Source organism: Pseudomonas sp. FG6 (assembly GCF_057809015.1).
Genome location: NZ_JBMDJD010000001.1, coordinates 115343 through 287003 on the forward strand (window position 1 = coordinate 115343; position 171661 = coordinate 287003).

The following is a 171661-nucleotide window of genomic DNA, read 5'->3' on the forward strand; positions in this document are numbered from 1 at the left end:
ATTAGCGCCCGTTGCCGGGCGCCGGGATTACAGTTTCTTGGCTTTCTCGATCGCTTCTTCGATGCCGCCAACCATGTAGAACGCTTGTTCTGGCAGGTGGTCGTAGTCACCGTTGAGGATGCCTTTGAAGCCAGCAATGGTGTCTTTCAGGGAAACGTATTTACCCGAGGCACCGGTGAAGACTTCAGCCACGAAGAACGGCTGCGACAAGAAGCGCTGGATCTTACGAGCGCGGGCTACCAACTGCTTGTCGGTTTCCGACAGCTCGTCCATACCCAGGATCGCAATGATGTCCTTCAGCTCTTTGTAGCGCTGCAGCACGTACTGAACGCCGCGAGCGGTTTCGTAGTGCTCGGTACCGATCACGTTCGGGTCCAGCTGGCGCGAAGTCGAGTCCAGTGGATCTACCGCTGGGTAGATACCCAGGGAAGCGATGTCACGGGACAGTACGACGGTGGCGTCCAAGTGGGCGAAGGTGGTCGCTGGCGACGGGTCGGTCAAGTCGTCCGCTGGTACGTATACCGCTTGGATCGAGGTGATCGAGCCTTGCTTGGTCGAAGTGATACGCTCTTGCAGAACGCCCATCTCTTCAGCCAGGGTCGGCTGGTAGCCTACTGCCGAAGGCATACGGCCCAGCAGTGCGGATACTTCGGTACCGGCCAGGGTGTAACGGTAGATGTTGTCGACGAACAGCAGAACGTCGTTACCTTCGTCACGGAACTTCTCGGCCATGGTCAGGCCGGTCAGGGCTACGCGCAGACGGTTTCCCGGCGGCTCGTTCATCTGGCCGTAGACCAGTGCCACTTTGTCCAGAACGTTGGAATCCTTCATCTCGTGGTAGAAGTCGTTACCCTCACGAGTACGCTCACCCACACCGGCGAACACGGAATAACCGCTGTGCTCGATGGCGATGTTACGGATCAGTTCCATCATGTTTACGGTCTTGCCTACACCGGCACCACCGAACAGACCGACTTTACCGCCCTTGGCGAACGGGCAAACCAGGTCGATAACCTTGATGCCGGTTTCCAGGAGGTCGTTGCCACCGGCTTGTTCAGCGAAGGACGGCGCAGGACGGTGAATGCCCCAACGCTCTTCTTCGCCGATCGGGCCAGCTTCGTCGATCGGGTTGCCCAGTACGTCCATGATCCGGCCCAGGGTCGCTTTACCGACCGGTACGGAGATGGCTGCGCCAGTGTTGTTGACGTCCAGACCGCGCTTCAAGCCCTCGGTGGAGCCCATCGCAATGGTACGAACCACGCCGTCGCCCAGCTGCTGCTGAACTTCCAGGGTGGTTTCGGCGCCTTGAACCTTCAAGGCGTCGTAGATGCTCGGTACGCTGTCGCGTGGAAATTCCACGTCGATAACGGCGCCGATGATTTGAACGATACGTCCGCTACTCATAGCTGGATCCTCTGAATATTTGAACCGTTAAACCGCGGCAGCGCCGCCGACGATTTCCGAGATCTCTTGGGTGATCGCAGCCTGACGCGCCTTGTTGTAGATCAGCTGCAAATCGCTGATCAAATCACCGGCGTTGTCGGTAGCGTTCTTCATCGCGATCATCCGCGCGGCCTGTTCGGCTGCGTTGTTCTCGACCACCGCCTGGTAGACCTGCGACTCCACGTAGCGGACCATCAAGCCGTCGAGCAGCTCCTTGGCATCCGGTTCGTAGAGATAGTCCCAGTGGTGCTTGAGTTCCTGTTCCGGGGTCGCCACCAGTGGAATCAACTGCTCCACGGTCGGCTGTTGCGTCATGGTGTTGATGAACTTGTTGGATACCACGGACAGGCGGTCGATCCGGCCTTCCAGGTAAGCATCCAGCATCACCTTGACGCTGCCGATCAGGTCATTGATCGACGGTTCTTCACCCAGGTGGCTGATAGCGGCGACGACGTTACCGCCGAAGTTGCGGAAGAAAGCCGCACCCTTGCTACCTACCACACACAGATCGATCTCGACGCCTTGTTCGCGGTTTACCGCCATGTCCTTGACCAGGGCCTTGAACAGGTTGGTGTTCAAGCCACCGCACAGACCACGGTCACTGCTCACCACAACGTAACCGACGCGCTTGACGGCGCGGTCGATCATGAACGGGTGGCGATATTCCGGGTTGGCGTTGGCCAGATGACCAATCACCTGGCGGATGCGCTCCGCATAAGGACGGCTAGCAGCCATGCGCATTTGTGCCTTGCGCATTTTGCTGACCGCCACTTTTTCCATGGCGCTGGTAATCTTTTGCGTGCTTTTGATGCTCGCAATCTTACTGCGAATCTCTTTTGCGCCTGCCATGTAACACCTATCAGGTTAGCAAGCGGGAGCCTTGCGGCTCCCGCTGCGGCTTACCAGGTTTGGGTGGCCTTGAACTTCTCGATACCGGCTTTGAGGCCAGCGTCGATTTCGTCATTGAAGTCACCTTTCACGTTGATCTTGGCCATCAAATCGGCGTGATCGCGGTTGAAGAAAGCAATCAGCGCTTGTTCGAAGCTGCCGATCTTGGTGATTTCAATGTCAGTCAGGAACCCACGCTCAGCGGCATACAGCGACAGCGACATGTCGGCGATCGACATAGGCGCGTATTGCTTCTGCTTCATCAGCTCGGTAACGCGCTGACCATGCTCAAGTTGCTTACGGGTCGCTTCGTCCAGGTCAGAAGCGAACTGGGCGAATGCCGCCAGTTCACGGTACTGGGCCAGGGCGGTACGGATACCACCGGACAGCTTCTTGATGATCTTGGTCTGAGCGGCACCACCCACACGGGATACCGAAACACCGGCGTTCACAGCAGGACGGATGCCCGAGTTGAACATGGCCGATTCCAGGAAGATCTGACCGTCGGTGATGGAGATCACGTTGGTCGGAACGAACGCGGAAACGTCGCCAGCCTGGGTTTCGATGATCGGCAGTGCGGTCAGGGAACCGGTCTTGCCAGTCACTGCGCCGTTGGTGAACTTCTCTACGTACTCTTCCGAAACGCGGGATGCGCGCTCCAGCAGACGGGAGTGGAGATAGAACACGTCGCCTGGGTAAGCTTCACGTCCTGGTGGACGGCGCAGCAGCAGGGAAATCTGGCGGTAGGCCACTGCTTGCTTGGACAGATCGTCATAAACGATCAGCGCGTCTTCACCGCGGTCGCGGAAGTATTCGCCCATGGTGCAACCGGAGTACGGTGCCAGGAACTGCAGCGCAGCCGATTCGGAGGCGCTGGCGGCAACGATGATGGTGTTAGCCAGTGCACCGTTTTCTTCCAGCTTGCGAACCACGTTGGCGATGGTCGATTGTTTCTGACCGATTGCCACGTAGACGCAGAAGATACCGCTGTTTTTCTGGTTGATGATCGCGTCGATCGCCAGAGCGGTCTTACCGATCTGACGGTCACCGATGATCAGCTCACGCTGGCCACGGCCGACTGGGATCATGGCATCGACAGCCTTGTAGCCAGTCTGTACAGGCTGGTCTACCGACTTACGCCAGATCACGCCTGGAGCAACTTTCTCGACCGCGTCGGTCTCGGTGTTGTTCAGCGGACCTTTGCCGTCAACAGGGTTACCCAGTGCGTCGACTACGCGACCCAGCAGTTCCTTACCAACAGGAACTTCGAGGATGCGGCCGGTGCACTTGGCGCTCATGCCTTCAGCCAGAGACGTGTAGGCGCCCAGTACCACGGCACCTACGGAGTCTTGCTCCAGGTTGAGGGCCATACCGTAGACGCCGCCCGGAAACTCGATCATTTCGCCGTACATGACGTCGGCCAGACCGTGAATCCGCACGATACCGTCAGATACGCTGACGACAGTGCCTTCGTTACGGGCTTGGGAGGTCACATCGAGCTTTTCGATGCGGCCCTTGATAATTTCACTTATTTCGGAAGGATTGAGTTGCTGCATTGCTCTGCTGCCCCTTCAAACTCAAGATTTCAATGCTTCGGCAAGTTTCGCGATTTTGCCGCGAATCGAGCCATCGATAACCAGGTCGCCGGCGCGGATGACAACGCCCCCAATGAGGGACTTGTCTTCCTCGACTTGCAGGCGCACTTCCCGGTTGAGTCGTGCACTGAGAACCTTGGCGAGTTTGTCTTGCTGTTCTTGGTTCAATGCAAAAGCACTGGTGACTTCCACGTCTACCGACTTCTCTTGTTCGGCCTTGTACAGGTCGAAAAGCGCGGCGATCTCCGGCAGGAGCGGGAGACGGTCGTTTTCGGCAACGACGTGGATGAAATTCTGTGCCTTGGCATCGAACTTGTCGCCGCACACGTCAATGAACGTGGCGGCCTTTTCTGCGCTCGTCAGTCGCGGGGCCTTGAGCACGCGCTGCATGGTGTCGTCTTGCGACACCGCTGCTGCCAGGCCGAGCATGGCTGACCAATTGGCCAGTTGCTGGTGGGCCTGAGCGTGCTCGAAGGCCGCCTTAGCGTAAGGTCGGGCCAACGTGGTCAGTTCTGCCATGATCGCCCTCGCTTAGATTTCAGCAGCCAGTTGGTTAACCAGCTCTGCGTGCGCGTTTTGATCGATTGTGGCACCCAGGATCTTCGAAGCACCGCCAACGGCCAGGCTACCCACTTGGGCACGCAGCGCGTCTTTGACACTGTTGAGTTCCTGTTCGATCTCGGCTTGAGCCTGAGCCTTCACACGGTCAGCTTCGACGCGAGCCTGTTCACGGGCTTCGTCGACAATCTGGGTACCGCGTTTCTTGGCTTGCTCGATGATTTCAGCTGCCTGAGCTTTCGCTTCGCGCAGTTGCTGACCCACTTTCTCATGGGCCAACTCCAGGTCGCGAGCTGCACGGCTGGCAGCGTCCAGACCATCAGCGATCTTCTTTTGACGTTCGTGCAGTGCTGCGATGACCGGAGGCCATACGCACTTCATGCAGAACAGTACAAAAATCAGGAACGCAACGGACTGGCCAATCAGGGTCGCATTAATGTTCACGCCAACACCTCGCAGTTACGTTGTCCATCACACCAATCTACTCGAGAGATCCGAGTAATTAGCCAGCGATTTGACCAACGAACGGGTTCGCAAAGGTGAAGAACAGAGCGATACCAACACCGATCATGGTTACGGCGTCGAGCAGACCGGCCACGATGAACATCTTAACTTGCAGCATTGGAACCATTTCTGGTTGACGCGCAGCGCCTTCCAGGAACTTGCCGCCCAGCAGGCCGAAACCAATTGCGGTACCCAGTGCGCCCAGGCCGATCAACAGTGCAACAGCGATAGCGGTTAGACCAACTACAGTTTCCATCTTTCCTCCCGACTTTTACGTCGTATGGTTTAGGTTTTTAGATTAAAGCGGTAAAACAAATCGTTTCAGCAGCCCTGTTCGGGCTCCTTCCCGTTTCACCGGGAAGGACATCAGACTAGTCGAGACTGGTCTTAATGGTTTTCTTCGTGCGCCATCGACAGGTAGACGATGGTCAGCATCATGAAGATGAACGCCTGCAGGGTGATGATCAGGATGTGGAACACAGCCCACGCCCACTGCAGTACAACGCCCAGGCCGCTGAGCCAGAGCAGGCCGCTGCCGAACATGACAGCGATCAGGATGAACACCAGCTCGCCGGCATACATGTTGCCGAACAGACGCAGGGCCAGAGAGATCGGTTTGGCGATCAGGGTCACGAATTCCAGCAGGAAGTTCACCGGGATCAGCAGGGCTTGAACCAGGATGTTCTTGCTGCCGAACGGGTGCAGGGTCAGTTCGCCGATGAAGCCGCCGATGCCCTTGACCTTGATGCTATAGAAAATGATCAGTGCGAAGACCGAGAACGCCATGCCCAGGGTCGCGTTCGGGTCGGTGGTCGACACGGCGCGGAACGGGATGTGGTGGTCACCGGTGATGAGGATGGCCAACTGAGGAATCCAGTCGACCGGTACCAGGTCGACGGCGTTCATCAGGAACACCCAGACGAAAATGGTCAGGGCCAGCGGTGCAATCACCGGACTACGGCCGTGGAAGCTGTCCTTCACGCTGCCATCGACGAACTCGACCAGCACTTCAACGAAGTTCTGCAGTGCGCCCGGCTGGCCGGAAGTGGCTTTCTTTGCCGCCATGCGGAAAAGAAACACGAAGATCAGGCCCAGTGCGATCGACCAGCCGAGGGTATCGACGTGGAAAGCCCAGAAGCCCATTGCCTTGGCTTCTGCAGCGGAGTGGGCAAAGCCCCAGCCGCCGTTGGGTAGCTGACCGAAGGTCAGGTTCTGCAAGTGGTGCTGGATATAGCCCGAAGCGGTTGTCTCTGCCATGGTTGCCTCAAACGCCCTAAGGTCTCGAAAGTCTTGTTCTCATTAGCAGGGGAGCGAACCAGCTGACCAGTTGGGTCAGCACGAAGACGCCGAATACAGCCAGCGGCGCCAATGGCTTCACACCTGCAAACGTCAGCGCAAACAGCACTGCCGTCAAAATCAGTTTCCCCGCCTCGCCGGCATAAAAAGACCGGACGATGGCTTGGGCTGCTCGGGCGCCGGAAAACCGAAAGGCCCTGTGAGCAAAGTAAACATTGGGGAGCAAGGCTATCAGGCCTCCGCAAAGACCTGAGTATCCGGCGACGACTCCTTTCCATTGCCAGAGCGCCAACGTGGCGATCAGTACAACGGCCAATTGGGCCATCAACACCGGGAAAACTGCCAGACGATGGAACGGCAAGCGGTTTGGCGTGCGGGTTTCCATCGCTTTTGCTCTCCAATAGTCGGCCGCCATAATTCAATAACTTGGCATAATTTGTGCCGACAAAATGCGCGCAGAGTATAGGGGCGGTTTTGCCCCTATTCAACTGCCGGGTAGTGATTTCCGACTGCGCGCTACAAGAGCAATTGTTTCAGCGAATGTGTGCAAGGACACCTTGCAGCTCATCGAGGGAATTGTAACCAATGACCAATTTCCCCTTGCCCTTCTTTCCGTGGCGAATCTGCACCGCAGAGCCCAGGCGCTCGGCCAGGCGCTGTTCGAGGCGGGCGATATCCGGGTCGGTTTTTGGGGCTTCGACAGGTGCCGGTTTACCGTTCAGCCACTGGCGAACCAGTGCCTCGGTCTGGCGCACGGTGAGGCCTCGTGCGACAACATGTCGCGCCCCTTCAACTTGTTGATTTTCCGGCAAACCCAGCAATGCCCGCGCATGACCCATTTCCAGGTCGCCATGGGACAGCATGGTCTTGATGACCTCAGGCAAGGCAATCAGGCGCAACAGGTTGGCCACGGTCACGCGGGACTTGCCCACCGCCTCGGCAACCTGTTGCTGGGTCAGCTGAAATTCCTGCTGCAAGCGCTGCAGGGCGACCGCTTCCTCGATCGGGTTGAGGTCTTCGCGCTGGATATTCTCGATCAACGCCATGGCGATGGCGGTTTCATCCGGCACATCGCGAACCATCGCAGGAATGGTTTCCTGGCCGGCCTGCTGGCTGGCACGCCAGCGGCGTTCACCGGCAATGATCTCGAAACGCCCGCTGCCGATCGAACGCACCACGATCGGTTGCATGACGCCCTGGGTCTTGATTGACTGGGCCAGCTCTTCCAGCGCCTGCGGATCCATGTCCCGGCGCGGCTGGTACTTGCCGCGCTGGATCAGGTCCAGGGGCAGGTGTTGCAACTCGCGCTGATCGGCCTGCACGGCCGCTTCTTCCAGCGCGCTGACAGTCGGACCGCTGAGCAGCGCATCCAGTCCACGTCCGAGACCACGTTTCTTGACGGCCATGGGGTTTCCTTAAGTTGGCTGGGCGGCAGCGATGCGGGGGTTACGGCGCTGACGACGAACCATCTCGCCCGCCAGGGCCAGATAGGCCAGCGCACCACGGGATTGTTTATCGTAGGCCAGGGCCGGCATGCCGTAGCTCGGCGCTTCAGCCAGGCGGATGTTGCGCGGGATGACCGTGTCGTAGAGCTGCTCGCCAAAGTGTTCCTTGAGCTGGGCCGACACATCGTTCATCAGGCTCAGGCGCGGGTCATACATGGTCCGCAGCAGGCCTTCGACCTTCAGGTCCGGGTTCAGCAATTCGGCGATGCGCTTGATGTTATCCACAAGGTCGCTCAACCCTTCCAGGGCGAAGTACTCGCACTGCATGGGGATAATGACCCCATCGGCGGCCACCAAGGCATTGAGGGTCAGCATCGACAGCGACGGCGGGCAGTCGATCAGGATGTAGTCGTAGTTCTCGCGGATCGGCGCCAAGGCGCTGCGCAGACGGCTTTCCTTCATCTGCATTTCCAACAGCACCACTTCAGCCGCCGTCAGGTCACGGTTGGCCGGCAGCAGTTGATAACCGCCGTGCTCGGAGAAGTGCATGGCCTGGGCCAGATCGCACTCACCGATCAGCACATCGTAGATGGAGTTCTCCAGGCCATGTTTATCCACACCGCTACCCATGGTGGCGTTGCCCTGTGGATCAAGATCGATCAGCAGCACGCGTCGCTTGGTCGCGACCAGCGATGCTGCGAGGTTGATGCAGGTGGTGGTCTTGCCCACACCACCCTTCTGGTTCGCTATCGCGAATACCTTAGCCATTCTTGCTTGTGTTCCCAATCATGCCGTGCGGCGCAGTATCAGCAGATGGCGTTGGCCTTGGCAACCGGGTACGGCCAGGGCGTGTTCGCTATCGAGGTGGAAGTCTGGCGGCAATGCTACCAGCTCATCGGCCGGATGAACGCCCTTCATTGCCAGCCAACGTGTATCGGCGTCGCCCAGGTGGCGAGTCCAGTTGCTGAAGTTTTCCATGCTGCTGAACGCCCGGGAGATGATCCCGTTGAACGGCTGTGCAGGCTGGAACGCTTCGACGCGGCTGTGGATAACTTGCAGGTTATCCAGCTGGAGTTCGAGTTTGACCTGGGTGAGGAAACGGGTTTTCTTGCCGTTGCTGTCCAGGCAAGTCACTTGCGAGCCTGGAAACAGGATGGCCAGCGGGATTCCCGGCATGCCGCCGCCACTGCCGACGTCCAGCCAGCGACCGTCTTCGATGAAGGACATCACGCTGAGACTGTCGAGCAAATGGCGGGAAACCATTTCATCCGGATCGCGCACCGCCGTCAGGTTGTAGGCCTTGTTCCATTTGATCAACAGCGCCAGGTAACCCAGCAGCTGCGCGTGCTGGGCTTCGGTCAGGCTGACGCCGAGCTGACGGGCACCTGTGGATAACTCTTCGGCGTGTTGCAAGGTGACCATCGAACTCAAGCGCTTTGCTCCAACTGGCGGCCCGCGCCGCGTTTTTTCAAATGAATCATCAACAGGGAAATCGCCGCCGGGGTCACGCCGGGAATGCGCGAAGCCTGGCCCAGGGTTTCCGGACGGGTGGCACCGAGCTTGCTCTGGATTTCTTTCGACAGCCCGGAAATGCTCGTGTAATCGATATCCACAGGCAGTTTGGTGTCTTCACTGGCGCGCAGACGGGCAATTTCGTCCTGTTGACGATCGATGTACCCGGCGTACTTGGTCTTGATCTCGACCTGCTCGGCAACCTGTGGATCTTCTGCGCCCTGGCCGGTGACTTGCACCAAGCCGGCGTAATCGATTTCGGGGCGGCTCAACAGGTTGAGCAAATTGTATTCGTGGGTCAGCGGCGTACCGAACTTCTGCGCGACAGCATCGCCCTGCTCGGTACCTGGACGAACCCAGGTGGTTTTCAGGCGCTGCTCTTCCAGCTCGATGCCCTCGCGTTTCTTGCAAAACGCGGCCCAGCGCACGTCATCCACCAGCCCCAGCTCACGACCTTTCTCGGTCAGGCGCAGATCGGCATTGTCTTCGCGCAGGATCAGGCGATATTCGGCGCGGGAGGTAAACATCCGATACGGTTCCTGGGTTCCCAGGGTAATCAGGTCATCCACAAGTACGCCGATGTAGGCCTCGTCCCGACGCGGGCACCAGCTGTCCTTGCCCTGGGCACGCAGCGCAGCGTTGGCCCCGGCCAGCAGACCTTGGGCACCGGCTTCTTCGTAGCCGGTGGTGCCGTTGATCTGCCCGGCAAAGAACAGACCGCCGATGACTTTGGTTTCCAGGCTGTACTTCAGGTCGCGCGGGTCGAAATAGTCGTACTCGATGGCATAGCCTGGGCGAACGATGTGGGCGTTTTCCATCCCGCGAATCGATTGCACGATCTGCAACTGCACGTCGAACGGCAAGGATGTGGATATCCCGTTCGGGTACAGCTCATGGGTCGTCAAACCTTCCGGCTCGATGAAGACCTGATGGCTTTCCTTGTCGGCAAAACGATGGATCTTGTCTTCGATCGACGGGCAATAACGTGGCCCGATACCCTCGATTACGCCGGAATACATGGGCGAGCGATCGAGGTTGGCCGCGATGATCTCGTGAGTACGGGCATTGGTGTGGGTAATCCAGCAGCTCACCTGTTTCGGGTGCAACGCCTTGGAGCCCATGAACGACATCACCGGAATCGGCGTATCGCCCGGTTGTTCGGTCATCACCGAGAAATCCACAGACCGCCCATCGATACGCGGCGGGGTGCCGGTTTTCAGGCGACCGACACGCAGTGGCAATTCACGCAGGCGCTGGGCCAGGGCGATCGACGGTGGATCCCCGGCGCGACCACCGGAATAGTTCTGCATGCCGATGTGGATAAGTCCACCGAGGAAGGTCCCGGTGGTCAGTACCACGGAATCGGCGAAGAAACGCAGGCCCATTTGGGTCACGACGCCGCGTACCTGGTCCTGTTCGACAATCAGGTCATCGGCTGCCTGTTGAAATATCCACAGGTTCGGCTGGTTTTCCAGGATTTCGCGGACAGCGGCCTTGTAGAGCACTCGATCGGCTTGGGCGCGCGTGGCACGTACCGCCGGGCCTTTGCGGCTGTTCAATACGCGGAACTGGATACCGCCTTTATCGGTGGCCAAGGCCATCGCACCGCCAAGGGCATCGATTTCCTTGACCAGATGGCTCTTGCCGATCCCACCAATGGCGGGGTTGCAGCTCATGGCGCCGAGGGTTTCCACGTTGTGCGTCAGCAACAGGGTCTTTGCCCCCATGCGCGCTGATGCAAGTGCTGCCTCGGTACCGGCATGACCGCCGCCGATGACGATCACTTCAAAACGGGAAGGGAAATCCACCACGCACCTCGTGCCTGCTTAATTCAGGTAATTCGGAAATAGGTATTGAGTCTGGCCTGGGCGTTTTTTGAGCCAGGTCGGCAAGTATAGGGGCTTCCCCTTTCCTAAAGAACCCTTTGCACAAAATTTAACCAGCTGTGGAAAACTCGCGGTTAAAAAAATAAAAAAGAAAGAAATTTATAAAATCTTTGTTTTTATGTTTATTCTTAGGCCAGTACATATCTGTGGATAAACCTACACAGCCCTTTATTTACCTTGTGTACAGAGATTCAAAACCCTGTGGTCATGTGCCACTGAGGGGATTGGATAACTGGTGTAAGCCTGTGGATGAATGAGGTGCTTATCCACAGAGGCGGTTGTCTTCAGTTTTGAAGGGGGTTTATCAACCGAGCTCAGGAGCAGTTATTCACAGAGCTTAATCCACAGCGAACACCTACCCGGCGCTGTCGAAGCGCCCACAGGTGAGCCGCCATCAAGGGCAATCGTGTGAGAAGAGAAAGGGAAGAACCGGGTTTGCGTTAGGTTCGATGGGCGTTCGAGGACAAACCCGGTTGATCGGAGGGGCTATTTACCGATGCAGAAGCTGGAAAAGATCCGTCCCAACAGGTCATCAGAGCTGAAAGCGCCGGTGATTTCGCCAAGGGACTGCTGCGCCTGGCGCAGGTCTTCGGCCAATAGCTCGCCTGCCCCTGCCAAGGTCAGTTGTGCGCGGCCGTGTTCCAGGGCTGCGCTGGCGTAGCGCAAGGCCTCGAGATGGCGTCGGCGGGCGCTGAAGCTGCTTTCCGAGGTCTGCTCATAGCCCATGCAGGCCTTGAGGTGTTCGCGCAGCAGTTCCAGGCCTTCTCCTGCCGATTTGGCGCTCAGGCTGATGGTCACATGGCCGTCATTGCTGACTTCCAGGACTATCGCCTCCCCGGTCAGGTCGGCCTTGTTGCGTATCAGCGTGACTTTGGCCGGGTCCGGACGAACCTCCAGGAATTCAGGCCACAAGGCGAAGGGGTCATCGGCCTCTGGCGCTGTGGCGTCCACGACCAGCAGCACCCGATCGGCCTCGCCGATGGCCTTCAAGGCGCGTTCCACGCCAATTTTTTCCACATGATCGTCGGTGTCGCGTAAACCAGCGGTGTCCACCACATGCAGCGGCATGCCGTCGATGTGGATATGTTCGCGCAAGATATCGCGAGTGGTGCCGGCGATCTCGGTGACAATGGCCGCCTCGCGCCCTGCGAGCGCATTCAGGAGGCTGGATTTTCCGGCGTTTGGCCGGCCGGCGATTACAACCGTCATTCCGTCGCGTAACAACGCGCCCTGCCCGGCTTCGCGTATGACGGTGGATAACTCATCCCGCACCTTGTCGAGCAGGCCCAGCACGTGGCCATCGGCGAGGAAGTCGATTTCCTCTTCAGGGAAATCAATCGCTGCCTCGACATAAATCCGCAAGCCGATCAATTGCTCGGTGAGGTTATGCACCCGTGTGGAAAACGCCCCCTGCAACGAACGCAGCGCATTGCGTGCCGCCTGCGCAGAGCTGGCTTCGATCAAATCGGCAATCGCCTCGGCCTGGGCCAAGTCGAGCTTGTCATTGAGAAATGCCCGCTCGCTGAATTCACCCGGCCGTGCGAGACGGCAACCCAATTCAAGGCAGCGCTTGAGCAGCATGTCCAGCACGATGGGACCACCGTGCCCTTGCAGTTCCAGCACGTCTTCACCGGTGAACGAGTTCGGCCCCGGGAAATACAAGGCCAGGCCTTCGTCCAGCACTTGCTGGTCCTGACTGAAAAACGGCCCGTAATGAGCAAATCGCGGTTTGAGTTCTCGGCCACTGATGGCCTTGGCCGCAGCACTGGCCAAAGGGCCCGAAATACGGACGATGCCGACACCGCCGCGACCTTGGGCAGTGGCAACGGCGGCGATGGTTTCACGCGGTGCGCTCATAAACCGGTATCCAGGCAAAAAGTGGCAGATAGCAAAACGCCCCACGAGGGGGCGTTTTGTGTGGTTTTATCCACAGGGCAAGTTACGCCTCGGCTTTTTTCGTAGCCGCTTCGATCCTACGCGTGATGTACCACTGTTGAGTAATGGACAACACGTTGTTCACAACCCAGTACAGCACAAGACCGGCCGGGAACCACAGGAAGAAGAAGGTGAAGATGATTGGCATCATTTTCATGACCTTCGCCTGCATCGGGTCCGGTGGCGTCGGGTTCAACTGCTGCTGGATGAACATGGTCGCGCCCATGATGATCGGCAGGATGAAGAACGGATCCTTGATCGACAGGTCGGTAATCCACAGCATGAACGGTGCCTGACGCATCTCCACGCTTTCGAGCAGAACCCAGTAAAGCGACAGGAACACAGGCATCTGTACAAGAATCGGCAAGCAACCGCCCAGTGGGTTGATCTTCTCTTTCTTGTACAGCTCCATCATGGCCTGGGACATTTTCTGCCGGTCATCGCCATGTTGCTCTTTCAGAGCGGCCAGTTTCGGAGCCACTGCGCGCATGCGAGCCATGGATTTGTAGCTGGCGGCCGACAGAGGGAAGAAGATCCCCTTGATCAGCATGGTCAGGAAGATGATCGACCAACCCCAGTTGCCGACGATGCTGTGGATATGTTGCAGCAGCCAGAAAATCGGCTGGGCAATGAACCACAAGAAGCCGTAATCCACGGTCAGTTCCAGACCTGGGGACAACTGTTTCAGGACGGCCTGGCTTTTCGGGCCGGCGTACAGGATCGCGCCGGTTTCAGCCTTGGCACCTGGCGCTGCGCTCAATGCCGGGCCGGTGTAGCCGATGATGTAGTTGCCTTTGCTGTCTTTACGCGTCTGGACGATGTTGCTCTCGCCCTTCTGCGGGATCCACGCGGTTACAAAATAGTGTTGCAACCAGGCAACCCAACCACCTTGGACCGTTTCCTTGAGCTGCGCCTTGTCCATGTCCTTCATGGACACTTTCTTGTACGGCTCCGAACTTGTCCACAGGGCAGCACCCAGGTAAGTCGCGGTACCGGTAGCGGTGCTTGAGGAAGGATCGGAGCTGGCATCACGCTTGAGTTGCGCGAACATCGCACCGGACCACGGCTGGGCGCTCTGGTTGTCGACCAGGTAGGAAACGGTTACGTCATACAGGCCGCGTTTCAAGGTGAAACGCTTGGTGTAGTTGACGCCGTCCTTGCTGAACTTCAGGTCCACGACCAGTTGGTCCTGGCCATCGGCCAGTTGATAAGTCTTCTTCTCGGCGGAGTAAATCGGGCGACCGGCCGGGCTTGCATCCGGACCGTTGGCACCGATCAGGCCGCTCTGGGCCAGATAAGTCCGCTCGTTGCCGTTGTCGAACAGCTGGAACGGGATCTCCGGGTGATCCTGGCGACGCGGATACAGCGGCAGCGTCAGCTGGGCAATATCACCACCTTGTGGATCGATCGCCAGGTCGAGCACGTCCGTCTTGATCTGGATGAGATCCTTGCTTGCAGCCACCGGGGCTTCGGCTGGCGCACTGGTGTCGCTTGCCGCGCGAGGGACGTCGTCATTGCTGGCGGCGTTGCTGCCAGTGGCGGTATCCGGCAGGCCCGGTGCGGTATTGCTGGCTGCAACATTCTGAGTCGGCAGGGCAGCCTGGCCATAGTCCTGGTTCCATTTAAGGACCATGACGTAGGACACGATTGCCAGGGCGACGATCAGGATCGTGCGTTTGATATCCATGATTACTCGGCCATCGAAGAAGAACGGGAGGTAGGGATAGGTGGAACCGGGTCATAACCACCGGGATTCCACGGATGACAGCGACCTAAACGACGAAAGGTCAGCCAGCCACCGCGCAGAAAGCCATGTTTTTCGATGGCTTCGTACGCGTAGCAGGAACAACTGGGGTAGAAACGACAGTGATTGGCCATCAGGGGACTAATGGCGTAGCGATAAAACTGGATCGGAACGAGTGCCAGTTTACGCATCTGGACTGTCTACCCCTACAGTTTCGGCGGCGGCTGGTGCTGGCTTGTTACGGGCCAGGCGTTTCCAGAGTTTGCCGAAATGCTGAATCAATTCGGGGTTCTCTACGTCACCCAAACCTTTGCGCGCGACGATAACAATGTCCCAGCCGACCAGTGAATCCTGGTTCAGACGAAACGATTCGCGCATCAGACGTTTGAGGCGATTGCGCTGAACGGAGAGCTTGACGCTCTTTTTCCCGATAACCAGCCCGAGACGGGGGTGATCGAGATCGTTGCTGCGCGCAAGGAGCAGGAGATTTTTCCCCGGAACCTTGCCGGTAGGGGAGTCGAAGACTGCCTTGAAATGCCGGGGGGTAAGCAGACGCTTTTCCCGACTGAAGTCCTGACTCACCTCCACTGCCGGATTATCAAACTGCCAGACGCGCACGACCTTTGGCGCGACGACGCGACAGGACGGCACGACCGTTCTTGGTAGCCATGCGAGCACGGAAACCGTGGGTACGAGCGCGTTTGATAGTGCTTGGTTGGAAAGTACGTTTCATGTCGTGTTACCTGGTTCGTCCACAACGGGCCGGAATGGCCCCCGTTTTAAGAGACCGGGGATTCTAGAGAAAGCAAGCCTCTAGGTCAATTTCCAACCAGTGTTTCCTTTAAATGACTACGGAGCCCTCAGGCAGATCGGTCCCGGTTGGCCAGATATAAAAATAAAGAAGGAAATTATTTAAAGCTTTTCTGTAAAGCTTGTAAAAGCTAGGCAGCCGATCGTCTGTGGATAACCAATTGCAAGCCTTGTATCTCGCTATGTACAGAGAATGACAAGTACAGGGGAAAGCCGTGGTCAGCCTGTGCTGGCAGGGCGGATAAGCTGTGTGTGGAAATGGCACTTATCCACAGTTGGCTTATCCACTGGGTTTCGGGCCCGGTTGTGCAACGACCTCAGGGCCGGTTATCCACAGAGCTTATCCACTGACCGCCCGTCGCCTTTTTGATGGTTAAGGCATTGATAAATCGTGGCCTATGGGCAAGGTGCATGTGGATAAGTGCTCGTCTGGTCGTTACAATGGCCGCTTGTTTTTGCCTCACCGGCTTTCAACTTAGGGGATATCCGTGTCAGTGGAACTTTGGCAGCAGTGCGTGGAGCTTTTGCGCGAGGAGCTGCCTGCCCAACAATTCAACACTTGGATCCGTCCACTACAGGTCGAAGCCGAAGGCGACGAGTTGCGCGTCTATGCACCGAACCGTTTCGTCCTCGACTGGGTCAACGAAAAGTACCTGGGCCGGGTGATGGAACTGCTCGATGAGCATGGCAATGGCATGGCACCTGCGTTGTCCTTATTAATAGGCAGCAAACGCAGTTCGGCACCGCGTGCCGCGCCTAACGCGCCGCTTGCGGCCGCCGCGTCCCAGGCCCAGGTTGCCGCCGCGCCGGTCAACCATGCCCCCGCTGCCGTTGCGCCTGCGCCGACAAAGGCCAACGCGCCAAAAGTCGCCGAGGTCAGCGAAGAGCCTTCCAGGGACAGTTTCGATCCAATGGCCGGCGCGAGTGCCCAGCAGGCGCCGGTACGTGCCGAACAGCGCACCGTGCAGGTCGAAGGTGCCCTCAAGCACACCAGCTATCTGAACCGCACCTTTACCTTCGAGAATTTCGTCGAGGGTAAATCCAACCAGCTGGCCCGCGCGGCCGCCTGGCAGGTCGCCGATAACCCCAAGCACGGCTACAACCCGCTCTTTCTTTATGGCGGGGTAGGCTTGGGTAAGACCCACTTGATGCATGCTGTGGGCAACCATCTATTAAAGAAGAACCCGAACGCCAAGGTCGTGTACCTGCATTCGGAGCGTTTCGTGGCCGATATGGTCAAGGCGCTGCAACTGAACGCGATCAACGAGTTCAAGCGTTTCTACCGTTCGGTGGACGCTTTGCTGATCGACGACATTCAGTTCTTCGCCCGCAAGGAGCGTTCACAGGAAGAGTTTTTCCACACCTTCAACGCATTGCTTGAAGGTGGCCAGCAGGTCATCCTCACCAGTGACCGGTACCCGAAAGAAATCGAAGGCCTTGAAGAGCGCCTCAAGTCCCGTTTTGGCTGGGGCCTGACGGTTGCCGTCGAGCCGCCGGAGCTGGAGACACGGGTGGCGATCCTGATGAAGAAAGCCGACCAGGCCAAGGTCGAGCTGCCTCACGATGCGGCATTCTTCATCGCCCAACGTATCCGTTCGAACGTTCGCGAGCTCGAGGGGGCCCTCAAGCGGGTAATCGCCCACTCGCACTTCATGGGCCGGGACATCACCATCGAACTGATTCGTGAGTCCTTGAAGGATCTGCTCGCCCTCCAGGACAAGCTGGTGTCTGTGGATAACATCCAGAGAACGGTTGCCGAATACTACAAGATCAAGATTTCCGACCTGCTGTCCAAACGCCGTTCGCGCTCGGTGGCTCGTCCGCGCCAGGTGGCCATGGCCCTGTCCAAGGAACTGACCAACCACAGTTTGCCGGAAATCGGCGATGTGTTCGGTGGGCGCGACCACACCACCGTGTTGCACGCCTGCCGCAAGATCAACGAACTTAAGGAATCCGACGCGGACATCCGCGAGGACTACAAGAACCTGCTGCGTACATTGACCACTTGATGACCACCAGCGCAGCTTATTAAGGCAAGGGACTAGACCATGCATTTCACCATTCAACGCGAAGCCCTGTTGAAACCCCTGCAACTGGTCGCAGGCGTCGTCGAACGCCGCCAGACCTTGCCGGTACTTTCCAACGTGCTGCTGGTTGTCGAAGGCCAGCAACTGTCGCTGACCGGTACCGACCTGGAAGTCGAGCTGGTTGGTCGTGTGCAACTTGAAGAACCGGCTGATCCGGGTTCCATCACCGTGCCTGCGCGCAAGCTGATGGACATCTGTAAAAGCCTGCCAAACGATGCGCTGATCGACATCAAGGTCGATGAGCAGAAACTCGTGGTCAAGGCCGGTCGCAGCCGTTTCACCCTGTCGACCCTGCCGGCCAACGATTTCCCGACCGTGGAAGAAGGCCCAGGCTCGCTGACCTGCAGTCTGGAACAAAGCAGGCTGCGTCGCCTGATCGAGCGCACGAGCTTCGCCATGGCCCAGCAAGACGTTCGTTATTACCTCAACGGCATGCTGCTGGAAGTGTCCGCCGGGGTGATCCGCGCTGTTGCCACCGACGGTCACCGCCTGGCCATGTGCTCGATGCAGGCCGACATCGGTCAACCCGATCGCCACCAAGTGATCGTGCCACGCAAAGGTATCCTGGAACTGGCCCGCCTGCTGACCGAGCCGGACGGCAACGTCAGCATCGTGCTGGGTCAACACCACATCCGTGCCACCACCGGCGAGTTCACCTTCACCTCGAAGCTGGTGGACGGCAAGTTCCCGGACTACGAGCGCGTGCTGCCCAAGGGTGGCGACAAAGTGGTCCTGGGCGACCGTCAGGCCCTGCGTGAAGCCTTCAGCCGTACCGCGATCCTGTCCAACGAGAAGTACCGTGGCATTCGCCTGCAACTGGCCAATGGTCAGCTGAAGATCCAGGCGAACAACCCGGAGCAAGAGGAAGCGGAAGAAGAAGTGGGTGTTGATTACAACGGCGGCTCCCTGGAAATCGGCTTCAACGTCAGCTACCTGCTCGACGTGCTGGGCGTGATGACCACTGAGCAAGTACGTCTGATCCTGTCCGACTCCAACAGCAGCGCGCTGGTGCAAGAGTCCGATAACGACGATTCGGCTTACGTTGTCATGCCGATGCGTCTGTAACCCTACCCTAGATGTCCTTAAGTCGCGTCTCGGTCACCGCGGTGCGCAATCTGCACCCGGTGACCTTCTCCCCCTCCCCTCGCATCAATATCCTTTACGGCGCCAACGGCAGCGGCAAAACCAGCGTCCTGGAAGCCGTTCATCTGTTGGGGCTTGCCCGATCGTTTCGCAGCACGCGTCTGTTGCCAGTCATCCAGTATGAGCAACTGGCCTGTACGGTATTCGGGCAGGTCGAACTGGCTGAGGGCGGCCACAGCGCCTTGGGGATATCGCGGGATCGGCAAGGCGAATTCCAGATCCGCATAGACGGACAGAACGCCCGTAGCGCTGCGCAGCTGGCAGAAATCCTGCCGTTGCAGCTGATCAACCCCGACAGTTTTCGCCTGCTCGAAGGGGCGCCCAAGATACGCCGGCAGTTTCTAGACTGGGGTGTGTTCCACGTGGAACCGCGTTTCATGGCCACCTGGCAGCGCTTGCAGAAGGCGCTGCGTCAGCGAAACTCTTGGCTGCGGCATGGTACACTTGACGCCGTTTCGCAAGCGGTTTGGGACAGGGAACTGTGCCAGGCCAGCGCTGAAATCGATGAATACCGCCGCGCTTATATCAAAGCCTTGAAACCGGTCTTCGAACAGACCTTGAGCGAACTGGTTGAGCTTGAGGGCCTGACGCTCAGCTATTACCGAGGCTGGGACAAGGACCGGGAACTGAGTACCGTGCTGGCTGGCTCGCTGCAGCGGGACCAGCAGATGGGGCATACCCAGGCTGGCCCACAACGTGCTGACTTGCGTCTTCGATTGGGCGCACATAATGCCGCGGACATCTTGTCCCGGGGACAGCAGAAGTTGGTGGTGTGCGCCTTGCGTATCGCCCAAGGGCACCTGGTCAGCCAGGCCCGCCGCGGTCAGTGTATTTATCTGGTGGATGACTTGCCGTCCGAGCTGGACGAAGCCCACCGTCGGGCGCTTTGCCGCTTGCTGGAAGACTTACGCTGCCAGGTCTTTATCACCTGTGTAGACCACGAATTATTGAGGGAAGGCTGGCAGACGGAAACGCCAGTCGCTCTGTTCCACGTGGAACAGGGCCGTATCACCCAGACCCACGACCATCGGGAGTGAAGGCATTGAGCGAAGAAAATACGTACGACTCAACGAGCATTAAAGTGCTGAAAGGCCTGGATGCCGTACGCAAACGTCCCGGTATGTACATTGGCGACACCGACGATGGCAGCGGCCTGCACCACATGGTGTTCGAGGTGGTCGACAACTCCATCGACGAAGCCCTCGCCGGTTATTGCGACGACATCAGCATCATCATCCACCCGGATGAGTCCATCACCGTTCGTGACAACGGCCGTGGCATTCCGGTAGACGTGCACAAAGAGGAAGGCGTTTCCGCCGCCGAGGTCATCATGACCGTGCTGCACGCGGGCGGTAAGTTCGACGACAACTCCTACAAAGTATCCGGCGGCCTGCACGGTGTAGGTGTGTCTGTAGTGAACGCGCTGTCCGAAGAGCTGGTACTGACCGTTCGCCGCAGCGGCAAGATCTGGGAACAGACCTATGTCCACGGCGTCCCCCAGGCACCGATGGCAATCGTTGGCGACAGCGAAACCACGGGTACCCAGATCCACTTCAAGGCTTCGAGTGAAACCTTCAAGAACATCCACTTCAGCTGGGACATCCTGGCCAAGCGGATTCGTGAACTGTCGTTCCTGAACTCCGGTGTCGGCATCGTCCTCAAGGACGAGCGCAGCGGCAAGGAGGAGCTGTTCAAGTACGAAGGCGGCCTGCGTGCGTTCGTCGAATACCTGAACACCAACAAGACTGCGGTCAACCAGGTGTTCCACTTCAACATCCAGCGTGAAGATGGCATCGGCGTGGAAATCGCCCTGCAGTGGAACGACAGCTTCAACGAAAACCTGTTGTGCTTCACCAACAACATCCCGCAACGCGACGGCGGCACGCACCTGGTGGGCTTCCGCTCGGCGTTGACCCGTAACCTGAACAACTACATCGAACAGGAAGGCCTGGCGAAGAAGCATAAAGTCGCCACCACCGGTGACGATGCCCGCGAAGGCCTGACCGCGATCATTTCGGTGAAGGTACCGGATCCGAAGTTCAGCTCCCAGACCAAGGACAAGCTGGTCTCTTCCGAAGTGAAGACGGCGGTCGAACAGGAAATGGGCAAGTACTTCTCCGACTTCCTCCTGGAAAACCCGAACGAAGCCAAGCTGGTGGTCGGCAAGATGATCGACGCCGCCCGTGCCCGTGAAGCGGCGCGCAAGGCCCGTGAGATGACCCGCCGCAAAGGCGCGCTGGACATCGCCGGCCTGCCGGGCAAGCTGGCTGACTGCCAGGAAAAGGACCCTGCCCTGTCCGAACTGTACCTCGTGGAAGGTGACTCTGCTGGCGGTTCCGCCAAGCAGGGCCGTAACCGCCGGACCCAGGCCATCCTGCCGCTCAAGGGCAAGATTCTCAACGTCGAGAAAGCGCGCTTCGACAAGATGATTTCCTCGCAGGAAGTCGGCACCTTGATCACTGCGCTGGGCTGCGGTATCGGGCGCGAAGAGTACAACATCGACAAGCTGCGCTATCACAACATCATCATCATGACCGATGCTGACGTCGACGGTTCGCACATCCGTACCCTGCTGCTGACTTTCTTCTTCCGTCAGCTGCCTGAGCTGATCGAGCGCGGCTACATCTACATCGCTCAGCCGCCGCTGTACAAGGTCAAGAAAGGCAAGCAAGAGCAATACATCAAAGACGACGACGCCATGGAAGAGTACATGACGCAGTCGGCCCTGGAAGACGCGAGCCTGCACCTGAACGAGGACGCCCCGGGTATCTCCGGCGAAGCCCTGGAACGCCTGGTCAACGACTTCCGCCTGGTGATGAAAACCCTCAAGCGCCTGTCGCGCCTGTACCCACAGGAACTGACCGAGCACTTCATCTACCTGCCCGCTGTCAGCTTGGAGCAACTGTCCGATCATGCAGCGATGCAAGATTGGCTGGCCCAGTACGAAGTGCGCCTGCGCACTGTCGAGAAGTCCGGCCTGGTCTACAAGGCCAGCCTGCGCGAAGACCGTGAACGTAACGTCTGGCTGCCGGAGGTCGAACTGATTTCCCATGGCCTGTCGAACTACGTCACCTTCAACCGTGACTTCTTCAGCAGCAACGACTACAAGACCGTCGTCTCCCTTGGCGCGCAACTGAGTACGCTGCTGGACGAAGGCGCGTACATCCAACGGGGCGAGCGCAAGAAGTCGGTGACCGAGTTCAAGGAAGCCCTTGAATGGCTGATGACCGAAAGCACCAAGCGCCACACCATCCAGCGATACAAAGGTCTGGGTGAAATGAACCCGGATCAGTTGTGGGAAACCACCATGGATCCAGGCTCACGGCGCATGCTGAAAGTGACCATCGAAGACGCCATTGGCGCGGACCAGATCTTCAACACCTTGATGGGTGACGCGGTCGAGCCACGTCGTGACTTCATCGAGAGCAATGCGTTGGCGGTGTCTAACCTGGATTTCTGATTTTCCAGCACCACCACACCCAAAAAAGCCAACGCCCACGCGTTGGCTTTTTTTTACGCCCGAAAATAACGTTCCCTGCCCCGCACCCCATTGGCGCAAATGGGGTAGCGCGGTAACACTTTGGCACAAAACCTTCACCCTCAACACTTTGCGAATTGCCTGAAAGGCCCGGACGACGGGGCTATAGGTTTTCTGGCGCAGAACTTGCGTGTTAAATAATCAACACACCGTCTTTTTAAATTTACAAAGGGCGGTGGTACGAGGCGTTACGTATAAATCCAATACCAAGGGTGTCTCAATGAGCGGTACGCAAATTTCCAATAATCTGGAGCAAGGGCTCAAGCCTCGTCATGTGACGATGCTGTCCATCGCCGGCGTTATCGGCGCAGGTCTTTTCGTTGGCTCCGGCCACGCTATCGCAGCCGCCGGTCCGGCTGTGCTGTTGGCTTATGCCGCCGCCGGTGCGCTGGTGGTGTTCGTGATGCGGATGCTGGGTGAAATGGCGGTGGCTTCGCCAGATACCGGTTCTTTCTCGACTTATGCCGATCGTGCGATTGGCCATTGGGCCGGCTTCACCATCGGCTGGCTGTACTGGTGGTTCTGGGTCCTGGTGATCCCGTTGGAAGCCAACGCTGCGGCGACGATCCTGCATGCCTGGTTTCCCAACATTGCCATCTGGAGCTTCACCCTGGTGATCACGTTGCTGCTCACGGCAACCAACCTGTTCAGTGTGAAGAACTATGGCGAGTTCGAGTTCTGGTTCGCTCTGGTCAAGGTCGTGGCGATCGTTGGTTTCATCGGCCTGGGCATCCTGGCGGTGTTCGGTTTGTTGCCCACCAGCCAAGTCAGCGGCGTTTCGCACCTGTTTGATACCCAAGGCTTCCTGCCTAACGGCATGGGCGCGGTGTTGGGGGCTATCCTGACCACCATGTTCTCGTTCATGGGTACTGAGATCGTGACCATCGCGGCCGCTGAATCGAAGAACCCGGGCCAGCAGATTTCCAAGGCGACCAACTCGGTTATCTGGCGGATCGGCTTGTTCTACCTCGTGTCCATTTTCATCGTCGTGGCCCTGGTGCCATGGAACGACCCGATGCTGGCGAGCCTGGGTTCCTACCAGACTGTGCTGGAACGCATGGGTATCCCCAATGCCAAGCTGATTGTCGATATCGTGGTCCTGGTTGCGGTAACCAGCTGCCTGAACTCGGCGCTCTACACGGCTTCGCGCATGATGTTCTCGTTGGGCAAGCGCGGTGACGCGCCGGCCGTTTCCCAGCGCACCAACAGCAGCGGCACGCCTTACTGGGCCGTCATGCTGTCGACGGGCGCAGCCTTCCTGGCGGTGTTCGCCAACTACGTGGCTCCGGCGGCCGTCTTCGACTTCCTGCTGGCCAGCTCGGGCGCCATCGCGTTGCTGGTGTACCTGGTGATCGCGGTTTCGCAGCTGCGTATGCGTAAACAGCGCATGGCTCGCGGTGAAAAAATCGCGTTCAGCATGTGGTTGTTCCCTGGCCTGACCTATGCGGTGATCGTGTTCATCGTCGGGGCCCTGACCATCATGCTGTTCCAGGAAGCGCACCGCGTGGAGATCCTCGCGACCGGTCTGCTCAGCGTGCTGGTCGTTGCGTCCGGGTTGCTGGTGCAACGTCGGCGGATCGCGAGAACAGGAAGTTTGGTACAGACAACCAGGTGACATCCATTGTGGCGAGGGAGCTTGCTCCCGCTTGAGTGCAAAGCACTCACAAAAAGGGGCCGCTTCGCCCGAACGCGGACCGGCCCAGCGGGAGCAAGCTCCCTCGCCACAGATGTGTCCTTACGGCTTGCTCTAACCCGCCACCGCCGCTTCGCTCCCCGCCGTCACACTCTCCAACCGATACCCATATCCGTAGATCGTCAGCAACTGCCAACCCCTATCGGCCGTCAGCCCAAGCTTGTTGCGCAGGCGATAGATGTGGGTGTCGAGCGGTCGGGACGAGGACATTTCCTCGTGGGTCCAGAAGCGCTCGTAGAAGTATTCGCGGGACAAGGGGCGGCCCAGGTTGGCGAACAGGCAGCGGGCCAGGCGGTATTCGCGCTCGGTCAGGCTGATGGGGATGCCTGCCCGGGTGACGGTCAATTCGGCGTCGTCGAACTCCAGGTCATTGAACACCAGCACATCGCTGGCGGGCGCGCGTTGCAGGTTATGGCGGCGCAGCACGGCGGTGACCCTGGCCTTGAGTTCGTTGGGCCTGAAGGGTTTGCTCACGTAATCGTCGGCGCCGGCGTTGAGGGCCTTCACGATGTCGTGTTCGCCGTCGCGGCTGGTCAGCATGATGGCGGCCGGTGGTGAGTCCATGTGTTCGCGGGTCCAACGCAGCAGCGCCAAGCCGCTGATGTCGGGCAACTGCCAGTCGAGGATCAGCAGGTCGAAGGTTTCCCGGCGCAGTTGGCGCAACAGGTCCTCGCCTCGTTCAAAACTGTGCAGGGTCCAGGGCTGCTCGGCCCTACCGCAAATTTGCTGCAGTGTCTGTTCCACCCGGCGCAACTCGGCCGGTTCGTCATCCAGTATGGCGACACGCATGGGGCGCGATTCCTTGATCTCGAGAGTAACGGACATCTCAGGTGGCCGTTCGATGGCTACCTGTCGCTGGCTGCGACAATACCGGCTCGCCCATCAGAGTGAAAGGCTGCAGCCGGCCGGTCGTCGAGTCCGCTATAGTCTTGGGCTTTTCCTGTTGCCGGTTTGACGCATGCTCCCTGTAAAAGATCCTCGTCCTGGCGCCCAGCCAGCGTGCTTATGAACCACTCGCGCCGGCGTGAAAGCCGTGAACCGAGTCAGGTCCAGCGTCTGTTTCGACAATTGATGCGCGAGTGGGCGTGGATCAGCCTGCTGCTCCTGCCGCTGACCGCCCTGCTGTCGTTTTTTAGCCAATCGACCCATGACGGTGCGGGCACGGCGTTGTTGTCTGTGTGCCTGGTGGGGTGTGTGCTGGCCCTGTTGCTGCTGCGACCACACCTGGCCTTATGGACCACGGTGTTCGGAATGAGCCTGGCCCTGTTGATCAGTGCCGTGCTGGACGCACGGGGTAGCTGGTGGTCGCCGATGGCGAGCGTGTTGGGCATGTTGTTCGGTTACCTGATCTGGAACTGGCGGCGCCTGAGCGTGGTGCTGGCGTATTTTGGTTGGGAGCTGGCGCGTCTGGACAAGGAACCCAAGGTCTTTCCGGAACGGCGCCGTGCACCGTATACCGGCAGCGACCGCTTGCAGGGCCAGATCATGGCACTGGAACAAGCCATGGGCCGAACCCGGGATACCCGGCGCTTTATCGCCGACGGCCTTGAATACTTGCCCGTGGCAACGATGATCAGCGACCCCCAAGGCAAACTGTTGCTCGGTAACCGCAAGGCGCGGGATCTCTTCGGCCATGACCTGGCCGGCGGCGAGGTGCAGGAGCTGCTCGCGCAGTTGGGTTATCCAGGGCTGGAGCAGAGGCGTTCCCTTCCGTTATCCACACTGCCGCTGCTGGAGTTTCGCGACATCCGCGAGCGCAGCTTGCGCCTGGAACGGGCGGCGCTGTTGCCAGTGGATGGCGATGCGCCTATTGGCTGGCTGCTGAGCCTGACCGACCTGAGCGCCGAACGTGAGGCGGAAGAACAACGCAGCGTGACGCTGCGATTTCTGTCCCACGACTTGCGCGCCCCGCATTCGGCGATCCTGGCGCTGCTCGATGTGCAACGCCATCAGGAGGGTGGGGATAACCCGCTGTTCGACCAGATCGAACGCCAGGTGCGTCGTGCCCTGGACCTGACCGAGGGCTTCGTGCAATTGGCCAAGGCTGAGTCCGAGGCCTATCAATTCCAACCCACACTGTTCGCCATGCTGGTCCTGGACGTGCTCGACCAAGCCCTGCCGATCGCCCAGGCCAAGCGGATTCAGTTGGTGCATGAGATAGAAGACGAAGAGGCGATGGTGAGGGCGGACCAGCCGTTGCTGACCCGCGCCCTGTTCAACCTGCTGGAAAACGCCATCAAGTACAGCCCGGAAGGCACCCGCATCGCCTTGCAGGTGAGTTGTGCACTGGGTTGGCTGAACTGCGACGTCACGGACCATGGCAAGGGCATCAGTGCACAAGAACTACCGGATCTGTTCAGCCAGTACCGACGGTTTTCTTCGGCCCATGGCGTGGATGGTATTGGCCTTGGGTTGTCGATGGTCAAGGCGGTGGTGGACCATCACGACGGACAAATCGAATGCCATAGCGTAATCGGCGAAGGGACAACGTTCAGCTTGCGGTTTCCGTTGCTCAAAGAATGAAAGCTCGCAGCCTTCGGCAGCTCCTACGGGATCGGATAGACCCGTAGGAGCTGCCGAAGGCTGCGAGCTTTTTTGAGTGCCAGAAAAACTTATGCACCTAGGTGTGCGTTTTATGAGCTTAGGAAATATGTATTAAAAACAATAAGTTACTAAACAAGAGCAACGCTTTTCGAAAAAACGGTACACAGGTTATCCACAGATCTCAAACAGCGACCTGGTCTGTTGCGGCCGGTGTTGCGGAGGCTGGAGGCAGCGAACCCATGTCCCGTTGCGCCTGTTCGTTCCAGGCCTGGACACGATCATTGAGGTCGGCGATGGCGCGGGGGCCAGTGCCTTCGGCGTACATCGGCGCACCGATCACCACTTGGATCACGCCGGGGGTTCTGACCCAGCCCGCCTTGGGCCAGAATTTGCCAGCATTGTGTGCAATCGGCAGTACCGGCAGTTCCGCGTTCACTGCCAATGCGCTACCGCTGCGGGAGAATTTACCGATTGTCCCGTAGGGAACACGCGTGCCTTCAGGGAAAATCAGCACCCAAGTGTGGTCCTTGAGCAACTCGTCACCCTTCTTCGCCACCTGCTTGAGCGCCAGTTTGGGATTGTCGCGATCGATGGCAATCGGGCGCAGCATCGCCATGGCCCAGCCGAAGAACGGGACAAACAGCAGTTCACGCTTGAGGACCTGGCTCAACGGCTCGAAATAGGCCGAGAGAAAGAACGTCTCCCAAGTGCTCTGGTGGTTGGACTGGATCACGCACGGGCGCGCGGGCACGTTCTCGGCGCCCTTCACTTCGTAGCGGATGCCCAGGAACACCTTGCTCAGCCACAGTGCGCAGCGGCACCAGTACACATTGATGAAGCGGTAGCGCGCCTTGAACGGCAGAAAAGGCGCGATAAAGAAACTCAAGGTGCACCACAACAACGAACTGGTGCCCAGCAGCAGGTAAAAGAGAAAGCTTCTGATGGCCTGCAATGTCGACATAGCGGCGTTTACCGTTGCGGGCAATGCCCGTCTAGTTCAAGCGCGTCCCGAACAGTCCTTGATCAGGATGTCTTGGGAGCTCTAATTGTGGATAAGTTCAGCGGCAATCGCCGCCAGGTCGTCAAAAACCAGGGTGCCTACCGGTAGGGTCTTGCCCAGCGTCTTTTCGCCTTTCCCGGTCTTTACCAAAACAGGCTGACAGTCGACGGCCTTGGCTGCCTCCAGGTCACCGAGGCTGTCGCCGACGAACCACACGCCGGCCAGCGCCACGTCGTAATGCGCGGCGATGGCGTTCAACATGCCCGGCTTGGGCTTGCGGCAATCGCAACCTTCGTCGGGCCCGTGTGGGCAATAGACGATCAGCCCGACGTCACCGCCCTGCTCCGCCACCAACGAACGCAAGCGTTCATGCATGGCCTCGAGGACGGCGAGGTCGTAATAACCGCGGGCGATGCCCGACTGGTTGGTGGCGACCGCCACCGTCCAGCCGGCCTTGCTCAACTGCGCGATGGCTTCGATCGAACCGGGGAGCGGCAGCCACTCCTCCACCGATTTGATGTAAGCGTCGGAGTCGTGGTTGATCACCCCGTCCCGATCGAGAATCAGCAGTTTCAAGGCTTACCCCAGCAGCGAAATATCGGCGACGCCAAGGAACAGCCCACGCAGGCGCGCCAGCAACGCGTAACGGTTGGCCCGTACGCTGGCGTCTTCGGCGTTGACCATCACCGCTTCGAAAAACGCATCCACCGGCTCGCGCAATGCTGCCAGGCGCGCCAGGGTTTCGCTGTACTGACGCGACGCCGCCATTGGCTGGACCGCCTGGTCTGCCTGCTGGATCGCCGAATACAGCGAGAACTCATTGGCGTTGTCGAAGTACTTGGCTTCGACGGTGGTCGCGATGCTGCCCTCGGCCTTGCTCAGCAGGTTCGACACCCGCTTGTTCACCGCTGCCAGCGCGGCGGCTTCCGGCAGTTTGCGGAAGGCTTGCACCGCTTGCACACGCTGGTCGAAGTCCAGGGCCGAACCCGGTTTCAGGGCGCGCACCGACAGATAAGTCGCGACGTCGACGCCTTCGTCTTCATAACGCGCACGCAGGCGGTCGAAGATGAATTCCAGCACCGCATCGGCCAGGCCGGCGGCCTTGACCTTGCCGCCGAACGCGTTGACGGCGAAGGCCACGGCGTCGTTCAGGTCCAGGTCCAGTTGCTTGTCGATCAGGATACGCAGCACGCCCAGGGCCGCACGGCGCAGGGCATACGGGTCTTTGCTGCCGGTGGGCAGCATGCCGATGCCGAAAATGCCCACCAGGGTGTCGAGCTTGTCGGCGATGGCCACGGCTGCACCGGTCAGGGTGGTCGGCAGTTCTGCGCCGGCACCGCGTGGCATGTATTGCTCATTCAGCGCCAGGGCCACGTCTTGCGGCTCGCCGTCGTTGAGGGCGTAGTAGTAACCGGCAACGCCTTGCATTTCCGGGAACTCACCGACCATCTCGGTCGACAGGTCGCACTTGGACAGGATGCCGGCACGGGCTGCGCGCTGGGCGTCGCCGCCAATGCGTGGAGCGATGAACGCGGCCAGTTTCGACACGCGCTCGGCCTTGTCGTAGACGCTGCCGAGTTTTTCCTGGAACACCACGTTGCGCAGGCGCTCGTTGAAGCTTTCCAGCGGCTGCTTCTTGTCTTGCTTGAAGAAGAACTCGGCGTCGGTCAGGCGCGGGCGAACGACTTTTTCGTTACCGGCGATGATCTGCTGCGGGTCCTTGCTTTCGATGTTGGCCACGGTGATGAAACGCGGCAGCAACTTGCCTTCGGCGTCCAGCAGGCAGAAGTACTTCTGGTTGTCCTGCATGGTGGTGATCAGGGCTTCCTGCGGCACTTCAAGGAAACGTTCCTCGAACGAGCACACCAGCGGCACCGGCCATTCCACCAGCGCGGTCACTTCGTCCAGCAGGTTGGCCGGCACGATGGCGGTGCCTTCCTGACGGGTTGCCAGCTCTTCGGTGCGCTTGCTGATCAGCTCGCGACGCTCGTTGGCGTCGGCCAGCACGTAGGCGGCACGCAGGTCGGTCAAGTAGTTGGCCGGCGAGGTGATGCGCACGTTCTGCGGATGGTGGAAACGGTGACCGCGGGAATCGCGACCGGCCTTCTGGGCCAGGATCGTGCAATCGATGACTTCGTCACCGAGCAGCATCACCAGCCACTGGGTTGGGCGCACGAACTCTTCCTTGCGCGCGGCCCAGCGCATGCGCTTGGGAATCGGCAGGTCGTTCAGGGAATCTTCGACGATGGTCGGCAACAGGCTGGCGGTCGGCTTGCCCTTGATGCTCTGGCTGTAGCGCAGTTTCGGACCGCTCTGGTCGATCTCGCTCAGGTCCACGCCGCACTTCTTGGCGAAGCCCAGGGCGGCTTGGGTCGGGTTGCCGTCGGCGTCGAACGCGGCCTGGCGTGGCGGGCCGTCGAGGTTGATGCTGCGGTCCGGCTGCTGGGTCGCCAGGGCGGTGATCAGCACGGCCAGACGGCGCGGTGCGGCAAATACCTGCTTGGCCTCGAAGTTCAGGCCAGCGGCGTGCAGGCCTCTCTCGATACCGGCCAGGAACGCATCGGCCAGGGTGTTCAGGGCTTTGGGTGGCAGTTCTTCGGTGCCCAGTTCAACCAGAAAATCTTGAGCACTCATTGTGCAGCCTCCAGCTTAGCCAACACTTCATCACGCAGGTCCGGGGTCGCCATCGGGAAGCCCAGCTTGGCACGGGCCAGCAGGTAGGCTTGCGCGACGGAACGCGCCAGGGTGCGCACTCGCAGGATGTATTGCTGGCGTGCAGTCACGGAGATCGCCCGGCGCGCGTCCAGCAGGTTGAAGGTATGGGACGCCTTCAACACCATTTCATAGCTCGGCAACGGCAGCGGCTGGTCCAGTTCGATCAGGCGCTTGGCTTCGCTTTCATAGAAGTCGAACAGTTCGAACAGCTTGTCGACGTTGGCGTGTTCGAAGTTGTAGGTCGATTGCTCCACTTCGTTCTGGTGGAACACATCGCCATAGGTCACTTTGCCGAACGGGCCGTCAGCCCACACCAGGTCGTAGACCGAATCCACGCCTTGCAGGTACATGGCCAGGCGTTCCAGGCCGTAGGTGATTTCGCCGGTCACCGGGTAGCACTCGATGCCGCCCGCCTGCTGGAAGTAGGTGAACTGAGTCACTTCCATGCCGTTGAGCCAGACTTCCCAGCCCAGGCCCCAGGCGCCCAGGGTCGGCGACTCCCAGTTGTCTTCGACGAAACGAATGTCGTGCACCAGCGGGTCGAGGCCCACGTGCTTGAGGGAACCCAGGTACAGCTCCTGGAAGTTCTCCGGGTTCGGCTTGAGCACCACCTGGAACTGGTAGTAGTGCTGCAGACGGTTCGGGTTTTCGCCGTAGCGGCCGTCAGTCGGGCGACGGCTAGGCTGCACATAGGCGGCGTTCCAGGTTTCCGGGCCGATGGCGCGCAGGAACGTGGCGGTGTGGAAAGTGCCGGCGCCTACTTCCATATCGTAGGGCTGAAGTACCACGCAACCTTGCTCGGCCCAGTATTGCTGGAGGGCGAGGATCAAGTCTTGGAAGGTACGCACGGCTGGCGTAGGCTGGCTCACGAAATTCACCTGTTTCTTGGGCTGCGATTTAAAGAGCGGGAGTATACCCGATTCGTTCGTGCGCACGCCCCCTGGAGCCTTATGCCACGCTGCTTTTGGTGTACCGAAGATCCGCTGTACATGGCTTATCACGATCAGGAGTGGGGCACGCCGCTGCGCGATGCGCAGGGTTTGTTCGAGTTGCTTTTGCTCGAAGGGTTCCAGGCCGGGCTGTCCTGGATCACCGTTTTGCGCAAGCGCGAGCACTACCGCAAGGTGATGTACGGCTTTGATGTACAGCGCCTGGCGCAGATGAGCGACGCCGAAATCGACGAACTGATGCTCGACCCCGGCATCATCCGCAACCGTCTGAAGCTCAATGCCGCCCGGCGCAATGCCCAGGCCTGGCTGGCGCTGGAAGACCCGGTTGCGTTCCTCTGGTCGTTCGTCGACGACACGCCCGTCATCAACCATTTCAAGGACCGCAGCGAAGTGCCGGCCATCACGCCCCAGGCCGTGGCGATGAGCAAAAGCCTGAAAAAGGCCGGCTTCACCTTCGTCGGGCCGACCATTTGCTACGCCTTCATGCAGGCCTCGGGCATGGTCATGGACCACACCCAGGACTGCGACCGCTACGCCGTGTTGGCAAACGGCGGTTAGAATAGTCGGCTCGCGACACGGCCATGAATTCAGGAGTCACCTGTGGATAAGTTGAAAGGCGCCTTGCTGGTCGGCGCTCTGCGGTTGTTTGCGCTGCTGCCCTGGCGAGCGGTGCAGGCGACGGGTTCGGCCATCGGCTGGCTGATGTGGAAGTTACCCAACCGCTCCCGCGACGTGGTGCGGATCAACCTCGCCAAGTGCTTTCCCGACATGGACCCGGCCGAGCGTGAACGCCTGGTGGGCCAGAGCCTCAAGGACATCGGCAAATCCCTGACCGAAAGCGCCTGCGCCTGGATCTGGCCGGCCCAGCGCTCCATCGACCTGGTGCGCGAAGTCGAAGGCCTGGACATCCTTAAAGAGGCACTGGCTTCCGGCAAAGGCGTGGTCGGCATCACCAGCCACCTGGGCAATTGGGAAGTGCTCAACCACTTCTATTGCAGCCAGTGCAAACCGATCATTTTCTACCGTCCGCCCAAGCTCAAGGCGGTGGATGAACTGCTGCAGAAACAACGCGTGCAGTTGGGCAACAAAGTTGCGGCGTCGACCAAGGAAGGCATCCTCAGCGTCATCAAGGAAGTGCGCAAGGGTGGCCAGGTGGGTATTCCCGCCGACCCGGAACCGGCTGAATCCGCCGGTATCTTCGTGCCCTTCTTTGCCGTCAAGGCCCTGACCAGCAAGTTCGTCCCGAACATGCTCGCCGGCGGTAAAGCGGTCGGCGTCTTCCTCCACGCCCTGCGCCTGCCGGACGGCTCGGGCTACAAAGTCATCCTCGAGGCCGCCCCCGAGGCCATGTACAGCACCGACACCGAAACCGCCTGCGCCGCCATGAGCCAAGTGGTTGAACGCTACGTGCGCGCCTACCCGAGCCAATACATGTGGAGCATGAAACGCTTCAAGAAACGCCCACCGGGCGAGGCGCGGTGGTACTGAGCCCTGACAGTCACCGCAATCAAACTGCTGTGCGCTATCCCTGTGGCGAGGGAGCTTGCTCCCGCTGGGCCGGTCCGCGTTCGGGCGCAGCAGCCCCATTCAGCCCCTAAAGAGGCGAAAACCCCCAATCGTGTCCATGATTAAGGGCCCTGCGATATCCCAGACGTCGAGTGGACGATTATTCGAGAGGCTCGAGATCGGCCAGTCAGAAACATCGCAGCCCCTCTGGTTCATTAATCAAGGAGTCACGTTCATGAAAATCGACTTCACCGGACGTCACGTGTTAGTCACCGGATCCACCAGCGGTATCGGTTTTGCCACAGCCAAAGGCTTCCTCGAAGCCGGCGCCCACGTGGTCATCAACGGTCGCAGCGCAAGCAGCGTGGAGGACGCCTTGCAACGCCTGGGCGAACTGGCGGCACGGGCCAAAGGCTTTGTCGGTGACCTGAGCAACGAATCCGGCTGCCAGGCATTGATCGCCCAATACCCACGCTTCGATGTGGTGATCAACAACCTCGGCATCTTCAAACAGGAAGACTTTTTCGAAACGCCGGACAGCGAGTGGCAACGCTTCTTCGAAACCAACGTGATGTCGGGCGTGCGGGTGTCCCGGGCCTACGCGCCGGGGATGGTCGAACGTGGTTGGGGGCGGATTGTGTTTGTCTCCTCGGAATCGGGCGTGAACATTCCCGCCGACATGATCCACTACGGCTTCAGCAAAACCGCGCAACTGTCCATCGCTCGCGGCCTGGCCAAGCGCCTCGCCGGCACGGGCGTCACGGTGAACTCGGTACTGCCCGGGCCGACACTGTCCGAAGGCGTAGCCCAAATGCTCCAGGCCGACGTTGAGCGCAGCGGGGAACGCCTGGAAAAGGTCGCGGCCGACTTCGTCAAGCAGCACCGCAGCTCCTCGATCATCCAGCGCGCGGCGCGGGTAGAAGAAGTCGCCAACATGATCATCTATGCCAGCTCGGAACAGGCCTCGGCCACCACTGGCGCCGCACTGCGGGTGGATGGTGGGGTGGTGGATAGCATCGTTTAGCGGGGTGCGTCGTTATCGGCGAACGCCTATAAGTTGGGGCGCAAACCTGTGGGAGCAAAGCTTGCTCGCGATAGCGGCAGAGCAGTCAATTGTCGTCGACTGGCTTACCTCAATCGCGAGCAAGCTTTGTTCCCACGGTTTGTGGTCCACAACTGACTGGCATTAACCGAACTATCAATAGGAAGCAGCCCACGGTATCAGCGCTGTTACCCAGCCCCTAAGCCACAGCCACCTGATTGCGCCCCTGCGCCTTCGCCCGATACAACGCCTTATCCGCACTGTTCATCAAGCTGTGCAGGTCCTTATACCCTGCCTCCGTCGACGCCACCCCAAGGCTGGCGGTGATGCGATGAACTGGCTCGATCATCAAGCCATCAATCGTCTGGATCAGTTCTTCCGCAATCTTGAGGGCAACGTCGATGGACGTGTCCGGTAGCAGTACCGCGAACTCCTCACCCCCGAGCCGCCCCTGGACATCCGTTGCCCGAAACGACGAACTGATCACCGCGCCCATTTGGCGCAACACCTGATCCCCGACCTGATGGCCGTAGGTGTCGTTGATGTGCTTGAAGTGGTCCATGTCCAGCATCACGGCGCACACCCCTCGCCGGTTGGCTTTGCATTCGTCGTAAAGCTGCTGGGCATGTTCGAAAAACGCCCGTCGACTCTTCAGCCCGGTCAGTTCATCGGTTTGTGCGGCACGGGTTGAAACGCTGTTCGCCTGCTCCATTTCGCGGGTGAGTCGAAACGCGGTTTCCAGTGCCTGGGACATTTTATGCGTCGCGCGGGCCGCAAAGGCGGCGAACACCAGGATCGAAAGCCCCATGCCGACTTGAATCGAGGACGGTTGAAACAGCAGCCACACGGTGCTCGGAAACAGCACCAGGCCAATGGAGGCCAGCGTCATGTCGCGGTAGGCCGAATAACACGACACCGCACTGACGGACATCCCCACCGTAAAAAGCATGACTAAAGCCTGCGACAGCAGATCGTCCGCCGGCATGACCACGAACGCGCCGCCGCCCCAGATGCTGGCGGACAACACCAGCGTGACCCAGTACTTGCGCTCCCAGCGTTGAGGCGTGCGCTCACTTTCATCGCTGCGCAAATAGGCCAGGAACATCGCGATGCGCAACAGCGTCGAGCCCGTCAGTATGCCCAGCCACCCAAGAATGGCGCTGTGCTCAAAACGATCCCAACACAGCCAACTGAGCATGATCGCCGCGAGATAACTGCCGAAAACCGCCGAAACGGATTGGCGAAAAAGTTGCTGTAACCGATCAGTCCGCACCTGCTTGGCGATGAAAAGATCTGGGGCACTCCGAGATCTCGGAAAATCCATGTAAACCACCTGATCATGAAGCAACCAAAAAACCATTGTGGCACCCTGCCACTAACGCAAACAACCGAATACAGCGTAACCGCCCGTAAAACCCCGAAAGCATCGCCTCCGCTTCTTTCAATAGCAAGACGATTACACGACACAACGCCCCTGTGGCGAGGGATTCATCCCCGCTGGTTGCGCAGCAATCCCAAAAGGCCTCCCCCAACCCCTGTGGCGAGGGAGCTTGCTCCCGCTGGGTTGCGCAGCAACCCCAATCAATACTTGCCCACCGACGCCATGGCCAGACCGGATGCCAGATAAACTTCCCCCCATAAAAAAACCCGACACCTTGGTGTCGGGTTTTCCTGGGGTACGACTTTTCACTTGTCCTATCGCCTCTAGTTAGCGATAGATGTCCGCTTATTCCGACCCCGCGAGTGAGTCACGGGGGTGCAAAAGGGATAGCGCGCAATCTTGAAGGAGCGAGAGCAAGCCCACGTGCTCATTGCTTACGGCTTACTCGACTTGCGACAGCTTGGCGTCATCGCAACCGGCAGCACGGCACTCGCGCTCGACAGCCTTGAGTATGACGATACGCGCCTCGGTCTTCTCGTTGGCACAGTCCAGGTAGAGCAGGCCATCGTTGGAACAGGCGCTGTCACGATTCTTGATCCACTGGATTTGAGCGGCTTTCACTTTTTTCTTCTGCTCCGGGTTCAGAGCCCCCATCGTCTTCTTGTACTGATCATTGATTTCCTGATCCGACTGAACCATTTTCAACGAAGCGCAATAGGTTCTGTCGTAGGCGTTTCGAGGGTTATCGCAACTCATCGCAAATGCCGACGCGGATGCCATTGCCAGCAATCCTCCAACCAACAAAGACTTGATCACTCACTTCTCTCCCTGAATGCCCTCTATTCATTAGAGGTCGCGGCGGTGAATCTATCATGAGGGTCGGAGAACAATGAAGCGGATCCTATGGCCTCCAGCTCCTTGATTGCAGCGGCGCTTATCCACACCATCGAGCCACGTAACGCAGCCCTTTGTGGCGAGGGGATTTATCCCCGCTGGGTCGCGCAGCAACCCCAAAAATCTCCATGCAACAAAAAGTCCGTGGCGAGGGAGCTTGCTCCCGCTGGACCGGTCCGCGTTCGGGCGCAGCAGCCCCAAACCAGCCAAACACATTCCTACAGACCAACCCCACCAGCCATGCGGCCCATTCGCAAGCATCCCTCTAGCCCCGAACTACAGGTCATAAACACCACCTGTTTATCCTCCCGCCCCAAGCCTTCCACGAGGCTACCCAACCTTGCGCCTTTGCCTACAACTACGCCAGAATCCGCCCGCTTGTGCGCCTTGCCCCCGGGTTCTATCGTTTCCCTGCCACTGCCCATCAGTGGTCGGGTTTAGTAGCCCGAGGTATTTAGTAAGGTGCAAGGCTCCTGTCAGTCAGGTATTTCCATACCTGTATTTGATGGCGGCTGTGCGCAGGGCGCCCTCGGGCGCGCCGGCTTTGCTGAGTCCCCGGTCTACTAACCTGCGTACAGCTGCCACCCTTCTGTTTAGTAGCTAAAGGGTTGCGGCATCACCTACAGGACTTAGCTCATGTTCAAACCTACGCCGAATCCGCCAGAGACGGATCACACTTCCCGGTACACAAAATCCCAGGCTAAAAAGCACGACGAAGCCGCCAAACGCACCTTGGATTACTACCTGCTACCAAAACCGGAAAAGACCGAAGATGCGTCCCAACCGGGCCAGCTCTTCACCGTCGCAAAAAACGCCGACAACGAATCCCTCCTCGCCAACCTCAGCGAAACGCTGGCAGCAGCCGACGCGATGGTCAGCAACCTGGCCTTCGACCTGGAAGGTCCTCGCCGTCATATCCTTCTAGGCGTCCAGCAACTGATTGAGCTGAGTTCATTGCTGGCGAATCGGGTGTTGGATAACGTCGATCCGAGGTAACAGGTAGATAGCCATCAACGAAAACCCGACGCTATGCGTCGGGTGTGCTTTGTTGGGGCGCTCATCTAGGGCTAAAGCGCTCCCTTCTCGGCGCACATGGGGTTCATTCCCTGTTGGGTGCAACAGCTTTAAAAGCTCCCTCATTCCTATAGACGAACCCCATACCTGCTGCCTCATACCCAAGGCGGTCAGCCGCAATTGTCCTTCATTTACGAACTACAGGCCAATAACGGTCCCCTGTTTATCCTCCTACCATCAACCTTTCCGCCGAGCTACTTACCCTTGCGCCTTTGCCTACAGCTACGCCGGAATCCGCTGGCTTGTGCGCCGTGTCTATAGTTTCTATCGTTTGCATGCACTTAATGGCGGCTTGAATCTTAGATCGTTGCCTTTATAAAATTTTAAAGATTAAGGCTAAATCATGAATTCATTTTTATCTCGCAACCGCATTAACATCTCCGAAAAATTTTTGTCTATGCACGAGTTTGGCGAGGTTTTTATTGAGGCATTACCTAGACATCTGAAAAATTTGAAGATACCCGGAAGATTGATCTCGGATGGACACCGTCGGGCCCCCCTGCCTGCGCAGATCGAACAAGTTGGTGAAATTCAAAATGCGATGCGCGAAGTCCTTTGTCACCCCATTACACAAGATGCTCAGTTCGAGGCTGAACACGCTTTTCAAACATTTCTTAAAAAAGACCAAACCGATGTGGGAGTCCTAAAATTCTTTAATGGGTGGAACGAAACTCACAAAACTACGAGTCTGGTTTCTGCAAAAACAATCATGCGTTTGTCCGCAGACGCTGTCTCTATCTCTACTGAAAGACAAATGGGATACAACATTATTTTGGCGCATATGCATGAAGTTGCTAAAGACGATTTCGGTCTTGGGCATGAGGGGCATGATGGTATGTATTCCTACATGACTGCCGCCTTTGGTGCTACAGGTTGGGTAGAGAGTCAATATGCCGTTAACGAGTGTAATATTTTTTCTGATTTTCTTTACAAAGTAGGTGTGAAGAAGCATAGAGCTGCCATGGACTCAATAGAGCATAAACAAGCCATCATGGATGCCATGATGGTTTCAATCTCTTCAGAGCTTTGGAATGGACGTGAGTACAATTTTATCGCTCAATATATCGAAGAAAAGTTAATTTCTGTGAATGCTTCATTGAGCAATAACGTCAAAAGTCTTCGCGAAGCAAAAGGCTATGTCATGGCGCATTCTGGGGAGATAGAAAACAAGCATGGGCTGCATGCTTTAGCCGCAGCGCAAGCTTTCGGTCGCCTAGTCGACCTGAGGCTTGATATTGATAAGCTCAAGGGCGTCATGCTTGATTACAACCAACGTGCTGGAAAAGCTTTCCATGCCCTGCATGAAGCACTGTTGTAATGTACGAAGAGCAGCAGTTATGTGTTGATTAAGCATTCCCCCTCTCAGCGTGACTTTTGACGACATGAACAGACGGAGATATATGAAGTTAATCCTGGTTGATATTAATTTGCTTTGATCAACTCCATGCTTATCAAGAGTTTAAAATTTCTGTGCATGTTCGAATTTTTAATTCGGCAACGATGCATAGCGAAGCTATGAAGTTAAGGGTGGATAATGCTTATGCAAATTGAATACGCCATGGTTGCACTCGGATTTTTTGCTTTCTGCGGGGGGATGATCGATGCCGCTGTGGGTGGAGGGGGCCTGGTGCAAGTACCTGCCCTCCTCCATGCATTGCCTCAGCACTCGTTAAGCACTGTTTTTGGAACTAACAAGCTGGCTGTTCTTGTTGGAAATATTTCTTCTATATTTAGTTACGTGAAAAGAATAAAAATTGTTTGGAAGCTCATGCTTCCGACGATGGTTTCCGCTTTTGTATTTTCGTTTATGGGGGCACTTTCCGTTTCGCTCGTTCCGAAGGCGATTATGGAATATGTTGTACTTTCTGTATTGGTGGCGATGGCCATTTATACATTTGCAAAAAAAGATCTAGGTCGTGTTCACACGAGTGTTCAATGCGGCCCCAGAGAGATTTTTCTTGGGATTATTTTTGGCGGGGTAGTTGGGTTTTATGATGGGGTTTTTGGCCCTGGCAGCGGCAGTCTTCTGTTATTTATCTTTGTTAAATATTTCGGCTACGATTTTCTGAACGCATCCGCGTCAGCAAAACTGGTTAACTTGGGAACTTTTAGCGCAGCACTGCTATTTTTTATACCTTCTGGTCATGTGCTATGGGCAATCGGTGGATTGGTCGCGGTGTGTAATATGGCGGGCGCCCTGACGGGTACTTTTCTAGCTTTGCGATATGGGAGTGGGCTAATTCGGATACTGTTTCTTTTTTTATTGATGTTTCTTATTGGCCGGATGGGACTATCCATTCTGCTATGACTGAGTTCTGTGCAATGTCATCAACATTCTAAAAAAACGGGCCTGCATTCCCACGCAGCCCCGTTTTCTTCACAACCCATTCAAATCAAAAAGCCGGCAAAACCGCCCCTTTGTACTTCTCAAGAATGAATTTCTTCACTTCCGGCGTATGCAAAGCCGCCACCAGCTTCTTCATCGCCTCACTGTCCTTATCATCCTCACGCGCCACCAGGATGTTCACATACGGCGAGTCGCTGCCTTCAATCACCAGCGCATCCTTGGAAGGATCCAGCTTCGCCTCCAACGCATAGTTGGTATTGATCAACGCCAGATCCACCTGAGTCAGCACTCGCGGAATAGTCGCCGCTTCCAGTTCACGGAATTTCAGGTCCTTCGGGTTTTCAACAATGTCCTTGGTAGTCGACAGGATGTTGCCCGAGTCCTTCAGCTTGATCACGCCAGCCTTGGCCAGCAGCAGCAGCGCGCGGCCGCCGTTGGTGGCGTCGTTGGGGATGACGACGTTGGCGCCGCCTGGCAGTTCTTCGAGTTTTTTGTACTTGCTGGAGTACGCACCCAACGGTTCCAGGTGTACGCCGGCGACGCTCACCAGGTGGGTGCCCTTGGCCTTGTTGAATTCATCCAGGTACGGCTGGTGTTGGAAGAAGTTGGCGTCCAGGCGCTTTTCGGCGACTTGGACGTTGGGCTGGATGTAGTCGGTGAAGACTTTGACCTTGAGGTCCACGCCTTCCTTGGCCAGGGCCGGCTTGACGAATTCGAGGATTTCCGCGTGCGGAACCGGCGTGGCCGCGACGGTCAGGGTGTCGGCGGCATGGGCGGAAAACGCTGCAGCGGCAGCGAAGGCAACCAGTAGCTTTTTCATTCAGCAAACTCCTTGTGTGTGCCCGCTTGCGGCGCCTGCTCTGGGCGCCGCGGATGGCCGGCTCATGGTTATTGGCGCAAGGCCTTTATTTTCTAGAGAAATGCACAACCAGTTTATCGCCCACGGTTTGCAGCACCTGGACCAGCACCAGCAGCAACACCACGGTGACCACCATTACATCGGTCTGGAAACGCTGGTAACCGAAACGAATCGCCAGGTCGCCCAAGCCACCGGCACCGACCACACCGGCCATGGCCGTGTAGGAAACCAGCGTAATGGCCGTGACCGTAATCGCGGCGAAAATGCCCGGGCGGGCTTCCGGCAGCAAGGCGTTGACGATGATCTGCCGGGTGGTCGCGCCCATGGCCTGGGTCGCTTCGATGATGCCGCGATCGACTTCGCGCAGGGCGGTTTCCACCAGGCGGGCGAAGAACGGTGTCGCGCCCACTACCAATGGCGGAATGGCCCCGGCCACACCCAGGGACGTGCCGGTAATCAATACCGTGAACGGGATCATCACGATCAACAGGATGATGAACGGCAGCGAACGCAGGATGTTGACGATCAGCGACAGCAGCGCATAAACGCCCCGGGCTTCGAGCAACTGGCGTGGGCTGCACAGGAACAGCAGCACGCCCAGCGGCAGGCCGAGCAGCACGGTGAACAGCAGCGAACCGAACAGCATGAGGAAGGTGTCGCCGGTGGCCAGCCAGATTTCCAGCCAGTCGATGTTTACAAAGAAATTCGTCAGCAGTTCCATCAGCGCAGCACCTCCATGTGGACATCGGCCGCGCTGAAGCGGGCAAACGCCGCCTCCAGGTCACCGCCGGTGATGGCGAGGGTCAGTTGCCCGTAGGGGGTGTCTTTGATTCGGTCGATTCGGCCGGCCAGGATGCTGTAGTCCACGCCCGTTTCGCGGGCGACGGTGCCGAGCAGCGGCGCGTAGGTGGAATCGCCCTGGAAGGTCAGACGCACGATGCGCCCCGGTACGTGGGCAAAGTCGTCGCGCTGTTCGCCTTCGTCGATCTGCTCGTCTTCCTGGACAAAACGCTTGGTGGTCGGGTGCTTGGGGTGCAGGAACACGTCGGCCACGGGGCCTTTTTCGACGATCACGCCGGCATCCATCACCGCCACTTGGTCGCAAACGCGACGGATCACGTCCATTTCATGGGTGATCAGCACGATGGTCAGTTTCAGTTCGCGGTTGATCTCGGCCAGCAATTGCAGCACCGAGGCGGTGGTTTGCGGGTCGAGGGCGCTGGTGGCTTCGTCGCACAGCAGGATCTTGGGCTTGGTCGCCAGGGCTCGGGCGATGCCGACGCGCTGTTTCTGGCCACCGGACAGTTGCGCCGGATATTTCTTGGCGTGGTCGGACAAACCCACCCGTGCCAGCAGTTCGGCGACCCGTTGGTCGATTTCGCTGTGGGACAATTCGCCGGCCAGCGTCAGGGGCAGCGCCACGTTGTCGGCCACGGTCTTGGACGCCAGCAGGTTGAAGTGCTGGAAAATCATCCCGACTTGCTGGCGGAAACGCCGCAGGCCGTTGGCGTCCAGGGCGGTGACTTCCTCGCCGTCGACGATGATCTTGCCGCCGCTGGTGTCTTCCAGGCGATTGATCAGGCGCAGCAGGGTACTTTTTCCCGCACCGGAATGGCCGATGAGGCCGAAGACCTGACCGTTCTCAATCGTCAGACTGGTCGGGTGCAGCGCGGGGATTTCCTTACCGGCGACCCGGTAGGTTTTATAAACGTTTTGAAACTCGATCACGTAGCGAACCTTGTGGGGCGCGTTGGAATAGGATCAGCGGTTAGCCGGGCGCGCATTTTAGCCTGTCCGTATAGAGGTTCTTAGCATTTATTTGCCGATCAACCTGCCAATTGGCAATAACGCGATCAAAGGCATAAAAAAGGAACGCGGCCAAACGGTGTCGGTCACTCCTTAAAGCCACTCGAAAATGCCCAGGTCCTGCGCCTGGCCCATGAGGAGTTATGCCTGATGAGTACCGACAAGCCCACCTCCACCCCGAGCCAACTGGCCGGCACCGACACCCTGGACCGCGCTAACACCAACGCCAAGCTCGACAGCCTGGAAGCGTTTCGCGCCGACGCCACCGAACAGGCGTTGCGCACCAACCAGGGCGTGAAGATCGCCGATAACCAGAACACCCTGCGCGCTGGCCCCCGTGGGCCTTCTTTGCTGGAAGACTTCATCATGCGTGAAAAGATCACGCATTTTGACCATGAGCGCATTCCCGAGCGCATTGTTCACGCCCGGGGCACGGGCGCCCATGGCTATTTTCAAGCGTATGAGGCCCATTCGGCCTTGACCAAAGCCGGTTTCCTACAGGATCCGAGCAAACAAACCCCGGTGTTCGTGCGTTTTTCCACGGTGCAGGGGCCACGCGGCTCCGGCGACACCGTGCGGGACGTGCGTGGCTTTGCAGTGAAGTTCTTTACCGATGAGGGCAATTTCGATCTGGTAGGCAACAACATGCCGGTGTTTTTCATCCAGGATGCCGTCAAGTTCCCGGATTTTGTCCACGCGGTCAAACCCGAGCCCCACAATGAAATCCCCACCGGCGGTTCGGCTCACGACACGTTCTGGGATTTCGTCTCGCTGGTGCCGGAGTCGGCGCACATGGTGATTTGGGCGATGTCCGACCGCGCCATCCCAAAAAGCCTGCGCACCATGCAGGGGTTTGGCGTGCACACGTTTCGGATGATCAATGCGGAAGGCCGCAGCAGTTTCGTCAAATTCCATTGGCGACCCAAGGCCGGCACCTGTTCATTGGTGTGGGACGAAGCGCAGAAACTCGCGGGCAAGGACACCGACTATCACCGTCGCGACCTGTGGGAAGCGATCGAGATGGGCGACTACCCGGAATGGGAGTTCGGCGTCCAGGTTGTTGCCGAGGAAGATGAACACAAGTTCGATTTCGACCTGCTCGACCCGACCAAGCTCATCCCCGAAGAGCTGGTGCCCATCACGCCGTTGGGCAAGATGGTGTTGAACCGCAACCCGGACAACTTTTTTGCCGAGGTCGAGCAAGTGGCGTTCTGCCCGGGACACATCGTGCCGGGCATCGACTTTTCCAACGATCCGCTGCTGCAAGGCCGGCTGTTTTCCTACACCGACACGCAAATCAGCCGACTCGGCGGGCCGAATTTTCATGAGCTGCCGATCAACCGTGCGATCACCCCGGTGCACAACGGCCAGCGCGATGCCATGCACCGGTCCACCATCGACAAGGGGCGCACGTCCTACGAGCCGAACTCCATCGACGGCGGCTGGCCGAAGGAAACCCCGCCGGGCCCTGTGGACGGCGGGTTTGAAAGCTATCCGGAGCGGATCGATGCTTACAAGATCCGCCAGCGCAGCGAGTCGTTCGGCGATCACTTTTCCCAGGCGCGGTTGTTCTACAAGAGCATGAGCGCCCACGAGCAGGAGCACATCATTGCCGCCTACAGTTTCGAATTGGGCAAGGTGGAGCGCGAGTTCATCCGGGTGCGCCAGGTGAATGAGATCCTTGCCAATATCGACCTGGAACTGGCGGCGCGGGTGGCGAAAAACCTGGGGTTGCCGGCGCCGACCTGCGGCACCGTCGATGTACCGACGCCTTCCCTGGAGCAGTCGCCGGCGTTGAGCCAGGCGAACTTGTTGTCCGGCGACATCAAGACGCGAAAAGTGGCGGTGTTGGTGGCGAACGGCGTCGATGGGGCGATCATCCATACGCTCAGGCAGGCGCTGATGGTCGAGGGCGCTCACGCCAAGGTCCTCGGGCCGACGTCGGCGCCGGTGACCACTGCCGATGGGCAGGTGCTGGCGGTGGATTCGTCCATGGAAGGGTTGCCGTCGATTGCCTTCGATGCGGTGTTCGTGCCGGGCGGCGCGGAGTCGATCAAGGCCTTGAGTCGTGATGGCGTGGCGTTGCACTACGTGCTGGAGGCCTACAAGCATTTGAAGGCCATTGGGCTTCATGGCGAGGCCCGGCAGTTGCTGGTGGAGTTGAAGCTGGAGGTGGATGCGGGGTTGATCGAGGACGCGGAAGCGAGCAATTTTTCGCGGTTTTTTGCGGCGATTGCCCAGCACCGGGTTTGGATGCGGGAGCCCAAGGCTAAGGCGGTGCCGGCTTGACGCGAGGGTGACTGGGGGGACGCTTTCGCGAGCAAGCCCGCTCCCACAGGGTTCTGTGCTAGCCGCCGAGGCTCAGCACACCACCGATACAGTGTAGGAGCGGGCTTGCTCGCGATGCTTTCAGGGCTTACGCGGTGTCAGCACCATCTGCGCAGGCACGCTGCGCAAAATCTGCTTCTGCAGCTTCAGATCAAACCCTGGGTCGAGTTTTTTCACGCGCTTGGTCAGCAATGTCGCCAGCCACGGATAGTCATCGGTCCGCGGCGCCTGGATGCTGACATCGCAGTGGAAGTTCACCACGTCCGTCGCGATAGCATCCAGTTGCCGGCGCAGTTGCTGCATATCGCCGATGTTCAGCGCAATCGTCGTGCTTTCTGCACTGGGGTCGATCAGTTTGGCGACGGGTTTGGCTTCGGCGGCCTTGAGGTCGGCCTCGGCTTTTTCCAGGTCGGCCTTGCGGGCTTCGGCGATGGCGCTGTTGACCTCGCCGGTCAGCGCCGGGGCCTTGGGCATCAAGGCGCGGGCACGGCTCAGGGCGGTGGCGGCGGCGTTGACATCGCCTTTTTGCAGGTCGATCTGGCTGCGGCGCAGGTACGCCTCGGCCAGTTGCCGCTGGAAGGGTTCCAACGACGCATCTTCCGGCGATTGGGCCTGCAACGCGGCCAGCTGGTCTTCAGCGGTGGCCAGCTCATTGCTGGCCAGGCTTTGCTCAAGCTGCGCAATGGCCGGGCCCCGGGTGTCGGGGGCCTCGGCGACCGGCGGTGGGCTCTGGCAGGCGCCCAGCAGCAGGGAAAATGCGACAAGGAGCAGATAACGGGAGGCGAACGGCTTCATTCCTGCGACTCTCTAATTGCGCAAAAAGCGAGCAAGTCTACACCCCTCGACGAGGCAGGACAAAACTCAGCAGAAACAATCCGGCGGCGCTGACCACGATCGATGGGCCGGCCGGGGTGTCCTTGAACCACGACAAGGCCAGCCCGCCGCACACCGCGAGCATGCCCAGCAGGCTTGCGCCCAGGGCCATCTGTTCCGGGGAGCGGGCGTGACGTTGTGCCGCAGCCGCCGGGATGATCAACAAGGAGGTGATCAGCAGCACCCCGACGATTTTCATCGCCACGGCGATGACCACGGCAATCAGCAGCATCAGCGTCAGGCGCAGACTCGTCACCGGCAGGCCTTCGACCCGCGCCAGCTCTTCGTGCACGGTCACGGCCAGCAAGGGACGCCAGAGCGCCACCAGCAGCAACAGCACCGTCGCGCTGCCGCCGAGGATCCACGCCAGGTCCATCGGGCTGATGGCCAACAGGTCGCCGAACAGATAGGCCATCAGGTCGATCCGCACTTCATGCATGAAGCTCAGCACCACCAGCCCGAGGGACAGCGTGCTCGGCGCCAAGATGCCCAGCAGCGTGTCGGACGCCAGCGGTTGGCGCTGTTGCAAGGTCACCAGCACCACGGCGAGCAGCAGGCAGCCGACGGTCACCGCCACCGTCGGGCTGATGTCCAGCAGAAAGCCGAGGGCCACGCCGAGCAACGCCGCGTGGGACAAGGTGTCGCCGAAATAGGCCATGCGCCGCCAGACCACGAACGAGCCCAGGGGGCCGGCCACCAGTGCGAGGGCCAGGCCTGCGAGCAGGGCGTACAACAGAAAGTCAGCCATGCTTGCAGCCATCTCCATGAACGTGGGGTGTCACAGGGGCACCAATGACCACCGAACCGTGCAGGTCGTGGGCGTGGTCATGATGGTGGTGATAAATCGCCAGGCTGGCGGCGTTCTTGCCGAACAGCTCGACGAACGCCGGGTCGCCGCTGACGTGTTCGGGATGCCCGGAGCAGCAGACGTGGCGGTTGAGGCAGACCACTTGGTCGGTGGTGCTCATCACCAGGTGCAGGTCGTGGGAGACCATCAGCACGCCGCAGCCGTGACGGTCGCGCAGGCGGGTGATCAGGCTGTACAGCTCGGCCTGGCCCGCCACGTCGACGCCTTGCACCGGTTCGTCGAGCACCAGCAGTTCAGGCTCGCGCAGCAGGGCGCGGGCCAGCAACACGCGCTGCATCTCGCCGCCGGAAACGCTTTGGACCGGGCTGTCGATCACGTGCTCGGCGCCGACTTCGTTGAGCGCCGCCAAGGCCCGTGCGCGGTCCACCCCAGGCACCAAGCGCAAAAAGCGCAGGACCGACAGCGGCAGCGTCGGATCGACGTGGAGCTTTTGCGGCATGTAGCCGATCCGCAGCTTCGGCTTGCGCCAGACGCTGCCGCTGTCGGGCTTGAGCAAACCCAGCACGGCGCGCACCAGGGTGGTCTTGCCGGCGCCGTTGGGGCCAATCAAGGTGACGATCTGCCCCGGCTCCACGCTCAGGTGGATGTTGTCCAGCACGCTCTGTCCGGCGAAGGTCACGGCCACCTGTTCGAGGCGGATCAACGCGTTGCTCATCAGGCCCCCTGGCAACCGGAACACAGGCCGACCACTTCGACGGTCTGGCTGTCGACCACGAAGCCGACCTCTCTGGCGCTGGCGACAATGGCGTCGCTGATGGATTTTTGTTCAAGCTCGATGGCGGCGTGGCATTCGCGGCAGATCAGGAACTGGCCTTGGTGGGCGTGCTCCGGGTGGTTGCAGCCGACGAAGGCGTTCAGCGAGGAGATGCGGTGGACCAGGCCGTTTTCCAGGAGGAAATCCAGCGCCCGATAGACCGTTGGTGGCGCGGCGCGACGGCCGTCCTGCTCACTGAGCACCGCCAGAATGTCGTAGGCGCCCAGCGGCTTGTGGCTCTGCCACACCAGTTCCAGCACCCGGCGCCGCAGGGCCGTCAGGCGCAACCCTTGGCGCGCGCAGAGGGCGTCGGCCTCGGACAGCGCGCTGTGCACGCAGTGGGAGTGATCGTGGGGGCGACTGGCAAGGGGGGTAATAGGCATGGGCAGCGACGAGTTCTGTTAGAGACGTTATTATGTTACCCGTTCTCGCCTCTTCGAGTGGTCATCGTGTCCCGATTTTTTTCGCTCTTTGTCGTTTTTGTCACAGGTGTGCTGCTGATCGGCCCGGCCCAGGCCGACGTCAAAGTCCTTACCAGCATCAAGCCGTTGCAGCTGATTGCCGCCGCGGTGCAAGACGGCATGGGCGTTCCAGAGGTGTTGTTGCCGCCCGGCGCTTCGCCACACCATTACGCCTTGCGGCCGTCGGACGTGCGCAAGGTGCAATCGGTGGACCTGCTCTACTGGATCGGGCCGGACATGGAAGGTTTCCTGCCACGGGTGCTCAACGGTCGTACCCAACCTTCGGTGGCCGTGCAGGACCTGCCAGGGCTCAAGTTGCGGCATTTTGCCGAGGACAGCCAATCCCATACCGACGAGGACGGCGATGAGCACGATCACGACCACCGCCCCGGCACGATCGATGCGCATTTGTGGCTTTCACCGATCAATGCGCGGGTGATTGCTGCAAAAATGAGCGCTGACCTGAGTGCGGCCGACCCGGCCAATGCCGCCCGCTATCAAAGCAACCTCAAGGGGTTCAACCAGCGTCTCGACGCTTTGGATGCGCGCCTGAAGACGCGTCTGGCCGGGATCGCGGGCAAGCCGTATTTCGTCTTCCACGAAGCGTTCGACTATTTCGAAGACACCTATGGGCTCAAGCACGCGGGGGTGTTCGCCGTGGCCGCCGAAGTCCAGCCCGGCGCCCAGCACGTGGCGGCGATGCGCACGCGTTTGCAGGCAGTGGGCAAGACGTGCGTCTTCAGCGAACCGCCGCTGCGCCCGCGCCTGGCCGAAACCCTGGTGGCCGGGCTGCCGGTGAAGCTGGCGGAGCTGGATGCACTGGGCGGCTACACCCCGGCGACGGCGCAGGGGTATGAGCAGCTGTTGGATAAATTGGGGGGGGATTTGGCGGGGTGTCTGGAGTCGCTATAACTCCAATCGAGCACTGAACCTGTGGCGAGGGAGCTTGCTCCCGCTCGGTCGCGCAGCGACCGCAAAATCTTAGGACTGCTGCGCCCGAACGCGGACCGGCCCAGCGGGAGCAAGCTCCCTCGCCACAACAGCCCTCAGCCCTCAGCCCTCAGCTTTGCGGCTGCCTACCTACAGGGCAAACGGCAGCAACGTATGCACACTCTGCCGCTGCGCCAACCGCTGCTGGAATTCCATCGGGTCGTGAATCAGCACGTCCTGCCCGGCAAACGATTCGGCGGCGATCAGGCGTGACAGCCAGAACCGCACGCACGCCACGCGCAGCATGGTCGGCCACAGCTCGGCCTCGGCGGCGGTGAACGGTCGCAGCGCCGCATAGGCCCCCAGCAATGCCCGCGCCCGGGCGCCGTCGAGCAGGCCGTCGTCATCCGAACACCAATCGTTCAAGGCAATGGCCACGTCATACAGCATCGGCCCGGAACAGGCGTTGTAGAAGTCGATCAACCCGGTCAGGTGGGTGCCTTCGAACATGGCGTTGTCGCGAAACAGGTCCGCGTGGATGTTGGCGCGGGGCAGCGCGAGGATGCCGACCTTCTGCATGGCGATTTCATCCAGCGCCGCCTGAAGCAAGCGGCGCGGCTCGGTGTCGAGGTGCGACAACAGCTTGTTGCCCTCCTCCTGCATCCAGTCCAGGCCGCGATCGGTCTTGCGCTTGATCATGTTGTGCTGGGTGGCCAGGTGTAGATGCGCCAGCAATTCGCCGACCTGGGCGCAGTGCTGCGCGTTGGCCTGCTTGATGTGCTTGCCGGCCAGGCGCGGTTGCAGCAGCGCCGGCTTGCCTGCCAGCTCGCGCAGCGCGATGCCGTCGGTGGTGCGCAAGGCGTAAGGCACCGGCAGGTCGGCGGCGTGCAGCACGTCCAGCAGCTCGATGAAGAACGGCATTTCCTGCACTGGGCCGCGTTCCACCAGGGTCAGGACGAATTCGCCCTGCTCCAGGCTGATAAAGAAATTGGTGTTTTCGCTGCCGGCGGCGATCCCCTGGAAATCAAGCAGACGGCCAAGCCCGTAAGGGGCGAGAAAGGTTTCCAGCTCGGGCCGAGCCAGGGGGGTGAACACAGACATGGTTAAACTGCCAGTACGGGCGCCCATGGGCGGGCGCCGATTGAAATTAGGAAACTATTTCCACTCGAAAATCTTCCATGACGGGATCAGCATATCCGGTTGGTCCGAGCGGATGAAGTTTGCATCAGTGCCATCGGCGCGCACCAGGAAATATGGCTTGCCATGCTTGGGCGTGACCTTGATCGCGTACAGAAAGCCGTTTTGCCGATACTCCTGAATGGTTTTATCGCCTTCGGTGCGGATGGTGACGTCCGGGTCCGCCGAGGGTGCGTCATCCGCCGCCATCACGGCCAACGGGGTGAATGCAAACAAGCCAGCCAGTAACAGGCGATTGAGTGTACGCATGATAACCTTGTCCCTTTGTCGTCAACGGTCCCGCTATTCTAGCCCCGGACCCGCCGAAAAGGTTGATCCTGCTCATGAGCCAAGCGCCCCTCGTCCTGGTGGACGGTTCTTCTTATCTGTACCGCGCCTTTCACGCGCTGCCACCTTTGACCACCTCCAAAGGCCTGCCGACCGGTGCGGTCAAGGGCGTGTTGAACATGCTCAAGAGCCTGCGCAAGCAGTATCCGGACAGTCCGTTCGCGGTGGTGTTCGACGCCAAGGGTGGGACTTTTCGCGATGCGCTGTACGCTGAATACAAGGCCAACCGCCCGAGCATGCCCGACGACATGCGCGTGCAGATCGAGCCGCTGCACGCCAGCGTCAAGGCCTTGGGCTTCCCGCTGCTGTGCGTGGACAACGTCGAGGCCGACGACGTGATCGGCACCCTCGCCCGCAGCAGCGCGGCGGCCTCGCGCCCGGTGGTGATCTCCACGGGCGACAAGGACATGGCGCAGCTGGTCGACGGGCACATTACCTTGGTCAACACCATGACCGGTAGCGCCCTGGATGTGGCTGGCGTGAAGGAGAAGTTTGGCGTCGCTCCCGAGCAGATCATCGATTATCTGGCGCTGATGGGCGATTCTTCCGACAACATCCCGGGCGTTCCGGGCATCGGGCCGAAAACCGCATCCGGCCTGCTGGTGGGCGTCAACGGCGGCCTGACCGAGCTGTATGCGCAACTGAACATCGTCGCCACCCTGCCGATCCGTGGTGCCAAGACCCTGGCCGCCAAGCTCGAAGAACACAAGGAAATGGCCTTCCTGTCCTACGAGCTGGCGACCATCAAGACCGACGTGGCGTTGGACGTCGGTCTCGACGACCTGAAAATGGGTGCCCCGGATCACGAGAAACTCGCCGAACTGTACACGTTGCTGGAGTTCAAGAGCTGGTTCGAAGAAAACCAGCGGGACGCCAAGCGCGCCGGCCAGGACATTGTCGAAGTCGCCGACGAACAGCCCGGCGCGGCCGAGGCCAAGTACGAGGTCATTCTCGATCAAGCACGCTTCGATGCCTGGCTCGCCAAGCTGGAAAAGGCGCCGCTGTTTGCGTTCGTCACCGAAACCAACGGCAGCGATGCCCAGCATGCGCAACTCGTTGGATTATCGTTCGCCGTGGCCCCTTTCGAGGCGGCTTATGTCCCGCTGACCCACTCCTACATGGGCGTGCCGGAGCAGTTGGACCGCGACACCGTGCTCAAGGCCCTCAAGCCGCTGCTGGAAAACCCGGCCAAAGCCAAGGTCGGCCAGCACGCCAAGTTCGAAACCAACATCCTGGCCAATTGCGCCATCGGCGGTGACCAGAACAACGGTATCCAGGTCCAGGGCATTGCTTTCGACACCATGCTCGAATCCTACGTGCTGGACTCCACCGCGACCCGCCACGACATGGACAGCCTGGCGCTCAAGTACCTGGGCCAGAGCAAGACCGATTTCCAGGACATCGCCGGCAAGGGCGTCAAGCAGCTGAGCTTCGACCAGATCGCCCTGGAACTGGCGGGGCCGTATGCCGCCGAAGACGCCGACGTGACCTTGCGCCTGCACCAGGCCTTGCAGGAAAAGCTGGCCGCTACGCCGAGCCTGGGCAAGGTGCTCAACGACATCGAGATGCCGCTGATGCCGGTGCTGGCGCGTATCGAACGCCAAGGCGCGTTGGTCGATGCCAACCTGCTGGGCGTGCAAAGTGTCGAGCTGGGCGAAAAACTGGTGGCGCTGGAGCGTGAGGCGTTTGCCATTGCCGGCGAGGAATTCAACCTCGGTTCGCCCAAGCAATTGGGCGTGATCCTGTACGAAAAACTCGGCTTGCCGGTGCTCAGCAAAACCGCGAAAGGCCAGGCCTCCACCGCCGAAGCGGTGCTGGCCGAACTGGCCGAGCAGGACTACCCGCTGCCCAAGGTGCTGATGCAGTACCGCTCGCTGAGCAAGCTCAAGAGCACCTACACCGATCGCCTGCCGGAACAGATCAACAGCCGCACCGGGCGCGTCCACACCAATTACCAGCAAGCCGTTGCCGCGACCGGGCGCTTGTCCTCCATCGACCCGAACCTGCAGAACATCCCGATCCGCACCGCCGAAGGCCGGCGGATTCGCCAGGCGTTCGTCGCGCCGAAAGGCTACAAGCTGCTGGCAGCGGACTACTCGCAGATCGAACTGCGGATCATGGCACACCTGGCCAAGGACGAAGGCCTGCTCCACGCCTTCCGCAATGACCTGGACGTGCACCGTGCCACGGCCGCCGAGGTTTTTGGCGTCGAGCTGGATGCCGTCACCCATGACCAGCGCCGCAGCGCCAAGGCCATCAACTTCGGCCTGATCTATGGCATGAGCGCGTTCGGCCTGGCCAAGCAGATCGGCGTCGACCGTAAGCAGTCCCAGGCTTACATCGACCGCTATTTCGCCCGCTACCCGGGCGTGCTGGCGTACATGGAGCGCACCCGTGCCCAGGCCGCCGAGCAGGGTTTCGTCGAGACCATTTTCGGTCGCCGGCTGTATTTGCCGGACATCAACGCGAAGAACCCGGCCCTGCGCAAAGGCGCCGAACGCACCGCCATCAACGCGCCAATGCAGGGCACGGCCGCCGACATCATCAAGAAAGCCATGGTGGCGGTGGACCGCTGGCTGACGGCGTCCGGGCTGGATGCCAAGGTCATTTTGCAGGTGCACGACGAACTGGTGCTGGAGGTGCGTGAGGACCTGGTCGACCAGGTACGCGAAGAGATCCGCCAACACATGAGCGCCGCCGCCACGCTCGACGTGCCGCTGCTGGTGGAAGTGGGCGTGGGCAACAACTGGGACGAGGCGCACTGAGTCGTGCCGAAGTGAGTAGACTCTGTGGCGAGGGGATAAATCCCCTCGCCACATTGATCACTGCATAACGCGAACGGTGTGTTTAGTTCGGAAAATTCCTAGGGTTATTTCCAAAAATAATCTGAACTAAACCCGTGAACCACTACTCAGAGATTTTGAATGGCTGGTGAAGCCCTTCAATGCTCCTATGTTGTGTTAAGTGTTGGCAGATATTCTGGACCCCGCCCTAGCGGTCCGGAACTTGGACCCCGAACTTCCCCCTCCCCATACGAAGTCCGGGGTTTTTTTTGCCTGGGATTTGGCTTATTGCGCCTCGTCGCTGCCCTTGTCCGCCAGCTCCATCCAATCGGCCAGTACGGTGTAGGCCTCTTCCAGGCCCAGGCGCTTGGGCGCCGAAAACAGTTGGATGGTGATCGCGTCGCCCCAGCCCTTGCGGATCTGCGACTGAACCTTGAGCAGGGTATTCTTGGCCGCGCCGTAGGTCAGCTTGTCGGCCTTGGTCAGCAGGATGTGCATCGGCATGCCACTGGCGACAGCCCAGTCGAGCATCAGCGTGTCGAAATCGGTCATCGGATGGCGGATGTCCATCATCAGGATCAGCCCTTTCAGACTTTCGCGGCTGCCCAGGTAGGCTTCCAAGTGGCGCTGCCAGTGCTGCTTGAGCGGGATCGGCACTTTGGCGTAGCCATAACCGGGCAAGTCGACCAAACGGCGTTCGTCGTCTAGCTTGAAGAAGTTCAAGAGCTGTGTGCGTCCCGGCGTTTTCGAGGTGCGGGCCAGGCTGGCGTGGGTCAGGGTGTTCAGGGCGCTGGATTTGCCGGCGTTGGAGCGCCCGGCAAACGCCACCTCGAAGCCTTCGTCATCGGGGCACTGCTCGACTTTGGCGGCACTGAGCATGAAGGTGGACTGTTGGCACAGGCCGAGGATGGGGTTCTTCAGTTGCATGGGATTTCCGATGTGGGCGGCGTCGGGAATGGACGCGGCAAGCTGTTCGTTTCCGTTTCAGTGACGCCAGTATATAATGCCGCAGATTTTGTGTGCGCTTTGTCCCAGCGTAGGATGAAGCACACGGGAGCGATCGACCGAAATTGCGCACTAGAACGCAGCTCGTTCCCAACCCTGAAAAGGTCGTTTTATGACGAAATGGCTGCTAGCTGCCGGTGTCTTGATGCCGCTTTACAGCGCTCAGGCTACACAGGATCCGGAAGCTGTGTACAACCGTGTTTGTGGTGCCTGTCATTCCGGCCAACTCCCCATGGCGCCCCGCAAGGGCGATCAGGAAGCTTGGACGCCGAGGTTGGCGAAAGGTATGGAGACGCTGGTGCAACACGTGACCCAGGGTTTCAAGGCGATGCCGCCGCGTGGTTTGTGCATGGACTGCAGTGCCGAGGATTACCGAGCCATCATCCAGTGGATGAGCGAGTAAACCCGGTCCATAACTCTTCAACCCTTAGCCGTAGTTGGATTAGCTGATGAACAAACTGATCGTGAGTCTGCTGTTGACCCTGGGGATATCCGGTGTAGCCCACGCCGCTGGTGACGCCACTGCCGGCCAGGCGAAAGCGGCCGTATGCGGGGCCTGCCATGGTCCGGATGGCAACAGCATGGCGCCAAACTTTCCAAAACTGGCGGGCCAGGGCGAGCGTTACCTGACCAAGCAACTGAACGACATCAAGTCGAACAAGCGCACCGTCCTGGAAATGACCGGCCTGCTGACCAACCTGAGCGATCAGGACCTGGCGGATATCGCGGCCTATTTCGCCAGCCAGAAGGGTAGCGTTGGCGCTGCCGATCCTAAGCTCGTGGCTCGCGGCGAAGCGATTTTCCGTGGCGGCAACCTCGACAAAGGCCTGCCAGCCTGCACCGGCTGCCACTCGCCTAACGGTTCCGGCAACGCCGCTGCCGGCTTCCCGCACCTGGGCGGCCAGCATGCCCAGTACGTTGCCAAGCAGCTGACCGATTTCCGCAAGGAAGAAGGTGGTCGTGCCAACGACGGTGACGCGATGACCATGCGCACCATCGCTCGCAAGCTGAGCGATGAAGATATCGCGGCAGTAGCCAGCTACATCCAGGGCCTACACTAAGAACCTGGCGGCGGCGTTGCAGGGGGTGTCCACCCCGTGCAACGTTAACGCTCGATTAATCTGTCGATGCAAGCATCAAAAGGGTGGCTTTGGCCGCCCTTTTTTGTGGCCGCTACCGTTACACTAAGAACTTGAATCCGCCGCGGTCCGTCTCGAAGAGACCCTTGGCGAGGTCACCTCATTGTCCAGGAGTAAAGCATGCGTAATCTGATCATCAGCGCCGCGCTCGTTGCCGCCAGCCTGTTCGGCATGGCTGCCCAAGCCAACGCCGAAGAGTCGAAGGCCCCTTACGTCGAACTGACCAACCCCGTTCCGGTGGCCGAGCCTGGCAAGATCGAAGTCGTGGAATTGTTCTGGTACGGCTGCCCGCATTGCTACGCTTTCGAGCCGGTCATCAACCCATGGGTCGAGAAGCTGCCTGCCGACGTGAATTTCGTGCGTATCCCGGCCATGTTTGGCGGCCCTTGGGATGCCCACGGCCAGATGTTCCTGACCCTCGAAGCCATGGGCGTCGAGCACCAGGTCCACGCGGCGGTGTTCAACGCCATCCAGAAAGAACACAAGAAACTGACCGACAAAGAAGACATGGCCGCCTTCCTGGCCACCCAGGGCGTGGACAAGGACAAGTTCCTGGCCACCTTCGACTCCTTCGCCATCCAGGGTCAGATCAAGAAAGCCCGTGATCTGGCGAAGAAATACGAAATCACCGGCGTACCGACCATGATCGTCAATGGCAAGTATCGCTTTGACATCGGCTCTGCCGGCGGTGCCGAGCAAGCGCTGCAACTGGCCGACCAGTTGATCGCCAAGGAGCGCGCAGCAACCAAGGCAGCCGCCAACTAAGCGAGTCCCACGTCATGGCCCGCTGGAGCACCGAGCGTATCGTTGGCCTGCATCAACCGCGGGTCAATGAGCATCATGTCACGTCCACGGGGCTGCCCGCTGAAAGCCGCCTGCGACTGCTCAGCTTCAACATCCAGGTGGGCATCAGCACCGAACGCTACCGGCACTACCTGACCCGTGGCTGGCAGCATCTGCTGCCCCACACCGGGCGGGCCGGTAACCTGCAGAAAATCGGCGACCTGCTGAAGGATTTCGATCTGGTGGCGTTGCAGGAAGCCGACGGCGGAAGCCTGAGGTCCGGCTACGTCAACCAGGTGGAGCACCTGGCCCAGCTGGGTGCGTTTCCGTATTGGTATCAGCAGCTCAATCGCAACCTGGGACGTCTCGGCCAGCACAGCAACGGTGTGTTGAGTCGCCTGCGGCCTTGGGCGATCGAAGACCACCCGCTGCCGGGCCCCAAGGGGCGCGGGGCGATCCTGGCGCGTTTCGGCGAAGGGCCGGAGGCGCTGGTGGTGGTGATGATGCACCTGGCGCTAGGCGCTCGTACACGAACGATGCAGTTGGCCTACATTCGCGAGCTGATCGGCGATTATAAGCACAAGGTCCTGATGGGCGACATGAACACCCATGCCAACGACCTGCTGCACACGTCTCCTTTGCGCGACCTGGGTCTGTTGGCCCCGCAACTGGAAGCGACGTTTCCCAGCTGGCGTCCGCAACGCTGCCTGGACCATATCCTGCTGAGTCCGACTTTGACCCTCGAACGTGTCGAGGTGCTGGCCCAGCCTATTTCCGATCACCTGCCGGTTGCGGTTGAAATTCGTTTGCCGGGTTCGCTCACGGCTGATGCGTTCCCCGCGCTGAGTCCTGCCCCTTGCGGATCCGATGAATGAGCGACGACGCCGAACGCTGGAGAGAGAAGTACCTCAAGAGTATCGAGCAGCAGGAAAAGCTTGAGCGCCGCTGGGACGCTCGGCTCGACTTGCTGCGTCGAGGCCTGGTGCGCAGCACCCTGGCCGCTGAAGGTACCGACAGGGCTGTCGATCAATGCATGAAGGAAATGCGCGAGGTGGTGCGCACCAATGACATGGACGCCGCCCTCGCCGCCCTGTTGCCGCGCCTGGAAAAAGCCGTGCTCGATTCCGAGCAACGCCGCGAGACCCGGGTTGAGCAAATGAGCGTCGCGTTGACCGCCCTGGTTGCACAGCTGCAAACCCTGCCGCTGCCCAAGGAAGTCAGCCGTCCCCTGAAGAAATTTGCCAAGCAACTGGAGGACCGGGTCGGCCAGGCGCGGGAGATACCGCTGCTGCTCGGCGAATTGAGCGGCCTGCAGGGTAAGGCGTTGAGCGCCCTGCAAACACCTGCCGAACCGAATCGACCCGGTCTGCTGCAACGCCTGTTTGGTGGCACCGGTCCTGAGCAAGCCACGTCCTTGTTGCCAGAGAATGACGTCGTGCCGGCGGCCGAGACGTCGCTGTCGACGCCCGTAGCCCCGCAGGCCGATGCGACGACGGTTGCGCCAGCGCCGACCTCCACTCCAGCCGCCACGCCACAGGTGGAGCAGGAAGAGACGCCCAAAGCCGCAGCGCCAGTGCCAGCGCCCTCCGAGCCCGTTGCCTTCGTGCCGCCGGTAATCGAGCCTGCTGCGACGCCGACGCCGACGCCGACGCCGACTCCGAGCCCTGCCCCGACGCCTGTCGTCGAAGAGGCGGCACCGTCCGCCGAGCTGGCCGAAACCGCCGAGCCGGTCGCCAAGGCTGACGCTCAGGACGCCCAGGACGCACCGCTGCCCGTGCTCGAAAACCCCGATGAGTTGATGCCCGAGGCGCCTGCAGCCGACCTGCCCGCCGCACCTGCCCCGCAGCCTGCCGAGGCCGAGCCAGCCCTCACCGGCGACCCGGATGACGCTCACTACGCCCTGCCCGACTCGCCGGAGCCTTCCTACAGTTCGGTCGCCAAGCACATCGAGGACACGCTGCTGGGCCTGTTGGGCGACCTGACCCTGCCCGAGCGGCATCGACCTCAAGCCGAGGCGATGCGTGAACGGCTGAAGAACGGCTTGAACTGGTACGAGTTGCTGCCGGTCCTCGATGACCTCGCGGTGCTGATGCTGGCGATCACGGACAGCGGCCAGCACGAATTCGAAGCGTATCTGCAACGGCTCAACGACCGGCTCGAGTCGTTCCAGAGCAGCCTGCGGACCGCCAGTGAAGACCACGCCGACAGCCTGTCGGCGTCCAGGGAAATGGACTCGCAGATCCGCGAACAAGTGGACGGCCTGCAAAGCAGCGTGCAGCAAGCCGATGACCTGGAAGGCCTCAAGCAGGTGCTGGAAAACCATCTCGAAGGCTTGCTGGGGACCATGGACCAGCATCAGAAGCAACGCGACCAGCGCGAGCAGGAGGTTTCTGCGCGGCTGAAAAGCCTGGCCGAACGTGTGGCGTTAATGGAGCAGGATGCGCTGATCATCCGCGAAAACCTGGAAGAGCAGCGGCAGAAGGCGCTCATCGACCCGCTGACCGGGCTGCCCAACCGCGCCGCCTGGTCGGAACGTCTGGAGCATGAAGTCGCCCAATGGCAGCGCAATGGCAACAGCCTGTTGCTGGCGATGCTCGACCTCGACCATTTCAAGCGAATCAACGACAACTACGGTCACCTGGCCGGTGACCGGGTGCTCAAGCTCATCGCTTCGGTCCTGCGCAAGCGCTTGCGCGGCAGCGATTTCATCGCGCGGTTTGGTGGTGAGGAATTCGTCCTGTTGGTGCCTGACACACCGTTGGCCGCCGGTGCGAAGCTGGCGGAGAAGCTGCGTGTCGCCATCGAGTCCTGCCCGTTCCACTTCAAGGGCGAGCCGGTGACGGTCACGGTGTCCATGGGCATGACCGCCTTCAAGCCCGGTGAAAGCAGCGATTCTGTGCTCAAAAGAGCCGATCAGGCGCTCTACCGGGCAAAAAATGCCGGACGTAACCGCGTGGAAATGAGCTGAGCGGCAATTGTTCCATTTTGTGTCATTGCTTGCGCGAGCCAGCTCATCGCCGGGCAATACGTTACACTGTTGCATTAAATCCAATGTGTAATGTTTTTTGCCATGAAATTCGTCTCGCTCATTGTCGCTCTGTTGGTGTTGGCCGGTTGTGCCAGCGGTCCCCGGTTCGATACCCGTCACCCGTCTGTTAACCAGGACAGCCGCATCCAATTCGTGGTGGTGCACTACACCACGGCGTCGCTGGAGCGGTCGCTGGCCTTGCTGACCCATGGCGAAGTCAGCGCCCATTACCTGATCGGCGACGATAAAGACGCGACCATCTACAAGCTCGTGGATGAGAGCCGCCGGGCCTGGCACGCCGGGGAAAGCGAATGGGAAGGCCGGACCTGGCTCAACTCCAGCTCCGTCGGCATCGAAATCGTCAATCCGGGTTTTGTCGATACGCCCACCGGGCGCCTCTGGTACCCCTACAGCGAAGCGCAGATCCAGGCCTTGATCGTCTTGCTCAAGGACATCGTCCAGCGCAACGGCATCAACGCCCGCGGCATCATCGGCCACAGCGACATCGCGCCCTTGCGCAAGCTGGACCCGGGGCCGCTGTTCCCTTGGAAGCGCTTGGCCCAGGAGGGCCTGGGGATCTGGCCGGACGAACAGGCCGTGGCTCGCCAGCAAGCCCTTTTCGCCGCCCAGTTGCCCAGCGCTGGCTGGTTCCAGGCCGAGTTGGCTCGCCTCGGCTACCCCACCCCGCAGACCGGCGAGTGGGATGTGGCCACCCACCATGTGCTGGCGGCCTTCCAGATGCACTACCGGCCGACCCGCTTCGATGGCGCGCCGGACGCGCAAAGTGCGGCGATCCTCCAGGTGCTGAACCAGTCCCGATAATGACGCCCGTCTGACGGTCACCGACAATTCAAAAACAGCAGCTATAACTCATTGGTAACTTTCGGATTACCCACGATGACGGCTGCCCGTGAAACCCTGCAGAGCTGGCTCCATCGCCCTCTTTTCCTGGCGATCCTGGCGGCTATCCTCAGTACGCTCTTGTTGCTGGCGGGGAGCCTGTTTGTCGTAAAGCAGCAGATCGAGCTGCGCGAAAGCGAGCAGATGAATGCCCAGGGCGAGCGCTTCGTGCAGCGCCTGGAACAGCTCTTCGGGCAATTGCGTGAAAGCCTCGATGACCTGCAACACCAACCGTTGCGCGGCTGTGACGATGACATGATCGCGACGTTGCGGCAGGTCAGCTTCAATTACCGCTTCGTCTATGAGGCGGTGTACATCGACAGCAACGGCAGCTGTTCCAACCGTCCTCGCCAGAGCGGCTTGTCGGTGGCGCGTCCGCCGGACATCCTCGGTCCGACCTACAGCTACTGGCTCAACACCACCACCGAACCCGATGAAGACCGCGCGGTGTTGATGCTCGGGCGCGGTAATTTTCGGGTCGCCACCTCGCGCGGGCATCTGACCGACGTGGTGGATCTGCCCGCCGGTGGCAGCCTGCTGGTGGTCCTGGACCACGGTCAACGCGCGATTCCGGTGCTGGGCGCCGAACAGTACTGGCCGCCCACGGAGCCCTGGCTGGCGAAAAAGAAGCCGGCCTTGCAGGTGACGAAGACCCGGTTGATCTATCGGATGCCCACCGACACCCCGGAGTATCAACTGGTGCTGATCGCCCCGCGCGATGGCTTTCATGTTCCGCCGAGTGCCTGGTGGATGTTGCCCATCAGCCTGGTGCTGGGCCTGGGGATCGGTTTCCAGGTGTTCTTGCTGGCGCGCCATCGCCAGTCCATGGACGCCGAGCTGAACGGGGCTTTGCGGCGCGGTGAGCTGCAGGTGCTGTACCAGCCGATCTTCGATCTGCGCAGCCGCAACTGCGTCGGTGCCGAGGCCTTGCTGCGCTGGCGACGACCGGACGGCACCCTGACCAGCCCGGACCTGTTCATCCCGATGGCCGAGGACACCGGGCAAATCCGCCAGATCACCGACTTTGTCCTGCAGCGGCTGTTCGATCAGCTCGGTCAGCTGCTGCGGGCCAACCCCCAGTTGTACATTTCGGTGAACCTGGGGGCGTGCGATGTGATGGTGCCGCGTATTGGCGAGGTGATCGCCCGCCTGTTGGCGCGGCATCGGGTGTCGGCGCACCAGATTGCCTTCGAAGTGACCGAGCGCGGTCTGATCGATGTGCTGGTCGCCCGGGAGAACCTGCAAGCGCTGCGCGACGTCGGGCACCAAGTGTTGATCGATGACTTCGGCACCGGCTATTGCAGCCTCGCCTATTTGCAGACCCTGCCGGTGGATTGCCTGAAGATCGACAAGGCGTTCATCGATGCCCTGGGCCACGATGCCGCCAGCAGTGGCGTGGCGCCGCACATCATTCGCATGGCCCACGACCTGCAACTCAAGGTGATCGCCGAAGGCATCGAGCATGAGTCCCAGGCGTCTTATCTGAGCAGCGAAGGGGTGAGGTTCGGCCAGGGTTGGCTGTTTGCCCATGCCCTTAGCGCGGTGCAGCTCATCGAGCTGATTACCCGTGGGCGACGGCGGTTTGGGCGGCGTCTGGACGATGAAGCCTAGGGTTTGTCCGAAAAGTGCCCTCAGACGGTCAGGGCCATGTAGAACTGTGTGCCCTGCCCGGGTCTCGAATAAACGCCCATGCGCCCACCGTGGAGCTGGACTATTTCTTTACACAGCGCCAGTCCGAGGCCTGCGCCGCCCTTCTTGCGTCCGACCTGGACGAAAGGTTCGAAGATTCGTCCCTGCTGGCCGTAGGCAATGCCTTCACCGTTGTCCTCGACGCTGATGATCACCCGCTCACCATGGCGGCGGGCCTGGAGGCGAATCTGGCCATGGTCGCTGGTGTGGCGCAGGGCGTTGTCGATCAGGTTGTCCAGCACCCGATCCAGCTGCGGGGCGTCAGCGTGCAGGCGTGGCAGCGGGCCCTGGATCGCCACCAGCAGCTCGATCCCCTTGGCCTGGGCCTGGGCGGCAAACCGCAGGCGCGCGGCTTCGAGCAAATCCTCGATGGAACAAGGGGCCAGGGTCAGCTTCTGCAAGCCGTTCTGGTAGCGAGAGAAATTCAACAAGTCGTTGATGAGCTGCATCAACCGCTGCATTTCTTCGGTCACGGTGTTGAGCAGGTCGGCTTCGCGCGACTCCGGCGGGAAGTGCAGGCGCTCCTGCAACAGGCCGAACGCCATGTGCATGCCGGTCACCGGCGTGCGCAGCTCGTGGGAGGCACGCAGGACGAATTCACTGCGGACCCGTTCGAACGCCCGTTGTTCGGTGACGTCGTGCAGCACCATTACCGCGCCGAGGATCTGCCCTTGGGCCTGGCTCATGGGGGTGAGGCTGTAGGTCAGCAACCGCGACTCGCCGTCGACCTCGATGCCGAGGTCTTGCGGGGCGCGTTCCAGGGTTCCGCCGCGCAGCACCAGTTGCAGTTCTTCATCCAGTTGCGGGTGCCCCAGCGCCTCGCCCAAACCCAGCCCCAGGCGCTCCTCGTCCCAGCCCAGTTGACGTTGGGCCACCGGGTTGAGGTGTTCGAGGCGGCCCTGGCGATCGATGATCAGCAAGCCGTCGTCGATGCTGTCGAGCACCGCCTGCAAGCGCTGCTGGCCGGCGAGCAATTCGTCGACGTTGGTCGCCTGATGCTTGCGCAGGGCCTGGGCCATGGCGCCGAAACGGCGCGCCAGCAGGTTCAACTCGGCGTAGGAAGAAGTCGGCAGCGTCACCTCGAAATGGCCTTGACCGATGTCGTCCGCCGCTGCCGCCAACGCCTCGATGGGCGACCCGAAACGCCGGGCGACACCATGGGCAGTGATGAAGCCGATGATCAGCACCGCCAGCCCCACCAACCCCAGCAGGCCGGAAATCATCAACGCCCGGTCTCGGGCACGGGTCTGGGTCTCGCTGATGTTGTTCAGGGCCTGCCGATACCCCTCGATCAGCCCACTGCGCAACACATTGAATTTATCCGTGAGGTCCTGGATCCCGGTGAGTTTGCTCGGTGATTGGCGAGACGCGGCGAACGCTTCGAGAAACCCCATGTAGTCGGCTTTGGCCCGGCTGAAGTGGGTGGTCGCATCGTCCAGCCCGCGTTCGTGGGCGATGCCCTCCTCAATCAGCGCCAGGTATTGCTCCTTGGACTGCTCCAGCTTGGTCAGGTCGGGCCGCTCGTCGAGCATGATCATCAATTGATCGCCCAGGGTCTGGCGCAGCTTGAGTCCCAGGTCCAGCAAGATGAAGTTGTCGCGCACCGATTGTTCCTGGGTATTGGCCATCTGCATCACGCTGACCAGGCCCAGCAACAGGCCCAGCAACGCCACCGTGATCAGGGCTGAGATACTGAGAAAAAGTCGGGTGCGCAGCTTCATCGCCAGTTTCATAAGGTACCGCTCACAGGTTGTATTGCTTGCGTTTGCGATACAGCGTGGAGGCATCGATGCCCAAGGTCTTGGCGGCCTGGTCCAATGTGTCGGCGGTGGCCAGCACGGCGCCGATGTGGGCTTTCTCCAGTTCGTCGAGGCTCAGCGCGGCGCCGATACGCGGTGCGTTGTTGATCGGTTGCTCGGCCATGCCCAAATGGCTGATTTCGACCTTTTCCTGGGGACAGATGATGCTGGCGCGCTCGACCACGTTGCGCAGCTCGCGGATGTTGCCCGGCCAACGGTAACCCAGCAGCGCTTCGCGCGCCTGGTCGCTGAACCCACGGGCCGGGCGCGCGTACTCCTTGACGAAACGTGCCAGGAAGCGGTCGGCCAGGGTCAGGATGTCTTCGGCACGTTCGCGCAGCGGCGGCAGGTGCAGGGTAATGACGTTCAAGCGGTACAACAGGTCTTCGCGAAAGCGCCCGTCGCGGACCATGTCTTCGAGGTTGAGGTTGGTCGCGGCGAGAATCCGCACGTCGGCGCGGCGGGTGACTGGGTCACCTACCCGTTCGTATTCCTTGTCTTGAATGAACCGCAGCAATTTAGGCTGCAATGTCAGGGGAAAATCGCCAATCTCGTCGAGAAACAGCGTGCCGCCATCGGCCTGGTTGACCCGGCCCAGCGTGCTTTCGCTGGCGCCGGTGAACGCCCCGCGACTGTGGCCGAACAATTCGCTCTCCATCAACTCGGTGGTCAGCGATGGGCAATTGATGGTGACGCAGGATTTTTTCGCCCGTTTGCTCCAGCCATGAATGGCCCGGGCCAACTCGCCCTTGCCCGTGCCGGACTCGCCCAGGATCAGGATGTTGGCGTCGGTACTGGCGACCTGGCGGGCGGTTTCGAGGACGACCTTCATTGCCGGGCTGTGGGAATCGAGGCCGTCCTTGGGCTTGCGCACTTCGCCTTCCAGGGCTTCGAGCCTGGCCGACAGTTGGCGTACCTCCAATTGCTTGGCGGTCGCCAGGCGCAGTTGGTCCGGGCTGCACGGCTTGACCAGATAATCGGCCGCCCCGGCCTGGATCGCATCGACGGCCGTGTCCACGGCCGAGTGGGCGGTGACGATGACCACCCGCATCCAAGGCGCCTGGATACGCATCTGGGCCAGCACATCGAGGCCATTGTCTTCGCCCAGGCGCAGGTCGAGAAAACACAGGTCGAACACCTGGCGTTGCAGGAGGGCGTCCGCTTGGGCGGCGCTGCTGGCGGTGGCGACGCTGTAGCCTTCATCTTCCAGGCAATAACGGAACGTACGCAGGATGGCGGACTCATCGTCTACCAGCAGAATGCGGCCTTGATGCTCGGTGGCAGATTCCATTTTTCCTACGCTCCTTTAATGAATGATGTTGGTTAGTGTCAGAAAAATCGGGCAAGTTGCATGGTTAATTCCTAAGCGCTGCGGCACTGCGAGCGTAGCCCTACTCCTGTCCGACCGCTAAAAGATTGATTTGAGTTCATTTTTTTACCCCGTGCCAGCGTCGGACGATTCAGCTCGCCCGTTCCGACAGGCAATTGCGACGGGCCATTCAAGAAATCCTCGGCAATCTGCCCTCCATCCTTCGTGCAAAACGCACGAGTCCTACGGCGGCCATCGTGCAGGATGCGTCTTCGGTCGTGTGTGGATCTTTTATAACCTATTGACTGTAAAAGGATTTTTTCGAAGAAAAAGCTGGCACGGGCGCTGCAATAACTTGATCAACGCGGGCCTTATTACGCCTCAACCAGATCACCGCACCCGGTCGGGGTGGGGAGGAATTGCAGGATGAATCGTCAACGCAGCGCTCGATTTCACATCTCTTCCCTGCACATCCAGCAGAGCCTGTGGGCTGCCCTGGCGTTGCTGGTCACCCTGGTGGTGGGCCAGCAATGGCTGCTCTGGCAAGCAAGCCAGCGGCCCGAGGCGCCAGCGGTGACGATCCATCGCGCTGCGCAAAGTCATTTCAGTGCCGTGGGCGACATCGCGCAAGCGTCCGCCTCGATGCGAATGATTGAGGTCGACCAGGCTCAGCCTGTGACCGACACGCAGGAGCGTTGGGTGTTTTAACGCAGGGATCGATCCGGTCGTCCGCTTTCGCGGAACCCTCACCGGCAGACCCTCACTCACTAGAAAAGCGTAAGGAGAATCACCATGTTGAGTTGGGCAATCACCTTCCTGATCATTGCCATCATCGCTGCAGTCCTGGGCTTCGGTGGTATCGCCGGCACCGCCACGGGCATCGCCAAGATTCTCTTTGTCGTGTTCCTGGTGATGTTCATCGCTTCCTTCTTTTTTGGCCGTCGCGGCCGAGGTTGATCATGCACGTCGCATTAAAAGCACTGGTTGCCGCCGCACTCATGGGTGGTGGCGCCCTGGCAATGGCTGCCAATGACGGACAGATGCGGGTCAACCAGTTGCTGGAGGCGGACCCGCAATACCGCCAGGCCTGGCAGCACGTCATCCGCAAGGAAGAGCGTTTGCCGGAATGGGTCATGAACCTGTCGGGCGATTCGGATCAGATGAACGCTGTCGAGGAAGACGGTGACAAGTACCTGGTCGGCCCGTTGTGCGAGACACAGGCGACCTGCCGTAGCGAACGGCTGATCGTGGCCGTGAGTTTCGACAAGGAACACGCCTACGCGATGTGGGTGCAAGTGCCTGCGGGGCTGCCGGCCGACAAGTCGCCGACCCGGCATGCCGAATACCGTTTTCTGGGCAAGCCGGATGACGGTATGCAGAAACTGTTAATGGAGCAACTCAAGAAAGACCCGAATTGGTATTGATTTCGAGAGCGGGAAAGGCAGCCCCTGCTTTTCCCTCTGCACGACCCGAGGAGGGTCGCTGCATGACCAGGGGGCCGGGACGTTCTGACTGTTTTGGGTCGGAGTGACCTACGGGCACAAGGAGTGCCTGCGCGAGGGCCGGGTCAGGAAAAAGCTGCAACGCAGGTTCGCAAAGCCCCCCAGGCAGGGCGAACTTGCGCTGAGCTGTTTGTGCAGAAAAAGCGTGTGCCAGAGCGGCCGATTGATTACATATCATTACGGGCCGCGCGCTGCGGCATTTTGACTCGCTCCCGTGAACTTCCTTCCCCACGCCTGACCGTATATCGGAGAATGTTGGCACGATTCCTTTGGCCGGCAGCGACTCGACCTGCCCGCGTTTCATCGGTTTCACAGGCAGCCAAAATAAAGGCGACTACGCTGCAATGGTCGGATCACGGCGCTTATGCCTGCTTGAATGTCGTATTCGAACCGGGTCGGACGAAGGTTTTTTTCGCCAAGACTCATGCCGATTCGGCATAGGGTAGGCGTTTACGGCATTAGACGAGCCCCCCCCGCATCGCAATAGTTGCGCCTTTTTTCGCCTGCCAGTAAGCCGCAATGCGTGCTCGGGGTGACCTTATACGGGGGCAGAGGCAGCGTGTGCGTATCGCCATCGGCGAACCGCGCATGGCCTTTGCCCGTGTCCAACTGAAGTAAGGGTAATGATATGAAGAAGGCAAAACTAAGCCTCGCCTGGCAGATCCTCATCGGTCTGGTGCTCGGTATTGCACTGGGCGCGCTGCTCAACCATTTCAGTGCTGAAAAAGCCTGGTGGATCAGTAACGTGTTGCAACCGGCAGGCGATATCTTTATCCGCTTGATCAAGATGATCGTGATCCCGATCGTGATTTCCTCGCTGATCGTCGGCATTGCCGGGGTGGGCGACGCCAAGAAACTCGGGCGTATCGGCTTCAAGACCATCATTTACTTCGAAATCGTCACCACCATTGCCATCGTCGTTGGCCTGCTGCTGGCCAACTTCTTCCAACCGGGCAACGGCATCGACATGAGCACCCTGGGTACGGTGGATATCTCCAAGTACCAGGCCACCGCTGCTGAGGTCCAGCATGAGCATGCGTTCGTCCAGACCATCCTCAACCTGATCCCGTCGAACATCTTTGCCGCGATGACGCGTGGTGAAATGCTGCCGATCATCTTCTTCTCCGTGTTGTTCGGCCTCGGTCTGTCGAGCCTGCAAGCGGACCTGCGCGAACCGCTGGTGAAAATGTTCCAGGGCGTGTCGGAAAGCATGTTCAAGGTCACCCACATGATCATGAACTACGCCCCGATCGGCGTGTTCGCCCTGATTGCGGTAACCGTCGCCAACTTCGGCTTCGCCTCCCTGCTGCCGCTGGCGAAACTGGTGATCCTGGTTTACTTCGCCATCGCCTTCTTCGCCTTCGTGGTGTTGGGCCTGATCGCCCGCCTGTTCGGCTTCTCGGTGATCAAGCTGATTCGCATCTTCAAGGATGAGCTGGTGCTGGCCTACTCCACCGCCAGCTCCGAAACGGTGCTGCCACGTGTGATCGAGAAAATGGAAGCCTACGGTGCGCCGAAAGCCATCTGCAGCTTCGTGGTGCCTACCGGTTACTCGTTCAACCTCGACGGTTCGACCTTGTACCAGAGCATCGCGGCGATCTTCATCGCCCAGCTGTACGGCATCGACTTGTCCATCAGCCAGCAACTGCTGCTGGTGCTGACCTTGATGGTCACCTCCAAAGGCATCGCCGGCGTACCGGGCGTGTCCTTCGTGGTGCTGTTGGCGACCCTGGGCAGCGTGGGCATCCCGCTGGAAGGCCTGGCCTTCATCGCCGGTGTCGACCGCGTCATGGACATGGCCCGCACCGCGCTGAACGTGATCGGCAACGCCCTGGCCGTGTTGGTCGTCGCCCGTTGGGAAGGCATGTACGACGATGCCAAGGGCCAGCGCTACTGGAACTCCCTGCCGCACTGGCGCAGCAAGGAGCCGCTGCCGGCGGGGAAAACTTCCCGTAACTGATTGCGCAGACCCTGTGGGAGCTTAGCTTGCTCGCGATGGCGGTGTTTCAGCCACATCAATGCTGACTGATCCGACGCTATCGCGAGCAAGCTTTGCTCCCACACGATATGTGAACGACACAAATCCACTGTGGGAGCGAGCCCGCTCGCGATGGCGGCGGAACATCCAGCAGCGATACCACCAAACCCCGGAGCAATCCGGGGTTTGTCGTTTCTGCCAGCCCCGCTATCATTCCCGGCATCTTCCGGGGGAAATTCACTGATGCTCAATGGCCTGTGGCTTGGCTTCTTTATCGTCGCGGCCGTGTCGGCGCTGGCGCAATGGCTGGTTGGCGGCAATGCCGGGATCTTCGCCGCGATGGTGGAAAGCATTTTCGCCATGGCCAAGTTGTCGGTGGAGGTGATGGTCCTGCTGTTCGGCACCTTGACCCTCTGGCTGGGGTTCCTGCGCATCGCCGAGAAGGCCGGCATCGTCGACTGGCTGGCCAAGGCCCTGGGCCCGTTGTTTTCACGGTTGATGCCGGAAGTGCCGCCCGGTCATCCGGCCATCGGCCTGATCACCCTCAACTTTGCCGCCAACGGCCTCGGGCTGGATAACGCCGCCACGCCCATTGGCCTGAAGGCCATGCGCGCCCTGCAAGACCTCAATCCCAGCGCGACCATTGCCAGCAATGCGCAGATCCTGTTCCTGGTGCTCAATGCCTCGTCGCTGACGCTGCTGCCGGTGACGATCTTCATGTACCGCGCCCAACAAGGCGCGCCGGACCCGACCCTGGTGTTCCTGCCGATCCTGATCGCCACCACTGGCTCGACCGTGACGGGGCTGCTGTCGGTGGCCTTTATGCAGCGCTTGCGGCTGTGGGACCCGGTGGTACTGGCCTACCTGATTCCCGGGGCGCTGGCATTGGGCGGCTTCATGGCGCTGTTGGCGACGCTCTCGGCCACGGCGCTGGCGAGCCTGTCGTCGATCCTCGGCAACCTCACGCTGTTCGGCCTGATCATCCTGTTCCTGGTGGTGGGCGCCCTGCGCAAGGTCAAGGTCTACGAGGCCTTCGTCGAAGGCGCGAAAGAAGGCTTCGACGTGGCCAAGAACCTGCTGCCGTACCTTGTGGCAATGCTCTGCGCCGTCGGTGTGCTGCGGGCTTCGGGCGCGCTGGATTTCGGCCTGGACGGCATCCGGCACTTGGTCCAGTGGGCCGGCCTGGACACCCGTTTTGTCGATGCCTTGCCGACCGCCATGGTCAAGCCGTTCTCCGGCAGCGCGGCACGGGCGATGCTGATCGAAACCATGAAGACTTCCGGCGTGGACAGCTTCCCGGCCCTGGTGGCGGCGACCATCCAGGGCAGCACCGAAACCACCTTCTACGTGCTGGCGGTCTATTTCGGCGCCGTGGGCATCCAGCGGGCCCGCCACGCGGTGGGCTGTGCGCTGCTGGCCGAGCTGGCCGGGGTGTTGTCGGCGATCGGCGTCTGCTACTGGTTCTTCGCTTGACCTGAGCCGCGGTCCGGCCGATTCAGGGCTGAGCCGGCGTTGCGAAACGCTGGCCTTGCTCCACTGTCCAGGCCACCACGTCGGCCGTCAGCCGGTCACCGGCGCGGCCAAAGCCGTCCACCACCGCCGGTACCTTCACGTCGCTCAACGGCTGGCGCACTTCAAAACGTCGACTGGCAAGGATGCGCTGGTCGAACCCGCGCACCAGCAGCGCGTCCAGGCGAATCACCACACTGGCCGCTGTCCCCTGGTATTCCGTCTGGAAGGCCTGCAATTGTCCGCCCAACTCCAGGTCCGCTTGCAGGTTGCTGTCGGCGACGCTCAATAGCTTGAGGCGTCCGTCCTGGGCGAAGCCATCGAGCAGGCGGTTGCGCAACAACACCGGGGCCGGGTCGCTCCAGCGCGAGGCGGTGTAGCTGCGCAGCAGGTTGCCTTGGGGGATGACCGCGATTTTCGGACTGTTGAGCACCTCGCTGGCCTGGGGGCTGACCAGGCGCAACGACCAGTTGACCGGCGTATCCGAGACCGCAGGCGCCGGGGTGGCGGGCAAGCGGTAGACGTCCGCCGGTTCGCTCTGGGGCAGGATCGAGCAGCCGCTCACCAGGATCAATCCTGCCAGCGCCAGGCCCGGGTGGACGAGTCGATTGAACGGCTTCATGGCGTGAACTCCTTGTCCTTGTCGTTGCCCAGCAGGTAGCCACTGGGGTTGGCGTCCAGGCGCCGGGAAATACCGCGCAAGGCACTCAGGGTTTCGCGCAGTTCACGCACCGCAGGCGCCAGGGCATTGAGCCCCTGCATGCCGTTGTTCACGGCGTCGCGGTTGTCGTTCAGCAGGCTGTCGAAGGTGGCCGCACTGCGGGCCAGCGATTGTATGGCCTGCCCGGCGTTGCCCATGACCTCTTTGCCTTGGTCGTCCAGCAGGCCATTGGCGTTGCGCATCAACGCGGTGGTCTGCTCCAGGGTGGCGCTGGCCTGCTTGCTGATGGACGCCAGCTGCTGCATGGCCTGGCGGATGTCGCCGCGCTGCTCGGCCACGACCCCGGTGGTTTGTTCCAGGTGTTCGAGGGTCTGGCCCAGGCGCTGGACGTTGTCCGAGGAAAACACTTCATTGGCGTTGTGCAACAGCAGATTGATGCTGGTCATCAGGTCATCGCTGTTGTTAAGCAGGCGGGCGATGGGCGAGGGCGCGGCGATGATCATCGGCGGTTCGCCGTCATGCCCCTTCAGCGCCGGGCTCTGGGGCGTGCCGCCACTGAGCTGGATGATCGAGGTGCCGGTGATGCCGGTCAGGGCCAGCTTGGCCTGGGTGTCCTGCTTGACCGGCGTTTCGGCGCTCAAGCGCACATGGGCCAGCACCCGGCGCGGGTCGTTCGGGTCCAGGCGCAGATTGACCACGTCGCCGACCTTGATGCCGCTGTACTCCACCGAGCTGCCCCGGGACAAGCCACTGACCGCCTCGTTGAAGACCACTTCGTAATACTTGAACTCGCTGTCCACGCTGGATTTTGCCAGCCATAGGCCAAACAGCAGGGCGCTGGCGACCACGATGACGGTGAACAGGCCGATCAGCACATGATGGGCTCGGGTTTCCATGTCAAACCTCGTTGGACTGTGTAGCGGCCGACAGCGCCGCGCGGCCGCGAGGGCCATGAAAGTACTCATGAATCCAGGCGTCGTCGGTTTCCGACACCTTGTCGATGACATCGGCCACCAGCACTTTTTTCTGGGCCAGCACCGCCACCCGGTCGGTGATGGTGTAGAGGGTGTCCAGGTCGTGGGTGACCAGGAACACGCTCAAGCCCAGGGCATCGCGCAGGGTCAGGATCAACTGGTCGAACGCCGCCGCGCCGATGGGGTCGAGGCCGGCGGTGGGTTCGTCGAGAAACAGGATGTCCGGGTCCAGGGCCAGCGCACGGGCCAGGGCTGCACGCTTGATCATGCCGCCGGACAACGACGCCGGGTATTTGTCCGCCGCCGATAACGGCAAGCCAGCCAAGGCCAGCTTCACCGCTGCCAGGTGCTCGGCGTCGGCCCGGCTGAGGCCGGCGTGTTCGATCAGCGGCAGGGCGACGTTTTCGGTCACGGTCAGGGAAGAGAACAGGGCGCCTTTCTGGAACAGCACACCCAGGCGTCGTTCCACCCGCGAGCGGCGTTCCTGGGACAGGCTCGGCAAGTCCTCGCCGAACACCCGCACCTCGCCCTCGCTGGACCGGTTCAGGCCGACGATGCTGCGCAACAGCACCGACTTGCCACTGCCGGAGCCACCGACCACGGCGAGGATCTCGCCTTTGTACAGGTCCAGGTCGAGGTTTTCATGCACGCTCTGGCGGCCAAAGCGGTTGCACAGCCCGCGCACCTGGATCACCGCCTCGGTGGACGGCCGCAAGGATCGGCTCACCAGTTCATCTCCATGAAGAACAGCGCGGCCACGGCATCGAGCACGATCACCACGAAAATCGACTGCACCACGCTGGACGTGGTGTGGGCCCCGACCGACTCGGCGCTGCCGCTGACCTTGAAGCCCTCCAGGCAGCCCACGGCGGCGATCAGGAAGGCGAAGACCGGCGCCTTGACCATCCCCACGAGGAAATGCTGCACGCCGATGTCCGACTGCAACAGCGTCAGGAACATGGCCGGCGAAATGCCCAGCGCCAGGGCGCACACGACACCGCCGCCAATGATGCCCGAGAGCATGGCCAGGAAGGTCAGCATCGGCAGGGCGACCAGCAGCGCCAGCACCCGTGGCACCACCAGCAACTCGACGGGATCGAGACCCAGGGTGCGGATCGCGTCGATTTCTTCGTTGGCCTTCATCGAGCCGATCTGCGCGGTAAACGCGCTGGCGGTGCGTCCCGCCATGAGAATGGCCGTCAACAGCACACCAAACTCCCGCAGGAACGAGAACGCCACCAGGTCCACGGTAAAGATGCTGGCGCCGAAATCGGCCAGGACCGTCGCCCCGAGGAACGCCACCACCGCGCCCACCAGGAACGTCAGCAAGGCGACGATGGGCGCCGCGTCCAGGCCGGTCTGCTCGATGTGAACGACCATCGGCGTCATGCGCCAGCGCCACGGACGCAACAGGTTGCACGCCAGGGTCTGGAGAATCAGGCCAACAAAACCGAGCAGTTGCATCAGGTCCTGCCAGACCTTCTCCACGGTCAGCCCGATGCGGGTCAGCAGTTGGGTGACGACGCTGACATCCGGCTCTTTTTCCGGTACGCAGAAGTCTGTCAGCGAGCGATAGACCGTCTGCAACAACGCGCGCTCGGCGGCCGGCAAGCTGCAATCGGGGTGTTCGGCGGTCTTGCCCAGTCGTTCCGAGCCCAGCAGTTCCACCAGCAACGAGGCGCCGGCGGTGTCGAGGGCACCGAGGCCATTGAGGTCGATCCGGGTGTGTTCGTCGTACTGGCCGCGCAGCGACTCGCTCAGGCGCTTGAGCTGGGCGTAATGGGCCAGCGTCCAGTCGCCGCTGACCCACAGCTGTGCCGGAGAACCAGACGTATCCAGGCGGGCGCTGCCAGTGTGGGGGGCAGGGGTCATAAGCTCCGTGCTCGTTCGGCTTGAACAGCGCTACGTAATACCACGACCGCGATCATTTTGCTGCGGCTGCGGCGCTCACGGTAAAGCGCAGCACGCCGATCATCTGGCCATTTTCCGTCAACACCCGCACCTGCCATTTGCCGGTCGGATCGTCCGGGAAGTTCTGCTTGTGGGTCCAGGCACGATAGCCTTCCTTGCGCCCGCCATGGATGTCCAGGGCGATGCGGTCGACTTCTTTGCCGTTGAACTGCCAGACGTGATAAATCCGCTCGTCGAGGCCGCGCGGCGCGTTGATGGCGGTGTAGGCGTACAGGCCATTGCCACGGATCTGGGCGGCACTGACCTCTTTGAGGCTGTCGCTCGGCGTGCGGTCTTCCACCTGGGTGCTGATCGCCACTTCGGTCATCCACAGCGTCGCTGGCGGCACCCAGGAGCGCAGCACCCAACCGGTGGCGCCAATGCCCAAGGTGATGCACGAGATCGCCAAGGCGTTGCGCACGGTGCGGATCGGGAAGATCGAGGCCAGGCTGGGGAACGACAGCAGCATGGCAATGCCCAGCGCCAGCTTGAAGCTCTGGTCGGTGGTCAGGTGCAGGATCACCGGCAACGCGGTGAGCAGGGCGGCGAACAGCGTCAGGGTATGCAACGCCAGGAATGCCCAGCGCCGCGGTGCCAGCCATTTGTAGTACAGCGGGTCGGTGATCGAGATCAGCGCCGCCGCCCCGAGCAGGCCGGTGAAGATCAGCTGGCTGCTGTTCCAGGTGGTGGTGATAAAGAAGAACGGCAGGACGAAGAACAGGCTTTCCTGGTGGATCATCTGCGTGGCGTAACGCAGCAGCGGCTGGGGGATTTCCCGTTTGAAAATCCGCGCGAACAGCCGGGTCATGCTGTTCTCCACCATCAGCCAGAGCCAACTCACCAGCATCATGACCGCGATCCAGGTCGCCAGGCCTTGCTGGCGGTCCACCAGCATGAAACTGCCGACCCCGGAGATGAAACCACCGAGTGCAATGACCCCTGGGTAGCGCTTCATCAATTCAAGGAGGCGCTGGATGAGGAGAGTCAGGCTTTGCATTGGGCGTGTTCACAGTAAGTCGTAGGAAATATCCCCGACAGAGTATCGTCAGGGCATCGACATGACGAGCATTCTTGTGGCGAGGGTGCTGACTGTGGGAGCAAAGCTTGCTCGCGATGACGGCAGCACAGCCGACCTCAGTGCCAGCAGACCCACCGCTATCGCGAGCAAGCTTTGCTCCCACAGAGCGGGCAATACCGCTGCACGCCTATTCCTCAAGCGGTCGAGCCCGGCGTCGCACCTGCCACACCACCAACCCCACCAGCAGCAACCCCACCAGGCCCGCCGATGCCCAGACCAGTTGATCATCACTGAACAGCGGTTTCTCGATGCGCAGGTAGCCCGGGTCCTTGAGCAGTTCGCGCAGGGCCAGGTTGGCCTGTTCCAGGCTGACGGCCTGCAAGCGTGCGGCCGGGTTGGCGAAGCGGCCGTCTTCATAATCGCCCAGGGCGCCCCAGTAGTAATCGGCCAGGGCGCTGTTGCCTTGAACCGCCCATGTTTGGTGCGCGATCGCTGCGCGCTTGATGCGCATGAAACTGGCGGGGTCCAGGCCATCCTTGAGCAGGCTTTTGCGCAACGCTTCGAGCGCCTGCTCGGCCTGCGGCAGGTCTTCGCGGGCCAGGTCTGCGTTCAGGCTGAAAAAGCCTACGCCGCCGAACACTTCTCGCTCCGTCCATGGCCCGTAGGACAGGCTGCGAGCTAGGCGCAGCTGGCGATAAAGCGCCCAGTCCAGATAGTCCTTGAGCAGGTCGAAGGTTTCATCGTGCTGCTGTTCCAGCACGGGCTCGGGGAACAGCCAATGCAGCTTGGCGCTATTGCCGACCAGGCCGCGGATCAGGTTGCGCTTGGTCACCGCGCTGTAGCGGATCTGTGGCAGTGGCGGGTGGGGGCTGGGCTCTACCGGCTTGAGCGCGCCGAAGCTGCGTTCCAGATAGGCAGGCAACAGGCGATCGAGGTCGCCGACCACGATCAGGGTCATGTTGTTCGGCGCGTACCAGGCTTTGCGCACCTGTTCGATCCGGGCGAGGCTCAGGCGTTCGACCTCGGCCCGCTCCGTGCAGCGCAGGCCCAGTTCCACGGCCAGTTGGTTGCTGGCCTTGTGGCTCAGGTCTTGCCGGTCGAGCCAGCGTTGCAGGTGGGTGTAATGGCCACCGTCCTCGCGTTCCACCACCTGCTTGGCGGCCGCCAGGGCCTTTTCGTCGATGCGCGTGCGCGTCAGCAACGCCAGCAGCATGTCCAGGACCTTGCGCTGGTTGCTCGCCGGCGCCTCGATGACGAACGTGGTATCGGCGTCGCTGGTGAAGGCGTTCCACTCGCCGCCCAGCGACTGCATGCGTTCCTCCAGGCCACCTTCGCCGCTGTCGTCGACGCCACTGAACAACAGGTGCTCAAGCAGGTGCGGCAGTTCCTTGTCGGCGCAACGGAAGTCATCCAGGCCCACGCCGACCACCAGCCGAATCGCCACATGGCCGCGTTCGCTGCCGGGCTTGAGCAGTAATTGCATACCGTTGGGCAGCGTATAGCCTTCGACCTGGAAGCGATCCAGGGCAACCGCCGGCAGTGCGCCGAGCAAGAGACAGACGAACAACAGACAACGCATAAGGGCTTCCTGGCAGCTTGAGTGCAGGTCCATGGCGCCGGGCTGGCCATCATCGTCGGATCGCCGCCCGGAACGGGCACGCTCCCACATCGGGTCTACGTAGTACTCATGACCGTGGGAGCAGGCAGGGTTCGTGAGCGGCTTCACGCCCAAGCCACTGTTACTGACTGATCAATGGGCCAGTTGTTCAAGGCGAATGAGTGATGTCGGAAATTTCATCGGCCGCCAGCGCGCCAATCTCGGCCGTTTCCAACACCACGTAGGCGCTGCCGCAGAACAGCGAATTCAGGCGGCGCATGTCGGCGATTAGCTCCAGGTGCAGGGAACTGGTCTCCAGGCTTTGTACGATCTTGCGGTGCAGGCGGCTGACATGGGCGTGGGCCATGCGTCTTTCCTGCGCCCGAAAGCGACGTTTCTCACGCAGCAAGTGCCGTGCGCTCTCCCGGTCCGCACTCAAGAACACCGACAACCCCAGCCGCAGGTTGGCGATCAGGTGACTGTGCAGCCCCGCCAGCTCCTCCACGCCGACGTCGGAGAAGGATCGGCCCTGGGCGGTTTTCTGCTGCTGGATCTTGCGCAACATGCGTTCGATGAGGTCGCTGGCCAGCTTCAGGTTGATCGCCAGCTCGATGATTTCCGCCCAGCGGCGGCTGTCCTGCTCGCTGAGGTCCTCGCGGGGCATTTGCGCCATGTACAACTTGATGGTGCTGCACAGGGCTTCGACGTCATCGCTCATGCGTCGCACGTCCTGGGTGAGCGCCGTCTGTTGGCCACGCAGGACGTCTGGCAGGGCTTCGAGCATGTTTTCGATCAGGTCGCCGATCCGCAAGGTTTCCCGGGCCGCGTTGGCCAACGCCAGGCTTGGGGTAGCCAACGCGGTGGGGTCCAGGTGACGGGGCTTGATCGTGCCATTGGTTTCCGGCCGCTCCGGCAGCAGCCAATTGCACAGCCTGGCCATGGGCGCGACGCTGGGCAGCAGCACCAAGCAGCGCACGGTGTTGTAGAGCAGGTGGAAACCGATGACGGTCTCCTGGGCGCTGAAATCCAGGCTGTCGAGCCAGTGCACCAGCGGATCGAGCACCGGGATGATCAGCAACAAGCCGATCAGCTTGTACAACAGGCTGCCCAGGGCGACTCGCCGCCCGGCGGCGTTCTGCATGCTGGTGCTGAGGAATGCCAGCACACCGCTGCCGATGTTGGCGCCGATCACCAGGCCGATGGCCACCGGCAGGCTGATCACCGCCGCGCCGGCCAGTGTCGCGGTCAGCAGCACGGCGGCCAGGCTGGAATAGGAGATCATCGCAAACAGAGCGCCGACCAAGGCGTCGAGCAGGATATCGCCGGTCAGCGAGGCAAAGATCACCTTCACGCCCTGGGCATGGGTGATGGGGGTGGCGGCCTCGACGATCAGTTGCAGCGCCAGGATGATCAGGCCCAGGCCGATGCCGACCCGACCCATTTGCCCTACGCGGGTCTGTTTGCGCGACAGGAAAAAAATCACCCCGAGAAAAATCAGCAACGGCGACAGCCAGGACAGGTCGAGGGTCAGCACCCGCGCCATCAGCGCGGTCCCGACGTCGGCGCCGAGCATGGTCGCCAAGGCCGGGGTCAATGCCATCAGGCCTTGGCCGACGAAGGACGTGACGAGCATGGCCGTGGCGTTGCTGCTCTGGACCATGGCCGTGACCATGATGCCGGCCAGGAACGCCAGCCAGCGCCGGGCCATGTTCTGGCCGATGACATGGCGCAGGTTGGAACCGTAGACCCGCAAGATGCCGGTACGGACGATGTGCGTGCCCCAGATCAGCAGGGTCACGGCGGAGAGCAAATTGAGCAGGGTCAGCATGACAAGCCCCCTGTTAACGCCCCAAAGGGACAAATTGACGATGCCACATGGTTCTTTGTTGTACTTAAGCTGTAGTTGGCGAACGCTTCGAGCGCCAGCATTGCACAGCTAAAGAATGCTTTGAAATAAATCTGTCATGAACAAATTCGCAGAACCACCACAACACCCTATGTGGGAGCGGGTTTTCATCAGGTCACTTTTCCGGCAGACATGAAAAAGGGGCTCCAAGAGCCCCTTCGTTCATTGCCTGGGTGTCATCACTGCCCCGGGACATCCTTGCGCAGTTTCACCGGATCCTGCTGCTTGCGCTTGCGCGCAATGGCGGTGCGCATCTTGATATTGATGGCTTCCACCGCCAGCGAGAACGCCATGGCGAAGTAGACGTAGCCTTTTGGCACGTGCACGTCGAACGCCTCGGCGATCAGCACGGTGCCGACCACCAGCAGGAACGACAGCGCCAGCATCTTCAGCGACGGGTGCTTGTCGATGAACTCACTGATGGTGCCCGAAGCCAGCATCATCACCAGCACCGCCACGATGATCGCGGCGACCATCACCGGTACATGGGAGACCATGCCGACCGCAGTGATGACCGAGTCCAGGGAGAACACGATGTCGATGATCGCGATCTGGATGATGGTGTAGAGGAAGTTGCCGCCCTTGCCCGAAGGCTCGTCGTTGCTTTCGTCTTCGCCTTCCAGCGCGTGGTACATCTCCTGGGAGCTTTTCCACAGCAGGAACAGGCCACCGAAGAACAGGATCAGGTCGCGACCGGAGATACCTTGGCCGAGCACTTCGAACAGGTCGGCGGTCAGGCGCATGACCCAGGTGATCGACAGCAGCAGCATGATCCGCGTGACCATGGCCAGGGCCAGGCCGAAGATCCGGGTGCGCGCCTGCATGTGCTTGGGCATGCGGCTGACCAGGATCGAGATCATGATGATGTTATCGATGCCCAGGACGATTTCCAGGGCGGTCAGGGTGAAGAAGGCAACCCAGATTTCCGGGTTGGTCAGCCATTCCATGTGAGTTCCTTTGAACGAGTGTTAAACCAAGACGCCAGCGGTGAGCTGGCGGCGTGGTTGTTTGATGCCGTTATGGTTACAGAGTGCTGAACAGCGGAAAAGTCCCCAACAGCAATGCCGCGACCAGTATGCACAGGCAGACCAGCACTGCCCACTTCAAGGTGAAGCGCTGGTGATCACCGAATTCGATCCCGGCCAGCGCCACCAGCAGGTAGGTCGATGGCACCAGCGGACTGAGCAGGTGGACCGGTTGGCCGACGATCGAAGCGCGGGCCATTTCCACCGCGGTGATGCCGTAGTGGCTGGCCGCTTCGGAGAGCACTGGCAACACGCCATAGTAAAACGCGTCGTTCGACATGAAGAACGTGAACGGCATGCTCACCAGCGCTGTAATCACGGCCAGGTAAGGGCCGAGGAAATCAGGGATCACCGCCAGCAGGCTTTTCGACATGGCATCGACCATGCCGGTGCCGGACAGGATACCTGTAAAGATACCGGCGGCGAAAATCAGACTGACCACCGACAACACACTGCCGGCGTGGGCCGAAACGCGATCCTTCTGCTGTTGCAGGCAAGGGTAGTTGACGATCATCGCGATGCTGAACGCCACCATGAACAGCACGGGCAGCGGCAGCAGGCCAGCGATCAGCGTGCCCATCAAGACCAGGGTCAACAGGCCGTTGAACCAGATCAGTTTCGGCCGGCGCGCATCGGGGAACTGCGAAACGCTGATTTCGCTGTGGTCGATCTCGTCGCCGATCAGGTGCAGCTCACCCAGACGCGCACGTTCACGCTTGCCGTAGAAGTAGGCAATGATCAGGATCGCCACCACACCGGCGGCCATCGCCGGAATCATCGGCACGAAGATGTCGGACGGGTCCACGTGCAGCGCACTGGCCGCACGGGCGGTCGGGCCACCCCACGGGGTCATGTTCATCACGCCACCGGCGAGGATGATCAGGCCGGCCATGATCCGTGGGCTCATGCCGATGCGGCTGTAGAGCGGCAGCATCGCGGCCACGCAGATCATGTAAGTGGTCGCGCCGTCACCATCGAGGGAAACGACGAGCGCCAGGACGGCGGTACCGACCGAAACTTTCAGCGGGTCACCCTTGACCAGCTTGAGGATCTTGCGCACGGCCGGGTCGAACAGGCCGGAGTCGATCATCAGGGCAAAGTAGAGAATCGCGAACATCAGCATCACCCCGGTCGGGGCGAGCTTGGTGATGCCTTCGAGCATCATGGGCCCGATCTTCGGCGCAAAACCGCCGAACAGGGCAAACAGAATAGGAATGATGATCAGGGCAATCAGCGCGGACAGGCGCTTGGTCATGATCAGGAACATGAACGTGATGACCATGGCAAAGCCAAGGAAAGTCAGCATGGGAAATACTCCAGGCGTGGCGCGGCGGGCAAGGGCGAACCGAAAGGGTCAGCGCAGGATGCAGGGCTCGGGACGGACGAATGGAGTTGGCGCGACGGGACAGGTAGTAGCGGACATCAGGATCACCATTGTTGTTGTTAAAAGGGCCAAACGAGTAGAAATCCGTTTTCTGGCCACCGGTCTTTTGCCGGTAGTGGGGCGATCCTAATCGGGCAAGCTTTCAGCCAGCTTTCGTTGCGGACAATAGAATTTTCTGTAGGAACAAGCGTATCGGTGGGCGCAAAACTGACTAAAGGAGCCAGTCCAACCTGTGGGAGCAAAGCTTGCTCGCGATTGGGCTGGTACATTCAGCATCGCAGTGACAGGCCCACCGCTATCGCGAGCAAGCTTTGCTCCCACAGAAATCGGGCTCCCGCAAATCCGTGTTCCACCGATAAATCAGAACGCCGAAAGATCCAACGGCCGCACCGCCCCCATCCAGATCGCATGGTCAGTGTGATCGGCCAGGTCATCGCCGGTGTTCGGGTGCAGGAAGACCACCAGGCCCTTGCGATTGAGTGCCAGCCACGGCAAGACCACGCCGATGTACTGCGGATCGAATGCCAGCTGGCAGCTCCAGTCCGGGTGCGGGCCGACCGGGCGTTGGTGGACGCGGCCCATGGTCAGTGGAAACAGTTTCGCCGCCTCTTCGCACAGCGCCCGCGCCTGATCCAAGGTGCTGGCGTCGAAATACACATGGGCGTGATAACCCTTGATTCGTTGCATTTGTCACTCCCTGTCAAAGCGGCCGAACCCTCTTCGTTTCCTGCGGGTCAGAGCTGTACACGCGCAAAGAAAGGAAACACAGCCATGAAGAATGCCGAAACCCCGGCCATCAAAGTGGTGCTCTATGGTGCCATGAGCAGCCTCGGTGGTGCGTTGATGGCTGAAATGCTGCGCCGCCAACATGAAGTCATCGCCATTCTCGATGACCTTACCGCGCTGGCGCCCCGCCCGGGCCTGCGCACCAAGACCGGTGACTTGTTCGACCCGGAGCGGGTCAAGCAAAGCGTTGCCGGGGCCAGCGCCGTGGCGAGGGAGCTTGCTCCCGCTGGGGCGCGGAGCGGCCCCTTTCTTTGCGGGCGCTGCGCCCGAGCGGGAGCAAGCTCCCTCGCCACACTGTCTAGTGGAAGGTTCGCCACATCAAACAGCAATGGACGGCAGCGGCAGGCCGGTGAGGGTGTCGGCGCTGTTGGCTTGTTCTTCCGTCAGCCAGTCGACGAACTGCCGGATCAATGCCCCGCGCCGTTTGCGTTGGGGCAGGACCACGTAATAACCCAGCCGCGACAGCACCGTTTCGGCAATGGGGCGGCACAGCAGCCCCTGCGCCAATAAGTTATCCACAAGGTGACGCCAGCCGATGGCGACTCCCTGGCCGCCAATGGCGGCCTGGATGAGCAAGGTGTAGTTGTCGAAACGCAATTGCCCGGGAGCGGGCGGCGAGGTGATGCCCAATTCGCGGAACACGCCGCTCCAGTCGAACCAACTGCTGCTGTTTTCCGCGCGCAGGTGCAGCAACGGCAGCTCTGACAACACCTGGGCGGGCAGGGGCAGCGAGCGTTCCTTGAGCAGCAAGGGGCTGCACACCGGAAAGACTTCTTCGCTGAACAACCAGTGACTTTCGCCTTGTTTGAAACGACCGTCGCCGAACAGGATGGCTACGTCGATATCTGTACGGAGCATCGCGTGGTTGCGCTCGCCGGTCACCAGGCTCACGTCTATCTGCGGGTTGGCGGCGTGGAAGCGATGCAGGCGCGGCATCAGCCAATAGGCGGCGAAGGCGAAATCCGTGGCGACTTGCAGCACTTCATGCTGATGCTGCGCGGTGATCGCGCCGAGTCCTGCATCGATGCTCTGCAAACCGGCCTGGACTTGCTCGAACAGGATCGAGCCCACTTCGGTCAGTTCGATGCCGCGGTAGATGCGATCGAACAGCCGCGTGCCCAGCTGTTCTTCCAAGCGCTTGATTTGCTGGCTAATGGCCGGTTGGGTGGTGCCCAGTTCAATCGCCGCGGCCGTGAAGCTTCGATGGCGAGCGGCGGCCTCGAAGGCGCGGAACAGATCCAGGGACAGGTCACCGAGGGCGTCATACATAAGCTGTGCTTATCCTAGTCATTATCCTGCGTGGGCTTTACCCCAACACCTGTGGGCCACATGCTCGATTGCAGCAATCTCGCATAACTGCCCACTATGGAATGCCGCGATTACATGAAGCGCAAGAACATTCTTTTCATCATGGCCGATCAAATGGCCGCGCCAATGTTGCCGATCTACGGTCCGTCGCCGATCAAGCTGCCCAATCTCTCGCGCCTGGCCGCCGAGGGCGTGGTGTTCGACTCGGCTTATTGCAACAGCCCGTTGTGTGCACCGTCACGCTTTACCCTGGTGAGCGGCCAGTTGCCCAGCAAGATCGGCGCCTACGACAACGCGGCGGATTTCCCAGCAGACGTTCCGACCTATGCTCACTACCTGCGTCGCCTCGGTTACCGCACGGCGTTGTCCGGCAAGATGCATTTTTGCGGGCCGGACCAACTGCACGGGTACGAAGAACGCCTGACCAGCGACATCTACCCGGCCGACTACGGCTGGGCGGTGAACTGGGACGAACCGGACGTGCGGCCCAGCTGGTACCACAACATGTCGTCGGTGTTGCAGGCGGGGCCTTGCGTGCGCACCAACCAACTGGATTTTGACGAGGAAGTGGTGTTCAAGGCCCAGCAGTACCTGTTCGACCACATCCGCGAAGACGGCGACCAGCCGTTTTGCCTGACCGTTTCCATGACCCACCCACACGACCCGTACACGATCCCCAAGGCCTTCTGGGACCTGTACGACGACGATGACATCCCGTTGCCGCACACCCCGGCGCAAACGGAACTCGACCCGCATTCCCAACGGCTGCTGAAGGTGTATGACCTGTGGGACAAGCCGCTGCCTGTGGATAAGATTCGCGACGCCCGCCGTGCCTACTTCGGCGCGTGCAGTTACATCGACAGCAACGTCGGCAAGCTGCTGCAAACCCTGGAAGACACCGGCTTGATGGACGACACGATCATCATCTTTTCCGGCGATCATGGGGACATGCTCGGCGAAAAAGGGCTCTGGTACAAAATGCACTGGTTCGAAATGGCCGCTCGCGTCCCGCTGCTGATCAGCGCGCCGGGTCAGTTCGCCAGCGGTCGGGTCAGCGCCTCGGTGTCCACCGCCGACCTGTTGCCGACCCTGGTGGAATTGGCCGGCGGCGCGCTGGAGCCGGGGCTGCCGCTGGATGGCCGCTCGCTGGTGCCGCACCTGCAAGGGCAGGGCGGGCATGACGAGGTTTTTGGCGAATACATGGCCGAAGGCACCGTCAGCCCGTTGATGATGATCCGGCGCGGTCCCTGGAAATTCATCTACAGCGAAGACGACCCGTGCCTGCTGTTCGACGTGCACAACGACCCGACGGAAACCGAGGATCTCAGTCAATCCCCGGAACATCAGCAGCTGTTCGCCGATTTTCTCGCGCAAGCCCGCGCCAAGTGGGACATTCCCACGCTTCATCGACAAGTACTCGCCAGCCAGCGACGGCGGCGTTTCGTGGCCCAGGCGCTGACCCTGGGCAAACTCAAGAGCTGGGATCACCAGCCGTGGGTGGATGCCAGTCAGCAATACATGCGCAACCACATCGACCTGGATGATCTGGAGCGCAAGGCTCGTTATCCACAACCCTGCCAAAACCAATGACGTAAGGGGACGCACATGCAAAAGTTATCCACAGTACTGACCGCTGGGCTGTTGGCGTTGAGCAGTGTCTCGGCCTGGGCCGAGCAAAGTTGCGACACCGTGAAGATGGCCGACCCGGGCTGGAGCGACATTGCGGCGACGAACGCCATCACCAGCTTCGTGCTCGAAGGCATGGGCTACAAGGCCAAGGTCGATACCCTGGCGGTGCCGATCACCTTTGGCGGCCTCAAGGATGGCCAGGTCGATGTGTTCCTGGGCAACTGGATGCCGGCGCAGCAGGGGTTCTACGACAAATTCGTGGCCAGCGGCGACGTCACGCAACTGGCCAAGAACCTCGATGGCACCGAGTTCACCCTGGCCGTGCCGGACTATGTCTGGGACGCGGGTGTGCATAACTTTGCGGACCTGAACAAATTCGCCGACAAGTTCGACAAGAAGATCTATGGCATCGGCTCCGGCGCCCCGGCCAACCTCTCCCTGAAAGAAATCATCAGCAAGAATGACTTCAACATGGGTGAGTGGAAGCTGGTGGAGTCCAGCGAACAGGCGATGTTGGCGGAAGTCTCCCGGGCGGTGAAAAAGCAGAAGTTCGTGACCTTCCTCGGCTGGACGCCGCACCCGATGAACGTGCAGCTCAAAATGCACTACCTCAAGGGCGGGGAGAAATACTTCGGCGACACCGGCAGCGTCTATACCCTCACGCGCAAAGGTTATGCACAGGCCTGCCCGAACGTGGGCAAGTTCTTGACCAACCTGAGTTTCACCCAGGACATGGAAAACAGCATCATGGCGAACGTGGTGAACAACAAGGTCAGCAACGCCGAAGCGGCCAAGGCCTGGATCAAGGCCAACCCGGCTGTGCTGGATAAATGGCTGGAGGGCGTGAAGACGGCCGATGGCCAGGATGCGTTGGCGGTGGTGAAGGCCAAGCTGTAAGCCTCCATGGTATGGCGAGTAACTCTTGTGGCGAGGGGATTCAAGTGGGAGCAAGGCTTGCCCGCGATGAGGACAACTCGGTCTTTGAGAGATTAAGGTGCCTGCTTCGCGAGCAAGCTTTGCTCCCACTTGAATCCCCTCGCCACAGGGGGCGCGGTGCCTTGTCCTGTTACCCTTGCCCGCAAACCCCACCCATGAGGCCCCATGGCAATCCCCACCCTCCATTCACTTTTCCCGTTCCTGAGCTGGCTGCCCCGGCAGACCCGCGCCAGTGTCGGGCGTGATCTCATCGTCGGGCTGAGCGGCGCGATTCTCGCGTTGCCGCAGTCCATTGCCTACGCGCTGATTGCCGGTTTACCCCCGGAATACGGCCTGTACGCGGCGATCGTGCCGGTGTTGATTGCCTGCCTGTGGGGGTCGTCCTGGCACCTGATCTGCGGTCCTACGGCGGCGATCTCCATCGTCCTGTACGCCAGCGTCAGTCCGCTGGCGGTGCCCGCCACCCAGGACTACGTCACCCTGATCCTCTTGCTCACGGTGCTGGCGGGGATTTTCCAGTGGTTGTTGGGGGTGTTGCGGTTCGGGGCGTTGGTGAATTTCGTCTCGCACTCGGTGGTGCTCGGCTTCACCTTGGGGGCGGCGGTGGTCATCGCGCTGGGGCAATTGCCGAATTTGCTGGGGCTTAACCTGGCGAACGAAGCCACGGCATTGAAGGGGTTGATGCAGTTGGTCAGTCACATCGGGGCTGTGGATAAACCTTCCTTGCTGCTGGGCCTGGGGACGCTGGCACTGGGGATCGTGTTCAAACGGCTGCTGCCGCGCTGGCCGAGCCTGTTGATGGCGCTGGTCATCAGCAGCCTGGTGGTCTGGTTGTGGCCGGCGATGTTCGGGCATGTGGCGTTGGTCAGCGCCTTCGCCGGGCGCCTGCCGCCGCTCGCGTCGCTGCCGTTGGACCTGGAGTTGATCCTGCGCCTGCTGCCCGGCGCCGTCGCGGTGGGCATGCTCGGGTTGGTCACCAGCTTGTCCATCGCGCGCTCATTGTCGGTACGCTCGGGGCAGTTGCTCGATGCGAACCAGGAGGTTCGGGCGCAGGGGCTTTCCAACGTCATTGGCGGATTTTTCTCCGGATCGCTGTCGGCCGGTTCCTTTACCCGCTCCGGCCTCAGTTATGAAGCCGGTGCCTGTTCGCCGCTGGCCGGGATCTTCTCGGCGCTGTGGGTGGCGCTGTTTGCGCTGGCCGGGGCCACGCTCATCGCCCACATCCCGATTCCGGCCATGGCGGGCAGCATCCTGTTGATCGCCTGGGGCCTGGTTGACCACCGTGCCCTGCGGGCGTTGTACCGCGTGAGCCACGCCGAGTTCATGGTCATGGGCCTGACCTGCCTGGCCACGCTGCTGCTGGAGCTGCAAACCGCCATCTATGCCGGCGTGCTGGCTTCGCTGTTCTTTTACCTCAAGCGCACCTCGCAACCGCGGGTGCAGCATTTTCGCGAGGACGACGCCGACGTCCTGCGGGTGTGGGGCTCGATCTTCTTTGGCGCCAGCCATTACCTGCAAGTGCGCCTGCAACGGCTGCAAGCGCAACGGGTGGTGATCGAGGCCCAGCAGATCAACTTCATCGATTATTCGGGGGTGGAAATGCTCCACCAGGAAGCCCGACGCCTGCGCAGCCACGGCCGCAGCCTGACCTTGCGCAAGGCCCGGCCGCAGGTGGTGGAGGAGTTGTTGAAGCTGGAAGGGGCGCAGCAGTGCCCGATTCACTTCGAGGACTAGGGCTCAAGGCAGGCATACCCTGTGCCCCTGTGGCGAGGGAGCTTGCTCCCGCTGGGCTGCGAAGCAGCCCTAGAGGGCCTGCCAACCTTTAGTGCCGTTTGGTCAGTTATGCGGGCGCTTCGCCCGAGGCGTCGGACCGCCCGAGCGGGAGCAAGCTCCCTCGCCACAGTTCACAGTTCACAGTTCACAGTGCCAGCTGACGGCGCAGTTCGGCCAATACCGGCGTGGTGTCCGGGCGCACGCCGCGCCACAGGTAGAACGCCTCGCCGGCCTGTTCGGCCAGCATGCCCAGGCCATCCATCGCCACGGCGGCGCCGTGTTCCTTGGCCCAGCGGCAAAAGGAAGTCGGTTCCTTGCCATACATCATGTCGTAGCAAAACGTCTTGCCGGGCTCGATCAAACTTCCGGCAATCGGCGGTACATCGCCTGACAGGCTTGCGGAAGTGGCGTTGATGATCAGGTCCACCGGCTCTTGCAGCCAGTCGAAACCACTGGCCGAGACCGGGCCCAGGTCAGCGAACAACTCGGCCAGCAACTCGGCCTTTTCCACCGTGCGGTTAGCGATGATCACCGAGGCCGGCGCTTCGGCCAGCAACGGTTCCAGGGCGCCGCGCACCGCGCCGCCAGCCCCCAGCAACAGGATGCGCTTGCCCTTGAGGCTCAAGCCGGCGTTGACGGTCAGGTCCCGCACCAGCCCGGCGCCGTCGGTGTTGTCACCCAGCAGACGGCCGTCGGCCAGTTTGCTCAAGGTGTTGACCGCCCCGGCCCGTTGCGCCCGCTCGGTCAACTGGTCGGCGAGTCGGAAGGCGTCTTCCTTGAACGGCACGGTGACATTCGCCCCACGCCCTTCACGGAAAAATTCCCGGGCGCAACCGGCAAAATCCTCCAGAGGCGCGAGCAAGGTGGTGTAGTCCAGCCGCTCTGCGGTCTGTTCGGCGAACAGGCGGTGGATCAGCGGCGACTTGCTGTGGCCGATCGGGTTACCCATTACAACGTAGCGGTCCATGGACATCCCCTCGTTCAGGCCGTCGCCAGCCAATCGCGATCCTGCAGGAAGAACTCGGTCAACCGCGCTTCTTCGCTGCCGGGTTCGGCTTTCCAGTCGTAGCCCCAGCGTACTTGCGGCGGCAGCGACATGAGGATCGATTCGGTGCGTCCGCCCGACTGCAGCCCGAACAGGGTGCCGCGGTCGTAGACCAGGTTGAACTCCACGTAGCGACCACGGCGGAACTCCTGGAATTCGCGCTGCTTGGCGGTGAACGGGTCCTGTTTGCGCCGACGCACGATGGGCAGGTAGGCGTCGATGTAGGCATCGCCGATGGCGCGCATGAAGGCGAAGCTGGTGTCGAAATCCCACGTGTTCAGGTCATCGAAGAACAGGCCGCCGATCCCCCGGGGCTCGTTGCGGTGCTTGAGGTGGAAATAGCTGTCGCACCAGGCTTTGTAGCGCGGGTAGACGTCCGGCCCGAACGGCGCACAGGCCTGCTCGGCGACGCGGTGCCAATGCACGCAGTCTTCCTCCACGCCGTAGTAGGGCGTCAGGTCGAAGCCGCCGCCGAACCACCAGACCGGCTCTTCGCCTTCCTTTTCGGCGATGAAAAACCGCACGTTGGCGTGGGAAGTCGGCACATGTGGATTATGGGGGTGGATCACCAGCGACACGCCGAGGGCCTCGAAGCCGCGCCCGGCCAGTTCCGGCCGATGGGCGCTGGCCGACGGTGGCAGGCCGCTGCCGAAGACGTGGGAAAAGTTGACGCCGCCCTTTTCGATCACCGTGCCGTTCTCCATCACCCGCGTGCGACCGCCACCGCCGGCCGGCCGGGTCCAGGCGTCTTCAACGAAGCGCGTGCCGCCGTCCTCGGCTTCCAGGGCGGTGCAGATGCGGTCTTGCAGGTCGAGCAGGTAGGCTTTCACGGCCTCGGTGCGAGTGGTCATGACATCACCTTGATCAGGGCTACGCTACGCGGCGTACAGCGGGCCGGTGGCAAATGGGCGCACAGGATACCACCGCACTTGTCAGCGCCACAGTTGACGAAGGTCAAGCTTAGGAGTCCGATGGCAGGTCTGGTAAAAAGTACTACGACATGGAGAGAGTGAAGATGGCCAAACGTATCCAGTTCAGTTCCCACGGCGGTCCCGAAGTGCTTGAGTACGTGGACTACCAGCCCGCCGAGCCGGGCCCGCAGCAGGTGCGCGTCAGCAACCGGGCGATCGGCCTGAATTTCATCGACACCTACTACCGCAGCGGTCTTTATCCGCCGCCGGCCTTGCCGTCGAGCCTGGGCGCCGAGGGCGCGGGGGTGGTCGAGGCCGTCGGCAGTGACGTCACGCGGTTCAAGGTCGGCGACCGGGTGGCTTATGGCAGCGGGCCACTGGGCGCCTACAGCGACGTGCACGTGTTGCCCGAGGCCAATCTGGTGCACCTGCCCGATGCTATCAGCTTCGAACAGGCCGCCGGGGTGATGCTCAAGGGCCTGACGGTGCAGTACCTGTTGCGTCAGACCTATGAACTCAAGGGTGGCGAAACCATCCTGTTCCATGCTGCCGCTGGTGGTGTGGGCTCGTTGGCCTGCCAGTGGGCCAAGGCCCTGGGCGTGAAGCTGATCGGCACCGTCAGCTCGCCGGAAAAAGCCGCCGTCGCCCAAGCCCACGGCGCTTGGGCAACCATCGACTACAGCAAGGAAAACGTCGTACAGCGCGTGCTGGAACTGACTGACGGTAAAAAAGTACCCGTGGTGTACGACGGGGTCGGCAAGGACACCTGGCTGACGTCCCTGGATTGCGTCTCCCCTCGGGGCCTGGTGGTGAGTTTCGGCAATGCCTCGGGTGCGGTCGATGGGGTGAACCTGGGGATTCTGTCCGCCAAGGGCTCGCTGTACGTCACCCGCCCGACCTTGGCGACCTACGCCAACAATGCCGAAAACCTGCAACGCATGGCCGATGAACTGTTCGGGATGATCGCCAGCGGCAAGCTTTCGGTGGACATCAACCAGCGTTATCCACTGGCAGAAGCGGCCAAGGCCCAGGCTGAACTGTCGGCGCGGCGGACGACGGGGTCGACCATTCTGTTGCCTTGAAAAAACGGGCTTTTGTGGCGAGGGAGCTTGCTCCCGCTCGGTCGCGAAGCGGCCGCAAAATCGGGACTGCTGCGCAGTCCAGCGGGAGCAAGCTCCCTCGCCACAAGTGACTCAGTCCGGCCGCACCACTTTCCCGGTCGCCAGGTCGCGGATCACGCTGGGGTTCTTGCGCCCGCCCAGGTTGCCGCCCAGCACCAGGTCGATCTGTCCGCGGAAATACTGCTCGACGCGAATCCGCGTGCGCGCCGCCGGGCGGCCCTGGGGGTTGGCCGAGGTGGACACCAGCGGCCCGACCAATGAGCACAGGTCACGCACGGTAGGGTGGTCGCTGACCCGCAACGCTACGGTGTCATGCACCCCGGTGATCCATTCCGGCAACAGGTTCTGATGCGGCACCAGCCAGGTATTGGGCCCCGGCCAAGTGCTGGCCATGCGGTCCATCCATACCTCGGGGAAGTCTTCGAAAAGGAAGTCGAACTGGTGGATGTTATCGGCCACCAGGATCAGGCCCTTGTCGGGCAGTCGCGACTTGATCGCCAGCAGGCGCTCCACCGCTTCTTCGTTCCACGGATCGCAGCCCAGGCCCCAGACCGCTTCGGTTGGATAGGCAATCACCGCCCCGGCGCGAATTTCTCGCGCGGCTTGTTGCACACGCCAACTATTGACCATGAAGGATTCTCCGCAACGCAAATAAGGCTGTGCGCAGTTTACCGATCTTGCCTATAAAACCTAGCGTACAAACCTAACGCGCAAACCAGCGGCCGTTGTCGCACGTGGCCCGCCCCTCTATTTCCAGCTCGGTCAGCGCCACGAGCACTTTGGACAAGCCCCAGCCACTGGCCTCGGCCAACGCTTCGCTGCTCAACGGCGCGGCATGGAGCAGGCGCAGCAGCGGATGTGTCACAGGCACTGGCTCTGGAGCCAGCGGCAACCGTTGCCAACCGCGCAGCGCTTCGAGGATGTGCTCGACGGTTTCCACCAGCGCCGCGCCGTCGCGGATCAGCTGATGACAACCGCGGGCCCCCGGATGATGGATCGAGCCGGGAATGGCGTACACCTCGCGGCCCTGTTCCGCCGCGAGCCGTGCGGTGATCAGCGAACCGCTGGCCACACTGGCCTCGACCACCAGCACGCCCAGGGACAGCCCGCTGATGATCCGGTTGCGGCGCGGAAAATTGCTGGCGTGGGGCGGCGCGTCCAGCGGGAACTCCGAGACCACGGCGCTGCCTTGGGCAATCATCGCGTCGGCCAGTCGACGATTGCGCTGTGGATAAAAATTTTCCAACCCGGTGCCCAACACCCCAATGGTCTGCCCGCCGACATCCAGTGCCGCTTGATGAGCGGCGGCATCGATGCCCAGGGCCAGGCCGCTGGTGATGACGAAACCGGCCCCGGCCAGGCTTCGGGAAAACGCCGCCGCGGTGTCCATGCCCGGTCGCGATGCGCGCCGACTGCCGACCATCGCCAGCTGCGGTTTTTCCAGGATTTGGGTATCGCCGGCGACGAACAGCAGCGGTGGCGCATCGCTGATCTGCGCCAGCAAGGCCGGGTAGTCCGGTTGGTCCCACATCAGTAAATGCTGGGCCGCAGCCTTGAGCCAGGCCATCGCATGGATGGCGCCGTCACGTACCTCAGGGTTGCGCCTGGCCTCGGCACAGGTCGCGGGCAAGCCCAGCGCTCGCCATGCGCTGGCCGGTGCGCTGATGGCTTTCGACGCCGAGCCGAAGGCACTTATCAGGGTCATGAAACGTTTGGGGCCGAGCTCCGGTAAACGGTGCAAGCGAAGACGAGCTTCCAGCTCCGCCGGGGGAACCGAAGCAGATTCAGGCAATGGCATGGATCATCCTTGATCGTTATAAAGCCCCTGAGTCAGGGGAATAAGCTGTGGATAACTCTGTTGGTAACTTGTGAAGTGCGTGGCCTGAAAAGTCAGTCAGGGATTGCGTACCTTGTCGAGCACCGCCAGCGAGCGCGAGGCGTACAGCACCAAGCCGTAGCTGAGTTTGTCGTAGGTGCGGAACACCATCAGCAGGCCGGCCCGTTCGTCGGGAATCTTCACCGGTTGGCCGGTGATGCGGTCGCGCACGGTTTCGCCGGTCTTCATCACCGCCAGCACGTTGCCTTCGACCAGGCCGTCACGCTGGCCCTTGTTCAGGGTGACCACGTCCAGCGCGCCGATCTGGGTCACGCCCCGGGGCACGTCTAGGATCAACCCGTCGATCGCCGAGGTCGGCGCGCTGGGCATGAAGGTCGACTTGATCGAGCGCTCTTCGCCGCTGAACAGCCGGTCGCCGAGGCGCACCTCCTGGGTGGTGCGTTGCAGGGCGAGGGTGGTGACGTCGGCCTCGCTGGCAATCACCTCTGCGCCGCCGATGTCGTCGGCGTTGATGCCCAGAAATTCCTGGGTCTTGGGGTCGGTGTAGACCTTGCCCTGGCGGAAAATGCCATAGGCCGACTGGTTCGCGTCGAATGTGCCGCGGGCAAAGATCCGGTCGCCCGTGCCGCTGAGCACCCGCTCGGCATCGCCGGCGACGACGTAGGGCGCCTTGTTGAAGTCCTCGGCCCGGTCGACGATGCGGTTGCTGAGCAGGAAGCTGTTGATCGCTTGCAGCGGAATGCTCGGGATGGCATCGGCCACGGGTGAGCTGCGGATGCGTGGCGACAGCTTGATGGTGCCGCGCGAAGCGCCGCGGTTGAGGGTCAGGCGCGGCTGGCCATCGATGTAGACCAGCGACAGGGTGTCGCCGGGATAAATCAGGTCAGGGTTCTGGATCTGAGGGTTGGCGTGCCAGAGTTCGGGCCATTTCCACGGCTCGCGCAGGTATTTGCCGGCGATATCCCACAGCGTGTCCCCCGTCACCACCGTGTACTGCTGGGGAAAACCTTCCCGAAGTTGCACTTGCCCGTGCGCGATACCGGCCGAGGCCAGGAGCAGCAGGGCGAGTAGTGATTTCCTCATGCGGTGAATCCCTTTATCATGTGCGTTCGCGTAAAACGCCAGAGCCCTCATGGCCCGCTCTGTTTCAAGAGCGACGTTTTACAACGGTAGCCTGCATCCCAAGACACGCCAGGCCAGCCACCGACTTTAGCCCACACGTGCATTGATCAAGCTTATGGCCATTTTGAACATTCTCGAATTTCCGGACCCGCGCCTGCGCACTATCGCCAAACCGGTGGCCGTAGTGGACGACGAAGTGCGTCAGTTGGTCGATGACATGTTTGAAACAATGTATGAGGCACCGGGCATCGGCCTCGCCGCGACCCAGGTCAACGTGCACAAGCGCATCGTCGTGATGGACCTCTCCGAAGACCGCAGCGAACCGCGAGTGTTCATCAACCCCGAGTTCGAAACCCTGACCGACGAGATGGAGCAATACCAGGAAGGCTGCCTCTCGGTACCGGGCTTCTACGAGAACGTCGACCGTCCGCAGAAGGTCAAGATCAAGGCGTTGGACCGTGATGGCCAGCCCTATGAACTGATCGCCGAAGGTCTGCTCGCGGTGTGCATCCAGCATGAATGCGACCACCTCAACGGCAAATTGTTCGTCGATTACCTGTCGAACCTCAAGCGTGACCGGATCAAGAAAAAACTGGAAAAGATTCATCGCCAGAATGCTTGATGCCCCTCTTCAAAGGCTTGCCACGGCAAGCCTTTTTCTTTTTGCGACTGCTTTGTAACGAGAGCCTCCCATGACTGAGCCCCTGCGCATCGTCTTTGCCGGCACCCCTGAATTTGCCGCCGAACACCTCAAGGCCCTGCTGGCCAGCCCTCACGAAATTGTCGCGGTCTACACCCAGCCGGACCGTCCGGCCGGCCGTGGGCAAAAACTGATGCCCAGCCCGGTCAAGCAGCTGGCTCTGGAAAACGGCATCCAGGTGTTGCAGCCGCCGACCCTGCGTGACGCGCAAGCCCAGGCCGAATTGGCGGCGCTGAAGCCGGATTTGATGGTGGTGGTGGCCTACGGCCTGATCCTGCCCCAAGTGGTGTTGGACATTCCGCGCCTGGGTTGCATCAACAGCCACGCCTCGCTGCTGCCACGCTGGCGCGGTGCGGCGCCGATCCAGCGCGCCGTGGAAGCGGGCGACGCCGAGAGCGGCGTCACCGTGATGCGCATGGAAGCGGGCCTGGACACCGGGCCGATGCTGCTCAAGGTCAGCACTCCCATCAGCGCTGAAGACACCGGCGGCAGCCTGCACGACCGCCTTGCGCTGATCGGCCCGCCCGCCGTGGTCCAGGCCATTGCCGGCCTCGCTGTCGGTACGCTGGCAGGCGAGGTCCAGGATGACAGCCTGGCAACTTACGCTCACAAATTGAACAAGGACGAGGCCCGTATCGACTGGAGCCGCCCGGCCGTCGAGCTGGAGCGCCTGGTGCGTGCCTTCAACCCGTGGCCGATCTGTCACAGCACCTTGAACGGCGAAGCCCTGAAAGTGCTGGCGGCAAGCCTTGCCGAAGGCAAGGGCACCCCGGGTGAAATCCTCAGTGCCAGCAAGGACGGCCTCGTCGTGGCCTGCGGTGAGCAAGCGCTGTGCCTGACTCGTCTGCAACTGCCCGGTGGCAAGGCGCTGGGCTTCAGCGACCTGTTCAACAGCCGTCGTGAAAAATTCGCCATCGGCACCGTGCTCGGCCAAGCGGCGGACGCCTCATGAACCCGCGCCTGGCCGCCGCCAAGGCACTCGCCGCCGTACTGAGCGGTAAAGCCTCCCTCAACAGCGCCCTGCCGACCCAGATGGACAAGGTGGAAGACCGTGATCGCGGTTTCACCCAGGACCTGGCGTTCGGCACCGCCCGCTGGCAACCGCGCCTGTCGGCCTTGGCCGCCAAGCTGTTGCAGAAACCGTTCAAGGCCGCCGATGCCGACGTCGAAGCGCTGCTGCTGGTGGGCCTGTACCAACTGCTCTACACCCGCGTGCCCGCCCATGCCGCCATCGGCGAGACCGTGGGCTGCGCCGACAAGCTGAAAAAGCCCTGGGCCAAGGCCCTGATCAACGCCGTATTGCGCCGCGCCCAGCGCGAAAGCGAAAGCCTGCTGGCCGAGCTGGAGCGTGATCCGGTGGTGCGCACGGCGCACCCGCGCTGGTTGCAAAAGTCCCTGAAAGCCTTCTGGCCCGAGCAATGGGAAGCCATCTGCGCGGCCAACAATGCCCATCCGCCGATGATCCTGCGGGTCAACCGTCGCCACCATAGCCGCGATGCCTACCTGGCCCTGTTGGGCGAAGCCGGTATTCCGGCCTCGCCGTGTCAGTTCAGCCGCGACGGCATCCTGCTGGAAACGCCAGGCGATGTCCGCGCGTTGCCGGGCTTTGCCGAGGGCTGGATCAGCGTCCAGGACGAAGCCGCGCAACTGGCTGCCGACCTGCTGGAGCTGGCGCCCGGCCAACGGGTGCTCGACGCCTGCTGCGCACCGGGTGGCAAGACTTGCCACATCCTTGAAGCCGAGCCGAAGCTGGCCGGCGTGGTGGCGGTGGACCTGGAAGCCAAGCGCCTGGTGCGAGTGAAGGAAAACCTTGCGCGCCTGGGCCTGGACGCCGAACTGATCGCCGCCGACGGCCGTGACACCGCGACCTGGTGGGACGGCAAGCCGTTCCAGCGCATCCTCCTCGATGCACCGTGCTCGGCCACTGGTGTGATCCGCCGTCATCCGGACATCAAGCTCACCCGCCAGCCCGACGACATCGCCGCCCTGGCGCAATTGCAGGGCGAACTGCTCGACGCGATGTGGCAGACCCTGGAAGTGGGTGGCATCCTGCTCTATGCCACCTGTTCGACGTTGCCGACCGAAAACACCGAAGTGATCGAGGCCTTCCTCGCCCGCACCCCCGGCGCCCGGGAACTGGACATCGCCAGCCAGGCCGGCGTGAAACAGCCCCATGGTCGCCAGTTGCTGGCCCAGGAGGGCGGTCACGACGGGTTCTACTACGCCAAGTTGATCAAGATCGCCGCCGCACGCGGTTAAGACCGATTCCAAAGGAGTGAGCGGATGAAGATCATCATCCTCGGCGCAGGGCAGGTGGGCGGTACGCTGGCGGAGCATCTGGCGAGTGAAGCCAATGACATTACCGTGGTCGATACCGACAGTGAACGCCTGCGGGATTTGGGCGACCGCCTCGACATCCGCACCGTACAAGGTCGCGGGTCTTTTCCTACGGTGCTGCGCCAGGCCGGCGCCGACGATGCCGACATGCTGGTGGCCGTGACCAACAGCGATGAAACCAACATGGTGGCCTGCCAGGTGGCCCACACGCTGTTCCACACCCCGACCAAGATCGCCCGGGTGCGCGAAGCGGCCTACCTGACCCGCGCCGGGTTGTTCGACAACGATGCGATCCCGGTGGATGTGCTGATCAGTCCCGAACAAGTGGTGACCAACTACATCAAGCGCCTGATCGAACACCCCGGCGCCTTGCAGGTGATCGACTTCGCCGAAGGCAAGGCGCAACTGGTGGCGGTCAGGGCCTACTACGGCGGGCCGCTGGTGGGCCAGCAACTGCGCCAGCTGCGCGAACACATGCCGAATGTGGAAACCCGGGTCGCAGCGATCTTCCGCCGCGACCGCGCGATCCTGCCCCAGGGCGACACGGTGATCGAGGCGGACGACGAAGTGTTCTTCATCGCCGCCAAGGCCAACATTCGCGCGGTGATGGGCGAAATGCGTCGCCTTGACGAGAGCTACAAGCGCATCGTCATCGCCGGCGGCGGGCAGATTGGCGAACGCCTGGCCGAAGCCATCGAAAGCCGCTACCAGGTCAAGATCATCGAGATGAGCCCGGCGCGCTGCCGCTACCTGTCGGACACCCTCGACAGCACCGTGGTGCTGCAAGGCAGCGCCTCGGACCGCGACCTGCTGATGGAAGAGAACATCGCCGACGCCGACCTCTTCCTGGCCCTGACCAACGACGACGAAGCCAACATCATGTCCTCGCTGCTGGCCAAGCGCCTGGGCGCGAAGAAGGTCATGACCATCATCAACAACCCGGCCTACGTCGACCTGATCCAGGGCGGCGACATCGACATCGCCATCAGCCCGCAACTGGCGACCATCGGCACCTTGCTCGCCCACGTGCGCCGCGGCGACATCGTCAGCGTGCACTCCCTGCGCCGTGGCGCGGCCGAAGCCATCGAAGCGATCGCCCACGGCGACGCCAAATCCAGCAAAGTGATCGGCAAAGCCATCCGCGACATCGGCCTGCCGCCGGGCACCACCATCGGCGCGATCATCCGCGACGAAGAAGTGCTCATCGCCCATGACGACACTACCGTCCAGACCGGCGACCATGTGATCCTGTTCCTGGTGGACAAGAAGCACATCCGCGATGTCGAGAAGCTGTTCCATGTGGGGTTGAGCTTCTTCTGATCCAGGACCTGTGGTGATGGTCAGGGCCTCATCGCGGGCAAGCCTTGCTCCCACAAAGGTTCAGTGTCGTTCACTCATGTTGTGAACAACACCGAGCGCTTGTGAACGACACCGCCCCCTTGTGGGAGATATAGCCGCTGTGGGAAACACAGCCTCTGTGGGAGCAAGGCTTGCCCGCGATAGCCATCTAACATTCAACAGATCAACCCCTGACACAACGCCAAGGACCCACCTCATGCTCGACTCCCTGGAAAAAATGCTCGCCAAGGGCACGGACAACGCCCTGCTGCGCTTCGGCCTGGGCAAGGGCTACCTCGACCTCAGCGACTTCGCCCGTGCCGCCGAACACTTCCAACGCTGCGTCGAATTCGACCCCAAGTACTCCGCAGCCTGGAAACTGCTGGGCAAAGCCCACCAAGGCCAGGGCGACCTACCGGCCGCACGCCAAGCCTGGGAACAAGGCCTTGAAGCCGCCCGCGCCCACGGCGACAAACAGGCTGAAAAAGAAATGACGGTGTTCATCAAGAAACTGGATCGCCAGCGCTGAGACCCCTCATTCCTCCCGGCGACTCAATCTCCTGTGGCGAGGGAGCTTGCTCCCGCTTGAGTGCGAAGCGCTCACAAAATTCCCGTCCAGCCCCGATACCAGCCAGCCCCCAAAACCCTGTGGCGAGGGGATTCAGCGAAACGTCGCACCGCCCCGCTGGGCTGCGCAGCAGACCCAAAAAGGCAGACCGGATCAACCTGACACACCTTGTTGGGGTTTGATCTGGGGTTGCTGTCTGTTTTTGCCGTGGTGATTGGGATGGGGTTGTTCATGAGGCGGCGGTTTGAGTAGGTTGGTAAAGGGAAGAAGGGGCAGATTGAGTCTGCAAATATATCCGTCCCCTTATTCTCCAGTCCCCTTATTCTCTTTGTGTATTTCCGGTTCCGCGCTGGCTCTTCAGCCTTTTTTGGCGTTTAGCTTGCGCAGTTCTTCGTAGGTGGCCGATTGGACGAACCAGAAACCGGAAACGATGCACCAAACCAGGGTGCCAATCACAAATATCCCCAGCGCTGGCATAAACCCGCTGGTGAACACAGCGGTGAGAGCGACAAGCCAGATCACGGCCAAAGAAAGGTAGAGGACGATGTTATTGACGCTGATGACGAAGTCTTTCACAGGGCGTATTCCTTGTTGGATTTAAAAAAATTCCCCTCCGAGGGGGCGAGTATGATATCGAGCTGCTTCATAAGGCTAAATAAATCCATCCCCTTACTGCTTTATTGCTTGAGCCCCCCTCAAGGAAAGTCTTTTCCTCCGTTTGGGTATCGGCATCTGCAGATCCGTCCCACTGCTTTGCGGCCACCTTTGAGTAGTCCATACATTTCGATAGCTTGGATCGCATAGTTCGAACAAGAGGGTTCAAATCGGCAGGCGTCTCGCAATCGTGAGGGAGCCACTCGCTGGTACCAGCGAATTGCAGATAGAGCATGAACCTTGATCATCGGGGCTTACGCAAAGAAATCACGTAGTAGTGGCTCAGAACGTTCTTTTTTCCCAGTAATGCATCGAAACATCCAGGTTTGACAGAAACGCCGATGGTGTCGATCCGATAGAACTCCCATCCGTCCTCTGCATGGGTATTAACTACGTTCTGTAGATACACTGCAGCTTCGTTCCCCCGATGTTCCTTCGCACGAACTTCAATGTTTGGTGGTACTTGAACCATTTTATAGAGGTACATCCGTGATCACCCTACGACTGCTTGTATCCCTTTGAATACAACGCAATTGCTTTATAGCTTGTTGTGTAAAGGATGGAAAGCGCCGAGTTGTGCACCATATGTACAGAGGTGCGAAAGGGGCGGATTTATATACAGAACAGACTGGTCATCTGCTTACGGCTCGTTTGCCGTTTATCTCTAGCGGAAGAACTAAAACCCGACGCAAGACGTCGGGTTTTTCGTTGTGGAATAAATCCTACCGCCCCGGCGCCACGTTATCCAACACCCGACCCGCCAACAACGAACTCAACTCAATCAACTGCTGTATCCCCAGCGCAACATGACGCCGCGACCCCTCCAGATCGAAGGCCAAATCGCTCACCATCGCATCAGCCGAAGCCAACGTTTCGCTGAGGTTGGCGAGCAAGGATTCGTTGTCGATGTCTTTAATGACGGTGAATACCTGGCCCGGTTCTGGGTCGTCTTGGGATTTTTCCGGTTTGGGTAGCAAGTAGTGATCGAGCACGCGTTTGGTGGTTTCGTCTTGCTGCTTGGCTTTGGTTTTTGCGGAGGTAGAACTGGAATCTGCTTCTGGCGGATTCGGGGTAATTTTATGCATTGGCGTATTCCCTCTGGTAGGCCGCAACCCTCTCGCTACTAAACGGAAGGGCGGCGGCTGTGCGCAAGTTAGTAGACCGGTAATTACGCCAAACCCGGCGCGCCCGAAGGCGCCATGCGCACAGCCACCATCAAGAACAGGCAACGCCTGACTGATGAGCTTGTGCAACCGAGCGTAAACCGGGCTACTAAACCCGACCACTGATGGGCAGTGGCACGAAGACAATAGAACCCGAGGACAAGGCGCACAAGCGGGCGGATTCTGGCGTAGTTGTAGGCAAAGGCGCAAGGATGCGTAGCTTGATGGTGGGGTGTAGGTGGGGGCTGTAGGAGAGTGGATTTTTGGGGGTGTGGGTGGGGTGTTCGGCGTTGGAACTGTGTTGTTTTCATCGCGAGCAAGCTTGCTCCCACAGTGGGGCGGGGGTGTTGCAGATAGTGAGTTTGCCACCACCCCCTGTGGCGAGGGAGCTTGCTCCCGCTGGCCTGCGTAGCAGGCCCCTGTATTTCTTCAGGTAGACCGCATCGTCTGGTTTTGCGGCTGCTGCGCAGCCGAGCGGGAGCAAGCTCCCTCGCCACAGGGGACTGCGTTGATTTCATCACGAGCAGGCTCGCTCACATCCTGAAGAAGTTGGTGTGGGCTATTTGCGTTTCAGCATCTGCGGCAACTGCGCCACCAGTTTCTGGTTATTCAGCGGCGCACGAATAAACCCGCGTTGGGTGCCGTCCGGGCCGATGACGGCGAGGTTGCCGCTGTGGTCGACCGTGTAGTTGGGCTTGCTGGTGTCTGCCGGGATGAACGGGATGCTCACGGCGTTGGCGAGTTTTTGCAGGTCTTCGATCGAGGCAGGGGTCAGGCCTTTGAACTGCGGGTCGAAGTAGCCCAGGTATTGCTTGAGCTGCTTGGGGTTGTCGCGGTTCGGGTCGACGCTCACCAGTACGATCTGCAACTTGGCCACAGCCTCGGGCGGCAGTTCGCTTTTGATCTGGCGCAGTTGGGCGAGGGTGGTCGGGCAGATGTCCGGGCAGAAGGTGTAGCCGAAGAACAACAGGCTCCACTTGTCTTTCAAGCCATCCATCGCTACGGGCTGGCCATCCTGGTCGGTCATTTTCACGTCCGGCAGGTTACGGCTCTGGGGCAAGAGGATGATGCCCGCGTCGATTAACGCGGTGGTGTCGCCCTCGCTTTTGCCGGACAGCACTTTGTTGACGGTAAGGCCGAGGATCAGCGCGATCACGGCCACGAGAATGAAGACGGTTTTCTGGGTTCGGGTCATAGGCTCAACAGTAGGTAGTGATCGACAAGCAGGGCGATGAACAGCAGGAACAAGTAATAAATAGAGTACTTGAAGGTGTTGATCGCCGCATGCGGCCGGCTGCCACGGTACAACACCACGGCCCATTGCAGGAACCGCGCGCCAAGCGCGAGCGCGCACACCAGGTAGAGCATGCCGCTCATCTGAATCACGAAGGGCATCAGGCTCACCGCCAACAGCACTAGGGTGTACAGCAGGATATGCACCTTGGTGTAGTGCTCGCCGTGGGTCACGGGCAGCATCGGGATGTCGGCCTTGGCGTATTCCTCCTTGCGGTGAATCGCCAGGGCCCAGAAGTGCGGCGGGGTCCAGGCGAAGATGATGAGCACCAGCAGCAGCGGTTCGGCGCTGACGTGACCGGTGGCGGCGACCCAGCCCAGCAGCGGTGGCGCAGCACCCGCCAGGCCACCGATGACGATGTTCTGCGGCGTCGCCCGTTTCAGGAAGCCGGTGTAGACCACCGCGTAGCCGAGCAGCGAGGCCAAGGTCAGCCAGGCGGTCAGCGCGTTGGTGAACACCAGTAACAGCGCTTGGCCGGCCAGTGCCAGGGCCAGGGCGAAGGTCAACGCGGCCGCCGGTGACACCCGGCCCTCGGCCAAGGGGCGTTTGTGGGTGCGCGCCATTACCGCGTCGATGCGCCGGTCCACCACATGGTTGACCGCCGCCGCGCCACCGGCACACAGGGCAATGCCGAGGTTGCCGAACACCAGCACCGTCCACGGCACGCCGGCACGGGTGGCGAGGAACATGCCGACCAGCGAGGTGATCAGCATCAGCACCACCACTTTGGGCTTGGTCAGCTCCAGGTAGTCGCGCCAGATCGCCTGGCTGCGACGGGCGCCGGTCAAGGTTGCCATGGCATCTCTCCTTTCAGGGTGATGGGCGCAGTGCCGTATTTATGCGGATTGAAGCGCCAGCGCAGTGGCCCCGGCTGCTTGACGCGGACCAGGCTGGTGCGCGCGTGGTAATTGACCAGCACCAGGGTCAGCAGCAGCGCCGCGCCCCCGGCGTTGTGGGCCACAGCCACTGGCAGCGGCAGGTGAAACAGCACGTTGCTGATGCCCAGGGTGATCTGCGCCGCCAATGCGGCCAGCACCAGGCCAGCCAGCCGGGTCATGCCGACGGTTTTTAATTGCCATGCCAGCCCCAGCAGCACCACGGTCACCAGCAGCGCGCCGATGCGATGGGTCAGGTGGATGGCGGTGCGAGCCTCGCTGTCCAGTTGGCCGCCGAGGTAGTTGGGGCCGATGTGTTGGGTCAGGTGAAAGCCGTTGGCGAAGTCGGCGGGGGGCAACCATTGCCCATGGCAGGTGGGGAAGTCGATGCAGGCTACGGCGGCGTAATTGGAGCTGACCCAGCCACCCAGTGCGATCTGGCCGATCACCAGCAGCAGCCCGGCCGTGGCCCAATGTTGCAGGCGCTTGGGCACGCTCAGCGCGGGCAGTACGCCGGACAATCGCAACGTCAGCAGAAACAGCAGGCTCAAGGTCGCGAAGCCGCCGAGCAGGTGCCCGGTCACCACTTGCGGCCACAGCTTCAGCGTGACGGTCCACATGCCGAACGCGGCTTGGGCGAACACCACGGCCAGCAGGAACAGCGGCAGTTTCAGCGGCAGGCCGGGGTGACGACGGTTCATCCAGGCCCGGGCGGCCAGCAGGGTAATCAACAGCCCCAGGGTGCCGGCGAAGTAACGATGGACCATTTCGTTCCAGCCCTTGTGGGCTTCCACCGGGGTGTCGGGAAAGTGCAGTTCGGCATGGGCCAGTTGGGCTTCGCTCTTGGGCACGCTGATGAAGCCGTAGCAACCGGGCCAGTCCGGGCACCCCAGGCCGGCGTGGGTGAGCCGGGTGTAGGCGCCCAGCAGGACGACGATCAGTGCCAGCAGCGTGGCAAACAGTGCAAGGCGAAATCCAGGTTTGGCCATGTCGATGCCCTCATCCGATGTTCGACAGTTTCAGCAAGTGGCGCAGGTCGTTGAGCAGGTCCTTGCCCTTGACCCGGGCGTCGTAGCGCAGCACCAGGTTGCTGTGGGGGTCGATGATCCACAGCTGGGCGCCGCCCGTGCCCTGGGCGCCTTTTTGGTAGGCCGGCAGGTCGAGGGGGTAGCGTTGCAGTTGCGGGTATTCGCGTTGCAGCTGCGCGTCATAGTCGGCGTTCAGCGGCTGCGCGACCGCCAGGGCATGGCTGGCGCGGCTGGCGTCGCGGCCCAGGCCGATTTGCACTTGGCGGGCCAGGTACACCAGTTGGCGGCAGTCCACCGAGCAGTCCTGGGGCGCGGTGACGAGGATCTGCCAGCGCTGTTCATCGGTCTGCACGCCGATGTCGGCGCGGGTCGGGCCGTTGCCGATCAGTTCGCCGTGGTAGCTGCGGCTGTCCGGCACCCAGAACTGGAATTTGTACATGCCGGTGGCCAGGATCATCGGGCCGATCACCCCGAAGACGATCAGCAGCAATTGCAGGCGTCCTTTGCGACGGTTGTGCATCACGGGTGCCTCAGACGTGTTGGTTGGATTCATGGTGTTTCCCATGGTGTCTCCCTGCGTTGTGCCATCCGAGATAAAGAAAAAGGCCGAACAGTGCCGCCGCCATGGCGAACCACTGCACGGCATAACCGAAGTGTTTTTCCGGCCCCATGGCCACCACCGGCCAATCGGTCCGGTAGGCGCCGGGGCCGCTTTGCTGGCGCAGTTCGTAGGCGAAGCCGTCGCGACCCAGTTCGGCCCAGAGCTTGTCCGGCGCGACGGCGGTGATCAGTCGTGGCCACGGTGCGCCAGTCGGGTCGGCGTGGAGCTGGAAGGTCGCGCCCGGCGCCACGTAGACCCAGGCTTCAAGGCTCACGGGTTGTTCCGGTGTGTTGAAGACCGGCGGTGTGCGCCGGTCGGGCCAGGGCAGCCAGCCGCGATTGATCAGCAGCCACAGGCCGGTGCGATGGTCGAGGAAGGGTTGCAGCAACTCGACACCGACCTTGCCGTCGTGCTGGCGGTTATCCAGCAGCAGGCTGTGCTCGGCGTCGAACTGCCCCTGCAATGTGACCCGTCGAAAGGCCGGGTCGGCGGTGTGCGAAAGCTCGCTGCTGTCCAGGGGCGGCGCTACGCGGCGCTCGGCGTAGTTGTCCATGAGCACACGCTTCTGCTCGCCCCGGCTCAATTGCCAGAACCCCAGGCACACCATCACCGGCACCAGCACGGCCACCACCAGCGACGGTACGAGGCCCGGCCGGAAGCCTTTCATGGCGCCGTCCGAAAGCCGTTGAACGGGATAGCTATACTCACCTGCATCGCGTCCCCCCGGAGTGTTCCCTGATGCTAAAAGCAGCCATCGTCCTGATGCTGATTGCCACGGTTGTCAGCCTGTTCAGCGGGCTGTTTTTTCTGGTCAAGGACGAAAGCGATTCCAATCGCCTGATGATCGCCCTGGCGATTCGGGTCAGCCTGGCCACTGTCACCGTCGGCTTGATCGCCTGGGGTTTTTTCAGCGGCCAGTTGGTGTCTCACGCACCTTGGTAAAGGGCTCCGTGTAAAGAGCTCCTTGGTAGCACCTGCCTCAGAGCACATAGACGAAGATAAACAACCCGATCCACACCACATCGACGAAGTGCCAATACCAACTCGCTGCCTCGAAGCCGAACTGGTGCTCGTTGTCGAAATGCCCGCGCATGATGCGCATCAACATGACGAACAGAATGATCGTGCCGATGGTGACGTGGGCGCCGTGGAAACCGGTGAGCATGAAGAAGGTTGCGCCGTAGACCCCGGAACCCAGGGTCAGGCCCAGTTCCTTGTAGGCGTGGATGTATTCCTCGGCCTGGAAGCCCAGGAACGCGCAACCCAGCAGCACGGTGATTGCCAGCCAGAGTTTCAGCGCGCCGCGATGGCCTTTTTTCAGGGCATGGTGGGCGATGGTGACCGTGACGCTGGAACTGACCAGCAGCACCGTGTTGAGCAGCGGCAGGCCCCAGGGGCTGATGACTTCCTTGGGTGGCGGGAAGAGTTTCGGGTCGGGGGTGTTGAGCAGCGGCCAGGCGAACTGGAAGTTCGGCCAGAGCATATGGGCCAGGCCCTTGGTACCTTCGCCCCCCAGGGCCGGCGCCGAGATGTGGCGCACGTAAAACAGCGCACCGAAGAAGGCGATGAAGAACATCACTTCGGAAAAGATGAACCAGCTCATGCCCCAGCGGAACGAGCGGTCGAGCTGCGGGCTGTACAACCCGGCGCGGCTTTCCTTGACTACCGCGCCGAACCAGCCGAACAGCATGTAGGCCACCAGCAAACCGCCGACGAAGAAGATCAGCGGGCCATGGGACTCCGGTCGCGCGGCCTTCAGGTCGTTGAACCAGGTTGCCAGGCCATACAGGGTGACGAACATCCCGACCGTGGCGATGATCGGCCACTTGCTCTGGGCCGGAACGTAATAGTGTTCGTGAGTTGCCATTTATTGTTCTCCTTATCGGGCACGCTATCGGTCAGTGTTTAGAGCCACCGGTGGATGACGAGCGGTGATATCGAACAGCGTGTAGGACAGCGTCAGGTGCTTCACTTCCTTGGGCATGTCCCGGTCGACGATGAAGCGCATGGGCATTTCGATGCGTTCGCCGGGTTGCAGCACTTGCTGGGTAAAACAAAAACACTCGGTCTTGTGGAAATACGCCGCCGCGGTGCTCGGCGAAATGCTCGGAACCGCCTGGGCGCTCATCGGCCGGTCGGTGGGGTTGTGGGCGACGAACACCATTTCGTTCACCGCCCCTGGCTGGACCACCAACTGCTCGCCCTTGGGGAAGAAGTCCCACGGCATGTCCACCGCATTGGTCGACAAAAATTGCACACGCACCTGCCGCGACGCATCGGCGACCTGTTCGCCCTCGTACTGCCCGGCGGTCTTGCCGTTGATGCCGAACGCCTTGCACATCACGTCGTAGATCGGCACCAGGGCAAAGCCGAAGACGAACATGGCCACCACCACGATCAGCAGGCGGGTGACCAGTTTCTTCAGCGAGATCGAGTCAGCCATGGATGCAGCTCCTTGCACCGAACCCTGTGGGAGCGAGCCTGCTCGCGATAGCGGTGTGCCTGACACACCGAGTCGCGGCCATCGCGAGCAGGCTTGCTCCCACACAGGGCTCATGCGTCATCTCATTTCACTTCCGGAGGCGTCGTGAAGGTGTGATACGGCGCCGGCGACGGCACGCTCCACTCCAGCCCTTCGGCCCCGTCCCACGGCTTGGCCGGTGCCGGCGGGCCGCCACGGATGGTCTTGATCACGATGAACAGGAAGAACAGCTGCGTGGTGCCGAACATGAACGCGCCGATGGACGAGACCATGTTGAAGTCGGCGAATTGCAGGTTGTAGTCCGGGATCCGCCGGGGCATGCCCGCCAGGCCGACGAAGTGCATGGGGAAGAACGCCATGTTCATCCCGACGAACGACAGCCAGAAGTGCAGCTTGCCGAGGGTTTCGTCGTACATGTGGCCGGTCCATTTCGGCAGCCAGTAGTAGGCCGAGGCGAAGATCCCGAAGATCGCGCCGGGCACCAGCACGTAGTGGAAGTGCGCGACCACGAAGTAGGTGTCCTGGTACTGGAAGTCCGCCGGGGCGATGGCCAGCATCAGCCCGGAGAAGCCGCCGATGGAGAACAGGATCACGAACGCCACGGCAAACAGCATCGGCGTCTCGAAGGTCAGCGAGCCTTGCCACATGGTGCTGGCCCAGTTGAACACCTTCACCCCGGTGGGCACGGCGATCAGCAGGGTCGCGTACATGAAGAACAGCTCGCCCACCAGCGGAATGCCGACCACGAACATGTGGTGCGCCCAGACGATGAACGACAGGAACGCGATGGCGGCCGTGGCGTAGACCATCGAGGTGTAGCCGAACAGCGGCTTGCGCGAGAACGCCGGGATGATCGAGCTGACGGCACCGAAGGCCGGCAGGATCATGATGTACACCTCGGGGTGGCCGAAGAACCAGAACACATGCTGGAACAGCACCGGGTCACCGCCGCCGGCGGCGCTGAAGAAGCTGGTGCCGAAGTGGATGTCCATCAGCATCATCGTCACGCAGCCGGCCAGCACCGGCATCACCGCGATCAGCAGGAACGCGGTGATCAGCCAGGTCCAGACGAACAGCGGCATTTTCATCAGGGTCATGCCGGGGGCGCGCAGGTTGAGGATGGTGGCGATCACGTTGATCGCGCCCATGATTGAGCTGATGCCCATCAGGTGGATGGCGAAGATGAAGAAGGTCACGCTTTCCGGCGCGTAGGTGGTGGACAGCGGGGCGTAGAAGGTCCAGCCGAAGTTCGGCCCGCCGCCCGCCGTGAACAACGTCGAAACCAGCAGCAGGAACGCCGCCGGCAACAGCCAGAAGCTGAAGTTGTTCATGCGCGGCAGGGCCATGTCGGGCGCGCCGATCATCAGCGGGATCATCCAGTTGGCGAGGCCGACGAACGCCGGCATCACCGCGCCGAAGACCATCACCAGGCCATGCATGGTGGTCATCTGGTTGAAGAACGCCGGCTCCACGATCTGCAGGCCTGGCTGGAACAGCTCGGCGCGGATCACCATGGCGAACGAGCCGCCGAGCAGGAACATCGAGAAGGCGAACCACAGGTACAGCGTGCCGATATCCTTGTGGTTGGTGGTCAGTACCCAGCGCATCAGGCCCTTGGCCGGGCCGTGGGCGTGGTCGGCACCGGCATGGCCGTGGTCATCGATCACAGCACTCATGTCCTGTCTCCTTCGAACGAATGGGCTGGACGGCGCGGGGCGCTGAGCCCCGACCGGTTGCGGAAACGCAGGTCAGGCCGGCTCATTTGCTTTCTGCCTGTTTGAGTTCCAGCACTTCTTTAGGCGTGACCATGTCGCCCTTGTTGTTGCCCCAGGCGTTGCGTTCATAGGTCACGACGGCGGCGATATCGACTTCCGACAGTTGCTTGCCGAACGCGGCCATGGCGGTGCCGGGCTTGCCATGGAAGACCAGGCTCAGGTGATCGGCCTTGGGACCGGTGGCGATTTTCGAACCCTTGAGTGCCGGGAACATCGGCGGCAGGCCCTGGCCTTCGGCCTGGTGACAGGCCACGCAGGTGGTGTGGTAGATCTTGTCGCCACGTTCCTTGAGTTCGTCGAGGGTCCATTCCTTGCTGGTCAGTTCTTTGAGCTGCGCGGCTTCGGCTTTGCGTTCGGCCAGCCATTTCTCGTAGTCGGGCTTGCTCTTGACCTCCACCACGATCGGCATGAAGCCGTGGTCCTTGCCGCACAGCTCGGCGCATTGGCCGCGATACAGGCCGGGCTTGTCGACGCGGGTCCAGGCTTCGTTGACGAACCCCGGGATCGCATCGCGCTTGACCGCGAACGCCGGCACCCACCAGGAGTGGATCACGTCGGCGGAGGTCACCAAAAAGCGCACCTTGGCGTCGACCGGCAGCACCAGCGGCTTGTCGACTTCCAGCAGGTAATGCTCGCCCTTGGCGCTCTGGTTATGGATCTGTTCGGCGGGTGTGGCCAGGTTGCTGAAGAACTCGACGTCCTGGCCCAGGTACTTGTAGTGCCACTTCCATTGGTACCCGGTGATCTGGATATCGATCTCCGATTCGCTGGAGTCGTACATCTTGATCAGCGTGGCGGTGGCTGGAATCGCCATGGCCACCAGGATCAGGAAGGGCACGATGGTCCAGAGGATCTCGACGCGGGTGTTTTCGTGGAAGTGCGCGGCGTTCTGGCCGGTGGAGCGGCGGTGCATCATCATCGACCAGAACATGGCGCCGAAGACGATAAGGCCGATGACCACGCAAATCCAGAAGATGGTCATGTGCAGGTCGAAGACTGCGTTGCTGATTTGTGTCGCTCCAGGCGCCATATTCACAGTCCAGGCCGCTTGTGCCGGACTGAAAATCGACCACAACAGGAGGCCCATCCATACGTGTGGATGTCGCGTCATTGCGGGTTCCCCTTATCGTTCTTGTTATCCCGTAGGCGAAACGCCTGCGGCAAGGGAGAGCGGCTCCATCAGACTGCGAACTCCACCGCCGTGCCTTGCTGCTTATGCATCGGGTGTCATCAGCTAACTCCATTCAAGACCGAGTATAGACAGCGACTCCAACCTCGCAACGCGATGGCGTAAATCGTTTGATACAGACGGGGCTTGCGCCAGAGCCCTTGAATGGAGAAGGATGCTCACCTGTGTGATGGCAAATGGATATAACTGCTGTGTATCAAGGAAGGGATGGTTTATGAAAAATAGGTCTTAGGAGTGTCTTTTCGCCAGCTAAGTTATGTCTTCCCTATTTCATTGCCTTTGTTTCCTGGAGTTGTCATGAACACCGCCGCATTGCGCGAGCAGATCCAAAAAGCCCAACAACATGAAGCCCAGACCGGCCAGCTGACCCGTCAGTTGCAAGTCCAGTTACCCAGCCTGCACCGTGCGATCCAACTGCCGGAAGCGAACGCCAACGCCGTGCTGGCGCGTTTTGTTTCTGCCTACATCTATGAAGTGCCTGATTTGCTGGATGCGGCCAATGACGTTGCCAGGGAAGCGGGCATCGAGTCGCAGATCAAGCCGGTGTTGAAAATCGCCGAACAGTATTTCCTCCAGCCGCCGGCGATCATGACCGGCCACGTCGGCCTCGACAGCCTGCTGGACGAAGCCTACCTGGCGCATCGGTTCGTCGAAGAGGTCAATGACCTGTACATCAAGCATTTCGGCCAGCCACTGATCCCCTTGGACATGACGGTCGCCAACCTGATCGCCCACCAGTTGATCGGCGAGGAATTTGCCAATCAGCTCGATGAAGTGGTGCACCACGCCTTCGATGAAATGCTCAACGAAGAAACGTTCGCCCTGGAATCGGTGGAAACGTATCGCGAGAAACTGAGCAGTCCGGACACCGGCGCCGCCTGGAAGCGCTGGCCGTGCATGTCTCGCCGCCTGGGCGTGGGCCTGGAGCTGGAGCCGCCTGCGGCTTGAGCCACTGAAATATCGGATGTCCACAAAACCCTGTGGGAGCGAGCCTGCTCGCGAAGGCGATGTACCAGGCAACCTATTTGTTGGCTGATACACCGCTATCGCGAGCAGGCTCGCTCCCACATTGGATTCAGGGTGTCAGGACGCCATTGCCCCCATCCCCACCGTCGTCCGCAACCGCCCTTCCAGCCGACGCTTGAGCCCGCGGGATTCGATCAGCAGCTTCGCGCCTTTGCTGGCGTTGGCCCGGCCCCATTCCTCCAGCAACTCCAGGCACGAATGGTCGATGTAGCTCAGGTTGTTGAGCGGCACGTGCACGGTCGCGCCAGCGGGGATGCTGCCCAGTACCTGGGTCAGCGCCGGGACTTTCAGGAACGTCGCCGCACCCACCAGGCGCAGTTCCATCTCACCTTCCTCGGGCAGATCGATCAGGCTGATTTTCAGGCGCGAGGCTTTCCAGGCGAGCTTGACCAACGTCAGGCCGAAACCGACCAGAACGCCCGTGAGCAGGTCGGTGAAGATGATCGCCAGGGCCGTCGCCGCGTAGGTGAACATTGGCATCCGGCCATAACGGCCCAGGCCACGAAAGGCCTTGATGTCCACCAGTTTGAAACCGGTGTACACCAGCACGCCCGCCAGGCTCGCCACCGGAATGCTTTGCAGCACGCTGGACAGCAACAGCACGAAGAGCAGCAACCACAGGCCATGGAAAATCGTCGACATCCGTGTGGTCGCCCCGGCCTGGACGTTGGCCGAGCTGCGCACGATCACGCCCGTCATCGGCAAGGCGCCGAGCAGGCCGCAGAGCATGTTGCCGATGCCTTGGGCCGACAGTTCCCGGTCGAAGTCCGCCCGCTCGCCGCTGTGCATGCGATCTACGGCGGCGGCCGACAGCAGGGTCTCGGCGCTGGCGATGAAGGCGACCGCGAACGCGGCGATCAGCAGCGTAGGGTCGGCCAGGTTCAGCAGGTCCGCCGGACGCAGCCAGTCGATGGCTTCGGCCAGGTTGTCAGGCACCTCCACACGCTTGACCTGCAAGGCCAGCAGCAGGCTGGCGATGGTGGCCAGGCCCACGCCCAGCAGGGCGCCGGGAATGAAGCGCAGGCTGTGGGGGCGAAGCTTTTCCCACAGCCACATCACGGCAATCGTCGACAGGCCGAGCAGGCCGGCTTGCCAGCCGAAGGACGGCAAGGCCTGGGCCACCGCCGCCGGGAACGCCGCCAGGTTATCCAGCCCCGAGGGCTTGGGTGCCGCGTCGAGCATCACATGGACCTGCGACAGCACGATCAGCACACCGATACCGGCGAGCATGCCGTACACCACGGCAGGCGCGGTCACGCGGAACCAGCAACCCAGGCGAAAGCGCCCGGCAAGCAGTTGCAGGAAACCGGCCAGCAGCAGGATCGGCCCGAGCATGGTCACGCCATGCTGGCGCACCAGTTCGAAGACCAACACCGCCAACCCGGCGGCGGGACCGCTGACTTGCAGTTTCGAACCGGCCAGGAAACCTACCACCAGGCCACCGATGATCCCGGTAACCAGGCCTTTGGCGGGCGGCAGGCCGGAGGCGATGGCAATGCCCATGCACAGGGGCAGCGCCACCAGGAACACAACCACCGAAGCCAGCAGCTCCCGTGGCAGAACAGCTTTCAATTGAGCAGCACGCATGGCGACTCTCCCGAAGTTTTTTTCAGGCATGGCGAGGCCCTACCGCGCAAATAGCGGTAAGGCTGAACCACACAAGGATGTTTAGGAGCGGTTAGAAGCGCGCTTTGGGCGTCGCCACCGGTATCGGATGGCAGCCATCGAGCGGTCGGAAGCAGTTCTGCTCCGCGTCAAAGGCTTTGATCTCGCTGGTTTCGATGTTGTACACCCAGCCGTGGATGAACAACTGGCCGCTGGCCATGCGAGAGGCCACCGAGGGGTGCGTGCGCAAATGCTGCAACTGTGCGATCACGTTTTCTTCGGTGAGGATGGGCATGGTCTGTTTTTCGTCGCCGCAAGGGCAGTTGTCATGGACCATGGTCTTGGCGACTTCGGCGTGGCGCAGCCAGGCCTTGACCGTCGGCATCTTTTCCAGGGTGTCGGGGTTGAGCACCGCGCGCATGGCGCCGCAATCGGAATGGCCGCAGACAATGATGTGTTGCACGCCGAGGGCCAGCACGGCGTACTCGATGGCAGTGGAGACGCCGCCGTTCATTTGCCCGTAGGGGGGAACGACGTTGCCGACGTTACGGGTCACGAACAGGTCGCCGGGGGAACTGTGGGTGATCAACTCGGGCACGATGCGCGAGTCGGCGCAGGTGATGAACATCGCCCGGGGTTTCTGGGAGGTGGCGAGTTTCTTGAAGAGCTCTTCCTGCTGGGGAAAGATCTCATGATGGAAATGCAAAAAGCCGTCAACGATATGCTGCAGCGCTGCATCGGCGGTCTCCGCCTCTGGTTGGGCTGAAGCCGACGCAGCCAACGGCTGTTTATCCTTGTCACTCATGATTCATCCTCTTTGAGACGCCAGTGGCTGGTTAAAAAACGTCCAGGTCGACATCGACGACCCGTCAGTCACTCGCTGAACAAGGTAGCGGCCGAAACTTAACTCAAACTGAAATCGGAGGCTCTAGGTCAACGATTGCAGGGGTGGCGAAACACTGGCGCGGATCATCTCCAGCCGCTACCCCAAGGTCAACTTTAATCAAATCAACGACATCTGTCGGCCCGGCGGACAAAAGGCGTCGCAATCGAGACGGTAGCCTTCGCGTCGATCAAGCCCCAGGCGCTTGAGTGCGCGGGTGAAACGCTGGGCCAGCAGGTCGGCGAAAGGCCCTTCGCCGCGCATTCGCGTACCGAACTGGCTGTCGTACAGCTCGCCGCCACGGCTCTGGCGCACCAGGCTCAGCACATGGGCGGCGCGCTGTGGGTAATGTGCCTGTAGCCATTCCTCGAACAGCGGCGCCACCTCCAACGGCAGGCGCAGCATGACGTAGGCGGCATTCTGCGCTCCGGCAGCGTGGGCCTCGGTGAGCAGGCTCTCGATCTCGCTGTCGTTGATCATCGGGATCATCGGCGCACACAGCACGCCCACGGGAATGCCCGCTTCACGCATCACCTTGATCGCCCGCAACCGGGCCTTGGGCGCCGCCGCGCGGGGTTCGAGGATGCGCTTGAGTTCATCGTCCAGGGTGGTGAGGCTGATCATCACGTGGACCAGCCGTTGCTGCGCCAGCTCGGCCAGCAGGTCCAGGTCGCGCAGGATCAGCGAACCCTTGGTCACGATGGTCAGCGGATGCCGATAGCGCAGCAGCACTTCGAGAATCCGCCGGGTGATCCGCTGTTCGCGTTCGATCGGCTGATAGGGGTCGGTGTTGGAACCCAGCGCGATCGGCGCGCAACGGTAGCCACGCCGTGACAGTTGTTCTTCCAGCACATCGGCGGCGTTGGTCTTGGCGATCAGCTTCGTTTCGAAATCCAGCCCCGGCGACAGGTCCCAATAGGCATGGCTGGGTCGTGCGAAGCAGTAGATGCAGCCGTGTTCGCAGCCCCGGTACGGGTTGATCGAGCGGTCGAAGGGGATGTCCGGCGAGGTGTTGCGGGTGATGATGGTCTTGGCTTTCTCGATGCGCACTTCGGTGCCTTGGGTGACCGGCACTTCCTGGTACCAGCCGTCATCTTCGGCCACCGAGCGATGGGGCGCGAAGCGGTTGTGCGGGTTGGTGACGGTGCCCCGGCCACGGGGAGGAAGAGAAGCGGACATGGCGAAACTCCGAAAACTGTATGTGCATACAGTATTCGCTGGATTCGAATCCGGCCAGTGCCGTTGGGCAGTCCGCCCGGCCGGGCAAGGGCCTGATGCACAATTCACGACACTTTGACGTCCTCCCTACAGGTTTTTAACGAGGCCTGGCAGATAATGGGCGCCTTGAACCTTTCGTTTCGGTCGCCCCCGCATGCTTAAGCTCTGCTCCCGCTCCTTGATGTGCCTGGTGTTGTACCTCGGGGTTGTCCAATCCCCGGTCCAGGCCGCTGATGAGGTTGAGGCAAGGCCCGCCGATTGGGCCCAACCGGTGGACAAAAGCTACAACTTCTACCAGATGTCGCCCACGCTCTACCGCAGCTCCCTGCCGGACAGCGGAGCGTTGCCGCTCTTGGCGAAACTCAAGATCGGCACGGTCATCACCTTCCTGCCGGAGTCGGACAAGCGCTGGCTGTCCAGCCCCGGTATCGAACAAGTGCAATTGCCCTACCGCACCAATCACGTCGACGACAGCGACATCCTTCGGGCCCTGCGCGCCGTCCAGGCGGCTGAAGCCAAGGGGCCGGTGCTGATGCACTGCAAGCACGGCTCGGACCGCACCGGGCTGGTGGCCGCCATGTACCGGGTGGTGGTCCAGGGTTGGAGCAAGGAAGACGCACTGAACGAAATGACCGAAGGCGGTTTCGGTGAAAGCCATCACTTCAAGGACGGCGTTCGCTACATGATGCAGGCCGATGTCGACAAGCTGCGCACCGCATTGGCGAACGGCGATTGCAGCACCAGCGTGTTTGCGCTGTGTTCCCTGGAAAGCTGGGTCAACTCGACCACGGCCCCTTCGCACCTCGATCCACAGGCGGCCCTGCCCAAGCCGTGATCAGCGTTTGTCCAGGAACGCCTGGATGGAGTCGGCCAGCGGCCGCGAATCGCCTGGCCCGAACAGCGTCTCGCGCAGCGCCTGGCCGGTTTCCCGATTGAACAGCCCGTCGCGCTTGAATCGCTGGAACACGCTTTTCGCCAGTTCCCTGGACCAGGCGTAGGCGTAGATCCCGGCGCCATAGCCGGTCACCAGGTAGTCCAGGCCATTGGGCCAGCGTTCGCCGGGCCACACCGGCAGGTGCCCGACCTCTGCGCTGACCTGATCGAAGATCTGTTGGGCGCAGCGGCCATCGCCCTGGCTGCGGTGCAACTCCATGTCGAACAGCGCATCACGCAGGAACGCGGCGGTGTCCCAACTGGTCTGGGTATCGAGGTAAACCAGCAACTGTTCGGCGATGTCGTCCGGCAAGGGCTCCCCGGTGCGGTGATGTTTCGATACCCGAATCAGGCATGGCTTGGAAGAACACCATTGCTCGAACAGAACCCCGGCGAATTCGGCTGTGTCCCGGGACAACTCGGAGATCCCCGAGATGTCGCGGTATTCGGCGCGAGTCAGCAGGTGGTGCAGGCAATGGCCGAATTCATGGAAGAGGATCCGCAGTTGCCGATGATCCAGCAACACCGGGTCGGCCCCTGAGCTGCGTGGCAACCAGCCATGCAACACGGCGACCGGATAGCGGGGCCGGCCTTCGGCGGTGATGCGACGGTTGCGCAGGGTGGTGGTGTTGGGGAAACCGTCCTGGCCGGGGTTCTCCAGCGGGTCGAAATACAGGTAGCCGAGGGGTTCGTCCCCTTCGCGGACTTCAAACAGGCGCACGTCCGGGTGCCAGGTCGCCGCATTCGGACGTTCCACGATGCTCACGCCGAACAGGTCCCTGGCGATCAGTAACAGCTGCGCAAAAGTCGACTCCAGCTCGAACCAGGCGCTGGCCACTTGCTCGGAAACACCGGTCGTTTGCCGACGAAGCTTTTCCGCCAGGTACTGATAGTCCCAAGGCTGGAGGTCGCTGAAGCCTTGCGTCTTGGCAAATGCCTTCAGCTGTGCGGTGTCCCGGACGAAGACGCTGCGTTGCTGGTCGAGTTGCTCGCGCAGGAACGACAGCACCTGTTCGGGCGACTCGGCTTGTTCGGGCCCGAGTGCCATGTGCGCGTAATCCGAATAACCCAGCAAGGTGGCGTGCCGATGACGGTCCCTGAGCAACTGCGCGAGGACTTCACCGTTGTCGAACACGCCGGCCTGTGGCCCTTGGTCGGATGCGCGGGTGCTAAAGGCGATGTACAGGCGTTTGCGCAGCAGGCGATTGTCGGCGTAACGGCTGACGATGCGAAACGACTCCTCGTTGAGGGTCAACCGCCAGCCCTTGCGCCCGACCTCGCGCGCCTGCTCAGCCAGGCGTTGCTTGAAAGGCGCCGGCAGGCCGCTCAAGGGTGCCTCGTCGTCGAACCCTTGGTGCCAGGCTTTATTGGCTTCGTGCAAGTGTTCCTGGAACAAGGTCCCGGCGCCCTGGATGCGCAGGGTCACGCTTTGCAGGTCGGCCTGGGCGCTGTGGGCCAATCCGTTCTGGCGAAACTGCCGGAGGATTTTTTCCAGCGTGCGTTTTCTTGCCGGTGTGAAATGCCGGGCGATCTGGCTGTTCGCCAATTGCTGGAAGCATTGGAACAGTTCGTGATGTTGTTTCAGCGACCGTTGGTAGTCGTGCAGGCGCTCGCTGCAATCGAGGGACGCCTGTGTCCAGTCGGCGCCGGTGCGGGTCAAGGTCAGCCGTTCCAGCACATAGCCGAAGCCTTTCAGGCGGGCGTGGATCTCATCCATCGCCAATACGAGGTCGTCCCACGTGGGAAACGGTGTCTGGGTCTTGATGATCTCGGCCACCTGCGCGCGACTCTCGGCAATGATCTGGTCGAGGGCCGGTGAGAAATGCTGGGCTTGGATCCGGGCGAAAGGGGGCAGGTCGTGGGCCTGCAACAGAGGATTGTCATCGTTGGGCATCAGCAGCCTTCCTTGGACTGAACGGGATCGACAGTCTGGGCAGGAAGCTGGGCGGCGGGGCGATATATATGTATCGCTTCCGGGCCGTGGGGCCCGGAAGGTGATACCGGATCATTCAGTCGGTTTTTTTCTTCAACTTGGGGTTGGGGAAAAACTGCACCGCCTGAACCTTGGCGTCGGGCACCTTGAGTGCCGAGGTGTTGACCCGGGTGCCCAATTCCTTGGGCACCGACAGGCCTTGCTCGTTGAGCGTGTCGGAGTAACCGCAGGCCACGCATTCGCGGTGCGGCACGCCGTCTTCGTTCCACATCATCAACTTGTCGGGCTCACTGCACGCCGGGCAGACTGCCCCAGCGATAAAGCGTTTCTTGGTAATCACAGGCCCCTCACTCATGCTGCTGCGCCCTCGGAAAGGCCGCTGTGGCGCAAGAGTGCGTCAATCGAAGGCTCGCGGCCACGGAAGTCGACGAACAGCACCATCGGCTCCTGCGAGCCGCCACGGGCCAGGATGGCTTCGCGGAAGGCGCGACCGGTGTCGGCGTTGAGCACGCCGTCCTCTTCGAACTTGGAGAACGCATCGGCCGACAGCACTTCCGCCCATTTGTAGCTGTAGTAACCGGCCGCGTAGCCGCCGGCGAAAATGTGCGCGAAGCTGTTGGGGAAGCGGTTGTAGGCTGGCGGACGCATGACCGACACCTCGTCGCGCACGCTTTCGAGCACTTGCAGCACACTGCGGCCGTCGCCGTGGGAGGCGTGCAGCTCGAAGTCGAACAGTGAGAACTCCAACTGGCGGACCATCATCAGGCCGGATTGGAAGTTCTTCGCCGCGAGCATTTTCTCCAGCAGGTCCTGGGGCAGCGGCTCGCCGGTTTCGTAGTGACCGGAAATCAGCGCGAGGCCTTCGGGCTCCCAGCACCAGTTCTCCATGAACTGGCTCGGCAGTTCCACGGCATCCCAGGCCACGCCATTGATGCCGGACACACCGGCATGTTCGACGCGGGTCAGCAGGTGGTGCAGGCCATGGCCGAATTCGTGGAACAGGGTGGTGACTTCATCGTGGGTCAGCAGCGCTGGCTTGCCGCTGTCGGCCGGGGTGAAGTTGCACACCAGGTTGGCGACCGGGCTTTGCAGCACGCCGCCTTGGGTACGACGCCGGTCACGGGCGCCGTCCATCCAGGCGCCGCCACGCTTGTTGGCGCGCGCGTAAAGGTCGAAGAAGAAGCGGCCGACGTGTTGGCCGTTCTCCTTGATCTCGAACAGGCGCACGTCCGGGTGCCAGCTGTCGAAGCCTTTCAGTTCGGCGATCTCGATGCCGTAGAGGCGTTGCACGATGGCGAATAGGCCGCCCAGCACCTTGTCGATCGGGAAGTACGCGCGCAGGGCTTCCTGGGCGACGCTGTAACGCTGCTGGCGCAGTTTTTCGCCATAGAAACCGCTGTCCCAGCTTTGCAGGTCAGGGCAGCCCTGTTCGGCGGCAAACGCTTTCAACTGCTCCAGGTCCTGGGCGGCGAACGGCTTGCTGCGCTTGGCCAGGTCGCGCAGGAAGCTGAGCACCTGGTCGCTGGATTCGGCCATCTTGGTCGCCAGGCTCAGCTCGGCGAAGTTGGCGAACCCCAGCAGGCCGGCCAGTTCCTGGCGCAGGTCGAGGATCTGCTCCATCACCGGGCCGTTGTCGTTCTGGCCGGCGTTCGGGCCCTGGTCCGAGGCGCGGGTGCAGTAGGCCGCGTAGACTTCTTCGCGCAGGGCGCGGTCTTCAGCGTAGGTCATTACGGCGTAGTAGCTGGGGAATTCCAGGTTGATCAGCCAGCCGTCCAGTTCCTTGGCCTGGGCTGCGGCGGCCATTTGCGCCTTGGCCGAGTCGGTCAGGCCGGCAAGAGCGGCCTCGTCGGTGATGTGCTTGGTCCAGGCCTGGGTCGCGTCCAGCAGTTGGTTGGAGAAACGGCTGCCTAGCTCGGACAGTTTGCTCTGCACCTCGGCGTAGCGCTGCTGTTGCTCGGGCGGCAGGTCGATGCCCGACAGGCGGAAGTCCCGCAGCGCGTGTTCCAGGATGGTTTTTTGCGCCACGTCGAAACCGGCGGCTTCGGGGCTGTTGGCCAGCGCCTCGTAGGCCTGGAACAGCTCGCGGTTCTGGCCCAGTTCGGTGGAATAGGCGCTGAGCGCCGGCAGGCAGGCCTCGTAGGCCTCGCGCAGTTCCGGGCTGTTGCGCACGGCATTGAGATGGCTCACCGGGCTCCAGGCGGCGCCCAGGTGGTCGTTGAGTTCGTCCATCGCCAGGACCAGGCCGGCCCAGGTTGGCTGCTGGCCTTGGTTCTTGAGGATCTGGGCGATGGCGGCACGGTTGTCAGCCAGGATCTGCTCGATGGCCGGTTGCACATGCTCGGCACGGATCGCCGAGAATGGCGGCAGGTCATAGGGTTGCAAAAGAGGGTTGTTCACGCTCACGGTTGGCACCTTGGCTGGAAGAAACACCGGCCCATCTTAATTACAATCGACGTTCACCGCAGCTATCACCGGATAAGAGAGAGCCTATCGTGACCCTTCGCACGTACCAGAACCACAGCCCGCGGCTTGCCCGTGGGGCATTTGTCGACAGCACCGCGGTGGTGATCGGCGACGTCGAAATCGGCGAAGACAGCTCTGTCTGGCCGCTGACGGTCATTCGCGGCGACATGCACCGCATCCGTATCGGCGCCCGTACCAGCATCCAGGACGGTTGCGTGCTGCACATTACCCACGCCGGCCCTTTCAATCCGGAGGGCTTCCCGTTGCTGATCGGCGACGACGTGACCGTCGCCCACAAGGTCATGCTCCATGGTTGCGCCGTGGGCAGCCGGGTGCTGATCGGCATGGGCAGCATCGTCATGGACGGCGCGGTGGTCGAGGACGACGTCATCATCGGCGCCGGCAGCCTCGTCCCTCCGGGCAAGCGCCTGGAGAGCGGCTTTCTGTACGTGGGCAGCCCGGTCAAACAGGCCCGGCCGCTGACGGACAAGGAACGCGCCTTTTTCACCTACAGCGCGGCAAACTACGTGAAGCTCAAGGACCTGCACCTGGCGGAAGGCTACGACCAGGCCTGAATCACCCTGTTACTACCGTGGCGAGGGAGCTTGCTCCCGCTTGAGTGCGAAGCACTCACAACTTAGTGATACTCCCCAGGACCAGCCATGCACTACCAAACAGTTCTCTTCGACCTCGACGGCACCCTCACCGACCCCCGCGAGGGCATCACCCGCTCGATCCAGTTCGCCTTGAGCAAACTGGGCATCGACGAGCCCGACCTGACCCGCCTCGAACACTTCATCGGCCCGCCGCTGTTGCAGGCCTTCATGCAGTTCTATGACTTCGACGAAGCGAAGGCCTGGGAGGCGGTGAATTTCTATCGCGAGCGGTTCAAGGTCACCGGCCTGTACGAAAACCGCGTCTTCGACGGCGTCATGCCGCTGCTGGAGACCCTGGGCGGCCAAGGGCGCCAGCTGTACATCGCCACCTCCAAGCCCTGGGTGTTCGCCCGGGAGATCGCCCGCCATTTCGACTTCGCCCGTCACTTCAAGGTGATCTACGGCAGCGAACTGGACGGCACCCGCACCGATAAAGTCGAGCTGATCGCCCACCTCGTGGCGCAAGAAGCCCTCGACCCGGCCAGCACCCTGATGATCGGCGACCGCAAACACGACCTGATCGGCGCCCGCAGCAACGGCCTGGACGCTGCTGCGGTGGGGTATGGATTTGGCAGCCCTGAAGAGCTGAGTGCAGAGAGTCCGGCTTATCATTTCCAGACGGTGGATGAGTTGCACCGGGCGTTTTTGCGGCATTAGTTCTATCGCCATCGCGGGCAAGCCTTGCTCCCACAGAACAAGCAGCGCCTGAAATACCTGTGGGAGCAAGGCTTGCCCGCGATGAGGCCCTTATGCACACAGCTTTAATCGAGTCAGACCCATACCGCATCCCATAATGGATAATCGCCCACTTTTCTAACCAGACCCGCTCGCAACGGATTTGCCACGATGTATCGCGCGACTGCTTGCAAATCGTCCTCCTTGCGAATGGCTCGGTCATGAAATCCCTCCTGCCAAAGCGATCCTTCCCGTTGCATCAATCGATTGAAGGCAACCGTGGTCCGAGACTTCGTTCGCGCGATCAGTTTGGGGAGTTCTATACCCTGCAGTTCGATCAGCCAGTGAAAATGGTCCGGCATCACTACCCAGGCCAACGAACGGGCAAATTGTTCTTCCTGAGCCCTTCGGAAGGCGTCAACCACCAAGCGTCCTGTCTCGAAGCGGCCAAAAAGCGGCTGACGACCGAGTGTATTCACTGTCAGTAAATAGATTTGTCCAGATTGCGAATAACGTCCGGATCGCAACCGTTGGGAATGAGGCCGTGTTGTCACAAGTGATCATCCTTAATCTGTCCTTTGGTTCAAGGCTAGGACAGCAGAAGTAGATCCGACTTGGAATGTTGGAGCAGGATGTGTCTGGGCTGACGCCATCGCGGGCAAGCCTTGCTCCCACAGGGGAAGGGTTCAAGGCCTGAACTGACTCGGCGCCACGCCGCTCCAGCGTACGAAGGCATGGCGGAAGCTGGCGGTTTCGCTGAAGCCCAGCCGTTCGGCGATTCGGTAGATCGGCAGTTGGTCCTCGCAGAGCATCTGCTTGGCCCGTTCGAAGCGCAGTTCGTCCAGCAGTTCCTGGTAGCTGACGCCCAAGTCCTTGAGGTGGCGACGCAGGGTGCGCGCCGAGCAGTTCATGTGTTCGGCCAGGCCTTCCAGCCCGGGGGCGGCGTCCAGTTGGGCGTCGAGCAGTTGGCGGATGCGTCCCAGCCAGGCCTGGCGCCCGGTGAATTCGGTGTTCTGCCGGCGGCAGCGTTCGGCCATGGCGTGATGGGTGATGGGGTCGGCCAGGGGCAAGGGTTGTTCGAGCCAGTGTCGGTCGAAGGCGAACGCGTTATCGGTGCTGTTAAAGCGCACCGGGCAATCGAACAGCGCTGTGTAGCGTTCCTGGTAATCGGGCGCCGGGTGTTCGAAGCGCGCTGCGCGCAGGGGCAGTGCATGGCCCAGCAGGTCGTTGCAGATGATCTTCAGTGAAACCATGCAGAATTCGGCGTTGAACACCGCCAGGGCCGGGTTCTCCCGATAATCGCTGGCGCTGAACCAGATGGCGTTGCCGTCGTCGTCCAGGTTCAGTTCGAAGAGTGTTCCCAATAACGCCGGATAACGCAGCGCCAGGCGCAAAGCGTCACCTAAGGTGGCACTGGTGAGCAGCGCATAACCGAGCATGCCATAGGACGACACGTGCATACGCAAGCCAAGCTCCAGGCCGATGTCGCGCTTGAGGGCGACGGCGTTGGCGCAGACTTGCATCTCTTGGTTGGTGGTGATGCGCGTATCGGCCCGGCTCAGGTCCGCCGTGCTGATGCCGCTGCCGGCCAGTAACGCATCGCTGGGCAGCCCTTCATTCTTGAAGGTGCTCAGTACCAGTGAGACGGCGTTGAGGGTGGTGAGGTGGGAGTGCAGCATGGGTGTTTCCAGCCAGGGGAGGCTGGAAATGGAGCAAGTTGTATGCCGCAAGGAGATGCCAAGGCAACTGAGGCTGTGGGAGCAAGGCTTGTCTGCGATGAACGATAACGCGTTTCACCTGGAGTCCCTGGGTGTCTGCATCGCGAGCAAGCTTTGCTCCCACAGTACCCAATCCCACAGCACCCGCCCTGTCAGCGGGGGTGTATCAGCTCAGCTCGCCGCACAAGTCCAGCTCTACCAGCCGCCGAACCTCTTCCTCTGGCAACCCTGCGCCGATCAACGCCTGCAGCTTGCCGAATGCGGCCTCACGGGTCATGCCGCCGCCGGACAGCACGCCAACGCCACGCAAGCGGCTGCCCGCTTCGTACACGTCCAGCTCCACGCCGCCTTCATGGCATTGGGTGACCGCCACGACCACCACGCCACGGTCCCGAGCGCGCTCAAGGCTGGCGAGGAAGGCCGGGTTGTCGCTCGGGCCGGTGCCGCTGCCGTAGCATTCCAGCACCAGGCCCTGGATGCCGCTGCCGAGCAGGCCATCGAGGATTTCGGCGCTGATGCCGGGAAACAGCGGCAGCGCCGCGATGTTCGCCAGTTGCTTGGGCTGGTCGTAGTTCAGCTGGGGCGGCAAGGCCGAGGCTTTGCTGCCGCCGCCCTGGCGCTCCAGGCGCTTGAACGGATGACGACCGAAGCTGCGCACTTTCGCGCAACGGGTCGGCGCCAGCAGCTCGCCGTGGAAGTACAGGTGCACGCCCGGCGCCAGGCCCTGGCCGAGGGCGACCAGCGCGCCGCTGAGGTTTTCCCAGGCATCGCTGTCGGTCACGCCGGCAGGGAGCATCGAGCCGGTGAAGCAGACTCGTGCATGCAGGCCCAGCAGCTGGAAGCTCATCGCCGCGGCGCTGTAGGCCAGGGTGTCGGTGCCATGCAGGATCAGCACGCTGTCACAGCCTTGCACGTCCACTGCGTCGACCACCGCTTCGCGCAGTTGCTGCCAGTAGGCCGGGGTCATGTTGGCGCTGTCGATCAGCGGCGACATTTCCCTGAAGCGCCATTGCGGGACGACGAGTTCCGGCTGGCTGTGCAGGTAGTCACGCATCCGCGCTTCGAAACCGGAAGCTGGGGCCAGGCCGTGGGCGCTGGCCTGCATGCCGATGGTGCCGCCGGTGTAGAGCACCATGACGTGCTGCGCGGCAGGGTAAGAGGCGGAATTCATTGATGGGTCTCCTGGACGAATGCACCTTGCGTCGCAGCATGCCTGCGTGCGCAAGGTGTGTCACGTCGAGTGGCAGGACGCCACTCGTTGCGGTCTGTCGCGGCGGGTGGCGGGGAGCCACCCGCCAGGGCGATCAGCGTTGCGTGGCAGGCGCGCCCTGGGCTGCGCCTTGCTCGCGTGGAGCCGATTGGCTTGGGCTGGTCGGCCAGGCCTTCAGGTCCAGGTCCAGATCGGTGAATTTGCTGGAGTCGAACACTGGCTGCTTGACGCCGGCGCGGCGCTGCTCGTCGTAGTCGCGCATCACGCGCAGGCCGACCTTGAACAACATGGCCAGGGCCATCAAGTTGACGAAGGCCAGGCAGGTCATGGTGATGTCGGCGAAGGCGAACACGGTCGAAAGGTCCTGCATCGAACCCCATACCACCAGCACCAGAACCAGACCGCGGAAAGCCATCAGCACGGCGCGGTTGCGGCTGAGGAACTGCAGGCTGTTCTCGCCCAGGTAGTAGTTATAGAGGATGCAGGTGAAGACGAACAGCGACAGCGCGACGCTGACGAACACGCGGCCCCAGTCACCAACCACGGCGGCCAGCGAGTTCTGGGTCAGGACGATGCCGTCACCTTCGAAGCCCGGGGTGTAGAAGCCCGACAGCAGGATCAGCAGCGCGGTGCAGGTGCAGATCACGAAGGTGTCGAGGAACACGCTGAAGGCTTGGACCACGCCTTGGGCGCCCGGGTGCTTCACGGCGGCCACGGCGGCGACGTTCGGCGCACTGCCCAGGCCTGCTTCGTTGGCGAACACGCCACGCTTCACGCCCATCACGATGGCGCTGCCGAGCAGGCCGCCGAAGGCTGGGTCGAGGCCGAAGGCGCTCTTGAAGATGGTTTCCAGCATGGCTGGCACGTGTTCGATCTGGGTGCCGATCACGTACAGGGTCACGCCGATATAGGCCAGGGTCTTGATCGGTACCAGCAGGTCGGACACCGCGGCGATGCGTTTGATGCCGCCGATGAAAGTGATGGCCAGCAGCACCGCCAGGACGATACCGGTGTGGCGTGGATCGAAGGCAAAGGCGTTCTGCAGCGAGTGGGTCACGGTGTAGGACTGCAGGCCGATGAAGGCGAAGCCGTAGGTGACCAGCAGCAGGATGGAGAACACCACCGCCATGCCTTTGAGCTTCAGGCCATGCTGGATGTAGTAGGCCGGGCCCCCGCGGTACAGGCCGTCGCCCTCGGCGCGCTTGTAGACCTGGGCCAGGGTGCATTCGAAGAAGCTGCTGGACATGCCCACCAGTGCGGTGACCCACATCCAGAACACGGCGCCCGGGCCGCCGAGAGTCACGGCGATGCCGACACCGGCGATGTTACCGGCGCCTACGCGACCGGCGAGGCTCAGCATCAGGGCCTGGAACGAGCTCAGCTGGCCTGCTTGGCCGTGAAGGGACTCTTTGAAGACACTGAACATGTGGCCGAAATGGCGGAACTGGACGAAGCGCGAGCGGATCGTGAAGTAGCTACCGAGTCCCACAATAAGCAGGATCAGCACTTTCCCTGAAAGGAAGTCGTTGATGACTTCGAGCATGGATTATTCCTCGCTGTTTTTTGTTTAAGCAAATACTGGCCATTGGAAACACCGTGTTACGACGGCCGACAGGCGGCTGGGCAGGTCAGGCGATGTTTCGTCCCGGTCCATTTCGCGGGTTGTTATTAGTTCGGGTTCGCATGTACCAGGGTTCGTCTGTTTACGACCCAACATGCGAAGAGGGGCGGCACTATACCTCTCAGTGCGGTGCTCGTCTGCACAGTTGTGGTGCGTCCGACGAAACGGACCCTTTAGTTACCTGGCCTTTCGGTCAGGTTCTTGTGGGTGCGAGTCGGCTCGAGATGGCTGGCGACGGGGGTTACAACGGCAGCTTGTCGTCGTTTATCACGAGTGGTCTCGTTCCTACAGGTTCGGTCATCCTCTTCGCTATCAATCAAAAAAAGGGCTTGGGGAAATTCCCCAAGCCCTCAAAAGGTGAGAGGTGTCTAGTCCCTCGACCTGGTGAGCGGTGGTCGCATCGATCACGCTTTGAGCGGAACCAGACGCGGGGCAATCATGTTTTCCGGGCGCAGGATGTCGTCGAGCATGGCGTCGTCGAGCAAGCCTTCTTCGCGCACCAGTTCCAGCACGCCGCGGCCACTTTCCAGGGCGATGCGGGCGATGCGGGTGGCGTTTTCATAGCCGATGTACGGGTTCAGGGCGGTGACCAGGCCGATCGAGTGCTCGACCAGTTCGCGGCAGCGCGCTTCGTTGGCGGTGATACCGACGATGCAGTGCTCGCGCAGCATGTCCATGGCCCGTTGCAGCAGGCGGATCGAGTCGAAGATCTTGAAGGCGATCAACGGTTCCATCACGTTCAGTTGCAGTTGGCCGCCCTCGGCTGCCATGGTCAGGGCCAGGTCGTTGCCGATGATCTGGAACGCGACCTGGTTGACCGCTTCCGGGATTACCGGGTTGACCTTGCCGGGCATGATCGAGCTGCCTGGCTGGCGGGCTGGCAGGTTGATTTCGTTGATGCCGGTGCGTGGACCGCTGGACAGCAGGCGCAGGTCGTTGCAGATCTTCGACAGCTTGACTGCGGTGCGCTTGAGCATGCCGGAGAACAGCACGAAGGCGCCCATGTCGGAGGTGGCTTCGATCAGGTCGGCGGCCGGTACCAGCGGCTGGCCGCTGATGATTGCCAGGCGCTGCACGGCCAGGGCCTGGTAGCGCGGGTCGGCGTTGATGCCGGTGCCGATGGCGGTGCCGCCCAGGTTCACTTCGGTGAGCACTTCAGGCGCCAGAGTCTTGAGGCGCGCCAAGTCTTCGCTCAAGGTGGTGGCGAAGGCGCGGAATTCCTGGCCGAGGGTCATCGGCACGGCGTCTTGCAGCTGGGTGCGGCCCATTTTCAGGACGTGGCTGAATTCTTCACCCTTGGCCGCGAACGCCTGGATCAGGCTGTCGAGGCTGGCCAGCAACGCGTCGTGGCCCAGCAGCAGACCCAGGCGGATCGCGGTCGGGTAGGCGTCGTTGGTGGACTGCGCCATGTTCACGTCGTTGTTGGGGTGCAGGTACTGGTACTCGCCCTTCTGGTGGCCCATGGCCTCCAGCGCGATGTTGGCGATGACTTCGTTGGCATTCATGTTGGTCGACGTGCCGGCGCCGCCCTGGATCATGTCCACCACGAATTCTTCGTGGAAATCGCCGCGGATCAATCGTGCACAGGCTTCGCTGATGGCAGCGTGCTTGGCTTCGCTGAGCTGACCCAACTCGCGGTTGGCGTCAGCGGCGGCCTGTTTGACCATCGCCAGACCGATCACCAGCTTGGGGTAATGCGAAATCGGGACACCGGAGAGGCGGAAGTTGTTTACCGCTCGCAGGGTCTGGATGCCGTAGTACGCTTGTGCAGGTACTTCGAGTACGCCAAGCAGGTCTTTTTCTGTACGGAACGATGCAGCGGAGGACATGATAGAAATCATCTCGATAAGGACCCGGGCTGAGCCGGAACGCTGTGGATCCTAGGCTTTCGAAAAAAAATGGGCCAATGCTGTTAAGCACTGCCCTATGCATATTCGGCATAATGCCCGCGTGACGCCGGCTCCACGGCGAACGTGTGACCTGTTTTGGTGCGTTTAGCGGGAGAAGAACATGAATCTTGAAAGCAAATGGCTGGAGGACTTCAGTGCCCTGGCCGCGACTCGCAGTTTCTCCCAGGCGGCCGAACGACGTTTTGTGACGCAGCCGGCGTTCAGTCGGCGCATCCGCAGCCTGGAGGCGGCGTTGGGGCTGACGTTGGTCAACCGTTCCCGCACCCCGGTCGAGCTGACGGCCGCCGGGCAACTGTTCCTGGTGACGGCGCGCACGGTGGTCGAGCAACTGGGCGAAGTGCTGCGGCATTTGCATCATCTGGAAGGCGGGCAGGGTGAAGTCATCCAGGTGGCGGCCGCCCACTCCCTGGCGCTGGGCTTCTTCCCGCGCTGGATCGCGCAACTGCGCAACGAGGGGATGAACATCGCCACGCGCCTGGTGGCCACTAACGTGGGGGATGCCGTGCATGCCTTGCGTGAAGGCGGTTGTGATCTGATGCTGGCTTTCTATGATCCGGATTCGGCGATGCAGATGGACCCGGAAATTTTCCCCTCGTTGCACCTGGGCCAGACCGAAATGCTGCCGGTGTGTGCCGCCGATGCCGGCGGCAAGCCGTTGTTCGACCTTGAAGGCGAGGCCAGCGTGCCGTTGCTGGCCTATAGCGCCGGGGCGTTTCTGGGGCGTTCGGTGAACCAGTTGCTGCGTCAGCGGGCGCTGCGGTTCACCACGATCTACGAAACCGCGATGGCCGACAGCCTTAAAAGCATGGCCCTGGAAGGCTTGGGCATTGCCTGGGTGCCGCACTTGAGCGTGCGCGCCGAACTGGCCCGGGGCGAACTGGTGATCTGCGGCGGCTCGCAATGGCATGTACCGCTGGAGATCCGCCTCTACCGCTGCGCCCTGGTGCGCAAGGCCAATGTGCGGTTGCTGTGGCGCAAGCTCGAGGGTGGCGGGGTGCCGGGTGTGGCCGGTTCATAAGTACGGCTCAAACGCCTGTAGGAGCGGGTTTGCTCGCGAAGGCGGTGTGTCAGTCGCCACCTTCTGAACTGACACACCGCCTTCGCGAGCAAGCCCGCTCCCACAAAGGGATTCGGGGTGCTTGGACGCTGACCTGCGAGTCAATAAAACCGCCGCTTCGCCAGAAATGACAGATGGTCGCGACAGGGGCTGTTTATCTGCTTCATTGCGGTATACTGCGCGGCCTTCGGCCGGTCCAGATCGGCCATTATTCGTACAACAAGCCACGCCGGTTTCCTGCGTGGCTTGTTGTTTTTTGACGCGCCTGCGGGCGCCCAGAGAGAAGAGGCACGACGATGAGTGCACTGGTTGGCGTGATCATGGGCTCCAAGTCCGATTGGTCCACCCTTAGCCACACCGCCGATATGCTGGAAAAGCTCGGCATTCCTTACGAGGTGAAAGTGGTCTCTGCCCACCGCACCCCGGACCTGCTGTTCCAGTACGCCGAAGAGGCCGAAGCCCGTGGCATCGAGGTGATCATCGCCGGTGCCGGTGGTGCGGCCCACCTGCCGGGCATGTGCGCGGCCAAGACCCACTTGCCGGTGCTGGGCGTGCCCGTGCAATCGGCGATGCTGTCGGGTGTCGATTCGTTGCTGTCGATCGTGCAGATGCCGGCCGGTATTCCGGTCGCGACCCTGGCCATCGGCAAGGCCGGCGCCATTAACGCGGCCCTGCTGTCGGCGAGCATCCTGGGCGCCAAGCACCCACAGTTTCATGCTGTGTTGAAAAAATTCCGTGCTGAGCAGACAGACAGCGTCCTGGACAATCCAGATCCACGCATTGCCTGAGGTGGTTGACGAATGAAGATCGGTGTAATCGGTGGCGGCCAGTTGGGTCGCATGTTGGCCCTGGCAGGTACGCCGCTGGGCATGAACTTCGCTTTCCTGGACCCGGCGCCAGACGCTTGCGCCAGTGCCTTGGGCGAGCATCTGCGGGCCGACTACGGCGACCAGGATCACCTGCGCCAATTGGCCGATGAAGTCGATCTGGTGACCTTCGAGTTCGAAAGCGTCCCGGCCGAGACCGTGGCTTTCCTGTCCCAGTTCGTCCCGGTCTATCCGAGTGCCGAAGCGCTGCGCATCGCCCGCGACCGCTGGTTCGAAAAGAACATGTTCAAGGACCTGGGCATCCCGACGCCGGCCTTCGCCGACATCCAGTCCCAGGCCGACCTGGACGCCGCCGTGGCGGCCATCGGCCTGCCAGCCGTGCTCAAGACCCGCACCTTGGGTTATGACGGCAAGGGCCAGAAAGTCTTGCGCACCCCTGAAGACGTGGCCGGTACGTTTGCCGAGTTGGGCAGCGTGGCATGCCTGCTGGAAGGTTTTGTGCCGTTCACCGGGGAAGTCTCGCTGATCGCCGTGCGTGCCCGCGACGGTGAAATCCGTTTCTACCCGTTGGTGCACAACACCCACAAGGAAGGCATCCTCAAGCTGTCCGTCGCCAGTACCGACCATCCGCTGCAAGCCCTGGCCGAAGACTACTCCAGCCGGGTGCTCAAGCAGCTCGACTATGTCGGCGTGATGGCGTTCGAGTTCTTTGAAGTGGACGGTGGCCTCAAGGCCAACGAAATCGCTCCGCGCGTGCATAACTCCGGGCACTGGACCACCGAAGGCGCCGAGTGCAGCCAGTTCGAAAACCACCTGCGGGCGGTGGCCGGGCTGCCGCTGGGGTCCACCGCCAAGGTCGGTGAAAGCGCGATGCTCAATTTCATCGGCAAGGTGCCTGATACCGAGAAGGTCCTGGCCATCGCCGACTGCCACCTGCACCACTACGGCAAGGCGTTCAAGGCCGGACGCAAGGTCGGCCATGCCAACCTGCGCTGCGCCGACCGGGCGACGCTGGCCCAGCAGATCATCAAGGTCGAGGCGCTGATCGCCGAGCAATAATCTGCAATAAAGGTGGAACCATTCGTCGGCCGAATTTTCTGATGGCTAGGTGCCAAAGCCTGACTAGGCTTTGAGGTAAGCATCTCAACCAGAGGGGAAATGCCATGGGAATCATTGGAACCATCTTTATCGGCTTGATCGTCGGCTTGCTAGCGCGTTTCCTGAAACCGGGCGATGACAGCATGGGCTGGATCATGACCATCCTGCTCGGTATCGGCGGTTCGTTGGCAGCCACCTACGGCGGCCAGGCCCTGGGCATCTACCAGGCCGGTCAAGGCGCTGGCTTCATCGGTGCCCTGGTGGGCGCCGTCGTGTTGCTGGTGATCTACGGCCTGATCAAGAAAAACTGATTCAATGCGACAAAGCCCTCTGCGCGTGGCGCGCGCGGAGGGCTAGAATGCTCGCCTTTCAATTGTCGAGCCCTGTCATGCGCCGTCTAGTCTTGACCCTTCTATTGCTGGGCAGTGGCCTGGCCCACGCTGGCGAACTGCCGGAAACCGACTGGCTCGAACTGATGCCCAAGTCGGACCAGAAAGCCCTCGAGGCCATGCCCGAGATCGACCACGACTCCCCGGAAGCCAACGGTACCTTCACCGAAAAAGGTGGCCTGAAGCAAAGCAAGGGCTTGCCGGCGGTGATGTATTCGACCAAGACCGTGGCGTCGATGAACGACAAGAACATCCGTATCGGCGGTTACCCGGTGCCACTGGAAACCGACGCCAAGGGGCGCAGCACGCTGTTTTTCCTGGTGCCCTACCCCGGCGCCTGCATCCACGTCCCGCCACCGCCGCCTAATCAGTTGGTGCTGGTACGCTATCCCAAAGGCCTGAAGCTGGACGACATCTACACACCATTGTGGGTGACCGGCACGCTGAAAATCGAAAAGGTCGACAACGACCTGGCGAGTGCGGCGTATGCGCTGGAGGCGCAGAAGGTTAGGGTGGTGCAGGACGCGGATTTGTAGGTCTGGTATTAGTCCACAAGGGGATTTTCAGTGTGTGTCAGAGCGGCTTGCTACAGAGGCTCACACCCAAGGTATGGCGGGCTTGCGGCAGTAACGTCACCACGTCGTCCATCACGTTCGCCGTCTCGATGCACAGCATGCCCTGCCAGCCGTCGTCGGCCATGTCGCTGAAGGCCTTGGCGCGTTCGGTCCAGGGGTTCCAGATCACCGCCGAGCGCGAGCCGCTGCTGGTCAGTTCGATCCGTCGTGCCCAGCGCGGGTCAACGATGCTCAGCTTCGGCGGGGTGTCGAGGTAGATGCGGTCGGTTTCGCCGGCAAAGTGCAGGTTGCCGGCCTGGGTGACGGTTTTCCAATCGTCCAGGGTCTCGATGTAGTTCAGGCCGTCCACCCCTTCGACCTGCACTTCGCGCACGTCGCTGACGGCAAAATAACTGTGCAGGGCCTGGCTGAGGCTGACGGTTTCGCTGCCGCGGTTATGGCTGGTGAGGTGGATGTGCAGTTGCTCGTCCATCACGATGGTCAGCGTCAGGTCCACTTGATGGGGCCAGCCCGAGAGACCATTTTGCGGGTAGGGCAGCACGAACTCCACTTTCAGGCCTTCGCCCTGGGCTTCGATCCCCTTCAGTTCCCAGTCCATCGCCCGCACCAGGCCGTGGGCCGTGGCCGGGTCGTTGCTCACGCGCATGGCCTGCACGCTTTCAGGGTTGCGCGTCAGGTTGCCGAACCACGGCCAGCACACCGGCACGCCCGCGCGGATGCTCTTGCCGGCCTTGAAGGTGGCCTGGTCGTTGAGCCAGATCAGTGGCGGTTGGCCGTCCACTTGATAGCTGAGGATATGTGCGCCTTGCTGGGCCACCAACAACTCGGCCTGAGCGTGGCGGATGCGCCAGGCGTTCAGTTCGTCCAGTTTGACGGCTTCGACATGGGGCGTAGGCATGGTGCAGATCTCACTCGGGAACAGGGACAGCAATGGACCGCAAAAGCGGCGCCGCGTTTAACGGGCGCGCGGCGGAACCGAGCGAGTACGACCGCTGCCGTCGATGGCAACGAAGACAAACACCGCTTCGGTCACTTTGCGCCATTCGCTGGACAGTGGGTCGTCGCTCCAGACCTCGACCATCATCTGGATCGAGCTGCGGCCGATTTCCAGGGTCTGGGTATAAAACGACAGCTGTGCACCCACGGCCACCGGCACCAGGAAGGCCATGCGATCGATCGCCACGGTGGCCACGCGTCCGCCGGCTACCCGGCTGGCCATCGCCGTGCCGGCCAAGTCCATCTGGGACACCAGCCAACCGCCGAAAATATCGCCGAAGCCGTTGGTCTCGCGCGGGAGCGCGGTGATTTGCAAAGCCAGGTCGCCTTGCGGGATTGGATCTTCTTGTTCGAGCTCTATCATGCCGGGGGTGCCTCTGACCCGTAACTCTGTCTGGTGCTTCAGGTGAATAGCCGTCTTTGTAAAAAACGATTCAGCCCGAACATGCGGCGTTCGTCACGTTTTTCGTAAAGGCGTGCCAAAGGGAAACTCTGCGAAACCGGCTGGTCTGGGTACTACGCCACCAACGACGTTTTCGCACAGCAACCCCTTACAGAGTGTTGCAAGGTTGCGAGTATATCGGGCGATAGACGTCGAGACGACCACCCGGTTCCGATTTCGACTGTCAAATTCACGCCTGCCTGTGCTTTTTTTAACAATTTGCTATCGTGCCGAACCTGCCCGGCAGAACCGACTATAAGAGAAGCCTTGCCATGACCACTGCGCCTTTGAGCACAGCGACGCCTGCACACTCCGCCCGTCCGCTGACCCGCAACGATTACAAGACCCTGTCGCTTTCTGCCTTGGGCGGTGCGTTGGAGTTCTACGATTTCATCATTTTCGTGTTCTTTGCCACCGTGGTCGGCAAATTGTTCTTCCCTGCCGAAATGCCTGAGTGGCTGCGCTTGATGCAGACGTTCGGCATCTTCGCCGCCGGCTACCTGGCGCGGCCCTTGGGCGGGATCGTCATGGCACACTTCGGCGACCTGCTGGGGCGCAAGAAGATGTTCACCCTGAGCATTTTCATGATGGCCGTGCCGACCCTGATCATGGGCCTGCTGCCGACCTACGCGCAGATCGGCATGTGGGCGCCCATCCTGCTGTTGCTGATGCGGGTGATCCAGGGAGCAGCCATTGGCGGCGAAGTGCCGGGCGCCTGGGTATTCGTTTCCGAACACGTGCCGGCGCGCCACATCGGCTATGCCTGCGGTACGCTGACCTGCGGCCTGACGGCGGGGATCTTGTTGGGCTCGCTGGTGGCCACGGCCATCAACAGCATCTATACCCCGGTGGAAGTGGCGGACTACGCCTGGCGGATTCCCTTCCTGCTGGGCGGCGTGTTCGGCCTGTTTTCGGTGTACCTGCGCCGCTGGCTCCACGAAACCCCGGTGTTCGCCGAGCTGCAACTGCGCAAGGCCTTGGCCGAAGAGGTGCCGTTGCGGGCGGTACTGCGTGATCATCGCGGCGCGATAACGGTCTCGATGTTGCTGACCTGGTTGCTGTCGGCCGGCATCATCGTGATCATCCTGATGACCCCGACCGTGTTGCAGACCGTGTACCACTTCAGCCCGACCACGGCGTTGCAGGCCAACAGCGTGGCGATCGTGTTCCTCAGCCTGGGCTGCATCGGTGCTGGCGTGCTGGCCGACCGCTTCGGTGCCGGACGGGTCTTCGTGTTTGGCAGTGCGTTGCTGCTGGGCACGTCCTGGAGCTTTTATCACAGCCTGTTCAACCACCCCGACTGGCTGTTCCCGCTCTATGCCTTGAGCGGCCTGCTGGTGGGCATTGTCGGCGCGGTGCCTTACGTCATGGTCAAGGCCTTCCCCGCCGTGGTGCGCTTCAGCGGCCTGTCGTTCTCCTACAACCTGGCCTATGCGATCTTTGGCGGCCTCACCCCGATGGTCGTCACCCTGCTGCTCAAGGAAAGCCCGCTGGGGCCGGCTTACTATGTGGCGGTGATCTGCTGCGTCGGAATTGCGGTGGGGGCGTACCTTTGGAAGAAGGGGCGCTAGGCGGTGCAGTTCAGGAAGGTGTGATTCATTGTGGCGAGGGAGCTTGCTCCCGCTTGAGTGCGTAGCGCTCACAAAAAAGGGGTTGCTGCGCAACCCAGCGGGAGCAAGCTCCCTCGCCACGGGTTCATTTATCCTGAAATGAGCGGGTCTTCGTGTTGACGCTCTCGCCGCGAATCATCCTGCAAAACTCAATGCTGGCCATTCATCCAATTGTCATATTTCAGCCATAGAGTGTTCACACGGCTTACCGATACTTGGCCGACTTAACACACCCTATCTGCTAGGAGTAAGGCATGAAACTGAAGCGTTTGATGGCGGCAATGACTTTTGTCGCTGCTGGCGTTGCGACTGCCAACGCGGTTGCCGCTGTTGACCCTGCGATCCCGAGCTACACCAAGACCACTGGTGTGTCGGGCAACCTGTCCAGCGTCGGCTCCGATACCCTGGCCAACCTGATGACCTTGTGGGCTGAGAACTACAAGAAAGAATACCCGAACGTAAACATCCAGATCCAAGCTGCCGGTTCCTCCACCGCGCCGCCCGCGCTCACCGAAGGCACCTCCAACCTGGGCCCGATGAGCCGCAAGATGAAGGACAACGAGCTGCAGGCCTTCGAGCAGAAGTACGGCTACAAGCCAACCGCCATCCCGGTGGCCGTGGACGCCCTGGCCGTGTTCGTGCACAAGGACAACCCGATCCAGCACCTGACCATGGAACAGGTCGATGCGATCTTCTCGTCCACTCGCCTGTGCGGCGCCAAAGCCGACGTGAAAACCTGGGGCGACTTGGGCGTGACCGGCGACCTGGCCAACAAGCCAGTGCAGCTGTTCGGTCGCAACTCGGTGTCCGGCACCTACGGCTACTTCAAGGAAGAAGCCCTGTGCAAAGGCGACTACAAGCCTAACGTCAACGAACAACCTGGCTCGGCTTCGGTCGTGCAATCGATCAGCTCTTCGCTGAACGGTATCGGTTACTCGGGCATCGGCTACAAGACCGCCAGCGTGAAAACCGTGGCCCTGGCCAAGAAAGGCAGCACCGAGTTCATCGAAGACACCGAAGAAAACGCCCTGAACGGCAAGTACCCGCTGTCGCGTTTCCTCTACGTCTACGTCAACAAGGCGCCGAACAAGCCTCTGGCTCCGCTGGAAGCCGAGTTCGTGAAGCTGGTCCTGTCCAAGCAAGGTCAGGAAGTCGTGGTCAAGGATGGCTACATCCCACTGCCAGCCAAAGTCGCCGCCAAGGCACTGGCTGACCTGGGTCTGTCGGAAGGCGGCAACGTCGCCAAGCAGTAACACCTGAGTCCGGGCCAACGCCCGGACTTTCTGTAGGAGCGGGCTTGCTCGCGAATGCGTTGGACCAGTGGCCTGCGTGTCGAATGTGCCGGTCCCTTCGCGAGCCAGCCCGCTCCCACAGACACCAATTTGCTGTCCGCTGCCGGTTTCCACGGGCGGCGGATTTGTTGCGTCACTGCATTGTCATCTTTCTGTCATACAGGATCGCTAGGGTGTGCGCATGAATGATCTGGCCAATTCCACAATGACTACGACTTCCCCTCCCAAGCGCATTGACTTCAATACGCCTGAGCTGCAACGCAAGCGCCGCATTCGTGCGCTCAAGGATCGCCTGACCCGTTGGTACGTGCTGATCGGCGGGCTCGCCGTACTGGGCGCCATTACCCTGATCTTCTTTTTCCTGGCCTACGTCGTGCTGCCCCTGTTCCAGGGTGCGGACCTGACCGCCAAAGACCGCATCAGCCCGGCCTGGATGCAAGACGCCGGCAAGCCGTTGATGCTCGCCATCGAAGAGCAGAACCAGGTCGCCATGCGGGTTTCCGACAAGGGCCAGGCGCTGTTTTTCGACGTCGACAGTGGCGCCGAACTGCGTCGTATCGACCTGCCGATCCCGGCCGGTACCCGTGTAAGCTCCATTGGCGAAGACCAACCCGGCAGCCCGCTGGTGGTCATCGGTCTGTCCAACGGCCAGGCCCTGGTGTTCCGTCACACCTATAAGGTCAGCTACCCCGACGGCAAGAAAACCATCTCGCCCGCCATCGAATACCCTTATGGCGAAACGCCGATTGCGTTGAACGAGCAAGGCGAGGCCCTGGAGCACGTCAGCCTCAACGCCACCGAGTCGACCCTGCTGCTGGCGGGTTCCAGCGGTGCCCACTTGCAGGTCCTGTCGCTCACCAGCGAAGAAAACATGATGACGGGCGAAGTCACCCATGAGCAGACGCGTATCGATCTGCCGCAGATGACTGAGCCGGTGAAGAACATCTTCGTCGATCCACGCCAGCAGTGGCTGTACGTGGTCAACGGTCGCGCCCAGGCCGACGTGTTCAGCCTGCGGGACAAGAGCCTCAACGGTCGCTACAAGCTGCTGGAAGACGGCGAAGCCCAGGTCACTGCCGCCACTCAACTGGTGGGCGGCATCTCGCTGATCGTCGGCGACTCCAAGGGTGGCTTGTCCCAGTGGTTCATGGCCCGCGATGCCGACGGTGAGCAACGCCTGAAACACATTCGCAGCTTCCAGATGGGCACCACACCGATCGTCGAAATCACCGCCGAAGAACGGCGCAAAGGTTTCGTCGCCCTCGACGCCGCCGGCCAGCTCGGCGTGTTCCACAGCACCGCCCACCGCACATTGCTGGTGGATCAGGTGGTCGATGGCCAGGGTGTGTTCGGCATGTCGCCACGGGCCAATCGGCTGATCGTCGAGCAGGGCGGCAAGCTGCAACCGTTGCTGCTGGATAACCCGCACCCGGAAGTCTCGTGGAGTGCGTTGTGGGGCAAGGTCTGGTACGAGAACTACGACGAGCCTAAATACGTCTGGCAATCGACCGCCGCCAACACCGACTTCGAACCCAAGCTGAGCCTGTCGCCGCTGACCTTCGGCACCTTGAAGGCCGCCTTCTACGCGATGCTGCTGGCCGCGCCGCTGGCCGTGGCCGCGGCGATCTACACCGCCTACTTCATGGCCCCGGGCATGCGCCGCAAGGTCAAGCCGGTGATCGAGCTGATGGAAGCGATGCCGACGGTGATCCTCGGTTTCTTCGCCGGCCTGTTCCTTGCGCCTTATGTCGAGGGGCACCTGCCGGGCATCTTCAGTCTGTTGATGCTGCTGCCGATCGGCATCCTGGTGGCCGGCTTCGTCTTCAGTCGCCTGCCGGAGTCCATTCGCCTGAGGATCCCGGACGGTTGGGAAAGCGCCCTGCTGATCCCGGTGATCCTGTTCGTGGGCTGGCTCTCGCTGTACATGAGCCCGTACATGGAAGCGTGGTTCTTCGGCGGTGACATGCGCATGTGGATCTCCCACGACCTGGGCATCACCTACGACCAGCGCAACGCCCTGGTGGTGGGCCTGGCCATGGGCTTTGCGGTGATCCCGAATATCTACTCCATCGCCGAAGACGCGGTGTTCAGCGTGCCACGCGGCCTGACCCTGGGCTCCCTGGCCCTGGGCGCCACGCCGTGGCAGACCATGACCCGCGTGGTGATCCTCACCGCCAGCCCGGGCATCTTCTCGGCGCTGATGATCGGCATGGGCCGGGCCGTGGGCGAGACCATGATCGTGCTGATGGCCACCGGTAACACGCCGGTCATGGAAATGAACCTGTTCGAAGGCCTGCGCACCCTGGCGGCCAACGTGGCGGTGGAAATGCCCGAATCGGAAGTCGGTGGCAGCCATTACCGCGTGCTGTTCCTCTCGGCGCTGGTGTTGCTGCTGTTCACGTTTGTCATGAACACCCTCGCCGAGCTGATTCGTCAGCGTCTGCGCAAGAAATATTCGTCGCTTTAAGAAAGGTAGAAGTCTGTGAAACAGCACTCCCTGAAAGGATGGTTCAAGAGCGGCGCCCCAGGCGTCTGGATCAGCGGTGGCGCGGTGTCCATCGCGGTGATCATGACCATTGGCCTGCTGGCAGTGATTGCCGTGCGCGGCCTGGGCCATTTCTGGCCGGCGGACCTGATCCACGCCAACTACACCGTGCCGGGCATGCCCGCGCACCTGGTGGTGGGCGAAGTGGTGCAAAAGGAAGAAGTGCCACGCGAGCGCCTTAAAAGCGCCGGCCTGCCGGTGCCCGACGAAGGCCCCGAGTTCATGACCCGCGAGCTGATCAAGGTCGGCAACCGGGATCTGAACGGCAATGATTTCACGTGGATCGTCGGCGATTGGCTGACCGACCAGACCACGCCGCCAGAGCTGATGGCGATCGAGCGCCGTGAATGGGGCAACTTCTACGGCTACCTGGTCAACGTCAAGGAAGACGGCAAGGTCGTGGCCGAGGGCGAAGCCGCCTGGCCGCAGTTGCAGGCGCGCATCCAGCGGGTCAATCAACTGGCCGCCGAGCTCAAGACCCTGGAAAAAACCGACATCGGCGCGATCAACGCCGGCCTGGAGCGCATTCGCCTGCACGGTCGCAAACTGGAGCTGGACGGCAAGCTCGACGCCGCCGCCCAGGCGGACATGGCCAGCGAACGCGCCGAACTCGATGCCCGCTACAAGGACGTCGAGGCGCGCCTGACCGACCTGCATGCCCAGTTCAACCGCGACAGCCTGACCGCTCGCGATGCCAACGGCAAGGAAGTGGAAATCGGCCTGGGCAAGGTAGTGCACGCCTACCAGCCGAACGGCATGGGCACGTTCACCAAGCTGGGTTTCTATTTCAGCAAAGTCTGGGAATTCCTCAGCGATGACCCCCGCGAGGCGAACACCGAGGGCGGGATCTTCCCGGCGATCTTCGGCACCATCATGATGACCCTGATCATGGCGATGATCGTCACACCGTTCGGCGTGCTGGCAGCGGTTTACCTGCGCGAATACGCCAAGCAGAACACCCTGACCCGGGTGATCCGGATCGCGGTCAACAACCTGGCGGGTGTCCCGGCCATCGTCTACGGCGTGTTCGGCCTGGGCTTCTTCGTCTACGTGCTGGGCGGCTCGCTCGACCGGCTGTTCTTCCCCGAAGCCTTGCCGGCGCCGACCTTCGGCACGCCGGGCCTGCTCTGGGCGTCCCTGACCCTGGCGCTGCTGGCGGTGCCGGTGGTGATCGTCGCCACCGAAGAAGGCCTGGCGCGGATCCCGCGTACCGTGCGCGAAGGCTCCCTGGCCCTCGGTGCGACCAAGGCCGAGACCTTGTGGAAAATCGTCCTGCCCATGGCCAGCCCGGCGATGATGACCGGCATGATCCTCGCCGTGGCCCGTGCCGCCGGTGAAGTGGCGCCGTTGATGCTGGTGGGCGTGGTGAAACTGGCCCCGTCGCTGCCGCTGGACGGCAACTACCCGTACCTGCACTTGGACCAGAAGATCATGCACCTGGGCTTTCATATCTATGACGTCGGCTTTCAGAGCCCGAACGTCGAAGCGGCGCGGCCGCTGGTATACGCCACGGCGCTGCTGCTGGTGCTGGTGATCGCCACGCTCAACCTGTCGGCGGTGTGGATCCGTAACCACCTGCGCGAGAAGTACAAGGCGTTGGACAGTTGATTACACATTGATCTTCTGTGGGAGCGAGCCTGCTCGCGATGGCATCACCTCGGTTCAAAGCCAAACCGAGTCGCCTGAATCGCGAGCAGGCTCGCTCCCACACATACACCGATCGGCATGGCCACTGAGCCGCCGACCGAACCGAATTTGTTAGCACAGGGAGCCTCCCATGCAACACGAAGCACACGCACACGGCATCAACATGTCAGCCCTGGGCCGCGACAAGCAAAGCCTGGACCTGGCCCAGGAAACCGTCGCCATCGAAGTGCCCGGCCTGAACCTGTTCTACGGCGAGAAGCAGGCGCTGTACGACGTCAGCCTGAATATCCCGAAACAGCGCGTCACCGCGTTCATCGGCCCGTCGGGCTGCGGCAAGTCGACCTTGCTGCGCACCTTCAACCGCATGAACGACCTGGTGGACGGTTGCCGCGTCGAAGGCGAAATCAACCTCTACGGCAACAACATCTACCGCAAGGGCGAGGACGTGGCCGAGCTGCGTCGTCGCGTGGGCATGGTGTTCCAGAAGCCCAACCCGTTCCCCAAGACCATCTATGAGAACGTGGTCTACGGCCTGCGCATCCAGGGCATCAACAAGAAGCGCATCCTCGATGAGGCCGTGGAGTGGGCGCTCAAGGGCGCGGCGCTGTGGGACGAGGTCAAGGACCGCCTGCATGACTCGGCCCTGGGCCTGTCCGGCGGCCAGCAACAGCGTCTGGTGATTGCCCGTACCATCGCCGTGGAGCCGGAAGTGTTGCTGCTCGACGAACCTTGCTCGGCCCTGGACCCGATCTCGACGCTGAAGGTCGAAGAGCTGATCTACGAGCTCAAGTCCAAGTTCACCATCGTCATCGTGACCCACAACATGCAACAGGCGGCGCGGGTTTCCGACTACACCGCGTTCATGTACATGGGCAAACTGGTGGAATTTGGCGATACCGATACTCTGTTCACCAATCCGGCCAAGAAGCAGACCGAAGACTACATTACGGGCCGCTATGGCTAGCGGCAGCTGCGAGCCGCGAGCTTCAAGCGGCAAGTAAAAGCAGTTCAGCGTAACGACACACATTGGCTTGCAGCTTGAAGCTTGCAGCTCACAGCTTTTGCGGAGCAAAACCATGATTTCGAAGGAAGGCCTTACCCACCACATTTCCGCACAGTTCAACGCCGAGCTGGAGGAAGTGCGCAGTCATCTGCTGGCCATGGGCGGGCTGGTGGAAAAGCAGGTCAACGACGCGGTGACCGCGCTGATCGAGGCCGACTCCGGCCTGGCCCAGCAGGTGCGTGAAATCGATGACCAGATCAACCAGATGGAACGCAACATCGACGAGGAATGCCTGCGGATCCTGGCCCGTCGTCAACCGGCTGCTTCCGACCTGCGCCTGATCATCAGCATCTCCAAGTCGGTAATCGACCTTGAACGGATTGGCGACGAAGCCACCAAGATCGCCCGTCGTGCCATCCAGTTGTGCGAAGAAGGCGAAGCCCCGCGCGGTTATGTCGAAGTGCGCCACATTGGCGACCAGGTGCGCAACATGGTCCGCGATGCGCTGGATGCCTTTGCCCGTTTCGACGCCGACCTGGCGCTGTCGGTGGCCCAGTACGACAAGATCATCGACCGCGAATACAAGACCGCCCTGCGCGAGCTCGCAACCTACATGATGGAAGACCCGCGCTCGATCTCCCGGGTGCTGAGCATCATCTGGGTCCTGCGTTCCCTGGAGCGAATCGGCGATCATGCGCGCAACATCTCCGAACTTGTGATCTATCTCGTGCGCGGTACCGATGTACGACACATGGGCCTCAAGCGCATGAAGGAAGAAGTTGAGGGCACCCCGTCCGAAACCGCTAATGTTCCCGGCGAAACGGACGATAAGTAAGATTGCCAAGAAAAGCGCCCGGCCTTTTGGCCGGGCTTTTTTTTGGATTTTTTTTAATCGAAGCAGCACCCGCGAACGAAAAGTCCCGGCGTGACTGAAGGTTTTTTTGGCAATGTGCCATCAGTAAAAGCGGTATGCTTGCCGGGATTTTTTAGAGGTGTATCTGGATGAGTAAGGTCAGTGTATTGGTCGTGGACGATGCGTCGTTCATTCGTGACCTGGTTAAAAAGTGTCTGCGCAACTACTTCCCGGGCGTGCGCATCGAAGACGCGGTGAACGGCAAGAAAGCCCAGGCGCTGCTGGCCCGCGAGGCATTTGACCTGGTGCTGTGCGACTGGGAAATGCCGGAAATGTCCGGCCTGGAACTGCTGACCTGGTGCCGTCAGCAGGAGAACCTCAAGGGCATGCCGTTCGTCATGGTCACCAGCCGTGGCGACAAGGAAAACGTGGTCCAGGCGATCCAGGCCGGGGTTTCCGGCTACGTCAGCAAACCGTTCACCAACGAGCAGCTGCTGACCAAGGTCAAGCAGGTCCTGCACAAGGTCGGCAAGCTCGACAAGATAATGAGCGCACCGACCAAAGCGACCTCGGCGTTCGGCAATGACTCCCTCAGCGCCCTGACGGGTGGCAAGGCGGCCCAGGTCGTGACAACGCCCGCTGCGGCGCCGGCGGCTGCCGCTGCTGCGGCCCCGGCGCGTGGCTTGCTCAACAGCCCGCCGGTCAAGGCGCCTTCCGCCGCACCGACCGGCAGCCGTGGCCAAGGCCAACTGCGCCTGTCCAGCGGCATCCAGCTGTGCGTGATCAAGGCCCTGACCCTCAAGGAATCGCTGTTGCTGGTCAAGCGCACCGATACCCTGCCGCAAGTGCTCGAAAGCGCGGTGCTGGACATGGAGCAGGGCGACAACGCCGAAACCGCTCGTCTGAACGGTTACCTGCACGCTATCGTCGCCCATGAACAGTCGCCAGACAGCGAATGGTTGCAGCTGACGTTCCGCTTCGTCGACAAAGACCCGCAGAAACTCGACTACATTTCCCGCCTCATCGCCCGCGGTACCGCGCAGAAGCACTTCGTACCGGGCGCCTGATCCGGCGGCGCCTGTCAGGCCGCCATCGCGAGCAGGCTCGCTCCCACACTGGATCTGCTGTGAACACACATTTTGTGAGCACCAGGAATCCCTGTGGGAGCGAGCCTGCTCGCGATAGGGCCATTGGATTCAACAACGATTGTTGATCCATTTTTGAAACATCTGTCGACTACGCGGGTCCATCCCAGCTGCTAGGCTGCTGTGCAGGCCTTCCCTCTTCGACAGAACCTTTGCCTATGCTCGCGCCCCTGTTGTTCGCCTGCGGTCTTGTCCTGGCCTCGTCGTCGGCCATGGCCATGACCATCTACAAATCCACCGATGCCAATGGCGTGGTGTCCTACAGTGACCGCCCGAGCAGGGGCGCCCAGATGTTCGTGTTTCGCGATCGCATGGTCGAGCGGCTGGAACGGCAAGTGTTTCTCGATGTTCGCCAACAGAAAGACGCGGACGCGGTGTACGTGCGCAATGATTTGTACGCGCCCGTGGAGGTCGAGTTGAGTTTCCTCGGCGTGCGTAACGTCAACGGGGCGCCGGACCAGCCGATCCGGCGGGTGCTGCCGGCACGCAGCAACCTGCGCCTGGCCTTGCTCACGGCGGCTCGGCCGGGACAACCGTTGGTGTATACCACGAGCCTGCAATATTCCCTGGGCGACCCCACCGGCGCGACGCAGGCCTATCAATATCCCTTTCCATGGCGCGGCGGGCCGTTCCGGCTGAGCCAGGGGGCCAACGGCCAATACAGCCATTACGGCCCGAAAAACCGCTACGCCATGGACATCGCCATGCCGGTAGGCACGCCGATCGTCGCGGCGCGTGGTGGTGTGGTGATCAAGACCGAAAACAACCAGACCGGCCGTGGCGAGGACCCCTCGGGCAACTTCGTGCGGGTGTTGCACGATGACGGGACCATGGGCGTCTACCTGCACCTGAAGAAAGGTTCGGTCAGCGTGCGGGAAGGTCAACGGGTCGTGGTGGGTTCGCCGTTGGCGCTGTCAGGCAACACCGGCAACAGCTCCGGCCCGCACCTGCACTTCGTGGTGCAGCGCAATACCGGGCTGGGGCTGGTGTCGATTCCCTACCAGTTCAACCAGCCGGTCGGCGAGTTGCCCAACTTTGCGGTGGGTAAGCAATAGCATAGGCGCTTCTGTGGCAAAGGGATTGGGCCAAGACCTGTGGGAGCAAAGCTTGCTCGCGACAGCGGCAGCACATTCAACATCTCAACTGACTGCCCCACCGCCATCGCGAGCAAGCTTTGCTCCCACAGATTTGCCACAGGTTCGCCGCAGGCTTGCCAGAAAGCGGGTTGATGCTCAATCGAGCATCAACACCTTCGCCAGGATGATCTTCGGCCCTTTCATCTTCTTGATGATGATCCGCAAACCCTCGACCTCCAGCACTTCTTCCTCTTCCGGCACGCGCTTGAGGGTTTCATAGACCAACCCGGCCAGGGTTTCGGCCTCGATGTGGTCCAGGTCGATCCCCAGCAGGCGTTCCACCTTGAACAGCGGGGTGTCGCCACGCACCAGCAGCTTGCCTGGCTGGTAGGCCAGGATGCCGCGTTCGGCCTTGCGGTGTTCGTCCTGGATGTCGCCCACCAGCACTTCCAGCACGTCTTCCATGGTCAGGTAGCCGATGATGTTGCCGTCGGCTTCCTCGACCACGGCGAAGTGCGAGCCGCCCTTGCGGAACTGCTCCAGCAACTGCGACAGCGGCATGTGCCGCGACACGCGCTCCAGCGGCCGGGTCAGCTCGGCCAGGTTGAACGACTCGGGAATGTGGTCCAGGGCGGCCAGTTCCAGCAACAGGTCCTTGATGTGCAGCAGGCCGACGAACTCCTGGCGCTCGCTGTCGTACACCGGATAACGGCTGAACTTGTGGCGACGGAACAGCGCCAGGATTTCCTTGAGCGGCGCGTTGAACTCCAGCGTCACCAGGTCTTCCCGGGAGTTGGCCCAGTCGACCACTTCCAGCTCACCCATTTCCACGGCCGAGGCCAGCACGCGCATGCCCTGGTCGCTCGGGTCCTGGCCACGGCTGGAGTGCAGGATCAGCTTGAGTTCTTCACGGCTGTAATGGTGCTCGTGATGCGGGCCGGGTTCGCCCTGGCCGGCGATGCGCAGGATGGCGTTGGCGCTGGCGTTGAGCAGGTAGATCGCCGGGTACATCAGCCAGTAGAACAGGTACAGCGGCACGGCGGTCCACAGCGACAGCAGCTCGGGCTTGCGGATCGCCCAGGATTTGGGTGCCAGCTCACCGACCACGATGTGCAGGTACGAAATCACGAAGAACGCTGTGAAGAACGAGATGCCCTTGATCAGCTCCGGCGATTGCACGCCGACCGCTTCCAGCAGCGGCTCGAGGAGGTGGGCAAATGCCGGCTCGCCGACCCAGCCCAGGCCCAGGGAGGCAAGGGTGATGCCCAGCTGGCAGGCCGACAGGTACGCGTCGAGCTGACTGTGGACGGTGCGCAGGATGTGCCCGCGCCAGCCGTTCTGCTCGGCGATGGCCTCGACCCGGGTCGAGCGTAGTTTGACCATGGCAAATTCGGCCGCAACGAAAAAGCCGTTGAGCAGAACCAGGATCAGAGCGAAAAGAATCATGCCGAATTCGGCGAAGAGTGTTGCCAGGGACAAGCCAGGGGAAGGGTCCATGATGGAGTTTTGCGGGTTCCGTAGAGTCGTGAAAGTTTAAAATGAGCGCCTGAAAATGCAGGCGCAAGTCAGCCAATGTAGCGGCTGACTTGGCGGTTGCCTAGGGGGGGAGGCCCGTCGGTGTCAATCGGCGCGGCTGGTCAGGCGCGCTCGCACCACCTGTGCAGGGGCGAAATGGCAGGTAAACGTGCTGCCGTGGCCGGGGACGCTGCTGATTTCCATGCGCCCACGATGCCGCAGCAGAACATGTTTGACGATCGCCAGGCCCAGCCCGGTGCCGCCGGTGTTGGAGTTGCGACTGGAGTCGACGCGGTAGAACCGTTCGGTCAGGCGCGGCAGGTGCTTGCTGTCGATGCCAATGCCCGAGTCCCGCACGCTCAGGTGCGCGCCTTGTTCATCGCCCCACCAGCGCACATGGATCCGGCCTTGTTCCGGCGTGTACTTGACCGCGTTGAACACCAGGTTGGAAAACGCACTGCGCAGTTCCGCCTCGCTGCCCTTGAGCTGCACGCTTGCGTCGGCTTCCAGGGTAATGGCCTGCTGCTTGGGGCCCGACAGCTCCTGGGCATCCTCGGTAATGGTTTGCAACAAATCCTCGATGGCCACGGGATGGTTGTCCGACGGGTAATCGGTGGCCTCCAGCTTCGCCAGCAACAGCAAGTCGTTGAGCAGGGTCTGCATGCGCCCGCTTTGCTGGTGCATCTGCTGCAAGGCCCGGCTCCAGCGCGGATTCACTTCCTCGACGTTGTCGAGCAAGGTCTCCAGGTAGCCGCAGATCACCGTCAACGGCGTGCGCAGCTCGTGGGACACGTTGGCGATGAAGTCTTTGCGCATCTGTTCCAGTTGATGGATGCGCGTCACGTCGCGCACCAGCATCAAGTGTTCGTTGTTGCCATAGCGCGTGATGTACAGCTGGATGCGCAGCCGGTCATTGGTGGGCGAAGGAATTTCCAGCGGCTCGGCGTAACTGCCTTGTTCGAAATATTCCTTGAAGCGCGGATGGCGCACCAGGTTGGTCACCGGCTGGCCGCTGTCCTGCGGAGTCTTGAGGCCCAGCAGGGTTTCGGCCGCGCGGTTCCACCATTCCAGGTTGCCGTCGCTGTCGAGCATGATCACCGCGTCTTTCAGTGCGGCGGTGGATTCCTGGACCCGATCGATCACCGCTTGCAGGCGCCCGCGTACCCGTTGGTCGCGTCGTTGCAGGTGGTAGATGCTGTCGAACACCTCGCCCCACAGGCCATAGCCATCGGGCGGGGCTTCGTCGGGCTGGTGCAGGCGCAGCCACTCATGCAGGCGCAGCAGTTGCTTGAGGGTCCAGGCCAGGTAAAGTCCCAGGCCTGCGGCGAGGCTCCAGCCGTAATAGCCACTGATCAGGCCGATCAGCAGACAGCCGGTCACCAGCAACAACATGTGGCGAATCAGGGTGCCATGCCAGTTTTGATTCACGTGACGCGCGTCCTTGTCAGCTTGTCGGGCGGTAAGGGCTCGGATCAGGCCTTGGTCGAAAAACGATAACCGGTGCCGCGCACGGTTTGTACCAGATTTTCATAGGCGTCGCCGAGGGCCTTGCGCAAGCGGCGGATGTGCACATCCACAGTACGCTCCTCGACGTAGACGTTGCCGCCCCAGACCTGGTCCAGCAACTGCCCACGGGTGTAGGCACGTTCCTGGTGGGTCATGAAGAATTGCAGCAGGCGGTATTCGGTCGGTCCCATTTCGGCGGGCTTGCCATCGATGGTGACGCGGTGACTGATGGGGTCCAGCAGCAGGCCACCGACTTCGATAGGCGCTTCGCCATCGGTCGGCCCGGCGCGTCGCAGCACGGCCTTGAGGCGCGCCACCAGCTCGCGGGGGGAGAACGGCTTGGTGATGTAGTCGTCGGCGCCGACCTCCAGGCCCTGGATCTTGTTGTCCTCTTCGCCCTTGGCGGTGAGCATGATGATCGGAATATCACCGGTCAGCTCATCGCGTTTGAGGCGTCGCGCCAGTTCGATGCCAGACGTGCCGGGTAGCATCCAGTCCAGCAGGATCAGGTCGGGCTTGCGGTCGACGATGATGGCATGGGCCTGTTGGGAGTTTTCTGCTTCCATGCAGTCATAGCCGGCCATCTCCAACGCCACGGCGATCATCTCGCGGATGGGCGCCTCGTCGTCGACGATCAGAATGCTCCTGCCAACCATGGGGTAATCCTCTTGTCATTTAACTGTCTTGCGCCGCATTAGATAACGGAATTATTGCAGTCGTGTGACAGTTATTTCGCCAGCCTGCGGTGCAGCGGATCCTGGGCTAAGCTTTCTAGTCCGAATCCTGACAACCACAAAAGAAGGTTTCCATGACTTACCTCACTCAATCCATCAAGGCGCTGGCGGTTACGACGGTCCTGGCGTTCCCGGCACTGGCGTTTGCGGCTGAACCGGCGATGGAAAAAGACGGCATGCTCACCGATCACAGTGGCATGACGTTATACACGTTCGATAAAGACCAAGGCGCCAAGTCGATGTGCAATGACACCTGCGCGACCAAGTGGCCGCCGCTCATGGCCAAGGGCGACGACAAGTCCATGGGCGACTGGACGGTGATCACCCGTGACGACGGTACGAAGCAGTGGGCCTACGACGGCAAGCCGCTGTACACCTTCGCTGCGGACAAGGCGGGGGAAAAGAAAGGCGATGGCATAGGTGGCGTCTGGCACGTTGCCAAGTCTGACTGACCGTTTCTGTTGAAATGCTTTTGTGGCGAGAGAGCTTGCTCCCGTTGGGTCGGTCCGGTGCCTTGGGCGGCGACCCTATAAGCTTGGGGCCGCTGCGCGGCCCAGCGGGAGCAAGCTCCCTCGCCACAGGTCAGCGCAACGCATAATCCAGCACGATGCCGACGAATATTGCCAACCCGGCCCAATGGTTGTGCAGGAATGCCTTGAAGCAGCGCATCCGATCCTTGCCGCGGGTGTACCAGAACTCCCAGGCAAAGCACGCGGCAGCGGCCACCAGCCCCAGGTGGAACCAGCCGCCCAGCTGGAACTTCGACCCGGCCAGCAGCAGGCACCCGAGGGCCAGGCCCTGCAACGTCAGGATGATTACGCGATCGGCGTCGCCAAACAGGATGGCGGTCGACTTCACGCCGATCTTCAGGTCATCGTCCCGGTCGGTCATGGCGTAATAGGTGTCGTAGCCCACCGTCCACAGCAGGTTGGCGATGTACAACAACCAGGCGGCGGCCGGCAGGTGACCGGTCTCGGCGGTGAACGCCATCGGCATGCCCCAGGAGAACGCCGCCCCCAGCACCACTTGCGGGTAATAGGTGTAGCGCTTCATGAACGGGTAGGTGCACGCCAGCGCCAGCCCGCCGAGGGACAGCGCAATGGTCATCGCGTTGGTGCACAGCACCAGCAGGAAACTGATGCTCATCAGCACGGCGAAAAACACCAAGGCTTCTTTCGAGCGGATCTTTCCACTGGCCAGCGGACGTTGTTCGGTGCGCTTGACGTGGCCATCGACCTTGCGGTCGGCCCAGTCATTGATCACGCAACCCCCGGCGCGGGTCAGTATCACGCCGAGGACGAAGATCACCACGTTGGCGATGGACGGCGAGCCTTCGCCGGCGATCCACAGCGCCCACAACGTCGGCCACAGCAGCAGGTAGATGCCGATGGGCTTGTCCATGCGGGTCAGTTGCACGAAGTCCCAGGCCCTTGGGTTCAGGCGATTCAAGGATTTGAGCAATTGCACGTACATCAGCAAGTCTCCGAATAGGCGCGGGCGACGGTCCACAGCGACGGCAGGAAGATTTCCGCCACCAGCACACTCAACGCACCCCGGTCGAAGCGCGAGCGACGCCCCCACAGCTTGCTGGCGCGCACAGCGGCCGGCAGCCACGGCTCGGGGTAATGACAGACCTCGATGGCCCGCCGCTGGAACGCCTGGTCGCAAAAGAGCAGTTCTCCCAGGGAGCGGCTGCCCAGTCGGTCCATGTGCAGCCCATCGTCCTGCAGCGCGCTACGCGCCGCCACGCTGCGGGCGAACACCCAAGGCTGGTCGTGGCCCCGCAGGTACACCTCACGCACCCAGCCCTCGCTGCCTTCGGCCAGGTCCAGGGCCGCACATTCGTCGGCGCGCAGAGGCTGCCAGCCTTCGAACAATGGCGTCACGCTGAAATGGTCGTTCGACAAGTGCGTCAGCCGTCGGGTCAGGGAGCCTTCGTCGAACAGCCAGTCGAGCACACAGGCATCGGGGCGAGGCGACAGCAGGTGCTGTGGCCGCCACTGGAGTGTAGGAAATATCGAATTTGTATGCGGCACAGCGGTCTTGATTGGCAGCAAATGAGGCCGCGAGCTTAACATGTCGCTCGGTGATTTGACTGGCTTGGACAGCCTCGCACCGATCCTGCTTGCATCGGCGACGGCCGATCAGTACAAAACGCCAACGTTTGCCGGCCGACCTGCGTCGACCCGACCCCGCCGGCAATGGCCTGACACCCTGAGGAAGTCTTGAATGAAGAAGTGGCAATGTATCGTCTGCGGCCTGATCTACAACGAAGCTGACGGCTGGCCGGACGATGGCATCGCACCCGGCACGCGCTGGGAAGATGTACCGGCAGACTGGCTGTGCCCCGATTGTGGCGTCGGCAAGATGGATTTCGAAATGATCGAGATCAACTGATCATTCCCTGCATGGAGAGCAACATGAGCACACCTGTCGTCATCATCGGTACCGGGCTGGCCGGTTATAACCTGGCCCGGGAGTTTCGCAAGCTCGACAGCGAGACGCCGTTGCTGCTGATCACGGCGGATGACGGCCGTTCATATTCCAAGCCGATGCTCTCCACCGGCTTTGGCAAGAACAAGGATGCCGACGGCCTGAGCATGGCCGAACCGGGGGCCATGGCTGAGCAATTGAAGGCGGAAATACGCACCCACACTCGCGTCAGCGGCATCGATCCGGGGCACAAGCGGTTGTGGATCGGCGAAGAGGCGGTGAACTACCGCGACCTGATCCTGGCCTGGGGCGCGGAAACCGTGCGGGTGCCGGTGCAGGGCGACGCCTCGGAGCTGATTTTCCCGATCAACGACCTGGAAGACTACGCACGCTTTCGCGCCGCGGCCGTCGGCAAGCGCCGGGTGCTGCTGCTCGGCGCCGGCCTGATCGGCTGCGAGTTCGCCAACGACCTGAGCCTGGGTGGCTACGAAGTGCAACTGGTGGCGCCGTGCGAGCAAGTCATGCCGACGCTGCTGCACCCGGCCGCCGCTGCAGCGGTCCAGGCCGGGCTGGAAAGCCTCGGTGCGCGCTTCCACTTGGGGCCTGTGCTCAACCGCTTGCAGAAGGTGGCCGATGGATTGGAAGCCCACCTGTCCGATGGCCAAGTGATTGCCTGCGAGCTGGTCGTCTCCGCCATCGGCCTGCGCCCGCGTATCGACCTGGCGGCAGCGGCCGGCCTGGTGGTCAATCGCGGCGTGGTGGTCGATCGTCACCTGAAGACGTCCCACGCCAATATCTATGCCTTGGGCGACTGCGCCGAGGTCGATGGCTTGAACCTGTTGTACGTGATGCCGCTGATGAGCTGCGCCCGAGCCCTGGCCCAGACCCTGGCCGGCCAGCCGACGGCGGTCAGCTACGGTGCGATGCCGATTACCGTCAAAACCCCGGTCTGCCCATTGGTGGTGTCGCCGCCACCGCGAGACCGCGAAGGCGTGTGGAGCGTCGAGGGGCAGGGCGGTGATATCAAGGCCCTGTGCCGTGATGCCCAGGGGCACCTGTTGGGCTATGCCCTGACCGGCACGGCGGTGATGGAAAAACTGGCGCTGAACAAGGAACTACCGGCCCTGTTGGCGTAAATACTGGTCGTTCTGTCGCAAAAACCCTACTTTTGGTCCCACAAAGGTCGCCCGGACACTGGCGCGGTTTTCGGCACCGTGCCATCCTCACTCCCGTCTGCCGCAGAGTAGAGCCTGCGGCGCCTTAGGGTTTGTTCCGAAGAGAACAGCCTGGACATAACAACAAAAAAACCGTCAAAGGGGCTTCATTCATGCGTAAACCAGAACTCGCCGCCGCCATCGCGGAAAAAGCAGACCTCACCAAAGAGCAAGCCAACCGCGTGCTAAACGCCGTCCTCGAAGAAATCACCGGCGCCCTGCACCGCAAGGACAGCGTCACCCTGGTGGGCTTCGGCACTTTCTTACAACGCCATCGCGGCGCGCGCACCGGCAAGAATCCGCAGACCGGTGAGCCGGTAAAGATCAAGGCCAGCAACACCGTTGCGTTCAAGCCAGGCAAGAACCTGAAGGACTGCGTCAACCCATAATTGCTGCAAGTACCTCGACCCGAGGGAAGCAAAGCAGCAATCGAAAGGGCATATCGATGGGATCGGTATGCCCTTTTTTATGCTCGCGATGGCGTCCGTTCAATCCGCAGCAGTCTTCGGCCCTGCCAGCGTCTTCAAGGCCGCCACGCGCTCATCGGCGGGCAGTTTGCCCAGGGTCTGCACCGCCGCATAAAACCCGACCCAGTCACCGCCCTCGCGCTTGAACAGCGCTGCGAACGCCGGCACCCACTGGTCATACAGGCCGAAGGGCAATAACCGCGCATTGTTCAGCGGCGCATAGACCCATGCATCGTAGCGTTTGTCGCCCGCCCATTGGGTATCGCGCAATTGCACGTAGTCGGCACGCATCTGTTCGAAGGCCTGGGCCTTTAGCGCGCGCATTTGTGCCGCGGGCAGGGCTTGGGCGTAGAGCTTTTCCAGGCGCTGACGGGTGTCGAGGACCAATTGGGTAAATTGTTCGCGCTGCCGCACCTGCTGGCCGTTATCCGGCGCCAGGCCACGACTGGCCCGCCATTGGCGGGTGCCTTCCTGTTCGACGAAGGTGGCGAAGGACTCGTTGAATGAAGTGTCGTCCTTCAGATAGAACCGCTGGTGCGCCAGTTCATGGAAGATCAGCGTCGCCAGGCGTTCGTCGCCCCAATGCATCATGGAACTGAGGATCGGGTCGTTGAACCAGCCCAGTGTCGAATAGGCCTCTACGCCGCCAATCGACACATCCATGCCCTGCAAACGCTGCAACGCCGCCTCGCCACGGGCGGCGCCCTGGCTGTAGTAGCCGCGATACGCCACGCAACCGGCAATTGGAAAACAGTGGTTGTGCGGCGCCAGGGAAAACTCGGGGGTGGCAAAGACATTCCAGACCACGAACGGTCGGCCAATGTCTGCATACAGACGATAGCTTTGGTTGTCGGGCAGGTGCAGCTGCGAACTGGCGAACGCCCGTGCTTCGCGGGCCTGGGCCAGGTGCGCGCGCAGTTTCGGTTCGCGGGCCGGGTCGGCGATGACTTGGTCGATCGGTTCGCGGGCCTGCAACAACCTCAGCTGACCGCCGACGAGCTGGCTGTAATAGCGGGCGCTGGAGCAACCGTTCAGTAACAAAAGCAGCAGGGCTGGAAACAAAATCCGGAAAGTACGGTCGAGTAACCGATGGCTTGATTGCGGCCTGATCAATTGGAATCACCCTGGGAAGTCTGCCCACAAGACTATCTCGCCTGCCCGGAGCTTCGCTATGCGCGTATTGATGCTGACGAGTGGCCTGTTGCTGCTGACCGGCTGTGCCGGTTTGCCTGACCCCGATCCTTCCCAGGCGTGGATCGACCTGGGAACGCGCCAGGACACCGCGCTGCAAGCGCTGGAGGTTGATGACAAGACCTCTGCCGACCACCGTTACTTTCAAGTGCAACCCGGCAGCCATGAACTGACGGTGCGTTATCAGTTTGCCGTGGCGCCCGGCAACATCGGCCCGGATGCCGAACCGTTGTGGCGCGATTGCCGGTTGAACGTGAAATTCAAGGATTTCAACGCCGGCCAGCGTTACCAGTTGCAGGCCGGCAGTATCGGTTTCCGGCCATGGGCCAAGCTGTACGACCAGCAACACAAAGTGGTGGGCCAAGGAATGCCGGCGGGCTGCCAGCAGATCTGATCGGCGCTATGCTCAGCGACTGATGCCGGGAGTTTCGCCATGGATGTTCGCCTTCTGTTACCGATCGTGCTCTGTATGAGCGGCTGCGCAACGAGCCCGCTGCCCCCAGTGGATGCGAACAAGGCGTGGATCGACTTCGCGACCTCGGCACCGGGCGGCAAGGTATTGATGGCTGAACGCCTGGACGGTCGACGCGTCGCGGACGGGCGGTTCTTCCAGGTCGCACCGGGCAGCCATGAGCTGGAGGTGCGTTTCGATTTCGAAGTGTACAGCGGCGGCGGGTTGGGCATGCAGGCCGAGCCGCAAGAGCGGCTGTGCTACCTGATCGTGCGCTACGACCATTTCGAAGCAGGCCAGCGTTATCGCCTGGAGGCACGCAGCCTGGCGTTCAGCCCCAGTGCACGGCTCTACAACGCCAAGCGGGAGATCGTCGCCGAGGACCGGCAGGCCAACTGCCTCTAGCGATCATTCTTCTGGTAGATGATCTTGCGGGTACCGTTGTCGCAGCTCCCTACCACCATGTTCTGGTCGTGAACTTCGTCGTTGGTGACAATCTCCAGGGTATAGGACGACACACCTTGGGCCTGGATCTTGGCTTCGATCTCCGCCTTGAGTTCTTCGCAAGGCTTGGGTGCCGCGAGGGTTGTTGTCGCCAATGTGCAGCCGATGATAACCAGGGCAAATCGTTTCATGCTCGACGTCCTCAATGCAGGAACCACAGACCTGCATTCGATCACAATTGCCCACGGGTAAACAGATCGCCGGTATTCAAAAGATCACAGCCCGAGACCGGGCTGCGCTCTTTTCAATTCATCAGCCCAGCAACGTCGCCTCCAGGGTGATCTTGGCGTTGAGCACCTTGGACACCGGGCACCCTTGCTTGGCCTTGTCGCTCAGCGCCTGGAATTGCTCTTGGCTGGCACCGGGAATCTTCGCCTTGAGAATCAGCTTCACCGCCGTGATGGCGAAGCCGCCCTCGACCTGGTCCAGGGTCACTTCGGCCTGGGTGTCGATGCTGTCGGCCTTGAGCCCGGCGTCGCCCAGGATCATCGAAAACGCCATGGAAAAGCAGCCCGCATGTGCCGCGCCGATGAGTTCTTCCGGGTTGGTGCCCGGGCCCCCTTCAAAACGGGCCTTGAAGCCATAGGGCGCTTCGCGCAATACGCCGGTTTGCGTGGAGATGGAGCCGATACCGGTCTTCAGGTCACCTTCCCAGTGAGCCGATGCTTTCTTAATGATAGCCATGTCTGCCTCCTCAAGATCCGGCGCGAGGTTTCGCGCCAAGCTGTTTTCGTTGCTTGGGTTGTGAGGATAGACGGGTTGAGAAAGTTCACCCGTGCCGATTAGTCGACCAATTTAGTAGGAAATTTCGTTGCTGCTATTGAAACTCGGGTATATGCCCACATTGCATGGAGCACACCCTTAGAAACGGTCGGCTTTTGCCTGTGGGAAAAGCCCGGAACGCCGTTGGAGATCCTGGCCCATGAAACAGCTGTCCGAAGTGAAATTCTCAACCCTCGACCTGGTGCCCGTGCGCGCAGACGGCAACGCCGCGCGCTCCTTGCGCAACTCCCTGGACTTGGCGCAGCACGTGGAAAAATTCGGCTACACCCGCTTCTGGGTGGCCGAGCACCACAACATGGATGGCATCGCCAGTTCCGCGACGGCGGTGCTGCTGGCCTACCTGGCGGGGGGCACTTCGAGCATTCGCGTCGGATCCGGTGGGGTGATGTTGCCCAACCATGCGCCATTGGTCATCGCCGAGCAGTTTGGCACGCTGGAAAGCCTCTTCCCCGGACGGATCGACCTGGGGCTGGGGCGTGCGCCCGGTTCCGACCAGATGACTGCCCGGGCGCTGCGTCGTGAGCGCTCCGGCAGCGCCGACGATTTCCCCGAGGACGTGGCCGAACTGATGCGCTACCTCGGCCCTCGCACGCCCGACCAACGCATCATCGCCATGCCCGGCACCGGGACCCAGGTGCCGGTGTGGTTGTTGGGATCGAGCCTGTTCAGCGCGCAATTGGCCGGTGAGCGCGGTTTGCCCTACGCATTCGCTTCCCATTTCGCACCGCGCTACATGCACGAAGCCATCCGCGTCTACCGCAACCATTTCAAGCCGTCGGCCGTGCTCGACAAACCCTACGTGATGCTCGGCGTACCGCTGGTGGCCGCAGACACGGACGAACAGGCCGACTACCTGGCGACCTCGGTCTATCAACGGATCCTGGCGCTGATGCGCGGCCAGAGCCTGGTGCAGCGTCCACCGGTGGAAACCATGAACGGTCTGTGGCTGCCCCATGAAAAAGAAGCGGTGGGCGATTTCCTCGGTCTGGCCATGGTCGGTAGCCCGCAGAAGATTCGCGCCAAGCTGCAAGTGCTGATCGAGCAGACCCAGGCCGATGAGCTGATTTTCACCAGCGACCTGTACGAACATGCCGATCGCCTGCATTCCTATGAGTTGCTGGCGCAGGTCATGAAAGAAGGTTGAAGCACAGCCATGAAAAAGCCGACGCAAGGCGTCGGCTTTTTCATGCAAAAAAACATCACTTTTTGTAGACGATTTCCTTCGCGCCACCCTCACAGGTGCCAACGACTTTTCCGTCAGCCGCCGCGCCCTTATCGACGATCTCCAGCGAATAACCTGATACGCCCTTGGCATCCAGCTTCGCGGCAATTTCACCTTTCAGCTCTTCGCAGGGCTTACCAGCGGCAAACGCACCACCGGCCAGGCTCAACAAACCCAGGGCCACCATCAACTTCTTCATCACTCGCACTCCTTGGTCGGATAAAACAGGGCAGGGATCGGAAAGATCTGAGGGCATACCATAGCGCATCGCCACTCCTGTGGCACTGCGCCAGTGTACAAGTTCATCACCTTCAGCTATTGGCGATCCGAAAACCGACTTTAATGGTTACCTGAAAGTGCGCGGCCTTGCCGCCGGTGATGTGTCCGCGAGTTTCCGTGACTTCGAACCATTCCAGGTGCTTGAGGCTTTTGCTGGCTTCGGCCAGGGCATTGTTGATGGCGTCTTCGATGCTGGTGGGGGAGGAGCCGACCAGTTCGACTTTCTTGTAGGTGTGATGATCACTCATGCCGTTCTCCTTGGACTGTCATAGCTGCGTTGTCTTCACTGCATTGCCATAAAGAGCCTAGCAGCGATTTTTTTTGCCTTACGTGTGGCGCCATCCATACGGTGAAGTTCAGATTTACTGCACTTTCCCAAACGGCCGCAGTCCCAACTTTCACACGCACTCAACCACTGCAGGAGAGAGCCACCATGGCCAGTAATTCGTTACGCAAAGCCTCGTTGCAAAGCATGGAAGCGGAGATCGAGAGTCTGCTCAAGTCCTTGGAAAGTCTGAAGGACGATGCTTCGGACGAGTCGCGTAAGACCCTCAAGTCGCTCAAGGCCAATGCCGAAAATGCGCTGAAACATTCGCGGCATCTGCTCAGCGACGCCTATGAAGAGGTCAAGGTAAAAACCCGGGAAACCGGGATTGCCACGCGCGATTACGCACAGGAGCATCCCTGGACCACCGCCGGGGTCGCGGTAGGGGCCATCGGGTTGCTGGCCGCTTACCTGCTGTGCAAGCGCGGGGACTGAGTCGGCTGACTCAACTCATGCCTGAGCCATTGGGCCAGTTGCCGGGCGCGTCCATCCGCGGCGCGCTTGGGTAGCCACAGCGCCAGTCGCGCCGGGGTTTCATCGAAGCCCCATGGCGCGACGAGGCGTCCGGCACGCACGTCCTCGGCCACCAGCGGCTCGGGGGCGATGGCTACGCCCAGCCCCGCGACAGCGGCCTCCAGCAAATAATAAAGATGCTCGAAGCCCTGGCCGAACTTCAATGCCTGGGGCTCGAGGTCGTTTTGCCGTGCCCACGTCGGCCAGGCCTGGGGCCGGGAAGTGGTGTGCAGCAACGGCTCGTCCAGCAGCGCCCGGGCCGGTGCGCCTTTCAGGCGGGCGAAACCGGCGTAGTGCGGGCTCAACACGGGGCCGATCCGCTCGCCCACCAGTTCGTACACTTGCATGTCGGCCGGCCAAGGCGGCTCGGCGAACACCAGCAACGCGTCCAGCCCCGGGCGCCTGGGGTCCAGGTCGCCTTCGCCGGCGGACAAGTGCAGGCGCAAGTCCGGCAGGTCGGCATTGAGCCTGCCCAGGCGGGGAATGAACCAGCGCGCCAGCAAGCTGCCCGAACAGCCCAACACGAACGGAGCGTCCGCCGTGCTTTGCGTGAGCTCTGCGCAGACAGTGCGCAGGCGCTCGAAGGCGTCGGTGCAGCCATCGCGCAGGCGCAGGCCGGCATCTGTGAGTTTCAGGCCACGCCCCTCCTTGACGAACAAGCTCAGGCCCAGGTGCTCTTCCAGCACCTTCAACTGCCGGCTGACGGCGCCGTGGGTGACATGCAGCTGTTCAGCCGCCTGGCTTACGCTGTTCAGTCGGGCCGTGGCCTCGAAGGCGCGCAGGGCGTTGAGCGGGGGAAGGTCGTGGCGCATGGTATCTGTGAGTTTTCCTGACAGGTTGCGGCGATCTTATCGGTTTTCAGGCGTGGATGTCAGGGGTAGAGTGAACCTCATTGTCCTTCTACGCATTCGCCTGGAGCGCCCCGATGACCCAGTCCACCCCCTTCAACCTGCGCAGCGGTCCCGACGCCAACGGCCTGTTCGGCGCGTTCGGTGGTCGCTACGTGGCCGAAACCCTGATGCCGCTGATCCTTGACCTGGCCCGTGAATACGAAGCGGCCAAGGAAGATCCGGCGTTCCTCAAAGAACTGGCCTACTTCCAGCGTGACTACGTCGGACGCCCGAGCCCGCTTTACTTCGCCGAGCGCCTGACCGAGTACTGCGGTGGCGCCAAGATCTACCTCAAGCGCGAAGAGCTGAACCACACCGGCGCGCACAAGATCAACAATTGCATCGGCCAGATCCTGCTGGCGCGGCGCATGGGCAAGAAACGCATCATCGCCGAGACCGGCGCGGGCATGCACGGCGTCGCCACGGCCACCGTAGCGGCCCGTTTCGGCCTGGATTGCGTGATCTACATGGGCACCACCGACATCGAGCGCCAACAGGCCAACGTGTTCCGCATGAAGTTGCTGGGCGCTGAAGTCATTCCGGTGGTCGCCGGCACCGGCACCCTGAAAGACGCCATGAACGAAGCCCTGCGCGACTGGGTCACCAACGTCGACAACACGTTCTACCTGATCGGCACCGTGGCCGGCCCGCACCCGTACCCGGCGATGGTGCGCGACTTCCAGGCCGTAATCGGCAAGGAAACCCGCGAACAACTGCAAGCCCAGGAAGGCCGCCTGCCCGACAGCCTGGTGGCGTGTATCGGCGGCGGTTCTAACGCCATGGGCCTGTTCCACCCATTCCTGGATGACAAGAGCGTCGAGATCATCGGCGTCGAAGCCGCCGGCTACGGCATCGAGACCGGCAAGCACGCCGCGAGCCTGAACGGCGGCGTGCCGGGTGTATTGCACGGCAACCGCACCTTCCTGTTGCAGGACGAAGATGGCCAGATCATCGATGCCCACTCGATCTCCGCAGGCCTGGACTACCCGGGTATCGGCCCGGAACACGCCTGGTTGCATGATATCGGCCGCGTCCAATACACCTCGGTCACCGACGCCGAAGCCCTGGAAGCCTTCCACAAGTGCTGCCGCCTGGAAGGGATCATTCCTGCACTGGAAAGCGCCCACGCCCTGGCCGAAGTGTTCAAGCGCGCACCTAACCTGCCCAAGGATCACCTGATGGTGGTCAACCTGTCCGGTCGTGGCGACAAAGACATGCAAACCGTGATGCACCACATGGAACAATCCCAGCAGGAGAAACACTGATGAGCCGCCTGCAAACCCGTTTTGCCGAACTCAAGGAACAGAACCGCGCGGCGCTGGTGACGTTTGTCACCGCTGGCGACCCGGACTACGACACCTCGCTGGCGATCCTCAAGGGCCTGCCCGCAGCCGGTGCCGATGTGATCGAGCTGGGCATGCCGTTCACCGACCCGATGGCCGACGGCCCGGCGATCCAACTGGCGAACATCCGCGCCCTGGGCGGCCAGCAAAACCTGGCGAAAACCCTGCAGATGGTCCGCGAGTTCCGTAAGGACAATACCGCGACACCGCTGGTGCTCATGGGCTACTTCAACCCGATCCATCGCTACGGCGTGCAGCGTTTCATTGGCGAGGCGCTGGACGCGGGCGTCGATGGCCTGATCGTCGTGGACATGCCGCCCGAGCACAACAGCGAACTGTGCGAACCGGCCCAGGCTGCCGGCCTGGACTTCATCCGCCTGACCACGCCAACCACCGACGACGTGCGCCTGCCGACCGTGCTCAACGGCAGTTCCGGCTTTGTGTACTACGTGTCGGTGGCCGGTGTGACCGGCGCCGGCGCCGCGACGCTGGAGCACGTGGAAGAAGCCGTGGCACGCCTGCGTCGCCACACCGATTTGCCGATCAGCATCGGTTTCGGCATCCGCACCCCGGAACAAGCCGCCGCCATCGCCCGGTTGGCCGACGGCGTGGTGGTCGGCTCCGCGCTGATCGACCACATCGCCAGCGCCAACACCCCGCAACAGGCCATCGATGGGGTGTTGAGCCTGTGTGCTGCCCTGGCTGAAGGTGTGCGCACAGCGCGGGTCAGCTGAGCATTGAGTTAACCGGTGGAAACACAAAGGGGTTCGGAACCAGGTTCCGAACCCCTTTTTTTGTCGCGTTGTGGTGGGCAACACCTGTTAGTTCCTACAGGTGACGCAGGGGTGTCCAGGTTGTTAAATCAAGCTCACGAAGACGTTAATGCCTGCCCACTGTTTCATCCACCAAGGACATGGGAAATGGACATCAAACGATCGAGCTGCCTAGTGGCCTGGCTTTCTGTGCTTTACCTGTCGACTGTCCACGCCGATACGGCTACAGCCCCTGCCGTCGTACCCGAAAACGAAGTGCCCGCCGCCGTCCAGCCGCCAGAGGCGTCACCGGCGGTACAGACCACGGCCGAGGTGTGGAACAGAACCAAGGGCGCGATTATCGTCAGCCAGCCGGGCCAGGCCCAGCAGACGATCGAGCAAGCCCATCGCTATCAAAGCCAGAACTTCCCCGAAGTGCCCATCAATATCCGGATTCCCGACAACAGCCCTGTGAAGTTCATAACCGTTTCAGGGCAAAAAGGCACTTGCGGCGTGCCTGTGTGCATTTTTTTGCAATGAGCCCCTGAGCGGTCCTTGGACTCGTCGCCTCATGTTGCCCCTGAGGTTTGTGACGAGGGAGCTTGCTCCCGCTCGGCCGGGTCGACGCCTCGGGCGCAGCTGTCGTCAATCGGTCGATGCGGTTTTTCTGAAAAGGTGCGTCAACCTTTTTTGGGGCGGCTGCGCCACCCAGCGGGAGCAAGCTCCCTCGCCACGGGTTGCGTGGTGCGATGGCTAGCGTGGATCGACGTTATCCAGCACTCGGTTCGCCAGTAGCGCGCTGAGCTCGATCAGTTGCTGGATGCCGACGGTGAACCGTCATAAAAATCTTTAATTTTCTTCCCTGAGTGCAGGATTTTTTTAGTGCACCAAGAAAACTTTCATTTGATTCGGTTTGCGTTTTTTTTTCTTAACTCGCAGCACTCCGCTTAAAAATATCTCAGACTGAGGTGTACGTGAGCCGTGACGAGGAGCCCGTTCTCTCCAGGTTTCAGCTGTTTGGCAAGCTGTTACTTTTCCAGTTGCTGCGCCCTGAGTAAAGATTGTGTCGTCCTCTCGATGTAATCGAAAACCTCAGCCGGGACTGAGTACTGGTACTGCTTACGTCGGTGTTTCGAAACTGTCCCATTGTTCGTCAGGCACATCATCACGAGATTTGCCAGATCGCTACCGCGTACGTCATAAGCCTCGTTGACCGCTCGAACGATTTGGTCGTAGTTCTCAAGGAAGATGGTTTCTTCACGAAGCTCAACTTCAATTGCACGCTTCGCCATCTCCAAAGTGAAACGGACCCCAGGCGTCGCATCCCAAAAGCGGTAGATGGTGGAGTCGCCGATAAAATTGAATGTGAATTGGCCGTGATCAATCCATCGGACCTCCCAAAATTCTCGCGCCGGGCGGGAGAACTGCTCCAGGGTCTCTAGATACAATCGCTCCTCACGTTTCATTGCGACAGATACGGGCAAGAGCAGCCCGTTGTCCAGGGCGCCGGCACGGCACAAAGTTTGGTGGATCAGGAAGCGGGACAGACGGCCGTTCCCATCCATGAAAGGGTGAAGGAAGACGAAGCCAAACGAAATAATGCCAGCGGCTACCAGAGGATCAATACGTCCCGGCGCATCGTTACCCAGCACCATGAGCTGTTCCATCAACTCGCGGCAGAGGGCAGGGGCAGGAGGTACGTATGTGACCCCGGCCGCGCCTTGTAGTGGGCCCGCCAAATGGTTTTGCGCGTGGCGAAATGCAGCAGCCATGTCGAGTGGATTTGAAATGGTCGCATTCTGAAGATGGACCAGATAATCCTCGCTCAGGGGAATACGCTCATGAGCCTGTCGCAGCAGCTTAATGAATTTTCGCGCCTTGTCCTCGCTTGGTGATTCCTTCTCTATGGCAAACGAATCCTTGGTTTCGTGGAGGTACGCCCAATTGATGGTCTGATCCATCATGCCCGACGGCAAGTTTTGAATGAAATCCTGAGCGCGGGCCAGGATGTCGTATTCCAAGAGCGCGACAATCTCGGGGGTACGCTCAACGGTGGCGCAATACGCAAGCGATCCAATACCGTTGAACTCCACCCTCCAGCGGGAATTGCGCTCCCCGGGCATTGTTACGTAAAGCTGTGGGTCGAACAGCGGGATGAAAGCTCCACGCACCGGTGACGGCTGGCTCAGTTCTTCTCCGGTGAAGGCTTCACGTAGGAAGCAAGCTTTTCGGATGTATATACCGTTAGGCGCTCTTTTGAACTCAGCCTCCAGAGCCGCAGCTGGGATTTGTGGAAGCGCCTGGGCCAAAATGGCGAGATTGATGCCCTCATGTTTGAGCGCAAATAGCAGATGTCCCAGCAGATCATTCGGAGCGGGGGCTGTATTGGCTGGCACAGCCAAGGTTTCCCCGATCTGCTCAATTCGGGTTACGGGCTGTACCCGTGCCGGTCGGCGCAATGGGAAGCTTGAAAGACGTAGAGACTCCTGTAGCCAAGCGTATCCAGCAGAGTTCATGGCAAATCCTTAATTTTCTGTCCTGGGCATAGAGTTTTTCTTCAGTGCGCCAAGAAAATCTTGATTTGAGCCAATTATGCGGTTTTTTTCTTAACTGGCCAGTGTCCCTTTTGAGTGTTCAAGCCGAGTTGCGGATACCCCTTGGCAGAGAGGAGGTGGAAATAGAAAAGGCATATCTCTGATATGCCTTTTTCTATTGCCTTTGGATGCTAGCGTGGATCGACGTTATCCAACACCCGGTTCGCCAGTAGCGCGCTGAGCTCGATCAGTTGCTGGATACCGAGGGCGATGTGGCGGCGGGGGCCTTCCAGGTCGAAGGCCAGGTGGCTGATCATCGCGTCGGCGGATGCCAGGGTTTCGCTGAGGTTGGCCAGCAGGCATTCGTTGTCGGTGTTTTTGGCGACGGTGAAGAGTTGGTCGGGTGGCGCTTGCGCCTTTCGCGTACCGGGCCGCCAAGCCCGACCACTGATGGGCAGTGACAGGGAAACGATAGAACCCACGGGCAAGGCGCACAAGCGGGCGGATTCTGGCGTAGTTGTAGGCAAAGGCGCAAGGATGCGTAGCTTGATAGAAGCGTGACGGAGGGAGAATAAACAAGGCATTCGCAACGCCCTGGATTCGTGGCGAGGGGGCTTGCTCCCGCTCGGTGGCGCCGCGGCTTTTCTGTAGGAATGCGTCAGCCTTTTTGGGGGCGGCTGCGCCACCCAGCGGGAGCAAGCTCCCTCGCCACGGGATTGCGTTCCGTAACAAGCCCAGTGGCGTTCGCTCATTTATCCCTCGTCCAGATCATCCTCATCGAGCAGACCTTGGACGAAACGGAGAAAATTCGAGCAGATGATTTTTTCGGATTTTTCCTGGTTTTCTTCGGGCGTCAGATCGCTATCGAAGTTATCCGTGGTGAAATAACTAACGGCCCCGGTATCGAGGTTCAGGCAAAAGAAATTGCCGCCCCAGTCGTTTGCGAACGGTAGCAGATGTGCAGGAAGAACTTGTTTGTTCAGCATCACGGGATCAAACACGACGTAATCACGATGAATGATCGCACCCTGTTCCAAATTCACTTCGCCCCACTGGCTTGAGCCTTCATCGAAACCCCGTGCGCGAAATTGGATCTGGCTGTGGGAGAGCAAGAGGTCCACCACTTGGCGTTCTTTTTCACCAGTAGCTCCTGTCAACATCGTGCTTGATTAGGTCTCAGAAGGGCTTTTCACAGTGATCTGCATGACTAGCTCGTGAGAAGTCAGGCCCGTAGACCGCAAGTCAGGCCTTTTTTTCCAAGTAAAATTTCAGGTATTTCTTGGGTCTTTCTTGAAAGGCTCGGGCCTTGCCGAAGCTGTAGGCATCGTCAAAGTATCTATAAGCCTGCGCCTGGTCTCCCAGCTCAAAATAGACCATTCCCAAGTTAATCAGCGGCCCTGTATCGATATCCGATTCCCGACCATCCAAGGTTTTTTGTGCCCAATCTTTAGCAGCTTCAAAATTCCCATTGTCGAAATGCAGGTTGAAAAAAGAACCCGTAATCCATGATGACAAGGGTGTCCATTCCAGCTTCGGCTCAGGAAGCAAGTCCCAAGCTTTCTGGTACAGAGCCTGAGCTTCATTTACCTGTTTTTGCTCATCGAGTTCGTTGCCCGACGCCATGATGCGCATTATTTCATCTGCCAGCGCCGGTTTTTCGTCTGCTAAATCTTTCATATCAGGTTCCCTTGCTAGTAAACGGGTTTTTCTGCGGGGCCAATAAAGTCGCCGGGATCCCTATATCGATCCGTAAGAAGCGCGCCTTTGGACCGGTTATGGGAATAATATTCCAGCTCATAATTATCAGGGTCACGCATCCATCCCCTCACTTCTTTGGTTTTAGCCCCATGGAAGCCGCCTTTTGAGTTCCAGTATTTAACGGCATCAGTTTTATGAGCCATATCAGCATCTTTGATCGAATACCATTTTTTGTCGGTACTCTGGAATCTCATATTTTTCCCCGTACCGATGATTTTGCCTTCGGCTCTCATCCGCGCGATCACCGCTTTGCCGGTGCGGCTGCTCTTCCCTGGGGTTCTGCCTACAGAATTCAGGCGACAAGATAGACCCAATGGATCGATCCAACCAAAGGGGTTGGAAGCGTAGGCATAAAAATTCAGACCGCCATTCAACCCAATCGGATCCGGCGTAGTAAACCGCCCCACATCCGGATCATAAAACCTGAACGTATTGAAATGCAGCCCCGTCTCCCTATCCAGGTACTGCCCCTGGAACCGCAGGTTCTGCTCTTCGATGTAATACGCTTCGCGCACTTCTTCCAGCGTGTTGCCCCACACCCGATACGTTGCCTGCCAGACATTGTGGCCGTCGGCTTCGGTGAGTTGCTCCGGCAGGCCGTTGAGGTCGTTGTGGTAGTAGCGGATTTTTTGCAGTGGGCCGCTGCCGTCGACGCGGGCCAGGGGTTCGTAGCCGTCGTCTTCGTAGAGGTAGAGGCTGGTTTGCTGGTGGCGATGTTCCTGTAGCAGGCGCAGGCCGTCCCAGGTGAAACGGGTTTCGCCCAGCGGGTAACCCGTGCTGTCGTGTTCGGTCTTGACGATGCGTCGGCCCAGCGGGTCGTAGGCCATTTTGACCACGCTGCCGTTGTCGTTGCGCACTTCGATCAAGCGGCTTTCGGCGTCGTAGGCGAAGCGTTGCAGGCCGAGTTTGGCGCTGCGTTTTTCGATCATTCGGCCAAAGGCGTCGTAGCGGTAGCGCTTGTCCTGGTAGGTCAGCAGTTTGTTATGCACCACCCGCCCGGCGCCGGTTTGTGGGCCGTCCAACAGGTTGGCGGCGGCGTCGTAGGCGAAGGTTTCGCGCTGGCCGTGCAGGCTGTCCTGGCTGGCGATGATGCGGCCGGTGGCGTCGTAGTGCAGCAACTGGCGCTGTTGTGCGGCGGGTTGCTGGTCGAGTTTGCCGATGAGGTGGTCGGCGGGGTCGTACTCGAAGTGTTTCTGCACCGATGCCGGCAGCAACGAGGGTTGGTTGCTGTGGCGGCGTTGCCGGGCGCGCAGGCGGCCGCTGCGGTCGTATTCGCTGCGGGTGCTGATCTGCCCTTGGGTGCGCAGCACTTCGCGGTGCAGGCGATCGCGTTCGAAGTCGCTGATAACCTGGCCGTCGAGGTTGATCTGGTGCAGGTGGCCGCTGCCGTAGTACAGGCGGTTGACCCAGCGGCCATCGGGCAGTTGGGTCTGGATCAGGTTGCCGAGTTCGTCGTAGTGGTGCTGCAGGCTCCCGGCGGCGCTGTTTTCGGCGAGCAGCTGGCCGAGGGCGTTGTAGGCGAAGCTCAGGCTGTGCGCGTTGCCCTGCACGTCGGTGAAGGTGACGGCGGTAAGTTGGTCCAGCGGGTCGTAGGTGTACTCGGTGCGGCCATCGTCAGTGACTTTGGCGACGAGCCGCCCCACGGCGTCGCGCTCCAGACGATGGACGATGGGAGCTGGCGGCGCTTCGGGAACGAGCGCCAGGCCGCTGCCGTAAGGCGCTGGAACGGCGGTCACGGCGGCGACGTTATCCAGCGGGTCATAGGCGTAGCGCTTGGCGCTGCCATCGAGGTCCTGTTGTTCGGTCAACCGGTCCCCACTGTCCCAGGCAAACCGATAGCTTTCCCCGTTCTCATTGGTCAGCGCTTGCAGCCGCCCGTAGCGGTCATAGGTGAACTGCACCTGCCGGCCCTGGGCGTCGGTGCGTTGACGGACCTGGCCGCGGCGGTTGTGTTGGTAGCGCGTGGTGTGCCCGGCCGGGTCGGTGTAGCCGGTGAGCTGGCCGGCGATGTCGCGTTGGTAGTGTTCGGTGCGGCCGTCCGGCAACTGGCTGGCGAGCAAGCGGCCTTGGGCGTCGTAGTGCAATTGGGTGCGCTCGCCGAGGGCGTCGGTGATGGTTTGCAGATTGCCGCGCGGGTCATAGCTGAAGCGCGTCGGGTAACCCGAGCAATCGATGTGTTCCACCAATTGGCCGAACGGGTTCCAGCGCAGGGTTTTGCTTTTGCCGGTGGCGTCGATGACTTCCACGACCTGGCCGTGGGCGTCGTAGCGGTAGCGGGTGATGTGGCCCAGCGGGTCGGTTTCGGCGATGCAGTTGCCGCGCGAGTCGTAGCGATAGGTCCAGCTATTACCGGCGGCATCTGTGTCGACGAGCGGCAGGGCCCAGTGTTCGAGCCATAACGTCGATTCACTGCGGCCCAACGGGTCGGTTTCGCCGATCAGGTTGCCCGCCTCGTCGTAGCTGTAGGCGTAGCGCCCACCCTGGGGATCGGTGGCGCCGAGCAGTTGGCGTTCGTCGTTCCATTCGAACAGCCAGGTTTGGCCGAGGTTGTCGGTGAAGCGGGTGATCTGGTGCTGGCTGTTCCACTTCCGGATGCTGACCCGTTGCAGGCTGTCAGTGATGCGGGTGATGCCAGCCTTGAGGTCATAGTCGAACTGGTAGGCGTCGCCTTCGTCGGTCCAGTGGCGGACCACGCGCCATTCTCGATCCTCGATCAGGGCCCACTCATAGAAACAGTGCAGGCCGGTGGGCAACTGGTGCTCGACCATGCGTCGGCCCGCGTCGTAGACAAAGCGCCGTTGCACCTGGCCGTTGGCATCGCGCACTTCGGCCAGATTGCCTACGGCGTCGTAGGCGTAGCTGATCAGCGCCTCGCGCGATTGATCGGGGTAGAGGCGTTCCAGGCGCGTGACACGCTCGCCTTCGCGAATCAGCTCGACCTGCACCAGGTCGAAGGTGTCGCGCAGCCGCACCAGCCGTCCTGCGTCGTCGTAGCCGAGGTGGATGCGGTTGTCGTTGCGGTCGCCGAGTTGGCTCAGGCGCAGCCGCGACGTGTTCCCTGGCGTCGCGTCGAACAAGCGGTACAGGCCGTCGTCGCTTTCGATCAGCAATTGCCCGTTCGCATGGCGGTGCACGGCCAGGCCTTCGCCGGGGCTGAACACCGCACCGCCCAAGGGGATCGCGCCCATGTCGATGGGCCGGCCCTGTTCATCGGTGTATTGCAGTGTTTCGCCGCCGTCCGGGTGCGGGAGGATGTCCACGCAGACTTCGTAGGCCACGCTCCAACCGGCGCCGAACAGGGTGTCGCGGCGTTCGTCGCGGCTGTTGTAGACGCGTTGCCAGTCGATCGGCAGGATGCCGGGCAGCACGAAGTCCAGCTCTTCCACGCCCCCCAGCACCTTGGCGCCCGTGGCGGCATGCACCGGGTTCGACGAGCCCATGGCCGCGTTGGCCGCCGCGCCCATGGCGCTGCTGACCGCCATCGATGCCGCGCCGCCGACCAGCATGCACGGCAGTTTGCTGAAAAACTTGCCCTTGCTCCCCTTGAGCATCAGCAGCGCGGTGACTGCTAGCCCCACGCCTGGGGTCTTGCCGCTGCGGATCTCGCGCACCACCACCGAACCGCCGCCAATGGTCACATTGGGCGAGATCAGCCCGGACGACACGACCTTGGCATCGCAGGTGCTGCGGTCGCCGCTGCGCACGGCGGGCTGGCCGTTGATGGTGACTTTGTCCGAGCCTTCGGCCAAAAACTGCGGCGGCATCGGCGGGTGTTTCATGCAGATAACCATGTCCAGCGGCTTGGGCACGGCGCCGGGAGCGGGGGTGGCGACGGTGGGGCGCCACATCTGCGAGAAGAAGTTCTCGGCCATGTCCAGGTAGCTGGGTTCGGCTTCTGGCTCGGGTGCCTCAAGCTCGGTGCCGGCTGGCGCGACATGGGATTGAATCGCCCCGGCGGCACGGGCCGCGGGAATACTGTTGGTCAGGGTGTTGGTGGAGCCGGTGAGGATGTTGGCCTGCACCGTGGGTGGAAAGAGCGCGTTGCCGATGCCTTCGCACATGTCACTCAGGCCCTTGTCGGCCCCGGTCTTGCTCATGGCGATGCCGACCACCGCACCGACCACGGCGCCGAGCAGAAAACAACCGAGCCCACCGGTGGCGACGGTGATGCCCGTGGCGGCTACCACGGCGGCGGTGGCCAGGGCCGTGATGGCGATGTTCGCCGCTACCTCAAGCACGCCGCCGAGGATGTCGGCCATCATCGAGGTGTGTTCCAGCGCGTCGCCCAGGCGAGCGGCCCAGAGTGCGTCAGCCATGCCGGCTGCTCATGCAAACGGCTGCATGCTTACGTGATGCGATGCCTTCCATTGGCTTTTTTCCTGGTCGGTTACGGCATGCTCATCAAGGCCATCCTCAGGCGCTTGATCAGTTTCGGGGTGTCGAGGCAATCGGCCGGACGTTTGTTGCCCAGGGCGGGCACGGTTTGTTCCAGCCACCACAGGCCTTCCTTGAGCCCTCTTTTGCCGTAGAGCACCACAGCCATGTCGAGGTGATCGTTCATGGCTTTGGCCAGCGTGCGGGCGTTGTCGTCGAGGTAGTCCTCTTCGTACAGCCGCACGAACGTCTGCCAGTCGGTGTCGCCAACGTACTCGTCTTCCAATCCCATTTTAAAAACCTGCAAAGGAAATCAAGTTGCTGCCGGTCGGGTTTCGCGCCGACGGCGCCAGAATCCCATCATAGCCGTTAGCTTTGGCCCATTCGCCGATTTGATGGGTTTGAGTGTATTTGTTGCCGGTGATGCTCTTGAGGGAGACCCCCAATTGCTTGCGTACATCGGCGCGGGTCAGATCCAGGACATTGTTGAGCTGTACTTTCTTGCTCACCAGCACCCGTGTGGAGAGGTCCACGCCCCAGTGATTGACTTCGCCCATGGCGGTCTTGCGTGAGTTGGCGCCATAGACACCGCCCAGACCCGGGGCGGTGTAGCGGTGCCGGGCTGCAACGTTCCACTTGTGGGCCGTCCACGTCGTGCTGATGCGCCCAGGCTCTTCAAAGCGATAGACCGTTCGGTTGACCTTGCGACCCTTGGGCGGCGTCGAGCATTTCATCAGTCCTGACGGGTCGATCCAGCTGATCGGGTTTGGCGCGTACTGGTAGAGGTTCAGGCCTCCCGCCAGGCCGATGGGGTCCGGCGTGGTGAAGCGGCCAATGTCCGGGTCGTAGAAGCGCAGGGTGTTGTAGTGCAGCCCGGTTTCGCGGTCCAGGTATTGACCCTGGAAACGTAGGTTCTGCTCTTCGATGTAATAGGGTTCGCGCAACTCTTCGGCGGTGTTGCCCCACACCTGGTGACGGGCGCGCCAAAGTGTATGGCCATCGGCTTCCGAGAGTTGTTCGGGCTGGCCATTGGAGTCGTTGTGGTAATAACGGACCTTCTGCTGCTCGCCCAGACCGTCGACTCGCGCCAGGGGTTCGTGGCTGTCGTCGGCATAGATGTAGAGGCTTGTCCGGTTATCGCGGTGTTCCTGCAGCAACTGCAGCGCATCCCAGGTGAAACGGGTGCGGCCGAGCAAGGTGCCGTGGCGGTCGTATTCGGTTTTCTCGATGCGTCGACCCAGCGGGTCGTAGGTCATTTTCAGGACCGAACCGTTATCGTTGCGGACCTCCACCAAGCGTTGTTCGGCGTCGTAGCGAAAACGCTGGACGCCACGTCGGGCACTGCGTTTTTCCACCATGCGGCCAAAACCGTCGTAGCGGTAGCGCTTGTCCTGGTAGGTCAACAGACGGTTATGCGCGACCCGCTCTGCACCGGCCGACAGCCCGTCGAGCAGGTTGGCGGCTGGGTCATAGGCAAAGCCTTCACGCTGGCCCTGGAGGTTGTCCTGGCTGGCGAGGATGCGGCCGGTGGCGTCGTAGTGCAGCAACTGGCGATGGGGGGTATCGGGTTGGCTGTCGAAGCGTTCCACTAACTGGTCGCTGGCATCATAGCCAAACAGCGATTGCGCCGCGCAGGGCAGCAATGTGGATTGGTCTTGCTGCCGACGCTGGCGGGCGCGCAGTCGGCCGCTGCGGTCGTACTCGCTGCGGGTGCTCAGGCGCCCTTGGGTACGCAGCACTTCGCGGTGCAGACGGTCGCGTTCGAAATCGCTGATGACCTGGCCGTCGAGGTTGATCTGGTGCAGGTGGCCGCTGCCGTAGTGCAGGCGATTCAGCCAACGGCCATCGGGAAGCAGCGTCTGGGTCAGGTTGCCCAATTCGTCGTAGCGATGTTCGAGGGACCCGGCCCAACTCTGTTCGCTAATCAGTTGCCCCAAGGGGTCGTAGTCGAACCCCACGGTTTGCGTTTCGCCGGTCTGGCTGGTGAAGGTGATAGCGTTGACTTGGTCTAGCGCGTCATAGCGGTACTCGGTACGGCCGTCTTCGGTGATTTTTGCCACCAGCCGTCCCATCGCATCGCGCTCCAGTTCATGAATGATGGGGGCTTGCGGTGAGAGGTCCAGGGTGGTGCTGCCGGGCACCGCGAGGGCTTCTACGCGGGTGACGTTGTCCAGAGGGTCGTAGGCGTAGCGCTTGAGGCTGCCGTCCAGGCTGTGTTGTGCGGTCAAGCGGTCGGCGGCGTCCCAGGTAAATCGGTAGCACTCGCCGTTCTCGTTGGTCAGGGTTAGTAGGCGCCCGTAGTTGTCGTAGCTCAATTCCACCCGGCGGCCATGGGCGTCGGTGCGTACCTGCAATTGACCGTTTGGGGCGTGCTGGAAATTCGTCGCGTGTCCGGCTGGGTCGCTATAGGCGATCAACTGTCCGCTCGCATCGCGATGGTAGTGCTCGGTGCGCCCGTCCGGCAGTTGCTTGCTAATCAACCGGCCTTGATCGTCGTAGCTGAAAAGCGTCCGCTCCCCCAGCGCATCGGTGCTGCTGAGCAGCAGTCCCCGCTCGCTGTAGCTCAAGCGGGTGGTGTAGCCCGAGCAGTCAGTGTGTTCGCTGAGTTGACCCAGGGGTGTCCAGCGCAATGTCTTGCTTTTGCCGGTGGCGTCAATGACCTCCACGACTTGGCCGTGAGCATCATGGCGGTAGCGGGTGACGTGGCCCACCGGGTCGGTTTCGCGAATGCGATTGCCCCGTGAGTCATAGCGGTACTGCCAGGTATTGCCTGCAGCATCGGTTTCAGCCAGGGGCAGGGCCCAGTGCTCGAGCCACAGTGTTGATTCGCTGCGCCCCAACGGGTCGCGGGTTTCGCAGAGGTTGCCCGCTTCGTCATAGCTGAACTGATGCTCCCCGCCGTTGGGGGCGGTCGCCTTTAGTAACTGGCTTTCGTCATTCCACTGGAAGGCCCAGGTGCGGCCCAGCGCGTCGGTGGATTCGGTGATCTGATAACGGGCATCCCAGAGGCGGGTGCTGATGCGATTCAAACCGTCGGTGATGCGCGTGGTGCCGGCTACCAGGTCGTAGTCGAAGGTGTAGGCGTCGCCGGCGTCGGTCCAATGACGAACCACTCGCCATTCCAGGTTTTCAACCAACGCCCATTCATAGAAACAGCGAAGCCCGGTGGGCAGTTGGTGTTCCACCATTCGCCGTCCGGCATCGTAGGCGTAGCGACGTTTCACCTGGCCGTTGGACTGACGAACCTGCGCCAGGTTGCCCTGGCTGTCGTAGTCATAGTGCACCAGCACTTCCCGACGTTGACCCGCATAGAGGCGGTCGATCCGGCTGGCTCGTTGCGGCCAGCGCTCGTCATACGCCACCGCGATACGGGTCAGGTCGAAGGTGTCGCGAAGTTGCGCCAGGCGTCCGGTGTCGTCGTAGTCCAGGTGGATGCGGTTGTCGTTGCGGTCGCCGAGTTGGCTCAGGCGCAGCAGCGAGGCGTTGGCGGGCGCGGGTGCGAACAGCCGGTACAAGCCGTCTGCGCTCTCGATCAGCAGTTCGCCGTTGGCATGGCGCCGCACGCTGAGGCCCTCACCGGCGCTGAACACGGCACCGCCCAGGGAAATCGAGCCCATGTCGATACGCCGGCCTTGTTCATCGGTGTAGACCAGCGTCTCGCCCCCTTCTGGGTGAGGCAGGATTTCGACGCGTACCTCATGGGGCACGCTCCAACCGGCCCCGAACATCCCGTCATGGCGTTCGTCACGGCTGTTATAGAAGCGCTGCCAGTCGATCGGCAGGATGCCGGGCAGGACGAAGTCTATCTCCTCGACATCGCCCAGTACCTTGGCCCCGGTGGCGGCATGAACGGGGTTCGACGAGCCCATGGCGGCGTTGGCCGCCGCGCCCATCGCGCTGCTGACGGCCATGGATGCCGCGCCGCCCACCAGCATGCAGGGTAGGTTACTGAGGAACTTGCCCTTGCCGCCCTTGAGCATCAGCAGCGCGGTGACTGCCAGCCCCACGCCTGGGGTCTTGCCGCTGCGGATCTCGCGCACCACCACCGAACCGCCGCCAATGGTCACGTTGGGCGAGATCAGCCCGGACGACACGACCTTGGCATCGCAGGTGCTGCGGTCGC

General features: G+C 61.2%; 160 protein-coding genes and 2 pseudogenes. 66 read left to right on the forward strand and 96 right to left on the reverse strand.

Annotation, left to right across the window (positions count from 1 at the left end; translation table 11 throughout):
* Positions 1 to 27 precede the first annotated feature (27 nt).
* The 17 genes from atpD to rpmH form a co-directional block, all read right to left on the reverse strand.
* On the reverse strand, positions 28 to 1404 hold the full coding sequence (atpD, locus tag ACODSJ_RS00470; RefSeq protein WP_042727805.1) for a F0F1 ATP synthase subunit beta: 1377 nt from the start codon (positions 1402 to 1404) through the stop codon (positions 28 to 30).
* Between the two features lie 27 nt (positions 1405 to 1431).
* Positions 1432 to 2292 carry a F0F1 ATP synthase subunit gamma gene (gene atpG / locus ACODSJ_RS00475; RefSeq protein ID WP_030139034.1) on the reverse strand — a complete coding sequence of 287 codons (861 nt, stop codon included), beginning with the start codon at positions 2290 to 2292 and terminating at the stop codon, positions 1432 to 1434.
* Between the two features lie 50 nt (positions 2293 to 2342).
* A complete protein-coding gene (atpA, locus tag ACODSJ_RS00480) occupies positions 2343 to 3887 on the reverse strand; it encodes a F0F1 ATP synthase subunit alpha (protein ID WP_489099861.1) in 1545 nt (514 codons plus the stop codon).
* Between the two features lie 21 nt (positions 3888 to 3908).
* A complete protein-coding gene (locus ACODSJ_RS00485) occupies positions 3909 to 4445 on the reverse strand; it encodes a F0F1 ATP synthase subunit delta (RefSeq protein ID WP_003187192.1) in 537 nt (178 codons plus the stop codon).
* Positions 4446 to 4457: 12 nt separating this feature from the next.
* Positions 4458 to 4928, reverse strand: a complete 471-nt coding sequence (locus tag ACODSJ_RS00490) for a F0F1 ATP synthase subunit B (RefSeq protein ID WP_260958366.1) — start codon at positions 4926 to 4928, stop codon at positions 4458 to 4460.
* Between the two features lie 58 nt (positions 4929 to 4986).
* A complete protein-coding gene (gene atpE, locus ACODSJ_RS00495) occupies positions 4987 to 5244 on the reverse strand; it encodes a F0F1 ATP synthase subunit C (RefSeq protein ID WP_003097235.1) in 258 nt (85 codons plus the stop codon).
* A 131-nt stretch (positions 5245 to 5375) separates the two neighbouring features.
* Positions 5376 to 6245 (reverse strand): F0F1 ATP synthase subunit A, encoded by an 870-nt coding sequence (atpB, locus tag ACODSJ_RS00500; RefSeq protein ID WP_489099862.1) that lies wholly within the window; start codon positions 6243 to 6245, stop codon positions 5376 to 5378.
* A gap of 16 nt (positions 6246 to 6261) precedes the next feature.
* Positions 6262 to 6669, reverse strand: a complete 408-nt coding sequence (locus ACODSJ_RS00505; protein ID WP_489099863.1) for a F0F1 ATP synthase subunit I — start codon at positions 6667 to 6669, stop codon at positions 6262 to 6264.
* 148 nt (positions 6670 to 6817) lie between these two features.
* Positions 6818 to 7690, reverse strand: coding sequence for a ParB/RepB/Spo0J family partition protein (locus tag ACODSJ_RS00510; protein WP_489099864.1), 873 nt, complete (start codon positions 7688 to 7690; stop codon positions 6818 to 6820).
* A 9-nt stretch (positions 7691 to 7699) separates the two neighbouring features.
* A complete protein-coding gene (locus ACODSJ_RS00515; RefSeq protein WP_260958362.1) occupies positions 7700 to 8497 on the reverse strand; it encodes a ParA family protein in 798 nt (265 codons plus the stop codon).
* Between the two features lie 18 nt (positions 8498 to 8515).
* Complete coding sequence (rsmG, locus tag ACODSJ_RS00520) at positions 8516 to 9151, reverse strand: 16S rRNA (guanine(527)-N(7))-methyltransferase RsmG (RefSeq protein ID WP_489099999.1); 636 nt, start codon at positions 9149 to 9151, stop codon at positions 8516 to 8518.
* A 5-nt stretch (positions 9152 to 9156) separates the two neighbouring features.
* Positions 9157 to 11049: a tRNA uridine-5-carboxymethylaminomethyl(34) synthesis enzyme MnmG gene (gene mnmG / locus ACODSJ_RS00525; RefSeq protein WP_489099865.1), complete on the reverse strand. Its 1893-nt coding sequence runs from the start codon at positions 11047 to 11049 to the stop codon at positions 9157 to 9159.
* A gap of 564 nt (positions 11050 to 11613) precedes the next feature.
* Positions 11614 to 12984: a tRNA uridine-5-carboxymethylaminomethyl(34) synthesis GTPase MnmE gene (gene mnmE, locus ACODSJ_RS00530; protein ID WP_489099866.1), complete on the reverse strand. Its 1371-nt coding sequence runs from the start codon at positions 12982 to 12984 to the stop codon at positions 11614 to 11616.
* 82 nt (positions 12985 to 13066) lie between these two features.
* Positions 13067 to 14749, reverse strand: coding sequence for a membrane protein insertase YidC (yidC, locus tag ACODSJ_RS00535; RefSeq protein ID WP_489099867.1), 1683 nt, complete (start codon positions 14747 to 14749; stop codon positions 13067 to 13069).
* Between the two features lie 2 nt (positions 14750 to 14751).
* On the reverse strand, positions 14752 to 14997 hold the full coding sequence (yidD, locus tag ACODSJ_RS00540; protein ID WP_489099868.1) for a membrane protein insertion efficiency factor YidD: 246 nt from the start codon (positions 14995 to 14997) through the stop codon (positions 14752 to 14754).
* Positions 14990 to 15388 carry a ribonuclease P protein component gene (rnpA, locus tag ACODSJ_RS00545; protein WP_489100000.1) on the reverse strand — a complete coding sequence of 133 codons (399 nt, stop codon included), beginning with the start codon at positions 15386 to 15388 and terminating at the stop codon, positions 14990 to 14992. The genes yidD (ACODSJ_RS00540) and rnpA overlap by 8 nt, the downstream gene beginning before the upstream one ends.
* A gap of 16 nt (positions 15389 to 15404) precedes the next feature.
* Positions 15405 to 15539, reverse strand: a complete 135-nt coding sequence (gene rpmH, locus ACODSJ_RS00550; RefSeq protein WP_003213577.1) for a 50S ribosomal protein L34 — start codon at positions 15537 to 15539, stop codon at positions 15405 to 15407.
* A 565-nt stretch (positions 15540 to 16104) separates the two neighbouring features.
* Between rpmH and dnaA the strand changes: the two genes are divergently transcribed.
* From dnaA to gabP, 5 genes are all read left to right on the forward strand, one after another.
* Positions 16105 to 17625, forward strand: a complete 1521-nt coding sequence (gene dnaA, locus ACODSJ_RS00555) for a chromosomal replication initiator protein DnaA (protein WP_489099869.1) — start codon at positions 16105 to 16107, stop codon at positions 17623 to 17625.
* Between the two features lie 39 nt (positions 17626 to 17664).
* Positions 17665 to 18768 (forward strand): DNA polymerase III subunit beta, encoded by a 1104-nt coding sequence (gene dnaN, locus ACODSJ_RS00560; protein ID WP_489099870.1) that lies wholly within the window; start codon positions 17665 to 17667, stop codon positions 18766 to 18768.
* A gap of 11 nt (positions 18769 to 18779) precedes the next feature.
* A complete protein-coding gene (gene recF, locus ACODSJ_RS00565; protein WP_489099871.1) occupies positions 18780 to 19883 on the forward strand; it encodes a DNA replication/repair protein RecF in 1104 nt (367 codons plus the stop codon).
* Between the two features lie 5 nt (positions 19884 to 19888).
* Positions 19889 to 22306: a DNA topoisomerase (ATP-hydrolyzing) subunit B gene (gene gyrB, locus ACODSJ_RS00570; RefSeq protein WP_489099872.1), complete on the forward strand. Its 2418-nt coding sequence runs from the start codon at positions 19889 to 19891 to the stop codon at positions 22304 to 22306.
* Positions 22307 to 22604: 298 nt separating this feature from the next.
* Entirely contained in the window at positions 22605 to 23999 is a 1395-nt protein-coding gene (gene gabP, locus ACODSJ_RS00575; protein WP_489099873.1) for a GABA permease, read from the forward strand.
* A gap of 132 nt (positions 24000 to 24131) precedes the next feature.
* Here gabP and ACODSJ_RS00580 read toward each other — a convergent pair whose 3' ends face one another.
* On the reverse strand, positions 24132 to 24866 hold the full coding sequence (locus ACODSJ_RS00580; RefSeq protein WP_489099874.1) for a response regulator transcription factor: 735 nt from the start codon (positions 24864 to 24866) through the stop codon (positions 24132 to 24134).
* A gap of 216 nt (positions 24867 to 25082) precedes the next feature.
* Here ACODSJ_RS00580 and ACODSJ_RS00585 point away from each other — a divergent pair, with 216 nt between their 5' ends.
* Positions 25083 to 26600, forward strand: a complete 1518-nt coding sequence (locus ACODSJ_RS00585) for a sensor histidine kinase (protein WP_489099875.1) — start codon at positions 25083 to 25085, stop codon at positions 26598 to 26600.
* A 202-nt stretch (positions 26601 to 26802) separates the two neighbouring features.
* On the opposite strand, the gene ACODSJ_RS00590 is transcribed toward ACODSJ_RS00585, so the two are convergent.
* The 4 genes from ACODSJ_RS00590 to glyQ all read right to left on the reverse strand — a co-directional run bounded on the left by ACODSJ_RS00590 (position 26803) and on the right by glyQ (position 31205).
* The gene (locus ACODSJ_RS00590) at positions 26803 to 27582 is read right to left on the reverse strand and encodes a lysophospholipid acyltransferase family protein (RefSeq protein WP_489099876.1); all 780 of its coding nucleotides are present in this window, start codon (positions 27580 to 27582) and stop codon (positions 26803 to 26805) included.
* A gap of 81 nt (positions 27583 to 27663) precedes the next feature.
* Positions 27664 to 28197, reverse strand: a complete 534-nt coding sequence (gmhB, locus tag ACODSJ_RS00595; RefSeq protein ID WP_489099877.1) for a D-glycero-beta-D-manno-heptose 1,7-bisphosphate 7-phosphatase — start codon at positions 28195 to 28197, stop codon at positions 27664 to 27666.
* A gap of 3 nt (positions 28198 to 28200) precedes the next feature.
* Positions 28201 to 30255: a glycine--tRNA ligase subunit beta gene (gene glyS / locus ACODSJ_RS00600; RefSeq protein ID WP_489099878.1), complete on the reverse strand. Its 2055-nt coding sequence runs from the start codon at positions 30253 to 30255 to the stop codon at positions 28201 to 28203.
* Positions 30252 to 31205, reverse strand: coding sequence for a glycine--tRNA ligase subunit alpha (gene glyQ / locus ACODSJ_RS00605; protein WP_022641565.1), 954 nt, complete (start codon positions 31203 to 31205; stop codon positions 30252 to 30254). Before glyQ ends, glyS begins: the two co-directional genes overlap by 4 nt.
* 81 nt (positions 31206 to 31286) lie before the next feature.
* Between glyQ and tag the strand changes: the two genes are divergently transcribed.
* The 3 genes from tag to ACODSJ_RS00620 all read left to right on the forward strand — a co-directional run bounded on the left by tag (position 31287) and on the right by ACODSJ_RS00620 (position 33816).
* The gene (gene tag / locus ACODSJ_RS00610) at positions 31287 to 31844 is read left to right on the forward strand and encodes a DNA-3-methyladenine glycosylase I (RefSeq protein WP_489099879.1); all 558 of its coding nucleotides are present in this window, start codon (positions 31287 to 31289) and stop codon (positions 31842 to 31844) included.
* A 42-nt stretch (positions 31845 to 31886) separates the two neighbouring features.
* Entirely contained in the window at positions 31887 to 32774 is an 888-nt protein-coding gene (locus ACODSJ_RS00615) for a lysophospholipid acyltransferase (RefSeq protein ID WP_489099880.1), read from the forward strand.
* A gap of 253 nt (positions 32775 to 33027) precedes the next feature.
* Complete coding sequence (locus ACODSJ_RS00620) at positions 33028 to 33816, forward strand: SDR family NAD(P)-dependent oxidoreductase (RefSeq protein ID WP_489099881.1); 789 nt, start codon at positions 33028 to 33030, stop codon at positions 33814 to 33816.
* A gap of 217 nt (positions 33817 to 34033) precedes the next feature.
* Here the strand turns inward: ACODSJ_RS00620 and ACODSJ_RS00625 are convergent, their stop codons facing one another.
* Together ACODSJ_RS00625 and ACODSJ_RS00630 are read right to left on the reverse strand one after the other, a co-directional pair.
* Positions 34034 to 35158: a GGDEF domain-containing protein gene (locus tag ACODSJ_RS00625; RefSeq protein WP_489099882.1), complete on the reverse strand. Its 1125-nt coding sequence runs from the start codon at positions 35156 to 35158 to the stop codon at positions 34034 to 34036.
* Positions 35159 to 35656: 498 nt separating this feature from the next.
* The gene (locus ACODSJ_RS00630; RefSeq protein WP_489099883.1) at positions 35657 to 36031 is read right to left on the reverse strand and encodes a lysozyme inhibitor LprI family protein; all 375 of its coding nucleotides are present in this window, start codon (positions 36029 to 36031) and stop codon (positions 35657 to 35659) included.
* A 714-nt stretch (positions 36032 to 36745) separates the two neighbouring features.
* On the opposite strand from ACODSJ_RS00630, the gene ACODSJ_RS00635 reads away from it, so the two are divergent.
* The 3 genes from ACODSJ_RS00635 to ACODSJ_RS00645 all read left to right on the forward strand — a co-directional run bounded on the left by ACODSJ_RS00635 (position 36746) and on the right by ACODSJ_RS00645 (position 39491).
* Complete coding sequence (locus ACODSJ_RS00635) at positions 36746 to 37105, forward strand: DUF6124 family protein (protein WP_489099884.1); 360 nt, start codon at positions 36746 to 36748, stop codon at positions 37103 to 37105.
* A gap of 421 nt (positions 37106 to 37526) precedes the next feature.
* A complete protein-coding gene (locus ACODSJ_RS00640) occupies positions 37527 to 38501 on the forward strand; it encodes a hypothetical protein (protein ID WP_489099885.1) in 975 nt (324 codons plus the stop codon).
* A gap of 222 nt (positions 38502 to 38723) precedes the next feature.
* Entirely contained in the window at positions 38724 to 39491 is a 768-nt protein-coding gene (locus ACODSJ_RS00645) for a sulfite exporter TauE/SafE family protein (protein ID WP_489099886.1), read from the forward strand.
* Between the two features lie 85 nt (positions 39492 to 39576).
* Here the strand turns inward: ACODSJ_RS00645 and ACODSJ_RS00650 are convergent, their stop codons facing one another.
* The 3 genes from ACODSJ_RS00650 to ACODSJ_RS00660 form a co-directional block, all read right to left on the reverse strand.
* Positions 39577 to 40350: a MetQ/NlpA family ABC transporter substrate-binding protein gene (locus tag ACODSJ_RS00650; protein WP_489099887.1), complete on the reverse strand. Its 774-nt coding sequence runs from the start codon at positions 40348 to 40350 to the stop codon at positions 39577 to 39579.
* Between the two features lie 85 nt (positions 40351 to 40435).
* The gene (locus tag ACODSJ_RS00655) at positions 40436 to 41110 is read right to left on the reverse strand and encodes a methionine ABC transporter permease (protein ID WP_139641438.1); all 675 of its coding nucleotides are present in this window, start codon (positions 41108 to 41110) and stop codon (positions 40436 to 40438) included.
* Positions 41110 to 42117, reverse strand: a complete 1008-nt coding sequence (locus ACODSJ_RS00660) for a methionine ABC transporter ATP-binding protein (protein WP_489099888.1) — start codon at positions 42115 to 42117, stop codon at positions 41110 to 41112. The genes ACODSJ_RS00655 and ACODSJ_RS00660 overlap by 1 nt, the downstream gene beginning before the upstream one ends.
* A 204-nt stretch (positions 42118 to 42321) precedes the next feature.
* Here ACODSJ_RS00660 and katE point away from each other — a divergent pair, with 204 nt between their 5' ends.
* Entirely contained in the window at positions 42322 to 44484 is a 2163-nt protein-coding gene (katE, locus tag ACODSJ_RS00665) for a catalase HPII (RefSeq protein ID WP_489100001.1), read from the forward strand.
* 120 nt (positions 44485 to 44604) lie between these two features.
* Here katE and ACODSJ_RS00670 read toward each other — a convergent pair whose 3' ends face one another.
* Genes ACODSJ_RS00670 through zur form a run of 4 tightly spaced genes read right to left on the reverse strand, consistent with a single transcriptional unit; the run spans position 44605 to position 47401 of the window.
* Positions 44605 to 45318: a PA5502 family lipoprotein gene (locus ACODSJ_RS00670; RefSeq protein ID WP_489099889.1), complete on the reverse strand. Its 714-nt coding sequence runs from the start codon at positions 45316 to 45318 to the stop codon at positions 44605 to 44607.
* Between the two features lie 37 nt (positions 45319 to 45355).
* A complete protein-coding gene (znuB, locus tag ACODSJ_RS00675; RefSeq protein ID WP_489099890.1) occupies positions 45356 to 46144 on the reverse strand; it encodes a zinc ABC transporter permease subunit ZnuB in 789 nt (262 codons plus the stop codon).
* Positions 46137 to 46919 carry a zinc ABC transporter ATP-binding protein ZnuC gene (gene znuC, locus ACODSJ_RS00680; protein WP_489099891.1) on the reverse strand — a complete coding sequence of 261 codons (783 nt, stop codon included), beginning with the start codon at positions 46917 to 46919 and terminating at the stop codon, positions 46137 to 46139. The genes znuB and znuC overlap by 8 nt, the downstream gene beginning before the upstream one ends.
* Entirely contained in the window at positions 46919 to 47401 is a 483-nt protein-coding gene (gene zur / locus ACODSJ_RS00685; RefSeq protein ID WP_489099892.1) for a zinc uptake transcriptional repressor Zur, read from the reverse strand. Before zur ends, znuC begins: the two co-directional genes overlap by 1 nt.
* A gap of 66 nt (positions 47402 to 47467) precedes the next feature.
* Between zur and ACODSJ_RS00690 the strand changes: the two genes are divergently transcribed.
* Complete coding sequence (locus ACODSJ_RS00690; protein ID WP_489099893.1) at positions 47468 to 48391, forward strand: zinc ABC transporter substrate-binding protein; 924 nt, start codon at positions 47468 to 47470, stop codon at positions 48389 to 48391.
* A 168-nt stretch (positions 48392 to 48559) separates the two neighbouring features.
* Here the strand turns inward: ACODSJ_RS00690 and ACODSJ_RS00695 are convergent, their stop codons facing one another.
* Entirely contained in the window at positions 48560 to 49510 is a 951-nt protein-coding gene (locus ACODSJ_RS00695) for a homoserine kinase (protein WP_489099894.1), read from the reverse strand.
* Between the two features lie 54 nt (positions 49511 to 49564).
* On the reverse strand, positions 49565 to 49855 hold the full coding sequence (locus tag ACODSJ_RS00700; RefSeq protein ID WP_260958332.1) for a DUF2782 domain-containing protein: 291 nt from the start codon (positions 49853 to 49855) through the stop codon (positions 49565 to 49567).
* Between the two features lie 74 nt (positions 49856 to 49929).
* Between ACODSJ_RS00700 and polA the strand changes: the two genes are divergently transcribed.
* Positions 49930 to 52698, forward strand: coding sequence for a DNA polymerase I (polA, locus tag ACODSJ_RS00705; protein ID WP_489099895.1), 2769 nt, complete (start codon positions 49930 to 49932; stop codon positions 52696 to 52698).
* Between the two features lie 303 nt (positions 52699 to 53001).
* Here polA and yihA read toward each other — a convergent pair whose 3' ends face one another.
* On the reverse strand, positions 53002 to 53643 hold the full coding sequence (yihA, locus tag ACODSJ_RS00710) for a ribosome biogenesis GTP-binding protein YihA/YsxC (RefSeq protein WP_489099896.1): 642 nt from the start codon (positions 53641 to 53643) through the stop codon (positions 53002 to 53004).
* A gap of 190 nt (positions 53644 to 53833) precedes the next feature.
* Between yihA and ACODSJ_RS00715 the strand changes: the two genes are divergently transcribed.
* From ACODSJ_RS00715 to ACODSJ_RS00745, 7 genes are all read left to right on the forward strand, one after another.
* Positions 53834 to 54124 (forward strand): c-type cytochrome, encoded by a 291-nt coding sequence (locus ACODSJ_RS00715; RefSeq protein WP_003196231.1) that lies wholly within the window; start codon positions 53834 to 53836, stop codon positions 54122 to 54124.
* A 46-nt stretch (positions 54125 to 54170) separates the two neighbouring features.
* Positions 54171 to 54782, forward strand: coding sequence for a c-type cytochrome (locus ACODSJ_RS00720; protein WP_489099897.1), 612 nt, complete (start codon positions 54171 to 54173; stop codon positions 54780 to 54782).
* Between the two features lie 198 nt (positions 54783 to 54980).
* Positions 54981 to 55625 carry a thiol:disulfide interchange protein DsbA/DsbL gene (locus tag ACODSJ_RS00725; protein ID WP_489099898.1) on the forward strand — a complete coding sequence of 215 codons (645 nt, stop codon included), beginning with the start codon at positions 54981 to 54983 and terminating at the stop codon, positions 55623 to 55625.
* A gap of 14 nt (positions 55626 to 55639) precedes the next feature.
* Entirely contained in the window at positions 55640 to 56518 is an 879-nt protein-coding gene (locus tag ACODSJ_RS00730; protein ID WP_489099899.1) for an endonuclease/exonuclease/phosphatase family protein, read from the forward strand.
* Entirely contained in the window at positions 56515 to 58611 is a 2097-nt protein-coding gene (locus ACODSJ_RS00735; protein WP_489099900.1) for a GGDEF domain-containing protein, read from the forward strand. The genes ACODSJ_RS00730 and ACODSJ_RS00735 overlap by 4 nt, the downstream gene beginning before the upstream one ends.
* A 102-nt stretch (positions 58612 to 58713) precedes the next feature.
* Positions 58714 to 59493, forward strand: a complete 780-nt coding sequence (locus ACODSJ_RS00740; RefSeq protein WP_489099901.1) for an N-acetylmuramoyl-L-alanine amidase — start codon at positions 58714 to 58716, stop codon at positions 59491 to 59493.
* A 75-nt stretch (positions 59494 to 59568) separates the two neighbouring features.
* Entirely contained in the window at positions 59569 to 61182 is a 1614-nt protein-coding gene (locus ACODSJ_RS00745; RefSeq protein ID WP_489099902.1) for an EAL domain-containing protein, read from the forward strand.
* A gap of 20 nt (positions 61183 to 61202) precedes the next feature.
* Here the strand turns inward: ACODSJ_RS00745 and ACODSJ_RS00750 are convergent, their stop codons facing one another.
* Positions 61203 to 62993: an ATP-binding protein gene (locus ACODSJ_RS00750; protein ID WP_489099903.1), complete on the reverse strand. Its 1791-nt coding sequence runs from the start codon at positions 62991 to 62993 to the stop codon at positions 61203 to 61205.
* A 10-nt stretch (positions 62994 to 63003) separates the two neighbouring features.
* On the reverse strand, positions 63004 to 64350 hold the full coding sequence (algB, locus tag ACODSJ_RS00755; RefSeq protein ID WP_489099904.1) for a sigma-54-dependent response regulator transcription factor AlgB: 1347 nt from the start codon (positions 64348 to 64350) through the stop codon (positions 63004 to 63006).
* Positions 64351 to 64794: 444 nt separating this feature from the next.
* Between algB and ACODSJ_RS00760 the strand changes: the two genes are divergently transcribed.
* The 5 genes from ACODSJ_RS00760 to ACODSJ_RS00780 all read left to right on the forward strand — a co-directional run bounded on the left by ACODSJ_RS00760 (position 64795) and on the right by ACODSJ_RS00780 (position 69321).
* The gene (locus ACODSJ_RS00760; RefSeq protein ID WP_489099905.1) at positions 64795 to 65076 is read left to right on the forward strand and encodes a hypothetical protein; all 282 of its coding nucleotides are present in this window, start codon (positions 64795 to 64797) and stop codon (positions 65074 to 65076) included.
* An 84-nt stretch (positions 65077 to 65160) separates the two neighbouring features.
* Positions 65161 to 65325 carry a DUF1328 domain-containing protein gene (locus ACODSJ_RS00765; protein WP_003177151.1) on the forward strand — a complete coding sequence of 55 codons (165 nt, stop codon included), beginning with the start codon at positions 65161 to 65163 and terminating at the stop codon, positions 65323 to 65325.
* Between the two features lie 2 nt (positions 65326 to 65327).
* Entirely contained in the window at positions 65328 to 65792 is a 465-nt protein-coding gene (locus tag ACODSJ_RS00770; protein ID WP_489099906.1) for an inhibitor of vertebrate lysozyme family protein, read from the forward strand.
* A 706-nt stretch (positions 65793 to 66498) separates the two neighbouring features.
* Positions 66499 to 67830, forward strand: a complete 1332-nt coding sequence (gene gltP, locus ACODSJ_RS00775) for a glutamate/aspartate:proton symporter GltP (protein ID WP_489099907.1) — start codon at positions 66499 to 66501, stop codon at positions 67828 to 67830.
* 261 nt (positions 67831 to 68091) lie between these two features.
* On the forward strand, positions 68092 to 69321 hold the full coding sequence (locus tag ACODSJ_RS00780; RefSeq protein ID WP_489099908.1) for a nucleoside recognition domain-containing protein: 1230 nt from the start codon (positions 68092 to 68094) through the stop codon (positions 69319 to 69321).
* 22 nt (positions 69322 to 69343) lie between these two features.
* Here ACODSJ_RS00780 and ACODSJ_RS00785 read toward each other — a convergent pair whose 3' ends face one another.
* From ACODSJ_RS00785 to ACODSJ_RS00830, 10 genes are all read right to left on the reverse strand, one after another.
* The gene (locus ACODSJ_RS00785) at positions 69344 to 69979 is read right to left on the reverse strand and encodes an ABC-type transport auxiliary lipoprotein family protein (RefSeq protein WP_489099909.1); all 636 of its coding nucleotides are present in this window, start codon (positions 69977 to 69979) and stop codon (positions 69344 to 69346) included.
* Positions 69976 to 70914 (reverse strand): MlaD family protein, encoded by a 939-nt coding sequence (locus ACODSJ_RS00790; RefSeq protein WP_489099910.1) that lies wholly within the window; start codon positions 70912 to 70914, stop codon positions 69976 to 69978. The genes ACODSJ_RS00785 and ACODSJ_RS00790 overlap by 4 nt, the downstream gene beginning before the upstream one ends.
* A gap of 1 nt (position 70915) precedes the next feature.
* Entirely contained in the window at positions 70916 to 71719 is an 804-nt protein-coding gene (locus ACODSJ_RS00795; RefSeq protein ID WP_489099911.1) for an ABC transporter ATP-binding protein, read from the reverse strand.
* On the reverse strand, positions 71716 to 72864 hold the full coding sequence (locus tag ACODSJ_RS00800) for an ABC transporter permease (RefSeq protein WP_489099912.1): 1149 nt from the start codon (positions 72862 to 72864) through the stop codon (positions 71716 to 71718). The genes ACODSJ_RS00795 and ACODSJ_RS00800 overlap by 4 nt, the downstream gene beginning before the upstream one ends.
* Positions 72865 to 72916: 52 nt before the next feature.
* Positions 72917 to 73939, reverse strand: coding sequence for a DUF5924 family protein (locus ACODSJ_RS00805; protein ID WP_489099913.1), 1023 nt, complete (start codon positions 73937 to 73939; stop codon positions 72917 to 72919).
* 208 nt (positions 73940 to 74147) lie between these two features.
* Positions 74148 to 75539, reverse strand: coding sequence for a M16 family metallopeptidase (locus ACODSJ_RS00810; protein ID WP_489100002.1), 1392 nt, complete (start codon positions 75537 to 75539; stop codon positions 74148 to 74150).
* A gap of 187 nt (positions 75540 to 75726) precedes the next feature.
* Positions 75727 to 77385 (reverse strand): Na/Pi cotransporter family protein, encoded by a 1659-nt coding sequence (locus ACODSJ_RS00815; RefSeq protein ID WP_489099914.1) that lies wholly within the window; start codon positions 77383 to 77385, stop codon positions 75727 to 75729.
* Between the two features lie 257 nt (positions 77386 to 77642).
* Entirely contained in the window at positions 77643 to 78410 is a 768-nt protein-coding gene (locus tag ACODSJ_RS00820) for a TerC family protein (RefSeq protein ID WP_489099915.1), read from the reverse strand.
* 76 nt (positions 78411 to 78486) lie between these two features.
* Positions 78487 to 79794, reverse strand: coding sequence for a CitMHS family transporter (locus ACODSJ_RS00825; RefSeq protein ID WP_489099916.1), 1308 nt, complete (start codon positions 79792 to 79794; stop codon positions 78487 to 78489).
* A gap of 438 nt (positions 79795 to 80232) precedes the next feature.
* A complete protein-coding gene (locus ACODSJ_RS00830; RefSeq protein ID WP_489099917.1) occupies positions 80233 to 80559 on the reverse strand; it encodes a DOPA 4,5-dioxygenase family protein in 327 nt (108 codons plus the stop codon).
* An 84-nt stretch (positions 80560 to 80643) separates the two neighbouring features.
* Here ACODSJ_RS00830 and ACODSJ_RS00835 point away from each other — a divergent pair.
* A pseudogene (locus ACODSJ_RS00835) lies at positions 80644 to 80865 on the forward strand (NADH-flavin reductase); the annotation flags it as partial.
* Positions 80866 to 80976: 111 nt separating this feature from the next.
* Here the strand turns inward: ACODSJ_RS00835 and ACODSJ_RS00840 are convergent.
* A complete protein-coding gene (locus ACODSJ_RS00840) occupies positions 80977 to 81927 on the reverse strand; it encodes a choline sulfate utilization transcriptional regulator (RefSeq protein WP_489099918.1) in 951 nt (316 codons plus the stop codon).
* 114 nt (positions 81928 to 82041) lie between these two features.
* Between ACODSJ_RS00840 and betC the strand changes: the two genes are divergently transcribed.
* From betC to ACODSJ_RS00855, 3 genes are all read left to right on the forward strand, one after another.
* On the forward strand, positions 82042 to 83556 hold the full coding sequence (gene betC, locus ACODSJ_RS00845; RefSeq protein WP_489099919.1) for a choline-sulfatase: 1515 nt from the start codon (positions 82042 to 82044) through the stop codon (positions 83554 to 83556).
* Between the two features lie 15 nt (positions 83557 to 83571).
* The gene (gene choX, locus ACODSJ_RS00850; RefSeq protein WP_489099920.1) at positions 83572 to 84492 is read left to right on the forward strand and encodes a choline ABC transporter substrate-binding protein; all 921 of its coding nucleotides are present in this window, start codon (positions 83572 to 83574) and stop codon (positions 84490 to 84492) included.
* Between the two features lie 204 nt (positions 84493 to 84696).
* Positions 84697 to 86265: a SulP family inorganic anion transporter gene (locus ACODSJ_RS00855; protein WP_489099921.1), complete on the forward strand. Its 1569-nt coding sequence runs from the start codon at positions 84697 to 84699 to the stop codon at positions 86263 to 86265.
* Positions 86266 to 86449: 184 nt separating this feature from the next.
* Here the strand turns inward: ACODSJ_RS00855 and aroE are convergent, their stop codons facing one another.
* Both aroE and hemF read right to left on the reverse strand, forming a co-directional pair.
* On the reverse strand, positions 86450 to 87271 hold the full coding sequence (gene aroE / locus ACODSJ_RS00860; protein ID WP_489099922.1) for a shikimate dehydrogenase: 822 nt from the start codon (positions 87269 to 87271) through the stop codon (positions 86450 to 86452).
* 14 nt (positions 87272 to 87285) lie between these two features.
* Complete coding sequence (gene hemF / locus ACODSJ_RS00865) at positions 87286 to 88200, reverse strand: oxygen-dependent coproporphyrinogen oxidase (protein ID WP_489099923.1); 915 nt, start codon at positions 88198 to 88200, stop codon at positions 87286 to 87288.
* Positions 88201 to 88364: 164 nt separating this feature from the next.
* Here hemF and ACODSJ_RS00870 point away from each other — a divergent pair, with 164 nt between their 5' ends.
* Entirely contained in the window at positions 88365 to 89342 is a 978-nt protein-coding gene (locus ACODSJ_RS00870) for an NADPH:quinone reductase (RefSeq protein WP_489099924.1), read from the forward strand.
* 111 nt (positions 89343 to 89453) lie between these two features.
* Here ACODSJ_RS00870 and tsaC read toward each other — a convergent pair whose 3' ends face one another.
* The 3 genes from tsaC to ACODSJ_RS00885 all read right to left on the reverse strand — a co-directional run bounded on the left by tsaC (position 89454) and on the right by ACODSJ_RS00885 (position 92301).
* Positions 89454 to 90011 (reverse strand): L-threonylcarbamoyladenylate synthase type 1 TsaC, encoded by a 558-nt coding sequence (tsaC, locus tag ACODSJ_RS00875; RefSeq protein ID WP_489099925.1) that lies wholly within the window; start codon positions 90009 to 90011, stop codon positions 89454 to 89456.
* Positions 90012 to 90084: 73 nt separating this feature from the next.
* Positions 90085 to 91179, reverse strand: a complete 1095-nt coding sequence (gene dprA, locus ACODSJ_RS00880) for a DNA-processing protein DprA (protein WP_489099926.1) — start codon at positions 91177 to 91179, stop codon at positions 90085 to 90087.
* Positions 91180 to 91275: 96 nt separating this feature from the next.
* A complete protein-coding gene (locus ACODSJ_RS00885) occupies positions 91276 to 92301 on the reverse strand; it encodes a LysM peptidoglycan-binding domain-containing protein (RefSeq protein ID WP_489099927.1) in 1026 nt (341 codons plus the stop codon).
* A gap of 154 nt (positions 92302 to 92455) precedes the next feature.
* Here ACODSJ_RS00885 and def point away from each other — a divergent pair, with 154 nt between their 5' ends.
* The 5 genes from def to ACODSJ_RS00910 all read left to right on the forward strand — a co-directional run bounded on the left by def (position 92456) and on the right by ACODSJ_RS00910 (position 97244).
* Entirely contained in the window at positions 92456 to 92962 is a 507-nt protein-coding gene (gene def, locus ACODSJ_RS00890) for a peptide deformylase (RefSeq protein WP_053126951.1), read from the forward strand.
* Positions 92963 to 93032: 70 nt separating this feature from the next.
* Positions 93033 to 93992, forward strand: a complete 960-nt coding sequence (gene fmt, locus ACODSJ_RS00895; RefSeq protein WP_489099928.1) for a methionyl-tRNA formyltransferase — start codon at positions 93033 to 93035, stop codon at positions 93990 to 93992.
* Positions 93989 to 95299, forward strand: a complete 1311-nt coding sequence (gene rsmB / locus ACODSJ_RS00900; RefSeq protein WP_489099929.1) for a 16S rRNA (cytosine(967)-C(5))-methyltransferase RsmB — start codon at positions 93989 to 93991, stop codon at positions 95297 to 95299. Before fmt ends, rsmB begins: the two co-directional genes overlap by 4 nt.
* A 24-nt stretch (positions 95300 to 95323) precedes the next feature.
* A complete protein-coding gene (trkA, locus tag ACODSJ_RS00905; RefSeq protein WP_489099930.1) occupies positions 95324 to 96697 on the forward strand; it encodes a Trk system potassium transporter TrkA in 1374 nt (457 codons plus the stop codon).
* Between the two features lie 235 nt (positions 96698 to 96932).
* Positions 96933 to 97244, forward strand: a complete 312-nt coding sequence (locus tag ACODSJ_RS00910) for a tetratricopeptide repeat protein (RefSeq protein WP_489099931.1) — start codon at positions 96933 to 96935, stop codon at positions 97242 to 97244.
* Positions 97245 to 97640: 396 nt separating this feature from the next.
* Here ACODSJ_RS00910 and ACODSJ_RS00915 read toward each other — a convergent pair whose 3' ends face one another.
* From ACODSJ_RS00915 to ACODSJ_RS00950, 8 genes are all read right to left on the reverse strand, one after another.
* Positions 97641 to 97859: a hypothetical protein gene (locus ACODSJ_RS00915; protein ID WP_489099932.1), complete on the reverse strand. Its 219-nt coding sequence runs from the start codon at positions 97857 to 97859 to the stop codon at positions 97641 to 97643.
* A 119-nt stretch (positions 97860 to 97978) separates the two neighbouring features.
* The gene (gene yidD, locus ACODSJ_RS00920; RefSeq protein WP_489099933.1) at positions 97979 to 98185 is read right to left on the reverse strand and encodes a membrane protein insertion efficiency factor YidD; all 207 of its coding nucleotides are present in this window, start codon (positions 98183 to 98185) and stop codon (positions 97979 to 97981) included.
* Positions 98186 to 98659: 474 nt separating this feature from the next.
* Positions 98660 to 99022 carry a DUF6124 family protein gene (locus ACODSJ_RS00925; RefSeq protein ID WP_489099934.1) on the reverse strand — a complete coding sequence of 121 codons (363 nt, stop codon included), beginning with the start codon at positions 99020 to 99022 and terminating at the stop codon, positions 98660 to 98662.
* A 637-nt stretch (positions 99023 to 99659) separates the two neighbouring features.
* Positions 99660 to 100295 carry an SCO family protein gene (locus ACODSJ_RS00930; protein ID WP_489099935.1) on the reverse strand — a complete coding sequence of 212 codons (636 nt, stop codon included), beginning with the start codon at positions 100293 to 100295 and terminating at the stop codon, positions 99660 to 99662.
* Positions 100292 to 101191 (reverse strand): heme o synthase, encoded by a 900-nt coding sequence (cyoE, locus tag ACODSJ_RS00935; protein ID WP_489099936.1) that lies wholly within the window; start codon positions 101189 to 101191, stop codon positions 100292 to 100294. Before cyoE ends, ACODSJ_RS00930 begins: the two co-directional genes overlap by 4 nt.
* Complete coding sequence (locus ACODSJ_RS00940; protein ID WP_489099937.1) at positions 101179 to 102258, reverse strand: COX15/CtaA family protein; 1080 nt, start codon at positions 102256 to 102258, stop codon at positions 101179 to 101181. Before ACODSJ_RS00940 ends, cyoE begins: the two co-directional genes overlap by 13 nt.
* Before the next feature lie 10 nt (positions 102259 to 102268).
* Entirely contained in the window at positions 102269 to 102862 is a 594-nt protein-coding gene (locus ACODSJ_RS00945) for a hypothetical protein (protein ID WP_489099938.1), read from the reverse strand.
* Entirely contained in the window at positions 102828 to 103565 is a 738-nt protein-coding gene (locus ACODSJ_RS00950) for an SURF1 family protein (RefSeq protein WP_489099939.1), read from the reverse strand. The genes ACODSJ_RS00945 and ACODSJ_RS00950 overlap by 35 nt, the downstream gene beginning before the upstream one ends.
* Positions 103566 to 103636: 71 nt before the next feature.
* On the opposite strand from ACODSJ_RS00950, the gene ACODSJ_RS00955 reads away from it, so the two are divergent.
* Positions 103637 to 103840: a twin transmembrane helix small protein gene (locus tag ACODSJ_RS00955; protein WP_489099940.1), complete on the forward strand. Its 204-nt coding sequence runs from the start codon at positions 103637 to 103639 to the stop codon at positions 103838 to 103840.
* Between the two features lie 37 nt (positions 103841 to 103877).
* Here the strand turns inward: ACODSJ_RS00955 and ACODSJ_RS00960 are convergent, their stop codons facing one another.
* From ACODSJ_RS00960 to coxB, 4 genes are all read right to left on the reverse strand, one after another.
* Positions 103878 to 104765, reverse strand: coding sequence for a cytochrome c oxidase subunit 3 (locus ACODSJ_RS00960; protein ID WP_489099941.1), 888 nt, complete (start codon positions 104763 to 104765; stop codon positions 103878 to 103880).
* 24 nt (positions 104766 to 104789) lie between these two features.
* A complete protein-coding gene (locus ACODSJ_RS00965) occupies positions 104790 to 105341 on the reverse strand; it encodes a cytochrome c oxidase assembly protein (protein WP_489099942.1) in 552 nt (183 codons plus the stop codon).
* Positions 105342 to 105463: 122 nt separating this feature from the next.
* Positions 105464 to 107056 (reverse strand): cytochrome c oxidase subunit I, encoded by a 1593-nt coding sequence (gene ctaD, locus ACODSJ_RS00970; protein ID WP_489099943.1) that lies wholly within the window; start codon positions 107054 to 107056, stop codon positions 105464 to 105466.
* Positions 107057 to 107138: 82 nt separating this feature from the next.
* Positions 107139 to 108266: a cytochrome c oxidase subunit II gene (gene coxB / locus ACODSJ_RS00975; protein WP_489099944.1), complete on the reverse strand. Its 1128-nt coding sequence runs from the start codon at positions 108264 to 108266 to the stop codon at positions 107139 to 107141.
* Positions 108267 to 108641: 375 nt separating this feature from the next.
* On the opposite strand from coxB, the gene ACODSJ_RS00980 reads away from it, so the two are divergent.
* Positions 108642 to 109292: a hypothetical protein gene (locus tag ACODSJ_RS00980; RefSeq protein WP_489099945.1), complete on the forward strand. Its 651-nt coding sequence runs from the start codon at positions 108642 to 108644 to the stop codon at positions 109290 to 109292.
* Between the two features lie 135 nt (positions 109293 to 109427).
* Here ACODSJ_RS00980 and ACODSJ_RS00985 read toward each other — a convergent pair whose 3' ends face one another.
* The 3 genes from ACODSJ_RS00985 to ACODSJ_RS00995 form a co-directional block, all read right to left on the reverse strand.
* Positions 109428 to 110957: a SulP family inorganic anion transporter gene (locus ACODSJ_RS00985; protein ID WP_489099946.1), complete on the reverse strand. Its 1530-nt coding sequence runs from the start codon at positions 110955 to 110957 to the stop codon at positions 109428 to 109430.
* 91 nt (positions 110958 to 111048) lie between these two features.
* Positions 111049 to 111780, reverse strand: coding sequence for a carbonic anhydrase (locus ACODSJ_RS00990; RefSeq protein ID WP_489099947.1), 732 nt, complete (start codon positions 111778 to 111780; stop codon positions 111049 to 111051).
* Between the two features lie 198 nt (positions 111781 to 111978).
* Positions 111979 to 113037, reverse strand: a complete 1059-nt coding sequence (locus tag ACODSJ_RS00995; RefSeq protein ID WP_489099948.1) for a PA0069 family radical SAM protein — start codon at positions 113035 to 113037, stop codon at positions 111979 to 111981.
* Between the two features lie 193 nt (positions 113038 to 113230).
* Here ACODSJ_RS00995 and ACODSJ_RS01000 point away from each other — a divergent pair, with 193 nt between their 5' ends.
* A complete protein-coding gene (locus ACODSJ_RS01000) occupies positions 113231 to 113911 on the forward strand; it encodes a phosphatase domain-containing protein (protein WP_489099949.1) in 681 nt (226 codons plus the stop codon).
* Here ACODSJ_RS01000 and ACODSJ_RS01005 read toward each other — a convergent pair whose 3' ends face one another.
* The 3 genes from ACODSJ_RS01005 to prlC all read right to left on the reverse strand — a co-directional run bounded on the left by ACODSJ_RS01005 (position 113912) and on the right by prlC (position 118345).
* Positions 113912 to 115903, reverse strand: coding sequence for a M3 family metallopeptidase (locus ACODSJ_RS01005; protein ID WP_489099950.1), 1992 nt, complete (start codon positions 115901 to 115903; stop codon positions 113912 to 113914).
* A gap of 115 nt (positions 115904 to 116018) precedes the next feature.
* Positions 116019 to 116297 (reverse strand): YheV family putative zinc ribbon protein, encoded by a 279-nt coding sequence (locus tag ACODSJ_RS01010; protein WP_024778466.1) that lies wholly within the window; start codon positions 116295 to 116297, stop codon positions 116019 to 116021.
* On the reverse strand, positions 116294 to 118345 hold the full coding sequence (gene prlC / locus ACODSJ_RS01015; RefSeq protein WP_489099951.1) for an oligopeptidase A: 2052 nt from the start codon (positions 118343 to 118345) through the stop codon (positions 116294 to 116296). The genes ACODSJ_RS01010 and prlC overlap by 4 nt, the downstream gene beginning before the upstream one ends.
* An 89-nt stretch (positions 118346 to 118434) precedes the next feature.
* Between prlC and ACODSJ_RS01020 the strand changes: the two genes are divergently transcribed.
* A complete protein-coding gene (locus ACODSJ_RS01020; protein ID WP_489099952.1) occupies positions 118435 to 118980 on the forward strand; it encodes a gamma carbonic anhydrase family protein in 546 nt (181 codons plus the stop codon).
* An 87-nt stretch (positions 118981 to 119067) separates the two neighbouring features.
* On the forward strand, positions 119068 to 119718 hold the full coding sequence (locus tag ACODSJ_RS01025) for an HAD family hydrolase (protein ID WP_489099953.1): 651 nt from the start codon (positions 119068 to 119070) through the stop codon (positions 119716 to 119718).
* Positions 119719 to 119831: 113 nt separating this feature from the next.
* On the opposite strand, the gene ACODSJ_RS01030 is transcribed toward ACODSJ_RS01025, so the two are convergent.
* The 5 genes from ACODSJ_RS01030 to aspA all read right to left on the reverse strand — a co-directional run bounded on the left by ACODSJ_RS01030 (position 119832) and on the right by aspA (position 126114).
* Positions 119832 to 120290 (reverse strand): REP-associated tyrosine transposase, encoded by a 459-nt coding sequence (locus ACODSJ_RS01030; protein WP_489099954.1) that lies wholly within the window; start codon positions 120288 to 120290, stop codon positions 119832 to 119834.
* A 132-nt stretch (positions 120291 to 120422) separates the two neighbouring features.
* Positions 120423 to 121415 (reverse strand): AraC family transcriptional regulator, encoded by a 993-nt coding sequence (locus tag ACODSJ_RS01035; RefSeq protein ID WP_489099955.1) that lies wholly within the window; start codon positions 121413 to 121415, stop codon positions 120423 to 120425.
* A 205-nt stretch (positions 121416 to 121620) separates the two neighbouring features.
* Entirely contained in the window at positions 121621 to 122625 is a 1005-nt protein-coding gene (locus ACODSJ_RS01040; RefSeq protein ID WP_489099956.1) for an asparaginase, read from the reverse strand.
* 133 nt (positions 122626 to 122758) lie between these two features.
* Positions 122759 to 124207 carry an alanine/glycine:cation symporter family protein gene (locus tag ACODSJ_RS01045; RefSeq protein ID WP_489099957.1) on the reverse strand — a complete coding sequence of 483 codons (1449 nt, stop codon included), beginning with the start codon at positions 124205 to 124207 and terminating at the stop codon, positions 122759 to 122761.
* 482 nt (positions 124208 to 124689) lie between these two features.
* Positions 124690 to 126114: an aspartate ammonia-lyase gene (aspA, locus tag ACODSJ_RS01050; RefSeq protein WP_489099958.1), complete on the reverse strand. Its 1425-nt coding sequence runs from the start codon at positions 126112 to 126114 to the stop codon at positions 124690 to 124692.
* 181 nt (positions 126115 to 126295) lie between these two features.
* Here aspA and ACODSJ_RS01055 point away from each other — a divergent pair, with 181 nt between their 5' ends.
* The 5 genes from ACODSJ_RS01055 to ACODSJ_RS01075 all read left to right on the forward strand — a co-directional run bounded on the left by ACODSJ_RS01055 (position 126296) and on the right by ACODSJ_RS01075 (position 130102).
* Positions 126296 to 127213, forward strand: coding sequence for a LysR substrate-binding domain-containing protein (locus tag ACODSJ_RS01055; RefSeq protein WP_489099959.1), 918 nt, complete (start codon positions 126296 to 126298; stop codon positions 127211 to 127213).
* Between the two features lie 335 nt (positions 127214 to 127548).
* Positions 127549 to 128040, forward strand: coding sequence for a 5-(carboxyamino)imidazole ribonucleotide mutase (gene purE / locus ACODSJ_RS01060; RefSeq protein WP_489099960.1), 492 nt, complete (start codon positions 127549 to 127551; stop codon positions 128038 to 128040).
* A gap of 12 nt (positions 128041 to 128052) precedes the next feature.
* Positions 128053 to 129138 carry a 5-(carboxyamino)imidazole ribonucleotide synthase gene (locus ACODSJ_RS01065; protein ID WP_489099961.1) on the forward strand — a complete coding sequence of 362 codons (1086 nt, stop codon included), beginning with the start codon at positions 128053 to 128055 and terminating at the stop codon, positions 129136 to 129138.
* A gap of 104 nt (positions 129139 to 129242) precedes the next feature.
* Entirely contained in the window at positions 129243 to 129488 is a 246-nt protein-coding gene (locus ACODSJ_RS01070) for a GlsB/YeaQ/YmgE family stress response membrane protein (RefSeq protein ID WP_008030708.1), read from the forward strand.
* 77 nt (positions 129489 to 129565) lie between these two features.
* The gene (locus tag ACODSJ_RS01075) at positions 129566 to 130102 is read left to right on the forward strand and encodes a DUF3299 domain-containing protein (RefSeq protein WP_489099962.1); all 537 of its coding nucleotides are present in this window, start codon (positions 129566 to 129568) and stop codon (positions 130100 to 130102) included.
* A gap of 37 nt (positions 130103 to 130139) precedes the next feature.
* On the opposite strand, the gene ACODSJ_RS01080 is transcribed toward ACODSJ_RS01075, so the two are convergent.
* Positions 130140 to 131039: a D-hexose-6-phosphate mutarotase gene (locus ACODSJ_RS01080; RefSeq protein WP_489099963.1), complete on the reverse strand. Its 900-nt coding sequence runs from the start codon at positions 131037 to 131039 to the stop codon at positions 130140 to 130142.
* Between the two features lie 57 nt (positions 131040 to 131096).
* Positions 131097 to 131501 carry an acyl-CoA thioesterase gene (locus tag ACODSJ_RS01085; RefSeq protein WP_139641270.1) on the reverse strand — a complete coding sequence of 135 codons (405 nt, stop codon included), beginning with the start codon at positions 131499 to 131501 and terminating at the stop codon, positions 131097 to 131099.
* A gap of 350 nt (positions 131502 to 131851) precedes the next feature.
* On the opposite strand from ACODSJ_RS01085, the gene ACODSJ_RS01090 reads away from it, so the two are divergent.
* From ACODSJ_RS01090 to ACODSJ_RS01125, 8 genes are all read left to right on the forward strand, one after another.
* On the forward strand, positions 131852 to 133150 hold the full coding sequence (locus ACODSJ_RS01090) for an MFS transporter (protein ID WP_489099964.1): 1299 nt from the start codon (positions 131852 to 131854) through the stop codon (positions 133148 to 133150).
* Positions 133151 to 133443: 293 nt separating this feature from the next.
* Positions 133444 to 134442 (forward strand): phosphate ABC transporter substrate-binding protein PstS, encoded by a 999-nt coding sequence (locus ACODSJ_RS01095; protein ID WP_489099965.1) that lies wholly within the window; start codon positions 133444 to 133446, stop codon positions 134440 to 134442.
* Between the two features lie 472 nt (positions 134443 to 134914).
* Positions 134915 to 136948 (forward strand): ABC transporter permease subunit, encoded by a 2034-nt coding sequence (locus ACODSJ_RS01100; RefSeq protein WP_489100003.1) that lies wholly within the window; start codon positions 134915 to 134917, stop codon positions 136946 to 136948.
* Positions 136949 to 136963: 15 nt separating this feature from the next.
* Positions 136964 to 138634 carry a phosphate ABC transporter permease PstA gene (gene pstA, locus ACODSJ_RS01105; protein ID WP_489099966.1) on the forward strand — a complete coding sequence of 557 codons (1671 nt, stop codon included), beginning with the start codon at positions 136964 to 136966 and terminating at the stop codon, positions 138632 to 138634.
* A gap of 169 nt (positions 138635 to 138803) precedes the next feature.
* Positions 138804 to 139637 (forward strand): phosphate ABC transporter ATP-binding protein PstB, encoded by an 834-nt coding sequence (pstB, locus tag ACODSJ_RS01110; protein ID WP_489099967.1) that lies wholly within the window; start codon positions 138804 to 138806, stop codon positions 139635 to 139637.
* A 112-nt stretch (positions 139638 to 139749) separates the two neighbouring features.
* On the forward strand, positions 139750 to 140511 hold the full coding sequence (gene phoU / locus ACODSJ_RS01115) for a phosphate signaling complex protein PhoU (RefSeq protein ID WP_030139132.1): 762 nt from the start codon (positions 139750 to 139752) through the stop codon (positions 140509 to 140511).
* Between the two features lie 167 nt (positions 140512 to 140678).
* On the forward strand, positions 140679 to 141596 hold the full coding sequence (locus ACODSJ_RS01120; RefSeq protein WP_489099968.1) for a response regulator: 918 nt from the start codon (positions 140679 to 140681) through the stop codon (positions 141594 to 141596).
* Between the two features lie 236 nt (positions 141597 to 141832).
* Positions 141833 to 142729: a peptidoglycan DD-metalloendopeptidase family protein gene (locus ACODSJ_RS01125; RefSeq protein WP_489099969.1), complete on the forward strand. Its 897-nt coding sequence runs from the start codon at positions 141833 to 141835 to the stop codon at positions 142727 to 142729.
* A gap of 177 nt (positions 142730 to 142906) precedes the next feature.
* On the opposite strand, the gene ACODSJ_RS01130 is transcribed toward ACODSJ_RS01125, so the two are convergent.
* From ACODSJ_RS01130 to phoB, 3 genes are all read right to left on the reverse strand, one after another.
* Positions 142907 to 144247: a hemolysin family protein gene (locus tag ACODSJ_RS01130; protein WP_489099970.1), complete on the reverse strand. Its 1341-nt coding sequence runs from the start codon at positions 144245 to 144247 to the stop codon at positions 142907 to 142909.
* Positions 144248 to 144370: 123 nt separating this feature from the next.
* Positions 144371 to 145657 carry a phosphate regulon sensor histidine kinase PhoR gene (gene phoR / locus ACODSJ_RS01135; RefSeq protein WP_489100004.1) on the reverse strand — a complete coding sequence of 429 codons (1287 nt, stop codon included), beginning with the start codon at positions 145655 to 145657 and terminating at the stop codon, positions 144371 to 144373.
* Positions 145658 to 145737: 80 nt separating this feature from the next.
* Positions 145738 to 146427, reverse strand: a complete 690-nt coding sequence (gene phoB / locus ACODSJ_RS01140) for a phosphate regulon transcriptional regulator PhoB (protein WP_003177195.1) — start codon at positions 146425 to 146427, stop codon at positions 145738 to 145740.
* 152 nt (positions 146428 to 146579) lie between these two features.
* Between phoB and ACODSJ_RS01145 the strand changes: the two genes are divergently transcribed.
* Positions 146580 to 146957, forward strand: coding sequence for a COG4315 family predicted lipoprotein (locus ACODSJ_RS01145; RefSeq protein ID WP_489099971.1), 378 nt, complete (start codon positions 146580 to 146582; stop codon positions 146955 to 146957).
* 130 nt (positions 146958 to 147087) lie between these two features.
* Here the strand turns inward: ACODSJ_RS01145 and ubiA are convergent, their stop codons facing one another.
* Positions 147088 to 147978 (reverse strand): 4-hydroxybenzoate octaprenyltransferase, encoded by an 891-nt coding sequence (ubiA, locus tag ACODSJ_RS01150; RefSeq protein WP_489099972.1) that lies wholly within the window; start codon positions 147976 to 147978, stop codon positions 147088 to 147090.
* Positions 147978 to 148541, reverse strand: coding sequence for a chorismate--pyruvate lyase family protein (locus tag ACODSJ_RS01155; RefSeq protein ID WP_489099973.1), 564 nt, complete (start codon positions 148539 to 148541; stop codon positions 147978 to 147980). Before ACODSJ_RS01155 ends, ubiA begins: the two co-directional genes overlap by 1 nt.
* 193 nt (positions 148542 to 148734) lie before the next feature.
* On the opposite strand from ACODSJ_RS01155, the gene ACODSJ_RS01160 reads away from it, so the two are divergent.
* The 3 genes from ACODSJ_RS01160 (at position 148735) to ACODSJ_RS01170 (ending at position 150541) form a co-directional block, all read left to right on the forward strand.
* Positions 148735 to 148902, forward strand: a complete 168-nt coding sequence (locus ACODSJ_RS01160) for a rubredoxin (protein ID WP_003177199.1) — start codon at positions 148735 to 148737, stop codon at positions 148900 to 148902.
* A 23-nt stretch (positions 148903 to 148925) separates the two neighbouring features.
* Positions 148926 to 150074: an NAD(P)/FAD-dependent oxidoreductase gene (locus tag ACODSJ_RS01165; protein WP_489099974.1), complete on the forward strand. Its 1149-nt coding sequence runs from the start codon at positions 148926 to 148928 to the stop codon at positions 150072 to 150074.
* Between the two features lie 191 nt (positions 150075 to 150265).
* Positions 150266 to 150541: an HU family DNA-binding protein gene (locus ACODSJ_RS01170; RefSeq protein WP_489099975.1), complete on the forward strand. Its 276-nt coding sequence runs from the start codon at positions 150266 to 150268 to the stop codon at positions 150539 to 150541.
* Positions 150542 to 150640: 99 nt separating this feature from the next.
* On the opposite strand, the gene ACODSJ_RS01175 is transcribed toward ACODSJ_RS01170, so the two are convergent.
* A complete protein-coding gene (locus tag ACODSJ_RS01175) occupies positions 150641 to 151732 on the reverse strand; it encodes an aminopeptidase (RefSeq protein ID WP_489099976.1) in 1092 nt (363 codons plus the stop codon).
* Positions 151733 to 151790: 58 nt separating this feature from the next.
* Here ACODSJ_RS01175 and ACODSJ_RS01180 point away from each other — a divergent pair, with 58 nt between their 5' ends.
* Positions 151791 to 152204, forward strand: a complete 414-nt coding sequence (locus tag ACODSJ_RS01180) for a PA0061/PA0062 family lipoprotein (protein ID WP_489099977.1) — start codon at positions 151791 to 151793, stop codon at positions 152202 to 152204.
* Between the two features lie 39 nt (positions 152205 to 152243).
* Positions 152244 to 152666 (forward strand): PA0061/PA0062 family lipoprotein, encoded by a 423-nt coding sequence (locus ACODSJ_RS01185; RefSeq protein ID WP_489099978.1) that lies wholly within the window; start codon positions 152244 to 152246, stop codon positions 152664 to 152666.
* Here the strand turns inward: ACODSJ_RS01185 and ACODSJ_RS01190 are convergent.
* Together ACODSJ_RS01190 and ACODSJ_RS01195 are read right to left on the reverse strand one after the other, a co-directional pair.
* The gene (locus tag ACODSJ_RS01190; RefSeq protein ID WP_489099979.1) at positions 152663 to 152896 is read right to left on the reverse strand and encodes a DUF1161 domain-containing protein; all 234 of its coding nucleotides are present in this window, start codon (positions 152894 to 152896) and stop codon (positions 152663 to 152665) included. The genes ACODSJ_RS01185 and ACODSJ_RS01190 overlap by 4 nt on opposite strands.
* Positions 152897 to 153017: 121 nt before the next feature.
* Positions 153018 to 153449, reverse strand: coding sequence for an OsmC family protein (locus tag ACODSJ_RS01195; protein WP_489099980.1), 432 nt, complete (start codon positions 153447 to 153449; stop codon positions 153018 to 153020).
* A 238-nt stretch (positions 153450 to 153687) separates the two neighbouring features.
* Here ACODSJ_RS01195 and ACODSJ_RS01200 point away from each other — a divergent pair, with 238 nt between their 5' ends.
* Positions 153688 to 154692: an LLM class flavin-dependent oxidoreductase gene (locus ACODSJ_RS01200; RefSeq protein ID WP_489099981.1), complete on the forward strand. Its 1005-nt coding sequence runs from the start codon at positions 153688 to 153690 to the stop codon at positions 154690 to 154692.
* A gap of 55 nt (positions 154693 to 154747) precedes the next feature.
* Here the strand turns inward: ACODSJ_RS01200 and ACODSJ_RS01205 are convergent, their stop codons facing one another.
* Positions 154748 to 154969 (reverse strand): DUF1161 domain-containing protein, encoded by a 222-nt coding sequence (locus tag ACODSJ_RS01205; protein ID WP_489099982.1) that lies wholly within the window; start codon positions 154967 to 154969, stop codon positions 154748 to 154750.
* Positions 154970 to 155081: 112 nt separating this feature from the next.
* Positions 155082 to 155297: a dodecin gene (locus tag ACODSJ_RS01210; RefSeq protein ID WP_489099983.1), complete on the reverse strand. Its 216-nt coding sequence runs from the start codon at positions 155295 to 155297 to the stop codon at positions 155082 to 155084.
* A 185-nt stretch (positions 155298 to 155482) separates the two neighbouring features.
* On the opposite strand from ACODSJ_RS01210, the gene ACODSJ_RS01215 reads away from it, so the two are divergent.
* Entirely contained in the window at positions 155483 to 155809 is a 327-nt protein-coding gene (locus ACODSJ_RS01215; RefSeq protein WP_489099984.1) for an ElaB/YgaM/YqjD family protein, read from the forward strand.
* On the opposite strand, the gene ACODSJ_RS01220 is transcribed toward ACODSJ_RS01215, so the two are convergent.
* Positions 155782 to 156699 (reverse strand): LysR family transcriptional regulator, encoded by a 918-nt coding sequence (locus ACODSJ_RS01220; RefSeq protein WP_489099985.1) that lies wholly within the window; start codon positions 156697 to 156699, stop codon positions 155782 to 155784. The two genes, ACODSJ_RS01215 and ACODSJ_RS01220, sit on opposite strands and share 28 nt — an antisense overlap.
* A 113-nt stretch (positions 156700 to 156812) precedes the next feature.
* On the opposite strand from ACODSJ_RS01220, the gene trpB reads away from it, so the two are divergent.
* The 3 genes from trpB (at position 156813) to ACODSJ_RS01235 (ending at position 159412) form a co-directional block, all read left to right on the forward strand.
* Positions 156813 to 158042, forward strand: a complete 1230-nt coding sequence (gene trpB, locus ACODSJ_RS01225; protein ID WP_489099986.1) for a tryptophan synthase subunit beta — start codon at positions 156813 to 156815, stop codon at positions 158040 to 158042.
* On the forward strand, positions 158042 to 158854 hold the full coding sequence (gene trpA, locus ACODSJ_RS01230) for a tryptophan synthase subunit alpha (protein ID WP_489099987.1): 813 nt from the start codon (positions 158042 to 158044) through the stop codon (positions 158852 to 158854). Before trpB ends, trpA begins: the two co-directional genes overlap by 1 nt.
* Before the next feature lie 186 nt (positions 158855 to 159040).
* A complete protein-coding gene (locus ACODSJ_RS01235) occupies positions 159041 to 159412 on the forward strand; it encodes a hypothetical protein (RefSeq protein ID WP_489099988.1) in 372 nt (123 codons plus the stop codon).
* 213 nt (positions 159413 to 159625) lie between these two features.
* On the opposite strand, the pseudogene ACODSJ_RS01240 reads toward ACODSJ_RS01235, so the two are convergent.
* The 8 genes and pseudogenes from ACODSJ_RS01240 to ACODSJ_RS01275 form a co-directional block, all read right to left on the reverse strand.
* Positions 159626 to 159700 (reverse strand): annotated as a pseudogene (locus ACODSJ_RS01240) (DUF6124 family protein); the annotation flags it as partial.
* A gap of 200 nt (positions 159701 to 159900) precedes the next feature.
* Complete coding sequence (locus ACODSJ_RS01245) at positions 159901 to 161388, reverse strand: Fic family protein (protein ID WP_489099989.1); 1488 nt, start codon at positions 161386 to 161388, stop codon at positions 159901 to 159903.
* 209 nt (positions 161389 to 161597) lie between these two features.
* The gene (locus tag ACODSJ_RS01250; protein WP_489100005.1) at positions 161598 to 161870 is read right to left on the reverse strand and encodes a DUF6124 family protein; all 273 of its coding nucleotides are present in this window, start codon (positions 161868 to 161870) and stop codon (positions 161598 to 161600) included.
* 288 nt (positions 161871 to 162158) lie between these two features.
* Positions 162159 to 162566, reverse strand: a complete 408-nt coding sequence (comJ, locus tag ACODSJ_RS01255) for a competence protein ComJ (protein WP_489099990.1) — start codon at positions 162564 to 162566, stop codon at positions 162159 to 162161.
* Between the two features lie 82 nt (positions 162567 to 162648).
* Complete coding sequence (locus tag ACODSJ_RS01260; RefSeq protein WP_489099991.1) at positions 162649 to 163083, reverse strand: hypothetical protein; 435 nt, start codon at positions 163081 to 163083, stop codon at positions 162649 to 162651.
* A gap of 14 nt (positions 163084 to 163097) precedes the next feature.
* Positions 163098 to 167480: an RHS repeat-associated core domain-containing protein gene (locus ACODSJ_RS01265; protein ID WP_489099992.1), complete on the reverse strand. Its 4383-nt coding sequence runs from the start codon at positions 167478 to 167480 to the stop codon at positions 163098 to 163100.
* 71 nt (positions 167481 to 167551) lie between these two features.
* Complete coding sequence (locus tag ACODSJ_RS01270) at positions 167552 to 167830, reverse strand: hypothetical protein (RefSeq protein ID WP_489099993.1); 279 nt, start codon at positions 167828 to 167830, stop codon at positions 167552 to 167554.
* A gap of 1 nt (position 167831) precedes the next feature.
* Positions 167832 to 171661 (reverse strand): RHS repeat-associated core domain-containing protein (locus tag ACODSJ_RS01275; RefSeq protein WP_489099994.1); only part of this gene is annotated, 3830 nt, incomplete at its 5' end.

What these genes read in the sequence shown, in the direction of transcription:
- ACODSJ_RS00825 (WP_489099916.1), bottom strand. Translation starts at nt 79,794, where the DNA reads ATGCTGACTTTCCTTGGCTTTGCCATGGTCATCACGTTCATGTTCCTG.
- ACODSJ_RS00980 (WP_489099945.1), top strand. Translation starts at nt 108,642, where the DNA reads ATGAACACCGCCGCATTGCGCGAGCAGATCCAAAAAGCCCAACAACAT.
- aroE (WP_489099922.1), bottom strand. Translation starts at nt 87,271, where the DNA reads ATGGACCGCTACGTTGTAATGGGTAACCCGATCGGCCACAGCAAGTCG.
- ACODSJ_RS00815 (WP_489099914.1), bottom strand. Translation starts at nt 77,385, where the DNA reads ATGCTGACCCTGCTCAATTTGCTCTCCGCCGTGACCCTGCTGATCTGG.
- ACODSJ_RS00700 (WP_260958332.1), bottom strand. Translation starts at nt 49,855, where the DNA reads ATGCGTACACTCAATCGCCTGTTACTGGCTGGCTTGTTTGCATTCACC.
- ACODSJ_RS00655 (WP_139641438.1), bottom strand. Translation starts at nt 41,110, where the DNA reads ATGGAACTGCTGACGAATTTCTTTGTAAACATCGACTGGCTGGAAATC.
- ACODSJ_RS00945 (WP_489099938.1), bottom strand. Translation starts at nt 102,862, where the DNA reads ATGGGAAACACCATGAATCCAACCAACACGTCTGAGGCACCCGTGATG.
- ACODSJ_RS00870 (WP_489099924.1), top strand. Translation starts at nt 88,365, where the DNA reads ATGGCCAAACGTATCCAGTTCAGTTCCCACGGCGGTCCCGAAGTGCTT.
- ACODSJ_RS00760 (WP_489099905.1), top strand. Translation starts at nt 64,795, where the DNA reads ATGAATCGTCAACGCAGCGCTCGATTTCACATCTCTTCCCTGCACATC.
- ACODSJ_RS01210 (WP_489099983.1), bottom strand. Translation starts at nt 155,297, where the DNA reads ATGAGTGATCATCACACCTACAAGAAAGTCGAACTGGTCGGCTCCTCC.
- ACODSJ_RS00995 (WP_489099948.1), bottom strand. Translation starts at nt 113,037, where the DNA reads ATGTCCGCTTCTCTTCCTCCCCGTGGCCGGGGCACCGTCACCAACCCG.
- ACODSJ_RS00830 (WP_489099917.1), bottom strand. Translation starts at nt 80,559, where the DNA reads ATGCAACGAATCAAGGGTTATCACGCCCATGTGTATTTCGACGCCAGC.
- ACODSJ_RS01035 (WP_489099955.1), bottom strand. Translation starts at nt 121,415, where the DNA reads ATGCTGCACTCCCACCTCACCACCCTCAACGCCGTCTCACTGGTACTG.
- zur (WP_489099892.1), bottom strand. Translation starts at nt 47,401, where the DNA reads ATGCCTATTACCCCCCTTGCCAGTCGCCCCCACGATCACTCCCACTGC.
- ACODSJ_RS01025 (WP_489099953.1), top strand. Translation starts at nt 119,068, where the DNA reads ATGCACTACCAAACAGTTCTCTTCGACCTCGACGGCACCCTCACCGAC.
- ACODSJ_RS00650 (WP_489099887.1), bottom strand. Translation starts at nt 40,350, where the DNA reads ATGAAAAAGCTACTGGTTGCCTTCGCTGCCGCTGCAGCGTTTTCCGCC.
- ACODSJ_RS01125 (WP_489099969.1), top strand. Translation starts at nt 141,833, where the DNA reads ATGCTCGCGCCCCTGTTGTTCGCCTGCGGTCTTGTCCTGGCCTCGTCG.
- gabP (WP_489099873.1), top strand. Translation starts at nt 22,605, where the DNA reads ATGAGCGGTACGCAAATTTCCAATAATCTGGAGCAAGGGCTCAAGCCT.
- ACODSJ_RS00735 (WP_489099900.1), top strand. Translation starts at nt 56,515, where the DNA reads ATGAGCGACGACGCCGAACGCTGGAGAGAGAAGTACCTCAAGAGTATC.
- rsmB (WP_489099929.1), top strand. Translation starts at nt 93,989, where the DNA reads ATGAACCCGCGCCTGGCCGCCGCCAAGGCACTCGCCGCCGTACTGAGC.
- ACODSJ_RS00910 (WP_489099931.1), top strand. Translation starts at nt 96,933, where the DNA reads ATGCTCGACTCCCTGGAAAAAATGCTCGCCAAGGGCACGGACAACGCC.
- yidD (WP_489099933.1), bottom strand. Translation starts at nt 98,185, where the DNA reads ATGATCAAGGTTCATGCTCTATCTGCAATTCGCTGGTACCAGCGAGTG.
- dprA (WP_489099926.1), bottom strand. Translation starts at nt 91,179, where the DNA reads ATGCCATTGCCTGAATCTGCTTCGGTTCCCCCGGCGGAGCTGGAAGCT.
- tsaC (WP_489099925.1), bottom strand. Translation starts at nt 90,011, where the DNA reads ATGGTCAATAGTTGGCGTGTGCAACAAGCCGCGCGAGAAATTCGCGCC.
- ACODSJ_RS00505 (WP_489099863.1), bottom strand. Translation starts at nt 6,669, where the DNA reads ATGGAAACCCGCACGCCAAACCGCTTGCCGTTCCATCGTCTGGCAGTT.
- ACODSJ_RS00720 (WP_489099897.1), top strand. Translation starts at nt 54,171, where the DNA reads ATGAACAAACTGATCGTGAGTCTGCTGTTGACCCTGGGGATATCCGGT.
- ACODSJ_RS01180 (WP_489099977.1), top strand. Translation starts at nt 151,791, where the DNA reads ATGCGCGTATTGATGCTGACGAGTGGCCTGTTGCTGCTGACCGGCTGT.
- trkA (WP_489099930.1), top strand. Translation starts at nt 95,324, where the DNA reads ATGAAGATCATCATCCTCGGCGCAGGGCAGGTGGGCGGTACGCTGGCG.
- ACODSJ_RS01005 (WP_489099950.1), bottom strand. Translation starts at nt 115,903, where the DNA reads ATGCCCAACGATGACAATCCTCTGTTGCAGGCCCACGACCTGCCCCCT.
- atpD (WP_042727805.1), bottom strand. Translation starts at nt 1,404, where the DNA reads ATGAGTAGCGGACGTATCGTTCAAATCATCGGCGCCGTTATCGACGTG.
- trpB (WP_489099986.1), top strand. Translation starts at nt 156,813, where the DNA reads ATGACCCAGTCCACCCCCTTCAACCTGCGCAGCGGTCCCGACGCCAAC.
- ACODSJ_RS00930 (WP_489099935.1), bottom strand. Translation starts at nt 100,295, where the DNA reads ATGACCCGAACCCAGAAAACCGTCTTCATTCTCGTGGCCGTGATCGCG.
- aspA (WP_489099958.1), bottom strand. Translation starts at nt 126,114, where the DNA reads ATGTCCTCCGCTGCATCGTTCCGTACAGAAAAAGACCTGCTTGGCGTA.
- ACODSJ_RS01220 (WP_489099985.1), bottom strand. Translation starts at nt 156,699, where the DNA reads ATGCGCCACGACCTTCCCCCGCTCAACGCCCTGCGCGCCTTCGAGGCC.
- tag (WP_489099879.1), top strand. Translation starts at nt 31,287, where the DNA reads ATGCCACGCTGCTTTTGGTGTACCGAAGATCCGCTGTACATGGCTTAT.
- glyS (WP_489099878.1), bottom strand. Translation starts at nt 30,255, where the DNA reads ATGAGTGCTCAAGATTTTCTGGTTGAACTGGGCACCGAAGAACTGCCA.
- ACODSJ_RS01165 (WP_489099974.1), top strand. Translation starts at nt 148,926, where the DNA reads ATGAGCACACCTGTCGTCATCATCGGTACCGGGCTGGCCGGTTATAAC.
- ACODSJ_RS00645 (WP_489099886.1), top strand. Translation starts at nt 38,724, where the DNA reads ATGCAAATTGAATACGCCATGGTTGCACTCGGATTTTTTGCTTTCTGC.
- phoU (WP_030139132.1), top strand. Translation starts at nt 139,750, where the DNA reads ATGATTTCGAAGGAAGGCCTTACCCACCACATTTCCGCACAGTTCAAC.
- ACODSJ_RS00485 (WP_003187192.1), bottom strand. Translation starts at nt 4,445, where the DNA reads ATGGCAGAACTGACCACGTTGGCCCGACCTTACGCTAAGGCGGCCTTC.
- hemF (WP_489099923.1), bottom strand. Translation starts at nt 88,200, where the DNA reads ATGACCACTCGCACCGAGGCCGTGAAAGCCTACCTGCTCGACCTGCAA.
- atpG (WP_030139034.1), bottom strand. Translation starts at nt 2,292, where the DNA reads ATGGCAGGCGCAAAAGAGATTCGCAGTAAGATTGCGAGCATCAAAAGC.
- phoB (WP_003177195.1), bottom strand. Translation starts at nt 146,427, where the DNA reads ATGGTTGGCAGGAGCATTCTGATCGTCGACGACGAGGCGCCCATCCGC.
- yidD (WP_489099868.1), bottom strand. Translation starts at nt 14,997, where the DNA reads ATGCGTAAACTGGCACTCGTTCCGATCCAGTTTTATCGCTACGCCATT.
- fmt (WP_489099928.1), top strand. Translation starts at nt 93,033, where the DNA reads ATGACTGAGCCCCTGCGCATCGTCTTTGCCGGCACCCCTGAATTTGCC.
- ACODSJ_RS00985 (WP_489099946.1), bottom strand. Translation starts at nt 110,957, where the DNA reads ATGCGTGCTGCTCAATTGAAAGCTGTTCTGCCACGGGAGCTGCTGGCT.
- ACODSJ_RS01270 (WP_489099993.1), bottom strand. Translation starts at nt 167,830, where the DNA reads ATGGGATTGGAAGACGAGTACGTTGGCGACACCGACTGGCAGACGTTC.
- ACODSJ_RS00625 (WP_489099882.1), bottom strand. Translation starts at nt 35,158, where the DNA reads ATGGATTTTCCGAGATCTCGGAGTGCCCCAGATCTTTTCATCGCCAAG.
- ACODSJ_RS01055 (WP_489099959.1), top strand. Translation starts at nt 126,296, where the DNA reads ATGAATCTTGAAAGCAAATGGCTGGAGGACTTCAGTGCCCTGGCCGCG.
- choX (WP_489099920.1), top strand. Translation starts at nt 83,572, where the DNA reads ATGCAAAAGTTATCCACAGTACTGACCGCTGGGCTGTTGGCGTTGAGC.
- ACODSJ_RS01085 (WP_139641270.1), bottom strand. Translation starts at nt 131,501, where the DNA reads ATGATAGAGCTCGAACAAGAAGATCCAATCCCGCAAGGCGACCTGGCT.
- ACODSJ_RS00640 (WP_489099885.1), top strand. Translation starts at nt 37,527, where the DNA reads ATGAATTCATTTTTATCTCGCAACCGCATTAACATCTCCGAAAAATTT.
- yidC (WP_489099867.1), bottom strand. Translation starts at nt 14,749, where the DNA reads ATGGATATCAAACGCACGATCCTGATCGTCGCCCTGGCAATCGTGTCC.
- ACODSJ_RS01000 (WP_489099949.1), top strand. Translation starts at nt 113,231, where the DNA reads ATGCTTAAGCTCTGCTCCCGCTCCTTGATGTGCCTGGTGTTGTACCTC.
- ACODSJ_RS00965 (WP_489099942.1), bottom strand. Translation starts at nt 105,341, where the DNA reads ATGGCTGACTCGATCTCGCTGAAGAAACTGGTCACCCGCCTGCTGATC.
- ACODSJ_RS01170 (WP_489099975.1), top strand. Translation starts at nt 150,266, where the DNA reads ATGCGTAAACCAGAACTCGCCGCCGCCATCGCGGAAAAAGCAGACCTC.
- ACODSJ_RS00940 (WP_489099937.1), bottom strand. Translation starts at nt 102,258, where the DNA reads ATGGCCAAACCTGGATTTCGCCTTGCACTGTTTGCCACGCTGCTGGCA.
- recF (WP_489099871.1), top strand. Translation starts at nt 18,780, where the DNA reads ATGTCCTTAAGTCGCGTCTCGGTCACCGCGGTGCGCAATCTGCACCCG.
- ACODSJ_RS00800 (WP_489099912.1), bottom strand. Translation starts at nt 72,864, where the DNA reads ATGACCCCTGCCCCCCACACTGGCAGCGCCCGCCTGGATACGTCTGGT.
- ACODSJ_RS00580 (WP_489099874.1), bottom strand. Translation starts at nt 24,866, where the DNA reads ATGCGTGTCGCCATACTGGATGACGAACCGGCCGAGTTGCGCCGGGTG.
- ACODSJ_RS00925 (WP_489099934.1), bottom strand. Translation starts at nt 99,022, where the DNA reads ATGCATAAAATTACCCCGAATCCGCCAGAAGCAGATTCCAGTTCTACC.
- rpmH (WP_003213577.1), bottom strand. Translation starts at nt 15,539, where the DNA reads ATGAAACGTACTTTCCAACCAAGCACTATCAAACGCGCTCGTACCCAC.
- znuC (WP_489099891.1), bottom strand. Translation starts at nt 46,919, where the DNA reads ATGAGCAACGCGTTGATCCGCCTCGAACAGGTGGCCGTGACCTTCGCC.
- ACODSJ_RS01010 (WP_024778466.1), bottom strand. Translation starts at nt 116,297, where the DNA reads ATGAGTGAGGGGCCTGTGATTACCAAGAAACGCTTTATCGCTGGGGCA.
- ACODSJ_RS00750 (WP_489099903.1), bottom strand. Translation starts at nt 62,993, where the DNA reads ATGAAACTGGCGATGAAGCTGCGCACCCGACTTTTTCTCAGTATCTCA.
- ACODSJ_RS01200 (WP_489099981.1), top strand. Translation starts at nt 153,688, where the DNA reads ATGAAACAGCTGTCCGAAGTGAAATTCTCAACCCTCGACCTGGTGCCC.
- ACODSJ_RS01045 (WP_489099957.1), bottom strand. Translation starts at nt 124,207, where the DNA reads ATGCTCGAAGTCATCAACGACTTCCTTTCAGGGAAAGTGCTGATCCTG.
- ACODSJ_RS00820 (WP_489099915.1), bottom strand. Translation starts at nt 78,410, where the DNA reads ATGGAATGGCTGACCAACCCGGAAATCTGGGTTGCCTTCTTCACCCTG.
- ACODSJ_RS00885 (WP_489099927.1), bottom strand. Translation starts at nt 92,301, where the DNA reads ATGAGGAAATCACTACTCGCCCTGCTGCTCCTGGCCTCGGCCGGTATC.
- ACODSJ_RS00695 (WP_489099894.1), bottom strand. Translation starts at nt 49,510, where the DNA reads ATGTCTGTGTTCACCCCCCTGGCTCGGCCCGAGCTGGAAACCTTTCTC.
- ACODSJ_RS01195 (WP_489099980.1), bottom strand. Translation starts at nt 153,449, where the DNA reads ATGGCTATCATTAAGAAAGCATCGGCTCACTGGGAAGGTGACCTGAAG.
- ACODSJ_RS00855 (WP_489099921.1), top strand. Translation starts at nt 84,697, where the DNA reads ATGGCAATCCCCACCCTCCATTCACTTTTCCCGTTCCTGAGCTGGCTG.
- atpE (WP_003097235.1), bottom strand. Translation starts at nt 5,244, where the DNA reads ATGGAAACTGTAGTTGGTCTAACCGCTATCGCTGTTGCACTGTTGATC.
- ACODSJ_RS00745 (WP_489099902.1), top strand. Translation starts at nt 59,569, where the DNA reads ATGACGGCTGCCCGTGAAACCCTGCAGAGCTGGCTCCATCGCCCTCTT.
- ACODSJ_RS00780 (WP_489099908.1), top strand. Translation starts at nt 68,092, where the DNA reads ATGCTCAATGGCCTGTGGCTTGGCTTCTTTATCGTCGCGGCCGTGTCG.
- ACODSJ_RS01120 (WP_489099968.1), top strand. Translation starts at nt 140,679, where the DNA reads ATGAGTAAGGTCAGTGTATTGGTCGTGGACGATGCGTCGTTCATTCGT.
- ACODSJ_RS01100 (WP_489100003.1), top strand. Translation starts at nt 134,915, where the DNA reads ATGCAAGACGCCGGCAAGCCGTTGATGCTCGCCATCGAAGAGCAGAAC.
- ACODSJ_RS01265 (WP_489099992.1), bottom strand. Translation starts at nt 167,480, where the DNA reads ATGGCTGACGCACTCTGGGCCGCTCGCCTGGGCGACGCGCTGGAACAC.
- ACODSJ_RS00510 (WP_489099864.1), bottom strand. Translation starts at nt 7,690, where the DNA reads ATGGCCGTCAAGAAACGTGGTCTCGGACGTGGACTGGATGCGCTGCTC.
- mnmE (WP_489099866.1), bottom strand. Translation starts at nt 12,984, where the DNA reads ATGAGCGCACCGCGTGAAACCATCGCCGCCGTTGCCACTGCCCAAGGT.
- phoR (WP_489100004.1), bottom strand. Translation starts at nt 145,657, where the DNA reads ATGTTGTTGCTGGTGACCGGCTGTCTGCTGATCGGCCTGATCAGTGGC.
- def (WP_053126951.1), top strand. Translation starts at nt 92,456, where the DNA reads ATGGCCATTTTGAACATTCTCGAATTTCCGGACCCGCGCCTGCGCACT.
- ACODSJ_RS01245 (WP_489099989.1), bottom strand. Translation starts at nt 161,388, where the DNA reads ATGAACTCTGCTGGATACGCTTGGCTACAGGAGTCTCTACGTCTTTCA.
- atpA (WP_489099861.1), bottom strand. Translation starts at nt 3,887, where the DNA reads ATGCAGCAACTCAATCCTTCCGAAATAAGTGAAATTATCAAGGGCCGC.
- ACODSJ_RS01205 (WP_489099982.1), bottom strand. Translation starts at nt 154,969, where the DNA reads ATGAAGAAGTTGATGGTGGCCCTGGGTTTGTTGAGCCTGGCCGGTGGT.
- ACODSJ_RS01040 (WP_489099956.1), bottom strand. Translation starts at nt 122,625, where the DNA reads ATGAATTCCGCCTCTTACCCTGCCGCGCAGCACGTCATGGTGCTCTAC.
- znuB (WP_489099890.1), bottom strand. Translation starts at nt 46,144, where the DNA reads ATGGCTGACTTTCTGTTGTACGCCCTGCTCGCAGGCCTGGCCCTCGCA.
- gltP (WP_489099907.1), top strand. Translation starts at nt 66,499, where the DNA reads ATGAAGAAGGCAAAACTAAGCCTCGCCTGGCAGATCCTCATCGGTCTG.
- ACODSJ_RS00960 (WP_489099941.1), bottom strand. Translation starts at nt 104,765, where the DNA reads ATGGCAACTCACGAACACTATTACGTTCCGGCCCAGAGCAAGTGGCCG.
- ACODSJ_RS00785 (WP_489099909.1), bottom strand. Translation starts at nt 69,979, where the DNA reads ATGAAGCCGTTCAATCGACTCGTCCACCCGGGCCTGGCGCTGGCAGGA.
- comJ (WP_489099990.1), bottom strand. Translation starts at nt 162,566, where the DNA reads ATGTTGACAGGAGCTACTGGTGAAAAAGAACGCCAAGTGGTGGACCTC.
- ACODSJ_RS01260 (WP_489099991.1), bottom strand. Translation starts at nt 163,083, where the DNA reads ATGAAAGATTTAGCAGACGAAAAACCGGCGCTGGCAGATGAAATAATG.
- ACODSJ_RS01070 (WP_008030708.1), top strand. Translation starts at nt 129,243, where the DNA reads ATGGGAATCATTGGAACCATCTTTATCGGCTTGATCGTCGGCTTGCTA.
- ACODSJ_RS01160 (WP_003177199.1), top strand. Translation starts at nt 148,735, where the DNA reads ATGAAGAAGTGGCAATGTATCGTCTGCGGCCTGATCTACAACGAAGCT.
- ACODSJ_RS01065 (WP_489099961.1), top strand. Translation starts at nt 128,053, where the DNA reads ATGAAGATCGGTGTAATCGGTGGCGGCCAGTTGGGTCGCATGTTGGCC.
- pstB (WP_489099967.1), top strand. Translation starts at nt 138,804, where the DNA reads ATGCAACACGAAGCACACGCACACGGCATCAACATGTCAGCCCTGGGC.
- polA (WP_489099895.1), top strand. Translation starts at nt 49,930, where the DNA reads ATGAGCCAAGCGCCCCTCGTCCTGGTGGACGGTTCTTCTTATCTGTAC.
- ACODSJ_RS00670 (WP_489099889.1), bottom strand. Translation starts at nt 45,318, where the DNA reads ATGAAGCCGTTCGCCTCCCGTTATCTGCTCCTTGTCGCATTTTCCCTG.
- algB (WP_489099904.1), bottom strand. Translation starts at nt 64,350, where the DNA reads ATGGAATCTGCCACCGAGCATCAAGGCCGCATTCTGCTGGTAGACGAT.
- ACODSJ_RS00765 (WP_003177151.1), top strand. Translation starts at nt 65,161, where the DNA reads ATGTTGAGTTGGGCAATCACCTTCCTGATCATTGCCATCATCGCTGCA.
- ACODSJ_RS01215 (WP_489099984.1), top strand. Translation starts at nt 155,483, where the DNA reads ATGGCCAGTAATTCGTTACGCAAAGCCTCGTTGCAAAGCATGGAAGCG.
- ACODSJ_RS00585 (WP_489099875.1), top strand. Translation starts at nt 25,083, where the DNA reads ATGAACCACTCGCGCCGGCGTGAAAGCCGTGAACCGAGTCAGGTCCAG.
- betC (WP_489099919.1), top strand. Translation starts at nt 82,042, where the DNA reads ATGAAGCGCAAGAACATTCTTTTCATCATGGCCGATCAAATGGCCGCG.
- ACODSJ_RS00590 (WP_489099876.1), bottom strand. Translation starts at nt 27,582, where the DNA reads ATGTCGACATTGCAGGCCATCAGAAGCTTTCTCTTTTACCTGCTGCTG.
- ubiA (WP_489099972.1), bottom strand. Translation starts at nt 147,978, where the DNA reads ATGTACGTGCAATTGCTCAAATCCTTGAATCGCCTGAACCCAAGGGCC.
- ACODSJ_RS00790 (WP_489099910.1), bottom strand. Translation starts at nt 70,914, where the DNA reads ATGGAAACCCGAGCCCATCATGTGCTGATCGGCCTGTTCACCGTCATC.
- ACODSJ_RS01235 (WP_489099988.1), top strand. Translation starts at nt 159,041, where the DNA reads ATGGACATCAAACGATCGAGCTGCCTAGTGGCCTGGCTTTCTGTGCTT.
- ACODSJ_RS00725 (WP_489099898.1), top strand. Translation starts at nt 54,981, where the DNA reads ATGCGTAATCTGATCATCAGCGCCGCGCTCGTTGCCGCCAGCCTGTTC.
- dnaN (WP_489099870.1), top strand. Translation starts at nt 17,665, where the DNA reads ATGCATTTCACCATTCAACGCGAAGCCCTGTTGAAACCCCTGCAACTG.
- atpB (WP_489099862.1), bottom strand. Translation starts at nt 6,245, where the DNA reads ATGGCAGAGACAACCGCTTCGGGCTATATCCAGCACCACTTGCAGAAC.
- ACODSJ_RS00515 (WP_260958362.1), bottom strand. Translation starts at nt 8,497, where the DNA reads ATGGCTAAGGTATTCGCGATAGCGAACCAGAAGGGTGGTGTGGGCAAG.
- ACODSJ_RS00620 (WP_489099881.1), top strand. Translation starts at nt 33,028, where the DNA reads ATGAAAATCGACTTCACCGGACGTCACGTGTTAGTCACCGGATCCACC.
- yihA (WP_489099896.1), bottom strand. Translation starts at nt 53,643, where the DNA reads ATGCAACTGAAGAACCCCATCCTCGGCCTGTGCCAACAGTCCACCTTC.
- ACODSJ_RS00955 (WP_489099940.1), top strand. Translation starts at nt 103,637, where the DNA reads ATGCTAAAAGCAGCCATCGTCCTGATGCTGATTGCCACGGTTGTCAGC.
- ACODSJ_RS00990 (WP_489099947.1), bottom strand. Translation starts at nt 111,780, where the DNA reads ATGAGTGACAAGGATAAACAGCCGTTGGCTGCGTCGGCTTCAGCCCAA.
- ctaD (WP_489099943.1), bottom strand. Translation starts at nt 107,056, where the DNA reads ATGAGTGCTGTGATCGATGACCACGGCCATGCCGGTGCCGACCACGCC.
- ACODSJ_RS00950 (WP_489099939.1), bottom strand. Translation starts at nt 103,565, where the DNA reads ATGAAAGGCTTCCGGCCGGGCCTCGTACCGTCGCTGGTGGTGGCCGTG.
- ACODSJ_RS01145 (WP_489099971.1), top strand. Translation starts at nt 146,580, where the DNA reads ATGACTTACCTCACTCAATCCATCAAGGCGCTGGCGGTTACGACGGTC.
- ACODSJ_RS01185 (WP_489099978.1), top strand. Translation starts at nt 152,244, where the DNA reads ATGGATGTTCGCCTTCTGTTACCGATCGTGCTCTGTATGAGCGGCTGC.
- ACODSJ_RS00840 (WP_489099918.1), bottom strand. Translation starts at nt 81,927, where the DNA reads ATGTATGACGCCCTCGGTGACCTGTCCCTGGATCTGTTCCGCGCCTTC.
- ACODSJ_RS00810 (WP_489100002.1), bottom strand. Translation starts at nt 75,539, where the DNA reads ATGCGTTGTCTGTTGTTCGTCTGTCTCTTGCTCGGCGCACTGCCGGCG.
- ACODSJ_RS00740 (WP_489099901.1), top strand. Translation starts at nt 58,714, where the DNA reads ATGAAATTCGTCTCGCTCATTGTCGCTCTGTTGGTGTTGGCCGGTTGT.
- ACODSJ_RS01080 (WP_489099963.1), bottom strand. Translation starts at nt 131,039, where the DNA reads ATGCCTACGCCCCATGTCGAAGCCGTCAAACTGGACGAACTGAACGCC.
- purE (WP_489099960.1), top strand. Translation starts at nt 127,549, where the DNA reads ATGAGTGCACTGGTTGGCGTGATCATGGGCTCCAAGTCCGATTGGTCC.
- coxB (WP_489099944.1), bottom strand. Translation starts at nt 108,266, where the DNA reads ATGACGCGACATCCACACGTATGGATGGGCCTCCTGTTGTGGTCGATT.
- ACODSJ_RS00770 (WP_489099906.1), top strand. Translation starts at nt 65,328, where the DNA reads ATGCACGTCGCATTAAAAGCACTGGTTGCCGCCGCACTCATGGGTGGT.
- ACODSJ_RS00730 (WP_489099899.1), top strand. Translation starts at nt 55,640, where the DNA reads ATGGCCCGCTGGAGCACCGAGCGTATCGTTGGCCTGCATCAACCGCGG.
- ACODSJ_RS01090 (WP_489099964.1), top strand. Translation starts at nt 131,852, where the DNA reads ATGACCACTGCGCCTTTGAGCACAGCGACGCCTGCACACTCCGCCCGT.
- ACODSJ_RS00805 (WP_489099913.1), bottom strand. Translation starts at nt 73,939, where the DNA reads ATGCAAAGCCTGACTCTCCTCATCCAGCGCCTCCTTGAATTGATGAAG.
- ACODSJ_RS01130 (WP_489099970.1), bottom strand. Translation starts at nt 144,247, where the DNA reads ATGGACCCTTCCCCTGGCTTGTCCCTGGCAACACTCTTCGCCGAATTC.
- ACODSJ_RS00635 (WP_489099884.1), top strand. Translation starts at nt 36,746, where the DNA reads ATGTTCAAACCTACGCCGAATCCGCCAGAGACGGATCACACTTCCCGG.
- ACODSJ_RS01075 (WP_489099962.1), top strand. Translation starts at nt 129,566, where the DNA reads ATGCGCCGTCTAGTCTTGACCCTTCTATTGCTGGGCAGTGGCCTGGCC.
- ACODSJ_RS01095 (WP_489099965.1), top strand. Translation starts at nt 133,444, where the DNA reads ATGAAACTGAAGCGTTTGATGGCGGCAATGACTTTTGTCGCTGCTGGC.
- ACODSJ_RS00715 (WP_003196231.1), top strand. Translation starts at nt 53,834, where the DNA reads ATGACGAAATGGCTGCTAGCTGCCGGTGTCTTGATGCCGCTTTACAGC.
- trpA (WP_489099987.1), top strand. Translation starts at nt 158,042, where the DNA reads ATGAGCCGCCTGCAAACCCGTTTTGCCGAACTCAAGGAACAGAACCGC.
- rsmG (WP_489099999.1), bottom strand. Translation starts at nt 9,151, where the DNA reads ATGGTCACCTTGCAACACGCCGAAGAGTTATCCACAGGTGCCCGTCAG.
- ACODSJ_RS01190 (WP_489099979.1), bottom strand. Translation starts at nt 152,896, where the DNA reads ATGAAACGATTTGCCCTGGTTATCATCGGCTGCACATTGGCGACAACA.
- cyoE (WP_489099936.1), bottom strand. Translation starts at nt 101,191, where the DNA reads ATGGCAACCTTGACCGGCGCCCGTCGCAGCCAGGCGATCTGGCGCGAC.